The sequence below is a fragment of the Accumulibacter sp. genome (assembly GCF_036625195.1).
In the GTDB taxonomy this organism is placed as follows: domain Bacteria; phylum Pseudomonadota; class Gammaproteobacteria; order Burkholderiales; family Rhodocyclaceae; genus Accumulibacter.
Genome location: NZ_JAZKUG010000001.1, coordinates 342,514 through 569,924, shown reverse-complemented (window position 1 = coordinate 569,924; position 227,411 = coordinate 342,514). Strand labels below are relative to the sequence as shown.

Annotated in this window: 200 protein-coding genes, 2 tRNA genes and 9 pseudogenes (2 of these 211 only partly in view); 105 read left to right on the top strand and 106 right to left on the bottom strand. The window is 66.5% G+C overall.

The features are described 5' to 3' along the window. The 6 genes in view from flhA to motD are tightly spaced (at most 18 nt apart) and all read left to right on the top strand, a layout consistent with a single transcriptional unit that may run on beyond the window. Positions 1 to 1,020: the 3' portion of a flagellar biosynthesis protein FlhA gene (flhA, locus tag V5B60_RS02620; RefSeq protein ID WP_434735358.1), read on the top strand. 972 nt of this gene lie to the left of the window's left edge; 1,020 of the gene's 1,992 nt are visible here — the last part of the coding sequence; its start codon lies beyond the left edge, outside the window; its stop codon occupies positions 1,018 to 1,020. Next, positions 1,017 to 2,351 carry a flagellar biosynthesis protein FlhF gene (gene flhF, locus V5B60_RS02615; protein ID WP_332345476.1) on the top strand — a complete coding sequence of 445 codons (1,335 nt, stop codon included), beginning with the start codon at positions 1,017 to 1,019 and terminating at the stop codon, positions 2,349 to 2,351. The genes flhA and flhF overlap by 4 nt, the downstream gene beginning before the upstream one ends. Further along, entirely contained in the window at positions 2,344 to 3,228 is an 885-nt protein-coding gene (locus V5B60_RS02610) for a MinD/ParA family ATP-binding protein (protein ID WP_332345475.1), read from the top strand. Before flhF ends, V5B60_RS02610 begins: the two co-directional genes overlap by 8 nt. Positions 3,229 to 3,246: 18 nt before the next feature. Next, positions 3,247 to 3,996: an RNA polymerase sigma factor FliA gene (locus V5B60_RS02605; protein ID WP_332345474.1), complete on the top strand. Its 750-nt coding sequence runs from the start codon at positions 3,247 to 3,249 to the stop codon at positions 3,994 to 3,996. Further along, on the top strand, positions 3,989 to 4,729 hold the full coding sequence (locus V5B60_RS02600) for a flagellar motor protein (protein WP_332345473.1): 741 nt from the start codon (positions 3,989 to 3,991) through the stop codon (positions 4,727 to 4,729). Before V5B60_RS02605 ends, V5B60_RS02600 begins: the two co-directional genes overlap by 8 nt. Positions 4,730 to 4,733: 4 nt before the next feature. After that, positions 4,734 to 5,552: a flagellar motor protein MotD gene (gene motD / locus V5B60_RS02595; RefSeq protein ID WP_332345472.1), complete on the top strand. Its 819-nt coding sequence runs from the start codon at positions 4,734 to 4,736 to the stop codon at positions 5,550 to 5,552. Here motD and V5B60_RS02590 read toward each other — a convergent pair. From V5B60_RS02590 to flgA, 3 genes are all read right to left on the bottom strand, one after another. Beyond that, positions 5,549 to 6,013 (bottom strand): flagella synthesis protein FlgN, encoded by a 465-nt coding sequence (locus tag V5B60_RS02590; RefSeq protein WP_332345471.1) that lies wholly within the window; start codon positions 6,011 to 6,013, stop codon positions 5,549 to 5,551. The genes motD and V5B60_RS02590 overlap by 4 nt on opposite strands. Before the next feature lie 29 nt (positions 6,014 to 6,042). After that, positions 6,043 to 6,324 carry a flagellar biosynthesis anti-sigma factor FlgM gene (flgM, locus tag V5B60_RS02585; protein ID WP_332345470.1) on the bottom strand — a complete coding sequence of 94 codons (282 nt, stop codon included), beginning with the start codon at positions 6,322 to 6,324 and terminating at the stop codon, positions 6,043 to 6,045. Positions 6,325 to 6,493: 169 nt separating this feature from the next. Next, positions 6,494 to 7,117: a flagellar basal body P-ring formation chaperone FlgA gene (gene flgA / locus V5B60_RS02580; protein ID WP_332345469.1), complete on the bottom strand. Its 624-nt coding sequence runs from the start codon at positions 7,115 to 7,117 to the stop codon at positions 6,494 to 6,496. Positions 7,118 to 7,408: 291 nt separating this feature from the next. Between flgA and flgB the strand changes: the two genes are divergently transcribed. From flgB to V5B60_RS02520, 12 genes are all read left to right on the top strand, one after another. Next, complete coding sequence (gene flgB, locus V5B60_RS02575; RefSeq protein WP_332345468.1) at positions 7,409 to 7,942, top strand: flagellar basal body rod protein FlgB; 534 nt, start codon at positions 7,409 to 7,411, stop codon at positions 7,940 to 7,942. Between the two features lie 2 nt (positions 7,943 to 7,944). Beyond that, the gene (gene flgC, locus V5B60_RS02570; protein ID WP_332345467.1) at positions 7,945 to 8,349 is read left to right on the top strand and encodes a flagellar basal body rod protein FlgC; all 405 of its coding nucleotides are present in this window, start codon (positions 7,945 to 7,947) and stop codon (positions 8,347 to 8,349) included. Positions 8,350 to 8,381: 32 nt separating this feature from the next. Further along, positions 8,382 to 9,068 carry a flagellar hook assembly protein FlgD gene (locus tag V5B60_RS02565; RefSeq protein ID WP_332345466.1) on the top strand — a complete coding sequence of 229 codons (687 nt, stop codon included), beginning with the start codon at positions 8,382 to 8,384 and terminating at the stop codon, positions 9,066 to 9,068. Positions 9,069 to 9,085: 17 nt separating this feature from the next. Next, entirely contained in the window at positions 9,086 to 10,333 is a 1,248-nt protein-coding gene (gene flgE / locus V5B60_RS02560) for a flagellar hook protein FlgE (protein WP_332345465.1), read from the top strand. Positions 10,334 to 10,363: 30 nt separating this feature from the next. Next, on the top strand, positions 10,364 to 11,113 hold the full coding sequence (gene flgF, locus V5B60_RS02555) for a flagellar basal-body rod protein FlgF (protein ID WP_332345464.1): 750 nt from the start codon (positions 10,364 to 10,366) through the stop codon (positions 11,111 to 11,113). Between the two features lie 10 nt (positions 11,114 to 11,123). Further along, positions 11,124 to 11,906 (top strand): flagellar basal-body rod protein FlgG, encoded by a 783-nt coding sequence (gene flgG, locus V5B60_RS02550; protein WP_332345463.1) that lies wholly within the window; start codon positions 11,124 to 11,126, stop codon positions 11,904 to 11,906. 10 nt (positions 11,907 to 11,916) lie between these two features. Further along, entirely contained in the window at positions 11,917 to 12,591 is a 675-nt protein-coding gene (locus V5B60_RS02545; protein WP_332345462.1) for a flagellar basal body L-ring protein FlgH, read from the top strand. Between the two features lie 184 nt (positions 12,592 to 12,775). After that, positions 12,776 to 13,879, top strand: coding sequence for a flagellar basal body P-ring protein FlgI (locus V5B60_RS02540; RefSeq protein WP_332350395.1), 1,104 nt, complete (start codon positions 12,776 to 12,778; stop codon positions 13,877 to 13,879). A 37-nt stretch (positions 13,880 to 13,916) separates the two neighbouring features. After that, entirely contained in the window at positions 13,917 to 14,852 is a 936-nt protein-coding gene (gene flgJ, locus V5B60_RS02535; RefSeq protein ID WP_332345461.1) for a flagellar assembly peptidoglycan hydrolase FlgJ, read from the top strand. Positions 14,853 to 14,925: 73 nt separating this feature from the next. Then, on the top strand, positions 14,926 to 16,971 hold the full coding sequence (gene flgK, locus V5B60_RS02530) for a flagellar hook-associated protein FlgK (protein WP_332345460.1): 2,046 nt from the start codon (positions 14,926 to 14,928) through the stop codon (positions 16,969 to 16,971). 117 nt (positions 16,972 to 17,088) lie between these two features. Then, positions 17,089 to 18,438 (top strand): flagellar hook-associated protein FlgL, encoded by a 1,350-nt coding sequence (gene flgL / locus V5B60_RS02525; RefSeq protein ID WP_332345459.1) that lies wholly within the window; start codon positions 17,089 to 17,091, stop codon positions 18,436 to 18,438. Then, on the top strand, positions 18,435 to 18,986 hold the full coding sequence (locus V5B60_RS02520; RefSeq protein WP_332345458.1) for a hypothetical protein: 552 nt from the start codon (positions 18,435 to 18,437) through the stop codon (positions 18,984 to 18,986). Before flgL ends, V5B60_RS02520 begins: the two co-directional genes overlap by 4 nt. A gap of 70 nt (positions 18,987 to 19,056) precedes the next feature. Here the strand turns inward: V5B60_RS02520 and V5B60_RS02515 are convergent, their stop codons facing one another. The 4 genes from V5B60_RS02515 to V5B60_RS02500 form a co-directional block, all read right to left on the bottom strand. Further along, positions 19,057 to 19,314 (bottom strand): hypothetical protein, encoded by a 258-nt coding sequence (locus V5B60_RS02515; protein ID WP_332345457.1) that lies wholly within the window; start codon positions 19,312 to 19,314, stop codon positions 19,057 to 19,059. A gap of 161 nt (positions 19,315 to 19,475) precedes the next feature. Then, positions 19,476 to 21,584, bottom strand: a complete 2,109-nt coding sequence (gene metG / locus V5B60_RS02510) for a methionine--tRNA ligase (protein WP_332345456.1) — start codon at positions 21,582 to 21,584, stop codon at positions 19,476 to 19,478. 60 nt (positions 21,585 to 21,644) lie between these two features. After that, positions 21,645 to 22,625, bottom strand: coding sequence for a Nudix family hydrolase (locus V5B60_RS02505; protein WP_332345455.1), 981 nt, complete (start codon positions 22,623 to 22,625; stop codon positions 21,645 to 21,647). A gap of 34 nt (positions 22,626 to 22,659) precedes the next feature. After that, entirely contained in the window at positions 22,660 to 23,595 is a 936-nt protein-coding gene (locus V5B60_RS02500) for an ATP-binding protein (RefSeq protein ID WP_332345454.1), read from the bottom strand. A 46-nt stretch (positions 23,596 to 23,641) separates the two neighbouring features. Between V5B60_RS02500 and mltA the strand changes: the two genes are divergently transcribed. The 3 genes from mltA (at position 23,642) to V5B60_RS02485 (ending at position 26,692) form a co-directional block, all read left to right on the top strand. Beyond that, entirely contained in the window at positions 23,642 to 24,877 is a 1,236-nt protein-coding gene (gene mltA / locus V5B60_RS02495) for a murein transglycosylase A (protein ID WP_332345453.1), read from the top strand. A gap of 176 nt (positions 24,878 to 25,053) precedes the next feature. After that, positions 25,054 to 26,256, top strand: coding sequence for an ammonium transporter (locus V5B60_RS02490; protein WP_332345452.1), 1,203 nt, complete (start codon positions 25,054 to 25,056; stop codon positions 26,254 to 26,256). 31 nt (positions 26,257 to 26,287) lie between these two features. Next, the gene (locus V5B60_RS02485) at positions 26,288 to 26,692 is read left to right on the top strand and encodes a TolC family protein (protein ID WP_332345451.1); all 405 of its coding nucleotides are present in this window, start codon (positions 26,288 to 26,290) and stop codon (positions 26,690 to 26,692) included. Between the two features lie 296 nt (positions 26,693 to 26,988). On the opposite strand, the gene zapD is transcribed toward V5B60_RS02485, so the two are convergent. From zapD to bamE, 6 genes are all read right to left on the bottom strand, one after another. Further along, entirely contained in the window at positions 26,989 to 27,756 is a 768-nt protein-coding gene (gene zapD, locus V5B60_RS02480) for a cell division protein ZapD (RefSeq protein ID WP_034935170.1), read from the bottom strand. A 60-nt stretch (positions 27,757 to 27,816) separates the two neighbouring features. After that, the gene (coaE, locus tag V5B60_RS02475) at positions 27,817 to 28,440 is read right to left on the bottom strand and encodes a dephospho-CoA kinase (protein WP_332345450.1); all 624 of its coding nucleotides are present in this window, start codon (positions 28,438 to 28,440) and stop codon (positions 27,817 to 27,819) included. Beyond that, positions 28,437 to 29,135, bottom strand: a complete 699-nt coding sequence (locus V5B60_RS02470) for an SPOR domain-containing protein (RefSeq protein ID WP_332345449.1) — start codon at positions 29,133 to 29,135, stop codon at positions 28,437 to 28,439. The genes coaE and V5B60_RS02470 overlap by 4 nt, the downstream gene beginning before the upstream one ends. Then, positions 29,135 to 30,496 (bottom strand): TrpB-like pyridoxal phosphate-dependent enzyme, encoded by a 1,362-nt coding sequence (locus tag V5B60_RS02465; protein ID WP_332345448.1) that lies wholly within the window; start codon positions 30,494 to 30,496, stop codon positions 29,135 to 29,137. The genes V5B60_RS02470 and V5B60_RS02465 overlap by 1 nt, the downstream gene beginning before the upstream one ends. A gap of 57 nt (positions 30,497 to 30,553) precedes the next feature. After that, positions 30,554 to 30,973, bottom strand: coding sequence for an adenosylmethionine decarboxylase (speD, locus tag V5B60_RS02460; RefSeq protein WP_332345447.1), 420 nt, complete (start codon positions 30,971 to 30,973; stop codon positions 30,554 to 30,556). A gap of 65 nt (positions 30,974 to 31,038) precedes the next feature. Then, a complete protein-coding gene (gene bamE, locus V5B60_RS02455; RefSeq protein WP_332345446.1) occupies positions 31,039 to 31,527 on the bottom strand; it encodes an outer membrane protein assembly factor BamE domain-containing protein in 489 nt (162 codons plus the stop codon). 297 nt (positions 31,528 to 31,824) lie between these two features. Between bamE and V5B60_RS02450 the strand changes: the two genes are divergently transcribed. Further along, the gene (locus V5B60_RS02450) at positions 31,825 to 32,352 is read left to right on the top strand and encodes a hypothetical protein (RefSeq protein WP_332345445.1); all 528 of its coding nucleotides are present in this window, start codon (positions 31,825 to 31,827) and stop codon (positions 32,350 to 32,352) included. Positions 32,353 to 32,391: 39 nt separating this feature from the next. Here V5B60_RS02450 and V5B60_RS02445 read toward each other — a convergent pair whose 3' ends face one another. Together V5B60_RS02445 and V5B60_RS02440 are read right to left on the bottom strand one after the other, a co-directional pair. After that, complete coding sequence (locus V5B60_RS02445; RefSeq protein WP_332345444.1) at positions 32,392 to 33,891, bottom strand: YifB family Mg chelatase-like AAA ATPase; 1,500 nt, start codon at positions 33,889 to 33,891, stop codon at positions 32,392 to 32,394. Between the two features lie 76 nt (positions 33,892 to 33,967). Then, the gene (locus V5B60_RS02440) at positions 33,968 to 34,213 is read right to left on the bottom strand and encodes an accessory factor UbiK family protein (protein ID WP_332345443.1); all 246 of its coding nucleotides are present in this window, start codon (positions 34,211 to 34,213) and stop codon (positions 33,968 to 33,970) included. A gap of 234 nt (positions 34,214 to 34,447) precedes the next feature. Between V5B60_RS02440 and V5B60_RS02435 the strand changes: the two genes are divergently transcribed. From V5B60_RS02435 to ltrA, 4 genes are all read left to right on the top strand, one after another. Continuing rightward, the gene (locus V5B60_RS02435) at positions 34,448 to 35,326 is read left to right on the top strand and encodes a TorF family putative porin (RefSeq protein WP_332345442.1); all 879 of its coding nucleotides are present in this window, start codon (positions 34,448 to 34,450) and stop codon (positions 35,324 to 35,326) included. A gap of 61 nt (positions 35,327 to 35,387) precedes the next feature. Beyond that, the gene (glnK, locus tag V5B60_RS02430; RefSeq protein ID WP_287694948.1) at positions 35,388 to 35,726 is read left to right on the top strand and encodes a P-II family nitrogen regulator; all 339 of its coding nucleotides are present in this window, start codon (positions 35,388 to 35,390) and stop codon (positions 35,724 to 35,726) included. A gap of 10 nt (positions 35,727 to 35,736) precedes the next feature. Next, positions 35,737 to 37,215 (top strand): ammonium transporter, encoded by a 1,479-nt coding sequence (locus V5B60_RS02425; protein WP_332345441.1) that lies wholly within the window; start codon positions 35,737 to 35,739, stop codon positions 37,213 to 37,215. A 439-nt stretch (positions 37,216 to 37,654) separates the two neighbouring features. Further along, entirely contained in the window at positions 37,655 to 39,025 is a 1,371-nt protein-coding gene (ltrA, locus tag V5B60_RS02420) for a group II intron reverse transcriptase/maturase (RefSeq protein ID WP_332345439.1), read from the top strand. Positions 39,026 to 39,458: 433 nt separating this feature from the next. Here ltrA and V5B60_RS02415 read toward each other — a convergent pair whose 3' ends face one another. The 6 genes from V5B60_RS02415 to V5B60_RS02390 form a co-directional block, all read right to left on the bottom strand. Then, positions 39,459 to 39,734 carry a hypothetical protein gene (locus V5B60_RS02415; RefSeq protein WP_332345438.1) on the bottom strand — a complete coding sequence of 92 codons (276 nt, stop codon included), beginning with the start codon at positions 39,732 to 39,734 and terminating at the stop codon, positions 39,459 to 39,461. Between the two features lie 33 nt (positions 39,735 to 39,767). Next, positions 39,768 to 43,241 carry a DNA polymerase III subunit alpha gene (gene dnaE, locus V5B60_RS02410; RefSeq protein WP_332345437.1) on the bottom strand — a complete coding sequence of 1,158 codons (3,474 nt, stop codon included), beginning with the start codon at positions 43,239 to 43,241 and terminating at the stop codon, positions 39,768 to 39,770. 126 nt (positions 43,242 to 43,367) lie between these two features. Then, a complete protein-coding gene (locus V5B60_RS02405; RefSeq protein ID WP_332345436.1) occupies positions 43,368 to 43,994 on the bottom strand; it encodes a ParA family protein in 627 nt (208 codons plus the stop codon). Further along, positions 43,991 to 45,346, bottom strand: a complete 1,356-nt coding sequence (locus tag V5B60_RS02400) for a TAXI family TRAP transporter solute-binding subunit (protein ID WP_332345435.1) — start codon at positions 45,344 to 45,346, stop codon at positions 43,991 to 43,993. The genes V5B60_RS02405 and V5B60_RS02400 overlap by 4 nt, the downstream gene beginning before the upstream one ends. Continuing rightward, positions 45,346 to 46,320: a quinone oxidoreductase family protein gene (locus V5B60_RS02395; RefSeq protein ID WP_332345434.1), complete on the bottom strand. Its 975-nt coding sequence runs from the start codon at positions 46,318 to 46,320 to the stop codon at positions 45,346 to 45,348. Before V5B60_RS02395 ends, V5B60_RS02400 begins: the two co-directional genes overlap by 1 nt. Positions 46,321 to 46,550: 230 nt before the next feature. Beyond that, on the bottom strand, positions 46,551 to 48,722 hold the full coding sequence (locus V5B60_RS02390; protein WP_332345433.1) for a UvrD-helicase domain-containing protein: 2,172 nt from the start codon (positions 48,720 to 48,722) through the stop codon (positions 46,551 to 46,553). Between the two features lie 281 nt (positions 48,723 to 49,003). Between V5B60_RS02390 and V5B60_RS02385 the strand changes: the two genes are divergently transcribed. Further along, entirely contained in the window at positions 49,004 to 49,846 is an 843-nt protein-coding gene (locus tag V5B60_RS02385; RefSeq protein ID WP_332345432.1) for an HDOD domain-containing protein, read from the top strand. 29 nt (positions 49,847 to 49,875) lie between these two features. Here the strand turns inward: V5B60_RS02385 and V5B60_RS02380 are convergent, their stop codons facing one another. Beyond that, positions 49,876 to 50,529, bottom strand: a complete 654-nt coding sequence (locus V5B60_RS02380; protein ID WP_332345431.1) for a 5-formyltetrahydrofolate cyclo-ligase — start codon at positions 50,527 to 50,529, stop codon at positions 49,876 to 49,878. Positions 50,530 to 50,573: 44 nt separating this feature from the next. On the opposite strand from V5B60_RS02380, the gene V5B60_RS02375 reads away from it, so the two are divergent. The 3 genes from V5B60_RS02375 (at position 50,574) to V5B60_RS02365 (ending at position 54,874) form a co-directional block, all read left to right on the top strand. Further along, on the top strand, positions 50,574 to 52,529 hold the full coding sequence (locus V5B60_RS02375) for a lytic transglycosylase domain-containing protein (RefSeq protein ID WP_332345430.1): 1,956 nt from the start codon (positions 50,574 to 50,576) through the stop codon (positions 52,527 to 52,529). A 40-nt stretch (positions 52,530 to 52,569) separates the two neighbouring features. Further along, positions 52,570 to 53,535: a complex I NDUFA9 subunit family protein gene (locus V5B60_RS02370; RefSeq protein WP_332345429.1), complete on the top strand. Its 966-nt coding sequence runs from the start codon at positions 52,570 to 52,572 to the stop codon at positions 53,533 to 53,535. Positions 53,536 to 53,644: 109 nt separating this feature from the next. Then, positions 53,645 to 54,874, top strand: a complete 1,230-nt coding sequence (locus V5B60_RS02365) for a multifunctional CCA addition/repair protein (RefSeq protein ID WP_332345428.1) — start codon at positions 53,645 to 53,647, stop codon at positions 54,872 to 54,874. Positions 54,875 to 54,918: 44 nt separating this feature from the next. Here V5B60_RS02365 and V5B60_RS02360 read toward each other — a convergent pair whose 3' ends face one another. Together V5B60_RS02360 and V5B60_RS02355 are read right to left on the bottom strand one after the other, a co-directional pair. Further along, entirely contained in the window at positions 54,919 to 56,103 is a 1,185-nt protein-coding gene (locus tag V5B60_RS02360) for a class I SAM-dependent methyltransferase (RefSeq protein WP_332345427.1), read from the bottom strand. Further along, entirely contained in the window at positions 56,097 to 56,948 is an 852-nt protein-coding gene (locus V5B60_RS02355) for a hypothetical protein (protein WP_332345426.1), read from the bottom strand. The genes V5B60_RS02360 and V5B60_RS02355 overlap by 7 nt, the downstream gene beginning before the upstream one ends. 129 nt (positions 56,949 to 57,077) lie before the next feature. Here V5B60_RS02355 and V5B60_RS02350 point away from each other — a divergent pair, with 129 nt between their 5' ends. The 3 genes from V5B60_RS02350 (at position 57,078) to V5B60_RS02340 (ending at position 59,713) form a co-directional block, all read left to right on the top strand. Then, on the top strand, positions 57,078 to 57,815 hold the full coding sequence (locus V5B60_RS02350) for a pteridine reductase (protein ID WP_332345425.1): 738 nt from the start codon (positions 57,078 to 57,080) through the stop codon (positions 57,813 to 57,815). A gap of 28 nt (positions 57,816 to 57,843) precedes the next feature. Further along, positions 57,844 to 58,728 (top strand): tRNA 2-thiocytidine(32) synthetase TtcA, encoded by an 885-nt coding sequence (gene ttcA, locus V5B60_RS02345; RefSeq protein ID WP_332345424.1) that lies wholly within the window; start codon positions 57,844 to 57,846, stop codon positions 58,726 to 58,728. Positions 58,729 to 58,816: 88 nt separating this feature from the next. Continuing rightward, entirely contained in the window at positions 58,817 to 59,713 is an 897-nt protein-coding gene (locus tag V5B60_RS02340; protein WP_332345423.1) for an adenylate/guanylate cyclase domain-containing protein, read from the top strand. 169 nt (positions 59,714 to 59,882) lie between these two features. Here V5B60_RS02340 and fur read toward each other — a convergent pair whose 3' ends face one another. Then, positions 59,883 to 60,350, bottom strand: coding sequence for a ferric iron uptake transcriptional regulator (gene fur / locus V5B60_RS02335; protein WP_332345422.1), 468 nt, complete (start codon positions 60,348 to 60,350; stop codon positions 59,883 to 59,885). 178 nt (positions 60,351 to 60,528) lie between these two features. Here fur and V5B60_RS02330 point away from each other — a divergent pair, with 178 nt between their 5' ends. From V5B60_RS02330 to V5B60_RS02305, 6 genes are all read left to right on the top strand, one after another. Beyond that, on the top strand, positions 60,529 to 61,011 hold the full coding sequence (locus tag V5B60_RS02330) for an outer membrane protein assembly factor BamE (RefSeq protein ID WP_332345421.1): 483 nt from the start codon (positions 60,529 to 60,531) through the stop codon (positions 61,009 to 61,011). Between the two features lies 1 nt (position 61,012). Beyond that, positions 61,013 to 61,819, top strand: a complete 807-nt coding sequence (gene dapB / locus V5B60_RS02325; protein WP_332345420.1) for a 4-hydroxy-tetrahydrodipicolinate reductase — start codon at positions 61,013 to 61,015, stop codon at positions 61,817 to 61,819. A 220-nt stretch (positions 61,820 to 62,039) separates the two neighbouring features. Next, entirely contained in the window at positions 62,040 to 63,197 is a 1,158-nt protein-coding gene (gene carA / locus V5B60_RS02320) for a glutamine-hydrolyzing carbamoyl-phosphate synthase small subunit (RefSeq protein ID WP_332350393.1), read from the top strand. Next, positions 63,175 to 66,381: a carbamoyl-phosphate synthase large subunit gene (carB, locus tag V5B60_RS02315; RefSeq protein ID WP_332345419.1), complete on the top strand. Its 3,207-nt coding sequence runs from the start codon at positions 63,175 to 63,177 to the stop codon at positions 66,379 to 66,381. The genes carA and carB overlap by 23 nt, the downstream gene beginning before the upstream one ends. 75 nt (positions 66,382 to 66,456) lie before the next feature. Beyond that, positions 66,457 to 66,933 carry a transcription elongation factor GreA gene (gene greA, locus V5B60_RS02310; RefSeq protein ID WP_034936131.1) on the top strand — a complete coding sequence of 159 codons (477 nt, stop codon included), beginning with the start codon at positions 66,457 to 66,459 and terminating at the stop codon, positions 66,931 to 66,933. Between the two features lie 8 nt (positions 66,934 to 66,941). Further along, the gene (locus tag V5B60_RS02305; RefSeq protein ID WP_332345418.1) at positions 66,942 to 67,406 is read left to right on the top strand and encodes a DUF4149 domain-containing protein; all 465 of its coding nucleotides are present in this window, start codon (positions 66,942 to 66,944) and stop codon (positions 67,404 to 67,406) included. 58 nt (positions 67,407 to 67,464) lie between these two features. Here the strand turns inward: V5B60_RS02305 and V5B60_RS02300 are convergent, their stop codons facing one another. Next, positions 67,465 to 67,806, bottom strand: a complete 342-nt coding sequence (locus tag V5B60_RS02300; protein WP_332345417.1) for a YhbY family RNA-binding protein — start codon at positions 67,804 to 67,806, stop codon at positions 67,465 to 67,467. 44 nt (positions 67,807 to 67,850) lie between these two features. Here V5B60_RS02300 and V5B60_RS02295 point away from each other — a divergent pair, with 44 nt between their 5' ends. The 4 genes from V5B60_RS02295 to glmM all read left to right on the top strand — a co-directional run bounded on the left by V5B60_RS02295 (position 67,851) and on the right by glmM (position 72,961). Continuing rightward, a complete protein-coding gene (locus V5B60_RS02295; protein ID WP_332345416.1) occupies positions 67,851 to 68,471 on the top strand; it encodes an RlmE family RNA methyltransferase in 621 nt (206 codons plus the stop codon). A gap of 119 nt (positions 68,472 to 68,590) precedes the next feature. Beyond that, a complete protein-coding gene (gene ftsH, locus V5B60_RS02290) occupies positions 68,591 to 70,477 on the top strand; it encodes an ATP-dependent zinc metalloprotease FtsH (RefSeq protein ID WP_332345415.1) in 1,887 nt (628 codons plus the stop codon). A gap of 95 nt (positions 70,478 to 70,572) precedes the next feature. After that, positions 70,573 to 71,373 (top strand): dihydropteroate synthase, encoded by an 801-nt coding sequence (gene folP / locus V5B60_RS02285; protein ID WP_332345414.1) that lies wholly within the window; start codon positions 70,573 to 70,575, stop codon positions 71,371 to 71,373. 220 nt (positions 71,374 to 71,593) lie between these two features. Continuing rightward, entirely contained in the window at positions 71,594 to 72,961 is a 1,368-nt protein-coding gene (glmM, locus tag V5B60_RS02280) for a phosphoglucosamine mutase (RefSeq protein ID WP_332345413.1), read from the top strand. 88 nt (positions 72,962 to 73,049) lie between these two features. Here glmM and V5B60_RS02275 read toward each other — a convergent pair whose 3' ends face one another. The 4 genes from V5B60_RS02275 to V5B60_RS02260 all read right to left on the bottom strand — a co-directional run bounded on the left by V5B60_RS02275 (position 73,050) and on the right by V5B60_RS02260 (position 76,521). Next, entirely contained in the window at positions 73,050 to 74,261 is a 1,212-nt protein-coding gene (locus tag V5B60_RS02275) for an exo-beta-N-acetylmuramidase NamZ family protein (protein ID WP_332345412.1), read from the bottom strand. After that, positions 74,261 to 74,854, bottom strand: coding sequence for a DOMON-like domain-containing protein (locus V5B60_RS02270; protein ID WP_332345411.1), 594 nt, complete (start codon positions 74,852 to 74,854; stop codon positions 74,261 to 74,263). The genes V5B60_RS02275 and V5B60_RS02270 overlap by 1 nt, the downstream gene beginning before the upstream one ends. Positions 74,855 to 74,998: 144 nt before the next feature. Further along, positions 74,999 to 76,063, bottom strand: a complete 1,065-nt coding sequence (locus tag V5B60_RS02265) for a CobW family GTP-binding protein (RefSeq protein WP_332345410.1) — start codon at positions 76,061 to 76,063, stop codon at positions 74,999 to 75,001. Continuing rightward, the gene (locus V5B60_RS02260; RefSeq protein WP_332345409.1) at positions 76,060 to 76,521 is read right to left on the bottom strand and encodes a Fur family transcriptional regulator; all 462 of its coding nucleotides are present in this window, start codon (positions 76,519 to 76,521) and stop codon (positions 76,060 to 76,062) included. Before V5B60_RS02260 ends, V5B60_RS02265 begins: the two co-directional genes overlap by 4 nt. Positions 76,522 to 76,883: 362 nt before the next feature. Here V5B60_RS02260 and msrB point away from each other — a divergent pair, with 362 nt between their 5' ends. Both msrB and msrA read left to right on the top strand, forming a co-directional pair. Then, on the top strand, positions 76,884 to 77,390 hold the full coding sequence (gene msrB, locus V5B60_RS02255; protein ID WP_332345407.1) for a peptide-methionine (R)-S-oxide reductase MsrB: 507 nt from the start codon (positions 76,884 to 76,886) through the stop codon (positions 77,388 to 77,390). Next, positions 77,387 to 77,992, top strand: a complete 606-nt coding sequence (msrA, locus tag V5B60_RS02250; RefSeq protein WP_332345406.1) for a peptide-methionine (S)-S-oxide reductase MsrA — start codon at positions 77,387 to 77,389, stop codon at positions 77,990 to 77,992. Before msrB ends, msrA begins: the two co-directional genes overlap by 4 nt. Before the next feature lie 26 nt (positions 77,993 to 78,018). Here the strand turns inward: msrA and V5B60_RS02245 are convergent, their stop codons facing one another. Further along, a complete protein-coding gene (locus V5B60_RS02245; protein WP_332345405.1) occupies positions 78,019 to 79,209 on the bottom strand; it encodes a class I SAM-dependent rRNA methyltransferase in 1,191 nt (396 codons plus the stop codon). Between the two features lie 197 nt (positions 79,210 to 79,406). Between V5B60_RS02245 and V5B60_RS02240 the strand changes: the two genes are divergently transcribed. From V5B60_RS02240 to V5B60_RS02230, 3 genes are read left to right on the top strand one after another with little or no spacing between them, the layout of a single operon-like run. Then, a complete protein-coding gene (locus V5B60_RS02240; RefSeq protein ID WP_332345404.1) occupies positions 79,407 to 79,781 on the top strand; it encodes a hypothetical protein in 375 nt (124 codons plus the stop codon). Next, complete coding sequence (locus V5B60_RS02235; protein WP_332345403.1) at positions 79,778 to 80,404, top strand: SCO family protein; 627 nt, start codon at positions 79,778 to 79,780, stop codon at positions 80,402 to 80,404. Before V5B60_RS02240 ends, V5B60_RS02235 begins: the two co-directional genes overlap by 4 nt. A 44-nt stretch (positions 80,405 to 80,448) precedes the next feature. Next, positions 80,449 to 80,922, top strand: a complete 474-nt coding sequence (locus V5B60_RS02230; protein WP_332345402.1) for a hypothetical protein — start codon at positions 80,449 to 80,451, stop codon at positions 80,920 to 80,922. 178 nt (positions 80,923 to 81,100) lie between these two features. On the opposite strand, the gene V5B60_RS02225 is transcribed toward V5B60_RS02230, so the two are convergent. From V5B60_RS02225 to V5B60_RS02205, 5 genes and pseudogenes are all read right to left on the bottom strand, one after another. Then, complete coding sequence (locus V5B60_RS02225; RefSeq protein WP_332345401.1) at positions 81,101 to 81,232, bottom strand: hypothetical protein; 132 nt, start codon at positions 81,230 to 81,232, stop codon at positions 81,101 to 81,103. An 86-nt stretch (positions 81,233 to 81,318) separates the two neighbouring features. Beyond that, positions 81,319 to 81,972: a DUF47 domain-containing protein gene (locus V5B60_RS02220; protein WP_332345400.1), complete on the bottom strand. Its 654-nt coding sequence runs from the start codon at positions 81,970 to 81,972 to the stop codon at positions 81,319 to 81,321. Between the two features lie 22 nt (positions 81,973 to 81,994). Continuing rightward, a pseudogene (locus V5B60_RS02215) lies at positions 81,995 to 82,399 on the bottom strand (inorganic phosphate transporter); the annotation flags it as partial. Between the two features lie 30 nt (positions 82,400 to 82,429). Next, entirely contained in the window at positions 82,430 to 83,626 is a 1,197-nt protein-coding gene (locus V5B60_RS02210) for an IS4 family transposase (protein ID WP_332350391.1), read from the bottom strand. 136 nt (positions 83,627 to 83,762) lie between these two features. Continuing rightward, the gene (locus V5B60_RS02205; RefSeq protein WP_332345399.1) at positions 83,763 to 84,422 is read right to left on the bottom strand and encodes an inorganic phosphate transporter; all 660 of its coding nucleotides are present in this window, start codon (positions 84,420 to 84,422) and stop codon (positions 83,763 to 83,765) included. 307 nt (positions 84,423 to 84,729) lie between these two features. Here V5B60_RS02205 and ypfJ point away from each other — a divergent pair, with 307 nt between their 5' ends. The 3 genes from ypfJ to V5B60_RS02190 are packed head-to-tail and all read left to right on the top strand — an operon-like array spanning position 84,730 to position 86,850. Beyond that, the gene (gene ypfJ, locus V5B60_RS02200) at positions 84,730 to 85,590 is read left to right on the top strand and encodes a KPN_02809 family neutral zinc metallopeptidase (RefSeq protein ID WP_332345398.1); all 861 of its coding nucleotides are present in this window, start codon (positions 84,730 to 84,732) and stop codon (positions 85,588 to 85,590) included. Continuing rightward, positions 85,587 to 86,504: a peptidoglycan DD-metalloendopeptidase family protein gene (locus V5B60_RS02195; protein WP_332345397.1), complete on the top strand. Its 918-nt coding sequence runs from the start codon at positions 85,587 to 85,589 to the stop codon at positions 86,502 to 86,504. Before ypfJ ends, V5B60_RS02195 begins: the two co-directional genes overlap by 4 nt. Positions 86,505 to 86,544: 40 nt before the next feature. Next, a complete protein-coding gene (locus V5B60_RS02190; protein ID WP_332345396.1) occupies positions 86,545 to 86,850 on the top strand; it encodes a hypothetical protein in 306 nt (101 codons plus the stop codon). Here V5B60_RS02190 and V5B60_RS02185 read toward each other — a convergent pair whose 3' ends face one another. From V5B60_RS02185 to aroC, 19 genes are all read right to left on the bottom strand, one after another. Beyond that, positions 86,851 to 88,032, bottom strand: coding sequence for an O-succinylhomoserine sulfhydrylase (locus V5B60_RS02185; protein WP_332345395.1), 1,182 nt, complete (start codon positions 88,030 to 88,032; stop codon positions 86,851 to 86,853). A 5-nt stretch (positions 88,033 to 88,037) separates the two neighbouring features. Next, positions 88,038 to 89,564, bottom strand: coding sequence for an amidophosphoribosyltransferase (gene purF, locus V5B60_RS02180; protein WP_332345394.1), 1,527 nt, complete (start codon positions 89,562 to 89,564; stop codon positions 88,038 to 88,040). Between the two features lie 9 nt (positions 89,565 to 89,573). Continuing rightward, positions 89,574 to 90,062 (bottom strand): CvpA family protein, encoded by a 489-nt coding sequence (locus V5B60_RS02175; RefSeq protein ID WP_332345393.1) that lies wholly within the window; start codon positions 90,060 to 90,062, stop codon positions 89,574 to 89,576. Continuing rightward, positions 90,059 to 90,982: an SPOR domain-containing protein gene (locus tag V5B60_RS02170; protein WP_332345392.1), complete on the bottom strand. Its 924-nt coding sequence runs from the start codon at positions 90,980 to 90,982 to the stop codon at positions 90,059 to 90,061. The genes V5B60_RS02175 and V5B60_RS02170 overlap by 4 nt, the downstream gene beginning before the upstream one ends. A 27-nt stretch (positions 90,983 to 91,009) precedes the next feature. Continuing rightward, entirely contained in the window at positions 91,010 to 92,344 is a 1,335-nt protein-coding gene (folC, locus tag V5B60_RS02165; protein ID WP_332345391.1) for a bifunctional tetrahydrofolate synthase/dihydrofolate synthase, read from the bottom strand. 1 nt (position 92,345) lies between these two features. Next, positions 92,346 to 93,227 carry an acetyl-CoA carboxylase, carboxyltransferase subunit beta gene (gene accD, locus V5B60_RS02160; protein ID WP_332350388.1) on the bottom strand — a complete coding sequence of 294 codons (882 nt, stop codon included), beginning with the start codon at positions 93,225 to 93,227 and terminating at the stop codon, positions 92,346 to 92,348. Then, positions 93,227 to 94,048: a tryptophan synthase subunit alpha gene (gene trpA, locus V5B60_RS02155; RefSeq protein ID WP_332345390.1), complete on the bottom strand. Its 822-nt coding sequence runs from the start codon at positions 94,046 to 94,048 to the stop codon at positions 93,227 to 93,229. Before trpA ends, accD begins: the two co-directional genes overlap by 1 nt. A gap of 2 nt (positions 94,049 to 94,050) precedes the next feature. After that, positions 94,051 to 95,256 (bottom strand): tryptophan synthase subunit beta, encoded by a 1,206-nt coding sequence (gene trpB, locus V5B60_RS02150; protein WP_332345389.1) that lies wholly within the window; start codon positions 95,254 to 95,256, stop codon positions 94,051 to 94,053. A gap of 150 nt (positions 95,257 to 95,406) precedes the next feature. After that, a complete protein-coding gene (locus V5B60_RS02145; protein ID WP_332345387.1) occupies positions 95,407 to 96,054 on the bottom strand; it encodes a phosphoribosylanthranilate isomerase in 648 nt (215 codons plus the stop codon). Next, positions 96,051 to 96,869 carry a tRNA pseudouridine(38-40) synthase TruA gene (gene truA, locus V5B60_RS02140; protein ID WP_332345385.1) on the bottom strand — a complete coding sequence of 273 codons (819 nt, stop codon included), beginning with the start codon at positions 96,867 to 96,869 and terminating at the stop codon, positions 96,051 to 96,053. Before truA ends, V5B60_RS02145 begins: the two co-directional genes overlap by 4 nt. Before the next feature lie 3 nt (positions 96,870 to 96,872). Beyond that, positions 96,873 to 97,469 (bottom strand): hypothetical protein, encoded by a 597-nt coding sequence (locus V5B60_RS02135; protein WP_332345383.1) that lies wholly within the window; start codon positions 97,467 to 97,469, stop codon positions 96,873 to 96,875. An 80-nt stretch (positions 97,470 to 97,549) separates the two neighbouring features. Then, on the bottom strand, positions 97,550 to 100,546 hold the full coding sequence (locus V5B60_RS02130; protein ID WP_332345381.1) for a FimV/HubP family polar landmark protein: 2,997 nt from the start codon (positions 100,544 to 100,546) through the stop codon (positions 97,550 to 97,552). A gap of 210 nt (positions 100,547 to 100,756) precedes the next feature. Then, positions 100,757 to 101,887: an aspartate-semialdehyde dehydrogenase gene (asd, locus tag V5B60_RS02125; protein ID WP_332345379.1), complete on the bottom strand. Its 1,131-nt coding sequence runs from the start codon at positions 101,885 to 101,887 to the stop codon at positions 100,757 to 100,759. After that, the gene (gene leuD, locus V5B60_RS02120; RefSeq protein ID WP_332345377.1) at positions 101,888 to 102,550 is read right to left on the bottom strand and encodes a 3-isopropylmalate dehydratase small subunit; all 663 of its coding nucleotides are present in this window, start codon (positions 102,548 to 102,550) and stop codon (positions 101,888 to 101,890) included. A 27-nt stretch (positions 102,551 to 102,577) separates the two neighbouring features. Next, entirely contained in the window at positions 102,578 to 102,706 is a 129-nt protein-coding gene (locus tag V5B60_RS02115) for an entericidin A/B family lipoprotein (RefSeq protein ID WP_332345375.1), read from the bottom strand. Positions 102,707 to 102,726: 20 nt separating this feature from the next. Continuing rightward, positions 102,727 to 104,133, bottom strand: a complete 1,407-nt coding sequence (leuC, locus tag V5B60_RS02110) for a 3-isopropylmalate dehydratase large subunit (protein ID WP_332345374.1) — start codon at positions 104,131 to 104,133, stop codon at positions 102,727 to 102,729. Positions 104,134 to 104,416: 283 nt separating this feature from the next. After that, entirely contained in the window at positions 104,417 to 105,622 is a 1,206-nt protein-coding gene (locus V5B60_RS02105) for an MFS transporter (protein WP_332345373.1), read from the bottom strand. Between the two features lie 47 nt (positions 105,623 to 105,669). Next, positions 105,670 to 105,921 carry a YdcH family protein gene (locus V5B60_RS02100; RefSeq protein ID WP_332345371.1) on the bottom strand — a complete coding sequence of 84 codons (252 nt, stop codon included), beginning with the start codon at positions 105,919 to 105,921 and terminating at the stop codon, positions 105,670 to 105,672. A gap of 79 nt (positions 105,922 to 106,000) precedes the next feature. Next, positions 106,001 to 107,104: a chorismate synthase gene (gene aroC / locus V5B60_RS02095; protein WP_332345369.1), complete on the bottom strand. Its 1,104-nt coding sequence runs from the start codon at positions 107,102 to 107,104 to the stop codon at positions 106,001 to 106,003. Between the two features lie 86 nt (positions 107,105 to 107,190). Here aroC and V5B60_RS02090 point away from each other — a divergent pair, with 86 nt between their 5' ends. Next, positions 107,191 to 107,355 carry a hypothetical protein gene (locus tag V5B60_RS02090; RefSeq protein WP_332345368.1) on the top strand — a complete coding sequence of 55 codons (165 nt, stop codon included), beginning with the start codon at positions 107,191 to 107,193 and terminating at the stop codon, positions 107,353 to 107,355. 111 nt (positions 107,356 to 107,466) lie between these two features. On the opposite strand, the gene V5B60_RS02085 is transcribed toward V5B60_RS02090, so the two are convergent. The 5 genes from V5B60_RS02085 to hpnC form a co-directional block, all read right to left on the bottom strand. Further along, positions 107,467 to 108,525 carry a VCBS repeat-containing protein gene (locus V5B60_RS02085; RefSeq protein ID WP_332345367.1) on the bottom strand — a complete coding sequence of 353 codons (1,059 nt, stop codon included), beginning with the start codon at positions 108,523 to 108,525 and terminating at the stop codon, positions 107,467 to 107,469. Positions 108,526 to 108,901: 376 nt separating this feature from the next. Continuing rightward, entirely contained in the window at positions 108,902 to 109,183 is a 282-nt protein-coding gene (locus V5B60_RS02080; RefSeq protein ID WP_332345366.1) for a hypothetical protein, read from the bottom strand. Continuing rightward, positions 109,183 to 110,073: an MFS transporter gene (locus V5B60_RS02075; RefSeq protein WP_332345365.1), complete on the bottom strand. Its 891-nt coding sequence runs from the start codon at positions 110,071 to 110,073 to the stop codon at positions 109,183 to 109,185. Before V5B60_RS02075 ends, V5B60_RS02080 begins: the two co-directional genes overlap by 1 nt. A 162-nt stretch (positions 110,074 to 110,235) precedes the next feature. After that, on the bottom strand, positions 110,236 to 110,826 hold the full coding sequence (locus V5B60_RS02070) for a YiiX/YebB-like N1pC/P60 family cysteine hydrolase (protein WP_332345364.1): 591 nt from the start codon (positions 110,824 to 110,826) through the stop codon (positions 110,236 to 110,238). Between the two features lie 245 nt (positions 110,827 to 111,071). Further along, positions 111,072 to 111,881, bottom strand: coding sequence for a squalene synthase HpnC (gene hpnC / locus V5B60_RS02065; protein WP_332345363.1), 810 nt, complete (start codon positions 111,879 to 111,881; stop codon positions 111,072 to 111,074). Between the two features lie 387 nt (positions 111,882 to 112,268). Between hpnC and V5B60_RS02060 the strand changes: the two genes are divergently transcribed. After that, positions 112,269 to 112,353, top strand: a tRNA-Leu gene (locus V5B60_RS02060). Between the two features lie 357 nt (positions 112,354 to 112,710). On the opposite strand, the gene V5B60_RS02055 is transcribed toward V5B60_RS02060, so the two are convergent. After that, positions 112,711 to 112,917 carry a CopG family transcriptional regulator gene (locus V5B60_RS02055; protein WP_332345362.1) on the bottom strand — a complete coding sequence of 69 codons (207 nt, stop codon included), beginning with the start codon at positions 112,915 to 112,917 and terminating at the stop codon, positions 112,711 to 112,713. A 321-nt stretch (positions 112,918 to 113,238) separates the two neighbouring features. On the opposite strand from V5B60_RS02055, the pseudogene hyfB reads away from it, so the two are divergent. From hyfB to V5B60_RS02010, 9 genes and pseudogenes are all read left to right on the top strand, one after another. Further along, positions 113,239 to 115,276 (top strand): annotated as a pseudogene (gene hyfB / locus V5B60_RS02050) (hydrogenase 4 subunit B). After that, positions 115,273 to 116,220: a respiratory chain complex I subunit 1 family protein gene (locus V5B60_RS02045; RefSeq protein ID WP_299066219.1), complete on the top strand. Its 948-nt coding sequence runs from the start codon at positions 115,273 to 115,275 to the stop codon at positions 116,218 to 116,220. Before hyfB ends, V5B60_RS02045 begins: the two are co-directional and overlap by 4 nt. 10 nt (positions 116,221 to 116,230) lie before the next feature. After that, positions 116,231 to 116,889, top strand: a pseudogene (locus V5B60_RS02040) (formate hydrogenlyase). Position 116,890: 1 nt separating this feature from the next. After that, a complete protein-coding gene (locus tag V5B60_RS02035) occupies positions 116,891 to 118,345 on the top strand; it encodes a hydrogenase 4 subunit F (RefSeq protein ID WP_332345361.1) in 1,455 nt (484 codons plus the stop codon). Positions 118,346 to 118,349: 4 nt separating this feature from the next. Then, positions 118,350 to 119,924: an NADH-quinone oxidoreductase subunit C gene (locus V5B60_RS02030; protein ID WP_332345360.1), complete on the top strand. Its 1,575-nt coding sequence runs from the start codon at positions 118,350 to 118,352 to the stop codon at positions 119,922 to 119,924. Further along, on the top strand, positions 119,924 to 120,448 hold the full coding sequence (locus V5B60_RS02025; protein WP_332345359.1) for an NADH-quinone oxidoreductase subunit B family protein: 525 nt from the start codon (positions 119,924 to 119,926) through the stop codon (positions 120,446 to 120,448). Before V5B60_RS02030 ends, V5B60_RS02025 begins: the two co-directional genes overlap by 1 nt. Positions 120,449 to 120,545: 97 nt before the next feature. Next, entirely contained in the window at positions 120,546 to 120,764 is a 219-nt protein-coding gene (locus V5B60_RS02020) for a hypothetical protein (RefSeq protein WP_332345358.1), read from the top strand. A 100-nt stretch (positions 120,765 to 120,864) separates the two neighbouring features. Further along, positions 120,865 to 121,266: pseudogene (locus V5B60_RS02015) on the top strand (RNA helicase); the annotation flags it as partial. Next, positions 121,261 to 122,877, top strand: coding sequence for an alkaline phosphatase (locus tag V5B60_RS02010; protein ID WP_332350386.1), 1,617 nt, complete (start codon positions 121,261 to 121,263; stop codon positions 122,875 to 122,877). The pseudogene V5B60_RS02015 and the gene V5B60_RS02010, both read left to right, overlap by 6 nt. A 35-nt stretch (positions 122,878 to 122,912) precedes the next feature. On the opposite strand, the gene V5B60_RS02005 is transcribed toward V5B60_RS02010, so the two are convergent. Then, entirely contained in the window at positions 122,913 to 124,379 is a 1,467-nt protein-coding gene (locus V5B60_RS02005; protein WP_332345357.1) for an AarF/UbiB family protein, read from the bottom strand. 291 nt (positions 124,380 to 124,670) lie between these two features. On the opposite strand from V5B60_RS02005, the gene V5B60_RS02000 reads away from it, so the two are divergent. From V5B60_RS02000 to V5B60_RS01985, 4 genes are all read left to right on the top strand, one after another. After that, positions 124,671 to 124,955: a CopG family ribbon-helix-helix protein gene (locus V5B60_RS02000; protein WP_332345356.1), complete on the top strand. Its 285-nt coding sequence runs from the start codon at positions 124,671 to 124,673 to the stop codon at positions 124,953 to 124,955. Between the two features lies 1 nt (position 124,956). After that, complete coding sequence (locus V5B60_RS01995; protein WP_332345355.1) at positions 124,957 to 125,262, top strand: type II toxin-antitoxin system RelE/ParE family toxin; 306 nt, start codon at positions 124,957 to 124,959, stop codon at positions 125,260 to 125,262. Between the two features lie 16 nt (positions 125,263 to 125,278). After that, positions 125,279 to 125,461 (top strand): hypothetical protein, encoded by a 183-nt coding sequence (locus V5B60_RS01990; RefSeq protein ID WP_332345354.1) that lies wholly within the window; start codon positions 125,279 to 125,281, stop codon positions 125,459 to 125,461. 165 nt (positions 125,462 to 125,626) lie between these two features. Next, a complete protein-coding gene (locus tag V5B60_RS01985) occupies positions 125,627 to 126,397 on the top strand; it encodes a pentapeptide repeat-containing protein (RefSeq protein ID WP_332345353.1) in 771 nt (256 codons plus the stop codon). Between the two features lie 365 nt (positions 126,398 to 126,762). Here the strand turns inward: V5B60_RS01985 and V5B60_RS01980 are convergent. The 4 genes and pseudogenes from V5B60_RS01980 to V5B60_RS01965 form a co-directional block, all read right to left on the bottom strand. Then, positions 126,763 to 129,543 (bottom strand): annotated as a pseudogene (locus V5B60_RS01980) (site-specific DNA-methyltransferase). A 22-nt stretch (positions 129,544 to 129,565) separates the two neighbouring features. Beyond that, a complete protein-coding gene (locus tag V5B60_RS01975; protein WP_332345352.1) occupies positions 129,566 to 130,777 on the bottom strand; it encodes a Fic family protein in 1,212 nt (403 codons plus the stop codon). A gap of 99 nt (positions 130,778 to 130,876) precedes the next feature. Beyond that, positions 130,877 to 133,924, bottom strand: a complete 3,048-nt coding sequence (locus tag V5B60_RS01970) for a BPTD_3080 family restriction endonuclease (protein WP_332345351.1) — start codon at positions 133,922 to 133,924, stop codon at positions 130,877 to 130,879. A 9-nt stretch (positions 133,925 to 133,933) separates the two neighbouring features. Beyond that, the gene (locus V5B60_RS01965; protein WP_332345350.1) at positions 133,934 to 134,290 is read right to left on the bottom strand and encodes a helix-turn-helix domain-containing protein; all 357 of its coding nucleotides are present in this window, start codon (positions 134,288 to 134,290) and stop codon (positions 133,934 to 133,936) included. A gap of 150 nt (positions 134,291 to 134,440) precedes the next feature. Between V5B60_RS01965 and V5B60_RS01960 the strand changes: the two genes are divergently transcribed. Then, entirely contained in the window at positions 134,441 to 136,219 is a 1,779-nt protein-coding gene (locus tag V5B60_RS01960) for an ABC transporter ATP-binding protein (RefSeq protein ID WP_332345349.1), read from the top strand. 133 nt (positions 136,220 to 136,352) lie between these two features. After that, positions 136,353 to 137,405, top strand: coding sequence for an alpha/beta hydrolase family protein (locus V5B60_RS01955; protein WP_332345348.1), 1,053 nt, complete (start codon positions 136,353 to 136,355; stop codon positions 137,403 to 137,405). Positions 137,406 to 137,466: 61 nt separating this feature from the next. On the opposite strand, the gene V5B60_RS01950 is transcribed toward V5B60_RS01955, so the two are convergent. The 14 genes and pseudogenes from V5B60_RS01950 to V5B60_RS01885 all read right to left on the bottom strand — a co-directional run bounded on the left by V5B60_RS01950 (position 137,467) and on the right by V5B60_RS01885 (position 151,794). Further along, a complete protein-coding gene (locus V5B60_RS01950) occupies positions 137,467 to 138,732 on the bottom strand; it encodes an MFS transporter (protein WP_332345347.1) in 1,266 nt (421 codons plus the stop codon). Positions 138,733 to 138,913: 181 nt separating this feature from the next. Next, a complete protein-coding gene (locus tag V5B60_RS01945; protein WP_332345346.1) occupies positions 138,914 to 139,852 on the bottom strand; it encodes a nucleoside recognition family protein in 939 nt (312 codons plus the stop codon). 125 nt (positions 139,853 to 139,977) lie between these two features. After that, positions 139,978 to 143,481 carry an ATP-binding protein gene (locus V5B60_RS01940; protein WP_332345345.1) on the bottom strand — a complete coding sequence of 1,168 codons (3,504 nt, stop codon included), beginning with the start codon at positions 143,479 to 143,481 and terminating at the stop codon, positions 139,978 to 139,980. Then, positions 143,478 to 144,743, bottom strand: a complete 1,266-nt coding sequence (locus V5B60_RS01935) for a metallophosphoesterase family protein (protein ID WP_332345344.1) — start codon at positions 144,741 to 144,743, stop codon at positions 143,478 to 143,480. The genes V5B60_RS01940 and V5B60_RS01935 overlap by 4 nt, the downstream gene beginning before the upstream one ends. Positions 144,744 to 144,785: 42 nt before the next feature. Then, positions 144,786 to 146,051, bottom strand: a complete 1,266-nt coding sequence (gene murA, locus V5B60_RS01930; protein WP_332345343.1) for a UDP-N-acetylglucosamine 1-carboxyvinyltransferase — start codon at positions 146,049 to 146,051, stop codon at positions 144,786 to 144,788. Continuing rightward, positions 146,044 to 146,292: a BolA family protein gene (locus V5B60_RS01925; RefSeq protein WP_434735299.1), complete on the bottom strand. Its 249-nt coding sequence runs from the start codon at positions 146,290 to 146,292 to the stop codon at positions 146,044 to 146,046. The genes murA and V5B60_RS01925 overlap by 8 nt, the downstream gene beginning before the upstream one ends. Positions 146,293 to 146,295: 3 nt before the next feature. Beyond that, positions 146,296 to 147,048, bottom strand: a complete 753-nt coding sequence (locus V5B60_RS01920; protein ID WP_332345342.1) for an ABC transporter permease — start codon at positions 147,046 to 147,048, stop codon at positions 146,296 to 146,298. Continuing rightward, positions 147,045 to 147,967: pseudogene (locus tag V5B60_RS01915) on the bottom strand (ABC transporter ATP-binding protein). Before V5B60_RS01915 ends, V5B60_RS01920 begins: the two are co-directional and overlap by 4 nt. 25 nt (positions 147,968 to 147,992) lie before the next feature. Continuing rightward, positions 147,993 to 148,286 carry an STAS domain-containing protein gene (locus V5B60_RS01910; RefSeq protein ID WP_295355996.1) on the bottom strand — a complete coding sequence of 98 codons (294 nt, stop codon included), beginning with the start codon at positions 148,284 to 148,286 and terminating at the stop codon, positions 147,993 to 147,995. Continuing rightward, positions 148,283 to 148,900: an MlaC/ttg2D family ABC transporter substrate-binding protein gene (locus V5B60_RS01905; RefSeq protein WP_332345341.1), complete on the bottom strand. Its 618-nt coding sequence runs from the start codon at positions 148,898 to 148,900 to the stop codon at positions 148,283 to 148,285. Before V5B60_RS01905 ends, V5B60_RS01910 begins: the two co-directional genes overlap by 4 nt. Before the next feature lie 64 nt (positions 148,901 to 148,964). Further along, positions 148,965 to 149,690, bottom strand: coding sequence for an MlaA family lipoprotein (locus tag V5B60_RS01900; protein ID WP_332345340.1), 726 nt, complete (start codon positions 149,688 to 149,690; stop codon positions 148,965 to 148,967). Between the two features lie 16 nt (positions 149,691 to 149,706). After that, on the bottom strand, positions 149,707 to 150,177 hold the full coding sequence (gene mlaD / locus V5B60_RS01895; RefSeq protein WP_295355999.1) for an outer membrane lipid asymmetry maintenance protein MlaD: 471 nt from the start codon (positions 150,175 to 150,177) through the stop codon (positions 149,707 to 149,709). Further along, on the bottom strand, positions 150,177 to 150,989 hold the full coding sequence (mlaE, locus tag V5B60_RS01890) for a lipid asymmetry maintenance ABC transporter permease subunit MlaE (protein WP_332345339.1): 813 nt from the start codon (positions 150,987 to 150,989) through the stop codon (positions 150,177 to 150,179). The genes mlaD and mlaE overlap by 1 nt, the downstream gene beginning before the upstream one ends. Continuing rightward, on the bottom strand, positions 150,979 to 151,794 hold the full coding sequence (locus tag V5B60_RS01885) for an ABC transporter ATP-binding protein (RefSeq protein WP_332345338.1): 816 nt from the start codon (positions 151,792 to 151,794) through the stop codon (positions 150,979 to 150,981). The genes mlaE and V5B60_RS01885 overlap by 11 nt, the downstream gene beginning before the upstream one ends. Positions 151,795 to 151,927: 133 nt before the next feature. Between V5B60_RS01885 and V5B60_RS01880 the strand changes: the two genes are divergently transcribed. From V5B60_RS01880 to V5B60_RS01820, 13 genes are all read left to right on the top strand, one after another. Continuing rightward, positions 151,928 to 153,385 carry a sigma-54 dependent transcriptional regulator gene (locus V5B60_RS01880; protein WP_332345337.1) on the top strand — a complete coding sequence of 486 codons (1,458 nt, stop codon included), beginning with the start codon at positions 151,928 to 151,930 and terminating at the stop codon, positions 153,383 to 153,385. Then, positions 153,382 to 155,193 (top strand): AAA family ATPase, encoded by a 1,812-nt coding sequence (locus V5B60_RS01875; RefSeq protein WP_332345336.1) that lies wholly within the window; start codon positions 153,382 to 153,384, stop codon positions 155,191 to 155,193. The genes V5B60_RS01880 and V5B60_RS01875 overlap by 4 nt, the downstream gene beginning before the upstream one ends. A gap of 43 nt (positions 155,194 to 155,236) precedes the next feature. After that, positions 155,237 to 157,057: a type II secretion system protein GspD gene (locus V5B60_RS01870; protein ID WP_332345335.1), complete on the top strand. Its 1,821-nt coding sequence runs from the start codon at positions 155,237 to 155,239 to the stop codon at positions 157,055 to 157,057. Continuing rightward, entirely contained in the window at positions 157,054 to 158,334 is a 1,281-nt protein-coding gene (locus tag V5B60_RS01865; RefSeq protein WP_332345334.1) for a tetratricopeptide repeat protein, read from the top strand. The genes V5B60_RS01870 and V5B60_RS01865 overlap by 4 nt, the downstream gene beginning before the upstream one ends. 51 nt (positions 158,335 to 158,385) lie before the next feature. Further along, on the top strand, positions 158,386 to 160,098 hold the full coding sequence (locus V5B60_RS01860) for a GspE/PulE family protein (protein ID WP_332345333.1): 1,713 nt from the start codon (positions 158,386 to 158,388) through the stop codon (positions 160,096 to 160,098). A 4-nt stretch (positions 160,099 to 160,102) separates the two neighbouring features. Next, positions 160,103 to 161,305, top strand: a complete 1,203-nt coding sequence (locus V5B60_RS01855) for a type II secretion system F family protein (RefSeq protein WP_295356006.1) — start codon at positions 160,103 to 160,105, stop codon at positions 161,303 to 161,305. 4 nt (positions 161,306 to 161,309) lie between these two features. After that, on the top strand, positions 161,310 to 162,854 hold the full coding sequence (locus tag V5B60_RS01850) for a hypothetical protein (RefSeq protein ID WP_332345332.1): 1,545 nt from the start codon (positions 161,310 to 161,312) through the stop codon (positions 162,852 to 162,854). Then, positions 162,851 to 163,525 carry a hypothetical protein gene (locus tag V5B60_RS01845; RefSeq protein WP_332345331.1) on the top strand — a complete coding sequence of 225 codons (675 nt, stop codon included), beginning with the start codon at positions 162,851 to 162,853 and terminating at the stop codon, positions 163,523 to 163,525. Before V5B60_RS01850 ends, V5B60_RS01845 begins: the two co-directional genes overlap by 4 nt. 95 nt (positions 163,526 to 163,620) lie before the next feature. Continuing rightward, entirely contained in the window at positions 163,621 to 164,130 is a 510-nt protein-coding gene (locus tag V5B60_RS01840) for a hypothetical protein (RefSeq protein ID WP_332345329.1), read from the top strand. 3 nt (positions 164,131 to 164,133) lie between these two features. Continuing rightward, entirely contained in the window at positions 164,134 to 165,120 is a 987-nt protein-coding gene (locus V5B60_RS01835) for a hypothetical protein (RefSeq protein WP_332345328.1), read from the top strand. A gap of 147 nt (positions 165,121 to 165,267) precedes the next feature. Beyond that, a complete protein-coding gene (locus V5B60_RS01830; RefSeq protein ID WP_332345327.1) occupies positions 165,268 to 166,656 on the top strand; it encodes an SWIM zinc finger family protein in 1,389 nt (462 codons plus the stop codon). A gap of 4 nt (positions 166,657 to 166,660) precedes the next feature. Then, on the top strand, positions 166,661 to 169,870 hold the full coding sequence (locus V5B60_RS01825) for a DUF6493 family protein (protein WP_332345326.1): 3,210 nt from the start codon (positions 166,661 to 166,663) through the stop codon (positions 169,868 to 169,870). A 274-nt stretch (positions 169,871 to 170,144) separates the two neighbouring features. Next, entirely contained in the window at positions 170,145 to 171,977 is a 1,833-nt protein-coding gene (locus tag V5B60_RS01820) for a hypothetical protein (protein WP_332345325.1), read from the top strand. A gap of 191 nt (positions 171,978 to 172,168) precedes the next feature. Here the strand turns inward: V5B60_RS01820 and V5B60_RS01815 are convergent, their stop codons facing one another. The 4 genes from V5B60_RS01815 to V5B60_RS01800 all read right to left on the bottom strand — a co-directional run bounded on the left by V5B60_RS01815 (position 172,169) and on the right by V5B60_RS01800 (position 177,264). Further along, positions 172,169 to 173,662 (bottom strand): metallophosphoesterase, encoded by a 1,494-nt coding sequence (locus V5B60_RS01815; RefSeq protein ID WP_332345324.1) that lies wholly within the window; start codon positions 173,660 to 173,662, stop codon positions 172,169 to 172,171. Between the two features lie 54 nt (positions 173,663 to 173,716). Further along, the gene (locus V5B60_RS01810) at positions 173,717 to 174,529 is read right to left on the bottom strand and encodes an SIR2 family NAD-dependent protein deacylase (protein ID WP_332345323.1); all 813 of its coding nucleotides are present in this window, start codon (positions 174,527 to 174,529) and stop codon (positions 173,717 to 173,719) included. Continuing rightward, positions 174,530 to 175,429: a radical SAM protein gene (locus tag V5B60_RS01805; RefSeq protein ID WP_332345322.1), complete on the bottom strand. Its 900-nt coding sequence runs from the start codon at positions 175,427 to 175,429 to the stop codon at positions 174,530 to 174,532. 89 nt (positions 175,430 to 175,518) lie between these two features. Then, positions 175,519 to 177,264, bottom strand: coding sequence for a cation:proton antiporter domain-containing protein (locus tag V5B60_RS01800; protein ID WP_332345321.1), 1,746 nt, complete (start codon positions 177,262 to 177,264; stop codon positions 175,519 to 175,521). A 196-nt stretch (positions 177,265 to 177,460) separates the two neighbouring features. Between V5B60_RS01800 and V5B60_RS01795 the strand changes: the two genes are divergently transcribed. Together V5B60_RS01795 and V5B60_RS01790 are read left to right on the top strand one after the other, a co-directional pair. Beyond that, positions 177,461 to 178,201 carry a prepilin-type N-terminal cleavage/methylation domain-containing protein gene (locus tag V5B60_RS01795; protein ID WP_332345320.1) on the top strand — a complete coding sequence of 247 codons (741 nt, stop codon included), beginning with the start codon at positions 177,461 to 177,463 and terminating at the stop codon, positions 178,199 to 178,201. A gap of 209 nt (positions 178,202 to 178,410) precedes the next feature. After that, on the top strand, positions 178,411 to 179,697 hold the full coding sequence (locus V5B60_RS01790; RefSeq protein ID WP_332345319.1) for an adenylate/guanylate cyclase domain-containing protein: 1,287 nt from the start codon (positions 178,411 to 178,413) through the stop codon (positions 179,695 to 179,697). Here V5B60_RS01790 and V5B60_RS01785 read toward each other — a convergent pair. Further along, entirely contained in the window at positions 179,694 to 181,421 is a 1,728-nt protein-coding gene (locus V5B60_RS01785) for a sensor histidine kinase (RefSeq protein WP_332345318.1), read from the bottom strand. The genes V5B60_RS01790 and V5B60_RS01785 overlap by 4 nt on opposite strands. A 215-nt stretch (positions 181,422 to 181,636) precedes the next feature. Between V5B60_RS01785 and V5B60_RS01780 the strand changes: the two genes are divergently transcribed. After that, positions 181,637 to 182,341, top strand: a complete 705-nt coding sequence (locus V5B60_RS01780) for a prepilin-type N-terminal cleavage/methylation domain-containing protein (protein WP_332345317.1) — start codon at positions 181,637 to 181,639, stop codon at positions 182,339 to 182,341. Positions 182,342 to 182,421: 80 nt separating this feature from the next. On the opposite strand, the gene V5B60_RS01775 is transcribed toward V5B60_RS01780, so the two are convergent. Next, positions 182,422 to 184,389, bottom strand: coding sequence for a monovalent cation:proton antiporter-2 (CPA2) family protein (locus V5B60_RS01775; protein WP_332345316.1), 1,968 nt, complete (start codon positions 184,387 to 184,389; stop codon positions 182,422 to 182,424). 111 nt (positions 184,390 to 184,500) lie between these two features. Between V5B60_RS01775 and V5B60_RS01770 the strand changes: the two genes are divergently transcribed. From V5B60_RS01770 to V5B60_RS01745, 6 genes are all read left to right on the top strand, one after another. Further along, positions 184,501 to 185,484 carry a KpsF/GutQ family sugar-phosphate isomerase gene (locus V5B60_RS01770; RefSeq protein WP_332345315.1) on the top strand — a complete coding sequence of 328 codons (984 nt, stop codon included), beginning with the start codon at positions 184,501 to 184,503 and terminating at the stop codon, positions 185,482 to 185,484. Next, positions 185,484 to 186,029: a KdsC family phosphatase gene (locus V5B60_RS01765; RefSeq protein WP_332345314.1), complete on the top strand. Its 546-nt coding sequence runs from the start codon at positions 185,484 to 185,486 to the stop codon at positions 186,027 to 186,029. The genes V5B60_RS01770 and V5B60_RS01765 overlap by 1 nt, the downstream gene beginning before the upstream one ends. Further along, positions 186,026 to 186,625 carry an LPS export ABC transporter periplasmic protein LptC gene (gene lptC, locus V5B60_RS01760; protein ID WP_332345313.1) on the top strand — a complete coding sequence of 200 codons (600 nt, stop codon included), beginning with the start codon at positions 186,026 to 186,028 and terminating at the stop codon, positions 186,623 to 186,625. The genes V5B60_RS01765 and lptC overlap by 4 nt, the downstream gene beginning before the upstream one ends. Next, positions 186,622 to 187,230, top strand: coding sequence for a lipopolysaccharide transport periplasmic protein LptA (lptA, locus tag V5B60_RS01755; protein ID WP_332345312.1), 609 nt, complete (start codon positions 186,622 to 186,624; stop codon positions 187,228 to 187,230). Before lptC ends, lptA begins: the two co-directional genes overlap by 4 nt. A 345-nt stretch (positions 187,231 to 187,575) precedes the next feature. Beyond that, positions 187,576 to 188,127 (top strand): phasin family protein, encoded by a 552-nt coding sequence (locus V5B60_RS01750; protein ID WP_332345311.1) that lies wholly within the window; start codon positions 187,576 to 187,578, stop codon positions 188,125 to 188,127. Between the two features lie 195 nt (positions 188,128 to 188,322). Beyond that, complete coding sequence (locus V5B60_RS01745) at positions 188,323 to 188,871, top strand: phasin family protein (protein ID WP_332345310.1); 549 nt, start codon at positions 188,323 to 188,325, stop codon at positions 188,869 to 188,871. A 76-nt stretch (positions 188,872 to 188,947) separates the two neighbouring features. On the opposite strand, the gene V5B60_RS01740 is transcribed toward V5B60_RS01745, so the two are convergent. From V5B60_RS01740 to V5B60_RS01730, 3 genes and pseudogenes are all read right to left on the bottom strand, one after another. Next, on the bottom strand, positions 188,948 to 189,706 hold the full coding sequence (locus V5B60_RS01740; RefSeq protein WP_332345309.1) for a competence/damage-inducible protein A: 759 nt from the start codon (positions 189,704 to 189,706) through the stop codon (positions 188,948 to 188,950). A gap of 26 nt (positions 189,707 to 189,732) precedes the next feature. Continuing rightward, positions 189,733 to 193,692: an ATP-dependent RNA helicase HrpA gene (gene hrpA / locus V5B60_RS01735; RefSeq protein ID WP_332345308.1), complete on the bottom strand. Its 3,960-nt coding sequence runs from the start codon at positions 193,690 to 193,692 to the stop codon at positions 189,733 to 189,735. Positions 193,693 to 193,793: 101 nt separating this feature from the next. Further along, positions 193,794 to 194,819 (bottom strand): annotated as a pseudogene (locus V5B60_RS01730) (integron integrase). A gap of 166 nt (positions 194,820 to 194,985) precedes the next feature. Between V5B60_RS01730 and V5B60_RS01725 the strand changes: the two are divergent. Together V5B60_RS01725 and V5B60_RS01720 are read left to right on the top strand one after the other, a co-directional pair. Further along, a complete protein-coding gene (locus tag V5B60_RS01725) occupies positions 194,986 to 195,843 on the top strand; it encodes a restriction endonuclease (RefSeq protein WP_332345307.1) in 858 nt (285 codons plus the stop codon). Positions 195,844 to 195,940: 97 nt separating this feature from the next. Further along, positions 195,941 to 196,243, top strand: coding sequence for an excalibur calcium-binding domain-containing protein (locus tag V5B60_RS01720; protein WP_332345306.1), 303 nt, complete (start codon positions 195,941 to 195,943; stop codon positions 196,241 to 196,243). Between the two features lie 64 nt (positions 196,244 to 196,307). On the opposite strand, the gene V5B60_RS01715 is transcribed toward V5B60_RS01720, so the two are convergent. Then, on the bottom strand, positions 196,308 to 197,297 hold the full coding sequence (locus V5B60_RS01715; protein WP_332350382.1) for an IS630 family transposase: 990 nt from the start codon (positions 197,295 to 197,297) through the stop codon (positions 196,308 to 196,310). A gap of 202 nt (positions 197,298 to 197,499) precedes the next feature. Here V5B60_RS01715 and V5B60_RS01710 point away from each other — a divergent pair, with 202 nt between their 5' ends. Continuing rightward, positions 197,500 to 197,907 (top strand): GNAT family N-acetyltransferase, encoded by a 408-nt coding sequence (locus tag V5B60_RS01710; protein WP_332345305.1) that lies wholly within the window; start codon positions 197,500 to 197,502, stop codon positions 197,905 to 197,907. Between the two features lie 514 nt (positions 197,908 to 198,421). Continuing rightward, positions 198,422 to 199,987 (top strand): annotated as a pseudogene (locus V5B60_RS01705) (IS1634 family transposase); the annotation flags it as partial. Between the two features lie 218 nt (positions 199,988 to 200,205). On the opposite strand, the pseudogene V5B60_RS01700 reads toward V5B60_RS01705, so the two are convergent. From V5B60_RS01700 to V5B60_RS01690, 3 genes and pseudogenes are all read right to left on the bottom strand, one after another. Further along, a pseudogene (locus V5B60_RS01700) lies at positions 200,206 to 200,721 on the bottom strand (IS91 family transposase); the annotation flags it as partial. A gap of 47 nt (positions 200,722 to 200,768) precedes the next feature. Further along, positions 200,769 to 201,164 (bottom strand): type II toxin-antitoxin system VapC family toxin, encoded by a 396-nt coding sequence (locus V5B60_RS01695; protein WP_332345304.1) that lies wholly within the window; start codon positions 201,162 to 201,164, stop codon positions 200,769 to 200,771. Beyond that, complete coding sequence (locus V5B60_RS01690) at positions 201,161 to 201,406, bottom strand: FitA-like ribbon-helix-helix domain-containing protein (protein WP_332345303.1); 246 nt, start codon at positions 201,404 to 201,406, stop codon at positions 201,161 to 201,163. Before V5B60_RS01690 ends, V5B60_RS01695 begins: the two co-directional genes overlap by 4 nt. Positions 201,407 to 201,768: 362 nt before the next feature. Between V5B60_RS01690 and V5B60_RS01685 the strand changes: the two genes are divergently transcribed. Both V5B60_RS01685 and V5B60_RS01680 read left to right on the top strand, forming a co-directional pair. Beyond that, a complete protein-coding gene (locus tag V5B60_RS01685) occupies positions 201,769 to 202,038 on the top strand; it encodes a toxin-antitoxin system TumE family protein (RefSeq protein ID WP_332345302.1) in 270 nt (89 codons plus the stop codon). After that, a complete protein-coding gene (locus V5B60_RS01680; protein WP_332345301.1) occupies positions 202,035 to 202,388 on the top strand; it encodes a MarR family transcriptional regulator in 354 nt (117 codons plus the stop codon). The genes V5B60_RS01685 and V5B60_RS01680 overlap by 4 nt, the downstream gene beginning before the upstream one ends. A 323-nt stretch (positions 202,389 to 202,711) precedes the next feature. Here the strand turns inward: V5B60_RS01680 and V5B60_RS01675 are convergent, their stop codons facing one another. Together V5B60_RS01675 and V5B60_RS01670 are read right to left on the bottom strand one after the other, a co-directional pair. Next, on the bottom strand, positions 202,712 to 203,680 hold the full coding sequence (locus tag V5B60_RS01675; protein WP_332345300.1) for an ISKra4 family transposase: 969 nt from the start codon (positions 203,678 to 203,680) through the stop codon (positions 202,712 to 202,714). After that, a complete protein-coding gene (locus V5B60_RS01670) occupies positions 203,634 to 204,068 on the bottom strand; it encodes a hypothetical protein (protein WP_332345299.1) in 435 nt (144 codons plus the stop codon). Before V5B60_RS01670 ends, V5B60_RS01675 begins: the two co-directional genes overlap by 47 nt. A 179-nt stretch (positions 204,069 to 204,247) precedes the next feature. Here V5B60_RS01670 and V5B60_RS01665 point away from each other — a divergent pair. Further along, positions 204,248 to 204,323 (top strand) — tRNA-Lys (locus V5B60_RS01665). 126 nt (positions 204,324 to 204,449) lie between these two features. Here the strand turns inward: V5B60_RS01665 and pnp are convergent. The 9 genes from pnp to dapC form a co-directional block, all read right to left on the bottom strand. Further along, a complete protein-coding gene (pnp, locus tag V5B60_RS01660) occupies positions 204,450 to 206,576 on the bottom strand; it encodes a polyribonucleotide nucleotidyltransferase (RefSeq protein ID WP_332345298.1) in 2,127 nt (708 codons plus the stop codon). Between the two features lie 183 nt (positions 206,577 to 206,759). Further along, positions 206,760 to 207,029 carry a 30S ribosomal protein S15 gene (rpsO, locus tag V5B60_RS01655; RefSeq protein ID WP_034942536.1) on the bottom strand — a complete coding sequence of 90 codons (270 nt, stop codon included), beginning with the start codon at positions 207,027 to 207,029 and terminating at the stop codon, positions 206,760 to 206,762. A 195-nt stretch (positions 207,030 to 207,224) separates the two neighbouring features. After that, positions 207,225 to 209,867, bottom strand: a complete 2,643-nt coding sequence (gene pepN, locus V5B60_RS01650; RefSeq protein WP_332345297.1) for an aminopeptidase N — start codon at positions 209,865 to 209,867, stop codon at positions 207,225 to 207,227. Between the two features lie 87 nt (positions 209,868 to 209,954). Beyond that, a complete protein-coding gene (locus V5B60_RS01645; protein WP_332345296.1) occupies positions 209,955 to 210,617 on the bottom strand; it encodes a GDSL-type esterase/lipase family protein in 663 nt (220 codons plus the stop codon). Continuing rightward, a complete protein-coding gene (gene prmB, locus V5B60_RS01640) occupies positions 210,614 to 211,507 on the bottom strand; it encodes a 50S ribosomal protein L3 N(5)-glutamine methyltransferase (protein WP_332345295.1) in 894 nt (297 codons plus the stop codon). The genes V5B60_RS01645 and prmB overlap by 4 nt, the downstream gene beginning before the upstream one ends. Continuing rightward, positions 211,500 to 212,693, bottom strand: a complete 1,194-nt coding sequence (dapE, locus tag V5B60_RS01635; protein WP_332345294.1) for a succinyl-diaminopimelate desuccinylase — start codon at positions 212,691 to 212,693, stop codon at positions 211,500 to 211,502. The genes prmB and dapE overlap by 8 nt, the downstream gene beginning before the upstream one ends. Before the next feature lie 3 nt (positions 212,694 to 212,696). Then, entirely contained in the window at positions 212,697 to 213,878 is a 1,182-nt protein-coding gene (locus V5B60_RS01630; RefSeq protein WP_332345293.1) for a PilT/PilU family type 4a pilus ATPase, read from the bottom strand. 35 nt (positions 213,879 to 213,913) lie between these two features. Next, positions 213,914 to 214,735 (bottom strand): 2,3,4,5-tetrahydropyridine-2,6-dicarboxylate N-succinyltransferase, encoded by an 822-nt coding sequence (gene dapD / locus V5B60_RS01625; protein WP_332345292.1) that lies wholly within the window; start codon positions 214,733 to 214,735, stop codon positions 213,914 to 213,916. Between the two features lie 19 nt (positions 214,736 to 214,754). Beyond that, the gene (gene dapC / locus V5B60_RS01620) at positions 214,755 to 215,951 is read right to left on the bottom strand and encodes a succinyldiaminopimelate transaminase (RefSeq protein WP_332345291.1); all 1,197 of its coding nucleotides are present in this window, start codon (positions 215,949 to 215,951) and stop codon (positions 214,755 to 214,757) included. Between the two features lie 53 nt (positions 215,952 to 216,004). Between dapC and V5B60_RS01615 the strand changes: the two genes are divergently transcribed. Next, the gene (locus tag V5B60_RS01615; RefSeq protein ID WP_332345290.1) at positions 216,005 to 216,916 is read left to right on the top strand and encodes a DMT family transporter; all 912 of its coding nucleotides are present in this window, start codon (positions 216,005 to 216,007) and stop codon (positions 216,914 to 216,916) included. 51 nt (positions 216,917 to 216,967) lie between these two features. Here V5B60_RS01615 and V5B60_RS01610 read toward each other — a convergent pair whose 3' ends face one another. After that, entirely contained in the window at positions 216,968 to 217,687 is a 720-nt protein-coding gene (locus tag V5B60_RS01610; protein ID WP_332345289.1) for a UPF0149 family protein, read from the bottom strand. A gap of 4 nt (positions 217,688 to 217,691) precedes the next feature. After that, positions 217,692 to 218,111, bottom strand: coding sequence for a preQ(1) synthase (gene queF / locus V5B60_RS01605; RefSeq protein ID WP_332345288.1), 420 nt, complete (start codon positions 218,109 to 218,111; stop codon positions 217,692 to 217,694). Positions 218,112 to 218,296: 185 nt separating this feature from the next. Here queF and smc point away from each other — a divergent pair, with 185 nt between their 5' ends. From smc to V5B60_RS01570, 7 genes are all read left to right on the top strand, one after another. Then, a complete protein-coding gene (gene smc, locus V5B60_RS01600) occupies positions 218,297 to 221,803 on the top strand; it encodes a chromosome segregation protein SMC (RefSeq protein ID WP_332345287.1) in 3,507 nt (1,168 codons plus the stop codon). Positions 221,804 to 221,811: 8 nt separating this feature from the next. Continuing rightward, complete coding sequence (locus V5B60_RS01595; RefSeq protein ID WP_332345286.1) at positions 221,812 to 223,023, top strand: cell division protein ZipA C-terminal FtsZ-binding domain-containing protein; 1,212 nt, start codon at positions 221,812 to 221,814, stop codon at positions 223,021 to 223,023. A gap of 26 nt (positions 223,024 to 223,049) precedes the next feature. Next, positions 223,050 to 225,077, top strand: a complete 2,028-nt coding sequence (gene ligA, locus V5B60_RS01590; protein WP_434735357.1) for an NAD-dependent DNA ligase LigA — start codon at positions 223,050 to 223,052, stop codon at positions 225,075 to 225,077. A 73-nt stretch (positions 225,078 to 225,150) separates the two neighbouring features. After that, positions 225,151 to 225,699 (top strand): hypoxanthine-guanine phosphoribosyltransferase, encoded by a 549-nt coding sequence (locus V5B60_RS01585; protein WP_434735356.1) that lies wholly within the window; start codon positions 225,151 to 225,153, stop codon positions 225,697 to 225,699. A 1-nt stretch (position 225,700) separates the two neighbouring features. Further along, positions 225,701 to 226,450: an S-methyl-5'-thioinosine phosphorylase gene (locus tag V5B60_RS01580; RefSeq protein WP_332345283.1), complete on the top strand. Its 750-nt coding sequence runs from the start codon at positions 225,701 to 225,703 to the stop codon at positions 226,448 to 226,450. Beyond that, entirely contained in the window at positions 226,443 to 226,964 is a 522-nt protein-coding gene (gene def, locus V5B60_RS01575) for a peptide deformylase (RefSeq protein WP_332345282.1), read from the top strand. Before V5B60_RS01580 ends, def begins: the two co-directional genes overlap by 8 nt. Before the next feature lie 139 nt (positions 226,965 to 227,103). Next, on the top strand, positions 227,104 to 227,411 hold the 5' portion of the coding sequence (locus tag V5B60_RS01570) for a hypothetical protein (RefSeq protein ID WP_332345281.1). The gene runs 631 nt beyond the window's last position; only the first 308 of its 939 coding nucleotides appear in the window; its start codon is at positions 227,104 to 227,106; its stop codon lies off the right edge, out of view.

Here is a 227,411-nt window from a genome sequence, read left to right as displayed (position 1 = left end):
ACACCCCTCGACGTTCTCGGCCTGGAGGTTGGCTATCGGCTGATCCCGTTGGTCGACAAGGCGCAGGATGGCGAGTTGCTGCGCCGTATTCGCGGCATCCGGAAGAAGTTCGCCCAGGACATCGGCTTTCTGGTGTCGCCGGTACACATACGCGACAACCTCGAGCTGAAGCCGAATGCCTACAAGATCCTGCTCAAGGGGGTCGAGATCGGCGAGGGCGAAGCCTTCCCCGGCAATCTGCTGGCGATCAATCCCGGTCGCGTGGCCGGGCAGGTGCCGGGGACGGTAACCAAGGATCCGGCCTTCGGTCTGCCCGCCGTGTGGATCGATCCCGGGGTTCGCGAGCAGGCTCAGGCTTACGGCTACACGGTCGTCGACCCGAGCACCGTGGTCGCAACGCACCTCAACCACCTGATCCTGTCGCATGCCGCCGAGCTCCTTGGGCGGATGGAGACCCAGGCTCTCCTCGACCACCTGGCGAAGGACATGCCGAAGCTGGTCGAAGACCTCGTACCCAAGACCCTGTCATTGGGAGTGGTGCAGAAGGTCCTGCGCAACCTACTCGATGAGGGCGTCTCCCTGCGTGACATGCGGACGGTGATCGAAACCTTGGCCGACGGCGCCCTTCGCTCGCAGGATGTGGACGCGCTGACGGTACAGGTGCGCATCGCGCTGGGACGTTCGATCGTTCAGGATCTCTATCCCGGTGCATCCGAGCTGCAGGTGATGGCACTCGACCCGCAGCTCGAACGACTGCTGCAGCAGGCAGTCACCGGATCTGGCGACGCCGTCGGAATCGAACCGGGCTTGGCCGACACGCTGTTGCGCGAGGTGTTGGCGGCGGCGCAGAGGCAGGAGGAGGCCGGCCTGCCCGTGGTCCTCTTGGTCTCCGCGGCTCTGCGCAGTCTGCTGTCACGCTTCCTCCGCCGCACCATTCCGCAGCTCAAGGTTCTGGCGCACGCCGAGGTGCCTGAACATCGAACGATCAGAGTGACATCCATCATCGGACAACGAGCATGAACGTCAGGAAATTCATCGCAGCGACAGCGCGCGACGCCTTGCGAAAGGTCAGGGAGACCCTTGGACCGGACGCGATCATCCTTTCCAATCGTGGGATTCCGGGTGGCGTCGAGATCATGGCGGTCGCCGCCAGCGACATGGAGATGATCGTGCCACCATCCCGCGAGTCGCGGCGTCCGGTTGGCGGTATCGCCGAAGCCACGGCGTTGACGACGGCACGCGATCGGGGCAGCGCCGACGGTCGGGCAGCCGCGCGTGTCACGGCAGCAGCCACGCGCGGCCAGGCGGGCAACCGGTTGGACGCCGCACCGCCGCTGGCCTCGTCGCCGCCGCCGCCCGGCGAGGGCGAGGGTTCCTCTGCTGCCGGCGCCGCGGTCGTGCCAGCGGCGGTGATGGACGAGATTCGCTCCCTGCGCCGCATCGTCGAACAACAGCTGGCTGGTTTCGCCTGGGGAGAAGGCGCGCGTTCGGAGCCGGTGAAGACCGAGATCCTGCGGCAGATGCTCGACGCCGGTTTCTCGCCGCGGTTCGCTCGCGAGCTGCTGGCCGAAATGCCGCGCGATCTCGACGCGGCGCAGGCATTGGCCTGGGTGCGCGGGCGCGCGGAGCGCGGCATGCTGACCATCGACGGCGAGCGGGACATCGTAGACCAGGGCGGAATCTATGCCCTGGTCGGACCAACCGGGGTCGGCAAGACGACGACCGCCGCCAAGCTGGCGGCGCGCTGCGTCCTGCGGCATGGAGCGCGGAAGCTTGCGCTGGTGACGACGGACGGCTATCGCATCGGAGCTCACGAGCAATTGCGCATTTACGGGCGCATTCTCGGCGTACCGGTCCATCTGGCGCGGGACGCCAAGGATCTGCGCGCGACACTGCATGATCTGCGGCATACCCACATGGTGCTGATCGACACCATGGGCATGAGCCAGAGAGACCGGATGGTCGGTGAGCAGGTGGCGATGTTTCGCGACAGCGACGTCAGATCGTTGCTCCTGCTGGCGGCAACCGGTCGCGGCGATACCCTCGACGATGTCGTGCGTGCTTACAGTGGGCTTGGGCTTGCGGGTTGCGTGCTGACCAAGGTCGATGAGGCAGCCAGCCTGGCTTCGTCGCTGGATGTGGTCATTCGCCACGAACTGCGGATGTATTACGTGTCCAATGGGCAGCGTGTCCCGGAAGACCTGCACCTGCCGAATCGACCGTATCTCTTGCATCGCGCCTTCAAGGACCTGCCCGAAACCTCACCGCACCGGCTTGCCGGAGTCGAGCCAGGACTGATGATGGCCGCCGGCAGTGAAAGCATGTTGTCTGTCGGAGGACAGCGTGGCTGATTTTCGCGGGGATCAGGCCACCGGGTTGCGTCGACTCCTCGGCCATCCGCAGTTGCGCAGCATCAGCTTCACGGCTGGTGGTACGGGTGTTGGCCAAAGCACTGCGGTGGCCAACCTGGCGGCGTCCCTGGCGCGCGTTGGCAGGGAAGTTCTGGTGATTGACGAACACCCCGACGCCGGGGTCGCATCGTTCTTCGGCGCTTTCGTCGCCAACGACCTGCAACAGGTGATCAGTCACGAGAAGCGACTCGAGGATGTGTTGGTCCAGGTTGCGCCGGGAATCCGTGTCTTGCCGGTGGCACGGGTCGTCGGCCAGCTCGGCTCGCTTGGCGAACGCGAGCAGCGGACCCTGGTGGCCTGCCTGGCCGACCTTCTGCCGCCGGCCGACGTCGTGCTCGTCGACACCTCCCTCGACCACCCGTTGGGCTTCTCGCCGCTTGGGCTGGCGGCGCAGGAGACGGTGGTTGTCGTCGCGGCAGAGGTTGGTGCCATCACCGAGGCTTACGCATTGATCAAGAAGGTCAGCCTGGGGTATGCACACAGGCGTTTCCGCATCCTGCTCAACCGGGTGCGAAGCGAGGGCGAGGCGCTGGCGATCCATGACAACATGGCGCGCGTCACCGACAGCCGCCGGCTGGCGCGTCTCGAGTACGCCGGCTGGGTGCCGCTCGATGGACAGCTGCGGCAGGCTGCAAGGCTCTGCCAGCCGGTGGCCGCACTGTTTCCGGAGGCACCAGCTGCACAGGCCTATGGGATGCTCGCGGAGCAGGTACTGGAGTGGCCGCTCGGCAACGATGAGCGAGGGGGGCTCGAACATTTCGTGCAACTGCTGCTACACTTGAGCCAACGCATTCACGCAACGGCTATCTACGCCTGATAGCTCCCCCCAGGACGCATGTACAACGCTGCTGGCCAGCTCAACAAGGATCAGCTTGTCCAGCGCTTCGCGCCGCTGGTCAGGCGTATCGCCTGCCATCTGATGGCACGGCTGCCGGCGAGCGTGCAGCTCGACGACTTGGTGCAGAACGGCATGCTCGGCCTGCTTGATGCCTTGGGACGTTTCGAGGCCGGAGTCGGTGCCCAGTTCGAGGCTTACGCCGCGCAGCGGGTCCGTGGCGCAATGCTCGACGGCTTGCGGGAGAACGACTGGTTGCCGCGCAGCCTGCGCCGCAACTGTCGTCGCATCGAGGCGGCGATAGCCCAGCTCGAGCAGGCGAGCGGACGTGTGCCAACGGAGAGTGAACTGGCCGATTCGCTCGGCATGACGATTGCCGATTACCAGGGAATGTTGCAGGAGGTGCGTGGGCATCAACTGGTGTACATCGAGGACGTCGTTGCCGAGCGCGGCGAGGACTTCCTCGAGGGTCACCTGGCCGATGAAAGCGCCGACCCCGCCCAGTTGGTCGCCGACGAGGATCTGCGTCGGCGGCTGGTGCAGGCGATCCGATCGTTGCCCGAACGTGAACAACTGCTGATGGCCCTGTACTACGAGCAGGACCTCAACCTGCGAGAGATCGGCGAGGTCATGGGGGTGAGTGAGTCCCGCGTTTGCCAGTTGCACAGTCAGGCGGTTCTGCGGTTGCGCAGCCGACTGTTCGGCGGCGGTACGCGCAACCCTGGGGCGCGGGTAAAACGCCATGGATAGGGGCAGCATCGCCGGCCTGCTGATCGGTGTGCTGGCCATCGTCGTCGGCCAGATCCTCGAGGGCGGACATGTCGCTTCCCTGGCGCAGCCGACGGCAATGCTGATCGTCGTCGGTGGCACACTGGGGGCGGTCATGCTGCAGAGCCCCCATAGCACCTTCGTGCGCGGCATGCGCATGATCAAGTGGATTCTGTACCCACCGGTGGTCAACCACCTGCAGGTGATTCAGCAGGTCACCGGTTGGAGCCAGGTTTCGCGGCGTGAGGGCTTGCTCGCGCTCGACGCGGTGGTGAGCGAACTGAAGGACGACTTCGTTCGCAAGGGTCTGCAGCTTCTCGTCGATGGCGCCGAGCCGGAGCGCTTGCGCGAGGTGATGGAGGTTGAGATCACGACCTATGAGCAGGAGATGAAGCTGGCTGCACGCATCTGGGAGGCGGCTGGCGGTTACTCGCCGACGATCGGCATTCTAGGCGCCGTACTCGGCCTGATCCACGTCATGGAAAACCTCTCGGATCCTTCCAAGCTCGGTGCCGGCATCGCGGTCGCGTTCGTCGCGACGATCTATGGTGTCGGCTTGGCCAACCTGGTGTACCTGCCGATTGCCAATCGGCTGAAGGCACACATCGGTCGGCTGGTGGTGCAGCGCGAGATGATCGTTGCCGGTCTCGTCGGGATCGCCAACGGCGACAACCCGCGGATCATCGAGAGCCGCTTGCGCGCCTACATCTTTTGACGCGATGGCACGCAGACGGCACGAGGAGGAGCACGACAATCACGAGCGCTGGCTCGTTTCCTACGCCGATTTCATCACCCTGCTCTTCGCCTTCTTCGTCGTCATGTATGCTCTTTCCTCAGTCAATGAGGGCAAGTACCGGATTCTCAGCAACTCGATGGTCGTCGCCTTCCGCAATGCGCCGGTCAATAGCGTCGGGCAGACGCCGACAGTGATGCCCACACCCGCGCCGGCAGTCGCCACGCCGCTCGCGAGCAAGGCATCAGAGGGCATGCGACAGAAGGAGCGGGAGAAGATGCGTCAGGTGGCGAAGAACATCCTCGATGTCATGGCGCCCCTCGTCGAACAGGGCAAGGTGCGGGTGCTCGAAACGAGCCGCGGCGTGAGCATCGAGATCAATGACAGCATCCTCTTCTCGCCGGGCCAGGCCATCCTCAAGCCCCCGCTGGCCAAGGCGATGCTGTCCGTGGCGGAGGTTCTCGTGGCGGCAGATTTCCCGATCACGATCGAGGGGCACACCGACAACATGCCGATCAGCAACGCGCAGTTCCCTTCCAACTGGGAGCTGTCGGCCGTACGCGCGACCACGGTTCTGCGGCTGTTTGCGGATGCCGGCATCGCCGCCGACAGGCTGACTGCAATCGGCTATGCCGACACGCGTCCGGTCGAGCCCAATCTCTTGGCCGATGGGCGGGCGCGGAATCGTCGCGTGACGATCCTGATCGATTCCACGATTCCGGAAAAAAGTACCGAGCTCGATCTGCAGGGGGCGGCAACGGCGTCGCCGGGTGCGCGCGCGGCCTTGCCGCCTGCCGCTCGCTAGGCGCTGTCGAGGATGCGGCCACCGCCGCCCGGCTTGTTCTGGCCGTCCGGGCCGTATAGACCACCGGCACCGCTGCTGCCGACGAGTGCCTCGATCGCTTGCTTGTTGTGCTGCAGGCGAAGCTGAATCAGGTCACCGTTCAGTTGATTCAGTTCTCGCGCCTGGGTGGCCAGCGGCAACAGTTCCGCCCAGGCGACGCGGGCGCCCTCATCGTCCGGGTGCGCGGCAAACCAGCTCGCCACGCCGCTGCGGTCGGCATTCAGCCCAATTCGTGCGAGCGTCAGCCGGCGCTGTTCAGCGATTGCGGCGAGGCGGGCTGCAAGCTCATTCTTGTCGTTCACGAGTGCCGGCAAGCCGTCGACGTCGCCCTCAATCAACAGCCTCTGCTCACGCTCCAGTATGCCGACAAAGGTCCGCACGACAGCCAGCTCTTCTTCGAACAACTGTCGCAAGTCCGTCACCACCCGCTGTCGTCCGTTGCAGGCGCTGCTCAGGAACGCTGCTGCACAGCCACGAGCTCACTGGCCGAGGTGATCAGGCGTTCGGCGATCGCTTCGGCATTGATCGTGAAACGGCCTTCGGCAATTGCCTGCCGGATCTCCGCGACACGACCCGAATCAAAGGCGCCTGCGTCGCCCGGTGTCTGGAGCTGTGCCGCCAGCTCGCTCAAATGAACTTCGGTCGCGGCACTCGCCGTCGATCTCGCGATGGCAGCGCGGTTGCGCGTTTCGCCAAGAACACTGGCGGTGGTGGTGGTGCTGTCGATCTTCACGGTGGTGCCCCTTGAACGGTTGTCCTCAATTCACTGATCGGCGGACGGCGTCGGAACTTTAGCACTTTTTTCGCATCGCGGCCCGTCGGCGGCCAAGGAAGAGAGACCGTCACCAGCTGCCTGTCGTGAACCTCTGGGCCGTGCGCCGGGCCGGGCGCCGGCAAGCTGATCAGTAGCTCACCTCGACGATGCCGCCTTGGCGGGCAATGCCGCTGACGACCTGTCCGGATGCCGTTCGCACCTGGACAAGCTGGCCCTCGGCCGCGTTGTTCACGGCCTTGCCTTCGTTGCTGACGCTGAATCCGGCGCCGCTGGAAAGCAGCTTGACACTCTGTCCCTGCTGGATCACCCAGGCGGCGCTGAGCTGGTCGCTGCGCAGAGCTTGGCCGGCAGCGATACCCTGTCGTGGCGTCTTGCCGATCGCCTGTGCCGGGTCGGTCACGACGCTGGCCGGCAGCGCGCCCAGATCGCCGCTCTGCGGCAGCAGGTCGGCGGCGCCGATCTGCTGCCCGGGCGCGAGCTGCCGTGCGGCGACCAGGTAGTTGCCGGCTATCCGGATTCGCACCGGCACGTAGACCGTCCACCGGCCGGGGCCGAGGCAACGTACGCCGACCGTCGTGTTTCCCCAAAGGCGGCCCCCCGAGGGCACGAAGGGCTCGAAGGCGTCGCAGGCTGCGAGCCGGGCGTGCCGATCCAACTGGCCGATCTGGAAGCTCACCGTTCCCGGCAAGCCGGCTGTCTGAGCGCGCAGATAGTCGTTGAGGGCGGCAGACAAGGTAGTCTGCGCGCTCACGATGCCACTGAAAAAGGCAAGGATCGCAAGGACGAGGGAAGTGGTCGGATGCGGCCATCCGGTGTGGTGCTGGGCGCGTGACGTGACAGGCATGCTGCCATTTTGCCTCAATCTGCCGGCTGTCGGCAGAAACTGCGTCGCCACGCGTCGGCTTCCACCGGCAATATTTGCCGTGCCGCCGGCAAGGACGGTCGTTGATTGACGGCAGTCCGATCGTGTCGGTCGCGGAAGCTGCCAGACCGACGACCGGGGGCTGTCCGTGATCGATGCCGCTTCGCCAGCGGCAGCACGATGGGCAGCAGCGCGAATGGCCGGCGGGGAGCTCGTTCGCGTCGGCATCACCGTTTACCGTACCGCCCTCCCGCGCATGGCATGGCTATTGCTTCCATGATTCTCGTCCGCCAGATCGAGGAGCGCCCGATGCTCAGCAAGCTTGACCGCAATCTCCAGTTCCAGCAGCAGGCACTTGGCCTGCGCGCCAGCCGGCAGCAGGTGTTGGCTGGAAACATCGCCAACGCCGATACGCCGAACTTCAAGGCGCGCGACTTCAATTTCTCCGCCGCACTCGACAGTGCGCTTGGCGGCAGGTTGGCCGGCAACTTGCCGCTGACGATGACCGCGTCGCGCCATCTGGCGGGCGATCCGAATCAGCGGTCATCGTTACTGCTCTATCGCCAGCCGATGCAGCCGGGTGCCGACGGCAACACGGTCGAAATGGATGTCGAGGGGGCGCAGCTCGCGGAGAACAGCATCTTCTACGAGGCCGGGTTGACCTTCATCAGCGGCAAGATCAGAACGATGATGACGGCGTTGCAGGGGCAATAGCCATGGGCATGTTCAGCACTTTCCACGTCGCTGGCAGCGCGCTGACGGCGCAGTCCGTCCGCCTCAATGCGGTCGCCAGCAACATGGCCAACGCCGAGAGCGTGATCGGTTCCGATGGCAAACCCTATCGCGCGAAGCAGGTGGTGTTCGCAGCGACGCCGATGGGCAATGCCGCGGCACAGGGTGTCCGCGTGACCCGGGTCGTCGAGGACAGTAGCCCAGGCCGCCTGGTCTATGACCCGCGCAACCCGGCGGCGAACGAGCGGGGCTACGTGGAAATGCCGAACGTGAGCGTGGTCGAAGAAATGACGAACATGATCTCGGCGGCACGCGCCTATCAGACCAATGCCGAGGTGATGAACTCGGCCAAGCAGCTGCTGCTCAAGACGCTGAGCATTGGCCAGTAGTCATTACCGATTCGCAAGTCGAGGAGAGTTCCATGGCAAGTGTCCTTCAGGCGGCCAGCGCTGCCAGCAGCATCTTCTCCGCGCTCGGTGCGGGCTCCGGCGAGGGTGGCGCGGCGTCGACGACGAGCAGCGAGGAAGTCCAGAATCGCTTTCTCAAACTGCTGGTGACCCAGTTGCAGAACCAGGATCCGCTCAACCCGCTGGACAACGCTGCGGTTACCACCCAGGTTTCCCAGATCAGCACCGTCACCGGGATCGAGAAGTTGAACACCACCCTCGAGGCACTCCTCGGCAGTTACCAGGATGCGCAGGCCATGCAGGGCGCGGCATTGATGGGCCGCAACGTGCTCACTGCCGGTTCGCGGTTGTCTCTGGCTGCCGGTCAGGCGGTTGCCGGTGTCCAACTGGCCGAAGCCGCCGACCAAGTCAGGCTGACGATCGTCGATGGCGCGGGAACCGTCGTGCAGAGCCAGAACCTTGGGGCGAGGGAGGCGGGCAGCTTCACTTTCTCATGGGATGGCAGGAACGATGCAGGGCTGCCGGTCGCTCCCGGCAACTACAGCTTCCAGGTCAACGCGCTGCGTGGTGCCGACAAGGTCGCCGCCGAACCGTTGCAGCTTGGCACGGTATCTGCTCTCGTCAGGACTGCAAAGGGTTTTGAACTCGAGGTCAGCGGCGCGGGCCGAGTCCGTTTCGACCAGGTCCAACAGATTCTCTAGCGCAATCGGGGGACAGGATGAGCTTCCAACAGGGTTTGAGTGGTCTCGATGCTGCAGCCTCGGCACTTGACGTCATCGGCAACAACGTCGCCAACGCCAGCACGGTCGGTTTCAAGCGCGGCAACACCAACTTCGCCGATGTCTATGCCGCTTCCCTGGGCATCGTCGGTGCCTCGCAGATCGGTATCGGCGTGTCGGTGGGCGCGATCCAGCAACAGTTCACCCAAGGCAACCTGACGACCACCGACAATGCGCTCGATCTCGCGGTCAACGGTGGCGGCTTCTTTCGCATGAGCGACGATGGCGCCATCAGCTATACGCGCAACGGTCAGTTCCACATCGACAACCAGGGCTACATCATCAATGATCAGATGCTCCGGCTGACCGGCTATCCGGTCAGCGTGAGCGGCACGGTCACCCCCGCCAATCCGATCGAACTGCAATTGTCGGCGAGCCAGATTCCACCCCGGGCGACGAGTGACCCCCTCGCGGGCGACGTGACGGCTGTGCTCAATCTGGATGCGCGCGCGACGGTGCCGGCCCTCGGTCCTTTCGACTACACCAATCCGGCGACCTACAATTTCTCGACCGCGCTGACCGTCTTCGACACGCTGGGAGTACCTCACAATCTGACCACCTATTATGTGCTGAACCCGCCGACACCGCCGACCGGCGGCGAGTGGACGGTGCATGCGACGCTCGACGGTGCCAATCCGCAGACACTGGCCGGCAACCTCGTCTTCGACCCCTCGGGCGCACTGAGTTCGACCGCGACCTACACACTGCCGTCGTGGCCTCTGAGCAGCGGCGCCCAGACGCCGTGGTCACCGGGCGTGATCGACTTCACCGGCACGACCCAATATGGCAGTGCTTCGAGCGTGGACCGCCTGACGCAGGGTGGCTATGCAACCGGCAGTCTCGTTGGCATCGGTGTCCTCAGCGACGGAATCGTTCAGGGTCGTTACAGCAACGGCCAGACGCGCAGCATGGGGCAGCTGGTTCTGGCGACCTTTGCCGATCCCAATGGTTTGCTCAACCTGGGCAACAACCAGTGGAGTGCGACTTCCATCTCGGGAGCGGAACTGGTCGGCGCGCCGGCTTCGGGAAGTCGCGGCGTCATTCAGTCGGCAGCGGTCGAGGATTCCAATGTCGATCTGACCAATGAACTGGTGGCGATGATCACCGCGCAACGCAACTACCAAGCGAATGCACAGACCATCCAGACGCAGGATCAGATCATGCAGACGCTGATCAACCTGCGCTGAGCACCGCTCGATTGACCGCACGGAGGCTACATGGATCGTCTGATCTACACTGCCATGAGCGGCGCCAAACAGGCCTTTCTGCAACAGGCAGGGGTCGCGCACAATCTGGCCAATGCCTCGACCGCCGGCTACCGGGCAATGGAGAATCGCTTCCGAGCCGTGCCCGTACTCGGCCCGGGCCAGCCGACGCGGGCCTTCACGATCGATGCCTCGGTCGCCAACAGTTTCGAGCAGGGTCCGTTGCTGACCACTGGGCGGCCGCTTGACGTGGCGCTGCGTGGGCGAGGCTGGATTGCCGTCCAGGCAGCCGATGGAAGCGAGGCCTACACGCGTGCCGGAAACCTGGTGACCGATGCCAACGGTGTGCTGCAGACCAGTTCGGGCAACCTCGTCCTCGGCGAGGGCGGGCCCATCGCGCTGCCGCCCGACAACAACATCGCCATTGCTGCCGATGGCACGGTATCCGGCGTGCCGCGCCCCGGGGCCGGGGCCGCGAGCAGTGTCAATGTGGTCGGCCGGATCAAGCTCGTCAACCCACCGGAAGCCGATCTGGTGCGTGGCGACGACGGCCTGTTTCGCACGCGCAACGCCGAGCCTGCTGCCGCGGATGAGACCGTACAGCTCGAGCCTGGCGCGCTCGAGGGCAGCAACGTGAATTCCGTCGACGCGATGGTGCGAATGATCAGTCTCGCGCGCCAGTTCGAACTTCAGGTCAGGATGCTGCAGACCGCCGAGGCCAACGCCCGTGCCGCAACTGCCTTGCTCACCATGAACCGCTGATCGGAAAGCAATGATCACCTCTCTCTGGACCGCGAGTACCGGCCTCAACGCACAGCAGGTGCAGATCGACATCATCGCCAACAACCTGGCGAACGTCAGCACCAACGGCTTCAAGCAGGCACGGGGGATTTTCGCCGACCTGCTCTACAAGACCGTGCGCCAGCCGGGTGCGCAATCGTCGCAGACGACCCAGATTCCGGATGGTCTGCAGATCGGACTTGGCACGACGCCGGTGTCGACCGGTCGCATCTTCACGCAGGGCTCGCTGCAGCAGACTGGCAACAGTCTCGACATGGCGATCGATGGCGCGGGCTTCTTCCAGGTCCTGCTGCCGGACGGAACCAACGCCTACACGCGTGACGGGTCCTTCCAGAAAGACAACCAGGGGCAGATCGTCACCGCCAGCGGTTATCCGGTACAACCGGCAATCACCATCCCGCAGAACGCGTTGACCGTGACCGTTGCCACCGATGGCGTCGTCAGCGTCACCCTGCCCAACGCGGCGGCGCCCGTGCAGATCGGCACCATCCAGGTGGCGACCTTCATCAACAACGGGGGCCTGCAGAGTCTTGGCGACAATCTCTACCAGGAGACGGCGTCGAGTGGTACGCCAACGCTCAATACGCCGGGCAGCAACGGCGCCGGCATGGTGGTCCAGTCCTACGTCGAAGCGTCGAACGTGAACGTGGCGCAGGAACTGGTGCTGATGATCCAGACGCAGAGGGCGTACGAGCTGAACGCCAAGGTCGTATCGACGTCCGATCAAATGTTGGCGCGGTTGACGCAACTTTAGGGAATCCGCCATGTCTGCCCGATCGTTCCTGCTGCTGCCTGCCGCCTTGCTGTTGCTGGCAGCCTGTACGACCGTTCCGCCCACCAATGTCCATCAGCCGATGACCGCCAGGCCGCAGCCACGGCCGGAGCAACTGGCGGCAGCGCTGGCCTCGACGGGCAGCATCTACCAGGCAGGCGCGTCGCGCACCCTGTTCGAGGATCGGCGTGCCCGCCATGTGGGCGATACGATCACGGTGACGATCACCGAGAACACGTCGGCGGCGACCAAGTCGAACAACAGCGTTGCCAAGACCGGCAGCATCAACGCCTCGATGGGGCCCAACCTCAATCTGCCCGGGAGGACGCTGACCGAACTGAAGGCGAGCAGCAGCAACGTGGCCAGTGGCAAGGGCGATGCAGCGGCCAACAACGTGTTCACGGGAACGATCACGGTGACGGTCGTCGAAGTACTGCCGAACGGCAATCTGCTCGTGTCGGGCGAGAAGCAGGTAGCGATCGGGCATGGGCAGGAGTACATCCGTCTGTCGGGCATCGTCAACCCCTACTTCGTCAACGCCACCAACACCATCGCTTCGTCACAGATTGCCGATGCGCGCATCGAGTACAAGGAGAGCGGCGCGATCAGCGAGGCGCAGGTGATGGGTTGGTTGGCGCGCTTTTTCCTCACCGTTCTGCCTTTCTGACCGGCGTCGGGGGAGTCTTCGGGGGCCGGCCGGGATCAAGGACGTGAGAGGGCGGACGACGGGAGGCAGCAGGTGTGCCGGCGAGGGCGAACGCGGCGTCTTGCGCCCGGCGCACAATGGATTGATTCACAACCGCTGAGGAAGACGGGTCATGTTCTCGATCATCGCCGGAATGCCCGGCCGTATGCACCTCGGGGCGGCAACGCTTGCCGCCATCGCTCTATCCGTGCCGCTCACGCTCGTGGCGGCGGAGAGGATCAAGGACCTGGCGTCGCTGCAGGGTGTGCGCAACAACCAGTTGGTCGGCTACGGCCTTGTCGTGGGACTCGACGGCAGCGGTGACCAGACGACGCAGGCACCGTTCACGTCGCAGAGCGTCATCAACATGCTGGCACAGCTGGGTACGACCGTGAATTCGGTGCAGGGCCTGCAATTGAAGAACGTTGCCGCCGTGATGGTCACCGCCAACCTGCCGCCCTTTGCACGCATTGGTCAGCAGATCGATGTCACCGTGTCGTCCATGGGAAATGCCAAGAGCCTGCGTGGCGGGACGCTGGTGATGACCCCGCTGAAGGGGGCCGACGGCCAGATTTATGCGCAGGCGCAGGGGAACCTGCTGGTTGGCGGTGCCGGCGCAGCGTCCGGCGGCAGCAAGCTGGTGGTCAACCACCTGCTGGCCGGCCGTATCGCCGGTGGCGCGACTGTCGAGCGCGAGGTGCCGACGGCGCTCGGCCAAGGGCCATTCGTTCATTATGAGCTGGCGGCGACCGATTTCGGGACCGCACAGAGGATGGTCGAGGCGATCAACCGGGAAACGGCAGCCGGTGTCGCGCAGGCTCTCGACGGACGGGTGATTCGCGTCATCGCCCCCGAGGAGGTGAACAGTCGTGTCGCTTTCCTCGGGCGGATAGAGAACCTCGAAGTGCGACCGACGAAGTCGGTGGCGAAGGTCATCATCAATCCGCGCACCGGCTCGGTGGTCATGAACCAGACGGTCACCATCGACTCCTGCGCGGTCGCTCATGGTAACCTTTCGGTCATCGTCAACACCGAGCAGAAGGTCAGTCAACCCAATCCGCTGTCCCCCGGACAGACGGTGACGACGACCCAGAGCGAGATCGACATCAAGCAGGGTGGCGGGTCGCTGATCCACCTCAAGGCCGGTGTCAGCCTTGCCGAGGTGGTGAAGGCGATCAACGCGCTCGGTGCCGGACCGCAGGATCTGCTGTCGATCCTGCAGTCGATGAAGGCCGCTGGCGCGCTGCGTGCCGACCTTGAGATCATCTGAGCTGCGTCGTGTGTAGGAACGAAGCCGTGTGCCAATCATGAAAGCTCCTGAGCTTGCGACCCAACGCCTGGTGCTCGACCCCGCCGCCGCCGGCGACCTGCGCAACCGGCTGCGCAGCGATCCACAGGCCGGAGTCCGGCAGGCGGCGCGGCAATTCGAGGGCATGCTTCTGCACCTGATGCTGAAGAGCATGCGCGACGCGACGCCCACCGGCGGCATGCTGGACGGCGAACAGGGCCGTTTCTTCACCGCCATCGGCGATCAGCAACTGGCGCAGGAACTGGCCTCGCGGGCACCTCTAGGTTTCGCCGGCTTGATCGAGCGGCAGCTGGCACGGCAACATGCTGGCGTCGCGCCGACGTTACCGCCGGCGCGAACATCTGGGTTGCCGGCAGAGGCAGTACTGCCGGCAAGACGCCCAGCGGCCCCCGCGACCACGGCCTTGCCGGCTGCGCCACACGCCGCCGCGGTGTCGCCGGCAGCCACAACCGACGGCGCGCAGCGTCCGCGCGACTTCGTCGACCGCGTCTGGCCACACGCGCTTGAAGCCGCGACCAGGACTGGTGTTCCGGCGCATTTTCTGGTTGCCCAGTCGGCACTGGAGAGTGGTTGGGGAAAGCGTGAGCTGCGCATGGCCGACGGCTCCCCCAGTTTCAACGTCTTTGGTATCAAGGCCGGTCGTGGCTGGGCGGGAGCGACCGTCGAAGTGCAGACCACCGAGTTCGTCGATGGCATGCCGCAGACGGTACGGGCGAAGTTCCGCGCCTACGGCTCCTATGCCGAGGCCTTCAGCGACTACGCACGGCTTCTCAGCAGCCACCCGCGCTACGCCAACGTCGTCGGGCAACAGGATGGCGTTCAGTTTGCCCGTTCCTTGCAGCGGGCGGGCTACGCGACCGATCCGCTGTACGCCGACAAGCTGGCACGCATCATTGGTGGCACCACGTTGCGACAGGCACTTTCGGCGGCCTGATTTTTCTTCCCCGAGGGGCTAAACTTCCGTGGCAGGTTGCCGTTGACAGAACCATCAGTCAGGAATTGATCGCATGGGCTCAGGAATCCTTGGTGCCGGTGTCAGCGGCCTTTTGGCCGCACAGCATGGTCTGCAGACCACCGAGCACAACATCGCCAACGCCAATACTCCGGGTTACACGCGGCAGCGGGTGATACAGGGCAGCAATCCGGGCGTGAACACCGGTTCCGGTTTTCTTGGCCAAGGCACCCGTGTCACGACCATCGAGCGCGTCTACAGCAGCTTTCTCACCGAGCAGGTGGATCGTTCGCAGAGTGGTGTCAGCCAGCTCGACGCCTACGTCACACAAATCAAGCAGATCGACAATCTGCTGGCCGACAGCAGTGCCGGCCTGTCGCCGGCATTGCAGGACTTCTTTGATGGCGTCGCACAGGTGGCGGCCAATCCGTCGCAAATGCCCAGCCGGCAGACACTGATCTCCAATGCACAGGGGTTGAGCGCCCGTTACCAGTCTCTGGGAACACAACTGGCGCAGATGTACGACAGTATCAACGGTGAGATCAGGGACAGTGTCACGGCCATCAACTCCTATGCCGAACAAATCGCCAGCCTGAACGAGCAGATCGGCCTCGCCGAGGCGTCTACCGGCCATACAGCCAACGACCTCCTGGACGCACGTGACAACCTGGTGGCCGAACTGAACAAGCTGGTCCGGGCGAGAACCAGTACCGATGGCGGCGGCGGCATCAACGTGTTCATCGGCAACGGTCAGCAACTGGTCGTCGGATCGCAGTCGATCGGTCTCGCGACCACCGTCTCGGCAAGCGATCCCACGCGTCTGGTGGTCGGTCTCAAGAGTGGTGTCGGTGTGCGGGAGATGCCCGAGTCACTGATCACAGGTGGCAGCCTGGGCGGCTTGCTGGCCTTTCGCAGTGAGTCCCTGGACCGTGTCAGCAGCGACCTCGGACGCAACGCGGTCTCGCTGGCGTTGACCGTCAATGCCCAGAGCGCACTCGGCCAGGATCTCCTGGGCCAATCCCTGCTGTCGCCGCCACCGTCAGGTTTCACGCCGGCGTTGTTCACGGTCGGCGAGCCGGGCGTACGGGCTGACAACCGGAATCCGCCCGGCAGCCCAACCGTCAGCGCGGCTTTCACGACGCCGCTGCCGTTCAGCGGCAACTTCTACACCGACCTCGTGGCAAGCGACTATCAGCTCACGTCGGACGGCGCCAGCGTCACCCTGACCCGCCTGGCGGACGAGCGGCAATGGACGGCGGCTGACCTGGTGGGGCTCGACGCGCAATTGCAAAGTGACCCGCAGGGCTTTTCTCTCGCGTCCTCGGCGCCGTTGCCGGCGGGTGCCAGCTATCTCGTACAGCCGACGCGCGATGCGGCGCGCAAGATCGCGGTCAATCCGGCAGTCGTCGCCGATCCGCGCCTGATCCCCGCGGCCGCCCCGATCAGGACCGGAACCGGCGCGGCCAACACGGGTTCGGCGGCGATCTCGCCCGGCAGCAACGGACCGGGATACGAAGCCCTCGGCGCTGCACTGCCGCTTACTGTCGTGTACGAGAACAATCACTTGCGCAATTTTCCCGCCGGTACGCTGGTGTCGATCGACGGTGGAACACCGCAGCTGATCGCCAGTACGGCCAGCGTCGTTCCCTATACCAGCGGCGCCAGCATCACGCTGGTGGGTACGAGCAACACCAGTCCGCCGGCCGGGATCAGTTTCAGCATCAGCGGCTTACCGAACAACGGTGACAGCTTCGTGCTGACGAGGAACACTGGGGCCAGCGCCGATGGCCGCAACGCTCTGGTGCTCGCGGAACTGCAAATGCGCGATACCATGTCGGGCAAGACGGCGTCGTTCCAGGAGAGTTATGCGCAGTTGGTCAGTGAAAATGGCAACCGGACCAGGCAGGCGCAGATTGGCGGTGAGGCACAGAATTCCCTGCTGAAACAGGCACGGGAGAGCCGCGATTCCCTTTCGGGCGTCAATCTCGACGAGGAAGCCGCCAACCTGATCCGCTATCAGCAGGCCTATCAGGCCTCGGCCAGGGCGCTGCAGATCGCCACCAGCCTGTTCGACACGATTCTCGACCTCGCTGGCGGTTAGCGTGCCGGATTGATCACGGTGTCGGGCTTGGCCGGACCCGGTACGCCACGGGTGGAGCGTGTGGGCTGAGCAGTTTTCTTCATTTGTGACAGCGAAGCGACAGAGGCAGGAGAAGCGATGCGCATCAGTACCAGCCAGCTCTACGCAGCCGGTGCAAACGGAATCGAGCGTCGGCAGAACCAGCTCCTCAAGCTGCAGGAGCAACTTTCGAGTGGCCGCCGCCTGTTGACACCGGCTGACGATCCGGTGGCAGCGGCACGGGCGCTGGAAGTGACGCAGGCGATGGAGATCGGCGCTCAGTATGCGCGCAATCAGGGCATCGCGACCGACCGCCTGCGCCTTGTCGACAGCCAGCTGACGGGATTGACCGAGGTCATGCAGAGCATTCGCAGCCGGGTCATCCAGGCCGGCAATACCGTCCTCTCCGACACCGATCGGCAGGCGATTGCGAGCGAACTCGAGGCGCGCTTCGAAGAGATGCTCGGCATCGCCAACAGTCGCAGCGCCGAGGGGGACTACCTTTTTTCCGGCCACCGCGGATCGACGATGCCTTTCGCCCGTGGTGCAGTGGTATCGCCTGCGACGAGCGGCTTCGTCAGTTATTTCGGCGACGATGGCGAGCGCCTGTTGCAGGTCGGTGCTGCGCAGCAGATGGCGACCAGTGTTGCCGGCAGCGAGTTGTTCATGCAGCTTCGGGAAGGCAACGGCAGCTTCGTCGCCGCCGCCAGTGGCAACGGGACTGCCCAGCCAAATCAGGGGAGTGGCATCATCGGTCAGGGTTCCGTTCTCGACCAGGGGAAGTGGGCAGCCGCAGTCAACGGCGGTTTCGCCTGGCAGGGAACCGACCATCGCGCCCTGCAGATTCGCTTTTCGTCGGTCGCAGGGGTGAGCAGCTATCAGCTTTTCGACGTCTCGCAGCCAGCGCCGCCGGCGGCACCCTTGCCGGCGACCGCGGTTGGTCCGGTCCTGCCCTTCACGCCTGGGCAGGCGATCCCGCTGTTGACGACCCAACCGCCGGCTCCGTCGGTAGGAGTCGACTTCGGCGCGCAAGTGGTGATCACCGGCTCGCCCGCTGCCGGTGACACCTTCAGCATTCGGCCGAGCACCAACAAGAGCGTCTTCCAGACCCTGCAGGAGGCGATCGACCTGCTCCGCCTACCGCTCGACTCGAGTACCGCGCGGACCGAGTTTACCGGCAAGATGCAGGGGCACCTCGCAGGCATCGATCAGGCGCTGGCGAAAGCCGGCGAGGTGCAGTCGAGCGTCGGCACCCGCCTGCAGACCCTCGATGCGCTCAGCGACAACGCGACCGCGCTCGACATCCAGTATCAGCAGACCCTTTCCGATCTCGTCGACCTCGACTTCGTGCGGGCGATCTCGGATTTCACCCGCGAGCAGGTCAGCCTCGAAGCGGCGCAGAAGTCCTTCGTCGCGATCAGCGGGTTGAGCCTGTTCAAGTACCTGTGAGCAGGGTGCATTTCCTGCGTGTCCTTGGTGCGAGCCTGTCGCTGGCACTGCTGGCTGCCTGCGGCACGATTGATTGGAACGGGCAGCCGGCGCCGGTCAGTCAGCCGTACGACCTCGCCTTCACGCAGGCGCCCAACCCGACGGCAAGCCTGCCGCCGGCAAAGGCTCTCGCGCTCGCCGGCTCCGTCGGCTACATGGCGAGCCAGTACGGCGGGCCGGCACAATACCTGAACTATGGCGCTGCCCTGGTCATCGCTGCCTACGTCATCTACGATCCGCTGGCGCCCAACTGGACGATCGAGGAGACCGTGTTCGAAGGAGATACCTATCGGCTGGCGATGCGTGCCAAGAGTTTCCGCATCGGCGGCGACGGCGAATCAGGGCTGATCTTCAAGCGGCGCGCGCTGCAGCTTCAGCGCCAGCGCGGCTTCGCCGCCTACCGGGTGCTCGACTACTCGGAAGGAATCGAATCGAGTACCCCGTTCACCCACCGCTACGCTGAGGGGGTCTTTCAGCTGGTTTCCGCCGACCCCGTGCGCAAGCCCTGATCGGGAGCGGCGACAGCCGGGCGACAGCGACGCCAGCGCCGCGGCAGGCTGACGCTGCATCGTCTCCTTTTCAGCCGTCGATCTCATCGGTCGGGCGCTGTCTTGAGAGTTCGTGGAGGATTCCGGCGACGGACCAGAGCATCAGCACGACGCCAGCCGCCACCGTCAGGATGGCGGTCGCGGTGCTGGTCGGGAAATCGGGAAGGAACAGCGTCTGCTGCCGGGCCAGCCACATCAGGCCGCTGGCCAGGATCAGGGTGCCGGCAACGTCGAGCAGCGCGTAAAGCATCACCCTTGCGGTGACGCGCGGCCGTTGGCCTCGATCCATGCCGTACCCTAGGAGTCCCTGCCGCTCGACCCGCTCGACGGAATCGCACCCTGGCGTGCCAGGCGGCGTCGCCATACGTCGCCATGGCCAGTGTTGCGGGCGCCTTGCCTGCCGCGACGACGCAGTGAATCCATGGGTGGGTGGATCGCCTCGAAGAGGGACTAGCGGACGCGCATGCCGGGCTGGGCACCGTCATCCGGCGCCAGCAGGAAGATGCCGGGGGTCTCGCCGGCGGGGTCGGAGGCGGCGAGGATCATTCCTTCGGACATCCCGAACTTCATCTTGCGCGGTGCCAGGTTGGCGACCATCACCGTCAGTCGGCCAACCAGCGTTGCCGGATCGTAGGCGGCCTTGATGCCGGCAAAGACCTGTCGTCTTCCCAGCGGGCCGACGTCGAGCAGCAGCCGCAGGAGCTTGTCGGCGCCTTCGACTTGCCCGGCTTCGCTGATGCGCGCGATGCGCAGATCGACGCCCAGGAAGTCGTCGATGCTGATGTGCGGCCCGGTCGGTGTCGCCACGGCTGCCTGCGCGACGGCAATGGCGGCCGCCTTCTCCTGGTGCTCGGCGTGCCGCTGCGGCGCTGCGGGCACCGTGGTTGCTGCCAGCGACTCGCGATTGGCGGCGAGCAGGGCATCAATCTGCTGCTTGTCCACCCGGGTCAGCATGTGCCGGTAGCCGTTGATCACATGCCCGGCCGCGAGGACCGTCGCCGCGTCTTCCCAGACCAGTGGCGCAACGTTCAGGAAGGCCTCGGTCTTCGCGGCGAGCGCTGGAAGGACCGGTTTGAGCAGAATGGCGAACAGCCGGAAGAGGTTGATCGCGTTGCTGCAGGCAGCCTGCAGTTCACTCTCGCGACCCGGATCGCGCGCCAGTTCCCAGGGTTTGACGCGGTCCACATACTGGTTGGCGAGGTCGGTCAGGGCCATGATCTCGCGGATCGCCTTGCTGAAGTCGCGCGCCTCGTAGTGCTCGGCGATCAGCCGGCGGCGTTCGCGGATCGCCTCGATCGCCGGCAGCGATTCGTCGCAGGTGCATAACCGGCCGGCGAACTTGCGGACGATGAAGCCGGCCGAACGGCTGGCGATGTTGACGAACTTGCCGACCAGATCCGAGTTCACGCGGGCAATGAAGTCATCGAGGTTGAGATCGATGTCCTCCATCGAGCTGCCCAGCTTCGCCGCGTAGTAGTAGCGCAGCCATTCCGGGTCGAGGCCCTGTTCAAGGTAGCTGGCGGCGGTGATGAAGGTGCCGCGCGACTTCGACATCTTGGCACCGTCGACGGTCAGGAAACCATGCGCGAAGACTTTGCTCGGCGTCCGGTAGCCCGCATGCTCCAGTTCGGCCGGCCAGAACAGAGCGTGGAAGTAGAGGATGTCCTTGCCGATGAAATGGTAGAGCTCGGTCGTCGAGTCCGGCCGCCAGTACTCGTCGAAATCCAGCCCCAGGCGATCACACAGGTGGCGGAAGGCGCCCATGTAACCGATCGGCGCGTCGAGCCAGACGTAGAAATACTTGCCCGGCGCGTCGGGAATCTCGAAACCGAAGTAGGGTGCGTCGCGCGAGATGTCCCAGTCGGTCAGGCGGTTGTCGTCGGCGTTGCCGAGCCATTCCTGCAGCTTGTTCGCCGCCTCGTTCTGCAGGCGGCCCTGGGTTTGCGTCCAGCGCCGCAGAAAGGCTTGGCAACGCGGATCCGAGAGGCGGAAGAAGAAGTGTTCGGACTGCCGCAGCTCTGGCCGCGCGCCGGAGATCGCCGAGTAGGGGTTCTTCAGCTCATCGGCGGTGTAGGCGGCACCGCAGCTCTCGCAGTTGTCACCGTACTGGTCGGCCGCGCCGCATTTCGGGCATTCGCCCTTGATGAAGCGGTCGGGCAGGAACATCTGTTTCAGCGGGTCGTAGTACTGCTCGATCGTGCGCGTTTCGATCAGCCCGGCAGCGTGCAGGCGCGAGTAGATTTCGTTGGCGCAGGCACGGGTCTCCGGCGAATGGGTCGTGTAGTAGTCGTCGAAGCCGATGTGGAAGCCGGCGAAGTCGCGCGTGTGTTCGCCATGCACCCGCTCAATCAAGTCTTCTGCGGTGATTCCTTCCTGCTCGGCACGCAACATGATCGGTGTCCCGTGCGTGTCGTCGGCGCAGACGTACCAGCACTGGTGGCCGCGCATCTTCTGGAAGCGCACCCAGATGTCGGTCTGGATGTACTCGACGAGATGGCCGAGATGGATGGCGCCGTTGGCATAGGGCAGTGCGGATGTGACCAGAATCTTGCGTGTCATCGGCGTCGGTGCAAACGGGCAAAGGCGGCATTCTACCAAACGGACCTTGTCGCGCAGGTTTCATCTGCCGGCATCGTCCGCCCTGCCGCGCGCTCGATGCCAGCCACGCAGCATCGCGATGCCGTGTGCGCCGTGGCCGCAGGCTTCCGCCAGCAGCGCCGGCTGCATGCCGCCGAGCGCATAGAGTGGCAGCGGCGAATTCTCGCCGAGCTCGGCAAAGCGCTGCCAGCCGATACCGGCTGCCTGCGGGTGGCTGGGGGTCGGCAGCACCGGGCCGAGGACCGCCAGGTCGAACTGCAGGCGAGCCGCTCGCGCGAGGTCGTCGGCGTCGTGGCAGGAAGCGCCAACCAGCGGCAACGGCGGCTTCTCCGCGAGTTGCCAGAGGCTGGCCGAAGAGAGGTGGACGCCATGCGCGGCGACCGCCGTCGCCAGTTGCAGGTCGTCGTTCACGAGAATCCTGGCTGCGGGATGCCCGCTGGCGAGGCGCATGACGCGATGCGCGAAGTCGAGCCGAGCGCTCGCCGACAGTGTCTTGTCACGCACCTGGACCAAGCGCAGGCCGTTGCGCAGTGCCGTCTCAAGCCGCTCGAGTTCGGCCTCGACACCGTTCTCGCTGGCGTTGGTCAGCGCATAGACCGGCGGCAGCGCCAGCGCGCGCAGGATCGGCCCGTTCGCCGGCAGGATCGGGGCGACGTCTGCCGCCTTTCCGGCGCGCAGCCAGACGAGGCCACTGTGTTCGAGCGTCGCGGGCTCGCCCTGCCAGGCGTGGACGCGGAAGAAGCGCAGGCGGACCGTCGCGTGCGGATAGCTGAACTCGCGGCAAAGCCAAGGCCAGGCGCGCCCGACGGCGATCCCGAGTTCCTCGCGCAGTTCGCGCCGCAGGGCCGCGAGCGCCGTTTCGCCGGCTTCCACCTTGCCGCCCGGGAACTCCCAATAGCCCGCGTAGGGTTTTCCTGGTGGGCGCTGGGCGAGGAGAAATTCTGGGGCGGCCGGATCGCCGCGCAGCAGGACCGCTGCCGCGACTTCCGTGATCACGCTCATCGCCCCCGCCCCGCGTCGTGCCTGGCGTCGGCGCTCATGCGTGCTGCCGCGAGTGTCGGCGCGAGCGGCCGCTGGGGGCCGGGCGCGCATCGGCGGCGGCGCGCTGGCGGCCTGCCCAGTCCCTGGCAAACTGCCAGGCGACGCGGCCGCTGCGCGAACCCCGTTCGACTGCCCAGTTGAGCGCCGCCCGTTCGCTGCCGGCGATCTCCTCCGGTGGGCAGCCGAAGGAACACAGCCAGTGCGCGACGATGTCGAGGTAAGCATCCTGGTCGAAGGGGTAGAACGAGATCCAGAGGCCGAAACGCTCGGAAAGCGAGATCTTTTCCTCGATCGCCTCGCCGGGGTGGATCTCCTCGCCAACGCGCCGGCTTTCGAGGTTCTCGGCGAAATACTCGGGCATCAGGTGGCGGCGGTTCGAGGTCGCGTAGATCAGCACGTTCTCCGGCGCCGCCGCAAAAGAGCCGTCGAGCACCACCTTGAGCGCCTTGTAGCGTGCGTCTCCGGATTCGAAGGAGAGGTCGTCGCAGAAGATGATGAAACGCTCCGGGCGTTCCTCGACCAGCTCGACGATCTGCGGCAGGTCGGTCAGCTCGGCCTTTTCCACCTCGATCACGCGCAGGCCCTGCGCTGCGTACTCGTTGAGCAGCGCCTTGATCAGCGATGACTTGCCCGAGCCACGTGCACCGGTGAGCAGGACATTGTTGGCCGGCAGCCCGGCAATGAACTGGCGGGTATTGCTGTCGAGGCGAGCCTTCTGCTCGTCGATGTCGCGCAGGTCGGCAAGGCGGATTCGGGGCAGGCGGCGGATCGCCTGCAGGTGGCCGGATCCGTTCGCGCCGCGCCAGCGGAAGGCATGCGCCGCGCTCCAGTCGGGAGCCGTTGCCGCGGGCGGCAGCAACGGCTCGAGGCGATCGAGGAGGCGCTCGGCGCGAGCGAGAAAGGAGGCCAGCTGCGCCAGGGAGTCACTCATTGAACAGTATACTGGGCGGGTTGCACGAACCCGATACTCTAGCCAAATGATCCGCAAAAGCCAATCACGTTGCCTCGTCATCACCGTCCTCGCGCTGCTGCTCACCGCCTGTGGCAGCACGGGCAAGCCGCCGCTCGGTGGCGGCGCCGGCGCCACCGCCTGCCCGCCGTGTCCGGATTGCCCGGGGGCAGCACCGCCAGCCGTCCCCAGGATGGACGCGAAGCCGCTGCAGGCGGCGCGCTGGAGGGACCTCCCAGGCTGGAGCGACGACGATCTGGCAGCCGCTTGGGCGCCTTTCCTGCGGTCGTGTCGCGGTCTTTCCAGTCGCGCGCAGTGGCCGCAATGGAAAGCCGTCTGTGACGAGGCGCGGTCCATGGCCGCGCCGACGGCCGCCGCCGCCAGGGCCTTCTTCGAGTCACGGCTGCAACCGTGGCTGCTGACCAATCCCGACGGTTCGACCCGCGGTCTGGTGACCGGCTACTACGAGCCGCTGCTTCGCGGCTCGCGCACGCGTGGCCAGCCCTACCTGCAGCCGGTGCTCGGCGTTCCCCCCGACCTGCTGACGATCGACCTCGGCAGCGTCCTGCCCGAGCTGAAGAACATGCGCCTGCGCGGTCGCCTGCAGGGCAACCGGGTCGTCCCCTACCTCTCGCGTGCCGAGATCGGCAAGCGTGCGAACGAAGGCGGCGAACGGGTGCTGCTCTATGTCGACGATCCGGTCGAGCTCTTTTTCCTGCAGGTGCAGGGTTCCGGGCGCGTGCAGTTGTCGGATGGCAGCACGCTGCGGCTGGCCTATGCCGACCAGAACGGCCACCCCTATCAATCGATCGGTCGCGTGCTCGTCGATCGTGGCGAGATGAGCCTCGAACAGGCATCGATGCAGTCGATCAAGCAGTGGGCGCGCGCCAACCCGAGCCGGGTCACCGAACTGCTGAACGCCAATCCGAGTTACGTCTTCTTCCGCGAGGAAGCGATCCGCGGCAAGGAGGGCGACGGCCCGAACGGCGCACTGGGCGTGCCGCTGACCCCAGAGCGCAGCATTGCGGTCGATCCCCGACATGTCACCCTCGGCGCCCCGGTGTTTCTGGCGACGTCCCGTCCCGATTCGGTGCAGCCCTGGCGACGGCTGGTGATGGCGCAAGACACCGGCGGCGCCATCCGCGGCGTCGTCCGGGCCGACCTCTTCTGGGGCTTCGGCGCCGCTGCCGGCAACGAGGCCGGGCGCATGAAGCAGCAGGGGCAGATGTGGGTCCTGCTGCCAGCCGGGGCCGCACCACCGTAGGTCGCGGCTGAGCTCTCGGAGTGCCCCGTCGCCCCGTTCTGGTGCGTAGACTCCCGCTGATGCATCCTGATTGTGCGCGGAATGGGCGCATGCCGTAGATGATGGTCGATTCCGGGGCATGACAACCCTGGAACGGGATTTGCTTGTTGGCTCCATCACGAAATCCTGGAGGAGCCATGGAAGCACTCAAGTCTGGTAGCGACGTCCTCTTCATCCTGCTCGGCGGCATCATGGTGCTGGCGATGCATTCCGGTTTTGCCTTTCTCGAGCTGGGGACCGTCCGCAAGAAGAGCCAGGTCAACGCGCTGGTGAAGATCCTGACCGATTTCTCGGTGTCGACCATCGCCTATTTCTTCGTCGGCTACAGCATCGCCTACGGCGTCAATTTCTTCGCCGGCGCCGACACCCTACTGGACAAGAACGGCTTCGAGCTGACCAAGTTCTTCTTCCTGCTTACCTTCGCTGCGGCGATTCCGGCGATCATCTCGGGCGGCATTGCCGAACGCGCGCGTTTCTACCCGCAGCTGGCGGCGACCTTCCTGATCGTCGCCCTGGTCTATCCGACCTTCGAGGGCATCGCCTGGAACCAGGCCTTCGGCATCCAGGCGTGGCTCAAGGCGACCTACGGCGAGGAGTTCCATGATTTTGCCGGTTCCGTCGTCGTGCACGCGATGGGTGGCTGGCTCGCCCTGCCGGCGGTTATCCTGCTCGGCGCGCGTCACGGTCGCTACACGAAGGAGGGCAGGGTGTCGGCGCACCCGCCGTCATCGATCCCCTTCCTGGCTCTCGGCGCGTGGATCCTCACCGTCGGCTGGTTCGGCTTCAACGTCATGAGCGCGCAGACGATCGACAAGATCTCCGGGCTGGTGGCGATGAACTCGCTGATGGCGATGGTCGGCGGCACCCTGGTGGCGATGGTCGCCGGCAGGAATGACCCGGGCTTCGTGCACAACGGTCCGCTCGCCGGTCTGGTGGCCGTCTGCGCCGGCTCCGACCTGATGCACCCGATGGGCGCCCTGGTCGTCGGTGGTGTCGCCGGCGGCCTCTTCGTCCTGATGTTCACGCTGACGCAAAACCGCTGGAAGATCGACGACGTTCTCGGCGTCTGGCCGTTGCACGGGCTGTGCGGCGCCTGGGGTGGCCTCGCCGCCGGCATCTTCGGCAGCAAGGCGCTCGGCGGTGTCGGCGGCGTCGCGTTCATGCCGCAGCTCCTGATGACCCTGCTCGCGATCGGCATCGCGCTGGTGGGTGGCACCGTGGTTTACGGGTTGCTGAAGAGCACCGTCGGGCTTCGTCTCGATCGCGAGCAGGAGTTCAACGGCGCCGATCTCTCGATTCATCGCATCACGGCAACGCCGGAACGCGAGACGAACTGGTAGGGGCTCGGAGGGCCTCTACCCGCTGCACTCGATGCTCGCGCAGGGGATTGGCGGCAAGCATGGCTCCGCGGCGACGCTGATCGTCGTCCTCGGCGTCGCCCGCGAAAACTCCGCGCTGCCGAAGCGCAACCTGGAGGCCACCGAGCGCCGGTTCAAGCATGGCAACGACTCGGAAGTCGACGTGCAGCAGGCGAAATCGCAGTACCTGAGCACGCTCGCCACGATCCCGCAGATCGCGGGCAACCTGCGCCAGACGCGGAACGCGCTTTCCGTGCTGCTCGTCGGCCCACCGGGTCCGCAAGCGGAAATGGCGGCGGGACGGGAACGCACCCCGCGGACCGAACCGGCGATCGTCGTCGACATGTCGGCCGAGATGCGGCGGCGTCGCCCCGACGCGCGTGCGCCGAGATGCGCCTGGCGGCTCAATCGGCGCTGATGAAGCAGATTGCGCTGGAACTGCCTTGGCGAGCCTGCCTCCCAGAGGACATCCCGCCAGTCCTCGTTCGCCATGTGGACGACTTCGCGCAGTTTCTCGATCTTTCCGTCGCAAAGCTTGAGAACGGCGAATCTCAGGTTTTCCAGTGCGTATTCGTCGCAGTCACTGCAGTTGGGAAGGTTGTTCGCGCACTGTTCCGTGATGATGCGAACAACCTCCTCGACGTCGTCCGGCGGAAAGAGTCTCTCGACCGCTTTCGCGATGTTCGGTGTCAGCGGCAGCGCGATGTCGGCTGCCTACAGATTGCAGAACAGCATGTCGAACTCGACATCGGTGTCGCAGTGGCGCGGCCGATGGTCGCTGTCGGGGCGGGTGAAGCGGATGTTCAGCGCGTACTTGTTGGCGCTGATCTCCGGAATGTAGGGGTCGTGCAGCTTGAGCGAGATACGGACCATCTGTGACGTACTCTGGACGTTGCTGCCACCGAGCATGAGCTGGAACGCCCCACCGCTGGCGACATGGTGCTCGGAGCGGCCACTCGCGCGCAACAGGCGCAGGACGATCGTCAGCGCGTCACGCAGCGGCAACAGCGGTTGCAACCAGCCGAGCAGCGCCTCGCGGCGGACGTCGGGTGGCTGATGCCGCCAGTAGTGGTACGAGGGGAGGTCGAACTCGCAGACCCCGCCGGGGATGCTGGCACGACTCTTGATGCTCATCAGCCAGTCATTGTCGCGCAGGTGCTGGCCGATCTTGCCCGCCATTCCGAGCAGTGCCGCCGAAGCGTTTTCGATCTCGTACAGTGCGCCAGCGAGCGCGTCCTCGGATATGTCCGGATTGTTGCGAAACGCCAACAGGCTCTGACGTTGACGCTCGAGTTCCTGTATCAGGTCCATCTTCAGGTCGGCACGGCCGGACACGTCGAGGATCTCGAACAGGGTGAGGAGGACGACATGATGCTCCTGCGAGCCGTCCCGCTGCATGAAGCTGCTCAGTTTGTGGAACAAATCCTCCAGCCGCAACAGTGTGCGAATGCGCTCATTGAAGGGATATTCGTAGGTGATCACGCTGCCGCCGGCATCGGAATGGACGATTTCCGATGATTCTGAAGCATTTGCAGCAAAACCTCAACGGTCGACATGAGCTTTCGCCGCCGCCAGCTCAAGATAGCGGTGGTGCAGCGCCTCGACGCGTGGTCCGAGCAACTCGATCGTCCCGTCGTTGAGCACCACATCGTCTGCCACCGCGCGGCGCTCGTCGGCAGACGCCTGGCTGGCGATGATCGCGCGAACCTCGTCGGCGCTCAGTCCGCTGCGCGCCATCACGCGCGCCACCTGGACCTCTTCGCTGCAGTCCACGACCAGGATGCGGTCGCTCCGCTCCCGATAGGTCCCGGATTCCACGAGCAGTGGCACGACCAGGACGACGTAGGGAGCGGTCGCCACGGCCGCGCAGCGCTCTTCGCTCCGCTGCCGGATCAGCGGATGCAGGATGCCTTCGAGCCGTGCCTTGGCGGCAGCGTTCGCGAAGACCAGGCGGCGCATGGCGGCGCGGTCGAGGCTACCGTCCGCACGCACGACGCTACTTCCAAATGCACCGGCAATCGCCGTCATCGCGCCACCATCGGGCCCGGTCAACTGGTGGGCGATCAGATCGGTATCGACCAGCGCCGCGCCCCGTTCGGCCAGGAGATCGGCGACCGTGCTCTTGCCGCTGCCGATGCCGCCGGTGAGGCCGACGATGAAGCTCACGGCGCACCCGTCGCGGGCGCCGCACAGGCCTTGGCCGTGACCTTGGGCAGCCGGGCGGCGATCGAGCGCTGCAAGGCTTCGGCCTGCGCTGCCGGGCCACGGATCTCGAGGATCACGTACGCCGGTCTTCCCGTACGCTGGCCCATTCTTGCCGATTTGACGCCCTTCGCGCGCAGGGTTTCGAGACCGGCATTGGCTGCCTCCTCTGTTCGGTAGGTGCCGAGCGAGATCGCCAGCTGGTTCGGCCCACTGGCCTGGACGACGAAGAAATCGTCGACGCCAAGCTGCTGCAGCTCCGCCGTCTTCTTGCCGACTTCCTCCTTGCTGGCGAGAGGTGGGATGTAGACCCAGTAGCCACTGTTCTCATTCACCGTGCGACGGTTCGTCCGGAACTCGGCGAAGCTCTCGCGCAGCAGTTGCTCGACCTCGTCGGCCTCGCTGGCTGCCAGATCGCTCCAGATGCGGCAACTCTCGCTCGCCTTCTGCTCTCCGGGCGTGCCGCCATTTGCCCTGGCTTTGGCCGACGGTGGCGGTTCGCCGCGCGAGACGACGACGATGCGCTCGGGCAACAGTTGTTGCTCCACACGATGCGCATCGCCTTCGGCCGGGGCGCCCAGGTAGCCTCGTGCCCAGACGAAAAGCAGCAGGTTGGCGAGGACGAGGGCGAAGACGAGCGGGCGCAACGTGTTCACCATCAGAGCCTGGGCAGATGCTCCAGTGAAGCCCGGATCGCCTCCTGCGGGTACTCGAAGTCCTCGAGCTGGCCGGCGAAGTAACGGTCGTAGGCCGCCATGTCGAAATGGCCATGGCCGGTGAGGTTGAAGAAGATCGTCCGGCTCTCGCCACTCTCCCGGCAGCGCACGGCCTCGTCGATTGCCGCCCGGATGGCATGGTTCGACTCGGGCGCTGGAATGACGCCCTCGGCGCGCGCGAACATCACGCCCGCCTCGAAGGTTGCCAGTTGCGGTACTGCGACCGCCTCGATCAGTCCGTCGTGATAGAGCTGGGAGACGAGCGGTGAGTCACCGTGGTAACGCAGGCCGCCGGCATGGATGCCCGGCGGCATGAAGTCGTGGCCGAGGGTGTACATCTTCATCAGTGGCGTGAAACCCGAAGCGTCGCCGAAATCGTAGGCATAGGCGCCCTTGGTCAGCGTCGGGCACGATGTCGGTTCGACCGCCACCAGTCGCGTCGGGCGGCCGTTGCGCCCGCCGCTGGCATTGTCGGCGATGAACGGGAAAGCCACGCCGGCGAAGGACGAGCCGCCGCCACAGGGGGCAAAGATCACATCCGGCCAGTCGCCAGCCTTTTCGAACTGTTTCTTCGCTTCCTGGCCGATGATTGTCTGGTGCAGCGCGACGTGATTGAGCACCGAGCCGAGCGCGTAGCTGGTGTCGGAGCGCGCGGCCGCCTCCTCGACGGCCTCGGAGATCGCGATGCCGAGCGAGCCCTGGTTCTCCGGGTCGCGGGCGAGCAGATCGCGGCCGGTCTGCGTCATCGGCGACGGGCTGGCGAAGACCTCGGCGCCCCAAGTCTGCATCATCGAGCGGCGGAAGGGTTTCTGCTCATAGCTGATGCGGACCATGTACACGCGCACCTCGAGACCGAACATCTGGCCGGCAAAGGCCATCGAACAGCCCCACTGTCCGGCACCGGTCTCCGTGGTGATGCGCCGGATTCCCGCCTGCTGGTTGTAGTAAGCCTGCGGTACGGCGGTGTTGGGCTTGTGCGACCCGGCAGGGGAGACGCCTTCATACTTGTAGAAGATCCGCGCCGGCGTCTGCAGCACTTCCTCGAGCCGGCGGGCACGGATCAATGGCGACGGTCGCCAGAGGCGATAGATCTGCCGCACCGGCTCGGGGATCGGAATCCAGCGTTCGGCCGACATCTCCTGCTCGAGGATCGCCATCGGAAAGATCATCCCCATCTGCTCCGGCGACACCGGGCTGCCATCCGCAGCCAGTGGCGGTGCTGGCTGCGTTGGCATGTCGGCGACGACGTTGTACCAGTGGGTGGGGATTTCGGATTGATCGAGCGTGATGCGAAGCGATTCCACAAGGCCTCCCTGTTCTGTTTCGTGTCCGGTCCCCGAGTATACCCCGGGAACCAGCCGCTAATCACCGCTGACGGCGTGGTCGGCAGGGCTGCCGGTGGCCTGGTCAGCCGGGATGCCTCGCTGCAGTTCGCGCTGCACGAGCTGGCTCGGTGCGAAAGCGGCAATCAGCTGCCCGCAGGCTTGGCGGGCTGCGCTGCTGTTGTCCTGGCTGAAGTTGCAGACGTACAGGTCGAGCGTCACTGCCGCCGACTCCGGCCAGGTGTGCACCGCCAGGTGCGACTCGGCCAGGACGACCGCGCCCGTGGCGCCGGCCGGGTCGCTGTCGCTGCCGAACTGGTGGAAGACCTCGGCGAGTGGCGTCAGACCCGGCAACGAACAGACTGCGAGGCAAAGTTCGCGCAGGGCGCCGGCGTCATCGAGCAGTTGCCGGTCGCAGCGGCATCCGTAGAGTTCGGCAGTCAGGTGCAGGCCATGCATCGTCAGTCCCGGGACCGCCGGCAGGTGCGGCGCCGACTGGCGCGCTTGCCGCCAGCCGCCGTTGGTCAGCCTTTCGGCACGTAGTTGGTGCTGGTTCCGCTGACCCGGCCGTCGCTGTCGAAATGGACGTTGAAATACCATTCCATGCCGGAATCCACCTTCGTCTTCCAGTCCCAGATCGTCTCCCGCTTGAGCGGAAAATAGGTTTCGTGAGCCGGACGAGCGAGAAGACGTCGTACTTGGTCCTGCGTCATGCCGACGCGGACCCTGGCGAAGTTCTCCTCGGTCAGCACCTGCTGCACCTCGCGCAGCACGTCGTCCGGGCCGATGAGCACGAGGTAGTTGACCAGCCCTTGCGGTGTGCGCGGATACTCCCAGACGCGCGAGCCATCGGCCTCCCGCCATTCCAGCGTCGGCTGGCCCATCACGTCCTTCACCTCGCCGGCAGTCGTGCGGCCGGGGCGCAGCCGATCCAGCCGGTCGGCGTCACAGGCGGCAAGGGCGGCGACCAGCATGGTGCCACCAAAGATGCTGGCCGAGGCGATCCTGAACATGCCGGATGCTCCAAGTCTGGTTGCTGCAAGTAGAGGGATCAGTTGCGCAGTATAGACGATGACTCACCGGCAATGCTGCCCTTGGTTGCCTGTCGGCGCTGCGGCAAAGGCTCCCACGACGTGGGGGCAGGATGTGGTCGCCGTTTCGGAGCAGAGCTCTCGGGTGGTGCGGAGTTACTTCTGCCGCTTGGAAGTGCGTACCGGACAGGGCCGCAGATCGCATTGGCAAGGGTTCGATCTTGACTATACTGGGACTGACGGTCCGTCCCGTCCCGCAAACTCTCTGGAAAGGAGCAGATGATGTCGAGAGCAGCATCCCCTTCATCGTGGCGGCGCTTCGCGGCACCGCTGCTGGCGACGATCGCCACTTCGGCCTGTTACGTGGTGCCGGTCGTGGGACCCGATGGTGGCGTCTATTACCATCATTACCCGCTACCGCCGCCGGGAACTCCCTTGCCGGCAGGTGCCCCGCCGCTCCCCGGGCAGCCGATGACGCGACCACAGGCGACGGGCGTTGCGGCGCAGGCGACGCTTCCGGTCCGGCTTTACCCGGCCAATGAAAGGGCGACGCGGAGTGGCGTCATCAGCGGGTCGGTCACCAACATGATGACCGGGAAGGGCCGTTTCCTGGTCGAGTACGAGGGACAGGTTCTGAGCGGTGAAGCGACGCGCATCGTGGAGGATGAAAAGCGCGGCGTCGCCAGTGCCTACAGCCCGGGCGGCATGTTCATGTCGTGCGAATACCAGTTGACGACGCCGTATCAGGGAGCGGGGACCTGCACGTTTTCCAACGGTGCGAAGTATCAGATGCACATCGGCGGTTGAGCGCAGACAGCGTGATTGACGGGCAGCGATCCCCGCCCGTCAGTCCTTGGCAAAGCGACGGTACTGCACGGCTTCGGCGACGTGCCGGGGCTCGATCGTGTGCTGCCCTGCCAGATCGGCGATCGTCCGCGCCACCTTGAGCAGGCGGTGAAAGGCCCGTGCGGAGAGCTCGAAGCGAGTGATCGCCTGCTTCAGCAGCGCTGCCGCGGCCGCCTGCGGCTGGCAATGCTGGTCGATCTCGCGCTCGCTGAGGCGGGCATTCGGTTTCCCTTGGCGCTCGATCTGTCGCGTGCGGGCTGCCGTTACCCGTGCACGCACGGCAGCCGAAGCTTCACCGTCGCGCGCTTGCTGCAGGACTTCGGCCGCTACGGCCGGCACCTCGACCTGCAGGTCGATGCGGTCGAGCAGCGGACCGGAGAGCTTGCTGCGGTAACGCAGGATCTGATCCGGCGTGCAGCGGCAGCGGCCGCGCGCATCACCGTGGTAACCGCAGGGGCATGGATTCATTGCCGCGACCAGCTGGAACTGCGCCGGGAACTCGGCCTGGCGCGCGGCGCGCGAGATGTGGATGCGTCCGGAATCGAGCGGCTCGCGCAGCGCTTCGAGAACCCGCCGGTCGAACTCCGGCAGCTCGTCGAGGAAGAGGACGCCCTGGTGCGCCAGCGAGATCTCGCCCGGACGCGGCACGCTGCCACCGCCGACCAGCGCTGCCGACGACGCAGTGTGGTGCGGCGCGCGATAAGGGTGGTGGCGAAAGAGCTGTGGCCGGAAGAGGCCCGCGAGCGACAGCACGGCGGCCGATTCGAGCGCCGCCGGCAGGGTCATCGGCGGCAGCAGGCCGGGCAGACGGCTGGCGAGCATCGATTTCCCGCTTCCCGGCGGGCCGGCGAAGAGGATCGAATGTCCGCCGGCGGCGGCGATCTCCAGTCCGCGTTTGGCTTGCGTCTGGCCGCGCACGTCGGCGAGGTCAGGGTACCCGTCGTCGCCGTCGCCGCCGTCGACGGTCGCCGCACAGGCCGACAGGGCCGCCTGCCCGGTCAGGTGGGCGCAGACCTCGAGCAGGCTGGCTGCCGCCAGGATCGGTATCCGGCCCGCCAGCGCCGCCTCACGGGCGCTGCTCGCCGGCAGCACGAAGCTGCGGTTGTTGTCGCCCATCGCCAGGACCATCGCCAGCGCGCCGCGCACCGGCCGCAGTTCGCCCGAAAGCGAGAGCTCGCCGGCGAACTCGTGCTGCGCCAGCAGCCGCGACGGGAGCTGGCCGGATGCGGCGAGGATGCCGAGCGCGATCGGCAGGTCGAAGCGGCCGGATTCCTTCGGCAGGTCGGCCGGCGCGAGGTTGACGGTGATGCGTTTGCGCGGGAACTCGAAACCCGAGTTCTGCAGCGCCGCACGCACCCGGTCGCGTGCCTCCTTGACTTCGGTGTCCGGCAGCCCGACGAGCGTCAGGTTGGGCAGGCCGCTGGCCAGATGCACCTCGACCGCAACCTGCGGTGCGGCCAGGCCGTCGAGACCGCGGCTGTGGACGATGGCGAGAGACACTGGCTGGCGTGGCGCTGGCCCGACGACGGACGCGCTGCAGCGTCGCACGACGCGCCGGCACGTCGCCGCGCGGTTCTCAGTCGGGCTGGGCGGGCGGATTCTCCAGGCGCTCGATGCGTGCCTCGAGCGCCTTCAGTTTCTCGCGCGTGCGTTGCAGCACCTGCGCCTGGATGTCGAACTCCTCGCGACTGACCAGGTCGAGCTTGGCGAAGACGCTGGCGAGGAGCGCGCGCGCGTTCCGTTCGATGTCGGCCGCCGGGCTGGCGGCGATGATGCTGCCAAGGCGTTGGCCGACTTCTTCGAGGATCCTGGGGTCGAGCATGGTATTCACCATTGGAGCAAGGAGTGACAGGGTGAGCCGAGTGTAACACGGGGACGCTGGATTCCAGGACATGCACCACGATGGTGCCCCATGGCGACAAACTGTCCTAGGGCAGTGCGCCAGATCCGCGCCCGGTCCCGCGGCATGACTGCAAGCAACGGAAACTTCAACGGAATTTATTCTGGCACGGTTTCTGCTTTGAGACTTCCGGGATGATTTTTCGAGGTTCTGACCATGAAGACAAGTCTTTCATTCTCGCTACTCGCAGCCACTGTGTCGGCGTCCGTGATGGCACAGACGCCGGACCCGGGACAGGCGGACGCAGCCCCCGTGGCTGCCAGCAGTCCGCATAGTTTCAGCGGCAACCTGGGGTTGTTCAGTAGTTACCGGTTCCGTGGTATCGACCAGACGTTCGGCAAACCTGCCGTGCAGGGTGGTTTCGACTACGCGCATGCCAGTGGTTTCTATCTCGGCAACTGGAACTCGAACGTGAACTCTGGCGCCGGTTTCCCTGATGGCAACCTGGAAATGGACTTCTACGGCGGCTACAAGACATCCGTCGGCGACTTCGGCATCGATCTGGGCGCGATCTACTACTACTATCCGGGTTCGGAAGCGAGGGTTCTCGGTACGGGCGCCAGTTCCGGAGCGGTGAACAACAAGGAACTGTACCTTGGCGTTTCGTGGAAGTTCGTTTCGCTGAAGTACTTCTACTCAATCGACGATTACTTCTCGCTGCGCGGAGTCGACCAGGCCGGTGCGGCGACCGGCAAGAACACGCACGGCAGCCAGTACTTCGACCTCTCTGCAAACTATGACCTTGGGGACGGCTGGGGAGTCAACGGCCATGTCGGCAGGCTGAACCTGAAGAACGTCCATAACGGCAACTACACGGATTGGAAGCTCGGTGTGACCAAGGATCTCAATGGCTGGCTGTTGGCCCTGTCCTACATCGGCACCAATGCAGCGGGTGATTGTTCGGGAGCCTCGAGTTACCAGCCGTATTGCTTCACCAACTCGATGTCCGACGACGGCGGCGTGCTTGATGTGGGCTCCCGCACCAAGGATGCTGGTCGTGGCATCGCTGTCGTCTCCGTCAGCCGCAGCTTCTAGCCGATCTTACCGTCAACGATTCATTGGGGGCCACAGGACCTCCCCGAACCTGGAGAGCAACATGAAACTGGTAACTGCCATCATCAAGCCGTTCAAGCTTGACGAAGTACGAGAAGCGCTGTCGGCGATCGGCGTACAGGGAATCACCGTCACCGAGGTCAAGGGCTTCGGGCGCCAGAAGGGGCACACCGAACTGTATCGCGGTGCCGAGTACGTCGTGGACTTCCTGCCCAAGGTGAAGGTCGAAGCGGCGATCAGCGACGCACTCCTCGAGCAGGTGATCGAGGCGATCGAGAAGTCGGCCAGTACCGGCAAGATCGGCGACGGCAAGATTTTCATCTCGGCAATCGAGGACGTCATTCGCATCCGCACCGGCGAAACCGGTGAGGATGCCCTGTAAGGAGTAGATCATGAAGCGCTTATTTGCAGTTCTGGCCCTGCTCGGAGTGGTCGCTGTCGCTACCCCCGCGTGGGCTGAAGACAAGCCGGCCGCAGCGCCCGCGGCAACTTCGACGACCGCTGCGACGCCCGAGGCCGCGGCCGCCAACGAAGCCGGTGCCGCAGCCGCGACTCCGGCACCCGTTGCCAACAAGGGCGACAACGCCTGGGTGATGACCAGTGCGGCGCTCGTCATCCTGATGTCCATCCCCGGTCTGGCGCTGTTCTACGGCGGCCTCGTGCGCAGCAAGAACATGCTGTCGGTGCTGATGCAGGTCTTCGTCACCTTCTCGCTGATCAGCGTGCTGTGGGTCGTCTACGGCTATTCGCTGGCGTTCACCGAGGGTGGCGGGTTCTTCGGCGTGTTCGACAAGCTGTTCCTGAAGGGCGTCACCGTCGACTCGGTCGCCGCGACCTTCTCCAAGGGCGTGGTGATCTCCGAACTCGCTTACGTCGTCTTTCAGGGCGCCTTCGCGGCGATCACCTGCGGCCTGATCGTCGGTGCCTTCGCTGAGCGGGCGAAGTTCGCCGCCATCCTGGTATTCATGGTGCTTTGGTTCTCGCTTTCCTACGTGCCGATGGCGCACATGGTCTGGTACTGGGCCGGTCCGGACGTCTATGTCGACGCCGCAGCCGGCGAGGCCGCCACGAAGACTGCCGGGTTCCTCTTCCAGAAGGGTGCGCTCGACTTCGCCGGTGGTACGGTCGTCCACATCAACGCGGCGATCGCCGGTCTCATCGGCGCCATCGTCATCGGCAAGCGGATCGGCTACGGTCGTGAGTCGATGGCGCCGCACAGCCTGACCTTCACGATGATCGGCGCCTCGCTGCTCTGGTTCGGCTGGTTCGGCTTCAACGCCGGCTCTGCGCTCGAGGCGAGCGGTGGTGCTGCTCTGGCGATGGTCAATACCTGGGTCGCAACCGCCTGTGCGGCAATGTCCTGGATGCTGGCGGAATGGATGCTGAAGGGCAAGCCGTCAATGCTCGGTGCCGCTTCGGGTGCGGTTGCCGGTCTGGTCGCGATCACCCCGGCGGCAGGATTCGTCGGCGTAATGGGTGCCATCTGCATCGGCCTTCTCGCCGGCGTCATCTGCCTCTGGGGCGTCAATGGACTGAAGCGCCTGCTGGGTGCCGATGATTCGCTCGACGTCTTCGGTGTCCATGGCGTCGGCGGTATCCTTGGCGCGATCCTGACCGGCGTCTTTGCCGACCCGTCGCTCGGTGGTACCGGCGTCTATGACTACGTCGCGAACAAGGTTGGCGACTACGACATGACGGCCCAGTTGATCAGCCAGTTGTGGGGTGTCGGCACCGTCATCGTCTGGTCCGGCGTCGTTTCGCTGGTGGCGTTCAAATTGGTGGACATGGTGATCGGTCTGCGCGTACCGGAAGAAGAAGAGCGCGAAGGTCTCGACATCACGTCGCATGGCGAATCCGCCTACCACTACTGATCCGAATACCTGCAGGTCTCTCCCCCTTCGGGGCGCTCTCGTGGCGCCCCGTTTTTTTTTGTGCGCCCAGCATGGGCGCACTCTTGCGGGTGCAAGTCCCGCCGTAAGTTGATCACAGCGAACGAAGCGAAGCGCAACTGCCTGAGGGCGACCGATGGTGGGAAGGAAGCGTGGAGCGAAACTGCGAGCCGATGAACAAGAACCGGATAGAAGGCGCTGCCGAGCAGGGCGAGCGGGCCAGAGACCGCGAAGCTCTCGTGATCAAGGCGAAGTGGCGTAGATTCGGCGGCTGTGCAGGGAAGGAGTGCGTTCTTACCTGGGGAGCTCTCGCCTCATGGCTGAAAGGCCGACGGAGACAAGCCGGAGCGAGAAGTCAGCAGAGGCCATAGTAGCCGCCGGTAGTGGGCGAAGGGTCGAACGAGTAGGAGGGCCGACGGCCATGTTGCTTGGAAGTGCAATGCATCAGAAGCTCGGGCAACCGGGGCGCAAGGCGGGAGGGCGAGGTGAAGCCAAGCCCGAAGCGTTGCGTGATGAAGCACGGCCGGCGCGACAGGGACTCGAAGGTTCAGGGCGAGATGACCTGCTCACGCAGGCGCTCGCGAGCGCGAACATGGTAATGGCGTGGAAACGCGTCAAAGCCAATCGCGGCAGTGCTGGGGTGGATGGACGGACGATTGCCGAGACGGCGGCGTACCTGAGAACGCACTGGCCGGGGATTCGGGAGGCATTACTGAACGGCAGTTACCGGCCTGAGCCGGTGCGGCGCGTACAGATTCCGAAGACCGGTGGCGGGATGCGGGAATTGGGGATTCCGACGGTGACGGATCGGCTGATCCAGCAAGCCCTGCTGCAGGTCTTGCAGCCGATGATTGATCCGACGTTCTCCGAATACAGCTTCGGCTTCCGACCGGGACGCCGTGCGCACGACGCCGTGCTCACGGCGCGGCGCTACGTGCAGGACGGTTACCGGATGGTGGTCGATGTCGATTTGGAGAAGTTCTTCGACCGGGTCAATCACGACATTCTGATGGAACGGTTATCGAGGCGAATCGACGACAAGGCCGTGCTGCGGCTGATTCGTCGTTACCTTGTGGCCGGCATCATGGATGGCGGCGTGGTCATGCAGCGGTACGAGGGGACGCCGCAAGGCGGCCCGCTGTCGCCGCTGCTGGCCAATGTGCTGCTCGACGAGGTGGATCGTGCGCTGGAAACGCGTGGTCATCGTTTCGTTCGCTATGCCGACGACTGCAATGTATATGTGCGCAGTCGGCAGGCCGGTGAGCGGGTACTCAATGGGCTGCGCCGACTCTATGAGCAACTTCACCTGAAGGTGAATGAAGCCAAGACGGCGGTTGCACCGGCATCTGGTCGCAAGTTTCTGAGCTTTAGCTTCTGGTATGGTCCAGGTGGCCAAGTGAAATGCCGGGTTGCCGACAAGGCAAAAGAAACCTACAAGCAACGCATCCGACAACTGACGCGTCGCTCGGGCGGGCGTAGCCTGCCGGAGGTAGTGGAACGGCTCCGGACTTACATGCCGGGCTGGAAGGGATACTTTCAGCTTGCGCAGACGCCGAAAGTGTTCCGCGAACTCGACGAGTGGTTGCGTCACCGGTTGCGTGCTCTGCAACTCAAGCACTGGCGTCGGGGTACGACGATGTATCGGGAATTGCTGGCGTTGGGTGCTTCTAAGCCGGATGCCCATCGGATCGCCGCAAACAGCCGTCGATGGTGGCGTAACAGCTGCTTCGCGCTGAATCGTGTGATGCCGATCGCTTACTTCGACCGACTCGGCGTGCCGCGTCTCTCATAACCTCAACTACTTGAACCGCCCGGTGCGGACCCGCATGCCGGGTGGTGTGGCAGGGGAACGGTCAGGTAATCTGACCGCCCCTATGCCGATCTGGCCTTCGATCGTCGCCGTCTGCGGTGGCCGTCGCATCGCCAGTCAGCACCGTCGGCGCGTGCGCCAGTGTCGTCTGGCGCGACCCGGGTGGCGACAGCATATGGACCGCGGCGCAGCACGTCCAGCGGCTTGGACGAAGCCGTCACGCAGAGGAAACGGCGGCGCTGGAGAAGACGTCGCGCGGGCAGCAGTGCGCCGGAAGGTTCCGCTCCCATACTGCCGAGGTTGCCGCTGCTCGGGTGAGGCCAGAGCGCTGCCGGCAAGGGGGCGCGCTGGGCTCCGGATGTTCAATCGGTGAGCCAACCGGCAGCGACCGGCGGCCGCGGCCCGCGGCAAGCGTTCACTGCAGGTTGTGTGCCGAGAGCAGGACTGCCTTGCCGCCCAGGAAGCCGACGCGGATGCCGCGCTCCGGGTTGCCCCAGACGCAGTGGCGCAGACCGAGCATTTCGTCACAGCTGGCCGGATCACCGACGATCTCCCGGACCTCCTCGTAGGACTGGCCGATGCGCAGGCGATTGAACTGGTCCAGGCTGACTTTCGGCCCGCACGCGAGGAGTAGTACGGTCAGTGTGGCGAGGGTGACGTTCCCGTGCGGCGGCCTGCGGCTGCTGCTCACCGGCGTTCTCCCGGCCGGCCGCGGCCGGTCGTCTCAGGCGTAGTCCACGCGCACGTTGTCGCTGCTCAGCCAGTCGCGCAATGCTTGCAACAGGCCGTCTTCGAGCCGCACCCGGCTGCTGTCGCCGAGGACCAACTCGCAGCGTGCCTCGGCATTGTGGTAGCTCAGGCGGATCGGGCACTCGCCGGGGGTATAGGGCGCCAGCAGGCTGCGCAGACGCTGCACGGCCTGGCGCGCGTTGCTGCCGCCGGCGTGGCCATTGAGCGACAGGTGCAGTTGGCGAGCGAAGCGGCCACGCGCTTCGGCAAGCGTCAGCAGGCGCTCGGCGACGACCTTCACGCGCCCCTCGCCGGCGAAGTCGTCGCGCTGGATCCGCCCCTCGACGACGAGCACCTCGTCCTCCCGGATCTTGGCGCGTCCGCTGTCCAGCAACTCGCTGAACACCGACACCTCGAGCGAGGCGCTGCCGTCGTCGAGCTGGATGAACGCCATCTTGCCGCGCGCCGTGATCTTGCTGCGCACGGCGACGACCAGTCCGGCGAGGAGCTGGCTTTCCTTGCGCGCCTCGAGCGCCGTCAGCGGCCGGCGGACGAAGTGCGCGATCTCGCCCTGCACGGCGCGGAAGGGGTGGCCGGAAAAGTAGAAGCCGAGCGCCAGCTTCTCCTCGTTGAGCTGCTGGCGTTCGTCCCAGCGTGGCGCCTCGACGTACGGCGGCCCTTGCTCGCCGGCCGCGTCGCCGGCGTTGTCGAGGAGGTCGAAGAGGCTGACCTGCATGGCGTTGCGTTCGGCCTGCTCGGCGGCGTCGATGGCGATGCCGACCGAGGCGAGCAGGCGCGCGCGATGGCTGTCGAGGGCGTCGAAGGCGCCGGCGCGGACCAGCGCTTCGATCGTCCGGCGGTTGACCAGTCGCTTGTCGACGCGTTGGCAGAAGTCGAAGAGATCCTTGAATGGGCCGTTGGCGGTGCGGGCGCGGATGATCGCCGTCACCGCCTGTTCGCCGGTGCCCTTGACGGCGCCGAGGCCGTAGCGGACGGTCTGGCGATCGACCGGGGTGAAGCGGTGTTCGGATGCGTTGACGTCCGGGCCGAGGATCGTCAGTCCGTTGGCGATCGCGTCATCGTGGAAGGTCTTGACGGTATCGGTGAGGTCCATTTCGGACGACAGCGTCGCCGCCATGAAGGCGGCGCAGTGGTGCGCCTTGAGCCAGGCGGTGTGGTAGGTGACGACGGCATAGGCGGCGGTGTGCGACTTGTTGAAGCCGTACTCGGCGAACTTCTCCATCAGGTCGAAGAGCTGCATCGCGAGCTTCTCGTCGTAGCCCTTCCTGCGCGCGCCTTCGCGCATCAGGTCACGGTGCAGCGCCATCTCCTCGGCCTTCTTCTTGCCCATCGCCCGGCGCAGCAGGTCGGCGGCGCCGAGCGTGTAGCCGCCGATGATCTGCGCGATCTGCATCACCTGTTCCTGATAGACGATGACGCCGTAGGTCGGTTCGAGACAGGCCTTGAGGTCGTCGATGTAGTAATCGATCCTCTGCTGCCCCTTCTTGCGCAGGATGAAGTCGTCGACCATGCCGGAGCCGAGCGGGCCGGGGCGATAGAGCGCGAGGACGGCGATGATGTCCTCGAAGCGATCCGGCGCCAGCTTGCGGACGAGCTTCTTCATGCCATCGGATTCGACCTGGAAGATCGCCGTCGTGTTGCCGTCCTTGAGAACCTGGTAGGCCTTCGGGTCGTCGAAGGCCAGCGTCGCGAGGTCGGGGCGTTCGCCACTCAGTCTTTCGACGTACTGCAACGCCAGCTCGATGATCGTCAGGTTGCGCAGCCCGAGGAAGTCGAACTTGACCAGCCCGATCTTCTCGACATCGTCCTTGTCGAACTGCGACACCACCGAACCGCCGCCATCGGCCGAGTACACCGGACAGAAGTCGCTCAGCTTGCCGGGGGCGATGAGGACGCCACCGGCGTGCATGCCGACATTGCGCGTCAGGTCCTCGAGGCGGCCGGCGAGGTCGAAGAGCTGCCGGACTTCTTCCTCGCTGTCGAGCCGGGCCTGCAATTGCGGCTCGGCGGCGATCGCCTTGGCCAGCGAGAGCGGCCTGTTGGTTTCGACCGGGATCAGCTTCGACAACTGATCACAGAAGTTGTACGGCAGGTCGAGTACGCGGCCGACGTCGCGAATCACCGCCTTCGACGACATGGTGCCGAAGGTCACTATCTGCGCCACCGCCGCGCTGCCGTACTTCTGGCGGACGTACTCGATGACGCGCCAGCGGTTGTCCTGGCAGAAATCGATGTCGAAGTCGGGCATCGACACCCGCTCGGGGTTGAGGAAGCGCTCGAAGAGCAGCGCGTAGCGCAGCGGATCGAGGTCGGTGATGCCGAGTGCGTAGGCAACCACCGAGCCGGCGCCCGAGCCGCGTCCCGGACCGACCGGACAACCGTTGCGCTTTGCCCAGTTGATGAAGTCGGCAACGATCAGGAAGTAGCCCGGGAATCCCATCTGGACGATGGTGTCGGTCTCGAGCTGCAGGCGGGCGTCGTACTGCGGGCGTTCCGCCTGGCGCGCCGCGCTGTTGGGGAACAGTTGCTGCAAGCGCCGCTCGAGCCCGGCCTCGGCCTCCCGGCGCAGGTAGTCGGCGAGTGTCGTGCCCGGAGGCGTCGGGAAATCCGGCAGGTAGCTCTTGCCGAGGGTGAGCTGCAGGTTGCAGCGCTTGGCGATCTCGACCGAGTTGGCGAGCGCCGCGGGGTGGTCGGCAAACAGTTCGACCATCTCCTCGCTGCTCTTGAAATACTGTTCCTCGCTGTACGGGCGCGGGCGGCGTGCGTCACCGAGCATGTAGCCTTCGGCGATGCAGACGCGCGCCTCGTGCGCGTTGAAGTCCTCGCGTTCGAGAAACTGGATCGGGTGGGTGGCGACCAGCGGCAGCCCGAGTTCCGCCGCGAGGTCGGCGGTTGCCGCAACCAGCGACTCCGCCTGCGGCATCCCGGGGCGCTGCACTTCGAGGTAGAAGGCGTCGCCGAACAGCTCGTGCCACTGCCGGGCGCGCTGCGCCGCCTGGTCGAGGTTGCCTTGCAGGAGGGCTTCGCCGACATCGCCGCTGGCGGCGCCGGAGAGCGCGATCAGTCCGTCGACGCCGACCTCGCGCAGCATCCGGCGGCTGACCTCGGCCCGGCCGCGGACGCGCGGTGTCAGGTAGGCGCGCGACAGCAACTCGCAGAGTTGCTGGTAGCCACGCGGCGAGCGGCAGAGCACGAGCAGGCGATGCGGCCGATCGGCATCGGTTTCGTTGGCAATGAACAGGTCGCAGCCGAACAGCGGCTTGATCCCCTTGCTGCGTGCGGCCGAGTGGAACTTGACGAGGGCAAAGACGTTGGCCAGGTCGGTCAGTGCCAGGGCCGGCATGCCGCAGGCGGCGGCGCGGGCGACGGCTGCGTCCAGGCGGACGATGCCGTCGGTGATCGAGTATTCGCTGTGCAGGCGAAGGTGGATGTACGGCGTCTCGGACATGGGCGCATTCTACCCCGGGCGCTCGGCAGAAGACGCCCTGCGCTGGGGGCTGCGACCAACTGCGGGGTGGCCATCGTCTCCCGGCGCGCGGCCGGCCGCGGCCCCGGAGCGATCCGGGGCCGGGCCTCAGCTATTATCGACCCAGTCGATGATCGGCTGCCACTGCTCGAGGTCCTTTGCCGCGCGTGATGCCGACAGGTCGAACATGGTCATGCCGTGCATCGTCGTCTGGACGTAGAGCTGCGTCGTGCGCAGATGGGTCAGCACCGGCAGATCGTAGCGGGCGAGAAAGCGTTCGAGCTCGGCGGCGGCACGGGTGCGTGGATCGACGCGCATGCCGACCACGGCAACGAAGGCCTGTTCGTTGCGCACCGCCTTTTCCGCCAGCAGCACGTCGAGAAAGTGGCGGGTGGCGAGGATGTCGAAGAGCGAAGGCTGTACCGGCACCAGAACCCTGTTGACCTGCTTGATGACCGTGTCGAGTGCCTTGCCGTGGAGACCGGCGGGCGTGTCGAGAATGACGTGCGTCGTTCCTTTCGGCGGCTTGGCCGTCTTGCCGGGCTCGATCTCCCAACTGCGAATGCTGGGCAGCAGCGATGGTCGCAGTTGCAGCCACTCGCGCGACGACTGCTGGCGATCGACGTCGCCGAGCATCACGCGATGACCCCTGCGTGCGAGATGGCCGGCAAGATTGATCGCCAGCGTCGATTTGCCCGAACCCCCCTTTGGATTGGCAATCAGAAAGGATTTCATCGCTTGTCGTCTCCGTTCTCGTTCTTGTGGTTCCTGGCGGCGAGCTTGCCAAGCTCGTTGCGCACCAGGTTGATGTGCTCGCGCAAAGTGTAAAGCAGATCGCTGAAGGCGAGCGGAATCTTGAGTCTGCTCGCCGTCTCCTCGATCGTTTGCAACTGGTGCGCGTACTCGACGTGTCGCGCCGGGTCGTCATTCCGGCGCAGCTCGTTCTCGAGCAACTTGAGGTCGCCGTAACAGCGGACGATCTTCGAACGGACGCGCCAGCTGTAGATCGACGGCGCGAACTTGAGCAGTGGCAGCAGCAGCATGGCCAACGGCAGGATCATGACGAACAGGCGCTCGACCAGCACCGCCACCCAGAAGGGCAGGTAGCGCTGCAGGAACGGTGGTCCAGACTTGTAGAAGCGTTCGGCTTCGGGCGACAGTGCGAAGCTGCGATCGCGGTAGGCGGGAAATTCGCCGGCCCGCTGGAAGAAGCCGCTCTTGCCGTTGACCTCGGTCATCGCCTGCAGCAGCAGGCTGGCCAGCGCCGGGTGCAGGTCCTCGCGGACGATGACGTTGGCGGTGGTCGCCAGCAGGAGCGTGTCGCGCGGCGGCAGGTCGCGGACGAGGCTGACGACACCGTGCGGCAGGATGACCTTCGACAGGAAGGGAAACAGCCGCAGGTAGGCATCGGCCTGGCTGAAGCTGACGACGCGCAGACCCGGCGAACGCAGCATCACTTGTACGACGGGCGCCTCCTGGGCGGCGACGATGAAGGCGGCATCGATCTCCCCGCGCTGCAGGGCCTCGGCTGCGCCCAGCCCGGCCAGCGGCAGCAGGTTGGGGCTGTCGCTCTTGATTTCGTTGGCGGTGAGCAGTTGCAGTGCGAGCCCGCGGATGCCGCTGCCATCCTCGCCGACGGCGATGCGGCGGCCGTCGAGTTGATGGAGCTTGCTCACGCGTGGCTCGCCACGGTAGAACACCCACACTGGTTCGTACGCGACGCTGCCCAGCGAGCGCAGCGGCCCCGGTTCGTCCTCGTCTTCGCCGGTCGGCCTGGCGACCACGCCGCCCTGGACGAAGGCGACCTCGGCTTCGCCGTTCTCCAGGCGCCGGATGTTCTCGTGGGAACCGGCCGAGGTCCTGATGTCGAGGGTGATCCCCTTGCTGGCCAGAATGGCGGCGTAGCGCTGGGCATAGGCATGGTAGGCGCCGGCTTCACTGCCGGTGCTGATCGTGATCCGCCGCGGCGGTTCCGGGGCGACGAACTGGTAGGCGACGACCAGGCCGATGGCGGTGATCAGGATGATCGGCCAGGCCGTCGCCAGCACGAAGCGCAGCGCGACCAGGCGTGCGCGCAGTCGCTCCATCAGGGCAGGAGGACGGTCGAGCCCGTGTGCCTGCGCGCTTCGAGGTCGCGGTGGGCGCTGACGACGTCGGCGAGCGGGTAGGTCTGGTTGATTTCCACCTTGAGCTTGCCGGCGGCGACGACCGCGAAGAGCTCGGCGCCCAGGGCCAGCAGGTCTTCGCGCCGCGCCGTGTAATGCATCAGGGTCGGTCGGGTGAGGAACAGTGAGCCCTTCTGTGACAGCAGCAGCGGGTCGAACGCCGGCACCGGGCCGGATGCATTGCCGAAGCTGACCATCATGCCGCAGGTTCGCAGGCAGTCGAGCGAGCCGGCGAAGGTGTCCTTGCCGACGCCGTCGTACACCACTGCGACTCCCTCGCCGGCGGTGATCTCGCGCACCCGGCGCGGGAAGTCCTCGCGCGTGTAGTCGATCACGTGATCGCAGCCATGGGCGGCAGCGATCGCGGCCTTGGCTTCGGTCGAGACGGTGCCGATGACGGTGGCGCCGAGGAACTTGGCCCATTGGCAGGCAAGCAGGCCGACGCCGCCGGCTGCGGCATGGATGAGTACGGCATCACCGGCCTGCACGCGATAGGTGCGGCGCAGCAGGTAGGCGCTGGTCAGCCCCTGCAGCATCATCGCCGCTGCCGGCATGAAGTCGATCGTCTCCGGCAGCCTGAGCAGGCGGTCGGCGGGCAGGCAGCGGACCTGGCTGTAGGCGCCGACCGGGCCACCGGCGTAAGCGACGCGATCGCCGGGCGAGAAGTCGCTGACCTCGCTGCCGACCGCTTCGACGACGCCGGCTGCCTCGAGGCCGAGACCGTTCGGCAGTTGCAGGGGGTAGAGGCCGCTGCGGTGATAGATGTCGATGTAGTTGAGGCCGACCGCCCGCTGGCGGACACGTACTTCAGCGGCTTGCGGATCGCCGACCGTGACCTCCTCCCAGGACATGACTTCGGGGCCCCCGGTGCGATGGATGCGAATGGCGAATGGCATGAAAGTCTCCTCGGCGTGGCGAACGCGACAGTCTAGTGCGCTGCCCGCTTCTTAGGCAAGCACTGAAACTCCTTTCTGCATTGCCACTTGCAGCGTTTCCCAGGCGGTGGTGCACAGGCTTGTCCACAGGATCGGGGGTAAAGCGGTCGCGGCGCGGCGCGCCGTCTGCTGCTTCGCGTGCGGCATCCCGGACTGCCGGCGAAGCCTGTCGCACGCGCCTGCCGGAGGAGTCAGGCGGGAGTCAGGCGGGCGAGGCTGAGGGCGAGCCACTTCATGCCGCCGCTGCCGAAGTTGATCTGCACCCGTGCCTGCTCGCCGGCGCCTTCGCTGGCGACGATCACGCCGACACCGAAACGGGCGTGGCGCACGCTCTGGCCGATGCGCAGGCCGCTGTCGCCTGCCGCCTGCTGCTTCCCGCCCGGCGTGCTGGTCGCGCGCGGGGTGCCGCTCGCACGACTGCTGCGCTGCAGGAGTTCAGCCGGGAGTTCATCGAGGAATAGCGACGGCAGGCAATAGCGCATCTGGCCATGCAGCAGGCGGGTCTCGGCATGCGTCAGGTAGAGCCTGCGGCGCGCACGGGTGACGGCGACGTACATCAGCCGACGCTCCTCCTCGATGCCGTCGCGCTCCTGCGTGGCGTTCTCGTGCGGGAAGAGGCCCTGCTCGAGGCCGGTGATGAAGACGACGTCGAACTCGAGCCCCTTCGCCGAGTGCACGGTCATCAGTTGCACGGCTTCCTGGTCGTCGCCGGCCTGGTGTTCGCCGGCTTCGAGCGACGCGTGCGCGAGAAAGGACGAGAGCCCGCCGTCATCGCTGCGCTCGTTCTCGTCGGTCGCCGTGGCAGTATCGCTGACGAAGACGGTCGCCGCGTTGACCAGTTCGTCGAGGTTTTCCAACCGGTCCTGGCCATCCCGCTCGCCGAGATAGTGCTGGCGCAGGCCGCTGTGATCGATGACGTGTTCGATCAGCTCGGGCAGCGGCAGCGTGGCGGTTTCGCCGCGCAGTTCCTCGATCAGCCGGACGAAGCGGGCGATCGTGCTGCCGCTCTTGCCGGACAGACTCGCGGCAGCCTGGTACAGGCTGGACTGGGTGGCGTGGGCCGCTTCCTGCAGCGCCTCGGTGCTGCGCGTGCCGATTCCCCGGGTCGGGAAATTGACGACGCGGGCGAAGGCCGTGTCGTCATCGGGATTCACGATCAGGCGCAGGTAGGCGAGCGCATGCCGGATCTCCTGGCGGTCGAAGAAGCGCAGCCCGCCGTGCACCCGATAGGGGACGCCGGCGGTGAACAGCTGGTGCTCGAGAACGCGCGACTGCGCGTTCGCGCGGTAGAGGAGGGCAATCTGCTGCCGGGAGACGCCATCGCGCACCAGTTCGACGATCTCGTCGACGATCCGGCGCGCTTCGTCGGTGTCGGAAAAGGCCGCGTAGACCCGTATCGGTTCGCCGGCGCCGGCGTCCGTCCACAGATTCTTGCCGAGGCGGCCGCGATTCTGCCTGATCAGCGCATTGGCGGCGTCCAGGATGTTGCCTTGCGAACGATAGTTCTGTTCGAGGCGAATCACGCTGGCCAGCCCAAATTCGCGCTGCAGGTCCCGCATGTTGCCGATCTCGGCGCCGCGGAAGGCATAGATCGACTGGTCGTCGTCGCCGACTGCGAAGAGGCAGGCGGCGGCTGCCTGCGGATCGGTGCTGCCGTGTCCGGCGAGCAGTTTCAGCCAGGCGTACTGCAAGCGGTTGGTATCCTGGAATTCGTCGACCAGGATGTGCCGGAAGCGTGCCCGGTAGTGCTGCCGGAGTGGCTCGTTGCGCTGCAGCAGCTCGTACGAGCGCAGCAGGAGTTCGGCGAAGTCGACGACGCCTTCCCGCTGGCACTGCCTTTCATACTCGACGTACCATTCGATGCGGCGGCTGGTGTACCGGTCGTAGGCTTCCGCCTGCGCCGCGCGGACTCCCTGTTCCTTGTGCGCGTTGATGAAGTGCATCAGTTCGCGCGGCGGGTACTTCTGGTCATCGACCGCGAGCGCCTTGAGCAGGCGCTTGATCGCTGCCAGCTGGTCGGCGGCATCGAGGATCTGGAATTGCGCCGGCAGTCCGGCTTCGCGATGATGTGCCCGCAGCAGGCGATTGCACAGCCCGTGGAAGGTGCCGATCCACATGCCGCGCGTGTTGATCGGCAGCATCGCCGCGAGGCGGGTCAGCATCTCCTTCGCTGCCTTGTTGGTGAAGGTGACGGCGAGGATTCCGGCTGGGCCGACCTGGCCGGTCGAGATCAGCCAGGCGATGCGCGTCGTCAGCACGCGCGTCTTGCCGCTGCCGGCGCCGGCAAGGATCAGCGCATGCTGCGGCGGCAGTGTGACGGCGGCCAGTTGTGGCGCATTGAGGTGGGCAAGCAGGTCGGACATCGATCGTTCCGGACGCGACGGGTGGGCGTGATTATAGCGGCCGCACCCTCGCCCGCGTGGCCTTGCACGCGCGCGCGGCCGGTCGTGGCAGGCCCGCCGAGAGTCCATCCCCGCCCGCTTTCGCAACCATTCCAACGAGCGGGCCGCGAGGACCATTACAATGACGACGCGGCGACCGGGTGATCGGCCGGCAAGGCAGATGCGGCAAGCTTCAGCGAGCGCGCCTGTCCTGCCGCAGGATTCCAGTTTTGGGCAGCGTTCGTGGGAGACGGGAGGGAGTGATGGCAAAGGAGTTGGCACCGGAACTGATCCAGAAAACGCTGCAGGGGATCAATATCCCCGCGCGACCACAGATACTGGTGCGGCTCGACAGTGAAATGGCCAAGGATGATCCGGATCCCCGGATCGTCGTTCGCCTGATCAGCAGCGATGTGGTTCTGTCTGCCGCCATGCTGAAGACGGTGAATTCGCCGTTCTTTGGTCTGTCGCGCAGGATCAGCTCGGTGGCGCAGGCGGTCAGCATGCTCGGCCTGAGGATGACCGCGCGCATCGTCAGTGGACTCGTGCTGCGCATGACCATGGGTGGCAGGCAGTCGTCGTTCGAGCGCTTCTGGGACACCGCCGAAAAGGTGGCCTGCATCTCCGGTTATGTCGCGTCAACCCTGCCGAGGGGACCGCGCGATGAAGCCTACTGCTTCGGCCTGTTCCGTGATATCGGCATCCCGATGCTGCTGCAGAAGTTCCCCGACTATCGGCAGACCCTCGCCTTGGCCGACAACACGGTTGATCGTCCGATGACGGTGATCGAGGAGGAACGGCATGCCACCGACCATGCGACGCTGGGTTACCTGGTGGCGCGCAGCTGGCTTCTCCCGGAGGTGATCTGCGAGGGAATCCGCCATCACCATGACCCGTCCATCTTCGACACCAGGGATCTCCCCAACCCCATGGCCCTGACGCTGATCGCGATCAACGCGCTCGCCGAGCACCTGGACGACGAGTATGTCCGCATGCGCGCCAATGCCGGCTGGCAGCTGATGGCAGATCGTGTGCTCGTCCATCTCGGTCTGTCCGAGGACGACTACTGTGACCTGCGGGAGGAGGTGACGACGCTGGTGCGGTGAGGCTCGGCCGCGCGCCAGCCAACTCCGGGTCACGGCTTCATGGCGGCGGGGTTGCCGGCTGGCGTGGCCGTGCAGCGATGGAGGCCGCGTTCGGTGACGATCAGGTCGAGCGGCTGGTCGTGCAGCTGGCGATGCAGCCAGTCGAGTCGCGACAGCTCGAATCCGACACCGATCGCCAGTGGCCGCGGGCGCAGGCTGGCCAGCGTGCGATCGAAGTAGCCACCGCCGTAGCCGAGGCGGAAACCGGCGGCATCGAAGCCGACGAGCGGGATCAGCAGCGCCTCCGGCAGCACCGGCTCGCCGCTCGCCGGCACCGGGATACCGTAGCGGTCGGTGGTCATTGCTACGGTCGGTGACCAGGCGCGAAAGGCGAGGCTGCTGTCGGCGGCGAGGACGACCGGCAGGAGTGCCATGAAACCTGGTTCGCCCTGGCGATGCCAGTCTGCGATCAGCGGACGCAGATCCGCTTCGTTGTCGCGCGGCCAGCAGAAGCCGACGCGCATGGTGGCGAGTCGGGGCAGCGCTTCCCGCAGCAGGGCACGGATCCGCTGCGAGTATGCCGCCCACTCGCCTGCCGGCAGCGCGCGGCGGCGCGCCAACAGGGTGCGGCGCAGGGCGCGCCGGTCGTCGGCGGTCGCCGCCGCTGGCGCGGCAGCGCTGCCGGGCATGAAGCCGCTGGGCATGTGTTATCCTCGCCGACGCCATCATCCGAAAGTACCAGCTTAGCATGAACCTCCTGTCGACGACCCTCCTGCTGCTGTTCCTGCTGTTCTCGCCGACCGCCGTCGTGGTCAAGCATGCCGCGGCACAGTCGGCCGACGACCAGTTCCTGGCCGCCCGGGAAGCGGCGCGGGCTGGCGACCGCGCCCGCCTCGAGCGGTTGGCGCCAGCGCTGCACGGGTACGAACTCGAGCCCTACGTCGACTACTGGCTGCTCGTGCCCGACCTCAAGGACGCCGATCCGGCGCTGGTCAGGGCTTTCCTGGGTCGCTACGAGAACACCTACATCGCCGAGAAACTGCGGACCGACTGGTTGCGGCAGCTCGCCCGCAAGCAGCAGTGGGATCTGTTTGATGGCGAGTATCCGCGCCTGTTGCAGCCTGATCAGGAGCTGGCCTGCTACGCGCTGCAGGGCCGCTTGGCACGCGGCGACGCGAAAGCGCTCGATGAAGCCCTGCCGCTCTGGCTGAGCGCGCTCGAGCCGCCCGATTCGTGTTACCCCGTGTTCGAGGCATTGATCATCGGCAAGCGCATCCTCGCCGATGCGGTCTGGGCGCGCATTCGCCGCCAGTTCGAGGCGAACAAGATCGCTGCCGCCTTGTATACGATGAACTACCTGCCCCCGGCACAGACGCCGGAGAGGAAGCTGGCGCAAACGGTGGCGGATTCGCCGCTGCCCTGGTTGAGCAAGCTGCCCGCTGATTTTTCCGGCAACCGCCTGCAGCGCGAGCTGGCTGCCCTGGCCGTGCAGCGCGTTGCGCGCAACGAGCCGCAGGTGGCCGCCGATCAGCTCGAGCGGATCGGTTCGTCGCTGCAAAGTGGCGAGAAATCCTGGGCGTGGAGCCAGATTGCCCGGCAGGCGGCGCAGCGGCACATGCCGGAGGCGTTGCAGTGGTATCGCCAGGCGGGCGCCGTACCGTTGTCGGATGAGGTTGCCGAATGGAAGGTGCGGGCAGCATTGCGCGTGCAGGACTGGGGCAGCGTGCGCTCGACGATCGAGAGCATGCCGCCGGCGCTGGCGGCTCAGCCGGCGTGGGTCTACTGGCTCGGTCGCGCCTACCGCGCCGGTGGCCGGACCGACGAGGCGAACGCCCTGTTCGGCCGGATCGCCGGGCAGCCGGACTTCTACGGCAGCCTGGCCAGCGACGAACTCGGTCGGCCGACGGCACCACCGCCGAAAGCGCCGCCAGCCAGCCGCGAGGAACTGGCGCAGGTGGCTGCGCTCCCTGGCGTGCAGCGGGCGCAGGCCTTCTTCCGCCTGAATCTGCGTAGCGAGGGGGTGCGCGAATGGAACTGGGCGTTGCGCGGCATGAGCGACCGCGAACTCCTGGCGGCGTCCGAGATCGCCCTGCGCTCGGGCAACTACGACCGGGCCATCGCGGCAGCCGACCGGACGCGCAACGAGCACGACTATTCGCTGCGCTATCTGGCGCCATATGGCGACCAGGTGCGGCCGGCGGCACGCAATCAGGCTCTCGACGATGCCTGGGTGTACGGCCTGATGCGTCAGGAGAGCCGCTTCATCAGCAGTGCACGTTCGCCCGTCGGGGCTTCGGGCCTGATGCAGCTGATGCCGGCCACTGCCAAGTGGGTGGCGAACAAGATCGGTCTGAAGGATTTCCATCAGGGGCGGGTCAACGATCCGGAAACCAACCTGCTGCTCGGCACCACCTACATGCGGCTGGTGCTCGAGAGTCTCGACAATCACCCGGTGCTCGCCTCGGCAGCGTACAACGCCGGGCCGGGACGGGCGCGGCGCTGGCGTGCCGAGCGCCCGCTCGAGGGAGCGATCTACGCCGAAACCATCCCCTTCAGCGAAACCAGGGATTACGTGAAGAAGGTGATGAACAACTCGATCTATTATGCGGCACTGTTTGACGGCAAGCCACAGACGCTGAAGAACCGGCTTGGCGTCATCGCTCCGCGCACGGGGGGCGAGGTCAGGGGCGAAGATTTGCCTTAGAATGTCGGCTTCCCGACTTCTCTTCCCACGGCAGGATGCTATGGACCTCGCGAACGTATTGTTGATCGGTGGCAGTGGTTTCGTCGGTGGCTGGATCGCCAGTCGCCTGTCGGAAAGCGGTGTGCGGGTGACGATCCCGACCCGCCATCGCGAGAACACCAAGAAGCTGATCACCTTGCCGACCGTCGAGATGGTCGAGGCCGACGTGCATGAGCCGGCGACGCTCGTGCAGCTGATGCGCGGCCAGGATGCGGTCATCAACCTGGTCGGCATCCTGCACGACGGCGATTCCCGGCTGCCATACGGCAAGGGCTTTGCCGCCGCGCATGTCGAACTGCCGCGCAAGATCGTTGCCGCCATGCCACAGGCGGGCGTGCGGCGATTGCTGCACATGAGTGCCCTGCAGGCGGCGCTGGGAGCACCATCGGAGTACCTGCGCTCGAAGGGCGACGGCGAGATGCTGGTGCGCGCGGCGAAGGAGCAGATCGATGTGACGATCTTTCGTCCGTCGGTGATCTTCGGCCCCGGCGACGCCTTCCTCAACATGTTCGCCAGCCTCGTCAGGCTGTTGCCCGTCCTGCCGCTTGGCGGCGGCAGCGCCCGCTTCCAGCCGGTCTATGTCGGCGACGTCGCGGCGGCCTTCGTCGACAGCCTGGGCGACCGGACGACGATCGGGCGGAGCTACGATCTCTGCGGGCCGAAGGTCTATAGCCTGCGCGAACTGGTCGACTACACGGCACATCTGGTCGGCAGGTCGCCCTGGATCATCGATCTCGGGACCGGTGGCTGGGCTTATCTGCAGGCCGGCGTGATGTGGCTGCTGCCGAAGCCGCCGCTGTCGCCGGACAACTTGCGGTCGATGGAAGTCGACAGCGTCACCGATGGCACGCATGACTTCCCCGGCTGGCAGCCGAAGGCGCTCGAGGCAGTCGCTCCGGGCTATCTGTCGCCGGCGGAGATTCCGCAGCTTCGCTTTGATCGCTACCGTTTCCGCGCCGGCCGCTGAGCCTTCCGGCGGCTGACGCCACCAGCATGCTGCGCCGGCGCGGCGACCTCACCCGTTCGATGAGGCCTCGGCCCGTCGCCCTACCGGCGCTGACCTGATCCCGGTTCGCATGCAGATCTTCACTGTCGGCGGCGCGGTTCGCGATGAACTCCTCGGTCTGCCGGTGCAGGACCGCGATCATGTCGTCGTCGGAGCGTCGCCGCGCGAGATGCTGGCGCGCGGTTTCCGCCAGGTCGGCAAGGATTTTCCGGTCTTCCTGCATCCGCAGTCGCACGAGGAGTACGCGCTGGCGCGAACCGAACGAAAGGCCGGTCACGGCTACCACGGGTTTGCCGTCGATGCGGCGCCGACGGTGACGCTGGCCGATGATCTCGCGCGCCGCGACCTGACGATCAACGCCATCGCCCGCGCCGCCGACGGCGAGCTGATCGACCCGCACCATGGTATCGACGATCTGCAGGCGCGTGTGCTGCGCCATGTCGGCCCGGCTTTCAGCGAGGATCCGGTGCGCATCCTGCGCGTGGCGCGCTTTGCCGCACGCTTCACCGACTTCCGCGTCGCTGCCGAGACCCTCATGCTGATGCAGGGGATGGTCGCTGCCGGTGAGGTCGATCATCTGGTGAGCGAGCGCGTCTGGCAGGAGCTGGCCAGGGGTTTGATGGAGGCGCGGCCGTCGCGGATGTTCGACGTCCTGCGGCAATGCGGCGCGCTGGCCCGGCTGCTGCCCGAGCTCGATACGCTGTTCGGCGTCCCCCAACGGGCGGAATGCCACCCGGAGGTGGACACCGGCGTCCATGTCATGCTCGTCGTCGACCTGTCGGCAGAGCGCCGCTGCGCGCTGCCCGTTCGCTGGGCGGTGTTGCTGCACGACCTCGGCAAGGGCCTGACGCCTGGCGCCGACCTGCCGCGCCATCCGGGCCACGAGGCACGCAGCGTCACGCTGGCTGGCGAGGTTTGCGGGCGCCTGCGCGTGCCCGTTGCCTGCCGTGATCTGGCGCTGCTGGTTGCTCGTCATCATGGCGAAGTTCACCGGGCACTGGAACTGGCGCCGGCAGCGGTCGTCCGCCTCCTTGAAGGCTGCGACGCGCTCCGTCGCCCCGAGCGCTTCGAGCAGTTGCTCGAGGCCTGCAGCTGCGACTTCCACGGCCGTCTTGGCTGGCTCGATGTGCCCTATCCGGTGCCCGCGCTGTTGCGGCGCGCGTTGGCCGCCGTGCGACAGGTCGATGCCGCGGCACTCGCCGCCGGCTGCAGCGAACCGGCCATGATCGCCGCGCGCGTCTCCGCCGCGCGCGTCGCAGCGGTCGAAGCGCTGCTGTCGGGCTGTCCCGGGGCGGCGTAGCGCACCTCTTGCCGAGCAGCCCGGCGGCCTGCCGGCCGCACCGCTTACAGGCTGGCGCTGCGGTCGCCGCTGCGGAACCCGCAGAGCGGCTCGGAGATTCGCCGGCCAAGCGCCATGACCTTGAACAACTCGCCCATCTCGGCTGGCGAGACCAGCTTCTGCACTGCGTTGGCCAGCGGCAGATAGCGCAGCGGGTCGTCGGCGGGTGTCCTGGCGAGGATGTCGGTCAGGCCACAGTTGAAGAGGAAGGTGGACTGGGAGGTGTAGCCGAGCAGGTCGAGTCCCTCGCTGCAGCCGCTGTCGACGATCGCCGTGAAGTCGACGTGCAGGGTGATGTCCTGCAGCCCGGGCAGGTAGAAGGGGTCATCGTGGGCGTGGTGGCGATGGTGGCACATCAGCGTGCCGGCGGCGCGCTCGGGATGGTAGTACTCATGGCGCGGGAAGCCGTAGTCGATCAGCAGCAGCACGCCGTGCTCCAGGATCCTCGCCCATTGCCGGACCCAGGCCGGCGCAGCGAGCGAGATCTCGCTCAGGTAGGGGGGACGGATGCCGCATTCGCCGGCCAGCGCCAGAGCCCGTTCGAGCAGGTGGCCGCTCGCCGGCCGGTCGGCCCAGGCGAAGCGGCCGCGGGCGACCGTCACCCCGCGTTCGCCGATGCCACCTGCTTGCCAGTGCACGAGGTGTGCCGGCATCGCGTCGAGGACCTCGTTCGCCAGGACGACACCGCTGAAGCGCCCAGGCAACTCGTCGAGCCAGCGCACCCTCGGCAGCAGGTGTGGTGCCCGCTGGGCAATGGTGTCGTGCTGTCGGCGACGCAATTCGCCCGACAGCTCGAGGATCGCGTAGCTCTCGGGCAGCCGCCGCTGCCGTTCCATTTCGAGCAGGAGGTCGCTGGCCAGCTTGCCGCTGCCGCCGCCAACTTCGATCAGGCGCGCCGCGCAGCAGGTCTGCAGCTGCTGTAACTGGATCGCCAGCGTCTGGGCGAAGGCCGGCGAGAGTTCGGGCGCGGTGACGAAATCGCCCGCTGTGCCGAACTTGCGGCTACCGCCGGCATAGTAGCCCATCCCCGGCTTGTAGAGCGCGAGTTCCATGAATCGGTCGAAGCCGATCCAGCCGCCAGCGGCCGCGATGTCAGCGGCAATGGCGCTGGCGAGTGCTTCGCTGGCTGCCAGTGCGTCGGCTGAGGGCGTTGGCAGCGTCGCCGCCGTCGCCGGCGGACGCGTCAGCACGCGTCCTGGCGAACGAAACGGACCTGGCCGTAAACTTCGGGATGATGCGTGGCCAGCCAGTGCTCGGCCTCGGCGACGGCACGCTCCCAGGTGGCGGCGCGCAGCGGAACCTCAAGCGTGCTGCCATCGTCCCTCTGCCAGTGCAGCCAATGACTGTGAAAACCGCCGCGTTCCTGTTGCCGCAGCGGGCAGGCGAGTGCGGGTGGTTCGCGGCGCAGCTCGGCGCCGCCGCTGTCCGGCAGAAACAGACGGTAGCGCGGCCCCTTGCCCTCGTGCTGGACGATGAACTGCCTGTTCCCCAGCGTCTCCTCGACGACGTTCCACTCGGCGCAGCCCTCGATGATCGCAGCCAGGGCCAGTCCGTCCTCGTCACGAACGATCTCGGCAGCCACCTGGTGTGTCGTTTCGGTATGGTCGAGCACGTCGTGCCAGGGGAGGCCATTACGGGTCGGTGGCGGGAAGGGCAGCACATGCTTGCCCTGTCGAATCCGGGCAAAGAGCGATGACTTCCTGACGTCGTCGAGGTCGATCGACGGAAACGCCGAGCGTGGTGCCGAGCGGAAGCTACCGGCACCCATGTAGCCGACGTCCCACAGCGTTCGCAGCCATTCGGCGGTGTCGAGAGCGACCTGGGCGAGCTGGTCGTTGAGGTTCTCGCCGTGCTCGTTCGCTGCGTGCCTGCTCGCCGCCTGCATGGCCAGCAGGTCGGTTTCATGGCGGCGGGCGCGGAGCACTTCGGCGAGCAGTGCATCAACCCACTCCGCATCGGCCGGCGGAAGCCGCGCGATCCGTTCGGCAAAGTGCGTCAGCTCATCGATGCCGAGAGGAATATCGGACTTGCTCATGGGGCGGGCTCCGTTGGGACGATGTGGCGAGTGTACCGCGGCGGCGACCGCGGCGTTAGCTTTTTCCCCGAATCGAATCCAGGAATCCGCTAAAATCAGGTCCTTGTCGTCGCCAGCCGGAAACTGGAAATGGAAGGAAGAACGATACTGGTCACCGGCGCTGCGCGGCGTCTGGGCAGGGCGATCGCGGTCGAGATGCACGGGACGGGAGCCAACATCATGGTGCATTACCATCAGGCCGCTGCTGAAGCCGCGACACTCGTCGCCGAGTTGAACGCTCGACGACCTTCTTCCGCCGCCTGTTGGCAGGTCGACCTGCGACAGATCGACAGGTTGCCGGAGTTGGTGGCGGCGACCGTCGACCGGTTCGGTCGGCTCGACGGCCTGGTCAACAACGCCTCGAGTTTCTTCCCCACCCCACTCGCCGGGATCGACCTGCGGGACTGGGATGAACTCGTCGGCAGCAACCTGCAGGCGCCCCTGTTTCTCACCCAGGCGGCGGCGCCACACCTGATCGCCAGCGACGGCAGCGTCGTCAACATCACCGATATCCACGCTGAACGCCCACTCGCCGGCTATCCGCTGTATTGTGCCGCCAAGGCCGGCCTGCTGGGGCTGACGCGGGCGCTGGCGATCGAACTGGCACCGCGGGTCAGGGTGAACGCGGTGGCGCCGGGACCGATCCTCTGGCCCGAGAGCGAAGCTTTCGACAGCGTGGCGCGGGCGGAGATCGTCGCCGACACCTTGCTCCACCGCGTCGGCTGCCCGCAGGACGTGGCGCGGGCGGTACACTACCTGCTCGTTGCAGCGGACTACGTCACCGGTCAGGTGATCAACGTCGATGGCGGGCGTACCGCGTATCTGTGAACCGCTGATCTGCCGGAGAGAGCCACTCGTGGAACCGTCGAAAACTTTGCTGCGCCTGGGAAAGCGCCTCGAGAGCAAGGTTGGCAAGGCGATTGCCGATTACAACATGATCGAGGACGGGGATACGGTGCTCGTCGGCATCTCGGGCGGCAAGGATTCCTACACCCTGCTGTCGCTCCTGATGACTCTGCGCGAGCGGGCGCCGATCGACTTCCGTCTGATCGCCATGAACCTCGACCAGAAGCAGCCCGGCTTTCCGGCCGAGGTCCTGCCGGCGTATCTGACGCAGATCGGCATCGACTACCGGATCGTCGAGCAGGACACCTACTCGGTGGTGCGAGCAAAGCTGCCGCCGGGCAAGACCAGTTGCTCGCTGTGTTCGCGCCTGCGCCGCGGCGTCATCTATCGGGTTGCCAAGGAACTGGGGGCAAACAAGATCGCGCTCGGCCACCATCGCGACGACATCGTGCACACGCTCTTTCTCAACCTCCTGTTTGGCGGTCAGCTCAAGGCCATGCCGCCGAAGCTGGTCACCGATGATGGCGCGCATGTCGTCATTCGACCACTCGCTTATTGTGCGGAAGCCGACATCGCGCGCTACGCCCGCGGCATGGCTTTCCCGATCATTCCCTGCAACCTCTGCGGTGCGCAGGACAACCTGCAAAGGGAGAGGGTCCGGGCGATGATGGCTGACTGGGATCGGCGCTTCCCGGGGCGCACCGAGGCGGTGTTTTCGGCCTTGCAGCAGGTGGTTCCTTCCCATCTGGCCGACCAATCTCTGTTCGATTTCAAAGGCTTGCGTCCCGGTGTCGAGTTGGTGGCGGTGGCTGGCGGCGACCCGGTGTTCGATCCACCAGGACCGGTGCACGGGTGGTCGGCGCCGGATGTCCTGCCGCTGCGGGTGTTGTCGTGACTGGCGGCGGCCGACGGGCGGCGCATGCGCCAGTGACGGTATTTCGTAATCGCGGCGGATCCGCTGCGGCGGAAGCGGAATTCGTTCGATGAGCACCAGTGAGACCAATGCTTCGCTGATCCATGCCGCGGTCGCCGGCAGTTCGCGTCTGTTCGAGCGGCTGGGTACGACCGAGGCCACGCATGCCGTCGAGCGCTGCATGAAGCGGATGGTCCGCGGTATCGACGGTTTCCATGGCCGGCTGGTGGGAAACAAGCGCGATGAACTGAGCGCGCTTTTCGCCAACGCCAACGATGCCTGTCAGGCCGCGATGGCCATGCAGCGCCGGGTCGCCGATCTGCCTCCGGTCTCGGGGGTCCAACTGGCGATTCGCGTCGGTGTGCACCACGGCGCCGTGGTTGAGCACGAAGGCGAGGTCTTTGGTGAAGCGGTGCGTGTCGCAGAGTCTCTGGCAGGCCTCGCCGACGCCGGGCAACTCGTGACCAGCGGCGAAACGCGGGCTTTGCTGACGCCGCAACTGCAGTTGCTGACGCGCCCACTGAACAGTCGATCGACCACGGAGTTGCCCGGCGACGGCCCGGTTTTCGAGGTCATGTGGCTACAACCCAGGGCAGAGCCTCGGCATCCGGCCGTCGACAAGCCGCAGTCGCCAAGGGAACGGGAACTGCGCTTGTGCATACGCTATGGCCACTACGTCAAACTGCTCGACCGGCACCGGCCGAGCGTCGCCATGGGCCGCGACGCCGGCTGCGAGATCACGGTGCACAATCGCCGTGCCTCGCGCCACCATGCCCGCATCGAGCGCCGCGGTGGCAATTTCGTCCTCATCGACCTGAGCACCAATGGCACTTTCGTCACCGTCAACGGCGAGCAGGAACTGTTCATCCGGCACGAGCAGTTCGTCCTGCGCGGCAGCGGCGTCATCTCGTTCGCAGCCTCGGCGGGCAGTGCCGCCGCTGACGTCGTCGAGTACGAGCATCTGTGAGCAGCCAGGCGCCGTGCGAGGCAGCCGAGCGTGCGTTTCCGCACCTGTTCAGCCGGCGCCGCTTTGGGTCACAGGCCAGGGTCTGGGCTGGGCCGGAGACGGTCGTGCAGGAGGGATGCCCGCAGCCTCAGGCGGGCCTGAGTCGATCGCGGCTCGCGCGGACACGCGGTCAGGAGGGCAGCTTGTCGCCCTCGCCGGCTGCGCGACGGGCACCGCTGCGGTGCGGGCAGTCGGGCTTGGTACACTGGGCGTAGAGATGCAGTGCATGTTCGCGAATGCTGAAGCCACGCTCCTTGGCGACGCGCGCCTGCCGCCGCTCGATCTCGGCATCGCAGAATTCCTCGACCCGACCGCAGTCGATGCAGACGAGATGGTCATGGTGCTGACCGTGACTGAGTTCGAACACCGCCTTGCCCGACTCGAAGAAATGGCGTTCGAGCAGTCCTGCCTGCTCGAACTGGGTCAGCACGCGGTAGACGGTGGCCAGACCGATATCCAGGTTGTCGGCGAGCAGCAGGCGGTACACATCCTCGGCGGTCAGATGGCGGACCTCGGTCTTCTCGAACAGGGCGAGGATCCTGAGTCGGGGGGTGGTGGCTTTCAGCCCCATGCTCTTGAGGTCTTCGGGGTTGCTCATCAGCTTACCTTGGTCGGTTCCGGCGAAGGGAGAGGGTCTTTTCGAGTATGATATACCGACGAGGGCGGCAGTGCCGCGCCGCTGCAAGTCTGCAGCCGGTCGACAGGCGCCTCGGCGACTGCCCGTGGTCCAGCTCCGGGCGTCCGGTCTCCTCCATTCATCACTTTTCGACCACGACATGATCCTGCCGCGAGTTGCCGTTATGGCCGTTGCCCTCTGCATGCTTGCAGGCTGTTCGTCGGTGCCGCGCATCGTCAAGGAGTACCGGATCGACGTCCAACAGGGCAACGTCCTGACACAGGAGATGGTGGCGCAGCTGCGTCCCGGGCTTTCGCGCGACCAGGTGCGCTTCGTGCTCGGCACGCCGTTGTTGATGGACATGTTTCACGCCAACCGCTGGGACTACTTCTATTCGCTGCAGAAAGGCCGTTCGGGCGAGATCGAAACGCGGCGGCTGTCGGTCTACTTCGACGCGGATGGGAAGTTGGTCCGTGTCAGCGGCGATGTTGCGGCGGCCGAGCCCGGGGTGGCGGAGCCGGTGTCGGAGACCCGCAACCGGGAGATTGATCTCGGTTCACTGCCGGAGGACGGCAGTGCGGTCATGCCGCCGCCCGAGGAGAAGGGCTTTTTTGGTCGCATGATGGAAACGGTGGGGTTCTGAAATGACTGAACTGAGGATTGCGGTGGCCGGGGCCGGTGGCCGCATGGGCCGCACCTTGCTCGAAGCGACGCTGCGCGACGGCGCCATGAGCTTGGTGGCGGCGTTCGACCAGCCTGGCGCCAGTGTGCACGGGAAGGATGCGGGAGAACTGGTCGGCAAGCCTTGCGGCGTGCCCGTCAGCAGTGATCACGATGCGGCCATCGCACTGGCCGGCTGCCTGATCGATTTCACGCGCCCAGAAGCCAGTCTCGCGCACCTGGAAAGCTGCCGCCGGCATGGGGTGGCGATGGTCATTGGCACGACCGGTTTCGACGCCGCCGGCAAACGGGCGATCCGGGCTGCCGCCGACGAGATTCCAATCGTCTTTGCGCCGAACATGAGCGTTGGCGTCAACCTCGTGTTCCGCTTGCTCGACGTTGCGGCACGGATTCTCGCCGATGGCTACGATGTCGAGATCGTCGAGGCGCACCATCGGCACAAGGTCGACGCGCCGTCGGGGACGGCGTTGCGCATGGGGGAAGTGGTGGCCGAGGCGCTTGGACGTGATCTCGCCGCCTGCGCCGTCTATGATCGCCAGGGCGTCACCGGCGAGCGAGAGGCGGCGAGCATCGGCTTTGCCACGGTGCGCGGTGGCGACATCGTTGGCGATCATCAGGTGATGTTCTGTGGTCTTGGCGAACGCGTCGAGATCGGCCACAAGGCGAGCAGCCGCATGCCCTACGCGCTAGGGAGTCTGCGTGCGGCACGTTTTCTGGCGCAGCGGACGAGTGGGTTGTTCGACATGCAGGATGTGCTCGGTTTGCGCTGACCGGCCGCCGACACCACCAGGGCGTCGGCAGCGGTCGGCTGCAGCGGCGGCAGATGCCTTGGCACGGGTCGTCTGATCGCCCCAAGAGCGACTGCCTCCGGTATAATCCCCGGGCTGGCGAGGATCCGAGCGGGAAGGCTGAATGCCTGTCCCGCTTTTGCGTATCTACGGCCCGGACCGGCCGCGAGTTCAACAGCTTCCACAGGAGTCTTTCGTGTCCTTGCTACCCACTCTGCCGCCGGCGATTCTCGCCCTGGCTGACGGCACGGTCTTCAGGGGTCTGGCGATCGGTGCTGCGGGCAGCGCCAGCGGCGAAGTCGTCTTCAATACGGCGATGTCGGGGTATCAGGAAATCCTTACCGATCCCTCGTATTGCCGCCAGATCGTCACGCTGACCTATCCGCATATCGGCAATGTCGGCTGCAATGCGGAAGACTTCGAGTCGCGGGCAAACTACGCTGCCGGTCTGGTCATCCGTGACCTGCCACCGCGGGCCGCCAGCTGGCGTCTGCAGCAGACACTGCCGGACTACCTGCAGCAGCATGGAATCGTTGCCATCAGCGGTATCGATACGCGCAAGCTGACCCGCATCCTGCGCGAGCAGGGAGCGCAGGCCGGTTGCATCATGGCGGTGACGGTCGACGAACGGTGTGCGCTGGAGGAAGCGCGGGCTTTCCCGGGCTTGGCGGGAATGGATCTGGCCCGCGTCGTCAGTGTGCCTGCAGCCTATGAGTGGACCGGTGGCGCCTGGACTCTCGGCGGTTACCGCGATGCACCAGCGCCCGTGCTGCACGTCGTCGCCTACGACTACGGCGTCAAGCACAACATCCTGCGCATGCTGGCTGCCCGCGGCTGCCGGGTGACCGTCGTGCCGGCTCAGACGAGCGCTGCCGATGTCCTCGCGCTGCAGCCCGACGGGGTGTTCCTGTCGAACGGTCCGGGCGATCCGGAGCCCTGCGACTACGCGATCGACGCGATTCGCGAGCTGCTTTCCCGACGCGTGCCGACCTTTGGCATCTGTCTCGGTCACCAGCTGCTGGCGCTCGCCTCGGGCGCGAGGACGATGAAGATGAAGTTCGGCCACCATGGTGCCAACCACCCGGTGAAGGATCTGCAGACCGGACAGGTACTGATCACCAGCCAGAACCACGGTTTTGCCGTCGACGGGAACAGCTTGCCGGCGAACCTGCTGCGCACCCATGTGTCGCTCTTCGATGGCTCGCTGCAGGGCGTCGCGCGCGCCGACGTACCCGCGTTCTCCTTCCAGGGCCATCCTGAAGCGAGTCCGGGGCCGCACGACATCGCCTGCCTGTTCGACCGCTTTGTCCAGATGATGCAACACGAGAAGAAGCAAGATGCCCAAGCGCACAGACATTGAGAGCATCCTGATCATCGGCGCCGGGCCGATCGTCATCGGCCAGGCCTGCGAGTTCGATTACTCGGGGGCGCAGGCGTGCAAGGCGCTGCGCGAGGAGGGGTATCGGGTGATCCTGGTGAACTCCAATCCAGCGACGATCATGACCGATCCGGAAATGGCCGATGTGACCTACATCGAGCCGATCAACTGGCGGGTGCTGGAGAAGATCATCAGCCGCGAGCGGCCGGACGCGCTGTTGCCGACCATGGGTGGCCAGACCGCTCTCAACTGTGCCCTCGACCTGGCCCGGCATGGCATCCTCGAACGCCATTCGGTCGAGATGATCGGCGCCACGCGCGAGGCGATCGACAAGGCCGAGGACCGGGAGAAGTTCAAGGCGGCAATGACGCGCATCGGCCTCGGTTCGGCGCGCTCGGCGGTGGCGCACTCGATGGAGGAAGCGCTGCAGGTGCAGGCGATGATCGGCTATCCGGCGATCATCCGGCCGTCTTTCACCATGGGTGGTTCGGGTGGCGGCATCGCCTACAACCAGGAGGAATTCATCGAGATCTGCAAGCGCGGCCTGGAAGCCAGCCCGACGCGCGAGCTGCTGATCGAGGAGTCGCTGATCGGCTGGAAGGAGTTCGAGATGGAGGTTGTCCGCGACCGGCGGGACAACTGCATCATCGTCTGCTCGATCGAGAACTTCGACCCGATGGGCGTGCACACCGGCGATTCGATCACCGTCGCGCCGGCGCAGACGCTGACCGACAAGGAATACCAGATCATGCGCGATGCCTCGATCGCGGTCCTGCGCGAGATCGGTGTCGACACGGGTGGTTCGAATGTGCAGTTCGCCATCTGCCCGGAAGATGGGCGGATGATCGTCATCGAGATGAACCCGCGTGTTTCCCGCTCGTCGGCGCTGGCGTCGAAGGCGACCGGCTTCCCGATTGCCAAGGTGGCAGCGAAACTGGCGGTGGGCTACACGCTCGACGAACTGGCGAACGAGATCACTGGCGGTCGCACCCCCGCATCCTTCGAGCCGTCGATCGACTACGTGGTGACCAAGGTGCCGCGGTTTGCCTTCGAGAAGTTTCCCGAGGCGGATTCACGTCTGACGACGCAGATGAAGTCGGTAGGCGAGGTGATGGCCATCGGCCGCACCTTCCAGGAGTCGCTGCAGAAGGCGCTGCGCGGGCTCGAGGTTGGCGTCGACGGCTTCGACGAGAAGAGCGCCGACCGCGAGGAGATCGAGGTTGCCCTGAGCGAGGCGCGCCCCGAGCGCATCTGGTATCTGGCCGACGCCTTCCGGATCGGCATGTCGCTCGACGAAATCCATCGGCTGACGGCGATCGACCCGTGGTTCCTGGCCCAGATCGAGGACCTGTACCGCATGGCTGAGCGGATTCGCGGCCGCGACCTTGTCTCGCTGTCGCGTGACGAGCTTCTGCATCTCAAACGGGCCGGTTTCTCCGACAAGCGGCTCGCCACCCTGATGCGGACGACGCAGTCGGCCGTCCGCCAGCGCCGCCATGAGTGGCAGGTCCGCCCGGTGTTCAAGCGGGTCGATACCTGTGCCGCCGAGTTTGCCACGCATACCGCGTACATGTACTCGACCTATGAGGAAGAATGCGAGTCGCAGCCCTCGCCGCGACAGAAGATCATGGTCCTCGGTGGCGGGCCCAACCGTATCGGCCAGGGGATCGAGTTCGATTACTGCTGCGTGCATGCGGCCCTGGCGATGCGTGCCGACGGCTACGAGACGATCATGGTGAACTGCAACCCGGAGACCGTATCGACCGACTACGATACCTCCGATCGTCTGTACTTCGAGCCGCTGACGCTCGAGGACGTACTCGAGATCGTTGCCGTCGAGAAGCCGATCGGCGTGATCGTCCAGTTCGGTGGCCAGACCCCGCTCAAGCTGGCGCGTGATCTCGAAGCCAACGGCGTGCCGATCATCGGCACCAGCCCGGACATGATCGACGCTGCCGAGGATCGCGAGCGTTTCCAGAAGCTGCTGCATGCGCTCGATCTGCGACAGCCGGCCAACCGGACCGCCCGCACCGAGGCGGAAGCGCTGTGCCTCGCCGCCGAGATCGGTTATCCGCTGGTCGTCCGGCCGTCCTACGTCCTCGGCGGGCGGGCGATGGAGATCGTCCATGAGGAACGTGACCTCGAGCGTTACATGCGCGAAGCCGTCAAGGTGTCGAATGATTCACCGGTGCTCCTCGATCGTTTCCTGAACGACGCTTCGGAGGTCGACGTCGACGCGCTCTGTGATGGTGAGGAGGTGCTGATCGGCGGTGTGATGGAGCACATCGAGCAAGCCGGCGTGCATTCCGGCGACTCCGCCTGCTCGTTGCCGCCCTATACCCTGTCGGTCGAAATGCAGGATGAGTTGCGCCGGCAGACACGCCTGCTGGCCAGGGCGCTCAAGGTCTGCGGGCTGATGAACATCCAGTTTGCCATCCAGAAGGGTGTCGTCTTCGTTCTCGAGGTGAACCCGCGCGCTTCGCGCACCGTTCCCTTCGTCTCCAAGGCAACCGGGTTGCAGCTGGCGAAGATCGCCGCCCGCTGCATGGTCGGCAGGTCGCTGGCCAGCCAGGGCCTGACCAGGGAAGTGGTGCCGGACCATTTCTCGGTCAAGGAAGCGGTTTTCCCGTTCATCAAGTTTCGCGGCGTCGATACCATTCTTGGCCCGGAGATGAAGTCGACCGGCGAGGTGATGGGGGTCGGGCGCAGCTTTTCCGAGGCGTTCGTGAAGAGCCAGATGGCCGCCAGCGTGCGCTTGCCGAGTTCCGGGCAGGTGTTCGTCAGCGTCAAGGATTCGGACAAGTCGAAGGCAGTCAGGATCGCCGGCGAACTGCAGGCAGCGGGGTTCACCCTGCTCGCCACACGCGGCACAGCGGCGGCGATAGCCGCCGCGGGAATTGCCGTGACGCCGGTGAACAAGGTGACCGAGGGGCGTCCGCACGTCGTCGACATGATCAAGAACAACGAGGTCGTCCTGATCATCAACACCGTCGACGAAAAGCGCAAGGCGATCAGCGACTCGCGCTCGATTCGCACTTCGGGGTTGGCGGCGCGGGTGACGATCTACACCACCATCTGGGGCGCCGAAGCAGCGGTCGCGGGAATCAGGAACCGTGGCGAACTCGTGGTCTACCCGATACAGGAACTGCACGCGCAGCTTCATTAGTCAATCCATGCAACCGCCTGCGCCGTGCTGCTGCTCGCGGCCGCCGGCGGCTGGCCATTGTTGGCAGCGAACGATATGAGCAAGATACCCGTAACCGTCAAGGGCGCCGAACTGTTGCGTGCCGAGCTGCATCATCTGAAGACCGTAGAGCGGCCGCGGGCGATCGCCGCGATCGCCGAGGCGCGCTCGCACGGTGATCTCTCGGAGAATGCCGAGTACGATGCCGCCAAGGAAAGGCAGGCCTTCATCGAGGGCCGCATCAAGGAGTTCGAGGGCAAGCTTGCCAACGCCCAGATCATCGACCCCAAGCTGCTCGATGCCGACGGGCGCTGCGTCTTTGGCGCAACGCTCGATCTCGAGGACCAGGACACGGGCGTCCGCGTCTGCTACCAGATCGTCGGCGAGGACGAGGCCGACATCAAGGGTGGCAAGATCTCGATCAACTCGCCGATCGCGCGGGCACTGATCGGCAAGTTCGCTGGCGACATCGCCGAGGTGCAGGCGCCGGGTGGTGTTCGCGAATACGAAGTCATCGACGTTCGCTACGAGTGAGTGGAGGCATGCGCCGCATCACCGAAATTCTTCATGGCGTAGCCCTGACCCTTTGGGTCGGCGGCCTGTGGTCGATCGGCTACCTCGTTGCGCCGACGCTGTTTCATGCCCTGGGCAACGATCGTCAGCTGGCCGGGCAACTCGCCGGCCGACTGTTCGAGCTGATCGGCTGGGTGGGCCTGGCTTGCGCGGCGTACCTGCTCGCCTTCTTGCTCGTCCGCCTGCGCGGCGCCGCCTGGCGGCGCTGGGATTTCTGGCTGCTGCTGCTGATGTTGCTGCTGACCGTCGTCGGCCTGTTCGGCGTCCAGCCCCTGCTGGCACAACTCAAGGCCGACGCCCTGCCCCGAGAGGTGATGGCAAGTGTCCTGCGTGACCGCTTCGCGGCTTGGCATGGCGTTTCCAGCATCCTCTACCTGCTGCAGAGTCTTCTTGGCCTGCTGCTGGTTGCCACCGCGGCGCGCGGTGTCCGTTAGGCGATCAGGTGGCCAGACAGGCATCCGGCGGCGCGCGGGTCGCGATCGCGTGTCGCGGTCAGGTGCCGGTACTGCCCTGGAAAGTGCGCTTGCTGCGCCGCGGCGCTCTTGCCGGCGTGGCCGGCTGTTCCGGGCGTGGCCGCCAGATCACCAGGAGCTTGCCGATATGCTGCACCGGCGCCGCAGCCAGTCGCTCGCAAAGGCTGGCCAGAAAATTCTCGCGCTCATCCCGGTCATCGTTGTACACCCGCACCTTGATCAGTTCGTGCGCCGCCAGGCTGGCGTCGATTTCCCGGACAACCGGCTCGGAGAGCCCCTTCTGGCTGATTGCGACCACCGGTTGCAGGGAGTGGGCGCGGGCGCGCAGCGCGCGGCGCTCTTCGGAGTTCAGGTTGAGCATGCTGGATCCCTTTCTGGAAAAGCCATTCTAGCGGGTTTACAGGCATGAAGCGCAGCAGATCGAGCAACGCCTGGTTGCGTGAACACGTCAGCGACAGTTATGTCCAGCGGGCGAAGGCGGAAGGCTACCGCTCGCGCGCCGCCTACAAGCTCCTGCAGATAGACGACCGCGAGCATCTGATCCGCCCGGGCGACTTGGTGGTCGACCTGGGTGCGAGTCCGGGAGGCTGGTCGCAGGTGGTCGCGAAGCGCCAGCAGGGGCGGGGTCAGGTCATCGCGGTCGATATCCTGCCGATGGAGCCGCTGCCCGGAGTCGTCTTCCTGCCGGGCGATTTTCGCGAAACGGAGGTTCTCGACCGCCTGCGGGGACTGTTGAAACAGGAGCGAGCGGGACTTGTACTCTGCGACATGTCGCCCAATATCTCGGGTATCAGCCTGTGTGATCAGGCACAGGGCATGCACCTGTCGGAACTGGCTCTCGATTTCGCGAGCCAATGGCTGCAACCGGAGGGCTGTCTGCTGGTCAAAGTGTTCCAGGGTCTGGGCTTCGACGATTTTTTCGTCCGCATGCGGCAGACCTTCAGGCGGGTGTGCCTGCGCAAGCCGGATGCCTCGCGGGATCGCAGTCGGGAGGTGTATCTTCTCGGCCGGGGCCTGCAAGCCTGACGGGAGCTTGGCGGCGTAATGCTTGATCGTCCGGCTGGGAATCGGTTTAGAATGCAATTCCGCATCCACGGCGGGGCGTCTCGGGAACGGCTGTGCGGGCAGGATGAAGAGGTGACGTATTGAATAACATGTTCAAGAATCTGGCAGTCTGGCTGGTGATCGGTCTCGTCCTGATGACCGTCTTCAACCAGTTCAACAATCGCCAGGTGGCCCAGCAGTCGATGGAGTACTCCCAGTTCATCGAGGAGGTGGGCAAGGGAAACATCGCCAAGGTGGTCATCGAGGGGCGCGTGCTCAAGGCAACGACGACCGATGGGCGCAAGTTGACGAGCTATGCGCCGCCGGATCTCTGGATGGTCTCCGATCTGCTGAAGCATGGCGTCAAGATCGAGGCCAAGCCGGAGGAAGAGCAGTCCTTCCTGATGAGCATTTTCGTCAGCTGGTTCCCGATGCTGCTGCTGATCGGCGTCTGGATCTTCTTCATGCGCCAGATGCAGGGCGGTGGTCGTGGCGGGGCCTTCTCGTTCGGCAAGAGCAAGGCGCGCCTGCTCGATGAGTCGTCCAACACCATCACCTTTGCCGACGTCGCCGGTTGCGACGAGGCGAAGGAGGAGGTGTCGGAACTCGTCGATTTCCTGCGCGACCCGTCCAAGTTCCAGAAGCTTGGTGGGCGCATCCCGAAGGGCGTCCTGCTCGTCGGCAACCCGGGCACCGGCAAGACGTTGCTGGCGAAGGCGATTGCCGGCGAAGCCAAGGTTCCCTTCTTCTCGATTTCCGGCTCGGATTTCGTCGAGATGTTCGTCGGCGTGGGCGCGGCGCGCGTTCGCGACATGTTCGAGAATGCGAAGAAGCATGCGCCCTGCATCATCTTCATCGATGAGCTCGATGCCGTCGGTCGCCAGCGTGGTGCAGGCCTCGGTGGTGGCAACGACGAGCGCGAGCAGACGCTGAACCAGATGCTCGTCGAGATGGACGGTTTCGAAGGCAGTGTCGGGGTGATCGTCATTGCTGCGACCAACCGACCGGACGTTCTGGACCCCGCTCTGATGCGACCGGGTCGCTTCGATCGCCAAGTGGTCGTTCCGCTGCCTGACATCCGGGGTCGCGAACAGATCCTGGTGGTGCACATGCGCAAGGTGCCGCTGTCGCCGGATGTCAAGGCGGACATCATCGCCCGTGGAACCCCAGGTTTTTCTGGTGCCGACCTTGCCAATCTGGTCAATGAGGCGGCGCTTTTCGCCGCGCGCGGCAACAAGCGTCTGGTGGACATGGAGGACTTCGAGAAGGCCAAGGACAAGATCATGATGGGCGCGGAGCGGCGCAGCATGGTGATGAACGAGGACGAGCGGCGCAACACGGCCTACCATGAGGCGGGGCACGCCGTGGTCGCCAAACTCATGCCGAAGTCGGACCCGGTACACAAGGTGACGATCATTCCGCGTGGGCGTGCCCTCGGGTTGACGATGCAGTTGCCGGAGGAGGATCGCTACGCCTACGACCGCATCTATCTGATGAGTCGGATCGCCGTTCTCTTTGGCGGTCGGATTGCCGAAGAGCTGTTCATGAACCAGATGACGACCGGCGCCTCGAACGATTTCGAGCGCGCGACGCAGATGGCACGCGACATGGTCACCCGCTACGGCATGTCGGATGCACTGGGGCCGATGGTGTATGGCGAGAATGAAGGCGAGGTTTTCCTCGGACGATCGGTGACAACGCACAAGAACATGTCGGAAGCGACGATGGAAAAGGTCGATCGCGAGATCCGCCGCATCATCGACGAGCAGTACGCCCTCGCTCGCCGCCTGCTCGAGGAGCACCGCGACAAGGTCGAGGCGATGGCGTCGGCGTTGCTCGAACTTGAGACGATCGACGCCGATCAGATCAATGACGTCATGCAGGGCAAGCCGCCGCGTCCGCCAAAGCAGACACAGTTGCCGCCGGCCAACAAGAGCGACCACAATGCGCCGGATGCAGCGCCGAGCGCGCCACCGGCACCCGCCTGAACCGAGAGCGCTCTCGTTCTCGTTCGGCTGATCAGCCAGGCTGCTGCATGCTGCGTTGCGGATCCTTTCGACTCGCCGTCGATCGCCCATTGCTCATGGGCATCGTGAACCTGACGGCCGATTCCTTCTCGGGAGATGGGCTTGCCGGCGACACTGCAGCGGCGGTGGCGCAGGCCCAGCGGCAGATCGACGCCGGCGCCGATCTGCTCGATCTCGGTGCCGAATCCTCCCGTCCCGGAGCGCTACCGGTGACGGCAGAGGACGAACTGCATCGGCTCCTGCCGGTACTTGCGGGACTCGCCGGCTGTGGCGTACCCATCTCGGTCGATACCTACAAGCCGGAGGTGATGCGGGCGGCACTGCGGCACGGCGCGTCGATGATCAATGACATCCATGGCTTGTGCATGCCGGGAGCCATGGAGGCGGTAGCAGAGAGCGACTGCGCGGTCTGCCTGATGCACATGCAGGGGCAACCGCTGACCATGCAGCGGCAGCCCTCGTACCGCGATGTCGTCGCCGAGGTGCGGGAGTTCCTGCGGTGCCGGGTACGGGCGGCGAGGGAGGCCGGGATCAGCGACGATCGTCTCCTGCTCGACCCGGGCTTCTGCTTCGGCAAGACCCTGCAGCACAACCTCGACCTGCTGCGCGCTCTCGAGCAACTGGCCAGCGACGGTCTGCCTGTGCTGGCCGGCCTCTCGCGCAAGTCGATGCTTGGCGCCATCACCGGGCGCCCGCTCGGCGAGCGCCTTGCGGCCAGCATCGCCGCCGCGGTGGTGGCTGTCGAGCGTGGGGCGCGTGTCCTGAGGGTGCACGATGTGGCCGAAACGCGCGATGCGCTGGCGGTCTGGCAGGCGGCGCGCGGCACCGATGCGCCGAGGTCGGCGGCGGCAGCTTGACGCGCATCACTCCGGCAGTCCCTGTGGGTTGCCCGGGCGACCTCGGGTCGCAAGCGGCTGTAGTCCGGGACGGCAGCCGCGGGACGTGCATCGCCATGGGCGGCAGCGCCACCTGCAGTCTATGTGCGCTATTTGGCGATCCGCCTGGCCGGCCTGTGGGTAGAATGTCATTTGCGTGACGGGTGCCACTCGGCGCCTGTGCTCAAGGGGAGAGAAAGTCGTGACGAGAAAGTATTTTGGCACCGATGGCGTCCGCGGGCGCGTCGGCGAGGCACCGATCACGCCCGAGTTCGTCATGCGCCTGGGACATGCGGCCGGACGGGTCCTGGCCGCACGCGACAGTACGCGCAGCCATGCCAAGCCGGGCGACCGGCCAGCGGTACTGATTGGCAAAGACACCCGGATCTCGGGCTACATGCTGGAGGCGGCTCTCGAAGCCGGGTTTTCCGCCGCCGGGGTCGATGTCTGTCTGGTCGGGCCGATGCCGACGCCGGCGATTGCCTACCTCACTCGCGCCCTGCGCCTGCAGGCGGGCATCGTCATTTCCGCGTCGCACAACCCGTACTACGACAACGGGATCAAGTTCTTCGCGGCGAACGGAAGCAAGCTGCCCGATGATCTGGAACTCGAGATCGAGGCGGCCCTCGACGAACCGCTGACCTGTGTTCCCTCCGCCGGTCTCGGGCGGGCGCGTCGGATCGGCGACGCCGACGGGCGCTACATCGAGTTCTGCAAGGGCACCTTCCCATTCGAGATGGACCTGCGCGGACTGAAGATCGTCGTCGATTGCGCCAACGGTGCTGCCTATCATCTCGCGCCGCATGTCTTCCATGAGCTGGGGGCAGAAGTCAGCAGCATCGGTACCGAACCGAATGGCCTGAACATCAATCAGGATGTAGGCGCGACCGCTCCTGGAGCTCTGTCGAGGGCGGTCTTGGCGCAGGCGGCCGACATCGGCATTGCCCTCGATGGTGACGCGGACCGCTTGATCATGGTCGATTCGCTGGGCCAGGTCTACGATGGCGACCAGCTGCTGTTTGCCGTCGTGCGCAGCCGATTGCGGCAAGGAGCGGTTGCCGGAGTCGTCGGCACGCTGATGACCAATCTGGCTCTGGAACATGCATTCGGCGAACTCAAGGTTCCGTTTGCCCGCGCGGCCGTCGGCGACCGCTACGTCATGGACCTGCTGCGGCAGAAGGGCTGGCTTTATGGTGGCGAGAACTCGGGACACATCCTGTGTCTTGATCGGCACACGACCGGCGATGGCATCGTCTCTGCACTGCAGGTGTTGTGCGCGCTACGCGAGGAGGGCGGCGATCTGCAGCAGTTGCTGGGCTGTCTGCGGCTGTATCCGCAGAAGCTGATCAACGTCGCGTTGAGCAAGGGATTCCCCTGGCAGGAGCACCCGCTGATCGCGGCCACCCGCACCACGGTGGAGCGCGAGTTGCAGGGGCACGGACGGGTCCTGCTGCGCGCCTCCGGAACCGAGCCTCTGTTGCGAGTGATGGTCGAAGGGCAGGATCCGTTGCTGGTCAACAGCGCTGCCGAGACGCTCGCTGCGGCCGTGCGCGAAGCGGTCTCGTCGTAGCCTGCTGTCGGGGGCGAGAGCCCCGACGAGCACGGTTGGCGATGCCGCGGCGGCGCAGCCATCGTGCGCGCAGCCTCGCCAGTGACTCTCAGTAAAGCAGGAAGTCCTGCCGCATCTGCAGCCACGCGTCCTCGTCAGCGCGGCTGAGGGAATCAAGGTCGTCGGGCGTGGCCGTCGGGTCATCGACCCACTGTCGCAGCGCGGGCGAGCCGTTGATCAGGTCGATCGCCAGCCGATCCGTTTCGTACTCGTAGGGAAAGTCCCGCCATAGCGGGTAGTCCGGCTGCAATCGCCGCAGCACCTTGAAGGCGAGGCTCTGCAAGCGCCAGGGACGGAAACCGTGGTGCCGGTAGGCGCTGTCGTCGACGTGGATCTGGACACCGTGGCACAGCTGCCCGGCGTGTTTGTGGAAGGTCGGCTCGAACCAGCACTCGCGCAGCCGGCAGCCTTGCAGCCAGGCGGGTGCCAGCGAATGCATGCCGGCGATCAGCCGGCGAGCGTCGAGATCCGGTGCGCCAAACAGCTCCAGCGGGCGGGTCGTGCCGCGACCCTCGGAAAGCGAGCTGCCCTCGAGCATCACCGTGCCGGCATAACAGCGCGCCATCGCCAGACTGGCGGCATTGGGGCTCGGGTTGATCCAGCTGCGCTGGCCAGTCGGCCATCCGTAGCCAGGTGCCGCGTCGGGCGCCCAGCCCTGCATCCGGATGACCGTGCAGTCCAGTTCGAGTTCGAACCGGCGGATGAACCAGCAGGCGAGTTCGCCCATCGTCAGGCCATGGCGCATCGGCAGCGGTCCGGCGCCGACGAAGCTCTCCCACCCAGGGCGCAGCAGCAATCCTTCAACCGGCCGCCCGACGGGGTTCGGGCGGTCCAGGATCCACACTTCCTTGCCATGCGAGGCGGCCGCCTCGAGAACGTACAGCAGGGTGGTGATGAAGGTGTAGATGCGGCAGCCCACATCCTGCAGGTCGACCAGCAGGAGGTCGAAGCTCGACATCATTTGCGATGTTGGACGTCGGACCGTGCCGTACAGGCTGAAGACCGGGATTCCGTGCTGCGGATCGAAGAACTCGGCCGACTCGACCATGTTGTCCTGCTTGTCGCCGCGCAATCCGTGCTGCGGTCCGAAGGCGGCCGTCAGCCGCACATCGTCCAGCGCTGCGAGCGCGTCGAGCGCATGCGTCATGTCGGCGCTGACCGATGCCGGGTGGGCGAGCAGCGCCAGCCGGCGGCCGCGCAGGGGTTGCCGCAGGTCGCTGTCGCCGAGCAAACGGTCGAGGCCGGAGAGGAACGCGGGCATCAGGAATCCCTTCGGGCGGATCGGCTTGCCGGGGCGAGTTCGAGGCGGAAGCCGTCGCGATGATGAAAATCGGGCAGATCAGCCGGATGGTGCAGTGCCCAGTAACTGTGGCTGCCGTCGACGACATCGGCCGCCTCGATGACCGCGGCGAGGCCGATCTGCAGGGTCGCCGCGGCGGCATTCGCCGGCAAGGCAGCAGCGGCGATCAACACCTCGACTTCGAGGCGGCCGGCAGACAGCCTGGCGGTCAGCCGCGGTGCCGGTAGCGGTATGGCCACGGCTATCGGTTGGCGGTAGCCGGCGAACGCGTAGCTCGCCCACTCGCCGGACGGCGAGAAGTTGAACTCCTGATACGCAGTCTCGCCCGCGATGCCGGTGAAGGCCTCGAAGCAGCTGTGTTCCCAGAGGCCATCGGCACGCCGGGGAGCCGTTGGTGGCGGGATTCGCAGGCGCACCATGTCACCGCGCAGCCGATAGGCCAGCACCAGGTCGCCGCTGGCGGTGCGTTCTGCCCGGGCTTCGACCGATCGCACCACGGGCGCCGGCGTCGCCGGGTGGCAGAGCAGGGTCAGCGGGAATTCGTTGATCGGCATCGGAGATCCTGTGACGGATCGGCAGGAGCCAGGATTCTACTCTCTGTGCGGGCTGTCGCGACGGGGTGCGCGCACGCTCGCTGACCATCGTGACCGAAGCCGCCACCTTCCGCCGTGGGCTGCCGACGGATCATCTGCTGCCGGTCACACTTCTCCTTTTGCCGGGGTGCCACAGAACATGATGAAGGCCTGATCTATGATCTGTCGCTCGAGCGCCCGGACGATGAACACCAGCCTGCTCTGCCGGTCGTCGTCCGGCCATTCGGGCAGTGATGCTGCCGGATAGCGCATGTGCTGCACACACTGCACGACGCGTGGCCCGACCTCGTCGGCGACAGCGACGAGGCCCTTGACGCGCAGGATGCGGTCACCACAGGTGGCGAGCAGGACATCGATCGCTTCACTGAAGTCCGGCCAAGCGAAGGGCTCGGCGAAGCGCAGGACGAAGGAATGAACCAGTGCGTCATGGCGATTGACGTCATGGACGTGCAGATCCTGCCGCCAGGCGTCGTGTTCCGCCTTGACCTTCTCCTCGGCCAGCCAGCGCCGGACGTCGGCTGTCTTGCCAGCGGGGTCGTAGAGCCCGCAGCCGAGTACCTGCCCGGCATCAATGTGGCCGTGCGCGACCTCGATCTGCGGTGCGCCGGGGTTCGCCCGGCGCAGTCGTCGCGCCAGGGTGGCGAGCTCAGCCGGCTCGGCCAGGTCACACTTGGTCAACAACAGGCGATCGGCCATCGCCACTTGCCGCACGGCCTCGAAATGGCGTCCCAGCTGGCGGTTCGCATGGGTCGCGTCGACTGCCGTCACGACGCCATCGATGCGAAAGCGCTCGGCGATGAAGAAATCCTCGAGCAGCGTGTACAGTACCGGCGCCGGATCGGCCAACCCGGTGGTTTCGATCAGGACGCGGGAGAAGGTAGGGATCTCGCGCCGCAGGCGGCGCATGAACAGGTCGCGCAGGCTGCGTGCAAGCTCGCCGCGGACGCTGCAGCAGAGGCAGCCGGAAGCGAGAACGAGGACGTTGTCGTCCACCTTGTCGACCAGGTGATGGTCGATCGCGACCTCGCCGAATTCATTGATCAGCACCGCCGCATCGGCCATCGCCGGTTGCCGCAGGAGATGGTTGAGCAACGTGGTCTTGCCGGCACCGAGGAAGCCAGCCAGGATGGTCACCGGAATCGCCCGTTCGGGCGACGGCACTGCGCTCACTGCGGGCTGCCCGCGCACTGCGCGCAGCGTCCGCGCAGATCGAGTTCGATGCGTGACAGCAAGAACCCCTCCGGCAGCATCGGGGGTGGCGGCGGTGCGGCGTCGAGGCAGAACACACGCCCGCACCCGTCGCAGCGGAAATGGGTATGGGCCGAATGCTCGCTGCCGCTGGCGGCGGAAAAGCGGAAGGTCCGTCGCGTGTCCGCGTTCCGGTGCGCCAGCCCGGTCGCGACCAGCCAGTCGAGCACGCGGTAGAGCGTGACGCGATCGAGCGCCAGATCGCCGAGGGACTCTTCGATCTCATGGTGGCTGAGTGCGGTCGGTGCCGATCGCAGCAGGCGGAGGACGCGAACGCGGGCCGGCGTGGCGCGGGCGCCGGCGCGGCGAATCAGACGGGCTGCACGCTCGGCCTCGCTTTCGCTCGGCTGTTCGCCACTGCGGATGATGGCAGGCTTCATGATCGGGAATTAGAACATGGCTGCCGGGCAGCTGCAACTCTGTTGCAGCTGCCCGGCAGCCATGCGTGATCTGGCGTAAGGTGTGGTCCCGTCTGGCGACCAATGGGGGCAGCCCGGCAGCGGGCTTGGCCGCAGAGAGGTCAGGACAGTGGCCCGTGCTGTGGCGCCTGCCGTCCCTTTCTCCAGCGGCAACGGGCGGGGAACTGCCGCCGCGGCGTCGTTGCCGAAGAAGCATCGTCGGTGCGCGCGCGATGAGCTTTGTCTGCGATCACGCACGGCCCGGGGTACATCTGGCGCGACACTCTCCGATGCCGGTTCCAGTCGTCGGCGCCGTCTGCTTTATCGTCCTGTTGGAGCGCATCATGAATCGTTGTCAGACACTGAAATGGTTGAACCACATCTCGACCTGCATCGTCCCGGAGGCGACGGCTGGTCCCGCGGCGACTCGTGACCACGGTCGGCTCGAAAAATCGCAAGCCGAGTGGGCGACCCTGCTGCCGCTGCCCGCCTATCGTGTCCTCTTCGAAGAGGACACCGAACGCGCCGGAAGCAGTCCATTGAACCACGAGAAGGGCGACGGCACCTTCGTTTGTGCTGCCTGCTGCCTGCCGCTCTTCGACAGCGCAGCGAAATACGACAGCGGCACCGGCTGGCCCAGCTTCTGGCAGCCGTTGCCCGGCGCGATTGCCACGCGGACCGACTTCAAACTGATCTACCCGCGCACCGAGTATCACTGCAGCCGCTGCGGTGGGCATCAGGGGCACGTCTTCAAGGATGGTCCGCAGCCAACCGGCAAGCGCTACTGCAACAATGGCGTGGCGCTTCGCTTCGTGCCGCGCGGCGAGCAACTGCCGGAACTGCGCACATGAGCCGGGCCGTCGTCGGTGTGCTGCTGCTCCTCATTGCGGGTCCGCTTGCCGCGGCCGATGGGGCCGCCGCCAAGCCGGGCGAGGTGCGCACAGCGATCTTTGCCGGTGGATGCTTCTGGTGCAGCGAGGCGGACTTCGAAAAGCTGCCGGGAGTCATCGCGGTGGAGTCGGGCTATACCGCCGGGCGTACGGCCAGCCCCACCTATGAGCAGGTCAGCGCGGGCGGCACGGGCCATACCGAGGCGGTGCGCGTCACTTATGACGCGCGGCGGATCAGCTACGTCCAGCTCCTGGACCACTTCTGGCGCCACATCGATCCGACCGTCAGGAACCGCCAGTTCTGCGACGTCGGTTCGCAGTATCGCAGCGGCATCTACTGGCAGAACGAAGTCGAGCGCAAGGCTGCCGAGAGCAGCCGGGATGCCCTGTTGGCCAGCGGCAAGGTGCCGCGGATCGAAACCGAACTGGCCGCCGCCGCAACCTTCTATCCGGCCGAAGAGTACCATCAGGACTACTACCGGAAGAACCCAGTGCGTTATTCGTACTATCGGCTGTCCTGTGGTCGGGATGCCCGCCTGAAGCAGATTTGGGGAGATGGCTGAGTGCAGCTGGCCCGCTGCATCGGCGCTCAGTCCGCCTGACAGAGCAGTCCCTTGAGGTACTCCCCTTCGCTGAAGCCGAGTCCCACCGGGTGGTCGGCGGGTGCTGCCAGATGGCGCAGGATGCGTGCCTCGCGACCGGCGGCAACTGCGGCATCGGCGACGATCTCCCGAAAGTGCTGGCGGCTGATTCCGCCCGAGCAGGAGTAGGTCAGCAGCAAGCCGCCCGCAGCCAGGAGTCGGAAGCCGAAGACGTTGATGTCCCGGTAGGCGCGCGCGGCTCGTTCCGCATGCGCGGCCGAGGGAGCGAACTTCGGCGGATCGAGGATGATCAGGTCGAAGAGTTCGCCGCGACGCTTCAACAGCCGCAGCTCGCTGAACACGTCCGACTCGCGCCATTCGGCGAGGCTGGCGTCGAGTCGCGGGTTGAGGGCGAGGTTCTCCACGGCAGTCGCCAGTGCCGGTGCCGAGGAGTCGATCGACAGCACCTGGCTGGCCCCGCCGGCGAGTGCCTGCAACGAGAAGCCGCCGCTGTAGCAGAAGCAGTTCAGCGTCCGGCGTCCGCTGGCGAGCCGGCACGTCAGCAGCCGGTTGTCGCGCTGGTCGAGATAGAAGCCGGTCTTGTGGCCGCTGACGATGTCCACCCGCATGCGGACACCGTTCTCGACGATGCTCAGCGGGCTCGGCGGCGCCTCGCCAAGCAACCAGCCGGCGACGGGAAGCAGTCCCTCGAGACGGCGGACGTCCGAGTCCGAGCGCTCGTAGATGCGCGCGCAGCCCGTTGCCCGCTGCAGCGCACGCACCAGCGCCTGTCGCCACTTGTCGGCGCCGGCGGACGTCAGCTGGAGGACGATCGTGTCGCTGTAGCGATCGGCGATGACGCCGGGCAGGCCGTCGGACTCGCCGTGCAGCAGCCGCAGTCCCTCCTGTTCGCGCAACTCGGGCAGCAGCAGGCGACGCTCGACTGCCGCCTGCACGCGCCGCTTGAAGAACGCGTCGTCGACGATTTCCTGCGGATCGAAGGTCCACACCCGGGCCCGGATCTTCGATTCCGGGCTCCAGGCGGCCTTGGCCAGCGGCCGGCCGTTGGCGGCGACGACCTCGACCGTGTCGCCAGGACGAGCGCGGCCTTCCAGCCGGTCGACCGCGCCGGCGAAAATCCACGGATGCTGGCGGGCAAGCTGGCGATCCTTGCCGGGCAGGAGAACGAGTTGAGGCATGCGGAAGGTGCCCGGTGCGGGTCAGAGGCGAGGCGCGCAGTGTACATCACAGCGGCAGCCAGCGAAGTCTTGTTTCGCCGGCTGCCCTCCCCCCGTGCGATCCGAGGGCAGCCTTTTTGAGCCCGATCAACGCGGGGTCCGGTCTGCACCACCTATAATCGATCCGTTCCGATCACCTGCCGAGCCATTTCCAAGCCATGCCGCGTGTACTGCTGTCGAGTCTGCTGATCGTTCTTGCCGTCCCGGCTGTCGCCGACGCCGATGCCATCCCGACGGCCGCTCTGGCTGCGATCGGCGACCTCGGTCGGCTCAATGGCCAGGCGCTTGCCTGCGGCGAGATGGGCAGCGCCGGCCAGGCGAAGCTGCTGATGATCCGGCACGCACCGAAGACCCGGCGCTACGGCGAAGTGTACGAGGAGCGAACCAACCAGGCATTCCTCGCCCAGGGTGGCGACCTGGCGTCCTGTCCGTCGGCCGCCGACTTCGCTTCCCGGTTGGACGATCTGTCGCGGCGCCTGCAGTCGCTGCTGCCGGTTGCTCAGACGGCGACGCAGAAGCCGCCAACGCCATGATGAGCCGGGGCTTCGGCGTCGCGCTGTGCGTCGCGCTCCTCCTCTTCCTCCGCGGGCAGTGTGCGGCTGCGGACGATGGCGCGGCCGACTTGCCGGCGCGCTACCTGCTGATGGACGCCAACGGGCGCGCAGTCAGCAACGAGGATTTTCCGGGCCGCCTGCAACTGATCAGTTTTGGCTACACGTTCTGCCCGGATGTCTGTCCGACGACGCTGGCCGAGATGGTGGCGGTGCTCGGCGTCCTCGGTCCGGATGCCGAGCGCCTGCAGGCGATCTTCATCAGTGTCGATCCGGAACGTGACACAGCGAGCATGCTGCGCAGTTACGTCAGCTTCTTCGATCCGCGGATCATCGGGCTCAGCGGATCGCCAGCCCTCGTCCGGCGTGCCGCAGACCATTTCGGCGTGCGCTACGAACAGGTTCGCGAGCCCGGTGCACCCGCCGATCAGTACGCAGTCGACCATTCGGTGGGGATGTTCCTGCTCGCGGCGGATGGCCGCTATCTGCGCCGTTTCGCCTATGCCACGCCGGCGACCGAGATCGCCGCCCGTATCCGCGAGATCATGGGCGCGAGCCCTCAGCGGCCGGGGCAGCAACGCCAGCCGGCAGCGACCGGCAGGTGAGTGCCCCCGGCGGGATTCCTGGCCATTGACTGGAGACTCTTCCGATGAAACGCCGCTTCCCCGCCTTCCTTCTGCTCCTCCCGGCATTCGTCGCGTCGGCGGGCGAGCGGCTGTCCTGTCCCGACCCGGCGGCAGCGGTACAGGTCGGCAATTGTCCCGTTGAAGCCGAACTGCGCTACAGTTTCAACGGCTTCTGCAGTGACAATCGCCGCATCTATCAGGACGATGCCGCGCTGTGCACCGACTACGCAGACTACCGGAAGGCGAAGAACGTCGCCCAGTGGGAGTCGGCGGATGGCACATTCACTGCCTACCTGCCTTGCGGCTCGGCGGCGGTCTGGCTGTCCACGGTTCGCGGCGCGCGCATGACCGTGTCACGGCAGGGACAGATCAGCCGGCTGGCCTGCGACTATGGCGAGGGGATCGTCTTCACGCACCGCACGCGCTTGCAGTGCCGCGTCGAAGGCGAGGGCAACTGCCCGGACGACCAGCAGCGGTGCATTGCCCGCTGTGAGTGAGGAATTGCCAGTGGCGTGGGTGAAAGGGACGAGCGATCAACGCGTCGGCACAGGTGGATGTGCGACCGGCCGACGTGTGGCCCGCCCGATCAAACCGGCCATGCAGGGGTGAGGGGACAGAAAAACGCGGCGCGGACCCCGCAGGGTGCGCGCCGCGCTGTTTGCATTCACCGACCTGTCAGCTCTTCGGCTTCGCCGGAGTGCTCATTTCGGCCTGCCCATCCTTGGCTTTCTCGCCTGGGCAGGCGACCGCGGTTGCACTCGACAGCGCCAGCGCCAGGGCCATCAGGCCGGCGGCCAGTTTCCTCATAAGCGTCTCCTCATGACTGCCGACATTGGCCCTGCCAATGTAGGCCTGTCGGCCGGAAAATTCAACCCCGAGCCTACAAGTGGTTCTCAGCACAGCTTGACGACGATACTGTCGAGCGCCGCTGCCGCATCGGAGACACGGTCGGCCGCATTCGACAGGTGGCGGTAGGTTTCGCGCCGCTTGAACATGTGCAGGTAGTCGTCTCCCTGGAAGAGTTCGGCGATCGCGCGGCGGTAGGCCTTCTCGACCGTCCGCTCGGCCTTGCGGGCCGCTGCCGCGTCGCCGCCGGCGGCCGCCGGATCGCTGCCGAGCCGGCCAAAGCCGCGCGCCAGCGCTTCCGCGCCCTCGCGCAGGTGCATCGCCATCTCGAGGCTGTGCTTGTCGGGCTGCAGTCCGAGGACATCCATCTCGACCACCGTCGACTTGCAGTAATTGACGATGTCGTCGAGCGTCATGATCGCGGCGTGGATGTCCTCGCGGTCGATCGGCGTCGAAAACGCCTCGCTGAGGACGCCGAGGTTGCTCGCCTTGACGCGGTCGGCCTCGTGCTCGTCGGCCCGCACCCGCTGGCTGACCGCCACGTCGCCGGTTTCCATGAACTCGACGAGCAGGCGGGTGGTCTCGGCGGCATTGGCGCTCTGTTCGCCGAGCATTCCGAAGAAATCGGCGACGGTCGGGAAGACGCGTTCGTAGAGCCGGCGGAAGATCGGCTTGTTGGCTTCGCTTGGGTTGGTATCCATGGTTCTCATCTCCTAAGGTTGTTTAGCCGACGATGATCTTGGCTATTGCGTAAATGACGATGGCGGTGATCGCCGATGCGGGAATGGTGTACAACCAGGTCTTGCCGATGTCCTTGGCCTTCTTCCAGCGCACCGCGCGCGGGCGTTCGGAGTAGCCGATGCCCATGATCGAGGTGGCGACGACGTGCGTCGTCGACACCGGGGCACCGGCGTATGAGGCCGAGAGGATCAGCAGCGCCGAAGTGAGCTGCGAATCGAAGGCGTGCAGCGGGCGGACGCGGTAGATGGCGAAACCGAGCGTACGGACGATCCGCCAGCCACCGGAGAGGATGCCGAGGGTGATGGCGATGGCGCAGGCGAGCATCACCCAGAACGGCACCTCGAACTTCGGGATGAAGCCGCCGAGCACGAGAACCAGGGTCAGCATCAATCCTCACAAGTTAGCATATAGGCATAATCACTTATAGGCGTGCGACAGGTGCGGTTTCGGCTGCGGTTTTCGCGGTTGGGAGCGATTGGGGACGAACTTCTGGAGGTTCAGGGCGATTTCCTCGAGGATGGGCTTGAGGCGGCGAGTGGTGGCGGTTGCAGCCAGGAGCCAACGACCGATCTGTCGCTTGATCTTGTCGATTTCCAAGGTGCGGTTGATCTTGTAGGACGAACCGGGGTCGAGAAGGGTGTGGGTCGCGACATAGGCGGCCAGTGCGTTGAGGTTGTCGAAGACCGCCTTGGCGCCGAAATCCTGGCGCGCCGCATGCCAGGACAAGCCGGAGGTATGTTCCAGTTGCAGCCGGTGCTTGATCCGTTTGAACGCCTCTTCGATTCGCCAGCGGCCGTGGTACAGCTCGGCAAACGCGGCGGCGGGAAAGGTCACTGGATCGAGGAGCGAGGTCATCACCACATGCACCCGTCCGTTCGGTGTCGTCACCCGCACCAAGCGAACCGTGGTCGGCGTGGCCGGGCATTCATAGTCCTCGGCATCACGGGCATTGGGCGCGCGCAAGACGACGACCTGCTCGCTTCGACCGGACTGCAGGAACTCGCGTACCACTTTGAATCCTTGAGACAAATCGCAGCGGATGCAGAAGGGGATGCGACGTGCCGTCAGCGCCGACACCAGCCAACGACATGGAAAGCCGCGGTCCATCACGAGCACATCGTCGGAGCGCAGACAATCGATCGCCTCGAAGAACATCTGACGCTCATCGGACAAAGGCTCATGCAGGCGGAAGTTCAGGAACAGCTCGATCCCCGGCAGGTAGAGGCCGAAAGCCATGCCTGTGACGATCGACCGGACGTTGTCCTTCATCATCGTCAGGCGAACCGCGCTGCCATCCACAGCGACCACCCGAAAGCCTCTCCAGCGCGGGATCGGCAAGTGTTCCTCCACCAGTCCCATCAGGTGCTGATTGACCTCGCCGAACACCAGCGCGTTGATCTTGTAACGTGCCTGGTAGAAGGCTTGAGCGGTGACCTCACGGACCGAGTCGGCGCGATTGCGCAGGTTGGCGAAGAACTGATCGAGTTCCGACTGGACGGCGGCGTGGACGCTGGAGAGCAGAAAACTGAGGACGGTTGGCAGGGTGAGGGTACGGCAGCGGGTGAAGTGTTTGGGGTCGAGGCGAGCCACTTGGAGCAACTCTTGAGAAAACAGATACTTGGAGAGCTTACCAAGTATGTTGGCATATTCAGGCCGTCATGCGATTCTCCTTTATAAACAATTGGTTACAGCTCTATTTTGCCGCAGGAGCGCAGCCGACACAAGGCCTGCCGCGCAATATGCTGATATGCTAACTTGTGAGGATTGGGGTCAGCATGCCCATGCTCTTCTGCGCGTCGTTGGCGCCGTGCGAGAAGGCGAGGCCGGCGGCGGTGAAGAACTGCATCTTCCGAAGTTTGTCGTTGACCGTCGGCTTGGCGCCCGCGAGCAGGCGTCTCCCCGCGCGATGGATCAGGAAGCCGACCCAGAAGCCGAGCACGGGCGAGACGAAGAGCGACACCAGCACCTTCATCACGCCGAGCAGCTTGCCTTCCTGCATCAGCGGCGTCCACCCCCAGATGACGAACTGTGATCCGGCTGCGGCGACCACGGCACCGGCGACGCCGCCAACGAGCGCGTGCGACGAAGAGGAGGGGATGCCCAGCCACCAGGTCGCAAGGTTCCAGACGATGGCTCCGAGCAGGCCGCAGAACAGGATCAGGATCGCCGTCTGTTTGTCGAGCGACGACAGGTCGACGAACTTGCCGATCGTGTTGGCGACGGCGGTGCCGCCGAGCAGCGGGCCCATGAACTCGAAGAAGCCAACGATGCAGACGGCCTGGATCGGTGTCATCGCGCGCGATGCGATCACCGTGGCAACGATGTTTGCCGCGTCGTGGAAGCCGTTGGTGTAATCGAAGAACAGCACGATCACCACCGTCGCCACCGCCAGCCAGTAGATTGTATCCATACGCCCCCTTCCTGTGGAAGCCGGCCCTGCAGGGTCCGCTTCATGTAAAAAGTTCGCGGATTATGCACGAAAACGGGAGATTGTCCACGTTTCTTCACCATTGGTCACGATTCCGAGCCGTCCTGAGGGACAAATCATGCGTTCTTCCGGAGCCGCCGCAGCCACCCTCGATCTGATAGCATTCGGCTTTCGAGGTGTTCCCGGCACGATGCCACTGCCTGCGCCGTTCCCGCACGTTCGCCGGGGAGAGGTAGCAAGGGCATTGATTTCATGGAACATTGATACTGCTTTGCGAAAGGGTTCCGGCATGCGGCTTGACGACCAGAGTGCCAGTCAGAACGTCGAGGACCGACGCGGCGGCGGGCCGGGGATCGGGCGGGGCACCGTCGGCATCGGCACGCTGGTGATCGCGCTCGTCGCCGGCTACTTCCTCGGTGTCGATCCGGCAGTGATCCTTGGACTGGCGTCGAGCGGCACGCCGTCGTCGGCGGCGGCGCGTCCGCCACAGAAGCCACCGGCTGGCGACGACATGGCGACCTTCGTCGCCAAGGTTCTCGGCAGCACGGAGACGACCTGGCATGCCGTGTTCAGCGAGGCCGGCCGCCGTTACCAGGAGCCGAAGCTCGTCCTGTTCACCGCTGCGACGCCGACCGCCTGCGGTACCGGACGCTCGGCGATGGGCCCCTTCTACTGCCCGGCCGATCAGAAGGTCTACATCGATCTCGCCTTCTACCGCGATCTGCGCGAGCGCTTCAAGGCGCCGGGCGAGTTCGCCCAAGCCTACGTCATCGCGCATGAGGTCGGCCATCATGTGCAGAACCTGCTCGGCATTTCGGACAGGGTGCATGCGACGCAGCAGCGCAGCGGCAACCGTGCCACCGCCAACGCCCTGTCGGTGCGGCTCGAACTGCAGGCCGATTGCTTCGCCGGTGTCTGGGGGTATCGCGCCGACAGCCGGAGCCGGATTCTTGAGCCGGGCGACGTGGAGCAGGCACTGAACGCCGCTTCGGCCATCGGCGATGACCGCCTGCAGCGGCAGACGCAGGGTCAGATCGTTCCCGAGTCCTTTACCCACGGCACTTCGGAACAGCGGGTCCGCTGGTTCAAGCGCGGCATGGAGAGCGGCGACATCCGGCAGTGCGACACATTCAGTGCGGCGACCCTGTGAGGCAGCGAGCCGAGCCGCCGCGCCGGCACTGCCGTGCCGCCGTCGCCGCCCTTCTCGCGCTGGCGTTGCTGCTGCCGTTGCCGGCACGCGCAGCCCTGCCACGGGAAGCGAGCGTTCCCGGAGGGGTGGTATTGGTTCTGCTCGGTGCGGCAGCGGACGCGGCGGTGCCGCCACGGGCGTGGCTTGGCGAGCAGCCGGTACTGGTCACGCGGCGTGGTCGCGAGTGGGTCGCCGTCGTCGGTCTCGCGCTCGACACGCAGCCGGGGACGCACGAGCTGCGGGTACAGCCGCCTGCGGCGCCAACCGCTGCCTTGCCGGCGATTGCCGATCCGGAGACTGCTACCGGCAGGGCATCCTTCACGGTTCGCGCCAAGGATTATCCGGCGCAGCGCGTCACCCTCAAGGACAGCAGCAAGGTCGAGCTGTCGGCGGAGGATCTGGCGCGGGCGACGAGCGAGATCGCCGAAATCCGGCAGCTGCAGCGCCACTGGCGAGCCGCCGACGACACCGACCTCGACTTCATCCTGCCGGCGGAAGGCCGGCTGACCGGACGTTTCGGACTGCGCCGTTTCTTCAACGGCGAAGCCCGGGCGCCGCACGCGGGTTTCGACATTGCCGCTGCGCGAGGCTCGCCCGTTCGCGCCAATGCTCAGGGGATCGTCCTCGCCAGCGGCGACTACTTCTTCAATGGCCGGACCGTCTTCGTCGATCACGGCAATGGGTTGTTGAGCGTGTATTGCCACCTTGACCGCATCGACGTAAGGGCCGGCGAAGCGGTCGCCAAGGGTCAGCGGCTGGGTCTGGTCGGAATGAGCGGCCGCGCGACCGGCCCGCATCTGCACTGGGGTGTCGTACTCAACGGTGCTCTGGTCGACCCGCAACTCTTCGTTGCCGCGCGCGGCCACGAGCGCTGAGCGGGCGCTCGCGGCTTGCCGAAACTCTCAGGAGGAACACATGCGACTGGTGATCTGGGTTCTCTGGCCGGCCTTCGTGGCGGCCGCAATCGCCGAGGCGATCTTCTTCACGCTGATCGACCCGGCACAGCTCTACCTGCTCGGCCAGCGCGTCGAGTGGTCGGCGATGGCGACCTATTCGACCGGCTTTTTCCTCTTCTGGCTGGTGTGCATCGGCTCCAGCCTGATGACCTACTGGATGATGCCTGATGTCGCCAAGGAGGCGCTGCGCCAGGCGGCCGGCGCGCGTGTCGACCTGGCGCGGCGACAGCGGCAGCCGGAAGATGCGACGCGCGGCGGCGGCTAGCTAGATCAGCGCCAGGCCTCGGTCGAGGTCGCGCTGCAGGTCGCTGACCGCCTCGAGCCCGACCGCGATGCGCAGCAGGTCCTCGCCGATTCCCGCTGCCGCACGCTGTTCCGAGGTGATCCGGCCGTGCGTCGTCGATGCCGGATGGGTCAGCGTCGTCTTGGTATCGCCCAGATTGGCAGTGATCGACAGCAGTCGGCAGGCATCGACGACTGACCACGCTTCGCTGCGGGCGCCCCTGACGGTGAAGGAGACGACCGCGCCGCCGCTTCGCTGCTGCTGCCGGGCGAGGGCATACTGCGGGTGTGAAGGCAGTCCGGGGTAGTGGACGCGTGTCACTTTCGGGTGATTCTCGAGCCAGCGTGCCATCTCGAGTGCCCTGGCCGATTGTTCCGTCAGGCGCAACTGCAGCGTCTCGAGCCCCTTGAGCAGAACCCAGGCGTTGAATGCCGAGAGCGTCGGACCGGCCGTGCGCAGGAAGCGGAAGACCTCTTCGGTGAGCGAGCGCGGCCCGGCGACGGCGCCGCCGAGGACCCGACCCTGGCCATCGAGAAACTTGGTCGCCGAATGGACGACGAGATCGGCGCCGAGATCAAGCGGCCGCTGCAGGATCGGCGTACAGAAGCAGTTGTCGACGACCAGGAGAACGCCACGCGCATGGGCGATCGTCGCCAATGCGGCGATGTCGGCGATCTCGGTGAGCGGATTCGATGGGGTCTCGAGAAAGAGCAGCTTCGTCTCCGGTCGCATCGCCGCCTGCCATGCCGTCGTGTCGGTCTGCGCGACGAAGCTGGCCTGGATGCCGAAGCGCGGCATGATCGTGCCGAGCAATTGCTGCGTCGCGCCGAAGAGACCGTTCGAGGCGACGATGTGATCGCCGCTGCTGCACAACGCCATCACCAGCGACAGGATCGCCGACATGCCGGATGCCGTGGCAACGCAGGCCTCGGCTCCTTCGAGCGCGGCGAGGCGGTCCTGGAAGGCGCTTACCGTCGGATTGGTGAAGCGCGAGTAGACATTGCCGTCTTCCTCACCGGAGAAGCGGGCGGCCGCCTGCGCCGCGCTGCTGAAGATGAAGCTCGACGTCAGATAGAGCGCCTCGCTGTGTTCGTTGAACTGGCTGCGTTCCTGGCCGGCGCGAACCGCCAGTGTTTCGAGTGCGTAATCGGGATTGGTCTTCATCGTCCTCAGCCTGCCGACATGAGATTGAGCTCGAGCTGGCGGGTCGCCCAGCGCTCTTCCTTGCTCGAGACACGGTTCCCTTCCCTGGCCTGTTCCAGCGCCGTCAGGTACTCGGGGGTGACATCGCCGGTGACATAGCGGCCGTCGAAGCACGAGGTGTCGAAGTCTCGCAGTGCCGGCCTGAGGTCCCGGATCGAGGCCCGGAGTGCGTCGAGATCCTGATAGACCAGCGCATCGGCACCGATCTCGTGACCGATCTCCTCGCCGCTGCGACCGGTGGCGATCAGTTCGCCACGCGTCGGCATGTCGATGCCGTAGACGTTGGGGTAGCGCACCGGTGGCGACGCGGACGCGAAATAGACGCGCAGCGCGCCGGCGGCACGCGCCATTTCGACGATTTCGCGGCTGGTGGTGCCGCGGACGATCGAATCGTCGACCAGCAGGACGCGTTTGCCCTTGAACTCCTGCGCCACCGTGTTGAGCTTCTGGCGCACCGAGCGGGCACGGGTTGCCTGCCCGGGCATGATGAAGGTGCGACCGATGTAGCGGTTCTTGACGAATCCCTCACGGTAGGGGACGCCAATCCGTTGCGCGAGCTGCATCGCCGATGGCCGGCTCGAGTCCGGGATCGGAATGACGACGTCGATCTGCCCGACCGGGATGTGTCTTACCAGTTTGTCGGCGAGATGTTCGCCCATGCGCAGGCGTGCTTCGTAGACCGAGACGCCGTCGATCACCGAGTCCGGGCGCGCGAGATAGACGAACTCGAAGATGCACGGCGAGAGAACCGGGTTGCTCGCGCACTGCCGCTGGTGCAGGCGATGCCCGATGTCGATGAAGATCGCCTCGCCCGGAGCGACGTCGCGCAGCACCTGGAAACCGAGGGTGTCGAGCGCCACCGACTCGGAGGCGAAAAGGAACTCGATCCCGCCTGGCGTCTCGTTGGTGCCAAAGACCAGCGGCCGGATGCCGTGCGGATCGCGAAAGGCAAGCATGCCGTGGCCGGCGATCATCGCCACCACGGCGTAGGCGCCGCGGCAACGGCGATGGACAGCGGCCACCGCAGCAAAGATGGTCTCCGGATCGAGACGGCAGTTGCCGGCGGTCGCCTGCAGTTCATGCGCCAGGATGTTGAGCAGGACCTCCGAGTCGGAACTGGTGTTGATGTGTCGCAGATCCTGCCGGAACATCTCTTCCTTGAGCTGTGCGGTATTCGTCAGGTTGCCGTTGTGGCCCAGGACGATGCCGAAGGGCGAGTTCACGTAGAACGGTTGCGACAGAGCCGAGTCGAAGGCCGATCCAGCCGTCGGGTAGCGGCAATGCGCGATTCCCATCATGCCGGGCAGGGCGCGCATGTTGCGGGTGCGAAACACGTCGCGTACCAGCCCGGCTCCCTTGTGCATGTGGAAGGCGTCGTCCTCGGCGGTGACGATGCCGGCGGCGTCCTGGCCGCGGTGTTGCAGGACCATCAGGCCATCATAGAGCAGCTGGTTGACCGGCGTCGTTGCGACCACCCCGAGTATTCCGCACATAGTCTGTTCCTAGCCAAACCGGATTCGTTTCGCGACCTCGGACGGTAACCAGGGCTTGCTGGCAATGACGGCCGTCTCGAGCGGCGCGGACAGGTACGCTTCGCTCCACCACTTCTCTTTTGGCAGTGCCGTCATGCCGCCGATGGCAACGAGGATCATGACGATCATCAGACCCCGGGCAACGCCGAAGACGAGGCCCAGGAGGCGGTCGCTCACGGTCATTCCCAACGCCTTGATCAGGCCGCGTATGGCCAGCCGAAGCAGAGCCATGCCAACGAGAACCGAAAGTGCCACGCTGACCCAGCCGGCGACGAGGCGCAGCGTCGGGTCGTCGATGGCGACGAACAGCCGTGCGGCCTCGTCACCCCACCATCTGGCGGCAAAGAAAGCCAGGATCCAGGCGGCAAGGGCGATGATTTCGCCGACGATGCCACGCCACATTCCCATCAGGAGCGAGGCGGCGATGATGATCAGGACCAGGTAGTCGAAAACGGTCATTGCCTGCCGGCGACGACTCCACTGACGCCAATCGCCTTCAGCTTGTCGAGCGCCTTTTCGGCAGCCTCACGGTTCGGGAAGGGGCCGGCCCGGACGCGCGTCTTCTTGCCGTCGGGCGTTTCCAGGACTTCGGTGTAGGTGTTTACGCCGGCAGCGCTGATCTTGCTCTGCAGTTGCTTGACGTTCTCGGGGTTGGCAAAGGCGCCGATGACGATCACTTGCTGGCCGCCCGGCTTGGCCGCCGGAGCGGCAGGCGACTTGCCAGCGGGGTGACTGCCGGCGGCAGACGTTTCGTCGGTTGCCGGCTTGCTGCCGCCGTCTTCGGAACTCGCCTCGGGCGGCTTCTCGGTCTTCTTCGCTGGCGCCTTGTCGCTGCCCTTCTCGGCCACTGCCCTGTCGACCGCCTTCTTCTCAGCCACCTTGTCGCCGGTCTTCTCCTTCGGCTTGTCGGCTGTCTTGGCCGGCGCCTTCTCGGGAGGTTTATCGGCCGCTTTCGCCACTTTCTGCTCGGCGCTCCTTTCCGGCGGTTTTTCGACCAGCCTGGGAGTCTTCCTCTCCTCGGTCTTTGCCGGCGCCTTTTCGGCTGGCTTGGCAAGCCTGCTTTCGCCGGTACGGGCGGGCGGCTCCGCTGCCTCTTTGGGCGTCGGCTCAGCGGCAGTCGGTGGCGCCTTCTCGGCAGCGACGGCGGGCTTGTCGGTGGCGGTCGCTGGCGGCGCGTCGCGCGCCGCCAGCCTGGGCTGGAAGGGCGGCTGTTCCTGGCCGGGGATGCGTATCTGCACCTCCTGCGGTTGCTGCCTTGGTTCCTGATCCATGACGATCGGCAGGACGATCGCCGCCAGGCCGGCGAAGGCGATGGCTCCGACGAGGCGGCGACGAGCCCGTTTCTTCAGTTGCAGCTGCGGGTCAGATGTTTCAGTCATCGCGATCCGGGAGTCCACGCGCGTCGATCAGCGGTCATTCTGCCTGCTCCGCATGACGGCCGCGACCGTGTAGAACGATCCAAAGACGATAATTCTATCATTTTCGCCCGCCAGCTCGGCAGAACGCCGGAAGGCACTCGCTACCGAAGAAAGGCATTCGATCTCACCACCGAGTGCGCGCTGCCGCACGGCCGCCGACAGAGTCGCGGCCGGGGCTCCACGCGGGACATCGAGGTCGGCGAGCAGCCAGTGGTCTACCCGGCCGGCGAGCGACGCCAGCGAGCCGGCGATGTCCTTGTCGGCCAGCATGCCGACGACGGCGATCGTCTTCGCGGCGAATGGCAGCTCGGCGAGCTTCTCTGCCAGTCCGCTGACCGCCTGCGGGTTGTGCGCGACGTCGAGAACGACGGTCGGCCGCCCGGCGAGCACCTGGAAGCGTCCCGGCAGGGCGAGGTCGACCAGGCCGCGCCGCACCGCCTGCATGTCGACCGGCAGCCGCGGGCGCAGCGACTCGACGACAGCCAGCGCGACCGCCGCGTTGCGCAGCTGGCCAGCGCCGCGCAGAGCCGGCAGCGGGAGGCCCGCACGCCGCAGTCCGCCGCGACCCCAGAAGGTCCATTGCAGCGAATCGCCGAAATGGCCGAAATCGCGACCGAGGACCTGCAACTCGGCGCCGATCGCCTGCGCGTGTGCCAGCAGCGAGCGTGGCGGATCGGGATCGGCACAGAAAGCCGCCCGGCCGGCGCGAAAGATGCCGGCCTTCTCGAAGCCGATGGCCTCGCGGTCGCTGCCCAGCCAGTCGGTATGGTCGAGTGCGATGCTGCAGACGACGGCGCAATCGGGCGTGTAGGCGTTGACCGCATCCAGCCGGCCGCCCAGTCCGACCTCGAGGATCAGCACCTCGACCCGTTGTGTGATGAAGACTTCCATCGCCGCCAGCGTGCCGAACTCGAAGTATGTCAGCGCGATGTTCCCGGCAGCCTGTCGCGCCGCTTCCACGTGGGCGAAGGCCGCACAGATGAGGGCATCGCCTGCCGGTTGTCGGTCGACGCGAATGCGTTCGTTGTAGTTCAGCAGGTGTGGCGAGGTGTAGCAGCCGACGCGATGACCGGCGTGAGCGTAGATCGCTTCGAGATAGGCGCAGGTCGATCCCTTGCCGTTGGTTCCGCCGACGACGATCAGCGGGCACCGCGGGTCCTGCGCCAGCTCCTGGCGTACGCGCTGGACGCGCTCGAGGCCGAGTTCAATCCCCGCCTGGCCACGCGGATGGAGTTGCTCGAGGTGCGCCAGCCAGGGTGCCAGCGCGCGGCAGGCGAGCAGCCGCTCGTCGGCCGGCGCCGGGCTGTACGCGCCGTCGCTCACGTCATCCAGGCAAGTTTGCTGCCGGCCGCTTCTGCAGAAGTGCCAGCAGGGTCGCGACGCGCTCCTTCATTTCCCGCCGATCGACGATCATGTCGATGGCGCCCTTGTCGAGCAGGAACTCCGAGCGTTGAAAGCCATCCGGCAGGGTCTCGCGCACCGTCTGTTCGATCACCCGCGGACCGGCGAAGCCGACCAGCGCGCCGGGTTCGGCAATCACGACATCGCCGAGGAAGGCGAAGGAGGCGGAGACGCCACCCATCGTCGGATCGGCGAGAATCGAGATGAACGGCAGCCTCGCCTGCGCGAGACGCGTCAGGACGGCCGTCGTCTTGGCCATCTGCAGCAGCGAGAACAGTCCCTCCTGCATGCGCGCGCCGCCGGATGCGGTGACACAAATGAATGGTTCGCGGTTCTCGATCGCCACCCGGACGCCGCGGACGAAGCGTTCCCCAAGGACCGAGCCCATCGAGCCGCCCATGAACTCGAACTCGAAAGCGGCGACGACGGCCGGCAGCTTGCGGATCGTGCCGCGCATGACCACCAGCGCGTCGGTTTCACCGGTCGCCGTCGTTGCATCCCGCAGACGGTCGGGATACGGGCGGCTGTCGTGGAAGGAGAGCGCATCGACCGGCAGCACTTCGGCGGCGATCTCCGAGCGTCCTTCGGTGTCGAGCAGCAGGTCGATTCGCGCACGCGCCTCGAGCCGCTTGTGATGACCGCATTTGGGGCAGACATTGCGGTTGTTCGCCAGGTCACTGGCGTAGAGGACGGCGTCGCAGGCCGGGCACTTGCTCCACAGGCCCTCGGGCAGCGGTGACCGGCGGGCAATGCCGGTGTCGTTGCGTTTGATCTTCGGCGGCAGCAGCTTGTTCAGCCAGCCCATCATGTTTCTCCGGTGGCAGGTGCGGCGGCGTCGATCGCTTGACGGATGCCGCTGAGCACGGTCAGTACGTTGTCACAGGCGGTCGCGGCTGGGGATCGCTCGATCTCCTCGATCAGGCGGCTGCCGACGACCACCGCATCGGCGATGCGGGCGACGGCGGCGGCTGTCGCCGCATCACGGATGCCGAAGCCGACACCGACCGGCACGCCGGTGCGCGCCCGGATTTCCGGGATGCGGGCAGCAACCGCAGCGACGTCGAGCGTCGCCGACCCGGTGACGCCCTTCAACGAGACGTAGTAGATGTAACCGCTGGCGAGCGCGCCCACTTGGGCGATGCGCGCATCACTCGAGGTCGGCGCCAGCAGGAAGATCGGATCGATCGCGTGCCGCTGCAGGGCAGCGGCGAAGTCCGCGCTTTCCTCGGGCGGGTAATCGACCACGAGCACGCCGTCCACGCCAGCGGCGGCAGCGGCGGCGGCGAAGGACTCGACGCCCATCGCTTCGATCGGGTTCGCGTAGCCCATGAGAACGATCGGCGTTGCCCGGTCTTCGCCGCGGAAGGTGGCGACCAGTGACAGGACCTGGCGCAGGCTGACGCCCTTGGCCAGTGCCCGTTCCGATGCCCGCTGGATGGTCGGTCCGTCGGCCATCGGGTCGGAGAAGGGGACACCGAGCTCGATGACGTCGGCGCCTGCACGGACCAGCGTCTGCAGCAAGGGGACGGTCAAGCCGGGGTCCGGGTCACCGGCGGTGATGAACGGGATCAGCGCCTTGCGGCCTTCCCCCTGCAGGCGCGCGAAAACTTGCTCGATTCTGCCCATGGTCAGAACCTGATTCCCGACTTGTCGGCAACGGTGTGCATGTCCTTGTCTCCGCGACCAGAAAGATTCACCAGCAGGATGGCATCCCGCGCCAGCGAAGGCGCCAGCCGGCTGGCATAGGCCAGTGCATGGCTCGACTCGAGCGCCGGCATGATGCCCTCGATCCGGCACAGGTCATGAAAGGCCTGCAGCGCTTCCCCGTCGGTGACGCCGACATACTCCGCGCGACCGCTGTCCTTCAGCCAGGCGTGCTCGGGGCCGACGCCCGGGTAGTCGAGACCGGCGGAAATCGAGTGCGTTTCGATGATCTGGCCGTTCTCGTCCTGCAGCAGGTAGGTGCGGTTGCCGTGCAGCACGCCGGGCTGCCCGGCGGTGAGCGAAGCGGCGTGGCGTCCGCTGGCGATGCCCTCGCCCGCTGCTTCGACACCGATCAGGCGAACGCCGGCTGTGGCGAGATAGGGGTGGAAGATCCCCATCGCGTTCGAACCACCGCCGACGCAGGCGATCACGGCATCGGGCTGGCGTCCGCACTGCTCCTGCATCTGGCGGATGCATTCACGACCGATCACCGACTGGAAGTCACGCACCATCATCGGGTACGGGTGTGGGCCGGCGACGGTGCCGATGATGTAGAAGGTGTCGGCGACGCGCGTGACCCAGTCGCGCATCGCTTCATTCAGGGCGTCCTTGAGCGTGCGCGACCCGCTCTCGACCGGTACCACCGTCGCTCCGAGGAGCTTCATGCGATAGACGTTCGCCGCCTGCCGGCGGATGTCCTCTGCCCCCATGTAGACGACACACTCCATGCCGAAGCGCGCGGCAACGGTGGCCGTCGCGACGCCGTGCTGACCGGCGCCGGTTTCGGCGATGACGCGCGGCTTGTGCATGCGCCGGGCGAGCAACGCCTGGCCGATGCAGTTGTTGATCTTGTGTGCGCCGGTGTGGTTGAGGTCCTCGCGCTTGAGGTAGATCTGCGCCCCGCCAAGGCGCTCCGACCAGCGCCTGGCGTGGTACAGCGGGCTTGGCCGACCGACGTAGTGCTGCAGATCGTGTTCGAATTCGGCAAGGAACTGCGGATCGCGCTGCGCGGCAGCATAGGCTTCACGCAGCTCGTCGAGCGCGGCGATCAGCGTCTCGGCGACGAAGACGCCGCCGTACGGGCCGAAGTGGCCAGTGGCGTCGGGCAAATCATGGTCATGGACGGCCATCAACATACTCCTTGCGAGGGATTGCAGCAGGATGCCGGCACGGCATCAGTCGGGAACGGCAGGCTGACCTCGCCTCAAGTATGTCTGGCCAGGTGGTGACGCCAGCGCGTCCGCGTCCTGCCAGCAGAATTCGTGTGCATGCACAACCCCTTACGATGTCCTGCTGCCCGCTCCGCCGGAAGACCCCGCCGCACGCACCGCCGCGACGAAGGCGCGCATCTTGCCGGCATCCTTGATTCCCCTGCTCGCCTCGACCCCCGAGGATACGTCGACCGCGGCAGGTCGCAAGCGGTGCACCGCTTCGCCGACGTTGTCCACATCGAGACCACCGGAGAGGATCAGGGGCTTGCCCAGTGCTGCGGGCACCAGTGACCAGTCGAAGACCTTGCCGCCGCCGCCGTAGCCGTCGACGAAGGCGTCGAGCAGGATGGCCTGAGCCGACGGGAAAGCAGCTGCGTATTGTAACAAATCGAGCCCCGGTCTGACGCGCGCCGCCTTGACGTAGGGGCGGTCGAACTGGCGGCAGTAGGCCTCGTCTTCGTCACCGTGAAACTGCAGCAGGTGAATCGGAACCTGTGCCAGCGTTGCGTGAACCGTCTGCGGATCGGCATTGACGAACAGCCCGACGATGCAGACGAAAGGCGGCGCGTGTCCTGCCAGGCGGGCAGCCGTCGACGGGTCGACGTAGCGCGGACTCGGTGGATAGAAGACCAGCCCCAGCGCATCGGCGCCCGCCTGCACCGCCTGCTGCAGGTCCTGCGTCCGGGTGAGACCGCAGATCTTGATGCGCGGGCTCATGGCGTCGCTGCCGTTGCTGGACAAGTGACCGGCAGAAGCGAGAGGAAGTCGCTGGCGTCGTCGGTGGGCAGGCCCCATCGTGCCGGATAGTTCACGGCGATCAGGTAGAGGCCGGCGGCCGGGAAGGTCGGCGCTGCCAGGCGGCGGTCGCGACTCGCGAGCAACTCGCCGATCCACTGCGGGCGATGCCGGCCCTGGCCGATGGCGACCAAGCTGCCGACCAGGTTGCGCACCATGTGATGCAGGAAGGCGGTGGCGACAAAATCCAGTACGACGAGGTCGCCATGGCGGCGGATGTCCGCACGTTGCATGATCTTGACCGGCGAGATCGCCTGGCACTCGGCTGCGCGAAAGGCAGAAAAGTCCCGTTCGCCGAGCAGCATGGTGGCTGCCTCCTGCATGCGCTGCAGGTCGAGCGGGTGGTGGTGCCAAGCCACCCGCCCGTGCCAGGTTCCGGTTCGGTGCATGCGGTTGAGCAGGACGTAGCGATAGTGCCGGGATGAGGCCGACGACCGGGCGTGAAATTCGGCGGGAACCCGTTGCGCCCAGCGGACGGCGACTGCCGGTGGCAGGAAGGTGTTGGCGCCGCGCACCCAGGAATACATCGAGCGTTCCAGAGTGGTATCGAAATGGACGACCTGCCCCAAGGCGTGGACGCCGGCATCGGTACGTCCGGCACAGACGACGTGCAGCGGGACCCGGGCGAACTCCTGCAGGGCCTCCTGCAAGGCATCCTGGACCGTTCCTCCTCCCGGCTGCTGCTGCCAGCCGCGGAATCCGCTGCCATCGTACTCGACCGCCAGTGCGACCCGCATCTCTCAGGCCACCGCCAGCGCAAGCAGCGACAGCAGGCTGATCAGCAGCAGCGCCAGGAGCAGGTGGTCGAATGGTGAGAGGCCGCGATCGCTGAGTTCGAACACCTGCGGCTCGCCGCTGGCGGGTACGGCGAGCAGGGCGCGCCAGTCGCGCGGCCGCGGCAGGCGGTCCTGCATGTCGAGGGTCAGGAGCAGACGGACGAGAGCGCGATCGACATCGAGTCCGCAGCGGCGCAGCGGCGTCAGCAGGCGGTAGAAGCCGCTCAACATCTCGCGTGGCGGCAGGCGTTGCCTGAGCACGACGACCGCCATCAGCAGCAACAGCAGTCGCCCGGCATGGGTGCCGGCGTCGCGCAGCCCCTCCCGGCTGGGCGCGAGCGGGACGTTCCAGGCCGCATCGCCGGCTGTGCCCCAAGCCACGACGACGAGCAGCGACACGAGCAGCCAGCGGGCACGCGAGACGAGTTGCAGCCAGCCGCGCAAAGCCACCGTCCCGAAAACGGGAAGCACGATCAGGGCAGCCAGCAGCAGCTTCCCTGCAAGCAGCTGGATGGCAGCGACCCCGACGAACCAAGCGGCGAGAAGTATGCTCGGATGCATGTTCCTGCTCGACCTCCTGTCTCTGGTCGCCGCGCGTGGGCTACCGGTGTACGGTCAAGCGGGGTGGACTGTCTTCTCCTCTAGTCGCGCAGCGCCGCGAGGAGCGCCAGGGCTGTTTGCCTCTGTCCCGAATCACCTTCGTTGACGACTTCCTGCAGCAGTTCGCGTGCTCCTTCGGCGTCGCCCATTTCCTGATAAGCCCGGGCGAGGTCGAGTTTCGTTGCCACTTCCTCACTGGAGCTGATCTCGCCCTGCTCGGCCAGCGCCGTGGCCTCGCCGAAGCTCGGATTGACCTCGGTATCGGTCTGGTCGGCAGCGAAGTCCGGATTGACCACCGTCTCGGCCTGATCTGCGCCGAAAGAGAAGTCGAGCGCGCCCATCATGGACGGCGTGGCGCCTGCGGTGAGGGTCTCCGCCTGTCCGAGATCGAGCGAAATCGAGGACATGTCGAAGGCTGGATTCTGCATCGCCTCGCCGAGCACCGTCGACTCGGTGAGGCGGACGTCGAATTCCAACGCTTCCGCGCTTTCTGCAACGCCTTCGGGCCCTTCGTCCAGCGGCCCCTGGGGTTGCGTCGCGACCTTCCACGCGGGTTCGTCCGCAGCCGGCTCGCTGAGGTCGAACTCGAACTCGTGGCTCGCCCCGGACGCGCGTTCGCCTGCCGGTAGTTCCGGCGCGACCAGCATCGTGACCTCGAGCGCACTCGCATCGTCGATCAGCCGCGCAGCATCGCCGTGCTCGCCGGACGGGATGGCGTCCTTCGGCAGCGACGTCTCGAGGTCGAAATCGAGCGTCTGTTCGTGCTGTGGGGCAGCGAAGGCGAGCGTCGTCTCGAGCGCGACTTCCCCGGCATCGCTCGGTGTCATCAGACCGCCGCCGTCCCCGCCGAGGTCGAAGTCGAGTTCCTCGAGACTGGCAGACGATGCCTGCGCCACCACCTGATCGTCACGGGTGGGTGTTGCCGCCGCAGCGATCGCTGCCCCGCCGACCGCCGCCACGATTCCCGCCAGCTCCCCTGGTCTGGTGAGTGTGTCCTCGAGTTCTTCCGGTGGCATCGCTGCGCTTGCGACGACGGTGGTGGCGGGCATGGCGGCGGGCGGCATGCCGGCTGCCTCGGCCGCCGCAACCGGTTGGCCGAACAGTGGATTCTCCGGAGCCAGCTGCCGCCCCATGCTGGCAGCCTTCTCCCACTCCGGTCCAACGCCGCCGGTTGCCGCAGAGAGTTCCTGCGCCAAGGAGAGGAAGGGTTTGGCGTCGGCCCGTGCCAGGTAGATCTCCAGCAGCTTGAGATGGATGGCGTGGCGTCCGGGCTCCTTCTGCTTGGCTTCGAGCAGGATCTCCTCGGCCTGGGCGTCGCGCCCGTAAGCCATATAGACGTCGGCCTCGGCGACAGGGTCGACCTCGTCCGTGTCGATGCTCCCGGGTCCAGCCTGGCTGAAATCGGTCTGCCCGATCGAGTGCGAGGTGTCGACAGTCTGCCCGCCGGTGTTGCGGAATATCGACTTGTCGGCCACGCTCTCGCCGAATGGCGTCAAGCTGCCGGACGCAGCCAGTTCCGTTTCGGCGGCACCTTCGCGACGGCGTTTGTAGAACCAGTATCCGGCGAGCAGTGCCGCGATGCCGCCACCGCCGGCGAGGGTCACCGGATTGCCCAGAAGATCGGCGAGGAAGCCCGGTTCTTCCGCCGCTGGCGGCGGTGGGGCAGGTTTCGCGGCCGGCGGTTGCGGTGTCTTGGCTGCCTCCACAACCGGCGTTGGCGGCGGCGGTGGCGCGTCGACCCGCGGTGGCTGTGCCGGCACGGCGGGATCGGCCGGCTTCGCCTCGGCCGGTGGGCCTGCGGGCGCTGCTGCCGGTGCTGGTGCCGCTACGCCAGGGGCGGGCGTCGGGGGGGGCGTCGGGATTGCTGCGGGGGCGGCTGCCGTCACCGGGCTTGCTGGAGGCTGTGCGCCGGTTGGTGCCGGCGCCGGTTTGCCGGCAGACTGACGCTCGAGATCCGCCAGCGTCTGGCTCTTCATCTCGAGCAGTCGCTGCAGTTCGGCTACATTCCGCTCGAGCGTTGCCAAGCGTTCATTGGCGTCCCGGAGTGCCTTCTCCTTGGCGATCAGATCTTCGTCGCCGCGCTTCTGTGCTGACAGTGGTTTGGCATCCGCGGATTCGGTCTTCGAGACCTTGAGCTGATCCCGCGGCTCGACGGGTCCCGCCGCCTTGTCCTCGACCCGGGTACTGACCCGGCCGGCAGCCTGCTGCCTTGGACCTTCTTCCCGCGCCGGCGCTTCGGCAGCCGCGGCGCCGAGCCTCTTGCGATAGGTTCCCCAGTCGGCCGACTGGGCGACGATGACATTCTGCGCCTCGCCCTTCGGGATCGCCTCGAGCGCTGCCCGATCAGGCACCGAGAGCACCTTGCCGGCCTTCAGGCGGTTGATGTTGCCTTGGTCGAAGGCATCCGGGTTGGCCCGGAACAGCCCGAGCAGCATCTGGTCGAGCGACACGCCTTCCGGCTTCAGTTCGCGCGCGATCTGGCTCAGGGTCTCGCCACGCTTGACCTCGTGGGTCGCCCCGCCGTCGTTTGCCGGTAGCCGCTGTTCGCTGGCACGCGGCCGTACCGCTCGCGGCGCGCGCTCTTCGCTGGGCCGACTCTCGGCGGGCGGGCTGACCGCTGCGAGCGGTCGTGCAACGCTCGGCGCCGGTGCCGTGCGGGCGGCGAACTCCGGCGGATCGAGGAGGAACGTGTACTCGCGCAGAAGGCGGCCCGTCGGCCAGTTGAGTTCGACGAGGACATCGACGAAGGGTTCGTTGATCGGCCGGGCCGACGTCAGCCGGATGACGGCCTGGCCGTTCGGGCGCTTGTCGACATTCACGGAGAGACCGGAGAGAGTCGAGCTGTACTCCACTCCGGCCTGCTTGAACGCCTCCGGTGAGGCGATCTGCGCCTTCAGGCCAGCCAGTTCCTCGCGGCTGGCAAAGACCTCCAGCTCGGCGCGCAGGGGTTGCCCGAGTCCCGAGAAGACGGTCAGCTTGCCCAGTCCGGCCGCATGGCCGGGGAGCGGGAAAACGGCGAGCGCCAGCGAAGAGGCCACGGCGCAGACGGAAGTCCGCAGTCTGAGCTTTCGTGCTGTGTGAGGTAGTTTTTTGGCCACGGCGCCACCCTGAGCGTCCAGATCGGAATTAGAAAAGTAACATCATGAGGTTAGCCATGCAAGCCAAACATGTTTCTCGCCCTGCGCTGGCTTCGGGCCGGAGACCCGTCTGACCGGCGCGAGGGCGGCGAATGCGGCGCCCCCTGGCGCTCAGTCATCGAGCAGGATGCGCAGCATCCGCCGCAGCGGTTCGGCCGCACCCCAGAGCAACTGGTCGCCAACGGTGAAGGCGGCGAGGTATTCCGGACCCATCGCCAGCTTGTGCAGGCGACCGACGGGTATGGTCAGGGTGCCACTGACAGCGGCCGGCGTCAGCTCGCGCTCCGTCGCCTCGCGCTCGTTGGCCACCACCTTCACCCACGGGTTGCCCTGCGCGACGATGTCGGCAAGTTCGTCGAGCGGCACGTCGCGCCGGAGCTTGACCGTCAGCCCCTGGGCGTGGCAGCGCATGGCGCCGATGCGCACGCACAGACCGTCGACCGGGATGCTGCCCGGGGAGCGGAAGGCGGGACGGCCAAGGATCTTGTTGCACTCGGCGCCGCCCTTCCACTCCTCCTTCGACTGCCCGCCGGCGACGGGAACGTCGATCCACGGGATCAGGCTGCCGGCCAGCGCGGTCTGGCGGAAGTTCCCGGTGGGAAAGCCCGGCGAGCGCATCGTCTCGGTGACCCGGCGGTCGATGTCGAGGATGGCTGCCGCCGGGTCGGCGAGTTGCGCACTGACGGCAGCGTGCAGCGCGCCCATCTGCTGCAGCAGTTCGCGCATGTTCTGGGCGCCGGCGCCGGAAGCCGCCTGGTAGGTCATGGCACTGATCCACTCGACGAGGTCGTGGCGGAAGAGACCGCCGAGCCCCATCAGCATCAGCGACACGGTGCAGTTGCCACCGATCCAGTTGCGACCGCCCTTGACGAGCGCATCGCGGATCACGTCGCGGTTGACCGGATCGAGGATGATCACCGCCTCGTCGCTCATGCGCAGCGTCGACGCGGCGTCGATCCAGTGGCCCTGCCAGCCGGCAGCCCGCAAGCGGGGAAAGACTTCCCTGGTGTAGTCACCACCCTGGCAGGTGATGATGATGTCCATCTGGCTGAGGGTCTCGATCGACGTGGCGTCGTGCAGCGTGCCGGCTTCCCTGCCGGCGACTTCCGGTGCCTTGCCACCGACTGCCGAGGTCGAGAAGAAGTGTGGTTCGACGTGTGCGAAATCCCCCTCGTCCACCATCCGCTGCACGAGGACCGAGCCCACCATGCCGCGCCAGCCAACCAGACCAAGCGTTCTCATTCATCCACCTCTTGCTGGAAATGCATCGACGAACAGCCACGGCTGCTCGCGGCGGCGCCGTTCTTCGAAAGCCCTGATCAGCTCGGCATGGCGCAGGCTCAAGCCGATGTCGTCCCAGCCGTTGAGCAGGCAGTCGCGCCGGAACGGATCGACGGTGAACGGCAGGGTCTCGCCGTCGGGACGGCAGATGCACTGCCGTTCGAGGTCGACGAGCAGCCGGCAGCCGACGGTCGCAGTGACGAGCGCGAACAGCGAGTCGATCGTGTTGGCTGGCAGAACGACCGGCAGGATGCCGTTCTTGAAGCAGTTGTTGTAGAAGATGTCGGCAAAACTCTCGGCAATCACGACGCGCAGACCGTAGTCGAGGAGGGCCCAGGGCGCGTGCTCACGCGAGCTGCCACAGCCGAAGTTCTGCCGCGTCAGCAGGATCTGCGCTCCCTCGTAGCGCGGCTGATTGAGCACGAAGTCGGGGTTGCGCGGTCGCCGCGCGTTGTCCTTTCCGGGTTCGCCGGCATCCAGGTAGCGCCATTCGTCGAACAGGTTGGGACCAAAGCCCGAACGCCTGATCGACTTCAGGAACTGCTTCGGGATGATCGCGTCGGTGTCGACGTTGGCGCGGTCGAGGGGCACGACGAGCCCATCGAGGCGGGTGAATTTTTCCATGACAATCCTCTGTGCTGCAGGCGCAATCTAGCGGGCGGCGCGGCCGATCGCCTGGCCGCCCTTCTCGATATCCCTGCCGATGCCCTGTACCGTATTGCAGCCAGCGACGGCAACCGTCGCCAGCAGAACGAGCAGAAGCCGGTTCAGTTCCTTCATCTCTGGTCCCTGGCGCTGCTTCAGGTCCATTCGCTGACGTCGCAGAAATGGCCGGCAACGGCCGCCGCTGCTGCCATCTCCGGGCTGACCAGGTGCGTCCGGCCGCCGGCACCCTGGCGCCCCTCGAAGTTGCGGTTCGAAGTCGAGGCGCAGCGCTCGCCCGGCTCGAGCCGGTCGGCATTCATCGCCAGGCACATCGAGCAGCCGGGCTCGCGCCACTCGAAACCGGCGGCGCGAAAAATCTCGTGCAGCCCTTCGCTTTCCGCCTGCTGCTTGACCAGGCCGGAGCCGGGAACGACGAGCGCCAGCCGGATGTTGCTCGCCAGCCTGCGGCCGCGGACGATGGCTGCCGCAGCACGCAGGTCTTCGATGCGCGAGTTGGTGCACGAGCCGATGAAAATCTTGTCCAGCCGGATGTCGCGGATCGGCAGGTTCGGCTGCAGCCCCATGTAGTGCAGCGCCCGTTCCATCCCCTGCCGGCGCTGCGGGTCGCTCTCGGCAGCCGGGTCGGGAACGCGCGAATCCACCGCCACGACCATCTCCGGCGACGTTCCCCAAGTGACCTGCGGCCGGATGTCCGCTGCCGGCATTTCGAGCACGCAGTCGAAATCCGCTCCCGCATCGCTGTGCAGCCGGCGCCAGCAGGCGACGGCCCGCTCCCACATCTCGCCGGTCGGCGCGAAGGGGCGGCCGCGCAGGTAGTCGATGGTCACCTCATCGACGGCGATCAGGCCGAGACGGGCGCCCGCTTCGATCGCCATGTTGCAGAGCGTCATCCGCCCCTCCATCGACAGGCCGCGAATCGCGCTGCCGGCGAACTCGATGGCATGACCGTTGCCGCCGGCGGTACCGAGGCGGCCAATGATCGCCAGCGCGACGTCCTTCGCCGTGACCCCGCGACCGAGAACGCCCTCGACCCGCACCAGCATCGTCTTCGACTTCTTCTGCAGCAGGCATTGCGTCGCCAGCACGTGCTCGACCTCGGAGGTGCCGATGCCCTGCGCCATGCAGGCAAAGGCGCCGTGCGTGCTGGTATGCGAATCGCCGCAGACGACCGACATGCCGGGCAGCGTCGCGCCGCTCTCCGGGCTCACGACATGGACGATACCCTGACGCGGATCCTTGAACGGAAAGTAGGCCAGCGCCCCGACCTCGCGGATGTTGGCGTCGAGCGTCTCGATCTGCAGCCGCGACACTGGATCCTCTATGCCGCGGTCCCAGTGATCGGTCGGTGTGTTGTGGTCGGCGGTGGCGACGATCGACGACGCGCGCCAAGGCTTGCGCCCGGCCAGCTTGAGGCCTTCGAAAGCCTGTGGGCTGGTGACTTCGTGCACCAGGTGGCGGTCGATGTAGATCAGCGCCGTGCCATCGGCTTCCTGATGGACGACGTGGTCCTGCCATAGTTTTTCATACAAGGTTTGCGGCATCGTGTTCTCCGTCCGGAATTCTCCACCCGCTGGGCGACGTGGAGGGCGGGATTATGTCACAGCGCCGGGGCTGCTGTCAGTGCCGGCGCGACGCTCGCCACGCGCCTGGCCCAAGGCATTCAGGGAGTCTTGCCGGCGGCCTCGTGCAGGAGCCGCACGCGCTCGGCGTAGCGGAGCAGGGTGGACAATCCGGTTTGCGGTCGCGGCATGGGTGGACTGCCATTCGGGCGGCCGCTGCCGGGCAGCCCCATCTTCTGCCCGCAGGCTGATCGTCGCCCGCCGGTCATGGCCGGCGCGTGCCGCCAGCTCGATGCCGACGCGGTCTGCCGACTGGTTCGCTGACTTCGTCGTCAGCCGCGCGCACCCAGATGGCGACGATGAGCAAGCCGATCAGGGCGAGCAGCGAACTCAGGGCAAAGGTCGCTGCGGCGCCCCAGGCGTCCCAGGTCCAACCGCTGAGCAGGCTGCCGAGCAGGCCACCGGCACCAAAGGAGACGGTCGAGTACAGCGCCTGACCGCGTGTCTGGCAATCGCCGGGAAACCAGCGATTGACGGCCGCGATCGCCGCCGCATGGTAGGCGCCGAAGGTCAGACCGTGCAGGAACTGGGCGACGACCATGAGCCACAGCCAGTCGACCAGATGGCCGATCATCAGGAAGCGCAGCACAGCGGCGGCAAAACTGAGGAGGAGCACCCGGCGCAACCCGAATCGTCGCAGCAGTGCGGCCATGCAGAGGAAGACGAGGATCTCGGCGACGACGCCGAGGGACCACAGGCTGCCGACGAGGAGATTGCTGTAATGATGGTCGGAGAGATGGATCGAGTAGAAGACGTAGAGCGCTCCGTGCGCTGCCGACATCGCGAAGCACGCGGCAAAGAGCGCCCGCACGCGCGTCTGCCGCAGGATGCGGCGCAGCAGCGGTTGCTCGCCCACTGCCGGATGCGCCGGGGCGTCGGGAACGGTCATGGCGCAGGCCAGGATGCCGGCGAGCGTGCCGACGACCACCCACAACAGCGCCGACAGGGGCGCGTGGTCGAGCAGCAGGCCGGTGCCCATGACGGCAATGATGAAGCCGATCGATCCCCACAGCCGGATACGGCTGTAGCGCGCCGGGTCGTCGTGCAGGTGGTCGAAAGTCAGCGCTTCGACGAGCGGCAGCGCTGCACTCCAGAAGAAGGCCAGCAGCGCCATGGCCACCAGCATGGCCTCGAAGCCGCGGATCATGAAGAACGGCAGGAAAGCGAGCAGGCCCAGGATGCCCGCCAGGCGGACAACGGCGAGCCGGCGGCCGAGGCGGTCGGCGAGGGCACCCCACAGGTAGGGCGCGAACAGCCGCATCAGCTGCATCTGCGACATCAGCAGGCCGATGTCCCAGGCGGAAAAGGCGAGTGATTGGAGGTAGAGCCCGAAGTAGGGCGAGAACGCGCCGATGAAGGCGAAGTAGAAGAAGTAGTAGCCGGAAAGGCGCCAATAGGGAAGCGCATGCATCCGGCGATTCTACCGGATGCACCTGACGCCGCGCGGGTGGGCAGGGCTCAGCCCGGTGGGCTGAAAGAGCGCAGCATGCGGTACATCTGGTCCTTCAGCCAGACGCGCTGCTTCTTCATGTTCTCGATCGTGAAATCGTCGACCGGCAGGTCCTCTTCTTCCAGGCGCTCGACCTCCCGCGTGAGTTCCTGGTACTCGTCGTAGAGTCTTCCGAACTCCTCGTTCCCCACTTTCAGCGCCCGAATCGAATCGAGATACTCGGGGAACTCCAGGTGAAGGTCGTGGTGCTCAACTTGCATCGCTCTAACCTCTGGCTGATCCCGGCCCGCCCACTGCGCGGCCAGACGGCACGATTATACTCATTGCCACGGCTGCCCGTCATCCTGCCGGACGTCCCGGGACACGCGGTGTCGAGCACACCACATCGGCGCACTGGGCGCGGTGGCGCAAGGCCTGGTCGATCAGTACCAGTGCCAGCATCGCTTCGGCAATCGGCGTCGCGCGGATGCCGACACAGGGGTCGTGGCGGCCGTGCGTGACGACCTCGATCGGTTCTCCGGCGACGGTCAGCGACCGCCGCGGCAGGCGGATGCTCGACGTCGGCTTGATCGCCAGGTTGATGAGCAGATCCTGGCCGGTGGAAATGCCGCCAAGGACGCCACCGGCATGGTTGCTGAGGAAGCCGCCGGCAGTCATCTCGTCGCCGTGTTCGCTGCCCTTCTGGCTGATGCTGGCGAAGCCGGCGCCGATCTCGACCCCCTTGACCGCATTGATGCCCATCATCGCGTAGGCGATCTCCGCGTCGAGCCGCCCATAGACCGGTTCCCCCCAGCCGGGTGGCAGTCCGCTGGCGGTGAGCGAGATCCGCGCTCCGACCGAATCGCCCGACTTGCGCAACTGATCCATGTAGTCTTCGAGTTCGGCGACGATTGCCGCATTCGGCGCAAAAAACGGATTCCTGTCGATCTCGTCGGCACTCACGAAAGGAATCCCGATCGGCCCGAGCTGGCTCATCCAGCCCATGATGCGCACACCGTAACGCTCGGCCAGCCACTTGCGGGCGATCGCGCCGGCAGCGACGCGGACCGCGGTCTCGCGCGCCGACGAGCGGCCGCCGCCGCGATGGTCGCGAAAGCCGTATTTCTGCGTATACACGTAGTCGGCATGGCCCGGGCGAAAGGTCGCGGCGAGATTGCCGTAATCCTTGCTCCGCTGGTCCTGGTTGCGGATCAGCAGGGCGATCGGCGTGCCGGTCGTGCGCCCGGCAAAGACGCCGGAGAGAATCTCGACTTCGTCCGGCTCGCGCCGCTGCGTCACGTGTCGTGAGGTGCCGGGCTTGCGGCGGTCGAGTTCGGCCTGGATGTCGGCGGCGCAGATCGCCAATCCCGGCGGGCAGCCATCGACGACGCAGCCGATGGCCGGTCCGTGCGATTCGCCAAACGAGGTGACGGCGAAAATGGTGCCGAAGGTGTTGCCGGACATGCGTTGTCCCCTGCACGTTGGCTTGAGCGTTAGAATTGGTGGCAGAGTCTATCACAGTGCCCCCCCACCTCCCCGAGGATACCCCGATGGCTGCCCCGAAGAACCCTGCCGCGAACAAGAGGGACGGACCGGCTCCCAGCCCGCCGGCCCGCCCCGAGCGTGCCATCAACGCCCTGCGCCAGGCTGAGGCGCGCTGGCAACACACCGCCCGCTACGTCTGGGACAAGGGCGGCAGCCGCGGTGGACGCTAGCGGATCGAGCCGGCCGCGGCAGCAGTGCTGCGGCGCGCGCCGCACCACCTGACTGCCCTGACGCCGTCGATCGTCGTCCTCTCCGCCTGCATCGGCGGGCGTCGCGCCGACTCAGACGCTGAGGTCGACCTGCTGCAGCGAGCCGACACCGCCGGTTTCACGCAGGTAGATGCCGCTGCTGCGGATCTGTGCGAGGGTCTGGTTGCCTTGGTCGCGCAGGTCGAAGGGTGTCGCCAGATGGGCGAGGCCCAAGGCGCCGACGTTGGCTTGCTGCAGTGGCAGCAACTGTCCGTCACCGCTGGCCTCCGGTGTCCACAAGCGCAGTTGCGTCCACGCGGCATCGTTCTCGTCGATCCAGCCGTTACCGTCGTCATCGAGTTGGACGAGATCGGCGAAGCCGTCGCCGCTGCGCCCGCCGAAGAGCTCGCTGCCGTCGTTGATCCGCCTATCGCCGTTGCGGTCGAATGCCAGGAAACCAGTACCAGTGGCAGGCAGATTGATGTTCTCGGCCGTGCCGTCGGCGTCTAGGTCGAAACGGAAGCGCTGTTCGAGGAGTTGCGCCGAGGTGCCGGCGAAGTTCACCAGCAGCGGATCCTTGCGCGGCCGGTCTGCATCGCCGAGGCGCAGGCTGAGGTTGCTCTCCGCGTAGTAGGCGCGCGAGAGCGAGATCTCCAGTGCGAAGCTGATCTCCTGGCCGTCGGCCGTGCGCACGACGCCTTGGGCGGCAAGGCTCACTTGTTGGAATTCGGCGCGGGTGCTTTGCAACTCGTACGCGACGCCATGGCGGCGCCGGTCGCCAACGGTACCGGCGACCGGCGCTGGTGCCGGTGGCGCGGCCGCTGCCGGCGCACTCAGCTCGCGCGCGTCGAAGACGCGTGCCTCCTCGCCGGTGAGCAACTCGATGATCGTGCGCAGCAGCACCAACCGGGGCTCGTTGTCCGCAGGATCGACTTCGACCTCGCTCGCCTTGGCGCTGGCCTCGGCCCCTTGGGCCGCACGCGCGGCATCGGACAGGGTGACGCGGGCGCTTGCCGGCAGGTGGCCGCTGTCGGCCGCGAAATCGGGTGGCTGCGTTCCCGTCCACACGCGCAGCGACTGCCTCGTCTCCTCGTGTTGCAGCGACACGTGCGATGCCACCATGTGCACTTCACTTCCGGCAATCCTCATCATGGCCTCCACGAGAAATCTCCAAGCTCTACGCTGGTAACGGCTGCCGGAGCGGGAACTTGAGGCAGGATCACCGTCCGCGCCTGCAGTCGTCGATGGCGCCGACCATGGCCGTTGCCGACGAGCGGCCCTGCGCCGGTGCCAGGCGACGATCGCAAGATCAGTCACCATCGCCCGTCGTCGGCAGCGGTCGCCGGTGCTGCAGTGATCGCTGCGGGTGGACTACCCGGCAGTCCGTTGGGCATGACTCTTCGCCGGGTCCGTCGGCAAGAAAAGCGCCAGGCGCTGAGCCAGCATGCTGTCGGGCCGGTCGTCCGCTGCGTACGACCCGACTTCGTCCATCAGGTTGGCGGAGCGGCTACTGCTCTCGCGTCTCGCGTCACCGGACCGAGCGCCGCAGCCAGAGTGTCGCGCTGGCGAGGGCGGTGATGGCGACGAAGGGGATGGCGATCTGGTTGAGCACGCTCCAGCCGGCGCTGGTGACCAGCAGGCCGGAGCTGAAGGACGAGCCGGCCATGGCGAAGAACATCAGGAAGTCGTTGAGGCCCTGTGTCTTGGCCTTCTCCGCCGGCGTGTAGGCCTCGGTGAGCAGCGTGGTGCCGCCGATGTAGAGGAAGTTCCAGCCGACGCCGAGCAGCAGCAGTGCCCACCAGAAGTGCATCAGCGTGACGCCGGCACGGCGATGACGATGCAGGCGGCCATCAGCGCCGCGCCGGCGAAGAGGACGTTGATCACGCCGAAGCGGGCGATGAGGTGGCCGGTGAAGAAGCTCGGCGCGAACATGCCGATGACGTGCCACTGCAGCACGAAGGCGGTGTCGCCGAAGCCCAGCCCGCAGAAATCCATCGCCAGCGGCGTGGCGTTCATCAGCAGGTTCATCACGCCGTAGCCGACCGCGGCGGCCAGCACGGCGACGATGAAGACCGGTTGGCGCGCGATCTCGGCGAGCGGACCGGCCGCCGCCGTGCTGCTCGGCCTGCAGCTTTGCGGCGGGAAGCGCAGGCTGGCGGCGATCGCCATGGCGACGAGGGCGAAGCCGATCAGCGAGGCATACGAGGCGAGGTACTGCGGCTGCGCCAGGTCGCGCGTCAGCTTGCCGACGGCCGGGCCGATGAAGCCGCCGACGATGCCGCCGGCGAGGGTCAGCGAGATGGCGCGGCTCTTCCAGTCGGCCGGCGCCACTTCCGCCGCGGCGAAGCGCAGGTACTGGCCGAAGGCCTGGTAGATGCCGGAGCAGAAGGTGGCGGCGCAGAGCAGCCAGAAATCTCTGCAGGAGGATCGCCAGCGCGCCGATGGCGCCGCCCAGCATGCCGCAGCAGGCGCCGAGCATGAAGCCGGCGCGGCGGCCATGCCGGCGCATGAAGTGCGAGGCCGGCAGGGTCGACACGCCGATCCCAGCACGTAGCCAACGACCGGCAGCGTGGCCAGCCGCTTGTCCGGCGCCAGTGCGAAGCCGGCCAGGGCGTTGATGGCGACCAGGGTCACGCCGTTGGTGAGCAGCAACGCCTGTGCCGTGGCGAGGAGGCCCAGCGAGCGGTGGGGAGAAGTCACTTCATCATTCTATTCTGCCGCCGGCCGTCCGGTGCAAGCGGGCTCCACAATGCCTGCTCTTGCTGCCGGCAGAATGCTCGTCGGACCGCGCGTCCTGCTGCCGGTGGCATCCGGGCAGCCGTCGGAGGGTCCGGGCGCAGCGGCGCGGCCGACGCGCGGCCCTCAGAGGACGCGGAACTGCATCTCCAGTTGCTCGTCGTTCCAGATGTCGTCCGGGCTGATCGAGCGGCGGCGGAACCTGAAGTCGATTCCGGCCTTGCGAAAGGCCTCGTAGACCAGCTCGGAGCAGATGTACTTGCGGTCGCGCACCTTCCGTCCGCGGCGGAACAGGATGCGGATGGCGATGCGGCAGATCTCCCAGTTGTCGTAGGGTCGGGTGAGTTCGTCCATGCCGAAGCTGATCGCCTGCTTCAGCGACTCGGGATCCACTTGCGGCCGAATGCGGCCGATGACGATGCGTCCGCGGTACGGCTTGTTGCGGCCGTGGTAATCGCGCAGGTACTTCGACAGCGGTACCAGGCGCACGCCGATCGCCGTCTCGCTCTCGAGGACGAAGATTCGCTGCAGGCCGTCGTCGCGATAGACGATGCCGACGTGACTCCAGACCGATCGCGTGAACCACTGGATGATCCGCGAGAAGAGGTAGGTGCCCGAGCAGAAGATGATGTCACCGGTGCGCAACTGCTCGCGCACCTGCGGGTAGTCGAGGACCGGCAGTCTGGCGACGGCCTTGACGGCGAGGCGATCGGCCATCCTGGCGCTGGGTTCAGCCGACGCGACCGGCGGCGGTCGGCGAGGGAAGAGGAGCAGCGGGCATCTTGACCTCCGGTCGCGGTGGGTGGATGAAGCACGCCATATTGCCGCAATCGAAGGCTGTTGGTAAGGGAGACAGCGGGCGAAGAGTGCGAGGGGGCGGAGCCTGCGCGTGCCGGCGGCGCCGCGTGCGGCCGGCATCGGGACGAGGCCGGGCGAGCGCGTCACGTCGATGGTCCTGCCGGCTACATCCACAGCGCGCGGCCGCCCATGCGCAGCCAATCGCCGGCGGCGAGCACTGGTCGCCGCTTGAAGACGTCACCGCGAACGCTGCCGATCCGTTCGAGAATGCGCAGCCCGCCCTGGACGGTGAGCCGGATTTCCCACGCCATGCGTCCCGGCAGCTCGTGCACTAGGGGTGCACCGGTCAGCAGCAGTTGCCGCGTGCGCTCGATCTGGAAGTCGAGCAGCGCCGCCCACCGTTCACTCCAGCGGGCCGCGGCGATCTGCTCTTCGCTGATGGCGAAGCGCGCGAGGTCGCTCTGCGGCAGGTAGACGCGCCCCTTTTGCCAGTCGAGTGCGACGTCCTGCCAGAAATTGACGAGTTGCAGCCCGCTGCAGATGCAGTCGGATCGTCGCAGATTTTCCCCGCTGGCTCGGCCGACCAGGTGCAGAAGCAGTCGTCCGACGGGATTGGCGGAACGCCGGGAGTAGTCGAGCAACTCCGGGTAGTCGGCATAGCGCTTCTTGACCACGTCCTGGGCAAAGGCGTCGAGCAGGTCGCGCAGCAAGTGCAGCGGCAGCCGCCATTCGCGTACGACCGTCGCCAGCGATGCGAACTCGGTCGTCAGCGGTGGTGTGCCGTGCTCGATGCGGTCCAGCTCGTTGCCGTATGCCGCCAGCGCCTGCAGGCGCGCCGCCGCCGGCGCGTCGCCTTCATCGGCGAGGTCGTCGGCGGCGCGGGCGAAGCGATAGATCGCCTCGACCGGTTGCCGCAGCCGCCGCGGCAGGAGCAGCGAGGCGACAGGGAAGTTTTCGTAGTGGTCGACGGGCATCCGGAATGGCCACCGGGCGTGTGGCATGTGGGCACACCGGGGCGAGGCAGGAGGGAGCCGACAGTATAGAGGTTAGAGGTGTCACGCCGGCGACGACGAGCCCGGCGAGCAGCGGAGGGCCGTTTGCGGCGGGCAGCGCGCTCCTTGCCGCCGTAGGTGATGTCGCTTCGCTGGCCCACCCGGGGGCGGATTTCCGCTCGCCGTCGTTGCAGCAGCCATCGGGCACCGGCAGGCCTGTTGTCTGGCGCGTTCGCGGCCATGACTGCACGCGGCAGCTGACAGCGGTGAAGCGTCACGGTTAGAATGGCGCGCGGTGCAGCCGGCGCGCCAGCCGGCTCCTCCCTGGGTGCCCGCTGATGCGCGCGGCGCGCGGGTCGATATGGCAGTGCCCAGGTGGCGAAATTGGTAGACGCAGCAGGTTTAGGTCCTGCCGCCGCAAGGTGTGGGGGTTCGATTCCCTTCCTGGGCACCAGGAACAAGTCCAAGGCAGTCCGTAACCTGGATCGGATCAAGGCTGGTGCCGCCCGGATTCCGATCGACGGGCGGGTCGCCTGAATCCGCGGATCACGGCCACATCGACATCCTGTCCACGATCTCCCCGCGTGGAACAATGCAACAGTAACTTGGGTCACGCGAGTTTGCCGATCCCTGAAGCGCATGGAGACGGGTGAGCCGCACCTTGTCCATCTTTCGAGGCAGGCCGTTCCGCAACCTGCGCGAGCTACTCGATCTCACCGGCAACCAGCGCTGGTTGTTCCTCAGCTACCGCAGCCTGGAAACCTGCGTTATGGGCACCACGCTCAACCGGGTGCTGGAGTCTACGATCGTGCTACGGCGCAACGCCCCGGTCGGGGGACGACCGCCCTTTCAGCCAGTCCGGCAGCTCCCGGTCGCCGGCGTTGTCGATGATGTATTGACGGATCAGCTTCCTGACAACCTGGGATGGCGTCAAGTCGTGAGCTGCGCAGATTTCTTCGAAGATCTGCTTCTTGCGCGGGTCGATGAGAATGGTGAGGCGAGCCGTACGGTTTTCCATGTAATCACATTAAATGTTAATTAAATTAGAGTTGCAATTGTAACAGGAGCTAATATAATTATTACAATGTTTGCACAGTGGGCGAAAGGCAGTCGAAGTGGGCAATGTGCTCCGGCTTTCCGCGCGCTGCAAGCTTCCCGTTCAGCGACTTTCGTGCGAGTTCTCCGGAGATACCGAGCAGTATGTGCTTCCCCATCACTGACGGTCGAGACGTGTTGGCTGACCGAGTAAGGCACCGCCCCCCTTGTTCCTGATCCCGTTCCTGCTTGATGCGCTGCCGGCCGGCGCGTCGCTGCGGCGTAGTACCAGGTGCTCCAGCGAGTGAGCGGCGCGCCAGGAGTCTTCGTCGATCCGGCCAGTTGGCTGCACCTTGACTGGGTGCTGCTGGTCGTTGTTGCGTGGCTGCTGATTGGCGTTGCCGGCATTTTCGCCTTGCGCCGACTTGCCCTTGGTGGCCAGGGTGCTGTTTCCTATCGGCGGCGCATTCGGCTTGCTGCTGTTCGGCGTTGCCCTGAGTTCGCTCATGAGTCGCCCGAAGTCGCCGTGCTGCCGATCGGGCTACCGAGTCTGCCGTTCCATTTTCGCCTCGACAGCCTGTCGGCCTTCTTTCTGCTGATCATCGGCGGCGTCTCGGCGGGGGTGTCAGCCTTCGCCGCCGGCTATTTCGCAAGGGCGAAGGCACGCCGCCCGGTCTGCTGGCGCTCGAATACCACGTTTTTCTCGCCAGCATGGCGCTGGTGGTTCTCGCCGACGACGCCTACGCGTTCATGGTGATGTGGGAGACGATGGCCTTGTCGTCGTTCTTTCTCGTTACCGCCAATCATCGCATCGTCGAGATCCAGCGTGCCGGCTACCTCTATCTGCTGGTCGCGCATGTCGGCGCCATCGGCATCCTGTTGTGCTTCGGCGTTCTGCAGGCGAATACCGGCGACTACACCTTTGCAAACATGCGCGCCCAGGAACTGACACCGTTCTGGGCATCCATTGCTTTCCTGCTCGCCTTGTTCGGTTTCGGCGCCAAGGCCGGCATCGTGCCGCTGCACGTGTGGCTTCCTGAAGCCCACCCGGCCGCGCCGTCGCCGGTTTCCGCGCTGATGAGCGGGGTGATGCTGAAGACCGCCATCTACGGCGTGTTGCGCGTTCTCCTTCGACTTGCTGCACACCCCGCTCTGGTGGTGGGGTCTCTTGCTGCTGGCGGTCGGCCTGACGACTGCGCTGTTCGGCGTCGTCTTCGCCGCCGTGCAGGTCGACATGAAGCGGCTCCTCGCCTACTCGTCGATCGAAAACATCGGGCTGCTGTTCGCCGGCATCGGTTTGACGGTGTTGTTCGCCGCCTACGGCATGCAGCCGATGGCGGCGCTGGCGCTCACCGCGGTGCTCTACCATGTGGCGAGCCATGCCTTCTTCAAGAGCCTGCTCTTCGTCGGCACGGGTGCCGTCTTGCATGCTACCGGCGAGCGCAACCTCGGCAAGCTCGGCTGGCTTGATCCGCCGCATGCCCTGGGTGGCTTGGGTGACGCTCGTTGCCGTGCTGGCCAGCGCCGGTCTGCCGCCGCTCGGTGGCTTCGTTTCCGAGTGGTTGCTGCTGCAAAGCTTTCTCTTTGCCCCGGGTTTGCCGAGTTCCGTGCTCGACATGCTGATCCCGGTGGCGGCGGCACTGATCGCTTTGATCGGGGCGCTTGCCGGTTATACGATGGTCAAGTTCTTCGGCGTCATCTTCCTCGGCCAGCCGCGCGAGCAGAAGTTGGCGCAGGCGCACGATGCCGGCGCCTGGGAGCGCGTCGGCATGGCCTGGCTGGTCGGCGGCTGCGTCGTGCTCGGGCTTTGTCCCGTCCAGTGCATCTCGCTGATCGACCCGGTGACGCGAGCCCTGGTTGGCGCGGGTCTCGGCGGGACTGTCGACGACGGCGGCTGGCTGCTGGTGCCTGTGGCGATCGAGCGCGCGAGCTACGGGCCGGCGATCTTCCTGCTTGGCGTGGCTGCCAGTTTCGCGCTCGCCTTCCTGCTGGTGCGCGTGCTCTACCACGGCCGCCTGCGCCGTGCCGCGCCGTGGGACTGCGGCTACCCGTGGCAGAACGCGCGCATGCAGGATACCGCCGAGGGCTTCGGGCAACCGATCCGGCAGATTTTCGAGCCCTTTTTCCGCATGCAACGTGAGTTGCCGACGCCGTTCGACGCCGAGCCCCGCTATCGGGTCAGCGTCGCCGACCACTTCTGGCATTGGCTCTACCTGCCGCTGGCGCGCACCGTCGAGCGTCTGGCCAGCCTGATCGGCCTGCTGCAGCAGGGGCGGATTGCCGTCTATCTCCTCTACAGTTTCGTGACGCTGATTGCGGTGCTCGTGGTGGTGAAGCAATGACCTGGCTCGGCGTTTTCTCGCAACTGCTGGAGATCGTCATGGCGCTTCTGCTGGCGCCCTTGCTCGGCGGCTGGATCAATCAGTGGCGCGCCTGGCTGCAGAACAAGTCGGCACCCGGCCTGCTGCAGCCCTACCGGATGTTGCACAAGCTGTTCAACAAGGAATCGGTGCTTGCCGAGCACGCGTCGCCGCTGTTTCGCGGCGCGCCCTACATCGTCTTCGGCTGCATGGCGCTGGCCTGCGCGATCGTTCCGACGCTCTCCACCGACCTGCCACTGTCGCCGGCGGCCGACGCCATTGCCCTGGTCGGCCTGTTCGCCTTTGCCCGGGTGTTCGTTTCGCTGGCGGCGATGGATGTCGGTACTTCCTTCGGCACGCTCGGCGCGCGGCGCGAGATGCTGATCGGCTTTCTCGCCGAACCGGCGCTCCTGATGGTGCTCTTCTCGGCCTCGCTGATCTCGAAGTCGACCTCACTGACGACGATTGTCGAGACACTGGCGCATCGCGAGCTGACCATCTACCCGAGCCTCGCCTTTGCCGGGGTCGCCTTCACGATGGTCTCGCTGGCCGAAAACGCGCGTGTGCCGGTGGACAACCCGGCGACCCACCTCGAACTGACGATGATCCACGAGGCACTGATCCTCGAGTATTCGGGTCGCCATCTGGCCCTGCTCGAGTGGGCCGCCAGCCTCAAGCTCTTCGCGTATTCGTGCATTGGCCTGGCGCTGTTCTTCCCGTGGGGAATCGCCGAGGCGCAGGCGCCGCTGGCGCTGCTGCTGGCGATTCCGGTGCTGGTGCTGAAGCTGGCGATCGGCGGCACGCTGCTCGCCGTGCTCGAGACGCTCAGCGCCAAGATGCGCATCTTTCGCGTGCCGGAGTTTCTCGCGACAGCTTTCCTGCTGGCGGTGATCGGCATGCTGGTCCATATCCTGGTGCGCGCCTGACATGAGCGCAATGACCGAACTCGTCGGCCAACTGATCAATCTCCTGGCCTCGATCCTGCTGATGCTGGCCTTCGCGATGATCTCGCAGCGGCGCATTCTCTCGCTGATTCACCTGTTCACCGCGCAGGGCGCCGTGCTGGTGGCGGCAACGGTGGTCGTCGGCTATGCCACGCAGCAGCCGCATCTGTACCTGTCGGCGGGCATGACCCTGGTGCTCAAGGTCATCCTGATTCCCTTGCTGCTGCATCGGCTCATTGCTCGTCTCGACGTCCGCTGGGACGTCGAGACGCTGATCAACATTCCCACGACGATGATCATCGGTATCGCGCTGGTCATTTTCGCTTTCGATCTGGCCCTGCCAATCTCCAATTGTCGGTCAGCGTCGCCCGTGCCACGCTCGGTATTGCGCTCGCCTGTGTGCTGCTCTCGTTCCTGATGATGATCACCCGTTCGAAGGCGGTACCACAGGTGATCGGCTTCCTGTCGATGGAAAACGGTCTGTTCTTCGCCGCCACCTCGGCCACCTATGGCATGCCGATGGTCGTTGAACTCGGCATCGCCCTCGACGTCCTGGTCGGCATCCTGATTCTCGGCGTGTTCATGTTCCAGATTCGCGAACAGTTCGACAGCCTCGACATCAGTCACCTTGAAAAGCTCAAGGAGGACTGAGGTGAATACGCTGTACTTCGTCCTCGGCATCCCGCTCTTCGGCAGCCTGGTGCTGGTGTTCACCGGGCACCGCGAGGCGGCGCGCGAGATCAACGTCGCGTTCAGCTTCGGGACCTTTGTCGCCACCTGCCTGCTGACGGTCGAGGTGATCTCGAACGGGCCGCTGTTCGCCTGGAGCCGCGAATTCTACATCGACCCGCTGAACGTCTTTCTCGTGACCCTGACCAGCTTCGTCGGCCTTACCACTGCCATCTTCTCGCGGCCCTACATGCGCATCGAGCGCGACCACGGCAAGATGACGCCGCGGCGGCTGCGCGTGTACCACAGCATGTATCAGTTGTTCAGTTTCACGATGCTGCTGGCGCTCACCACCAACAACATGGGCATCCTGTGGGTCGCCATGGAAGCGGCGACGCTGACCACCGTCCTGTTGGTCAGCGTGTACCGGTCGGCGGCCAGCCTCGAAGCCGCGTGGAAATACTTCATCCTCTGCGGCGTCGGCATCGCCCAGGCGCTCTTCGGTACCGTGCTGCTGTACATGGCAGCCGAGAAGGTGATCGGCACCGAGGGCGGTGCTTTGTTGTGGACCAATCTCGACGCGGTCAAGGCGCAGCTCGATCCGGGCATCATTACCCTGGCCTTCGCTTTCCTGTTCATCGGCTATGGCACCAAGATCGGCCTGGTACCGATGCACAACTGGCTGCCGGATGCGCACGCGGAAGGGCCGACGCCCGTATCGGCGGTACTCTCGGGGCTGCTGCTGAATGTCGCCGTCTATGCCCTGCTGCGCTGCAAGGTGCTGACCGACGGGGCTCTGGCGAGCCCGCTGGCCGGTCACCTGATGATGGCCTTCGGCCTGCTGTCGGTGGTCGTGGCGGTGTTCTTCCTGTCGCGCCAGAAGGACGTCAAGCGCATGTTCGCGTACTCGTCGATCGAGCACATGGGCCTCATCACCTTCGCCTTCGGCATGGGCGGATCGATCGCCAACTACGCCGGTCTGCTGCACATGACCGTGCATTCGCTGATCAAGTCGGCGATCTTCTTTGCCGTCGGTCATGCGACGCAGAAGGCCGCGACACAGAACATGGCCGACATCCGCGGTCTGATCAAGGTCAGCCCAACCGTCGGCTGGGGGATGATGCTTGGCTCGCTGGCGATCCTTGGCATGCCGCCCTTCGGCGTCTTCGCCAGTGAATTCCTGATTCTCACCACCGCCATGCGCGATCAGCCGTGGGCGACGCCCTTCCTGTTGCTCGCTCTCGGCGTCGCCTTCGCCGCCGTCTTCAGCCGGGTGCAGCCAATGGTTTTCGGCGAAACCTCGGTCAGGCCGCTGGCTCATCCGCCGGCGCTGGTTCCGGTTTTCGCCCACCTCGGTCTCGGCCTGATGCTGGGTCTGTACATCCCGCCCTACCTGGACGCCTGGTATCGCCAGGCTGCCCGGATGATTGGCGGCTGAAGCGATGCCGATCGCCGGCTTCAGTCTCGATTGCGAGCGCCTGCCGGGCGAGTTGCCGGCCTGGCGCGCGACGGTGCGCTCGGAGACCTGGGCAGTGGTCGCGCGCGGGGTGGCGGCGAAGGGCGGTCGCCTGGTTGCGCTGTGGGGCTCCGATCGGACGCGCGGCGCCGCGGGCGGTTTCGTCGTTTCGGCTGCCTATGCCGTGCGCGAAGGCCTTCTGTGGCTTGACCTGCCGCTCGCCGAGCGGGGTGCAGGCTATCCTGACCTGGCGTCGTTGTTCCCCTCTGCGGGCCGCATGCAGCGGGCTGCCGCCGATCTCTTGGGGATTGCTGCGGACGGTGCCGCCGACCGGCGGCCGTGGCTAGCCCATGGCACTTGGCCAGAGGCTTGCCTTCCCTTGCGCCGCGATGCTGCGGCAGGGCGGGCTGGTGCGGCCAGAGAAGTCGCCGACTACGCCTTCGTGCGCGTCGAAGGCGATGGCGTGCATGAAATACCCGTCGGACCCGTGCATGCTGGAATCATCGAGCCGGGGCACTTCCGCTTCTCGGTCGTCGGCGAGAAAGTGCTGCGTCTCGAACAGCGCCTGGGCTACAAGCACAAGGGGATCGAGCAGCGCTTCACCGAGCTGTCGCCACTCGACGGCCATCGCCTGGCCGGGAGGGTTTCCGGCGATTCGACAGTCGCTTACGCCTGGGCCTACTGCACGGCGCTGGAGTCGATTGCCGGCTATGCGGTGCCGGCGCGTGCCGCCTGGCTGCGCGCGCTGCTGCTCGAACGTGAGCGAATCGCAAATCACCTCGGTGACCTGGGTGCGCTCGGCAACGACGCGGCTTTCGCCTTCGGACTGGCGCAGTTCTCGCGACTCAGGGAAGACTGGCTACGCCTCTCGAACGAAGCTTTCGGCCATCGACTGATGATGGACTGCGTCGTCCCCGGCGGAGTGGCATCAGACGTGGAGCGCGCGGTTGCCGACCGCCTGACGCGACAATGCGACACCATCGAGCGCGAAGTGCGGGACCTGCGACAGGTGTACGATGAACATTCCGGCCTGCAGGACCGCTTCATGACCACCGGCCAAGTGCCGCCCCCACTCGCCGCCCGCCTCGGGCTGACCGGTCTCGCTGGCCGTGCCAGCGCGCAGGCTGCCGACCTGCGTTGCGACCAGTCATGGGCCCCCTATGATCAGCTTGCCGTGAACATGGCGACGCGGACCGGCGGCGATGTCGCGGCGCGGGTCGCCGTACGCTTCGACGAGGTCTTCGAATCGCTGCGCCTGATTCGCATCATCCTTCTGCGCTTGGGCGAGAGCGACCGTGGAAGCGATATCCGTGGCGAGTTGCGGCTGCCGGCAAAGCTTGCCCTTGGCGCAGGGTGGATCGAAGGCTGGCGCGGCGAAGTCTTCGTCGCCCTCGAGTGGGACGGCGAGCGTGGCGCCAACAGAATCCGCCGCTGCCACTGCCACGACCCCTCCTGGCAGAACTGGCCGGTGCTCGAGCACGCGGTCATCGGCAATATCGTTCCGGACTTCCCGCTGATCAACAAGTCCTTCAACCTTAGCTACACGGGGCACGATCTCTGATGTGGCGAATCCTCAAGAAGATCGCAGGGCAGGGCATCCGCAGCGAAGCGGCGCCCGAATTCAGCGCCGCGCACGGTGTCGAAGGCGACGGCATTCAGCACGAACTACTTGCCATTCTTGGCCAGGCATTGACCATCCGCCAGGTCGATGCCGGCTCGTGCAATGGCTGCGAACTCGAAATCAACGCGCTGAACAATCCGTACTACAACATCGAAGGGCTGGGTATCAAGTTCGTCGCCAGCCCGCGCCACGCCGATATGCTGCTGGTCACCGGACCGGTTTCGCGGAACATGGAAGTGGCCCTGCGCCGAACCTACGAGGCCACGCCGGCGCCCAAGTTGGTCGTCGCCGTCGGCGATTGCGGTTGCGACGGCGGGCTCTTTGGCGAGAGCTACGCGAGTTGCGGACGCGTCGCCAACGTCATTCCGGTCGACGTCGCCGTGCCCGGTTGCCCGCCGCCGCCGATCGAGATTTTGCGCGGGATTCTGACGGCGGTGCGGCGGTGTCGGCTGGCGCCGGGCTGATCAGGAGTTGTTTTCCCCGCAATTCGACCTGCGGATAATCCGGATCAACGTCCATCGGGTGCGGAACTGCTTTTTCCGGCCGGGCGAATGCAAGCGCATGGTTCTCGGCATCTTCCGCGAGGCGCAAGGCGCGGCGCCGAGCAGCCGCCAGATCGGCGAAACGCTGACGACCAACCGGGGAGTGGAAGCGACGACCGTCATGATCGAGCCGATGCGGAAGAACGCCATTGGCGTGGGGCGTTGCCTGCCGCGTACCGGGACCTTGGTCGTTGCCGGTCGGGGGGACGGACACGGCGCCACCTGGGCGGTCGCCTGACCGCTTCACACCGCCAGGCTTTCCCCCCTGGCCGGAGGTTGCCCTGCCAGCACCCGCACCAGTCCCGGCTCACCAGGGCCCGGATGCACTTGCCGACGATATCGCGGAAGATGTCGCCGTTGCGCCAGCGCCGGGTGTCTTCCCGGTAAGCCTGGTCACCGTGGTCAACGTGCAGTGGTTCGGTTCCGAAGCGCAGGGGCTGACCGACAAGACCGCCGACCGCAAGGTGGCCAATCAGCTGCTCTATTGGGATAGCGAGCCCATGCTGGACATCGTCGAGCAAGGCCTCCCGTGGAGTCTTGACGGCGACGGTGCGCTCTTCCGTCTGCTTTCCGACGCGCAGCGCATCCGCCTCGCGCACCTGTTCGATCCCGCTCTGGCCGTCCATGCCTCGGTCGTCGAGCCGCTGCAGCACCAGATCACTGCCGTCTATCAATCCATGCTGCAGCGACAGTCCTTGCGCTTCCTGCTCGCCGACGACCCCGGCGCGGGCAAGATGATCGACCAGCGGCAGACGGCCCCGCGGTGGGGACCGGGACGGTCACTGCGCCGGGCAGGGAATCCGTGGCCGGCGTCTGGCTTCGGGCCATCTTTCGGGTATAAAGTCGGCTCCCGCTCCCTGTTCATTGCCGGAGAGATCCTGATGCGCGCGCGAATCGCCAGCCACCTGCTCGCTACCTTGGGCCTGCTCACCCTGTGCCTTGCCGCCACCCTCACCCAGGCCGCCCCGGCGCGGAACGTGCTGCTGTTCATCAGCGACGGTGCCAGTTGGGGCACCTGGGACATGGCCAGCTACTATCAATACGGTCGGAAGGGCATGCAAGCCTATGACCGGTTCCCGGTGAAGCTGGGCATGACCACCTATCCGTTGAACACCTCGACCACACCGACCCACAACGCTGTGCCGACGGTGTCGTACGATCCGGCCAGCGCGTGGGACAAGACGCCAAACGCCGGGAACTACGGTGGCTTTCCGAGTCACTTCAACGGCTACGACTACATCAAGCGCGACCACACCGATTCCGCCGCCGCCGGCACCGCCCTGGCGACGGGCGTGAAAACCTACAACAACGCCATCGGCGTCGACAACTTCGCCCAGGACCTCGCCTGGATTACCCAGTGTGCCAAGGCGCAGGGCAAGGCGACGGGAATCGTCTCGAGCGTGCCCTTTTCCCATGCCACGCCCGCCGCTTTCGCTGCGACGAACCGCAATCGCAACAACTACGGCGAGATCAGCCAGGCGATGGTCGACAACCCGGCGGTCGACCTGATCATGGGTGCTGGCCATCCCGACTACGACAGCAACGGCAGGCTGCGCGCCGCACCGGTCTTCGCCAAAGACACCGGCACTGGCGGCGGCTACATGTCGCGGACCGCCTGGAACACGGTCAACGACCGCGCAAAGTGGCAACTCGTGCAGACCAGGTCCGACTTCGAGGCACTGGCGAAAGGCGCCCTGGCGCTGACCGGCCGCAAGATCATCGGCCTGCCGCAGGTCCATGACACCCTGCAGTACCGTCGCGACGGCGCCGTGGTCGGACGCGGGGCCCCGACTCCCAGTGGCAAGGCCTACATCGACACCGTGCCAAGCCTGGAGACGATGACCCGGGGTGCCCTGAACGTCCTCAGCAAGGGCAGCGATGGCTTCTTCCTGATGGTCGAGGGCGGCGCCGTGGACTGGGCCGCGCACGCCAGGGATACCGCCGGCATCATCGAGGAGCAGATCGACTTCAACCGGGCGGTGCAGGTGGCCGTGGACTGGGTGCAGGCCCACAGCAGCTGGGACGAGACCCTGCTCATCGTTCTGACGGACCACGGCAACGGCATGCCCATGGGCCCGCACTCCGACAGCGTCGCCTTCGAGCCCATCCGCAACAACGGCGCGGGCAACCTGCCCGGGGTCAAGTGGCATTACCACACCCACACCAACGAGAACACCCTGCTGTGGGCCAAGGGGGCCGGTGCCGACCGCTTCTACGACGAAGTCGACGGTGTGGACCCCGGGCTGGCCCAGGTGCTCGGCTTCAATGATGGCCGCTACATCACCAACACGGATGTCGCTGCCGTTCTGCAGGCGGTCATCGTCGCCGCGCCTGCGACCTGCGCGCGCTGATGCCGGCGCGTCTGCGCCCGGGCCAGCGGTTGCGATCAGATGCGGCTCCCGGCCCAGAGACGGAGCACGCTGGCCGGTATCTCGGCGCCGAGACCGAACAGGTCGGCATTCGAGAGGTGGGCGCCGCCGCGCGGGCGCCGGTCCGGCCAGACCCAGGGCCGCCACCAGAGGCTGGCGATGAACTGGCTCGCCCCTTCGCGGACGAGGACGCCATCGATCGCCATGTCCGGCGACACGTCGGCGGCGACACCCGCCAGGGTCAGCAGCGCCTTGCGCAACAGGCTGACGTCTTCGGGGAAGCGGACTGCCGAAGTCGCCGCCAGTGCGTCCAGCAGGGACGTCATCCAGTCGAACCCCGGGAAGCGGCCGCTGCGTACCCGGCCGATCGCCTGTCCGACTGCGGCCTCGACCTGTTCGTCGTCGATCACGTGGCCGAGCCCGGCGATCGCCATGCAGGCACGCCGGTGGTTCAGTGTCAGGGCGCCGAGAACGAGTTGCACGACCGCTTCGCATTGCCGTTTGGACAGGGTCGTCGTCAGCGCCCAGTCGAGAATGGCCAGTCGCCCGTCCGGCATCGCCAGCAGGTTGCCCGCGTGCGGGTCGGCATGGAAAGTGGCCCCGGCCTCGCCGCTTCGCCAGAAGGGCTGCGCGAGCAGGGCGCGGACCACTCGTTCGGCGCGCCGTCGCATCTCCCTCGGCGGCAGATCCTGCACCGTCACCTTGCAGCCATCGACCCGCTGCATGGCGGTGACGGTCGGTGTCGAAAAAGGGAAGAGATGCGGGATGACGATGTCCGCTGCGTTGGCATGGAACTCGGCGGCCTGGCGCAGATGAGCCTGCTCGCGCTCCAGGCGGACTTCATTGGCGAGCAGGCGGGCAACGCTGTCGAGGGTGTTGGCGTAGTCGAACACCGGCAGCCCGTGCGCGACGCAGCGCTCCTCGAGGTGGCTGCCGAGCGCCGGCCAGATGGCGAGTTCCTCTTCCAGCCGCTGCTCGACGCCCGGCCGCAGCACCTTGCAGACGCCGTGCTGCGGCGGTCCGTTCGCCGCCGGCTGCCAGACGAAGGGAACGACGACGGCGACGCTGGCCTCGGCAAGTGCCTTGCGCGCGATGCGCAGGCCCGTGACCTGGCCCAGCTCGCGTTCGAGCTGCGGCCGGACGGCCCGCAAGGAATCGGTCGGCACGAGCGTTTCGAGTTCCTGCAGATGCCGGCGCAGGTCACCGGACAGGCGCCGATCGTGGGCGACCACCTGCCCGAGCTTGTGCAGGGTGGGGCAGAGGCGGAACAGCGCGAGCAGCCGCCGCGATCGGCTGGCATTGACCGGCAGTGCCAGCTGGGCGGCGAAGATTTCCTGCTGGCGGCGTGGCGGGAGGCGGTCGAGGAAGAACAGCAGCGCGTCCGCCAGCAGCGGACGAAAGCGCGCGTAAGTCGGCGGCAACAGCTCGCTCAGGCGCAACAGCGTGGTCAGCAGGCTGTGCTCGGTGGCCGATGGCAGGGTCATGGCGGGTGGTCTGCCGCAGGGGAAGCTGGGACGAGAAGGTGCGGCAGCCGGACGGATCGTAGCAGACTTTCGTTTGCAGGACGACGATGAAAAGCTGGTCTGCGTTGCTTGTGCTCGTTGCCGCCGCTGCGGGCCTTGCCCGATCGCGCGCACATCGGGCGGCAGCCAAGTACCGACTGATACGCGGTCAGCATGAATTGGTCTTTCGTGGGTTGATTGGTGGCCCCGGCTTATTCGTGTGTCACCGGTGTGCTACATTGAATCCGTATCGAGTCCCGCCCGGAGCTTTCCATGAGCACCACGACCATCCGTATCCCCGACGACCTGAAAGCCCGCGTGGCCAAAGCGGCCGGGCGTGCCGGCACGACCCCACACAACTTCATCCTTGAAGCGATTGCCGAAAAGGCCGAGCAGGCCGAGCGCCGGGCCGAGTTCGATGCCTTGGCGGAAGAGCGCTATGCCCGCATCGTCGAAGCCGGCAAGACGCTTCCGTGGAGCGAGATGCGCAGCTACCTTGAGGGGCGTGTAGCCGGCAAGGCGGTGAAGCGCCCGGCAGCGCGCAAGCTGGCGAAGTAGCGTGTCACGCATCGAACTGGCGCCCGAGGTTCGAGAGAACTTCGACCGGATCCTCGATCACCTCGATCATCTCGATCAGCATCAGGTCGAGAACCCCGTGGCGCGGATACATGAGGTTGTCGCGGCCATCGGTGTGCTCGAAACGAACCCGTTGATCGGTCACCCGGACGAGGGCGGCAAGCGGGAACTGGTGATCGGGCGCCGCTCGCATGGCTATGTGGCGCTGTATCGCTATGTTGCCGAGATCGATACGGTCTTCGTGTTGGCGATACGTGGCCAGCGGGAAGCTGGTTTCGGGCGGGAATAACCATCGTGCGAAATTCGTGAAGAAGGCGCCCGCTGGGCGGATGCATTTCGAGATTGATGCCCTTGGTGCCAATCGCCATGCGTGTACTTTCAGTGGGGTGCTTCTGGGCAACATCGCCGTTGCTGATGGTGCAGCCGATCCGCGAGCCTCGGCCCTGTCCCATGCCGGATTTCGTTACAGCCTGGCACAGCAGGTGTGAGCGTGATGCCTGTGTCTGGCGAAGACTGCCGGGATTACTGCGGGATGCGGGCGAGTTTCGCCGGCCTGTACAAGTTGCCGCCGGCAGCATGTACGCCGAAGCAGCAGGCGGCTCGCCGGGCCGGGTTTCTCTCGCTTTACCGCGCGAAGAAATTGGAGGACGACGATGAAAAGTTGGTCTGCAGTGCTTGTGCTCGCTGCCACCGCTGCCTTGCCGGCGCGGGCAACCGATCTGCCGCCGGGCGATTGCGGCCGTCCCGCGGCAGCCACCGACCTGTCGGCCTGTGACTTGAGCCGGGCCAGGCTGGACGGTCGCGACCTGCGCGGTGCGCGCTTCGCCGGAGCCAAGCTGGAAAATGCGGATCTGCGCGAGGCGCGCCTGCAAGGGGCGGACTTCAGTCGCAGCAATTCCAAATGGGCCAACTTCACCGGGGCGCAGCTCGCCAGGGCGGATTTCCGCGACGCCGATCTCTTTCATGCCACCTTCGATGATGCCGATCTATCCGACGCCCGCCTGGGCGGCGCCAATCTCTTCGGCGCCAATCTGATCAACACCCGCGCGCCGCGGGCAGATTTCGCCGGCGCCTATCTCAAGGACATCCTGATGGAGGGCATCGACATCTCCGGCGGTTCGATCAAGGGCTGCTATGCCTTTCGCGGCGTGCTGCTCGGGGCCAGGCTGGTCGGTACCGATCTGTCCGGCGCCGATCTGACTGGCGCCGCGGCCGAAAGCGCCGATTTCTCCGGCGCGCGACTGGTCGGCACGAAACTCCTCGGCGCGACCCTGCGCCACGCGGTCTTCAGCGATGCCGACATGGCGCAGGCCGACCTCGCCAATGCCGATGTCTGGAATGCCAACTTCAGCGGCGCCCGCAACCTGCCGCCCTCGGTGCCGGAAGCGCTGATCGAACCCTTCGTCCTGCGTGAGCGGCGCTGAGCTGCGAACCGCGGGTGGCGGTGAGAGCGGTCCTCCGTGGTCGACTCCGCGGAACCGGAGGCTCGCGTCGCTCTCTCGCACAGACGGGCGAAGGTTCCTGCTGACCCCGGCCGACCAGAATGCCGTGTCACCATGGCTCGGACTCGAGATCAGTCCCTTCAACTCGTCCCCCACCTCGATGTCCCGATGCCGCAGCTTGAGCGCGTTGACGAAGCCGGCCAGCCGGCGCAACGCATGCTGGGCGAATTCCCTCGTTTGCTCATTCCCGGATCCGCAGTACCGCGAGGCGTCACTAGCAAGCCCGAATGGTGGGCAGAGCGCGGCGCTCGTGTGCTTCCACCCGCCGGCTCTGAACATCGCCGGTCCTACACGCGGAACACTTTCATGACTTCGTCCCCGAGGTGGTTGATCACCTTCACCGCGATCCGCCCAGACTTCGGCTTCACGAACGGACGCGAGGTGTCGCTGTTCAGGCTGGCCCAGGCTTCGCGGTCGATCTCTGCCTTGAGCGTCGTCTTCAATGCGCTGTAGGGGTCGTTGGCGCCGAGGAAATAGGCGTGGCGGACGAAGAAGCTTTCCTGATTGTAGTCGGTGTCGATGAACCAGCAGGCGATGCCGTCGGTGCTGTCGCTGATGACTTCGCCGGTCTGCGGTTTGAAGACATCGACGCCGTTCACCTTGACGCACAGCTTGCCGTCGTCCTGCGGCAGCAGGCTGATGTCCGGCTCGCCGAAGATGACGAAGAGATTGCCCTTGCCGGTGTTCTTGAGGTCCGCGGCCATGTGCAGGTCGGCGTTCATGCGCGCCTTGAGCACGGGGATGCGCCCGAGCTTGCTGAAGTCGGTGGCGTGCGCCTCGTAGTTGAAGGCGCAGGCGATCAGCGCGTCGAAACCGGCTTCGCCGCACTCGCGCGCGGCTTCGACCAGATCGCTGCGCTGCACGGTGCCGAACTCGGGGCCGATGAAGATGCCGGCCCGCTTTTCGCGCATTTCACCTTCCTGACCTTCGAGATAGCGTCCTTCGGCGCAGATCGCTCCCTCGCCCGGCCAGGGCGTCAGCGCGGTGAAGCTGATCCGGTCTTCCCGGTGCGCCTGCTGCACGCCGGCCGTCCTGAGGTTTTCGAGAATCAACTGCGCGAAGGACTGGCGGGCGCCGTACCCGGCGCGATCTTGCTGGAAACCGTCGATCAGTTCGTCGTCCTCGTCGACGCCGATCATCCGGTGCGGCGACAGGCTCTCGACGGTGAAGGGACCGGCGACGCGCACGCACTTCCTGTTCTCGTAAGGCCTGTCGTAGAGGGTCTCGAAATCGGCCTTGGCGGCGATCGAGGCGTCGATTTCCTTCTGCCGGCCGATGCGCGCCTGCCACCAGTCGGCGTGCAGCTTCTTCGCGGGGTCGGGCCAGGACTGGTCGGCGTCGCGCGGGATTTCCCATTCCTGCCAGGCCTTGTCGAGCACCGCGTTCAGCGATTCGCGCAAGGGTTCGAGCTTCGCCTGCCACTGCTCCCAGATGACGTCGATCTCGGCGTTGTTGGCGATCGACTTGAGCGTGATGTGCGGCACGCGCTCATAGACGAAGCCGTGGCGGAGGTTGCCGTGTACCGGCTGCGTGCTCGGCGCGCTGCGGCTGACGTCGGCTTCCTTGCGCTGGCCCTCGCGGGAATCGGCGAGCAGGTAGAACGGATAGCGCGCGCCCATGATGCGGGCGCGCGCCAGGGCGAGCGCGACGCGCGAGGTGTCGATTGTGATCCAGCGGCGGCCCCATTGCTCGGCGACGGTGGCGGTGGTGCCGGAGCCGCAGGTCGGGTCGAGGACGAGGTCGCCGGGATCGGAGGACATGAGAATGCAGCGTTGCACCAGCTTGCTGCCGGTTTGTACGACATAGACTTTCTCGTCGGTAAAGCTGCCCGTGCCTGTGTCAGTCCAGACATTGCCAATCGCTTGCGCCTTGAAGTCATCAAGGAACCGCACGTATCTCAGGCTGTTTGCCGCCACTGCTACGCGGTTGGCCTTTTGAAGTCGCGACATTCCGATTTCGCCGGTCTTCCAATAACCCTTTCCGGGCCCGAAGGCGCGACCGAGCATCGCTACCGGAAAGTCGCCTGGTGGGCGTTGCGATGTAAGGTTGTCGGTGGAAAAGATGCGCGCCGTGTGACCTCTCGCTCGCTCCTCAGCCGTCAACGCACGCTCGACCCCCTCCCGATCACGAACCCATCTGTAGACACCCGACTTGTCTGCTTCCAGCCCCTTGGTGGCAAGCGCCTTGCGGAACTTCACTGTCTCGCGTGCCTTCGCGTACCAAAGAACGTAGTCCGCCGTTCCCGCGATCAGCTCGGCCGATTGGCTGGCCGTCTTTACCACTGTGAGTTGTGAGCAGAGGTTCTGCTCGCCAAACACCTCATCCATCACCGCCCGAACCCGGTGCACATTCTCATCGCCCATCTGCACGAAAATCGACCCCGACTCGCTCAGCAGATCCCGCGCGACGGTCAGCCGATCCCGCAGGTAGGTCAGGTAACTGTGAATCCCGTCGCGCCAGGTATCGCGAAACGCCTTGACCTGCTCTGGCTCGCGCGTGATGTGGCTCGCATTGCCATCCTTGACGTCACGGCTGGTGGTGCTCCACTGGAAGTTGCTGTTGAACCTGATGCCGTAAGGCGGATCGAGGTAGATGCACTGCACCTTGCCGCGCAGGCCCTCGCGCTCGGCGAGGCTGGCCATGACCTACAGCGAGTCGCCGAGGATCATGCGGTTGCTCCAGTTCTGGTCGTGCTGGTAGAAATCGGTCTTGTCGGCGCCCTTGGGGATGCCGTTGAAATCGGCGAAGAGATCGGGTGTGATCTGTCCGGCTTCATGCTGGCGCTCCCTGGTGCTGCGCAGCAGGTCGTCGATCAGCACCTTCGGGTGCACCTTCTCCTGGATGTAGAGCGGCGGCGCCGCGACGACGAGGTCGCTCCAGTCCTGCTCGTCCTTTCCGCGCCAGACGAGCTGCGGGTCGAGATCGGTGTTGCGCGGGTAGCGGACCTGCTTCGGCTGCTGCTGCTCGGTAGGCAGCACCGCCTGGTATTCGGCCGTCGGGATGTTCTTGCGCCGGGCTTCGTCGTGGGTCAGTGATTCGACGGATTTGGCGTTGCTGGGTCTGGCCATGGTCATGCCTTCGCTGGTCGCATTATCTTGAGTCCGGCTTTCCGGGCGGCTTGATGTTCGTGGGGACGACGAAGCCTGACCACAGCGCGTTGTCGGTATCGAGGAAGACCAGCTCCAGCTCCCGCAGGCGGTGCAGGTCGCGCTGGCGCGTCTTGTCGTTGAGCTTCAGATAGAGGCTGGTGTACCAGGGCGCGTGCCGGACTTCGTCGAGGGGCAGTGGCCGCCCGCGATCGAGCAACATCGAAAGAATGGTGTATTGCCGGGCGTTGATCCGCTTGTCGTCGAGGGCGCGGCGGATCCTGCTCTCGTAGAGCAGCATGTTGACCAGTCGATTGACGCGATCATGCAGCGCATTGATCGTCTGGCGCATTCCCTCGAGGTGGAAGTCAACAAACGCCTGGTTGGGCGCGTCCCGCCCTTTCTCGGCGGCCTTGCGACAACTGTTGAAGAGGGTGAAGTAGGCGTCGATGTTCTGCAGGTAGTAGCGCGCCAGGGCGAAGGGCGCGTAGCGATAACCGGCGGCCTGCAGCAAGGTGGCTTCGATGACGCGACCGACACGGCCGTTGCCGTCCCAGAAGGGGTGAATCTGTTCGTAGTAGAGATGCACGAGCGGCGCGCGGATCAGCGCCGGAACGCCGGCCGCTTCGAGCTCGCCATGCCAGGCGATCAGCGCAGCGAGCAGACGTTCGATGTCCCCGCCGTACTGCGGTGGCTTGTAGCGGCCGCCATGCGCGGCGTCGCCGACAGTGGTGACGCGGGTCTTCGGGTTGTCGCGGAGCAGGCCGGGGCGATTGTCTTCGTGCGGGATATCGGCGGTGATCAGTCGATGCAGGTCGATGACGAACTCTGTCGTCAGCGACCAGCCTGGGATTCTTGCGGCAGCCTGAGACAGGTCGTAGGCGGCCTTGATGTTGAGTGCGCGTTGTTGCTCGACTGCCTGCACCTGCCGGGGATCGAGGCTCAGGGCGCTGGCGGTCTCCTCTTCGCTGAGCGTGCCGCCTTCGATGGTGTTGGTGCCGAACACGCTGCTGACCAGGATCTCCTGCTCGAGTCGGTTCGCCACCTGGGCAAGCGGCGACGCGACGAAGCGTGCGTGCGCGTCTTCGACGCGCTGGAGCGCGAGATCAACCGCCGCCACGGTGAATCCTGGCTGGAAGACGAAGGGTCCGAAGCGGTCGGTGTCAATCCGGCGAGAGCGGTCGGAACAGTCTTCGAGGATTATCCTGTCGTGCATGATGTCCGCCGCTCCATTGCAAACTGTCGTTATTTTTCATCAAGATAAAATTCTTCGCAAAAAAATTTGTCGCCGGAAATGTCGCAGCGAATGTGCCGTCTATTGCGCAAGTGATTCGATCATCCTGGCGAACTGGCCCTCGACCCTGGCCCGGAAATCGGACTCCATCTGGTACACCTCGCAGAACTCGGCAAACGCCCAGCGGCCATGGCTGCCGAGATGGTTCACGCCGGGCACCCAGTAGGTGTCCATGGTCGATTTCTTCTCCTTCGCGTCCTCGCGCCGGTAGCCCTTGATCTCGACTACCAGATGCAAGAGGTCATCGGGGCCGTGGCCATCATCGACCAGCACGATGAAGTCGGGCCGGTACTTGCGCGTCTCGGAGCCGTAGCGATAGGGGACTTCCAGGCCGAGGTTGTGGTTCTTCACATAGGCGCGAACCCTGGGGTGCGACTCGGCAACGCGGCAGAATTCGCCTTCCCAGTCGCTGTCCAGGATCACCCAGTTGATGTGGCAGGATTGCGAACTTGTCTGCCAGCGGTCGGTCTTCGAGGTGTTGAAGCGGACGTGCGCGGTCGATCCGGTGGGATTGTAGGGGTCGAGCAACGCCTTGATCGGACGCTCGCCGAGGAACCGCCGGGTGATCGCCGCCGTGATCCGGTTGCAGGCCATGTCGGCGAGTTCCTGGTACATCAGCAGCGCCGGGTAGGTGTCACCCTTGCAGACCAGGCAGGTGTCGAGCCATTGCCGGGTGATGCGCTTGAGCTGGCCGAAGAGGTAGAGCCTGGGCTCCTCGCCGGGGTCGCGCCATTTGGTGTACAGCAACCGCTGGGCCAGCTGGTACGCGAGTGTCGCGGGTCGCATGTCGCCGAGGTGCTGCAGGCTCATGTCCGCGCCTTCGCCGATGATGCCGGAGTTGCGGGTGATCGACGGGCCGACCAGGTCGGGGCTGAGTTGCAGGACCGAATCGTCGTTGAAGTCGGCGGTCAGCCGTTCCTCGGGCAGCTCGACGCGATAGCCCTCGACCCGCGGAAAGCGGATTTCGAGCGCGTCGCGCTCGGGGCGAACGGCCTTGACCTGTACCGTCTGGCGTGGCGGCTGCGGCGGCGCAATCACCGGCTTGGCGGTGAAGTCGAAGGGGATGCCGAAGACGTCGGCGTACTCGACGTTGAACAGCCCTTCCTCGTTCAATTCGTAGGACTGGCGGCGCAGCGCCCGGCCGATGACCTGCTCGCAGAGCAACTGGGTGCCGAAGGCGCGGATGCCGAGGACGTGGGTGACGGTATTGGCGTCCCAGCCTTCGGTGAGCATCGAGACCGAGACGACGCAGCGGATGGCGCCGCCAAGCTGCTCTGGCTTGCCGACGGTGTTCATGACTTCGCGCAGCAACTCCTGGTCGCTGATGTGGTTGCCGGAACGGGCATCGCCGGAGCGCTCGACGATCTCGCGGCGAAAACGCTCGATCTCGTCGGCCGCCATGCTGCGGAAATTGTCGTCGAGGGCATCGCCGGCTTCGAGCTGCTCGCTGTCGATCAGCAGCGTGTTCGGGCGGGGAAGGGGGTTGCCGTGTTCGTCGGAGCTGCGGAACAGCGGCAGCCGTCCGACTTCCGGCGTGCTGCTGCCATCGGCGTTCCTGCGCTGGAAGCCGGAGACGTAGTCGTAAACCAGCTTGGAGATGGCGGTGTTCTGGCAAACGACGATGAAACAGGGCGGCACCTTGATGCCCTTTTCCGCCCACAGCCTGAAAGTCTGCTCGTAGTGACCATAGAGCGCCTGCAGTGCCGTCTGCAAGCGCGTCGGGAGTCTCAGGGGGTCGAGGTCTTCGCCCTGGCCGCGGCCCTTCCTCGGCATGTCCTTGCTGATGTTCTCCCAGAGCTTGCGGAACATCGGCATTTCGTTGCCGGGGATGTTCTCGGCCACCGGTACACGCGGCAGCTTGACGATGCCGCATTCGATGGCGTCCATCAGCGAGAAGTCGCTCATCGTCCACGGGAAGAGCGTGCCCTCGGCGTAGCCGGAGCCGCGCAGGAAGAAGGGTGTCGCCGACAGGTCGATGACGCGGGTCGTGCCGAGCTTGCGGTTGACGGCTTCGAGGCCGGAAATCCAGAGGCGGGCGGCTTCGTTGTTCTTCTCGGCCTCCTTCCGGTCGTCGCCTTTCAGGTTCTCGTCATCGGCGTCCCTCGGCTTTTCGCGGTAGCAGTGGTGCGCCTCGTCATTGATGACGAGGATGTTCTTCATGCCCATCAGCTCGGGCATCACCCGCTGCAGCATCTGGCCTTCGCTTTCGAGCGTGCGGAGTTCATCGCCCGTGCGGCCCTGCAGGAGCTGCCGTCCACCCTTGGAAATCTCGATGCGCTCGCGCAGCTTGAAGGCGTGGTAGTTGGTGATGACGATCCTGGCGCGGCTCATGTCGTCGAGCAGGTCGCCCGGCAGCAGTTCGCGGCCCCTGTAGTAGCTGTCGGGGTCGTTCGGCTGCAGGACGCGCAGGCGATCCTTGATCGTCAGGCCGGGCGCGCAGATCAGGAAGCCACGGGTGAAGTTCCTGCTGCCCGGCCGGCGCAGCGCGTTGATCGTCTGCCAGGCGATGAGCATGGCCATCACCGTCGTCTTGCCGGCGCCGGTGGCGAGTTTCAGGGCGAGGCGCAGCAGCTCGGGATTGGCGTCCCTGTTCGCCGCCGCGAGATGCTCGAGAACGCGCTTGCCGTGTCGGGAGTGCGGCGCGACCTCGCCGAGCCAGATCGCGGTTTCGACGGCTTCCACCTGGCAGAAGAACGGTCGGATGGCGCTGAACCGATGATGACGCCAGTGCTGCAGCAGGCGGGCAGTCTCCGGTGTCACCTGCCACTGATTGGCGTTGGGCAGGGAACGCCAGGAATCCACATGCCCGCGAACCTCGTTGATGATCGAGGTGGGGTCGTACTGCTGCTCCTGGGTTGACAGTCCCTTGCCGTCATCGAAAACGAAGCTTTGCTGGCTGGCGGCAGTCTTGCGCTTCTTCGGCTTCGGGATCGGGGTGATGAACTGCGCCCGGCGGCGGCTTTCGAGGATCTTCTCCGTCGGCTGCCCCTCCTCGTTGAGTTCCCAGTGCCGCGCCGGGCACTTGTACGGGGAGTTGAGGATCGGTTGGTCGAAGAAGGGGTTGGACATGGTCTGCAGTCAGGGGGAGCAACTCTTCTTGGTACGCCTGCGCGTCGCGGAGCCACAAGCGCGGCGTTTCGCCAATGTACCGCAACTACCGGCACGCTCCAATGCCATTGATCTCCACCCCGCCTTCCAGCAGCAGGCCTGTTTTCCAAGCGACTGCAGGGGGCGCGAAAGCGTCTCCTGCGTCATCTTGAGGCACGAGGCGATGATCCGCTTGTTGGTTGGGAGGGCTACAGTGACTGCCCCGCCGTGGCCTTCCTCCGCATGGCGCAACAGGTAGGCAACGATGCGCTGGCGGCCGCTCCGCAGCGAGTGGGCCTCCACATCATCGATCAGGTGATGCAGGCGCATCGACAGAGCGGTGATCATCTCTCGCCTCCCTCGTCCTCGTTGGCTGCACATCGGATCCGACCGGTTGTGGGCAAGCAATCCAGATATCATTCAACACAAAGGCGCAGATACACTGCAACGGTCAGGTCTTTCATCTGCGTGCTCTCGCCTCTTTTCGGCCCACACATCATGTCCAATCAATACACCTGGCAGTCAGTCCTCGCTATCGTCCGCGAGCACAGAACGGACTTGATCAGCGCGCACATCGTCGCCATCCTGGCGGCGGTGGCGGGCGTGCCGATTCCCCTGCTGATGCCACTGCTGGTGGACGAGGTGCTGCTGCATCAACCCGGTCGCCTCGTCGAATGGCTGAACGGCCACTCCCCTGCCGCCTGGCAGGGGCCGGTGCTGTACATCAGCGCGGTGCTCGCGCTGACGCTGGCACTGCGGCTGACGGCGCTGATCCTCGGCGTCTGGCAGGGCCGTAGCTTCACCCTGATTGCCAAGGATGTGGTCTTCCGCATGCGCGAGCAGATGCTGCAGCGTTTGAGCCGCATCGCCATGTCGGAGTACGAAACCCTTGGCAGCGGCGCCGTCGCGTCCCATTTCGTCAAGGACCTCGACGCGATGGACACGTTCATCGGCGCATCCGTGTCCAAGTTCCTGGTGGCGCTGCTGTCCATCATCGGTACCGCCATCGTCCTCCTGTGGATGCACTGGCAGCTGGCGCTGTTCATTCTTCTCCTCAATCCGGCGGTCATCTACTTCACCACGGTGCTGGGCAAGCGGGTGAAGGATCTGAAGAAGCGCGAAAACAGTGCTTTCGAGCTGTTCCAGCAGGCGCTGACCGAAACCCTGGATGCGATCCAGCAGATCCGCGCCAGCAACCGCGAGCGCCACTACATTGCGCTGGTGATCGAACGCGCACGCGGCATTCGCACGGACGCAGCCGCCTTCTCCTGGAAGAGCGATGCGGCCGGCCGGCTGTCCTTCGTGGTATTCCTGTTCGGTTTCGACGTGTTCCGCGCCATCAGCATGCTGATGGTGGTGTATTCCGATCTCAGCATCGGCCAGATGATGGCGGTATTCGGCTACCTCTGGTTCATGATGGCTCCGGTGCAGGAGATCCTGGGCATCCAGTACGCCTTCTACGCCGCCAAGGCGGCCTTGGGGCGCATCAACCGCCTGCTCGAACTGAAGGATGAGCCGCACTACCCGCACCGGAAGAACCCCTTCGCTGGCCAGCATACGGTCGGCGTCGAGGTGGCGGACGTCCACTTCAGCTACGGCGATACCCCCGTCCTGAACGGCGTCAGCCTGTGCATCCGGCCGGGAGAGAAAGTGGCGCTGGTGGGTGCTTCCGGCGGCGGCAAGTCGACCCTGGTCCAGGTATTGCTCGGTCTGTATCCGCCTGACTCCGGCACGGTGAGTTTCGCTGGCGTGCCGATGACCGAGATCGGCATGGAGGTCGTGCGCAGCCACGTTGCGACGGTGCTGCAGCATCCGGCGCTCTTCAACGACACGGTGCGCGCGAACCTGAGCCTGGGCCGCGAACTCACCGACGAACAGCTGTGGCAGGCCCTGCAGGTGGCGCAGCTCGCCGATACCGTGCGCGACTTGCCGAGCGGCCTCGATACCATCGTCGGCCGCCAGGGCGTGCGGTTGTCCGGGGGCCAGCGCCAGCGCCTGGCGATTGCCCGCATGGTGCTGTCCGCCCCGCAGGTCGTCATCCTGGACGAAGCGACGTCGGCGCTCGACGCCGACACCGAGGCGAGACTGCATGAGGCGCTGCGCGGCTTCCTGAACAGACGGACCACGCTGATCATCGCCCATCGCCTGAGCGCGGTGAAACAAGCCGACCGGGCCTACGTGTTCGATGGTGGCCAGATCATCGAGGAAGGCCAGCACGACGAGCTGATCCAGGGCGACGGGCTGTACAGCCGGCTCTATGGGCAACTGCAGCACTGATCGGTGATGACTTTCATCATCACGGGTGTCCAACCGTCGCGTGATGACCGTTCGCTCGGCACCTGAACTTGCTCGACGCGGGATGCTCAGAGACTGATTGGCAAGATATGCGAATCCTGGGCGGCGTACTTTGATGACCACAATCCGTTGGAGCACCGTGCTGGCGCTGGTGGCATGCGCTGGCCTCTTTGTTGCCTGCGGCGGGACGCCGGATGGGCGATCCGGCGGGCTCGTCGAGTCTTGGTCGGCACGTCACCAGGCGGAGCTGGTCGAGGCCAAGCTGGTGCCACAGCCGGCCGCCTATGAAGTGCTCCGCTTCCAGTGGCTCGACCGCGACCGGCAGCGCGAGGTACTGGCCAAACTCTACCTGCCCGCCGCGACCGCGCGACGCGGGTCGGTGCCGCTGGTGGTCTTCTCGCACGGCATGGGCGGTTCGCGCGAAGGCTACTCCTATCTTGGCGCGAACTGGGCGGCGCAGGGCTACGCCAGCCTACACGTGCAGCACGTCGGCAGCGACAGCCGCTTGTGGAGCGGCAACCCCTTCGACATGGTGTCCCGATTGCAGGGGGCGGCGGACGAGGCCGAGGCGATCAACCGAGTGCGTGACCTTGGCTTTGCCCTCGACGAGGTGCTCGACGACGCGCAGCTTGCCGGCACGATCGACGCGGCGCGGATTCTCGCTGCCGGTCATTCCTATGGTGCCAACACGGCCTTGCTCGCTGCCGGTGCGGTGTTCGCGCGCCCGCAAGGGACGCTGAGTTTCCGCGACAGCCGCATCGTCGGTGCCGTCCTCATCAGTGCGCCGCCCTTCCATGGCGAGCCCGACCCGGAGGCCGTCGTGCGCCCGATCGGCATCCCGACGCTGCACATTACGGCGAAGGGAGACGAGATTCGGATTCCCGGCTATCGCTCCGACTACGAGGACCGGGTGCGCGTCTTTGCGGCGACCGGCAGTGCGCACAAGGCGCTCGTGGTATTTCGCGACGGTGCGCACAGCATGTTCACCGACCGCCTCGGTCCCGGCGGGCGCGACCTGAATCCGCTCGTCAAGTCAGCGACCGTGGACCTGACGCTGGCTTTCTTCGCCGAGGTGCTGGACGGCACGAGCGGTTTGCTCGCCGCGCGCTCGGCGCGCTACGACGGTCTGCTCGCCCGCTTCGAGTCCGAGCCCCGGAGCGTTCCGTGAGCCCGCCAGACGGGGTGCCCTTTTCCCGCAGCGGCATCCCGGCGCCAGCGGCTCTCCCGGCTCACGCTGCCGGCCTGCTTTCCGCTGCCGCGATGCCGGCGCGCAGAAGGCCCAGCGCGGCCAGCCCGAGCGTGCCGGCGATGAGGAACAGCGGCAGGTAGCCGACGGCTTTGGCGAGCACGCCGCTGCTGCCGCCGACCAGCCCCGCGAACAGCACCTGCGCGCTTGCCTGCAGGGTGAAGTCGGCGCCCTCATGCTGCGGGCGGCAGCGCCGCATCATCACGGCGAACAGCGCGACGGTGGACATGCCGTCGGCGACCTGTTCGGCGAGCGCCACCGCATGGACCAGCCCGACGTTGCCGCCGTGGCCGACCAGCAGCGCCATGGCGGCGATGCCGGCCGCCTGCAGCAGGCCGAACAGGAAGAGCGAGCGGTGGGCGCCGAGCCGCGCGTAGAGCGCGCCGCCGAGTACGGCACCGGCGATGCCGGCGGCGCTGCTGACCAGCGTCAACTGCCCGAGCATGGCATTGGTCCAGCCCTGGTCGACCAGCATCGGCTTGATCATCGGCGAGCCCAGCGCATCGCCGAGCTTGAAGCCGAGCACGACGGCCAGCCAGGCGAACATCCCGGGCTGGGCGAGCAGCCCGCGGTAGTGCGCGAGCAGCAAGCGCGGCCCGAGCGCCGTCTCGGCGGCACCGGGGGCATGCGGAATCCGCTGCCGTTCGGCGAAGCGCCAGACCGGCAGCGTGCACAGGACGAGCAGCAGCGTGATCCCGCCGAGAGCCACGTTCCAGCCGAGCGCATCCATGACCAGCAGCAGCCCGCTGCCACTGACGATCATGCCGACCTTGTAACCGCCCACCTGCAGGCTGTTGCCAAGCCCGCGCCAGCGCTCGGGCAGCAGGCGGACGGTCAGGCCGTCGGTGGCGATGTCCTGCGTCGCGGCGGCGAGGTTGATGGCCAGGATCAGGCCGAGCAGCAGTGGCAGCCCGTTGCCGAAGAGAAGCGCCGGGCTTGCCGCCGCCAGGCTGGCGACGCCGAGGATCATCGTCGCCTGCAGCGGCAGGATCCAGCCGCGATGGTGGCCGAGGCGAGCCGAGGCGATGCGGTCCACCCACGGCGCCCACAGCAGCTTCAGCATCCACGGCAGGGCGAGCAGCTTGAGCAGACCGATCACGGCCAGATCGACACCGTGCTGGCGCAGCAGCACCGGCAGTGCATGCGCGAACAGCCCCGACGGCAGGCCCTGCGCGCAGTACAGGCTGGCAAGCAGGAGCAGCGTCGGCGTGTCGGGGAGGGACGACCGGGTGTCGGCTGCGGCTGTCACCGAGGTCGCTCGCGGATGGTCAGGGATGGCGCCATTCGGCGCTCCGGCGCGCCTGGTCGGGGAGTCCGGGCAGGCGCGCCGGAGCGCCGGGCAGGTGGCTTGGCGAGGCATCGACGAAGGCGCCTGCCGCATACCGATGGCTGCATGGGTGCCGGCGACGTCGCTCTTGCCACTTGCCGCCTCAAGCCCAGAACCCATGGCCGATGCTGCGCAGCAGGATGCCGATGCAGCCGCCCAGCGCGGCCGGCTTCCAGACCGCGCCGACGCGCCGGCCGGCAGAGATCAGGAAGGCGACACCGGGCAGGTCGAATGGGTTGATCAAAAAGCCGGCGCTCGCATTGAGCTGTTCGACGCTGATCTGGCCGGCGCGGCGCATCTCGTCCATCACCCCCATCATCGCCGTGCCGCCGGCGAGGTACTTGGTGAGCGAGGGCAGGATCAGCGTCGGATCGATGGCGACCAGGGCGAGCAGCGGCGTCAGCCACTGCGTCAGCAGGTCGATGATGCCGAGCCGTTTGAGGGCGCCGACCACCACCAGCGACAGCACCAGCATCGGAATGGCGCCGACCGAGATGCGGAAGGCCTCGGCGCCGGCGAGGTTGATCGTGTCGAGCACGCCCTTGGCGCCGGCAGCCGAAGGATGTTGCAGGCTCTCGTCGACGTTCTCCTCGACCGCGGAGAGGTGGCGGCCGAAGACATGGTAGGTGAGCGTGGCGGCGGCCAGGCCGCCGATGAGTGAAAAGGCCAGTGTGCTTCCCAGGTGCAGGCCCATGGTCATCATCGGCAAGGCGGCATTGGCCTGCGCCATGGCGAAGATCATCGCCAGCGTCGCGGCGAGGTGGCGGTCGGAGGTGCCGCGCTGCTCCATCATGCTGAGGGTGGCGATCGGCGCGGCGAAGCTGACGAAACTGATCTGCAGGGCGGCGAAGACACCCATGCCGTTGAGGCCGAAGGGCTTCAGCAGCGGCGTCAGCCGGGCAACGAGTGCGTCGAGGAGGCCGCGCGCTTCGAGCAGGCGCATCAGGCAGAGCATCACCACCATTACCGGCAGGAGGACGAAGAAGGCCAACTCGACGGCGGAACGGCCGGCCTTGAGGATGACGTCGATGATCATTTCCATGCTGCGGCTCCAGTCATTTCTTCAGCGATGCCGGCGGACAGGCTCAACCCGGCTTCCGCATCTCCTGCCCGATCGCGCCACGGCGAAGCCGGCGCCGGGGTGAGTCACCGGTGTCATCGCCCGGGTCACCCCGACAGCTGGTGCGCGCGGTAGGCATCGTTGCCGACCGCCTTGCTGGCGACGTCGAGGAGGTGCTCGTGATGCGTCAGGAAGAGAACCTGCGTTCGCTGCGACAGCTCGGCCAGGACCCTGAAGGTGGCGGCCGCCGCCGCGTCGTCGAAGTGGACGGTGATGTCGTCGACGATGACCGGCAACGGCTCGCCGTTGTCGAGGTGGCCTTCGATCGCTGCCAGCCGCAGGGCGAGGAAGAGCTGGTCGCGGCGGCCGGTGCTCAACTGCTCCATGTGCAGGCGTTCGCCGTCGGCGCGCACGGCCTTGAGGATCTGCCGCTCGTCGTCGTAGTCGACGACGACGCCGCGGTAGCGGTTGCCGGTGAGCGCGGCAAAGTGGCGCGACGCCTTGTCGACCAGTGGCGCCTGGTTGCGCTTCTGGTAGGCGTCGATGACCTGTGCCAGAACCGCCGCGGCGATCCGTGCGGCGGCGTAGTCGGCAGCGAGTTCGGCGAGGCGCGCGGCGTGCTGCGCCATCCGCTGTTGCGCGTCGGCGGCGACCGCCGAGCCGTCCATCGTCGCGAAATGCTGCCGGGCAGCGAGGTAGCGCTCGTGACTGCGCTGCACGTCGGCGACGTTCCGCTCGCTCTCCTGCGCATTCCGCGCCAGGCCTTCGGCGATGGCGTCGGGTTCCTGGCCGGCCGCCTGCCTGAGGACCTCCGGCAGGGGAAGTCCGGCCGCCCGGACGAGCCGCGCTTCGATGCCGAGAACCTCGGCGGTCAGTGCGCCGCGTTGCGCGCTCAGTCCCTCGACCAGTTCGAGGTCCTCGATCGTGTCGCAAGCGGCCTGCCGCTGAAGCCGTTCGATGACCGTCGCCGCTCCGCCGGCGGTCAGCCGCGCTTCGTCGATGGCCTGCTGGTCGTCGGCGATCTGCTGGCTCAGGGTGTTCCGTTTCTCCTGCAGCGAACGCGTCAGGTTGAGTTCGCGATAGAGCTCGGCGGCGAGGAGGTCGGGGCTGCGGTCATCGACCGGCAGTGCTTCGCCGCGGACCCGCTGCCAGGTCGTCGCGAGACGGGTCTGGAAGTCGTCGATCTGGATGCGGGCGTCGTCGTGCTCCTTGCGCGATCGGTCGAGGCTGTCGCGCGCGTCGACCAGCTCCGCAAACTGCTGCAGGCGGGCGGTTGCCTCCGCTTCGCTGGCGTCGGCGGCGAGCCGGATCGAGGCCATCGCCGCCGCCCAGCGGCTTGTCCAGCCGGCGACCGCGGCACCGCTGTCGGTGGCGGCGTCCGTGGCATGCTGCAGCACTGCGACCGCGTTCGCCAGGCTGCTGCTCTTCAGCTGCCGTTGCGTGCGCTGCTCGGCGTGCCGGCGGTTGATCGCCCGCGCTCGCGCCAGGCTTTCCGACAGGCGTTCGCCTGCCGTCTGCGCGGCTGTTTCCGGTCGACCACAGAGTTCGCCGAGCCGGCTGCGGACGTCCTGCGCCAGCAGGCGCAGCCGCTCTGCTTCTTGCCGCTGCACCTGGCTGGCGTCGAACTTCTGCTGCCACGCTTCGCGCTTCGCCAGCCAGGCTGCCGCTTCGCCGATCTTCAGCGGCGGCAGGCCGTTCGCCGCGAGCAGCGCCGCCCAGTGCCGCGCGAGTTCGTGCGTGTCGCCGGCGAGCGTGGCGGCGCGCTGGCGGTCGAGATCGAGGGCACTCTCCATCTGTGACTCGCGGACGCGGTACCCGGCATAGCGGGTGGCGCGTTCGGCGTCGGCGAAGAGGTCGTCAGCGGCCTCGTCGGCACGGCTGACGGCAAGCTCGTAAGCTTCGGCCGGTGGCGGCGGATCGCGCGCAACGCTGGCGTCGGCGGGAAGGAAATGCCGGCGGAGCGCGAGCCAGAGGCCGTCGCGCGCGCTCCGCAGGGCGGCGATGGCCTCCCGGGTCGGGACGTTGCCACGGATCTCGAGACCCTTGATGTCACCGCGCAGGGCGGCGAGATCGTCCTCGAGCTTCTCGATCGCCTCGCGGATCGAGCGCTCGCGGCGGCGCAACTCCTCGTCCTGCAGCCGGAATGCCTGCAGCTCCGCGTCGAGCGGCGCCGTCGTCCGCGCCACGGCCGCCGCCGGCAGCCGCAGGCCGCGGGCTTCGGCTGCGAGCCGGGTGGCTGCTGCCGCCACCTCGTCCTCGAGCTGTTGCGCCCGCGCTTCCGGATCACCCTGGTCGGCAATCGAATCGAGGTAGTTTCCGAGATCGTCGCTCGCCAGCGTCTGCTGCAGCTCGCACAGCGCTGCCTCGAGCTGGGCGACCTCGAGCGTCTTCGCTTGCCGGTGTGCGAGAGCGGCCTGGTGGCTGGCCTTGAGCGTCGCGCCCTCGGTGATCAGTGCGCGGATCCGGGCGGTCCGCGTCGCATCGGGGATCCACTGCAGCGCATCGGCGGGTTGCGCGTCGCCGGTGATCTGCCGCCCGATGCGATCGAGGTGGCCGCGCGCCGCGGCGATGGCCGCTGCCGCGCGGGCCGACTGCAGGCTTGCTTCACGGCAGGCGGCCGTGGCGTGGTGAATCGCCTCGATGGCTTCCGCGTCGGCGAGGACGGCGTCGGTGATGCGGATCGCCGCCAGCGCGTTCTGGTGCTGCTGCAGGCGCGACGCCGCCGCCCGTTCGGCGGCGAGTGCTTCCGCCCGCTGCGTCACGGCCGCCACCCGCTCGCTCGCCGCTGACGGCGGCAGCAGCGGCACGGCGGCGAGTTCGCCGAGTTGCTGCCGCGCCAGCCCGAGCGCGGCGACGTCCGGCAGGATCGCCGCCAGACGCTCCAGCCGCCGTGCTTCCGTGTGCAGTCGCAGCTGCTCGGCGCGGGCGGCTTCGTACTCCTTGCTTGCCGCTTCCATCGCCGACCGCGCTGCGGTCCAGTCGAGCGGCCGCACAGCTGCTTCCCGTGCCTGCCGCCGGCTTTCCTCGTGCTCGGCCAGCGCCCGGTAGATGGCCGACTTCGAAGCACGTGGCTTGAACAGGCTTTCCGCCTCGCTCTCGAGCCGGGTGCGCAGGGCGCGAATCGAGCCAAGACCAGCGCCGGCTTCGAAAAGGCTTTCGCCGGCATCGCCGCGGCCCTGCGCGAGCGCCTCGCCACCACGCACCAGCGCCGCGTGGTCGAGGCTGAACATGGCCAGGAAGAGTCCCTGGCCGAGGCCGCCGAGCCAGTCGCCGAGTCGCTCGTCGGGCACCGTCGCCGGCAGTTCGCTGGCCGTCCCGGGATCGTAGGCGAGCAGGGTATTGACGCGACCCTTGCGGCGCATCACGGCCAGCCGCTCGCCGGCGCGCGACGACAGGACGAGCCCGACGCGCAGTTTCGGGTTGCCGTGCAGGTAGCCGTCGCGGGTGGTTTCGGGGATGCCGAAGAGGGCGCCGTTGATCGCGCGCCAGAGGGTGGTCTTGCCGGCCTCGTTCGGGCCGCAGATGAGGTGCAGGTTGGCGCTGCCGGCGAGGCTCAGGCGCTGATTGCTGAAGTGTCCGTAGGCCTTGAGATCGATCTGCTCGATCTTCATCGCGTGTCCTCGGCGCCGATCACCGCCAGCAGGCGCTCCCTGGCGCTCGCCAGCGCGTCGGCGAGGGCTGCGTCCGCATCCAGCGCCCACGAACCGTCGGCGCCGCGCAGATCGGGCGGCAGCTTCTGGCCGAGATCGGCGAGCACGGCTTCGGCGAGCGAGTGCAGCGCCGTCGGGTCGGCGGCCAGCGAATCGAGCGAGCGCAGGAGCAGGCCGATCGGGTCGTCGCGGCCGGCCAGGCGTTCGAGGTCGAGCGGCGCCGTCACCCGGATGCGGACCTTTTCGAGCCAGGCGCGGCCGGCCGAGGCTTCGCCAACCGAGGCCGCGAGCTGCGCCCGCAGCGCTTCGCGATCGGCGACGAGCAGCCGATGCAGTGGCCCGCGCCCCGTCAGCGTCAGGCGAATCGCCAGCAGCCGCTCCTCCGCCGCCGCCTGCAGCGAACGCACCTCGTTCTGCACGGCGGCGTGCAGCTCCTCCGCCGACGCCAGTCCGGCGATGTCGATGACGAGCTGCTGCCAGCGTGCGACGTCGGTGGCAACGAACTCGACCGAACGGATGCCGAGGGCGGCCTCGGCTTCGACGAGCATGCAGCCCCGGGCGCCGGTCTCACGCGCGTGCCGCCCCTGTGTATTGCCGGGGAAGACGATCCATGGCGATTCGCGGACGATCTCCCGGGTGTGGACATGACCCAGCGCCCAGTAATCGTAGCCCTTGTCGGCGAGGCGCTGTGCCGTCGTCGGCGCGTAGGGCTGATGTCCCTCGCGCCCCGACAGCGCGGTGTGCAGGACGCCGATGTTGAGCAGCCCGTCGCGTGGCGCGGGATAGGCGGCGGCGAGGTCGATCGTCACCGCCTCGCTGGCAAAGCTCTGGCCGTGGATCGCCAGGTCGAGGTCTGCGAGCACCTGCGTCGCCGGACGATTCGCGGGAAAGCAGAAGACGTTCTGCGGCAGCGGTAGCGAACGCGTCAGCTTGCTGACCGCATCATGGTTGCCGTAGCTCAGGAAGACGCGGATGTCGGCAGCGGCCAGGCGGCGCAACTGCGCGGCGAAGTAGAGGCCGGTATTGAAGTCCGGCCAGTCGCCGTCGAAGATGTCGCCGGCGATCAGGACGCAGTCGGCGGCGCGCTCGATGGCGAGGTCGACGACATTGGCGAAGGCGCGACGGGTGGCGTCGCGCATCTCGTCGACGGGTGCGCCTTCGTAGCGTTCCAGCCCGCGCAGCGGACTGTCGAGATGGATGTCAGCGCAGTGGATGAAGCGCATGCGGGCAGCAGTCGCCGTGCCGGGTCGCCGCGGCCGCGTCGCTCAGCGGATTCGCCGGACGACGGCGCCCAATTGTTCGAGCTTCTCCTCGATTCGCTCGTAGCCGCGGTCGAGATGGTAGATGCGGTCGATCAGCGTTTCTCCCTGCGCCACCAGTCCGGCAATCACCAGGCTGGCCGACGCGCGCAGGTCGGTCGCCATGACCGTCGCTCCCTGCAGATGCTCGACGCCGGTGACCAGCGCGTTGCTGGCGTCGATCCGGATGTCGGCACCGAGCCGGATCAGCTCGACGGCATGCATGAAGCGATTCTCGAAGATCGTCTCGCGGATCACCGCCGTGCCCTCGGCGACGCAGTTCAGCGCCATGAACTGCGCCTGCATGTCGGTCGGGAATGCCGGGTACGGCGAGGTGCGCACGCTGACTGCCTTGAGACGCTGCGGTGCCGCGAGGCGGATCGCCTCGCGCTCGGCGACGATCTCGCAGCCGGCGTCGAGCAGTTTATCGACGACGACATCGAGGTAGGCGGCCGAAGTGTGGGTCAGCCGGATGCTGCCGCCGGTTGCCGCTGCCGCACAGAGGTAGGTGCCGGTCTCGATGCGGTCGGCCATTACCGTGTGCGCTGCACCGTGCAGGCAGTCGACGCCGCGGATGCGGATGCGGTCGCTGCCGGCGCCCGAGATGCGCGCCCCCATTGAGCTGAGGCAGTCGGCAAGATCGACGATTTCCGGTTCGCGGGCGGCATTCTCGATCGTCGTCTCGCCGTCGGCGAGAACCGCCGCCATCATCAGGTTCTCGGTGCCGGTGACGGTGACCATGTCGGTGACGATGCGGGTGCCTTGCAGGCGCCGCCTGCCGCCGGCAATGCGGGCATGGATATAGCCGTGCTCGACCTGGATCTCTGCGCCCATTGCCTGCAGACCGCGGATATGCTGCTCGACCGGTCTGGCGCCGATGGCACAGCCGCCCGGCAGCGACACCCGGGCCTCGCCGTGGCGCGCCAGCAGTGGACCGAGGACGAGGATCGACGCGCGCATGGTCTTGACCATGTCGTACGGGGCGAGCGGATTGTCGAGGTTGCGACTGTCGAGGACGACTTCGGAAGTCCCCTCGCGGCTGACCTGGACGCCCATCTGCTCGATCAGCCGCAGCATCGTCGCCACGTCCCGCAGTTGCGGCACGTTGCGCAGATGCAGCGGTTCGGCGCTGAGCAGGCTGGCGCAGAGGATCGGCAGCGCCGCGTTCTTGGCGCCGGAAATCGCGACTTCGCCGGCGAGCCGCCGGCCTCCCTCGATCAGCAGCTTATCCACGGCTGGCGTCTCTCCACTCTGCGGGGGTCTGCGTCTTCATCGACAGCGCATGCAACTCGCCGGAGTCGAAATGCTGCTGCAGGATCCGGTTGACCAGTTGCTGGCGCTGCACGCGGTTCCTGCCGGCGAAGCTGGCGCTGACGATCAACGCCTCGAAGTGGTGGCCATCGCCGCTGACCTGCAGGTGTTCGCAGGGCAGGCCAGCGGCGATCAACTGCTGGACTCGTTCAGGGTGCATCATGATTCAGGATCTCAGTTTGTAGCCGCTGCGCAGCAGCAGCAGCGTTGCTGCCGATACCAGGGCGAAGCTGCTGCCGACGACCGCCAGGCTGGTCTCCGGCGGCACGTCCGAGATGCCGAAGAAGCCGTAACGAAAGCCGTCGATCATATAGAACACAGGGTTGAAATGCGATACCTGCTGCCAGAAGCCGGGGAGCGAATGGATCGAGTAGAAGACGCCGGAGAGCATGGTCAGCGGCATGATCAGGAAGTTCTGGAAGCCGGCGAGCTGGTCGAACTTGTCGGCCCAGATGCCGGCAATCATCCCCAGTGCGCCCATGATCCCGCCGCCAAGGAGGATGAAGACGAGAATCCACAGCGGTGCCTCGACCGCCGGCACGGCAAACCAGATCGTCACCAGCAGGACGCCGGTGCCGACCATCAGGCCGCGCAGCATGGCGGCGACGACGTAGGCGAGGAAGAACTCGCCGTAGGAGATCGGCGGCAGCAGGACGAAGACGACGCTGCCCGTCACCTTCGACTGGATCAGGCTCGACGAACTGTTGGCGAAGGCATTCTGCAGCGCTGACATCATCACCAGACCGGGGATCAGGAAAGCGGTATAGGGGACGCCATGCACCTGCACATGCGCTTCGAGAACGTGCGCGAAGATCAGCAGGTAGAGCAGCGCCGTCAACACCGGTGCGGCAATGGTCTGGAAGCTGACTTTCCAGAAACGAAGGACTTCCTTGTAGAGCAGCGTGCGAAAGCCGGTCATCGGTCGTTGCTCCGGCTGTCGGCCGCGTTGCGCATGACGCCGAGGAAAACATCCTCGAGATCGCTCTGGGTCAGCCGCAGGTCGTCGATGACACAACCTGCCTGCCGCAGTTCGGCCAGCAGCTGCTCGACCTCGCGGGCTCCGGCAAGCGGGAAGGCCCAGTTCCCGTCGACCCTCGTTGCCTGCGCCGCCAGGTGTCGCGGCAGCGCTGCCGGCGGCGCCAGGCGCAGGCTCAGCGTCTGCCCGGCGAAGCGAGCCAGCAGGTTGGCGGTCGAGTCGAGCGCCACCACGCGCCCCTGCTTGAGCATGGCGATGCGGCCACAGAGCGATTCGGCCTCCTCGAGGTAGTGCGTCGTCAGGATCACCGTGTGGCCGTCGCGATTGAGACGACGGACGAACTGCCAGAGGCCCTGCCGCAGTTCGACATCGACGCCAGCGGTCGGCTCGTCGAGGACGATCACCGGCGGCTTGTGCACCAGCGCCTGGGCAACCAGCACCCGCCGCTTCATGCCGCCGGACAGCCGCCGCATGTTGGTGTCGGCCTTGGCGACGAGATCGAGGTTGGCGAGGATCTCGTCGATCCAGTCATCGTTGTTGCGGATGCCGAAGTAGCCCGACTGGATGCGCAGCGTCTCGCGGACCGAGAAGAAGGGGTCGAAGACCAGTTCCTGTGGCACCACGCCGAGCAGGCGGCGGGCGGCGCGGTAGTCGCGGACGACGTCGTGCCCGAGGACGGCCAGCTGCCCGCGTCCGGCCGGCTGAGACCGGCCAGGCAGGAAATCAGCGTCGTCTTGCCGGCGCCGTTCGGCCCCAGCAGGCCGAAGAACTCACCCTCGTCGATCCGCAGCGATACCCCGGCGAGTGCCTGCACGGCGGCGAAGCGCTTCTCGACGCGATCGATGGCAACCGCAACGCCCATTGGTCGTGGCAAGCAGCGGGCCGCCTCAGGCCAGCGGCAGGAGTTCGGCTACGCCGTAGAGCGAGGCCAGGCTGAGCAGGCTTGCCGGCGGATTGATGATGCGCAGCTGCAGACCACGTTCGCCGGCGGTGCGCAACCAGGCGAGGATCAGGCTGACGGCCGACGAGTCGACTTCGCCGACCTCGGCGAGGTCGAGGACGGTGAGCGACGCCGCCGCACGGGCGTGCAGGCAGCTGCGTCCGGCAGCGAGCAGTGAGCGTGCGTTGGCGATCACCATCGGCGCGCTGACTCGCAGCCCGCCGTCCGTGCCGACGATCATGACTTGCCTGCCTGGAGTTCCTTGTTGCGCTTGCCGAGCAGCGCGATCAGGCCGTCGATGCCATTGCTGCGAACCTCCTGGCTGAAGGTGTCGCGGTAGTTCGTCACCAGGCTGACACCGGCCACCCGCACGTCGTACACCTGCCAGCCGTCGCCCTGCTTCGCCAGTTCGTAATCGAGCTGGACCGCCTGGCTGCCGGGCTGCACCACCTCGGTACGGACGACGACACTGCTGTCGTCGGGCTGCAACCGGGTCGGCTTGTAGACGATCCTCTGGTCCTTGTAGGAGGTCAGAGCGTTGGCATAGGTGCGGACGAGCAGCGTCTTGAACTCCTCGGCGAGGCGTGTCTTCTGTTCGGGCGTCGCCTTGTTCCAGTCCCGCCCGACGGCAAGGGCCGTCATGCGCTGGAAGTTGAAGTAGGGCAGGACCTTCGTCTCGACCAGGTCGATGGCCTTGCGCGTGTTGCCGCTGCGGATATCCTTGTCCTGGCGGACGACGGTGAGGACGTCGTCGGTAACCTTGCGGACGAGGGCGTCCGGGGCGTTTTCCTGCGCCAGTGCGGGCGTCAGGTTGCAGAACAGGGCGAACAGCAGGGCCAGTGCGAACTTCATCATCGTTTTCCAGGCAGGTGTGGCTCGCCGGTGGACGCCGGCGGGTTGTGGCAGTCTTGATCCGGGTCTAGCGCGCAGGTTCGTCGACGATCACCTCATGCGGTTGCGCGCCATCGAAGATCTGGCTGCGGCGGTGCTGCAGGTAGGCGTCCCGGATGTATTCATAGCGGTCGATTGCGGCTTCCTCGACCACCTTGTCCGACGGCAGCAGGCTGGCGCGCAGGTTGATGTAACGGGTTGCCGCGAGACTGTTGCGCAGCGCCACGTCGTCGAGGTGCCAGACCGGATCGACATAAACGTCGACCATCCAGCCGAAGGTGTCGCGCGTCGTCCGCGGTCCGATCAGCGGCCAGTAGAAGAAGGGGCCGTCGGCGACGCCCCACTTGCCGAGCGTCTGGCCGAAATCCTCCGAGTGCTTCTCCAGACCCATCTCGCCGGCGATGTCGAAAGCGCCGCCGATTCCCAGCGTGCTGTTGATCAGCACCCGGCCGAGATCGGAAGCGGCGTCCTGGCCCTTGCCCTGCAGCACGTTGTTGACCGCGGTCCAGGCATCCCAGATGTTGCCGAAGAAGTTGCCGATGACCACCTTCAGCGGCAGCGGCGCCGCTGCGTCGTAGCCCTGGGCGACCGGCTTGATGACGACGTCGAGCCCCTCGTTGACGGCAAACATCGCGCGGTTGAAGCCCTCGAACGGATCCTTCGGATTGTTCGCCGTCGTCGCACAGCCGCCAAGAGCGACGAGCGCGGCGGCGCAGGCCAGGCAGGACCAGCGGCTCCTCAGTTGCGTTCTCATCGTTCGGTTCCCCCTTCTATTTTTCGCTCGGTCCTTCGGACGCCTTGTTGAACATGAACTGACTGATCAGCTTCTCCAGCACCACTGCCGATTGCGTCTTGCCGATCACTTCGCCCGCCTTGAGCATCGCCTCGTCACCTCCCGGATCGAGGCCGATGTACTGTTCGCCGAGCAGCCCGGCGGTCAGGATCAGGGCGAAGGTGTCCTTCGGAAAGCGGTAGCGGCCGTCGATGCTGATGGTCACCACAGCTTCGTAGGATTCGGCATCGAAATGGATGTCCACGACCCGGCCGACGACGACACCGGCGCTCTTCACCGGCGCACGCACCTTCAGGCCACCGATGTTAACAAACTTGGCGCGCAGCGGGTACGTTTCGGCAAAGTTCGCCGCCGACAGGTTGCCGACCTTGAGGGCGAGAAAGAGCACCGCCGCCATTCCCAGGACGACGAAAACACCGACCCAGAGGTCGAGCAACTTGCGACTCATCAAGCCTCCCGGAACATGAACGAGGTCAATACGAAGTCGAGCGCCAGGATCGCCAGCGCCGACTTGACGACGGTGCCCTTGATCGAAGCGGAGACACCTTCGGCTGTCGGCAGGGCGTCGTAGCCCTCGAAGACGGCGATCAGCGATACCGCGATGCCGAAGACGAAGCTCTTGACGATGCCGCTCCAGATGTCGTAACGAAAATCGACCGATGCCTGCATCTGCGACCAGAAGGCGCCCTCGTCGACACCGATGAAGACGACGCCGATCAGATAGCCGCCGAGGATGCCGGCGGCGGAGAAGAGCGCCGCCAGCAACGGCATCGAGATGACCCCGCCCCAGAAGCGCGGAGCGACGACGCGGGCGATCGGATTGACCGCCATCATGTCCATCGCCGTGAGCTGCTCGGTCGCCTTCATCAGGCCGATCTCGGCGGTGATCGACGATCCGGCGCGCGAAGCGAAGAGCAGGGCAGCGACCACCGGTCCGAGCTCGCGCACCAGCGACAGGGCGACGAGGACGCCAAGCGCCTCGGCCGAACCGTAGCGCTGCAGCGTCTCGTAGCCCTGCATGCCGAGCACCATGCCGATGAACAGACCGGAGACGAGGATGATCAGCAGCGACTGGAAGCCCGAGAAGTAGATCTCGCGGATGGTCAGGTGCAGACGCCGGAACGACTGCCCCGACTGCAGCAGCACCATCAGGAAGAAGCGGGTCGCGAAACCGAGGCGGAGCAGGCCGTCGACCACCCGGTGGCCGATGTGCCCGAGCGTTGCGACGATGCGGTTTTCTGGCCGGGCATCATCCGCCATGTGCGTGCCTCGCGAGCAGTTCCTGCGCCAATGGCGCGGCCGGATAGTGGAACGGTACCGGTCCGTCGGCCTCTGCGTGGACGAACTGATGGACGAAGGGATGCCGCGAAGCGCGGATCTCGTCCGGGGTGCCGAGCGCGATCACCTTGCCGTCGGACATGAAATAGATGTAGTCGACGATCAGCAGCGACTCCTGGATGTCGTGCGTGACCATGATCGTCGTCGCGCCGAGGGCATCGTTGAGCCGACGGATCAACTGGCCGATGATGCCGAGCGAAATCGGGTCGAGACCGGCGAAGGGCTCGTCGTACATGATCAGCATCGGGTCGAGCGCGATCGCCCGGGCGAGGGCGACCCGCCGCGCCATGCCGCCGGAGAGCTCGGCCGGCATCAGCCCGTGCGCGCCGCGCAGGCCGACGGCGTTGAGTTTCATCAGCACCATGTCGCGGATCAGCTCTTCCGGCAGGTCGGTGTGTTCGCGCATCTGGTAGGCGACGTTGTCGTAGACCGAGATGTCGGTGAACAGCGCGCCGAACTGGAAGAGCATGCCCATCCGCCGCCGCAAGGCATACAGCTCTTCGTCGTCAAGCTGCGGTACCGACTGCCCGTCGACGCGAATCTCGCCGCGGCTTGGCTTCAGCTGGCCGCCGATCAGCCGCAACAGCGTCGTCTTGCCGCAACCGGAACCACCCATGATGGCGACGACCTTGCCGCGCGGGATCTGCAGGCTGATGCCGTCGAGGATCGGGCGATCTTCGTAGGCAAAATCAAGACTGCTGATCTCGACAAGGTCTTCGGCTGACACGCGTGCATCCGGGGAGAAAAACGAGGGCGAATTATACCTGACGCTTCATCGCCTTACCGTGATTTACTTGACGTTAATATAATTGTGGAATAATGACGCAACCGCCACCAGCCCCCGTGACGACACGCTTTCGATGCTCAGCCACCCCGCAACCGCATTGCCCGAGAAGCCCCTGTTGCTGATCGTCGATGACGATCCGCTGATCTGCGACACCCTGAGTTTCTCGCTGAGCAAGCCGTTCGAGGTCGTCACCAGCCATTCCCGGCCGCACGCACTGCAGATTCTGCGGCAATTGCGCCGGGCGCCGGAGCTGGCACTCGTCGACCTCGGCCTGCCGCCGGTGCCGCATCGTCCGGACGAGGGATTCTCGCTGATTGCCGATCTCATCAAGCTGGCGCCGGCCATCCGCATCGTCGTCCTTTCCGGACAGAGCGATGGCGGCAACGCCCGTCACGCGCGCACGCTCGGTGCCGCCGATTTCGTCGCCAAACCGTGCAACCCGGGCGACCTGCAGCAGGTGCTCGAGGGCGCTCTGGCCTTTCGCGCCCTCGACGAACAGCAGCGGGAAGGCGTTTCGCCGCTGATCGGCAACAGCCCGGCGATGCAGAAGCTGCGGCTGCAGCTGCGGCAGTACGCCGACCTGCCGTTCCCCGTCCTGATCGAGGGGGAGTCCGGCAGCGGCAAGGAGATCATCGCCGCACGCTGCCTGCACCATGATACGCGGCGGCGCTACCGGCCATTCCTGGCGCTGAATTGTGCCGCGATCTCGCCCAGCCTGGTCGAGGCGACGCTCTTCGGCCATGCCCGCGGCGCCTTCACCGGCGCCGCAGCGAGTCGCGCCGGCTACTTCGACGACGCGGCCGATGGCACGCTCTTTCTCGACGAGATCGGCGAACTGGCGCTGGATCTGCAGGCGAAGCTGCTGCGCGTCCTCGAGAACGGCGAGTATCAGCGCATCGGCGAGACGCAGCGGCGCGTCAGCCGCGCGCGCATCGTCGCCGCCACCAACCGCGACCTGCGCAAGGAGGTCAAGGCCGGCCGCTTCCGCGCCGATCTCTACCATCGCCTCTCGGTGTGCTCGATCGCCGCGCCGCCACTGCGCGAGATGGGCGAGGACAAGCTGCTCCTGCTCGAGCACTTCCGCCAGCACTACGCCGCGCAGACGCAGCAGCTACCCTTTTCGCTGTCGCCACAGGCGGCAAGCCTGTGGGGTGACTATGCCTTTCCCGGCAACGTGCGCGAGCTGCGCAACGTCGTCATCCGGCTGACCACCCGCTATCCGGGACAGATCGTCGATGCGGCGGCGCTCGAGGCCGAACTGGATCTGCCGGACGATTCGCCGGCGAACGGTGACGCCCTGCCGGCAGCGCTCGACGCCGGAACGAGCGAGGCGATCGTCGCCGCTGCGACGCAACGCCTGCGGCAGCGCGAACCGTTCAGCCTCGATCGCCTGCTCGACGCGACCGAGCGCGGCTACATCGAAGCGGCGCTGAAGCTGGCGCATGGCAACGTCAGCCAGGCGGCACGTCTGCTCGGCGTCCACCGGACGACGCTGTACAACCGGATGGAAGCGGCGGCGCGCGAGACATGATGTATCTCGAGCATTTCGGGCTGCAGCAGGCACCCTTCCGCATCACGCCGCACATCGAGTTCTTCTTTGCCGGCGCCAACCGCGGGGCGACGCTCGAAGCGCTGATCTACGCGATCACCAACGACGAAGGCATCGTCAAGGTCAGCGGCGAGGTCGGCAGCGGCAAGACGATGCTCTGCCGCATGCTGCTCGAAAAGCTGCCGGAGAACGTCGAGACCGTCTATCTCGCCAATCCGATGCTGTCGCGTGACGAGATTCTCTTCGCCATCGCCGCCGAGCTGCGTATCGATCTCCCGGCGGGGCAGGGACAATTGCTGCTGCGCGCGCTGCAGGATCACCTGCTCGAAATCTATGCCGCCGGCCGGCAGATCGTCGTCCTCATCGACGAGGCGCATGCGATGCCAGCCGATGCGCTGGAAGAGATTCGCCTGCTCTCCAACCTCGAATCGAGCCGCCACAAGCTGCTGCAGATCGTCCTCTTCGGCCAGCCGGAACTCGATCAGCGGCTGCGCGAGAGCGCCATGCGGCAGCTCAACGACCGCATCACGCACAGCTTCAGCCTCGCGCCACTGCACCGCAGCGATGTCGCCGCTTACCTGATGTTTCGCCTGCGCGCCGCCGGCTATCGCGGCCCCGACCTGTTCAGCCGGCGTGCCGTCCAGTTGATCAGCCGCAGCTCCGAAGGCTTGACGCGGCGCATCAACATCCTCGCCGACAAGGCGCTGTTGGCCGCATTTGCCGCCGGCCGGCATCAGGTCGACGCCGCGCAGGTGCGCGCGGCGATCCGTGATGCGCAGTTCCAGCCGATCGCCGGCCGGGCGCGCGGCCGCTGGGCGTGGGCCGCCGTCGCCGGTATGGCGATGCTCGGCGTCGCCACGGTCGCCTATCTTGCCGGCAGCCACAGCGCCGGTAGCCAGGTCCGGTCGCCGCCGCAGGCGAAGGCAGACACGGCGGTGACTGGCGAGTCGGCGCCGGCGAGCACGCCGGCGCCGCTGCCGCCGGCGGCCGTGGCCACCGTTGCGGTGGCCACGGCCGCGCCCGCTGTCGCGACGACGGCGACGGTCGCGGCGGTGCCCGCCACTCCGGCGGCTTCCGCCACTCCGGCGGCTTCCGCCACTCCGGCGGCTTCCGCCACTCCGGCGGCTTCCGCCACGCCGGCGGCTTCCGCCACGCCGGCGGCTTCCGCCGCGCCGGCCGCTTCCGCCGCGCCGGCCACGCCAGCCGCTCCAGCCACACCGGCCACACCGGCCACACCGGCCACACCGGCCACACCGGCCACACCGGCCACACCGGCCACACCGGCCACACCGGCCACACCGGCCACACCGGCCACTCCGGCAGTCCCGCCGCCGCCGGCGCTTCCGGTGCGCGCGACGGTCTGGTCCGCGGCGCCGGCTGCGAGCGCTGCCGCTGCCCGGGCGCCGAGTCTCGCACAGCGCCTCGCGGCGAGCGAGGAGTGGCTGCGCCGGACTCCGGACAGTCACCATTTCATCCAGTTGCTCATGGCCGATGCCGGCAGCCAGCGCGAAATCGATGATTTCATTGCGAAAAACTCAAAGGTTCTGGATCCGGGTCAGGTCCGCGTGTATCGCTCGCTGCTGGCCGGCAGGGAGCGGCTGGGGGTGATCTATGGCGACTATGCCTCGCGCGAGGAAGCCAACGCCGCCCTGGCGACGCTCGGCGAACTCTCGCCGGCGAGCCGGCCCTACGTGCGCTCGGTTGCGCGGCTGCGTTCCGGTGGCCCCGTCGCCACTCCGGCCGCTCCTGCGGAAGGTAATAAAAATCATGCACTTGTGCCGAAGTCCTGACGTGGTATGATCAGCTTTCCCTGTCACCGGAGCGAGCCTGAGCGTGTCCCCGAGAAGCCTTGACGCCGTCGTGTTGCTGCTGGTGCTCGCCGCCTGCACGCCGACCACCCTGAGCACCGGGCCGTCGCCGGGGCATCTGCAAGCTGAGGCCGTGGCACGGCCGCCGGGTGCCATTCCGCAACCGGTGCAGCAGAGCGCCGCGCTGCCGCGGCCGCGCTCGACCGCCCGCACCGAGACCTACAGCGTCGTCGTCAACAACGTCAAGGTGCACGACCTGCTGTTCGCGCTGGCGCGCGACGCGAAGATCAACGTCGATATCCATCCCGGGATCACCGGCACCGTCACCCTCAACGCCATCGACCAGACCCTGCCGCAGTTGCTCACCCGCATCGCCAAACAGGTCGACATGCGTTTCGAGATGGATGGTCCGAACCTCGTCGTCATGCCCGATTCGCCTTACCTGAAAAATTACAGGGTCGATTACGTCAACATCTCGCGCGACGTGACCAGCATCGTGTCGACCAACACGCAGATCTCGACGAGCGCGCTGGCGACCGGCAGCGGCGGCGTCGCCGGCACCGGCAACACCTCGCGCATCCAGATCGACAACAAGTCGAAGAACAGCTTCTGGCAGTCTCTGGAGAAGAACCTCAAGGATCTGCTGCACGAGACGGACAAGGTCTTTCCCGAAGGATCGACCGAGACCGTCACCGAGCAGAGTGCGTCACAGAGCACCACCGGCACCGGCGCCGCGCCGCCTGCGCCGGGTGCCGCGGCACGGCTCGGCCAGGCCGTACAGTCGCTGGCCGGCAGCCCGAATCCGGCGGTCCTGCAGAATACCGGTGCCACCATCGTCAAACGGATGACCTTCCGTGAGGCGGCGTCAGTGATCGCCAATCCCGAGGCCGGGGTGATCACGATCCGCGCGACCGCCCGCCAGCATGAAAAGGTCCAGGAGTTTCTCGATCGGGTGATGCTCGGTGCGCAGCGGCAGGTACTGATCGAGGCGACGATCGTCGAGGTGACGCTTTCCGATGGCTACCAGCAGGGGATCGAATGGAGCCGGCTGACCAGTGGCACCGAGTACAGCGTCAGCCGGCCGCAGTTGACGACCAACGTGCCCAGCGCGGTGACGCCCTTCGTCATCAAGTACAGGGACATCAATCCCTTGAACCTCGTCGCGACCGTGGAACTGCTGCGCGCCTTCGGGGCCGTGAAGGTACTGTCGAGTCCGAAGCTCGCGGTCCTCAACAACCAGACGGCGACCCTCAAGGTTTCGGAGGACTTCGTGTACTTCAGCGTCAAGCAGGACACCGTCCCGGGGGGGCCGAACACCAACGCGACCGTCACGACGACGACGACGCCGCAATCGGTGTCGATCGGGTTTTTCATGAGCCTGACGGCGCAGATCAGCGACACCGGCACGGTGACGCTGAACGTCCGGCCATCGATCTCCAGCATCGCGGAACTGAAACAGGACCCGAATCCGGCTCTGGCTGCGGCGAACATCAAGAACCTGGTGCCGCAGATCCGCATGCGCGAGATCGAGTCGATGATGCGTGTCGAGAGCGGCGACATCGCCGTCCTTGGCGGCCTGATGGAGGATCGCCTGGACAACCGGCTGGGTCGGCTGCCGTTGCTGGGCGATATCCCGATCGTCGGCGAGGTGTTCAACAACCGCAACAACTCGTCCGGAAAATCGGAACTGGTCGTCCTGCTGCGCCCGACCGTGATCAAGGACGCCTCGATCGACGGCGACTTCAGCAGTTTCCGGAGTTCGCTGCCGGACCGAGACTTCTTCCGCAGCGACCAGGTCTTCCAGCCCTTCACAGTCCCCACGCGGCGTCCGGAGCCACTGCAGTGAGCCTGCTGATGGATGCCCTGAAACGGGCCGAGGAAGCCAAGAGGCAGGCCGCCGCAGGCGCGCAGCCGGCCGCGCCCGCGGCGCCGCCGGCAGCGCCGCCCGAGCTGAGCCTCGATCCGCTGGACGCGCCGGCGGCCGTACCGGGTCGCTCGTTGCCGCCGCTGTCGCGGCACCTCGATGCGGTGGACGCCGATCTTGCCGCCGGCGTCGGTGGGCCGCTGCCGCGGCGCGGCCGCACGGCAGCGGCGGCAGAGGGGGGCGACCGCGGCGCTGACGACGCCGCCCGGACGGCGGTGAAGAACGTCTTTGCCGTCAAGCAGGAGCCGCGCCCGCGGACGTCGCTGTGGCTCTTCGTCGGTCTGGGTGGCGCAGCGGCGCTGGCGATCGCCGGTTATTTCTGGTGGCAGTTGCAAGGCCTTGCCGGCGGCTCGCGGGTCACCCCGCCGCCAGCGGTGGCGGTGGTCCAGCCGCCGGTCGTTCCGGCAACCGCCAGCCCACCACCGGTTGTCCCGCCATCGCCAGCTGCGATCACAGCGCCGCCCGCGCCGCCGCCGGTACCGGCCGCGGGCTCGTCGCTGTCGCCGCAGGCCGTGCCCGGGCCGGCTGCGCCGCCGGCGGCGGCGCCTCGTGAGCGCCGCCAGCGGGACGAGCGCGCCGGCAACCTGCCGGCTGACGATGCAGGCGTCGTCCGTTCCGCCAGTCGCCGTCCGCAGGCCGAGCGGACGCTCGACAGGGCCTACGAGGACTGGCAGGCCGGCCGCCTCGACGAGGCCCGGAGCGCCTACGAGCAGGCGCTGCGCAGTGATCCGCGCAATGCCGACGCACTGCTCGGACTGGCGGCGATCGCGCTGCGGCAGGGCCAGCTCGAGCGGGCACAGAACCTCTACCTGCGGGTGCTCGAATCGGATCCGGCAGACGCCACGGCGCAGGCGGCGCTGATCAACCTGCACGGCGGCGGTGATGGCGGACAGTCCGAGAGCCGTCTGAAGACGCTGCTGGCGGCGCAGCCCGATTCACCGCCGCTGCACTTCGCCCTCGGCAACCTGTATTCCCGGCAGCGTCGCTGGAGCGACGCGCAGCAGGCGTATTTCCAGGCCTATGCACTCGATCCCGACAATCCCGACTATCTCTTCAACGTCGCCGTCAGCCTCGACCACCTGCGCCAGGGCAAGCTGGCGCTGCAGTACTATCGCATGGCGCTGAATGCCGCCGACCTCAGCCGCGCCGCTTTCGACCGCAATGCAGCCCGGCAACGAATCCTTGAACTGCAGCCCTGAGGCGCTGCCCGTGCCGCTTCCGCCGCATCAACCTGGTCCGCCGGCGCAGCCATGAACGCTCCTGCCATCCACCCGCATGCGCGGCCGCTGGGCCAGATCCTGATCAGCAAGGGCATCCTCAGCGAAGACCAGCTGCGCATCGCGCTGCTCGAGCAGATAAAGTCCAACCGGCCGATCGGCAAGTTGCTGGTGGCACTCGGCTTCGTCTCCGAGGCGACGCTGCGCGACGCGCTGTCGGAAAGCCTGGGCAAGCAGAGCGTCGATCTGTCGAAGGCGATCATCGATCCCTCGGCGCTCAGGCTGGTGCCGCGCGACCTCGCCAAGCGCCACCACCTGCTGCCGCTCGATTACGACGCCGCCAATCAGTGCCTGACGGTGGCGATCGCCGACATCAACGACATCGTCGCCCTCGACCGGATCCGCGGTCTCGCCGGCGACGACCTCGAGATCAGCACGCTGCTCGCCGGCGAGACCGAGATCGACCGCGCGATCGACCTGTGCTACGGCTACGAACTGTCGATCGACGGCATCCTGCACGAGATCGAGACCGGCGAGATCGACTTCCGTGGCCTGCAGTCCTCGTCCGACGAGTACAGCCAACCGGTCGTGCGGCTGATCGACTCGATCATGACCGACGCCGTCAAGCGCGATTCTTCCGACATCCATTTCGAGCCGGAGGCGAGTTTCCTGCGCATCCGCTACCGTATCGACGGCATGCTGCGGCAGATCCGTTCGCTGCACAAGACCTACTGGCCGGCGATGGCGGTGCGCATCAAGGTCATGTCCGGGATGAACATCGCCGAGACCCGCGCGCCGCAGGATGGACGCATCTCGCTCAACATGCGCGGCCGGCAGGTCGATTTCCGCGTTTCGGCGCAGCCGACGATCCACGGCGAGAACATCGTCCTGCGCATCCTCGACCGGCAGAAGGGGATCGTTCCGCTCGAGGGTCTCGGCCTTGCCGAGCGCCAGCTCGACCTGCTCAAGCTGATGATCGCGCGGCCGGAGGGGATCATCCTGGTCACCGGGCCGACCGGCAGCGGCAAGACGACGACGCTCTACTCGGTGCTCAACCACATCAACTCCGAGGGGGTGAACATCATGACCCTCGAGGATCCGGTCGAGTATCCGATGACGCTGGTGCGGCAGACCTCGGCGGCCGAGTCGGTCAAGCTCGATTTCGCCAACGGCATCCGCTCGATGATGCGCCAGGATCCGGACATCATCCTGGTCGGCGAAATCCGCGACGCGGAGACCGCCGAGATGGCGCTGCGGGCGGCGATGACCGGCCACCAGGTCTATTCGACGCTGCACACCAACTCGGCGATCGGCGCCATTCCGCGCCTGCTCGACATCGGCATCCTGCCCGACATCATGGCGGGCAACATCATCGGCATCATCGCGCAACGGCTGGTCCGACGTCTCTGCGTGCACTGCAAGGTTCCCTATCAGGCCGAGGCGCACGAGGCGCACCTGCTCGGCAAGCTGGTCGACGGGCCGCGGCCGGTCATCTATCGCCCGAGCGGCTGCGAGCGCTGCGAGTTCCAGGGCTATCGCGGGCGGCTGGCGATCATGGAACTCATGCGCATCAATGCCGACATGGACGAACTGATCGCCCGCCGCAGCACGCTGCGCGAAATGCAGCAACTGGCCCGGCACCAGGGGGTCGTCACGCTGGCGGACGATGGTCTGCGGCGTGTTCTCGACGGTTCGACATCGCTCGAGGAAATCGGGCGCGTCGTCGACCTGACCGACCGGATGTAGGTCCATGCCGCTGTATACCTACAAGGCGGTGAGTCCGGACGGTCGCATGGTTTTCGGCCGCATCGACGCGATCAACCTGGTCGACCTCGATCTGCGCCTGCGGCGCATGGAACTCGACCTGGTCAGCGGCGAGCCGCTGAGCAATCGCAGCCTGCTGCGCAGTGGCGGCATCCCGCGGCGCGAACTGATCCACTTCTGCTTCCATCTGCAGCAGCTCGTCCGTGCCGGCGTGCCGATTCTCGAGGGGCTCACCGACCTGCGCGACAGCCTCGAGCATCCGCGCTTCCGCGAAGTGGTCGCCAGCCTGATCGAGTCGATCGAGGGTGGCCAGACGCTGTCGCAGGCGATGGAGAGCCATCGCCGCGTCTTCGACGCGGTCTTCGTCAGTCTCGTGCGCGCCGGCGAGGCGACCGGCCGCCTGCCGGACGTGCTCAACAGCCTGAACGAATCGCTGAAGTGGGAGGACGAACTGCTGTCGCAGACGCGGAAGATGGCCGCCTACCCGGCCTTCGTCGGTTCGATCGTCATCGCCGCGACGCTTTTCCTGATGGTCTACATGGTGCCGCAGCTGCGGCTGTTCGTGAAGAGCATGGGACAGGTGCTGCCGCTGCAGACGCAGATCCTCTTCCTGGTGTCCGACCTGCTCGTCGCCTACTGGTACCTGCTGCCGACGCTGCCGCTGCTCGCCTTTTTCGCCGTGCGGTTGCTGCTCAACCACAACCCGCTGGCCAGGTTGCGCTTCGATGGCCTCAAGCTGCGCGTTCCCGTGCTCGGCAACATCCTGCGCAAGATCATCCTGGCGCGCTTCGCCAACACCTTCGCGCTGCTCTACGCTTCGGGCATCCCGATCCTCGAGTCGATCCGGACGACGCAGGGCGTCGTCGGCAACCTGGTGATCCGCCAGGGGCTGGAACGGGTCGAGCAACTGATCGTCGAAGGGCAGAACGTGACCGCCGCCTTCCACGGTACCGGTTTCTTCCCGCCGCTGGTGATCCGCATGCTGCGCGTCGGCGAGAACACCGGTGCGCTCGACGAAGCGCTGCTCAACGTCAGCTACTTCTACAATCGTGACGTGCGCGAATCGGTGCAGAAGATGCAGCAGCTGATCGAGCCGCTGCTCACCCTGCTGATGGGCGGCATGCTCGGCTGGATCATGCTCTCCGTGCTCGGTCCGGTCTATGACGTGATCAGCAAGATCAAGACCTGAAGCCATGCCTGCCCGTCGCCTGCTCTATCTCAGCGCGCACCAGCTGACCGCCTGCCTCTGGCACGCCGGTACGCTCAGCGACGAGGGATCCTTCGACTTCACGGAGGACGGGCGCCTGCGCTTTCTCCGTTACCTCGAAGGCAAGCGCAAGAGCCTGTTCTGGCTCCTTGCCAATGTCGCCGACGAGGGCTTCCATGTCGAGAAGATCCCGTTCCTGCGCGGCGACGACCGCAAGGCGGTGATCGCGCGCAAGCTCGGGCAGCACTTCTTCAGTGCGACGCTGACCGCCTCGCTCTCGCTCGGTTACGAGAAGTCGCGGCGCAAGGATGAACGCGTCCTGCTCGCGGCGCTGACCAACAACGAGTTCTTCGCTCCCTGGCTGGCGGCGCTTGCCAGCTCCGGGGTGGCTCTTGCCGGCGTGCATTCCGTGTCGATGCTGGGGGCCACGCTGCTGCGAAGACTTGCCGTCGCCGACGAGCGCTGCCTGTTGCTGACGATTCAGGACCAGTCGATCCGGCAGAGCTACCTCGAGAAGGGGCAGCTTCAGTTCAGCCGCCTCAGCCCGCTGCCGAACAGCAGCATCGGCGGCATCGCCCAGACCTTCGCAGCCGAGGCCCGCAAGTTGCAGCAGTATCTGGTCAGCCAGCGTCTGATCTCCCGGCAGCAGCCGATCAGGGCCTGCCTCGTCGCCCATCCGCAGGCCATCAGTGCGATCCAGAGCACTTGTGTCGACAGCGACACGCTGTCCTTCGCCATCTTTGACCTCGAGCACTGCGCGCAGCACAGCGGCCTTGCGACCTTGCCGATCGACAGCCGCTGTGACCGACTGCTGCTGCACCTGCTGGCCAGCGACCCGCCGCGCAGCCAGTTCGCGAATGATCAACAACGCCATGGTTATCATCTCTGGCTCGTCCGTTCGGCGCTGCAGGGGGCCGGTGTCGTTGCGCTGGCTGCCTGCCTGCTGTGGGCCGGCAAACAGGCTTACGATGCCCATCAGGTCAATCAGGAGGTCGATCTCCTGGTCAGCGAAACGGCGCTGGCGCGTCGACGTTACGACGAGATCGTTCGCACCTTCCCGCCGATAGCGACGAGCAACGACAACCTGCGGCGGGTGATCGATCGCTACCTCGAGGTGGAGAGAAGCGCGGGATCACCGGACTACCTCTGGCGGGAGCTCGGTCGCGCCCTGGGCCCTGCGCCGGCGATCGAGCTCGATGCGCTCGACTGGAAGCTCATGCCGGCGGCTGCAGCGTCGCGGTCGCTCGTCGGCGATGACGGCAAGGGCCGGGCGCCGGCAGCGCCAAGCGACGAGACGCTCGTCGTTCGCGGCAGTATCCGGCTTGGTGACGACAGCAATCCACGTCAGGTGCTCGCCGTGTTCAACCGTTTCCTCGACGCGCTGCGACGCAACCCGCAGCTCGAGGTCGAGGTGCAGCAGCAGCCCTTCGATGTCGAATCAGGCAAGGCGCTGAAGGGTGGTGACGCAGCCGCCGGGGAACGGCAGCCGCGCGCCTTCCGGCTGCAACTGCGGCGGGTGTCCGGGGCATGAAGTTCAGCGCCGAAGACTGGCCGAAGGTCCAGGCCAGCGCGCTGCTGGCATTGCTCATGGTCGCCGTCGGCAGCGTCGCCCTGTACGCCGCGAACCGCTTCCACGACGCTGCCGAGCGGGCGCGAACGGTCGCCCTCGCGCAGCGCAGCGAGGCCGATGGCAAGCTGCGGCGGGTGCGCGAAGAGGAGAGCGAGATCAAGCACAAGTCGCTCCTCTTCAACAGGCTGCAGGAGCGTGGCATGATTGGCGCAGAGCCGCGGCTGGAGTGGATCGAGCTGCTCAACGACATTCGTGACCGGCACCGCCTGCTCGACCTGCGTTACGAGCTGTCGCCGCAGCGGCCGCTGGACAGCGCCGAGGTCGGCGATTTCGCCTTCTATCTCAGCTCGATGAAGATCGACCTGAAGTTGCTGCACGAGGAGGATCTCAGTCGTTTTCTCGCCGATCTGCGGCAGCAGGCGAGGGCGCTGATCCGCATCAACCGCTGTCACGTCGAGCGGCTGCCAGCCGGCTCGGAGGAGCGTTCCGGCGGCCGCGCCAATCTGGCGGCCGAGTGCGAGATCGACTGGCTGACGGCGCGTGAGGCTGCCAGGAAGCAGCCGCCCGACGACGGCCGCGGCGCGGGTCGCCAGGGCGCGGTGGCGGGTGGCGAGAGAGGTACGGGCAGATGAGGGGTGGGCAGCTGATGCAGCGGGCACGGCGCGCGGCCGATGAGGGCCGCTGCGGGCGCGCGTGCGGCGAGATCGCGGCGCCGGACGGGTGGGGAATGAGTGAGCGACGTTGCGCCCTGGCCGTACGGCAGCTTCCCCCGCCACCTCGGGCAGGCGCTGTCGGGCTCTGGCTCGCCGGCGGCATGCCGCTGCTCTGCCTGTGGCTGGCGATGCCGTTGCCGGCGGTCGCCGAGGAGGCGCTCGATCGCCTCTTCTTCACCCCCGAGCGACGGCAGCAGCTCGACCGCCAGCGGCAGAGCAACTCCCTCGACCAGCAGGCGGTCCAGAGCGAGCCGACGCTGACCATCGACGGTGTCGTGACGCGCAGCAGCGGCCGGCGAACGGCTTGGATCAATGGCATCCCGCAGAGCGAAGGCGACGTCGGCAGCGGCGTCAGAGTCCGCACGCAGCGGGCCGATCCCGGCCGGGTCGTCATCGGCACCGATGCGCTGCCGCCAACCAGGGCACGCGTCGGGGAGACGGTCAACAGCAGCAGCGGCGAGACGCAGGATCTGCTCGATGGTGGAACGATCGTCGTTCATCGTCGCCCGACAGCGACGAGATAGCCGATGCGCTCGCGGCCCGAAGGCGGAGTCAGGCGGTTGCCGGCGGCTGCACCGCGGCGACAGAGCGGCGTTGCGCTGCTGGCGCTGCTGACGCTGCTGACCCTCTGGGGACTGTATCTCCTGGTCGGCGAACTCAATGTGACGCAATTCCAGGTCGCACGCAAGGAGGCGGCAGGAGCCGCACTCGCCCAAGCGAAGCAGGCCTTGATCGGCCGCGCGGCGGGTGACGACAACCGCCCCGGCAGCCTGCCGTGTCCGGCCGTCGACGAGAGCGGCGTCGCACCGCTGTTCGCCGGCAACCAGTGCCCCACCTACGTCGGCCGTCTGCCGTGGCGCACGCTCGATGTGGGCGAGCTGCGCGACGCCGCCGGTCAATTGCTCTGGTACGCCCTGGCGCCGGCACTGCGGGACGACGACTCGGCGCAGCCGATCAACTTCGAGACCGTCGCCGAGTTGCGGCTCGACGGCGCGGCGAACGTCGCGGCGATCGTTTTCGCCCCGGGCGTGCCGCTGGCCAACCAGAACGGCCGACCGGGCAACGCGGTCGCCGACTATCTCGACGGCAGCAACGCCGACGGCGACCAGGATTTCGTCTCCGGACCGCAGTCGGCGGCCTTCAACGACGTCGTCCTGGCAGTCACGCGTGACGACCTCTTTCGCGTCGTCAATCAGCGCATCCTCGGCGAGGTCCGCGCGCGTGCCGAGAACGCGAGCCTTCCCGACCATGGGCTGCTCGGCTACCAGGCGCTCAACGGCGGCTTCCCGGCTGCCGACGGCGACACCGACGGCTGGGCGGATGCGGGTGTGCTGGCGGGCCGGCTGCCGTACCGTGATCTCTCGTTCAGCCCGGCGGCTCTCGCCTGGCTGACGGCCAACGACTGGTGGCGGCTGGTCAGCTACACGCAGCTCAGCCCCTGCCTGGCGCGAATCGGCATCGTCGGCAGCGCGGCGACGATGGATGTGTCTGGAGCCAGCCCCGCTTGTCCCTGAGCAGCTGGCGAACGCGTGCCGGAATCCGCGCGCGTGCGCCGCGCGTGGCCGGTTTCGACGCCGTTGCGAGACACCGGCCAGGCAGCCCGTGTCACCCGGCGGCACGGCCCGAGCACTGCCCGAGCAACTCACCGGAGCGACGACCGCATGTCGGCAAGCGCACTCAACTTCACCTATCGCTATCCATGGCCGTCGGGCGTCGTCGCCTCGCCACAGGCGCAGACGCTGCAACTCGCCACCTCATCGCGCGGCGACGGACACCCGCATTTCTTCCACGGCCGCATCGAACAGCCACGCAGCGTCGCCGACATGCTGCTGGCCCTGCTCGACGTCGTCCGCACGCACTACTTCCTGCCGCGGCCACCACAGATGGACCCGGTGGTGACGAGCAACGATGCGATGCTGCGTTTCGAGGGATTCAGCGGCTGTTGCGGGGTCTACGTGCGTGTCGATCTCGACACGGTCGGGCTGGCCGCCGAACGGCTCGGTCGGGGAACGACCAACGTCGACTTCAACATGCCGATGCGCGCCGCGCTGATGCGCCTGCAGGACCACGAGCGGGTCGAGTTCTCGGTCGGTCGCGAAGCCTTCACGCTGAGTCGCGGCGAGGCGCGCGTCGTCGAAAAGAAGGTGCGCCTGCCGCTGCGCTGGATCAAGGGATTCAGCGAGGTGCAGGCCTACCTGCCGCGCTTGGTACTGCTGGCCGACGTCACCGGCGCCGAGGCGCGCCGCTTTGCGCGCAGCCTGCCGCTCGGCAACGTTCCCCGGCAACCGTCGTTCGTCGTCCAGTCGGGTGCTTCGCTGCGCCTCAGCCAGCGGCCGGCCGCGGGTGCGGTCGCGGTCAGCGGCGTGCAGCGGCTGCGTACGCTTCCCGGACTGGTGCAGCGCGCCGAACGTCTGCGCATCTGGAGCGACGCGGTGTCCGGCGCTTCGGCGTGGGAAGTCGTCTTCGCGGTCGGCCGGGTGACGCTGCTGGTCAGCCCGGAAATCCAGCGCGGCTTCTCTGGCGAGGGCCAGGTGTTGTCGACGCTGGCTGCCGCGACTTGGCAGAAGGCGCTGCCGAAGGTGCGTGCGCAACTCCGCTGGCAGAACGAGATCGACGTCGGCGAGGTGGCGCAGGCGACTGCCCTGACTGCCGACGAGGTGGCGGCCGCACTCGCGGCGCTCGGCGCGCGCGGCCTCGCCGGTTACGATTGCAGCAGCGGCCGCTACTTCCACCGCGAACTCCCCTTCGACCTCGAAGCTGTCGAGGCGATGCAGCCACGCCTGCTCGACGCTCGGCAACTGCTGGCCGACGACAAGATCGAGCTGCTGGCGGGCAGCGGCGGCGACAGCCACGACTTCGCCGTCACCGGCACTGACGTCGTCCACCACGTCCGCTTGCGCGCCGACCGTGACCGCTGCTCGTGCCCGTGGTTCAGCAAGTCGCAGGGCGAGCGCGGACCATGCAAGCACATCCTCGCCGCGCGCCTGTTCCGCGACGGCCATGCGGACCCGCCAGCGCCGGCCGGGACGAGCGGCCGCCTGGATCGGTGAGCGCATGAACGAAAGGGACTTCGCCGCTCTCGTGGTCCGCCAGTCGCCCGCGGAGATCGTCGACGCCCTGCTCGCCTTGCCGTCGGAAGAGCGCCGGGTGCTGGCGCCGATCGCCGCCGACCTGTGGCAGGAGGTCGATGGCGGACGGGTGATGAACGAATGGCTGGTACTGCTTCCCGGGGCGTCCACGACGCGCAGCGGCAACCTCGGACGCGGTTGGCGCGAGCAGCACGCCAAACTCTCACTGGCCGTCCTCGTGCTGTGCAACATCGACCGGGCCAAGCGCGTGCACTGGCTCGGTTCGCGCGCTGCGGACGCTCTGCTGCGGCGCGTGTTTGCGGCGCGCGACGCCGGCTGGCGCGAAGCCTGGCTGCGCCATCGCTTGCGCGGAGAGTTCCCGGGAGTTCATTGGAGTTTCGTGCGGGGCCTCGTGCGTGACGGACTGTGTCGCCGCCCGGATGAGGGCGACTCGCTGCGCGGCTACCTGCAGCTGATGGTCAGCGACCTCAATCCGGGCTGGTCACGGCCGGGCGTCGCGTACATTCCGCTCAGCGCCCGATTGCTGGCCGACCCCGGCCTGCTCGACGACGAAATCTGGCGACTCTTCGAAATCGATACCCAGGTTTACGACGACTCCTGGACGCGCCGGAATCCGCGTTGCCCCGCCGGCTACGAGAGCTGGAGCGACGCGCTGGCCAGGCTCGCTGGCGAAGGAAGCGTCGACCGCCAGCGCCTGCTCGACGCGACTCTCGCCGGCCTGTGGGCGAGCAGCAGCAACAGCGTTCTTGCCGGTCACCACCGGCTGCACTGCCGGCTGGCGCCGAGCGCCGACGAACTCGACGCGCGCGAGGGGGCTTACCGCGAGTTGCTCGGCCACCGCGCCGGCCCGGTCGTCGGCTTTGCACTCAGGCAACTCGCGCTCATCGCGCGGCGGCGGCCACTGGCCGCCGCACCGACGCTGGCCGCGATGCCGCCGCTGTTCGCGCTGCCGGCCAGGACGCAGCCGCTGGTGGCGCTGAAAATCGTCGGTCGGCTACTGCAACGGGAAAAGCCGCAGGGCGAGCTTGCCGAGGCCGCTTGCGCCGTCCTGCTCGAGGCGTTGCGACATCCGGCGAGCGACGTACAACAGGCGGCTGCGCAGTTCCTTTGCGCCCATGCCGGCACCTGGAGCGACGACCAGATCGCACGCGTGCGCGCCGTCGAGCGGGAACTCGCTCCGTCGGCGCGCGCCCTGCTCGCTGCGCTCGATCGCGAAACGGCAGGCGTCCGGCCGGCGCCGTTGCCGTTGACCGATGCCGCGGCGGCTGCCGCAACGATGACGGCAGAACGGCGATGGCGCGCGCGCGTGCAGGCTCTGCCCTCTCGCCTGCGCGCCGTCGGCGGATTGGCCGGCGAAGTCGATTTCTCGCTGCCACCACCGCCCCTGGCGATCGCGCTGACCGACCTGCCGATCCTGAAGACCCTGCCACCGGTGTCGCCCATCGCCGGCATCGACGAACTGATCGACAGCGTCGCGCACGCCATCGAGGCGGTCGATTCCGCCACGGAGGTCGAGCGCATCGTCGACGGCATCGCGCGCCTGTTCGACGACCGGCCTGGCGATTTCGCCGCGCGCACGCAGGCGCTGGTCAAGCGGATGCACACGGGTGCGCTCGCCGACGCGCGCGGCATCGTCCTGCCCGGGACACCCAACGGCCTGCGCGACCTCGTCCTGACCTGGCTCGAAGGTGGCCCGCGGCATACCAACTACCCGTACTGGCAGCAGGTGCGCGGGCCGATGCGCTTCATGGACCGGCGCCTGCGCGAGCTTGCCCGCCATCTCGACCGCCACGGTGCGCTGCAGCCGCTGGCGACGCCGACCCATGCGCCGGGCTGGATCGCGCCGCAGGTCTTCGTCGAGCGCCTCGCCCACTACGCGCGGGCCGCTCGGCGGCCGCTCGCCAGCGACCTCCTGCAGGCCCTGCTGCGGCTGGCGCCCGACGGTCGTGGCGAGGCGCTGGCGTTGGCCGGTGCGCTGCGCGGCGAATGGGCGCCAGCAGTTCGCTGGGCGCTTGGCGGCGGTGCCGGTCCGGAGGCGCAGAGCAGAAGGCAGGCGGCCCTCTGGGTCGCCGCCGGTCGCGCGCGTGCACCGCACGCCGATCTCAGCGGCCCGCTGGCCGCGCTCGGCCTGCGCATCGACTGGCCGGATGTCCTGCAGCCGGCCAGCTATCAGTGGCGGGCCACGACGCGCACGCTCCACCGGCACGGTCGTGAAACGATCCATCCCTGCCTCGACCTGCAGGTCTCGCCGGCGCCTTGGCGAGCGCCACCCTTGCCGACACCGGCCTGGGGTGCGGCGGCGAGGGTTCGCGCCGGCGCCGCCTGGCTGATGCATCTCGCCGGCAGCCTGCGGCTGGCGGCCCCATCGCTGGCGCTGCGCACGTTCACCCCGAGCCTCGCCGTGCCGACCTGCCTGGCGCACGAATCGGCGCCGCATCGGTCGCTGGCCGTCGGCTACTCGGCGCCCTGGCTGATCGACTGGGCGCAGACGCTCTGGCCGCTCAATGGCGACGCGTTGCTGGCATTCGGCGTGCGCCTGATGGTCGAGCGTATCGACCTCACGGCAAGCGCCGGTGAACCCCTGCATCCTTTCCTGACGCCGCTGTTTGCCGGCAACCGGCTGTGGTCCGAGCTGGGCGTTCTGGCGTTGTCGATCGCCCTGGCCAGTCGCGACGGCGACCTGCGGCGGCTGGCGACGGATCTGCTGATCGAAGGCATCGCCGACGGCCGCGCGCACCCCGACGAGCTGGCCCGCGTACTGTGCCGTCTGGCCGCTGGCGGCTGGTTGAAGGCCAGCCGGTTGAGCGCAGCGCTGGGCGAAGCTGCGCGCGTTTCGCCCCTGCACCAATGGACAGTCGCCGGCATCATCGAGGGTGCGCTCGAGGTCTTCCTGGCACAGAGCGGCAAGGCCAGCGTCGCCCTCGAACTGCTGCAGGAACTGCTGGTCGAGCTCGATGGCGGGCCTTCGGCCGTGACACTGCAACGCCTGTCGGCAGTCACCAGCGGCAAGGCGGGAATCGTTGCCGGCGCGATCCGCGCCCGCGCCGATCGCCCGGCGCGGCAGTGCTTGGCGGAAGCGCTGCGTTCCGCCTGGGAAGTGCGCTTGTGCCGGGTCGAAGCCTGGGCGGCGGACGGCGAGCTGCCGGACGCGGAGCACCTGATCGCGGCTCCGTGACCGTCGCGCCGGGGACGACCACAGCCGGTTGATCGCCAGCGGAACGGGCGCAAGGCCGAGCGCGCTGCGCGGGTCGACGGAGCGGATCACCGCCTGCCGCTCGCCGTAGTCTGTGTGCAGGAGACTCGGCTCCAGCATCGTCCCTGCCCCGGCGAGCGGACTGTCGTTCTGCGAATGCCCGACGATCCCCGGGCTTGGCCGGAACGCAGCTTCATGCAGCGGTCCGGGGATTTCTGCTACCTTCTCGTTCCGGCAACCATCAACGGACTTCGGCATGGCGCGAACCGCGACCCGTCACCTGCTCCTCCTGCTCGCCACGGCCGCACTGGCGCTTGCGGGATGCGCCGGCTTCGAGCCGCAGCCCGGCCCCGGCCTGGAGCCATTGCCGGCCACCCGCTACCGGGCGCTGACGACGCCGATCATTGCCGTCGGCGACACGCAGGAGCACGAATCCACCGGTTACCCGCTGCACGACAACGACAGTGCGTTGGACGCCTACATCGAGGTCACCCAGCGCCCGCCCGAACAGGCGCTGTTCGGGCGCCGCCTGCTCGAGTGGGCACTCGCCAGTCACCCCGACGAGCCCTTCATCCACCTCGGCGACGTGATGGACCTGTCGTGCCGCAGCGAGGCGGTACGCATCGGCCGCATCTTCCAGGCCAGCCAGAGCCCCGGCGCCATCCTCCCCGGAAACCATGACGGGCTGATGTTCGGCATCTTCGCGCACAACCTCTTCGCGGCGGGAACGAGCACGCCGCACCGCTGGAACCAGGTCTGCCGGCGCGGTGCCGACGCCGACCGGAAGGAGTTCCGGACCGAGAACGAAGCCCTGACCAAGCGCGGATTCATCGCGACCTACCTGACCGACCAGATCAAGGCGCCGCAACCGAAGCCTGGCCTGGTCGCACCGCCCGTACAGGGACCGCACATCGTCGAGTGGCGCAACCCCGACCCCGATGCCTTCCTCTCCGCAGCCCGCGGCGAACTGATCGACGGCCCGCTGCATGCCGATTCCTTCCTCGCCCAGCGACTCGTATTGCCGCGCGCCCCGGCTGCGACCCGGCGGACGATCGTCATCGCCCTCGATACCAACCAGAGCGGGCTCCTCGTCGGCATCTGGGACACGCTGATGGGGCGCAGCCCGGGCAGCATGGGGCACATCCATCCTGACCAGATACGGGCAGTCGAGCCCTGGGTCGACGAGTCCGTCGCGGCCGGCGACATCCTCATCTTCGCCGGTCATCACAACTGGCGTTCGCTCGGCCTGGGTTCCCGGACCATGATGCGCCAGCTCATGTCGCGCCTCGCGCAGCCTCTGGTCTACCTGTCGGCACATACCCACCGGGGATTCTGGGCCGTGCACCGTACGCTCGCTCCGCAGCCCCTGCTCGAACTCAACGTCAGCTCGCTCTCCGACTGGCCGATCGCCTACCGCCGGATCAGCTTCGCCTACGACGAGGAGGCGCGCCGGCTGCTCGTCCGCGGCGACCTGCTGCCCCGCGGCGAGAAGCCTAATGCCAGCGACGCCGACCTCCTCGTCGCCTGGCGGCAACAGGCTTGCGAGCCGGCGCAAGTGCCTCTCAAGCGGCTCGACGACGAGGATGAGAAACTGGTCCGTGCCCAGAAGTCGACGCGCGGCAGCCTGATGGAATGGCTTCTGGCGGCGATCAGCCCGCTCTGCGAAAGCTGCGAGAAGCCACTGTACCGGCACGCGCAGGCCTACCTCGACGAGATCCTCGAAATCGTCCTCGAGCTGGATGCCGACCTCGGGCGCGACGCCCACCGGCTGCACACCGTGAAGCTGCCGGCGTGGTGCGGCGAACGCGATTTCACTGCTTGCACCCGTGGCGTGATGGCCGAACACGCCGACAGTTTCGCAGCCCACGTCAAGCTGTTCCGCCGCAAGGCGGCGCTCGCCGCGCTCTTCAACGAGCACCTGGACGACCTCACCAGCCACCGCGCGCGCGCCTACATGACCTGTCGCGCGGCGCTCGCAGCGAAGGACGACTTCGATGCCACGCCCGACGAGCGCAATGCCAACCGTGGCGAGCAGAAACGGAAGGCCGAGCAGTTCTTCCGCATCGAGACCAGCGTCGGGATGGATTGAGGGCGGAGCGGGCACCGCGCATCGCGATGACCGCCGCCCTCGGGCTGTACCTGCTCGCTGCCCGGCTCGTCGAACGTCCTGGTGACCGTTGGGTCCATTCGCCGTCGACCCGCGCTGGGGCTGACCCGGCCGGCGAGCAGGCGGGAGCATCGGCGCCCGCATGCAGAAGCGTTCGCCGACCCAGACGCCGCTCAACGCCGCGCGGGAAAGCCGCAATCGATCCGCCGTTCTGCGCCGTCGAGGCGGCAGCGGCTGAGCGTCCTGCCGTCGGCGTCGAGCAGCGTGCCGCGCCAGGCCTGATCCTCACGTTCGAGCAACAGGAAGCTATAGCGGTTGAGGACGATGCCGCTGCTCGCGGCGACGCCATCGTAAAGCCGCGCATCCGGCTGTGCCCGTTCCTTGCTGCCGGGAACGCCAGCTTCGTAGAGCGGCGACTGCGGATCGAACGCTTCGAGCTGCGTGCCGCTGCCGCCGACGATCACTTGCGCCGGTCGCCAGGTGGCGCCGGCAGCAGCAGTGAAGTTGATCGTCGCGAAGGCATGCTCGTGGCCGGCGAAGACGAACTGCAGATTCGCTGGCAGCCCGTCGCGGACGAAGGTCTGCAGCGCGTTCGGTTGCGCGTCGGCAGGCAGGAGCCCGTACCACAACGGCTTGTGGATCAGCAGCCAGAGCGGTCGATCAGCGGGCAGCGTCGCCAGCGTGCGCAGCGAGCGGCGAAAGATGGCGAGATCGTCGGCAGTCTGGGCCAGCGGCAGGTAGTCGGCGAAGGCGGCGTTGTCGGCGACGACGAGCGTCAGCAGGTCGCCCAGGTCGACCCGGTACGCGTCGGCAGTCAGGTTGTTGCCGAGTGTCGACTGGCCGCCGGTCCTGTACGCCTGGTTGCCGCATTGCTGGTAGGGCAGCGGTGACAGGAAGCGCATCCATCCCTCGCCGCCGCGGTCGCAGTTCTCGTGGTTGCCGCGGACGAAGATCCACGGCGCTGCCGTCAGCAGAGGAGTTGCCGGCGCGAAGAAGTCGGTGCGCCAGCCGGGCCAGCCGTAGCCGATGACGACGCCTCGCTCGCGCAGCGGCTGGCACTTCGCCGGATCGTCGCAGTACTCGCGATAGTGATAGTCGCCGACATGAATGACCAGGTCGGGCTGCGTTGCCGCTGCTGCGGCTGCAATCCGCGGCCACGGCCAGTCGCTGGCGTTGGCACAGTCCTGGATCGGATCCGCCGGTCCGCTGGCTGGGACCTTGACGCGGCAGCCGGTGTCGCCGACGACGACGATGCGCCGCGGGTTGGACACAGGAATCGGCACGACCTCATTGCCGATGCGCACCTCGCGAGCCGTCGCCGGCAGCGTCGCTTCGCAGGCGGTGACGGCAAAGTCCGGCCGGAAAGCCGGGTTGTCCGGTGTCGGTCGCCGCGTCTCGCTGGCTGTCGTCGCGCTGGCGCGCGGCTGCAGCGGCAGGTGGGCGCCGTCGACGGTCGCGCTCGGGCAGTCGCTGCCCTCGGCGACGATGCTGCGCAGGCTGCTGCTGCCGCCCGGCCCGAGTTGCGTCCAGTGGTGGAGGGGGGCGTCTTCGCCGGCGGGCCGGGTGGCGCAGCCGGCAATCAGGCAAAGTGCAGCCAGCAGCGTCGCGCTGCGGCAGCCGGCTGGACCGGGGGCAAGCGGCCGTGGCAGGTTGTGGAATCGGGGCATGCTGGCTTCTCGCGGGCGATCGGTGGGGTGGGTCGGTGGTGTCGGCGGTTGCCGTCATTCCAGGCAGGCGGCGATGGCGCGCAGGCCGGCGAGGCCGCCGCTAGCCAGCGCGACACCTTTGCCGGGTGGCAGCTGCGGCTCGCTCGGGTTGATGCGGATCAGCTGGCCGCGGCTTCGCTCGCCGAGCATGCGCACCGTCGGGATGTTCGTGCCGGCGCCGATCTCGACCACCACCAGCCGGCGCACTTCGCGCAGCCAGCCGTGCAGGCGGGCTTCCTGCGCGTCGGTGCGTTCGGCCAGCCATCCCCAATCGCCGAACATGAGGATGTTCGGTCGCGCGATCGCCTGGCAGCGCGGACAGCGCGGGAACTCCGAGCTGAGCTGGCACTGCTCCTCGTCCACCAGTGGCTGGTAATCGTCGGCCGGCCAGATGCCGTCGTGACACGCGTCGAGGCACTGCAGGTGATGGATCGAACCGTGACACTCGACGATCCGTTCGGCGGCGAAGCCGGCCTTCTGGAACTGCCCGTCGACGTTGCTGGTGAACACGAACGCGCCCTGCGGCAGGCGTTCGCCGATCTGACGCAGAATGCTGAAGCCGGCGTGTGGCACGGTGCGCCGGTAGAGGTTCAGGCGATGGCCGTAGAACCCCCAGGCGAGAGCCGGCCGGGCGGCGAAGGCGGCCGGATTGGCAATCTGCTCGAAGCCGATGCGGGCACGGCCGAGCGCCGGGTAGACGCCCCAGAATCCCTGCGGCCCGCGGAAGTCGGGCAGACCCGAATCGACGCCGATGCCGGCGCCAGCGGTGACCAGCAGTCCGTCGGCCTGACGGATCAGTTCGGCGCAGGCGGCGGCCGCGGTTTCCATCTACAGTCCGCGCGCCCATGCTGGCCGCAGCGGCGCCGCTGCCGGATCGGCGATGGCCTGTCGCAACTGCAGCAGCAGGCGCGACTTGTCGGCGTCGAGCGTGCCCTTGAGTGCCAGCCAGTTCGATGCGTGGTCGCTGCGGAACACCGTTCGCCGGAGCTCGAGTCGTTCGAGAAAATGCTCCATCTCGACGAACAGCTCGCGCTGGCCGAGCGGCCGCCACTCCGGGAAGGCGCTGCGGAAGCGTTCCTCGCCGAGTGGAAAGCTGACCACCAGCGTCGCCAGGTACTCCGGTTGCGTTGCGTTCGCCAGCCGCGCCGAGTTCTCGGCGTGGCGCAGCGAGAGCTGCGGCCCGGCGAGGCCGTTGAGGATCATCACCGAGCGCGTGATCCCCGCCTGCCCGAGCCGGTCGAGTGCGTCCACGGTCGAGGCGAAGGTTTCGCCCTTGTGCACGCGCTCGAGCACCTCGTCGTCGCCCGATTCGGCGCCGACGTAGGCGATCGACAGCCCGGCGGCGGCGAGTTCGCGCAGCTCGTCGGTCGACTTGCGCCGCAGGTTGCGTGGCAGGCAGTAGCTGGAGACGCGGCGGACCGCCGGCAGATGGCGGCGGATGGCCCCGAGGACGCGCAGCAGGCGGTGGGTCGGCAGCACCAGCGCATCGCCGTCGGCGAGGAAGACCCGCCGCACGCTATCGCCGAAGCGCTCGCCGGTCAGCCGGATGCTCTCCAGGACCTCCTCCTCGCTGCGGGCGCGAAACTTCTTCTGCGGCGCCGTGTACATCTCGCAGAAGGTGCAATGGTTCCATGAACAGCCGTCGGTCACCGGCACGATCAGCGAGTCGGCCTCGCTCGGCGGTCGGAAGACGGGCTCGATGTAGCGGATCGGGATGGCTGGCAGCATGCTCGGCTGGTCCGGGGAACGCGGCAACAGGCGAATACTAGCGCGCTTTCGCCGCTTGGCGGCGAGTGGTGCGTCGAGGTTCCGGGTGCTCAGTCCTCGGCCTGCGGCCGTGGCTGCGGGACGGCTTCCGGCCCTGCGCGCACCAGTGCGTAGTCGCTGCTGCGCACGCCGCGCAGCAGCATGCCGGTCTCATCGGAGGAGATGCCGATCGCTTCCAGGCTCTCGGCTGCCAGGCGCAGGCTGGCCTCGAGCGTCTCCGGAAACGCCTGGGTCACGCCGGCCTGCAGCAGCGCGTCGCAGGTGCTCAGGTCGCGCGCACGGGCGACGATTTTCGTCGTCGGCGCGTGCGCGCGCATCAGCGTCGCGGCGCGCAGCGCGGTGCGCTGATCGTCGATCGTCAGGACGAAGAGTTCGACCTGTTGCAACGAGGCATTGGCCAGCAGTTCCGGGTTGCCGACGTCTCCGTAGAACACCGGATGACCCTCGCCGCGCCACTTGGCGACGAGCTGGGCGTCTGCGTCGAAGGCGACGAACGGTATGCCCAGTGACGACATGATCGTCCCCACCGTATGGCCGACGCGGCCGTAGCCGGCGATCACCACTCGCGGCGGCGGCTCGTCCGCGCTGGCCGTGTGCTCGAACTGAGGGTCGACCATGACCGAACGGTCGTCCATCCGCTGCGCCAGCCGGTTGCCAATCCTGACCAGCACCGGCGTCAGCAGCATCGTCAGCGAGATGACCGCCACCGCCATGACGAAGACCAGGTCGTCGATCACGCCCAGAGCCTTGGCGGCGCCGAAGACGACGAAGCCGAACTCGCCGCCCTGGGCGAGCATGAAGGCGACGCGCACGGCCGTACCGCGGCCGCTGCCGAAGACCCGGCACAGGCCGTAGAGCACCGCCACCTTCAGGCTGATGATCGCCAGCACGTGCAGGGCGAAGGTGAGCGGGTGCCGTGCGAGCGCCGCGAGGTCGACCGACATGCCGACGGCGACGAAGAAGAGGCTCATCAGCAGCCCCTTGTGTGGTTCCAGCGTCGCCTCAATCTGCAGGCTGTAGCGCGATGTGGACAGCATCATGCCCATCAGGAAGGCGCCGAGCGCCATCGACATGCCCGCGGTGTCCATCGCCATCGCCGCCGCGAAGACTGCCGCCATGGCGGCGAGGAAGAACGCCTCGCGATTGTTCTGCCGCGCCAGCCGATCGAGCAAGCGCGGCACCAGGTAGCGCCCGGCAAGGATCACCAGGACGACCATCGTCACGGCCACCGTGATCTGCTTCCACAGCGCCATCTCTCCGGGCAGCGGACCGCTGTCGGCGAGCACCGGTACCAGCGCCAGCAGCGGGACCACCGCCAGGTCCTGCATCAGCAGGATGGCGAAAGCGGTCTGTCCGTGGCGGCTGGCGAGTTCGCCCTGATCGCGCAGCATCTGGATGACGAACGCGGTCGACGAGAGGGCGAAGCTGGCGCCGAGCAGCAGCGCCACCGACCAGCTCGGCATGAACTGCTTGAAGTACGCGGCGATCACCAGTGCCGAGACGACGATCTGCAGCGAGCCGAGGCCGAACAGCGTCCGCCGCAGGTCCCACAGCCGCCGCGGTTTCATCTCCAAGCCGATCAGGAAGAGCAGCAGGACCACCCCGAGCTCGGTGAAGTGGCGGACATCCTCCACCTCGCTGGTGACGAACGGACCCGGCGTGTGTGGTCCGACGATGACCCCGGTGACCAGCAGCCCGAGAATCGACCCCAGACCGAAATGGCGGAAGACGGCGACGGCGATCGAAGCCACCACCAGCAGCAGTACCGCGGAATAGACGAACGATTTCGGGTCCATGCTCCGCCTCCGATGTCAGTGACCGCATACCCATGCTGCAGCCAATCGAGCCTTTGAAATCTGGCAAGGCACAGACTAGAATGATACGCTTGCATGCAGCGTCGCCACGACGCAGTGCTTTGCCGATCTTCCTGCTTCGGCAGCGGCGTCGGATGACCGCTTGCCGAAACGCTTTCAGATCCAGTGAGGTGCCCGCATGAACAGATTGCCATCGTGTGCCAGGCGGAGCCCAGGCTTCACCTTGACCGAACTGGCGGTCGTCCTGGTCGTCGTTGCGCTCGTACTCGGTGGTCTACTCTCACCGCTGGCGACGCAGATGGATGTCCGCATGACCGCCGAGACACGGAAGGATCTGGCAGACATCAAGGAAGCGCTGCTCGGATTTGCAGTGATCAACGGGCGTTTCCCCTGTCCGGCCGATGCCACGATCGCCAGCGGGGTTGCCGGCGCCGGCCTGGAAGCGGCGCACGATGCGGGCGGTAACTGTCCGAACGGCTCTGGCGTCGTGCCCTGGGTGACCCTCGGCGTCCGCGAGACAGACGCCTGGGGGCAACGTTACTCCTACCGCGTGACGCCTGCCTTTGCCCAGCGCGTGTCGCCGCCACGAAATGCGGCTTTCGATCTGAGTACCCCGGGGACACTCGACGTTCGCTCCGCGGCGGCGGGCGGAACGATGGTGGCTGGCGGGCTGCCGGTCGTATTCGTTTCGCACGGCGGCAATGGCCGCGGCGGGTACAACCGCGAGGGCGCGCAACTGCCGATCGGTGAGGTCGCGGACGAGATCGACAACCAGTTGACGAATGCCGGTACGGCGATGGCGAACACGGTTTTCGTCAGCCAGGCGCGGAACCCGAACAGCGGTTTCGACGACGAGGTCGGCTGGGTCCCGCGCGCCATTCTCGTCAGCCGCATGATCGCCGTTGGCAAGCTGCCGTGAGCCGTCGTCGCGCCGCTCGGCGGCTGGCTTTGGCCGCAGGCGGTGGCGCCTTGGGCATGCTTGCCTTGGTGCGTAGTGGGTAGTTTCGGGGCGGTGGCGGAACGTGCCGCCGTTTCCTCTGCCGCTCGGTTCAGTCGTCATTCGACAGGCGGTTGCGTCGCTTGCATTGGTGAGTATGCGCCGGCGTTGCGGGTCGGGTCGAGACGGCGATGACTGCCTACCGGACCTTCATGGGTCGTTTGCGCAGCGCGGGCGTGCGTCCGGGAGACCCGGAAGGGCTTCGCCTGCAGAAATCGCTGCTCTTTTTTGCCACCGGCCTGATCTGCTTTGCCTCGGTAGCCTGGCTGTTGATCTACTGGCAACTGGGGCCGCGCTTCTCGTCCAATCTGCCCTTCGCGCTGCAGCTCCTGCTGGTCGGCAACCTGCTGCTCTACCTGTGGACGCTGAACTTCAACTTTTTTCGCCAGGTTCAGCTCGCGCTCTTCCTCTTCATGCCCTTCGTCGCGCAATGGAGCATCGGCAGCTTCATCGACGCCAGCGGCATCAGCCTCTGGGCCTTGCTGGCGCCCATCGGCGCCGTGCTGTTCATCGGCCCACGTGAGTCGGGAGCATGGTTCTTCGCCTATGTCTTTCTCACCGTCCTCTCGGGCGGCTTCGACTTCTACCTCGCCGACTCGTTGCTGGCGCAGCCGCCGAAGGTGCCGTTGCGGACGATGGCATTCTTCTTCGCGCTCAACTTCATTGCCGTGTCGACGATCGTTTACCTCTTGCTGCGCTACGCCGACCGGGAAAAGCACAAGGCGCAGCAGCGCCTGGAGGAGGCGCACCGGTTGCTGCAGATCGAACAGGATCGCTCGGAGCGACTGTTGCTCAACATCCTGCCGGGCCCGATCGCCAAGCGCCTGAAAGAGAGCGACCAGACGATCGCCGACGGTTTTGCCGAAGTCTCGGTCATGTTTGCCGACATCGTGAACTTCACCCGCATCGCCGAAGGGCTGACCCCGCAACAGGTGTTCAGCATGCTCAACAAGATCTTCTCCTCCTTTGACGAGCTGGCGGAGAAGCACGCGCTCGAGAAGATCAAGACGATCGGCGATGCCTACATGGTTGCCGCCGGTCTGAACGATGCCTGCCGCAACCCGGCTGCGTCACTTGCCGACATGGCGCTGGAGATGTGTGCCCTGTTGCACCAGGACTTCAGTGTCAACGAAATGCGCCTCGAACTGCGCATCGGCATCGGCACCGGGCCGGTGGTCGCAGGCGTCGTCGGCAAGAAGAAGTTCATCTACGATCTCTGGGGCGATACGGTGAATATCGCCAGCCGCGTCACCACCGAAGGGGTCCCCGGCATCGTCCAGGTCGATCAGCGGACCTACCGGCGGCTGTGCGACCGTTTCGACTTTCACGAGCCGCAGATGATCCAGGTGAAGGGGAAGGGCAGCATGATCGTCTACCGCCTGATCGGTCGCCGCGTGCCGCTGCCGGCCAGCGCCTAGCCGGCAGCGGCAGCCGCTTCGTTGCCGGGCTCGCAACGGCGCAACTCGAAGCAGACCTGGCCCGGCAGGTTGCTCGTCAGAAGCAGGCGGTAGCCGTTGCTGACGGCTTGGCGCGAGGCGTGGTAGAGGCCGATGCCGAGCCCGCTCTCGGAGGCGACCGGTGCCTGCAGGAGATCGCCGACAATCGTGTCGCTGACCGCGCTGCCGTCGTCGCAGACGCGCAGCACGGAAGCATCTGCGGCGAGGGTGACGCAGATTTGCAACGCGCTCTCCACCTGTTTCTTGAGCAGGGCGTTCTGCAGCAGGTTGTCAGCCACGCTGTCGAAGAGGGTTGTCGGCAGCATCGCCTGTGGGTCGATCTCATCGGCGACGAAGCGGATCGGCGAGCCGGCATGGCGTTGCTGCTGGATGCGCCACCACATTTCGGCGGGCAGCATGCCGCCGATCTCGCTCTGCGGTTTTTGCAGCTTGGCCAGGGTCTGCCGCAGCCGCTGGCTGATCTGTGGCAACTGGCGCTGCAGCAGCTGCTCGAGTCGCGCGCCGTCTTGCCCCTGCGCGGTCTGCGCCAGATAGCAGAGACCGTCGATCGACTGCAGCAGGTTCTTGACGTCGTGTGTCAGGCGGGCGCCGGTTTCGTGGATCGCCCGCAGATAGCCCACCTGCTGCAGTTCGCGTGCCCGCAGCTTGGCGACGTAGTGTTCGTTGGCCAATTGCGCCAGCAGGTGGAAGTGCCAGACGAGCGCCGGGCTGAGCTTGTGACGGGTGTACAGCGTGAGCCGCAGCGGTTGCCCGGGAAAATCCTGGCGATGACGCGATTCGTTGCCGAAGGAGCCCTGTCGTCCTCCGGCCGACCAGCGACCGCCGTCCACCCAGGGCAGATCGAGCATCTCGGCGAGTGCCTGCGAGAGGAATTCCTCCGGCTCGTTCTCGTCACTGGCCAGTGTCGTCAGGCGATGCAGCCAGCGCTCGAAGGGCAGGCCGATGCTGAGCAGGTAGCGCGAGAAGAAGACGTCGATGCCGGTGTAGCCGGGCCGGGTGTTCCACGTCCAGCCGATCAGCAGCAGCAGGGCGGAGATCGACACCAGCGTGTTGATCACCGCCTCGAAGTAGCCGGCCTGGCGCAGGAGCATGAAGGCCAGGCTGCCGAGGACGAGGACGGCGATCAGCAGGAAGATGAACAGGCTGTAGAAGAGATCGACCATCGCGCCCCCGGGACGGTCGCTTTCCGGTGAGAGCGGCAGCAGCGTCATTGCCAGCAGGAACAGCGGCATGCCCCAGGCGAATTCGCGGTCGAGTGCCGGGCCGTTGAGCAGCGCCCGCGGGACGACCTGCGGCACGAGCCAGAACAGCAGCGCCGCCAACAGGTAGGCAAAGGCGACGAGATAGAAGATCCGCGTCGGCCGGTGATCGATGAACATCACGCGTCCGCCGACCAGGGCGGCGAGGATCACGACCCAGACGATCAATAGCCACCAGCCGTACCAGATGGCACCACAGGCGAGCAGCAGCGTGATCACCGCCAGGCCGCTGAGATCGACCTTGCGTTCGGCGTAGATGAACGGCTGCCAGAGGATGAACAGGCCGACATTGACCAGCCAGCAGAGCAGACCGGTCATCGACCCGGCGCCTGCGACCAGAGCCAGGTGCAGGAAGACGAGCAGTGAGATCAGCAGCCAGCGCTGGCGTTGGCGCAGCGCCGTGCCGATGCGCTGCAGCGGCCTCACACGTCGCTCCACAGCGGCGCGTTGACCCGCCACGGCTGGTCGTGGCGGCTGGCGACCCGGTCTTGCCGGCTGAGCGCAGCACCTGTCCGCCCGACTCTCGACAGGAGTGTCGAAAATCCGACAGATTGCAGCTTCCCGGGCGCCAGATCGGCTTCAAATGGCTGGCACGGAAAATGCTTGTAACCTCTGGCACCGGACATGGACAGGAGGAAAAAATGAACCAAATGAAGCAGCAGCAGTCGGGTTTCACCCTGGTCGAGATTGCCATTGTACTCGTCATCATCGGGCTCCTGCTGGGCGGGGTGCTGAAGGGTCAGGAACTGATCAACAGCGCCAAGGTGAAGAACATGATCGGCGATTTCCGCAGCGTCTCGAGCCTGGTCTATGCCTACCAGGACCGCTTCAAGGCCTTCCCTGGCGACCAGAACCAGAACCAGCTGAACGACGCCTTCGGCAACCTGATCGCTGCTGCCTGCACGCCGGCCGCCGCCAACCAGTGTGCGCAGAACAACGGCCGCATCGACGGCTCGTGGCAGGCGGGCAACGCCGATGGCTCGGGTGTGCTGACCGATGAAAGCTCGCTTTTCTGGCAGCATGTGCGGCAGGCCAACCTGACGACCGGCCCGACGCTGCTTGCCAACACCGCCTATCGGCCGCGCAACGCCGATGGCGGCTTGATCGGCATCGAGATGGCGGGCGGTCTGGCACCTTTCATCGTCGGCATGCGCGGCTCGTTCTTCGTCTGCTCGGACGGTATCCTCGGGCGCTACGTCAGGCAGATCGACACGACGATGGATGACGGCAATACCGCCGGCGGTTCGGTGCAGGCGGTGCCGACGGGTTCAGCCCGCGGTGCTGCCGCGATCGCCACCAACGCCATCAACGACGGCAACCAGTACATCGTCTGCGCCGCCTACTGAGCGAGCGGTGTTGGTGATCGCGCCGTCCTGAGCGTGCGGCGGCCGCGCTGCCGCCCGGAGGGGCAGGCGGCGACGCGGCTTCAGCCCAGCAGCAGCCGCTGCTCGGCCGCGGCCAGCGAGCCGGGTGAACCCAGCAGGACGACGACATCGCCGCTGCGAAAGCGCGTCTCGGCTGCCGGTTCGAGGGCGCGGATGTTGCGCCGACGTACCGCCGTCACCTCGACACCAAGCGCCTGCAGAGCCAGTTCGCCGAGCGTGCGCCCGATGGCATGCGCGCCGTCGGCGAGCAGGATCGAGTGCAGGCGTGGCTCGTCGCTGCCGCCGCCTTCGGCCGCGAGTTCGTCCTCGCCGCGGAAGAAGCCGCGCAGCGTCCGGTAGCCGGCCGCACGCGTCTGCCGGAAGCGCTCGAAAACCTCGCTCATCGGCACTCCAACGTGGCGCAGCGCGTGCGCCGCCAGCACCATGCTGGCTTCCAGGGTTTCCGGCACGACCTCGGCCGCGCCGGCCTGCCGCAGGGCGACGATGTCCCGTTCGTCGAGCGTTCGCGCGACCGCCGGCAGTTGCGGCGCCAGGCTGCGCACCTGCTCGAGGACGCGTGTCGCGGCACGCGTGTCGGCAAAGGCGATGATCAATACGCTGGCGCGGGTGACGCCAGCGGCGAGCAGGGTTTCACGCCGCGTCGCGTCGCCGTAGATGACGTTCTCGCCGGCAGCCGCCGCTTCGCGGATCAGTTCGGGGTCGAGCTCGAGCGCGACGTAGCTGACCGACTCCTGCTCCATGAAGCGCGCCAGATGCTGGCCGCTGCGGCCGTAGCCGCAGATCACCGCATGCCGCTCGGTGTTCATCGTCTGCGCCGCCAGGCTGGTGAGCTGCATCGAGCGCAGCAGCCACTCGCTGGCGGCGAAGCGCAGAACGATGCGATTGCTGTACTCGACCAGCACCGGTGCCAGCAGCAGCGAGAGGACCAGCGCCGCCAGCACCGACTGCAGCGCCAGCGGCGGCACCAGATGCAGCGGCCCGATCTGCGCCAGCAGGACGAAGCCGAACTCGCCACCGGCGCAGAGCCAGAGGCCGGTGCGCATGGCGTTGCCGGGAGTCGCTCCGAACAGCCGCGACAGCCCGCAGATCAGGGTGAACTTGAGCACCAGGAGCAGCGCCAGCACGCCCAGTACCAGTGGTGCGTTGGCCAGCACCAGCGGTGCGTCGAGCAGCATGCCGATGGTGATGAAGAACAGTCCCATCAGGACATCGCGGAACGGCTTGATGTCTTCCTCGACATGGTGCCGGTATTGCGTCTCCGAGATCAGCATGCCGGCGACGAAGGCGCCGAGGGCGAGCGACAGTCCTGCCAGTTCGGTCAGCCAGGCAAGGCCGAGCGTCACCAGCAGGACGTTGAGCATGAACAGCTCGGCCGATTTGCTGCGGGCGACGATGAAGAACCAGCGGTTCATCAGGCGCTGCCCGAGGAACAGCACGAGCGACAGGACGACGGCTGCCTTGAGGGCGGCGAGGCCGATCAACGTCGCCAGCCGCTCGGCCGATTCGGAGAACGACGGGATCAGGATCAGCAGCGGCACCACCGCCAGGTCCTGGAACAGCAGCACGCCCATGACCTCGCGGCCGTGTGGTGAGTCGAGTTCGAGGCGCTCGCCGAGCAACTTCGTCAGCACGGCGGTGGACGACATGGCGAGTGCACCGCCGAGGGCGACGCCGGCCTGCCAGCTCAGTCCGAGGGCGACGACGATGGCGATGACCGCCGCCAGCGTCAGCAGGATCTGCAGCAGGCCGAGGCCGAAGACGATGCGCTTCATCGCGTGCAGCTTCGGCAGCGAGAACTCGAGGCCGATCGAGAACATCAGGAAGACGACGCCGAACTCGGCCAGGTGCTGCGCGCCGGCGAAGCTGCCGACGAGGTCGAGAGCGTGCGGGCCGATGAGCGCGCCGACCAGCAGGTAACCCAGGACTGGCGGCAGCTCGATCGCCCGAAAGGCGATCACCGAGACCACCGAGGCGGCGAGCAGCATGAGAATCGTGGGCAGCGTTTCCATTTTCCGGGACGGTTCTGGGCGCGAGCTGGGGGACGGTGGTCGGCGGCCGCAGCGCAGTGAGCGGCCGATGCCCTTCTGTTATACTCGCGGCATGATAACCGCAGCCACCCCATGAGCCAAACACGGCCATCCGCGAACGCGCTCGACTTGGCCCGGCAGGTGATGCGAATCGAAGCCGACGCAGTACTGGGGCTGGCCGCGCGCATCGGCGACGAGTTCCTGCAGGCGCTGTGGCTGATCCTCAACTGTCCGGGCCGGGTCATCGTCAGTGGCATGGGCAAGTCCGGGCATGTCGGGCGCAAGATCGCCTCGACCTTCGCCAGCACCGGCACCCCGGCCTATTTCGTCCATCCCGCCGAGGCCAGTCATGGCGATCTCGGGATGATCACCCGCGACGACGTGCTGATCGCCATCTCCAATTCGGGGGAAAGCGCCGAACTGCTGACCATCGTGCCGATCATCAAGCGGCAGGGCGCGAGGCTGATCAGCATGACCGGCAGTCCACAGTCGTCGCTGGCCGTCGAGGCGGACGTACACCTCGATGCCGCGGTGGCGCAGGAGGCTTGCCCGCTCAACCTGGCGCCGACCGCCAGCACGACGGCCGCGCTGGCGCTCGGTGATGCGCTGGCGGTGGCGCTGCTCGACTCGCGTGGCTTTGGCGCCGAAGACTTTGCCCGCTCGCATCCCGGCGGATCGCTCGGCCGGCGCTTGCTGACGCACGTGCGCGATGTCATGCACAGCGGCCCGGATCTGCCCGAGGTGTCGCCGGAAACCAGCCTGCACGACGCGATTCTCGAGATCACCCGTGGTGGCATCGGCATGACCGCCGTCGTCGATCCATTGCGGCGAGTGATCGGTATCGTCACCGATGGCGATCTGCGGCGGGCCTTCGCGCGCAGCCTCGACCTGCGGACGCTGTCGGCGGCCGACATCATGGGGCGCAATCCGCGCTCGATCGCCGCCGATCGCCTCGCCGTCGAAGCCGTGGCGATGATGGAAGAGCACAAGATCAACCAGTTGCCGGTCGTCGACGCGAGCGGCATGCTGATCGGGGCGCTCAACATGCACGATCTCTTTCGGGCCAAGGTGATCTGATGGATGAAACGCACAACGAGGCGACGGCGCGTGCACGCCGCCTGCGACTGATGGCTTTCGACGTCGATGGCGTGCTCAGCGATGGCTCGCTGTATTTTGCCGATGACGGAGTCGAGATCAAGGCTTTCAACACCCTTGACGGTTTCGGTCTGAAGCTGCTCGCCGAGGCCGGCATCACCGTGGCGATCATCACCGGCAGGCGTGCCCGCTGTGTCGAGTTGCGGGCGCAGAACCTGGGTATCGTGCATCTCCACCAGGGGGTCGACGACAAGCTCGCGCAGATGCAGCGACTGCTCGCCGAGTTGGGGCTCGAGCGCGACGAGGCGGGCTACATGGGCGACGATCTGCCCGACCTGCCGCTCATGCGCGCCTGCGGCTTTTCGGCGACACCGCAGGATGCGCATCCGCTGGTGCGCGAGCATGCCTGGCTGATCACCGGGCGGCGTGGCGGCCGCGGCGCGGTGCGCGAGGCCTGCGAGTTCATCCTCGCGGCGCAGGGCCGTTTGCAGGAACTCCTTGCCCCGTACCTGGCGGCGGACCGGTGATCAAGAAGTGGAGCAGCGCGGTCCTGCCGCTGAGCATCATGCTGGTGCTGGTGGCGCTGAGCGCCTGGTTGCGCTACGCGACCGAGTTGCCTGACGCGACACGCGACGGCCGCAACCGTCACGACCCGGATGCCATTCTCAACGACGTCCGCGGGCAGCGGCTCGACGCTGCCGGCGTGCTGCTCTACACGATCGAGGCGGTGGAAGTACGGCACTACCCGGACGACGAGACGAGCGAATTCACACAGCCAAGACTGGCCTTCGTTTCGCCCGCGAAGCCGACCGTCACCATCCGCGCCGACGAAGGGCGGGCCACGGCACAGGCGAAGAAGGTCGATCTCGGCGGACGGGTCGAGATCCGCCGCGCCGCCAGCGGCCGGCAGGCTGCACTGCTCGCCGAGATGCCCGAACTCACCGTGCTGACCGATGAGAAGCGCGCCTTCACCAGCAGCAAGGTGCTGATCACCCAGGGGCCGTCCTGGGTGCAGGGGGTCGGCATGCGGGTGGACCACGCCCTGCAGACCTACGTTCTCGAATCCGACGTGCGCGGCGAGATCGAGAGTCCATTCGCCAGGAAGAAGAAACCGAAGACATGAACAGGATGATTTGCAGCAGCTGCCTGAGCGGCGTACTGCTTGCCCTTTGCCTGCCGGTGCAAGCCGAACGGGCCGACCGCGAGAAGCCGATCCATCTTGAAGCGGACCGCCTCAGCCTCGACGATCTGAACAAGGTGCAGACCCTGGAGGGCAATGCGGTACTGATCCAGGGAACGACCGAGTTGCGGACCGCACGCCTGGTCGTCACGCAGGATGCCGATGGTTTCCAGAAGGCCGTTGCCACCGGCGGTGCGAATGGCCTCGCGCGCTTCAGGCAGAAGCGGGACGGCGTGGACGAGTATGTCGAAGGCGAGGCCGAGCGGATCGAATACGACGCGCGCAGCGACACGACGCAGTTCTTCAATCGCGCCTGGGTGCGCAGCGGCCAGGACGAGGTGCGGGGGCGTTACATTTCCTATGACGCGATCAACGAGAAATTCCTCGTGACCACCGCTGGTGGCACGACGAAGAACGCCACTGGCGAGGGACAGGCGCGCGTGCGGGCGATCATCCAGCCGAAGGCCAAGGGCGACGGCGCTGCCGAGACGAAGAAGGAGCCCCTGAATCTCAAACCGTCGGCCAGGGTCGCGCCGCGCACCGACTGAACTGCTGCAAAGACCTTCGCCGCGCCGCGCCGCGCCTGCGGTCGCGAGTCGCGCCGGCAGGCTGCCCGTTCCCTCTCCACAGCTTCCGGCTTGTCCCGTCGTGCCGCGGGGCAGCATTTTTCCTGTCCCGGACCGATTGCGCTTCTGGATGAATAATCACAATGAAATCCGGGTAATAGAAATTGGTGCGTTGCAACAAAAAACTGTTGACAAGCGGCGAACGAGCTCTATAATGCGACCCATGGTGCAGTGCAGCAAAACACCGGGAGGCTGTGAAGCCAAGCGGTAGGTGCCTGGATCATTGCACATGTTGTGTTGTACCCACACTTTCTTGAGGAGATCGCCATGTTCAATACCCCCGAACAATTCGCCGCCGCCAACAAGGCTTCCGTTGATGCGATGCTGACCCTTGCCAACACCGCGCTGGCCAGTGCCGAGCGGATCGCCGCGCTCAACCTGAACACCGCCCGCTCGATGCTCGAGGATGGCGTTGCCAATGCCAAGGCCATGCTCGGTGCCAAGGACGCCCAGGAGTTCTTCGCCCTGCAGGCATCGCTGGCCCAGCCCGGCCTGGAAAAGGCCGTCGCCTACACGCGCAGCGTCTATGAAATCTCGGCGCAGTCGAAGGAAGAGATCAGCAAGCTGCTCGAAGCACAGTTCAACGACTTCCAGAAGCAGATGCTCGCGCTGCTCGAGAAGGCCACCAAGAACTCGCCTCCCGGCTCCGAAGTCGCGGTCAATGCCGTCAAGTCGGCCGTCGCCGCCGCCACCTCGGCCTTCGACAGCATGAACAAGGCTGCCAAGCAGGTCGCCGACATCGCCGAAGCCAATGTCGCTGCCGCGACCAACGCGACCGTCAAGGCGGTTGGCGCCACCGCCGCGGCGACGAAGAAGTAGGACTCGGCGAACACGGCTCACGGGCCCGCACGTTGTGACTGAACGGTGAGCGAAGGACCCTCGGGATCGTCCGGGGGTCTCTTCGCTGGCCTCCCGCAACTGGCGCTCATGCCCGGCCTGATCCGCCACCACGAACTTTCCGGCGTGCCTCTCCTGCCGCACGCCCACTGCAGCCTTACCACCACGGAGGTATCAATGAGCACTATCGATCTGGAAAAACTCGCCGAGAGCCAGAAAGCCAACGCACAGGTCATGATGACGCTGGTCCGCACCGCTTTTCAGGGCCTCGAGCAGCTTTCCGCCCTCAACCTCGCCGCCAGCCGCGAGCTCTTCAACAGCAGCGCCAACGGCGCGCAGCAGCTCCTCGGCGTCAAGGATCCGCAGCAGCTCGGCGAGATCGCCGGTTCGATCGCCCGCCCGAACGTCGACAAGCTGATGGAGTATGCGCGCAACCTCTATGACCTGTCGGCCAACATGCAGCGCGAGATCACCTCGGTCATGGAAGAGCAGTACAACAACGTCCGCCACAACGCGACCGGCCTGATCGAAAAGACCGGGCTGAGCTCACCGGTTGCCGGCGATGTCTTCGGCTCAGCGATGAAGCAGATGGTCAACGTCACCACCACCGCCTTCGAGAACATCTCGCAGATGGCGAAGCAGATGACCGACATCGTCGACACCAACGTCAAGGCGGCGAACAGCGCCACCGCCCAGGCCGCGGCTGCCCTCGTGCCGAAGAAGTAGGCTGTCGCCGGGGAGCCCGCACTCCCCGCCAGCAGACCCCGGCCACGGCCGGGGTTTTTCTTTCAGTGCGGCCCGGTCAGGGTCGCCACTGCCAGTTGATGCCGCGCCGCTCGATTTCCTGCCGAATCGCCGTCATCGCCTGTTCGACCAGTTCCGGCTCGCCCTCGACGCCGAGTTCGAGATAGCGGCGTTGTCCATCCTCGGCCATCGACGGCAGGCTGAACAGCCGCAGGCGCGGGAAGTCGGCGACGATCCGCTCCATCAGGTCGAGCAGCGCGCTCTCGTAGGCGTTGCTGCCGGTGAGCAGGAAAGCCTTGTCCACCGTCTCCTGGTGCCGGAAGAGATCGGCGTAGAAGGTATCGAGCGCCCATTCCGCCATCGGGTGCGCCATCTGCGGAAAACCCGGCAGGAAGTAATGGTCGCGCACGCGAAAGCCGGGGATGCGGTTGAACGGGTTGGGAACGATGTCGACGCCGCGCGGGAAGGTGCCGAGCAGCAGGCGGACATCGGTGATGTCGGCGCCGAAGCGGGCGCGGATCTCGCGCTCGGCATCGGGATGCAGCACCAGTTCGACGTCGAGGGCCGCCGCTGCCGCCTGCCGCGTGTGGTCGTCGGGCGTGTTGCCGATGCCACCGAAGCTGAAGACGATGTCGCCGGCAGCCAGGCTGCGGCGCAGGCTGGCGGCGATGCGCGCGCGCTCGTCACCGAGGTACTCGACCCACGACAGACGCAGCCCGCGGGCCGCCAGCAGCTCGGCCATCCGCGCAAAGTGCCGGTCGACGCGCTTTCCCGACAGGATCTCGTCGCCGATGATGATCGCCCCGAAGCTCTTCATTGCCTTTCTCCCTGGCCGTCGGCCATTCACATGCCTTCCCACATCTTCTGCAGCCGCTTCGTCGACACCGGCACCGGCGTGCGCAGCTCCTGCGCGAACAACTGCACGCGCAACTCCTCGATCAGCCAGCGGAACTGCTCGAGCTGCGCGTCGGCGAGGCCCTGGCGCGCGAGCACCGCGGCGCGCCGCTGCCAGTTGTCCGACAACGGCGTCAGCTCGGCGAGCAGGCGCGAATCGCGGGTGGCGCCCGCCGCACCGGCTGCCTTCAGCTTGTCCAGCCGGAGCGCGATCGCCTTCAGATAGCGCGGATAGTGCTGCAGGCGCTCGAACGGCGTATCGACGACGAAGCGCTTGTGGATCAGCCGTGCCAGTTGCTCCTCGACATCCTGCATTGTCGCCGCGAACGCCCTGAACGCCGGCAACTTCTTCTGCAGCGCCTGCCAGTCGGCGAGAATCTGCCCGACGAGGCGGCAGATCTCCTGCGCCAGCAGCGTCAGTCGCGGCTTCGCCTCGAGGCAGCGGGCGCGGAAGCTGGCGGCGTCGCGCGGCCACGGCTCGCCGAGGCAGGCGCGGGCGCAGCTCAGGTCGAGCAATTGCCGGCGCAGCTCGTCGAGCGTGCCGAGATTCATGAACTGCATCGCCATCTGGTTGAGTCCGGGGAGGTTCTTCTCGAGATACTTCAACTGCTCGCGGAACTGCAGCATGAACAGGCGCAGCAGCCCGGCGCGGTGCGCCTGCGCCGCTTCGGCCGGCGAATCGAAGACGCGCAGCGAGACCCGTTCGCCGTCGGCGACCAGCGCCGGATGACCGAGCACCAGTTGCCCACCGCCGGCATCGACCTCCATCAGCTCCGGCAGCTCGCCAAAGCTCCAGTCGCGCAAGTCCGCATACTCGCCCGGCGTCTCGTGCAGCTCGGCAAATTCCTGCCGCGCCGCGCGTCCCCATTCGGCGCGCAGCTCGTTCAGGTTGCGGCTCAGGCCGAGCTGGCGGCCGTTCTCGTCGAGCAGGCGGAAGTTGAACGACAGGTGCGCCGGCAGAGCGTCGGCACGGAAAGCGTCGGGCGTGATCTCCCAGCCGCGCGCGTTCAGCCCGCGCGACTGGACGATGAACTGCACCAGCGCCAGCAGCAGCGGCTTGTCGGACGGCGCCACCTGCGCGACGAATTCGGCAGCGAAATCGGGCACCGGCACCAGCTTCGCCCGCAGCCGCTGCGGCAGCGTCTTCACCAGCTGCACGACCTTCTCGCGCAGGAGGCCGGGCACCAGCCACTCGCAGCGCGCTGCCGGGATCTGGTTCAGTTGCGCCAGCGGCACGCAGAGCGTGACGCCGTCGCGTGCGCTGCCGGGCTCGAAGTGGTAGCTCAGTTCGTAGTCGACGCCGGCCAGGCGAAGCTGCTGTGGAAAAGCCTCGCTGGTGATGCCGGCGGCTTCGTGGCGCATCAGGTCGTCGCGCTGCAGATGCAGCAGTTGCGGCGTCTCGCGCTCGGCGTCGCGCCGCCACTTGTCGAAAGCCGCGCCGCTGTACATGCCGGCCGGGATCAGGCGGTCGTAGAAGGCGAAGATCAGCTCGTCGTCGACCAGCACGTCGGGCCGCCGCGACTTGTGCTCGAGCGTCTCGATGTCGAGCATCAGTTGCTGGTTGTGGGTGAAGAAATCCCAGCGGCGGGCGAACTCCTCGCTCACCTCGCCGCCGACCAGCGCCTGCCGGATGAAAATCTCGCGCGCCTCGTCCGGGTTGATCGGCCCGAAGTTCACCCGCCGGCGCGGATCGACGACGATGCCATGCAGCGTGATGCGCTCGAAGGCGACCGCCTGCATCGCCTTCTTTTCCCAGTGCGGGTCGAACCAGCTCCGTTTCAGCAGGTGCGCGCCGACCTGCTCCAGCCACAGCGGTTCGATGCGTGCGACGCAGCGCGCGAAGAGGCGCGTCGTCTCACTGATCTCGCCGGCGACGATCCACTTGCCGGCCTTCTTCTGCAGCGGCGACGCTGGGTGAACGAGGAAGCGGATGCCGCGCGCGCCGAGGTAGTGCGCCGATTCCTCCGACTTGCAGCCGATGTTGCCGAGCAGCCCGGCGAGCAGCGCGCGGTGGATCGCCTCGTAGCTCGCCGGCTGCCCGTTCTCCTGCCAGCCATGCTCGGCGGCGAGCGCGTGCAGTTGGCCATGAACGTCGCGCCATTCACGCATGCGCAGCGGCGAAAGGAAGTTCTCGCGGCAGGCCTCGAGCAGCTTGCGTTGCGACTTGCGGTGCGCCAGCTCCTCCGCGTACCAGTGCCAGAGCTTGAGCCAGGAGACGAACTCGGAGCGCTCGTCGGCGAGGCGGCGATGCGCCGCGTCGGCCGTCCCCTGCCGCTCCTGCGGCCGCTCGCGCGGATCCTGCACCGACAGCGCAGCAGCGATCACCAGCACCTCGGCGAGGCAGCCCTCGGCGCGCGCGGCGACGATCATGCGGCCGAGCCGCGGGTCGAGCGGCATCTGCGCCAGTTCCTGGCCGACCGGCGTCAGTGCGTGCTCGGTGGTGACGGCGCCGAGTTCGACCAGCAACTGGTAGCCGTCGCTGATCGCCTTCCGCGGCGGCGCCTCGAGAAATGGGAAATCCTCGATGGCGCCGAGGCGCAGCGCCTTCATGCGCAGGATGACGCCGGCGAGCGACGAGCGCAGGATCTCCGGCTCGGCGAAGGCTGGCCGCAGCGCGAAATCCTGCTCTTCGTAGAGCCGGATGCAGACGCCGGCGGCGACGCGACCGCAGCGCCCGGCGCGCTGGTTGGCGGCGGCCTGGGCGATCTTCTCGATCTGCAGTTGCTCGACCTTGTTGCGGTACGAGTAGCGCTTGACGCGCGCCAGACCGGTGTCGACGACGTAACGGATCCCGGGTACCGTCAGCGAGGTCTCGGCGACGTTCGTCGCCAGGACGATGCGCCGCCCGACGTGCGGCCGGAAGACGCGGCTCTGCTCTTCCGCCGACAGGCGGGCGTAGAGCGGCAGGATCTCGGTATGCGGCGGGTGGTGCTTGCGCAGCGCCTCGGCCGCCTCGCGAATCTCGCGCTCGCCGGGCAGGAAGACGAGGACGTCACCTGGCCCGATGCGGTGCAGCTCGTCGCAGGCGTCGGTGACCGCATCGTAAAGGTCGCGCTCGTCGTCGGCAGCGCGGTCGTTCGCCGCGCCGGCGCCGTCGCCTGAAGGCTTCTGCAGCGGGCGGTAGCGCAGCTCGACCGGATGCAGCCGGCCCGACACCTCGATCACCGGCGCGTCGTCGAAATGGCGCGAAAAGCGCTCGGCGTCGATCGTCGCCGAGGTGATGATCAGCTTCAGCTCGCGCCGTTTCGGCAGCAGCTGTTTCAGGAAGCCGAGCAGGAAATCGATGTTCAGGCTGCGCTCGTGCGCCTCGTCGATGATCAGCGTGTCGTACTGCTCGAGCCAGGGATCGCCCTGCGTCTCGGCGAGCAGGATGCCGTCGGTCATCAGCTTGATGAAGGCATCGGGCGACGTGCGGTCGTGGAAGCGGATCTTGTAGCCGACCAGGCGGCCGGGCTCGCTCTGCAGCTCGTGTGCGATGCGCGCCGCCGTCGCCCGCGCGGCAATCCGCCGCGGCTGCGTGTGGCCGATCAGTCCGCTCGTTCCGCGGCCGAGTTCGAGACAGATTTTCGGGATCTGCGTCGTCTTGCCGGAGCCGGTCTCGCCGCAGACGATCACCACGGGGTGCTGCGCGATCAGCGTCGCGATTTCGTCGCGGCGGGCGTTGACCGGCAGGTCGTCGGCAAACTCCGGCTTCGGCAGGCGCGCGCGGCGCGCAGCGACCGCGGCGCGCGAGCGCTCGAGCAGGCGCTCGCTCTCGGCCTGCAGCGCATCGCGCTTGCTGCCGAAGACGTGCCGCAGATCGCGCGCCAGCGCGCGCAGACGGCGCTGGTCGGCAGCCAGGCAGTCGGCAAACGGGCTGGCGGCCGCGGCAGGTGTCCGGGCGGCGGCGGGAACAGGCTTGGCGGTCATCGCGGCAGGGAAGAGCGAAAAGAATGGCGTCGCTTGCGCGCGGCGCGGACGCGCCCCGAAGGCGGCGACTCGAAAGCGGATGACATCAGGCCGGTGCGGGCTCAGAGCAGCGCGTCGAGCGGGCTGCGAACGCCGCGTCCGCCACGCTTGAGCACGTGCCTATAGGTCATCGTCGTGGCCACGTCGGCATGGCCCAGCAATTCCTGCACGGTGCGAATGTCGTAGCCGCTGTCGAGCAGATGCGTCGCGAAGGAATGGCGCAGCGTGTGCGGCGTCGCCGGCTTGTCGATGCCGGCGGCGGCAACGGCCTTTTTCATCGCCCGCTGCAACTGCTTTTCATCGAGGTGATGGCGGCGTTCGACGCCGCTGCGCGGATCGACCGAGTAACTTGCGGCGGCGAAGACGTACTGCCAGGGCCAAGTCGTGTTGGCATTCGGGTAGTTGCGTTCGAGCGCGTCGGGCAAGTAGACCGTGGCCTTGCCCAGCCGCAGGTCGTCGTCGAAAATCAGCTTCCGCCGCCGCAGGTGCTCGCGAAGATCGCCAGCCACGGCTTCCGGCAGCATCGTCACCCGGTCCTTGGCACCCTTGCCGTCACGGATCAGAATCTCGCCCTGCGCAAAATCGACCTCCTTCACCCGCAGGCGAATCGCTTCCATCAGGCGCATCCCGGTGCCGTAGAGCAGGCGCGCCAGTAGGCCATGGACGCCGTCCATCCGCTCCAGCACCCGCTGCACTTCGCTGCGGGTCAGCACCACCGGCAAACGCTCCGGCCGCTTGGCGCGAACCACGTCGTCCAGCCCGGGAAGCTCGACCCCGAGCACGTTCCGGTAGAGAAACAACAGCGCCGACAGCGCCTGATTCTGCGTCGCCTAGGCGACGTGCCCTTCGGCCGCGAGATGGCTGAGAAATGCCTCGACCTCGCTGGCTCCCGTCTCGCGCGGGTGGTGCTAGTGATGGAAGAGCACGAAGCGCCTGACCCACTGGACATACTGTGCCTCGGTCCTTATGCTGTAGTGGCGCAAGCGAATCTGCGCGCGAACCTGGTCCAGCAGCGTGGGCTGCGCGGTGTCGACCTCAGGTTGGGCTGGTGCATATTCCGCTGGGAGTGATGTTTTTCCCGGATCCATGGGGGTGTTCATGTCGGGCGAGTCGTTGAAGATCAGTATGATGCGCGAACACGGGCGGATTATACACCGGGCGCAAGGGGGATCTGCACCGGCGAATGCACCGCAGGGCGGCGGGGCCTACGCCAGATCTGGTGTTGACTGAACGTTAGCAACCGTAGGAAAGGTTATGGCCAAGGGACCAAACTTTACACAGCATCTTATTCCTCTCATTGAGTCGCTTCGAGAAATGGGCGGTTCTGCGGCCGCATATGAGGCGACGGATGCTGTCATCGAGCGGGAAAAAATCCCGGAAAAAGAACTCGAGAAGACCAACAAGAATGGTGGTTCCAACGTACGAAACGCTATTGCCTGGGCAAGGCTTTACCTTGTCTACTCAGGACACATTGACTCGTCGGCGCGCGGAGTATGGCGCTTAACCGAAAAGGGGTTGCAAGAAGACCTTACTAAGCTAGACCCCGTTGAGCTATATAAGTCTGTGCAGCGGTCACGCAAAGAAGACAGCGGCAGCACTCCTTCAAGCAAATCGACAACGCAATCGGAAGTTGATCTCGAAGAGAAGATTCTTGAGTCAGAAGAGACTCGCCTGTTACCGGTTTTGAACTCATTGAGTCCGGAAGGCTTTGAGCGCCTGTGTCAGCGGTTGCTGCGAGAGCAGGGGTTTCAAAATGTGAAAGTCACCGGGCGCTCCGGTGACGGCGGCATTGATGGAGAGGGCATTCTCGAAATCAACCCGCTATTGAGCTTCAAGGTCATCTTCCAGTGCAAGCGCTACCAAGGTTCAGTTGGCTCTGGCATGATCCGTGACTTTCGTGGCGCTATGATTGGCCGCGCAGACAAAGGCATCTTCCTTACCACCGGCAACTTCACAATGGACGCAAAGAAAGAAGCGGTAAGAGACGGCACAAATCCAATCGAGCTCGTAGATGGCGAGAAGCTCGTGAAGATGTTCGAGCGCCTAGAGTTGGGGTTGAAGCCGAGAACCGTGTACGAAATAGATCCAGAATTTTTCAACGAATACAAGTGAGCGATGGTTGCCAACAATTCGCTTCAGACACGACGGCCCTGACGGGCCGCGGCCTGAGCTCAAACGTTAGAACCCTTGTCCACGAGCGCACCGAAAAATGAAACAACTCATCATACTGCTAATCATTGCCTCACTTGGTTGGTATGGTTACACGAAGTTTCAAGACTCTCGCAAGGCGCAGCGCGTCGTTGAGGCCGAGGCTCAATACTCGAAGTCAGCGGCAGCAACCTCCCCAAAGCCGCACAGCTCAAGCATCGCCACGTTCAAATGCGATGGGCGTACGCACTGCTCCCAAATGACTTCTTGCGCCGAAGCCACATTCTTTCTGAGAAACTGTCCTGGCACACAAATGGACGGGAACAACGACGGCATCCCCTGTGAACGGCAATGGTGCAAATAGGGCCACGACGGAGGGCTTGCGCGTTTGTCAGACGGCGTTCTACTAAGCAATAAACGTCTGCTGTTCATATTGTACGAGCGCAATCCGGATGCCGAAAAAACCCTCGCACGATCTCTGGAAGATTTTGAAGGTGCTCCAACGCCCCCTCAATGAGACGCCGCAGGCTGATTTTGTCGAGCGGCTTCTGTTTCGCCACGCGTTCCTTGACGCTCTTCCACACTTGCTCGTCCGGATTGAGTTGCGGCGAGTAAGGCGGCAGGAAGTGCAGTTCCAGCATGCCGTTGGTGGACGCGACGTATTCGCTCACCAGCTTCGCTTTGTGAATCGAATGACCATCGACAACCAGGAAAATGGGCTGCGTCGCGCCGAGCATGAGTTGTTCGAGGAAGGTACGGAACACCGCGGCGTTGACCAGACCCTCGTGAAGCATGAACTGAAGTTGCCCGCCCGTGCCAACTGCCGACAGCATCTGGACGGAGACGCGCTGGCCTGTGGTGCGTACCACCGGCGTCCGGCCGCGAGGCGCCCAAGTCGTGCCCGCGTGGTAGTCCGAGCGCATCCCAGCCTCGTCAGCGAACATGATCAACGCCCCACGAGCCCTCGCACGTGCCTGGAGAGCGGGGTACTCCTCCGTGTGCCAGCGCTGCACCAGCGCCGCATCCTGCTGATAGGCACGGTACAGCGGGCGCTGGGCAGTGAATCCGAGTTGCCGCATGACCTTGCCCAAGGTCGGCAGGCTCAGCGTCATCTGAAACTGCCGTTCGATCAGGCTGCCGATCAGGCGCAAGGTCCACAACCCGAAGTCAAACTTCAACTGGTCGGGCGTGCGGTCGCGAACCGTATCGGCAATCCAGCGCAACTGATCCGGGCTGACCTTCGGCGGCCGACCCGCGCCTTCTCGGGCAAGCAACGCGTTCTGACCACCGTCGTAAAATGCCGCCACCCATTTGAAAACCGCGCGCACCGAGACATCAAAATGGCGCGCCACGTCACTCGCCGGCATACCAGACCGAACCATTTTGACGCTTTGCATGCGTATCCATTGCTGTTCCATGCGGCGAGAAGTGAAAACCGGCCTTGGGGGAATCGAATGAAAGTTCATGGCGAGCATTATACATGAAACTCGTCCGCGCGCCAGAACTCAATGCACGCAATTTATTTATTGCTTAGTAACCCGGCGCTGCAGGCAACCGGCCGCATGAAGCCGCGGCCGTCGCCTGAGCTTTCACGTTATGCGTCTTGAAACTCTCGGCCACATGAACGTCATCCTTGAACTGAGCGAAAAACACATTGAACAGCTGCATGCACTCTATCAGGCTGAATGGTGGACTCGTGGCCGCTCCCTTGAAGATACAAAACAGTGCGTCAGTGGTTCTCAAATTTGCATTGGCATCACTTCAGGGCACGATGACTTAATTGGATTTGTGCGTGTACTGACTGATTTCACATTCAAAGCACTTATTTTCGATGTAATCGTTACGCAAGTCGAAAGAGGCAAAGGTCTTGGCAATAAATTGCTCTCTCTCGTCAAGAATAACGAACGCTTAAAGTCGGTAAGACACTTTGAGCTTTATTGCTTACCTGAAATGTTGTCGTTCTACGAAAAGCACGGTTTCTCCACCAATGTTGGCGAAGTCAAGCTTATGAGGCTTACAAATGCATAATATGGCGGTCGAGAGGGACGCCAAAAATGCTGCGCTTTCTTGCCGCCCCTCACCTCTACGTTAGGCCGCGCGAGATGCTGCCTGAGAACCGACACGCCGTACGAAGCCGCGCTGCGAAGTTGCGCGAGGTATTGTTTTGCGTTGCGGCGCTCGCTGCCGCTGGAGCGTTGCCTGGGTGCTTCACGATTCCTGAATATCCATCGGCACTGCCCCCCCTCTCGAACGTCGATACGAAGCTTGAGATATGTCCGTCCATTGCCGGAACCTACCGCGACGATGGGGCGGCCTTTGCACCCGACGGGCGAGCGCTTGGAGCGGTATCGTTAACTGCGCTCTTGCATTCGAATGCCGCGAAGGTCGAGACGGCTGAATGGGTTCTGATCGCCTAACCAATCATGAGTTGGCCCACTCGCCCCCGAGCATGAAAGCCCGGAGCGGGTGCACCATGTGAGGTGGCACGCAGGCGCGAAGAGGTCGCAATACGAATGAAGGCCCGACCCCGGCGCCTAACCGCGAAGCGGTGCGATCCGGCGAGACCGACTCGTTGCTCAACGGTCTGCTGCGGGCGGCGGGCAAGCCCTCCCTCGAGGAAGGGACCGGCGAGGTCGCCTTTGCACCGGCGCTGTCGGTCGGCGACACCTGGCTGCTGACCGCCCTGTGGAAAGAGTTGGGCTTCGCCGACGCCTTTCGCCGGCTGCTGCGCAATCGCCACCAGTTCGACGCCGAAGGTCTGCTGCGGGTGATGGTGTTCAACCGGCTGTGTGATCCGGAGTCCAAGCTGGGGATCCTGCGCTGGCTGGAGGGCACCCGTGTTCCCGAGGTCAGCGCCGATTCGGTCACCCACCAGCACCTGCTGCGCACGATGGATACTCTGGCGGAGGGTGCCGACCGGGTTGACGACGCTCTGGCAGCTCTCCTGCGGCCGTTGATCGATCAGGAGTTGGCGATCGTCTTCTACGACCTGACGACGATCCGTGCCGAAGGATGCACCGATGAGTCCGAGGACCTGCGGCACTTTGGCCATGCCAAGGAGGGTGGGACGGTACGCCAGGTGATGCTCGGGGTGGTCCAGACGGCGGACGGCTTGCCGATCCATCATGAGGTCTTTGCCGGCAATACCGGCGAGACGACGACGCTGGTGCCGACGATCGAGAAAGTGTTGGCACGCTATCCGATCAAACGCGTGGTACTGGTCGCCGATCGGGGTCTGCTGAGTCTCGACAATCTCGAAGCCATCCGGGCGCTGCGCGTCGGCGATCAGCCGTTGGAGTTCATTCTGGCCGTCCCGGCGCGGCGCTACGGGGATTTTGACCGCCTGCTCACCCCGTTCCACGAGAAGAGTTGCCGGCCGGCGACGGCAGAGGTCTTTGGTGAGCTGAAGTGGGAGGGGTTTCGTCTGATCGTTGCCCATCGCCCCGATAGGGCCAGCGAGCAGGGTCGCGTACGCGATGAGCGCATTGCGGCGCTGGAGAGGGATGCCGCGCAGTGGGCGGAGAAACTCGATGGCCAGGAGGCCGGCCAGAAACACCCGGGCAAGAAGCTGTCAGACGCCGGCACGATCGCCCGTTTCTACAAGGCGGTCGCTGACGCGCATCTGGCGCACATCATCAAGGTCAATCTCGCCTCCGAGGTGTTCACCTACGAGATCGACGAACGGGCGCTGAGGCGCGCGCGGCTCATGGATGGCAAGCTGATCCTCGTTTCCAACGTTCCGGATTCTCCCCCGGCCGAGATCGTGGCGCGCTACAAGGCGCTGGCGGACATCGAACGAGGATTCCGTGTTCTGAAGTCCGAGATCGAAATCGCGCCGGTCTTCCACCGCCTGCCGGATCGCATCCGGGCGCACGCCTTGATCTGCTTCCTGGCATTGCTGCTCTATCGGGTGCTGCGCCTGCGCCTCAAGGCGAAGGCCAGCCCCCTCTCCCCGGAGCGCGCCCTGGAGATCGCCCGCCACATCCAGTACCACCAGGTCACGCTGCATCAACGCCAGTCAGCCTCCGGCCTGTCCGCCATCACCCCCCAACAGAAGGAGCTGTTCGACACCGTCGCCCTGCCCGAGCCCTCCGCTAGACGTCTGTAGTGCCAATTCCGAACCGGTGAATTGCGCACAAACAATCACTTAGCCGTATTTTTGTCGAACTCGGGCGATCTGATCCCCCGAGTTCGACGTGCGCCGTGCTAAGGCTGCGCTTTTCCAGTGGGTGCGAACCCCACCCGGCGACTTTCGCTCCAGCCGGTAGCAATCGGAGCAGTCATGGAGGTAACGAAGTGGCTGAAGCCTTCGGTGTAGAGGGGGGTCAGCCCGGCGGCTTCGATCGCCGCCAGGACTTTCGCCCGAAAGACCTTGGCCAAGGCTTTCTGGTTGAACAGATAGCCGCCCTTCGCCTTGCCTCGTGCTTTGGTTCGCCATTGCTTGCCTTCGGCGTCGACCGCGGCTGCCGGCATGACGAGATGGACATGCGGGTGGTAGTCGAGTCGGCGCGTGTTCGTGTGCAGCACCGGAATCGCGCCGGGCGTGCCTTGCAACTGGCGGTCGTTGTGGGCGAAGCGGTGTACCGTCTGCCAGCAGGACTGCAGGAGCAAGTCGTAGACCACACGCTGCCTTGCCCAGGCCAGCGCCCGGAATTCGGCCGGGAGAGTGAAGGTCAGCAGAAAGTACTCGGCAGGAACCTGCTTCTTCAACTGACGTTCCAGCCATTGCTGGCTCTCGTGGTGCTGGCAGTGCGGACAGTGGCGATGGCCGCAGGAATGCGGCACCAGCTTCCGATGTGCGCACTCCGTGCACTGGACCAGCATCTTCCGGCTGCCTTGCGTGCAGTCCGGTGGTGTGAGGGAGGCCGCGAGGCTTTCTCCTATCGCGATTAGCCCGCAATCAAGCCGATCGCATGTTTCGGGAACGCTCGGAGCAACTTCTTGTCAAGCGTCACCAGCTTCGTTTCGAGCCTGTTCGCGAGCGCGATGAATTCGCAGTCGTACGCCGAGCAGTCGCTGTCACGCACCAACTCCAGCACGACCTGTGACTCCACATCGAACTCCGAACCGGCAAGCAATGCCTCGGCTTCCGTCTGCAGACTACAGGCTTGTTCGAAGGTCAGCATCTTCCGTCTGAGGTAGCCAGCCAGAATGTTCCGGAACTCGCTTCGCCAAAGCACCGGGGCCGCCCATTCTGGTTCCCGCTCGAGCAATTGTTCGGCTGCCGCGGTATGTTCTCCGGGCAGGTACAGGTAGGCCAGCACGTTGGAATCCACCACAATCATGGGCTGCCTTCCCGTTTCATCGCATCAATGTCACGCGCCTTGAACTTGCCCGTGGGTAACGCGCTACGCAACTCCCGCGCCCGCGCCAAGCGTTCAGCCACGCTCACCTTTGCTGGCAGCAGCACTCTCTCCAAGCACACAATGGCTTCACTGTTCATGCTCCGGCGGTGCGCCTCAGCGGAGAGCTTGAGTTGCTCGTACACGGCATCGGGAATGTTCTTCAAGGTCAGGGTCGTGGGCATGTCGGTCTCCAACCGCAATGGAACCATGATGGTTCCCTCAAGCGGCCTAGTCAAGCCGCCATGCGCCATGCGGGCTAACGAACAAGTCACATTGTGATGCCAGCATATCGCCAGCAGATCCTCCGCGCAGCGGCTTCGTCGAACAAACGGTTCAGATCGTGGCTTCGCTTCGCTCGCACGATTTAACCTTGGTCGTTGGACCGCCAAAATATTGCGCGACATCTCCCCGGCGCCTCCCAACCCGCGTTTTCTTTCATCATCCTGGGCGGCCGCAACTGCAATGACCGTTGGCCGGCGCCACCACCATCCTCTCGACGGACGCGCGATGTATTGCTATCATGCAATACATGAAGGCTGTTCTCATGGCGAGAACCAAGGAGGTCCACGACGACGGCGCGATCGTGGAGGTCGTGGTCTGGCGGCTGCCGCAGCCCCTCGCGCCAAGTTCTCACGACTTCAAGTACCGGCTCTACTACGGCCGCAGCGGCATCGATCGAGTAAGGTACGACAACGAGCGCGGCAAGGGTGATCACCGGCACATCAACGGCCAGGAACTACAGTACTCGTTCGAGTCTATCGACAAGCTGCTTGACGACTTCGAACGGGACATCGACGAGTGGAGAGAACCATGAAGGCAATCATCGAGGTCGCTCGAAGAGGGTCTGCTGTGAGGTCCGCGCGTGCCCAACTAGCGGCCTCACGGCTCGGGTCGCACCCAGACTTCCGGTTGAGCTTCGAGTCCGCTAGAACACTGTTCTCGGAGCTCACGCCCGCTCGAGTAGACCTCTTGGCCACGCTCCGCCGCGTTGGCCCATGCAGCGTCTACGCGCTCGCCAAGGCTGCCGAGCGTAACTACTCGAACGTCCACTCTGACATCAATCGCCTTGAAGAGTTGGGGCTCGTCGAGCGTACTGAAGACAACCAGGTCTCCGTGCCGTACGAGTCGGTCGAGATCCTGGTTCCTCTGGCTCAGGTCGCGTGAAAAGGCTGTCCAACGAATAGGCACGCGTCGTCGCTGGCAAAGGTCTTGATGCTGCCGCTTACGCCAAAGGCAGCGTCAAAGTCTGCTTGGCAATGTCAATGCCGATGAAGATTGATTCAGGCGCGTTCCTCTTCTCCGATCCCCTTGTCAATGCGATCTTGGGTCCAACAACTGTTCCGGCGCCAAGGGAACGGTCGCGACGATGTGCCATGACGCCCATTCACGGGCTTGCTGTCCTCAGGTTGGAACTGGCTGCATTGCCGGGCCCGAAGCCGCCGATTGCACCCTCGACAAGGGGGGGCAATCGGAAGTGCGACTGTGGATCAGGCGGCCTGTTGACGTCTGGACTGCCAATAGCGGTCCCACTCCTGGTTGGCACGGTAGACACGCAGCGCCAGCATGTGCTTGGCGTTTTTCAGTTTCCACCAAGCGCCGGCCCGCTTGAGACGGTCCTGGATGACGTAACGGTGTGCGCTTTCGATTTCGCCGGACCCTATTGGCAGCCCGGCCACGAGCGCGTCTTGATAGTTGAACTGCCCCGGGCGATTGGTGAGATAGCGATGCGCCGCGCGGACCGGGGCGTTGGCATCGGGAACGGTGTCGTCCTCGACGAATCGCTGCAGTTCCTCGACGACGTCCTGGAGGCGGTTCTGTTTCAGCCGATCCTTCTGCGTTTCCAGCCAAGCCCTCGCCGCCGTGCCGGCGATCGTGTCCCCTGCGGCCGTCAGGTAGTCACAGACATGGTAGAAATCGACGAGAAAGTGGCCTTGCAGTCCGAATTGCTCACTCACCTGATCCGCAATCCATGCGGCGCCGTCGCTGACCGCATGGACCTTGGTCTTACGCCCCAGTCCGGCCTGAACCGCCGTGCGCAACAGCGTCTCTCCGACCTGGTCGGGCGGGCCCACGGTGGCGCCGAACACCGGGGTGACGGAGCCCGGCGCATGGACCAGACTCAAACGCGCTTCCCTCCAGCCCACCCGGCGGGTCTTGCGGCGGTCCACTTTCGCGCTCTGGTCGTCCGATTCGGCCGTCTCCACGACGGGAATCATGCTCCCATCGATCTCGCCGATCAACTGCTCTACGCCGTCTCGTGCCGGGATTTTTGCCGCCGCTTTCGGGCGCTCGTCGATCGTCGCGGCATGCCGCAAGACGATCGGCCAGCACGTACTGGCGGACACCTCGATACCGTAGTGCTCTTTCAGCTTCTGCGGAATGCGCGCCGCGGGCGCGTCCGCCCCGAAATCAACGATCGCTCGCTGCAGCGGCTCCGAGCAGCCCCGGCAGACCACCTCCGCCGAACGCGTGAATGGCCGGATCTCCGGCCCGCGCGTCCCTTGCCGGAAGACCTGCTCCGCTACTTCGATCTGTCCGTACCGGGTCTGCCAATAGACGTTTTTTTTCCTTCCGCTGCACGCCCGGTTGTTGCGCCACCTCTTCTTCCTTCCGCTGCGCTTGCCGTCGCGCCCAGCCGTGCAACGCTTCGTTGCCCAACTGCCGCAATTCCTCCGTCACCCGCCGCTCCGCCTCCGCCGCCTTCTCAACATCGCCGGCCGCATTCTCGACCACCGCCAGCAACGACTCGATCTTGGCTTGGAGCTCGGGATGATCTCTAAACCGCTCTTCCAAACCCCGACTCGGCTTGAGTCGCCCCTCCATTTCCGACCACCTTTCTGTCATGGGTCTCGCTCCAAGGTGAAGTAACCCATCACTATTTACCCCACCTCCGCCCAATTGTCTAGTGCCGAATGCCACCGCCAACCACCTCGCCCCGGCGTCAGTCGCACTTCCGATTGCACCCTCGGCAAGGCTTTTCGTTGACAGTGCTGCGACCCTTCCCTATACTGCGCGGCTCTTGAGGGTTGGTAGCTCAGTCGGTAGAGCAGTGGACTTTTAATCCATTGGTCGAGGGTTCGAATCCCTCCCGACCCACCAAGGACGAAAAGCAAAAAAGCCCGGCTCGCCAGCTCGGGCTTTTTTGCTTTTCGTGCCCGCGTCAGGCGCTCGGGTTGGCAGGACGGCGGCGCGGACGCCGCCTCCTGCACGTTGTGCTGCGGCGGTTCAGGCCGGGGCAGAGCCCGGAGCGGAACCGGCGCCGCCTTCTTCCGCGGTCACCGCCTTCATCGACAGGCGGACGCGGCCCTTCTCGTCGGCTTCGAGCACCTTGACGCGCACCTTCTGACCATCCTTGAGGTAGTCGGAAACCGCATTCACCCGCTCGTTGGCGATCTGCGAGATGTGCAGGAGACCGTCGCGGCCCGGCAGGATGCTGACGATGGCGCCGAAGTCGAGCAGCTTGAGCACCGTGCCGTCGTAGATCTTGCCGACCTCGACGTCGGCGGTGATCGACTCGATACGGGCGCGGGCGGCGTTGGCGGCGTCGCCGCTGACCGATGCGATGGTGATCGTGCCGTCATCCTTGATGTCGATCGTCGTGCCGGTCTCTTCGGTGATGGCGCGAATCACCGCGCCGCCCTTGCCGATGACGTCGCGAATCTTCTCCGGGTTGATCTTCATCGTGTACAGGCGCGGTGCGTAGGTCGAAACCTCCTCGCGGTGCCCGGCCATCGAGCCCTGCATCTGCTTCAGGATGTGCTGGCGTGCTTCACCGGCCTGCGCCAGGGCGACCTGCATGATCTCCTTGGTGATGCCCTGGATCTTGATGTCCATCTGCAGCGCGGTCACGCCCGCCTCGGTACCGGCAACCTTGAAGTCCATGTCGCCGAGGTGGTCCTCGTCGCCGAGGATGTCGGTGAGGACGGCAACGCGGTTGCCTTCCTTGATCAGGCCCATGGCGATTCCGGCGACATGCGCCTTCAGCGGCACGCCGGCATCCATCAGCGCCAGCGAGGCGCCGCAGACACTGGCCATCGAGCTCGAGCCATTCGATTCGGTGATCTCGGAGACCACCCGGATGGTGTAGGAGAACTCCTCCGGCGACGGCAGGACGGCGAGCAGCGCGCGCTTGGCCAGCCGACCGTGACCGATCTCACGCCGCTTCGGCGAGCCGACGCGGCCGCATTCACCGGTTGCATAGGGCGGGAAGTTGTAGTGCAGCATGAAGCGCTCGCGGTACTCGCCGGACAGCGCGTCGATGATCTGCTCGTCGCGGCCGGTACCCAGCGTCGCGATGACGATCGCCTGCGTTTCGCCGCGCGTGAACAGGGCGGAGCCGTGCGCCCGCGGCAGGACGCCGGAGCGGATCGAGATCGGTCGGACGGTGCGCGTGTCGCGGCCGTCGATACGCGGCTCGCCGGCCAGGATGCGACCACGGACGATGCGCGCCTCGGCCGCGTCGACCATCTGCCGGATGGCGTTGGCGTCGGGTGCGTCGTCGTCGGCGGTCAGGGTCTCGACGGCGTAGGCGGTGATCTCCTTGATCCGCTGCGTGCGCACCTGCTTGCTGGTGATGCGGTAGGCCTCTTCGAGTTCGGCCTGGACGAGGCGGTCGAGCTTGCCATGCACCGCCTCGTTGCGGGCGGCGGGGCTCCACTCCCATTCCGGCTTGCCGGCCACGTCGGCGAGGTCGTTGATCGCCTCGATGGCGGCCTGCATCTGCTGGTGTCCAAAGACGACGGCACCGAGCATGACATCCTCGGACAGTTCCCGGGCCTCCGATTCGACCATCAGTACGGCGGCCTGGGTGCCGGCGACGACGAGATCGAGCTGGCTCGACTGCAACTGCGTCCGGGCCGGGTTGAGAACATACTGGCCGTCGATGTAGCCGACGCGGGCGGCACCGATCGGGCCATCGAAGGGGATTCCCGAGATGGCCAGAGCAGCCGAGGCGCCGATCATCGCCGGTACGTCGGGGTCGATCTCGGGGTCGAGCGACAGCACCATCGCGACGACCTGCACCTCATGGTAGAAGCCTTCGGGGAAGAGCGGGCGCAGCGGACGATCGATCAGACGCGAGGTCAGCGTCTCCTTCTCCGAGGGACGGCCTTCGCGCTTGAAGAAGCCGCCGGGAATCCGTCCGGCGGCGTAGGTCTTCTCGATGTAGTCGACCGTCAGCGGGAAGAAATCCTGCCCCGGTTTGGCGGTACGGTTGCCGACGACGGTGACCAGCACCACCGTCTCGCCCATCGAAACCACCACGGCGCCGCTCGCCTGGCGCGCGATCTCCCCGGTTTCCAGCGTGACCTGTTGCGCACCGTAGGCGAAGCTCTTCTTGACGATATTAAACATTTTTCCCTTTCTCGATAGTCTGGCGCGAGCCCGCCCACGATGCCGGCGGGCAATTCAATCGAAGCGCCCATTGGCCAACCAGGCTGCTGCAGCACGAACAGCGGCCAGCCCACCTGGGGCTGGCCGCTGAAGGCTTTGGGGTTGCCTGCACATGCCGACCGCGGTGCGGTTCGGTGGGCAGGCCTACTTGCGCAGGCCGAGACGCTGAATCAGGTTGCGGTACGAGTCAACGTTGGTGCGTTTGAGATAGTCCAGCAACTTGCGGCGGCGGCTGACCATGCGCAGCAGGCCGCGGCGCGAGTGATTGTCCTTCTTGTGTTCCTTGAAGTGGCCGGTGAGGTCATTGATGCGGGCGGTCAGCAGGGCGACCTGGACTTCCGAGGAGCCCGTGTCGCCAGCCGCACGCTGGTAATCGCCCATGATCTGCGCCTTTTGCGCAACACTTATCGCCATGTCAAACTCTCTTTCCTTGGAATCGGCGCCGCCCCGGTTTGATAGAGCCAACGCCCGGTTGATGAATGTGCTGCATCGCTTGGCGAAGCGAACCGCGGATTCTATCCGCTGCCGCTGTGAACGGCAAGGCTGCGGCACCCTTTCCAGCCCATTGCAGCAGGTCGCGGCCGCTGCCGGGCGGTTCGTCGCCGGCAGTCAGGCCAGCGCTCGGCCAACGACTTCGCGCACGTCGGGCGACAGGTCGCTGCCTGCCTGCAGTTCGCTCAGCGCCGACCGGGCGTACGCCTGTCGCTGTGCATCGAAGCGGCGCCAGCGGTCGAAGCGCCGCGTCAGGCGCGCCGCCACTTGCGGGTTGAAGCGGTCGATGTCGGCGATCTGCCGCGCCAGGAAGCGGTAGCCGGCGCCGTCGGCGGCATGGAAGCGGACGTGGTTGTTGCCGAAGCTGTTGAGCAGCGAATAGACCTTGTTCGGATTGTGCAGATCGAACGAGGGATGCGCGAGCAGTTCTTCGACGACCGCCAGGGTCTCCGGCAGCCGGCTCGACGCCTGCACCGCAAGCCACTTGTCGATCACCAGCGCCTCGCCCCGCCAGCATTCGTGGAACGTCGCCAGCGCCTGTCGGCGCTGCTCGCAGTCGTGCTGCGCGAGGACGGTGAGGGCGGCGAACTGGTCGCTCATGTTGTCCGCCGACACAAACTGGTGCATCGCCAGCGTCTGCATGGCGTCCGTCGCCAGTTCGCCGAGGTAGCCGAGGCAGAGGTTGCGCAGTGCCCGCCGGCCGGCCGCTGCCGGCGTCGCCTGGTACGGGCCGGCCGCCGCCAGCGACTCGTAGCCATGCAGGAAGCTGTCCTGCAGCCGCTCGGCGAGGAACAGACGGAGTGCGTTGCGCGCCGTGTGCAGCGCGTCCGGGTCGACGACGGCCATTTCCTCGGCGAGCGTGGCTTCGCCGGGCAGCGTCAGTACCTCGGCCGCGAAAGCGGGGTCGCTGCCGGCGTGCAGCAGGACCTGCCGCAGGGCATCGGCGAAGTCGGCCGGCCAGTCCGGGGCGCGGCCGGCAGCGATGTCGGCCGCGGCGCCGAGGATCAGGCGGCTCGCCAGGCGCTGCCCGGCTTCCCAGCGATTGAAGGGATCGCTGTCGTGGGCCAGCAGGAAGCTCAGCTCGCCATCGAGCCATTCGTGGTCGAGGATCACCGGCGCCGAAAAGTCGCGCAGCAGCGATGGTACCGGTGGCGCCGGCACCCCTTCGAAGACGAACTGCTGCTCGCCGGCGGTCAGCGACAGGATGCGCGTCGTCTGCCCCCGCTCCGGCACGTCGCCCTCACCGGCGAGGTACAGCGGCAGATCGCGGCCGTCGGCACCGACGAGGCCGATCGCCACCGGGATGTGGAAGGGCGGTGCAGGCGTGCTGGCGGTGGGCCGCGACTGTGACAATCGCAGCAGGTAGCGCTGGTTCACCGCGTCATGCTGGCCGCTGGCACGCAGGTGTGGCGTGCCGGCATGGTCATACCAGAGCATGAACTGCCGCAGGTCGACGCCCGCCGCGTCGGCCATGGCGGCGACGAAATCGTCGCAGGTGACCGCCTGCCCGTCGTGGCGGCGGAAATAGAGATCCATGCCGCGGCGGAAGGCATCGCGACCGATCAGGGTCCTGATCATGCGCACCACCTCGGCGCCCTTCTCGTACACGGTGCTGGTGTAGAAGTTGTTGATCTCGATGTAGGAATCGGGGCGTACCGGATGCGCCATCGGACCGGCATCCTCGGGGAACTGGGTCGCGCGCAGGGCGCGTACGTCGCGAATCCGCGTCACCGCCCGACTGTGCATGTCGGCGCCGAATTCCTGGTCGCGGAAGACGGTCAGTCCTTCCTTGAGCGAGAGTTGGAACCAGTCGCGGCAGGTGACCCGGTTGCCGGTCCAGTTGTGAAAGTACTCGTGCGCGACGACGCGGTCGATGTTCTGGTAATCGCCGTCAGTGGCGGTGTCGGTGCGCGCCAGGACGTACTTGGTGTTGAAGATGTTCAGTCCCTTGTTCTCCATCGCGCCCATGTTGAAGTCGCCGACGGCGACGATCATGTAGTGGTCGAGGTCGCACTCGAGGCCGAAGACTTCCTCGTCCCAGCGCATCGAGCGCTTCAGGGCGTCCATGGCGTGCGCGCACTGGTCGAGCTTGCCCGGTTCGACAAAGACGGCGAGTTCGACCAGGCGGCCGCTGGCCGTGCTGAAGCGGTCGCGCAGGACGTCGAGGCGGGCGGCGACGAGCGCGAAGAGGTAGCAGGGTTTCGGGAAGGGATCGTGCCAGCGTGCCCAATGGCGATCCGGCCCCTCGTCGCCGCTGCCGACCGGGTTGCCGTTGGCCAGCAGCACCGGCAGGCTGGAACGTTCGGCACGCAGGGTGACGACGTAGGTCGACATGATGTCCGGCCGGTCGGGGAACCAGGTGATGCGGCGGAAGCCCTGTGCTTCGCACTGCGTGCAGTAGCCGTTGGCCGACCGGTAAAGTCCGGACAGGCTGCCGTTGTGGTCGGCGTCGATGCGCACCCGCGTAGCGAGGACCAGTGCATCCGGCGGCTCGGCGATGGTCAGCGTCGTGTCGCTGCACTGGTAGTCGGCCGCGCCGAGCGCTCGGCCGTCGAGGGTCAGCGAGATCGTCTGCAGACCGTGGCCGTCGAGTTGCAACGGCCCGGTGGCGGCAACCGCCGGGTTGCGCCGCAGGTGCAGCCGGCTGTCGACGAGCACCTCGCCGTCGCGGAAGTCGATCTCGAGCTCGACGAGGTCGACGAGAAAGGGGGGGGGGGTGTAATCCTGACGACGGATTCTCGGCGCTTCAGTTGCGTTCATCGCTGTGGCGTTTCCTGGTGGTGGCGCGGCCGCATCGGCTGCCGCGACTGGTTTCGGGCTGCGCCAGCGATCCGCCTGGGCGCCGGTTCAGGGCTGGCCCAGGAGGCCGATGTGGCGCAGCTGGGCGGTGACTTCGCTCGCCAGACGGCGGTAGCCGGCGGCATTCGGGTGGATCGGGTCGGCCTTGAGCTGCGGCTCGGAGAGGATGCCGGCAATGATTCCCGGCAACAGCGGCACTTTCTCCTCGCTCGCCAGTTCGGCATAGATCTTCGCGTCGGGCAACTGGCCGGTGACGGCGCCGAGCAGCGACAGCCGCGGCACGGCCAGCAGCACGACCTCGGCACCCGCCTGCCGGCTGGCGCGGATGATCGCCCGCAGATCCTCCTTGACCTCGGCTTCCGGCCGGCGGCGGAGAAAGTCGTTGCCGCCGAGTTCGACGATCACCAGCCGCGCTTGTGTCGCCTGCAGGGTGTCGCCGATCCGCTCGCGAGCCGTCGCCGCGGTATCGCCGGCAACGCCCGCATTGTGCACGCGCCAGCCGCTGCTCGCCGCCAGGTGGCTCGGCCAGTCCTCGCCCGGCGCGGCGCCGGTGCCCTGGGTGATGCTGTCACCGAAGGCGAGGACCGGCGTGCCGGCCGGCAGGGTGGCCAGCCGCGCCGGTTTTCCGCAGCCGGCAAGGCAGGCGAGCGCCAGCAGCAGGAGCAGGTGGCGAAGGGTGACGGCGCGCTGGCCACCGGTGCCGGCGTTCACGGCAGCTCGTCGCGGTGCAGCAGGAAGACGTACTGGTCGCCGGCGCTGGTGTCGAGCCAGGTGAAGGGCGTCTCCGGGAAAGCGGCTTCGAGCGCGTCGCGGTTGTGTCCGATCTCGACCACCAGCAGGCCAGCGGGCTGCAGGTGCCGTTGCGCGCCGCCGAGGATGGCGCGCGTCAGGTCGAGCCCGTCCTCGCCGCTGGCGAGTGCCAGCTCCGGTTCGTACCGGTACTCGGCCGGCAGGCTGGCCATCGCTGCCGCCCCGACGTAGGGCGGATTGGCGATGATCAGGTCGTAGCGGTGGCCGCCGAGGCCGCTGAAGAGGTCGCCCTGCAGCAGGCGGATGCGCTCGCCCAGGTCGTAGTCGGCGACGTTGCGGCGGGCGATGGCGAGCGCGTCGGCAGACAGGTCGACGGCATCGACGCGGGCGGTGGGAAAGGCGTGCGCGGCAAGGATCGCCAGGCAGCCCGAGCCGGTGCATAGGTCGAGGACGCTGCCGATCGCGTCCGGCTCATCGATCCACGGCGCCAGCCGTTCGTGCAGCAGTTCGGCAATGAACGAACGCGGCACGATCACCCGCTCGTCCACGTAGAAACGATGCGCGCCAAGCCACGCTTCGTTGCTCAGGTAGGCGGCCGGCAGTCGTTCGTTGACGCGACGGTCGATCAGGCGCAGCGCGCTGCCCCGCTCCTCGCGGGTCAGCCGTGCGTCGAGGAACGGTTCCAGCCGGTCGAGTGGCAGGTGCAGGTGATGCAGCAGCAGGTAGGCGGCTTCGTCCCAGGCGTTGTCCGACCCGTGGCCGAAGTACAGCTTCGCCTCGCTGAAGCGGCTGACGGCGAAGCGCAGCAGGTCGCGCAGCGTGAACAGTTCGTCGCTCGGGTGCTCAGTCATCGGCGGGCAGCAGCCGCTCGAGGATGCGGCGGTAGATGGCGGCCAGCCGGGGCAGCGAAGCGACCTCGACGCATTCATTGACCTGGTGGATGGTGGCATTGACCGGGCCGATCTCGACCACCTGTGGACAGATGGCGGCGATGAAGCGGCCGTCGGAGGTGCCGCCGCTGGTCGACAGCTCGGCGGTGAGCCCCGTCTCGTCGTGGACGGCCTGCAGCGCCGCGTCGATCAGTTCGCCGCGACCGGTCAGGAAGGGTCGGGCGCCGAGCGTCCAGCTGATCTCGTAGCTCAGTCCCGCGTCGTCGAGGACGGTGCAGAGGGCGCGCTGCAACTGCTCCGGCTCGCTGGCGGTGGCAAAGCGGAAATTGAAATCGACGACGACGCTGCCCGGGATGACGTTGCCGGCGCCGGTGCCGCCGTGGATGTTGGACACCTGCCACGTCGTCGGCGGGAAGAACTCATTGCCTTCATCCCAGACCATTCCGGCGAGTGTGGCCAGCGCCGGCGCCAGCAGGTGGATCGGGTTCTTCGCCAGATGCGGGTAGGCGATGTGCCCCTGCACCCCGCGCACCGTCAGTCGGCCCGAGAGCGAGCCCCGGCGGCCGTTCTTGATCGTGTCGCCGAGGCGGGCGCTGGCCGTCGGTTCGCCGACGACGCAGTAGTCGATCAGTTCGCCGCGGCCGGCGAGGGCCTCGGTGACGGCGACCGTGCCGTCGACCGCGTCGCCTTCCTCGTCCGAAGTGAGCAGGAAGGCGAGCGAGCCGCGGTACGCCGGCCGGGTGGCGATGAAGTCTTCCGTCGCCGTGACGAAGGCGGCGAGCGAGCCCTTCATGTCGGCGGCGCCACGGCCATGGAGCAGACCGTCGCGCTGCGTCGGCTGGAAGGGGTCGCTGTGCCACTCCGCCAGCGGACCACTGGGGACGACGTCGGTGTGGCCGGCGAAGCAGAGCAGCGGCTTGCCCTCGCCACGGCGTGCCCAGAGGTTGCTCACCGCACCACGGCGGATGAACTCGCAGCGAAAGCCCGCCGGGCCCAGGCGGTCGGCGATCAGATCGAGGCAACCGGCGTCATCGGGGGTGACCGATCGGCGGCGGATCAACTGTGTGGCGAGGGCCACGGTCGCATCGTCGCCCGTGGCGACGGGCGCCGTCGTCGCCCCGGCCGCAGCGTCGGTCGAGGAATCCATCTCTCAGCCGCCGTCGGCGTCGTCAAGGCTGAGGGAGAACTCCTTGTACGACGGGCTGCCGGGGTTGGTCAGCGAAGGATCGAAGCTGGGTTCGCGGGGCTTCTCGTCCATCGCGAGGTTGCCGGCGGACTCGTGGTTGTTGATCAGCCAGGAGAGGTTGGTCGGCGAGTCCGCGTTCTGCAGCGCCTCCTGCAGCGTGATCAGCTCCGAGCGATAGAGCCGGAACAGGTCCTGCTCGAAGGTTCGCGAACCGGGTGCGAGGCTCTGCTCCATCGCATCCTTGAGCGCCGTGATGTCGCCGGCCTCGATCAGCTCCTGGACATGGTAGCTGTTGAGCAGGACCTCGACGGCAGGGATCAGCATGCCATCCTTCTTCTTCACCAGTCGTTGCGAGACGATCGCCTTCAGGGTGACCGAGAGGTCCATGTAGAGCGTCGAGCGGGTGTCGATCGGGAAGAAATTGATCACCCGGTTGAGCGCATGGTAGCTGTTGTTGGCGTGCAGCGTGCCGAGGCAGAGGTGGCCCGTCTGGGCGTAGGCGATCGCTGCCTGCATGGTTTCCCGGTCCCGGATCTCGCCGATCAGGATGCAGTCGGGCGCCTGTCGCATCGCGTTCTTCAGCGCGTTTTCCCAGCCCAGGGTATCCATGCCGATCTCGCGCTGGTTGACGATCGACTTCTTGTGCCGGAAGAGGTATTCGATCGGATCCTCGATGGTCAGGATATGCCCGGTGCAGTTGCTGTTCCGGTAATCGAGCATCGACGCCAGGGTGGTGGACTTCCCCGAGCCGGTCGAGCCGACGATCAGGATCAGGCCGCGCCGCTCCATCACCAGATCGGCGAGCACCGGCGGCAGCAGCAGCGATTCCAGCGTCGGGATGTTGCCCATCACGTAGCGGATGACGATCGAGATGGAATTGCGCTGCCGGAACAGATTGATGCGGAAGTTGCCGAGCTTGGCGACGCCGAAGGAGAGGTTCATCTCCTTGGTCTTCTCGAAGCGCTCGACCTGCTCCGGATTGAGGAGTTCGGCGGCGATCTTGTCGATCATCGCCGGTTCCATGATCTGCTGGTTGATCGGGACGGTCGTGCCCTGGATCTTGATGTGGATCGGCGCGCCGGCACAGATGAAGATGTCCGAAGCCTGACGGTCGGCCATCGCGCTGAAGAGTTTGTCGAGGATCATCTGCCAGCCCTTGCCTGGGGGCTTCCGGGATTGGTTCAGTCGCCGCGCAGCAGGTCGTTGATGCTGGTCTTGGCGCGCGTGCGGGCATCCACCTTCTTGACGATCACCGCGCAGTAGAGGCTGTAGCTGCCGTCCGCCGCCGGCAGGTTGCCAGAGACGACGACCGACCCCGGGGGCACCGAGCCATAGCTGATGCTGCCGGTCTCGCGATCGAAAATCCGCGTCGACTGGCCGATGTAGACCCCCATCGAAATGACCGAACCCTCGCCGATGATGACTCCCTCGACGACTTCCGAGCGTGCGCCGATGAAACAGTCGTCCTCGATGATCGTCGGGTTGGCCTGCAGCGGCTCGAGCACGCCGCCGATGCCGACGCCGCCCGAGAGATGGACGTTGCGGCCGATCTGCGCGCACGAGCCGACCGTCGCCCAGGTGTCGACCATCGTGCCTTCGTCGACGTAGGCGCCGATATTGACGTACGACGGCATCAGCACGACGTTGCGGCCGATGAAGGAGCCGCGCCTGGCAGCGGCAGGCGGCACGACCCGGAAACCGCCGCGCGCGAAGCGCTCGCCGTCGTAATCGGCGAACTTGTTCGCCACTTTGTCGTAATAACGCATCGCGCCGCCGTCGAGCAGGCGGTTTTCCTGCAGGCGAAAGGACAGGAGCACTGCCTTCTTCAGCCACTGGTGGGTGACCCACTGGCCCTCGCGCTTCTCGGCGACGCGCAGGCTGCCGGCATCGAGCTGATCGATGGCCGCGGCAACGGCCTGCGTGACGGCGGCCGGAGCCGCATCGGGCTGCAGCGCGTTGCGGTTTTCCCACGCCTCTTCGATGATCTGCTGGATGTCCTGCATGTCTGCCTTCCTGACTTTCCTATGATCCTGAAATGAACGAGCGGATGCGTTCGGCTGCCTCGATGCAATCGGCGAGCGGCGCAACCAGTGCGATGCGGACGAAGCCTGCACCAGGGTTGCTGCCCTGGACCGTGCGTGCCAGGTAGCTGCCCGGCAGCAGCAGCACATTATAGTCGGCGTAGAGCTGGCGGGCGAAGTCGGTGTCGCTGCCGTGGGTTCGCACCCAGAGATAGAAAGCGGCGTCGGGCGGCGTCGTGCCCGGCAGGACCTCGGCCAGCAGCGGCGTCACCGCGGCGAACTTGGCGCCGTACTGGCGGCGGTTCCCGCGCACGTGCTCCTCGTCGTTCCAGGCAGCGACGCTCGCCGCCTGGATCGCCGGATTCATCGCGCTGCCGTGATAGGTGCGGTAGAGGAGGAAGGACCGCAGGATCGCCGGGTCGCCGGCGACGAAACCCGAGCGCATGCCGGGGACGTTCGACCGCTTCGACAGGCTCGAGAACATCACCAGCCGCTCGCAGCTGCGGCCGAGCAGCTGCGCCGCCTGCAGGCAGCCGAGCGGTGGCGCCGCTTCGTCCGGGTAGATCTCCGAGTAGCACTCGTCGGCGGCGATGACGAAGCCGTGCCGGTCGGCGAGGGCGAACAGGCGACGCCAGTCGTCGAGCGTCAGCACCTTGCCGGTGGGGTTGCCCGGCGAGCAGACGAAGAAGAGTTGCACGCGCTGCCATTCGGCGTCACTCAGGGCGGTGAAGTCGAAAGCGAAGTCGTCCTCGGGCAGGGTGTCGAGGAAGCGCGGTTCGGCGCCGGCGAGGATCGCGGCGCCCTCATAGATCTGGTAGAAGGGGTTCGGGCTGACCACCAGCGGCGTGTAGCCGCGGGATGGGTCGACAACCGTCTGGGCAAACGCGAACAGGGCTTCGCGCGAGCCGTTCACCGGGATGACGCCGCTTTCCGGATCGATGCCGGCGAGCCCGTAGCGACGCTCGAGCCAGGCGGCGATGCTGCAGCGCAGGTCGCTGCTGCCGAGCGTGGTAGGATAATTCGCCAGCCCGCCAAGCGCGGCGGTCAAGGCGTCACGGATGAAAGCCGGCGTCGGGTGTTGCGGTTCGCCGATCGACAGCCTGATCTCGCGCAGATGCGCCGGTGGTGTGATGCCGGCGAGAAGCTGGCGCAGTTTCTCGAAAGGGTAGGGCTGCAGTCTGCTGAGGTGGGGATTCACTGGCCTGCACGGTTCGTGGCGGAGCGCCTGATTATAAGGGGCATCGAGCAAGCGTGAAAGGAAGCGGTTGGCAGACGGCGACAGCGGGCGCTGCGGCGGCGGAGCGCCGGACGGCCGTTGCCGCGCTGCTCGCTGGTGCGCTGATCTGGGGCCTGATCTGGTACCCGTACCGGGTCCTGCGCGACGGCGGGGTCGATGGGATCGTCGCGTCGACCGCGAGCTATGCACTCGCCTTCGCCCTCGGCTGGCTGTGCTGGCGTCCCCGGTGGCCGCCCGGCGGTGTCTCCTGGACGCTGCTCTGGCTCGCTCTGGCTGCCGCCACCTGCAATCTGGGCTACGTCCTGGCGACGCTGGACGGCGAGGTGATGCGCGTCCTGCTGCTCTTCTATCTGGCGCCGCTGTGGACCGTGCTGTTCGCACGCCTGCTGCTCGACGAGCGCCTCGATGCGGGCGGCGCGCTGGTCATCGGCCTGTCGCTTGCCGGGGCCGTGATCATGCTCTGGCAACCCCGGCTCGGCTTGCCGCTGCCGCGCGATCTCGCCGACTGGCTCGGGCTCTTGGCCGGTCTCGCCTTTGCCCTGTTCAACGTGCTCTCGCGCCGCGCGCACGACCTCAGCAGCGAGAGCAAGGTGCTGGCCGCCTTCGCCGGGGTCGTCGCAACGGGTCTGTTGCTCCTGCTCGCCGGTGCCGGCAGCTGGCGGCTGCCGCGCGAGCCGGCGCTCTGGTCGTTGCTCGCCCTGCTCGGCGGTGTCCTGCTGCTGGCGAACCTCATCGTCCAGTTCGGGCTGGCGAGGGTCGCTGCCAATCGCGCCATCGTCATCATGCTGAGCGAACTCGCGGTCGCCGCGGTCGCCGCGTGGCTGCTGGCGGACGAGGCACTGGCGCCGCGCGAGTGGCTTGGCGGCGCCATCATCGTCGCCGCCAGCCTGTTCACGGCGCGTCGCGCGGGTACTTCGCCGGCCTGAAGCGCTGGCGGTCGGTGCGGTCGGTGGCCCGGCCGACAGCGCCGCTGCCCCTCAGCTCGCGTTGGCGCCGCAGCAGCGCTTGTGCTTGCGGCCGCTGCCGCACGGGCAGGGGTCGTTGCGTCCGACCTTCGGGTCTTGCCGGCGGATGGTGCCGACGCCCCGTTGCGCCCGCCAGAAACGGTAGATGTTGCTCACCGCCTGCGGCAGGTTTTCTTCACACTCCTCGCGAATGCGCTCGAGTTCCTCGCCCGCTGGCCACTCTTCGCCGGCGGCGCGGGCGGCCGCTTCGGCGTCGCCGGTGAGCAGGTACAGCGGGAACAGGTGCTCGTCGAGGTAGTCGATCTCGTCGCTGGTGTTCTGCTCGTCATCATCCACACCAAGGAACTCGAACCAGTCCTCCGTCGCCGCATCGACTCCCTGCAGGTAGCCCTCGCACCAGGGGACGTAATCACTCGCCGCGTCCTCGTCGTCGTCGGTGGGGTAGAGCAGCAAGAGGAGTGGCTCGCCGCTCGCCAGTTCGGTTTCGAGGCGCTGTGCCAGCAGGCGCAGCAGCGCGGCGGCCTCGCGCCGGGCCTCGCCACCGCTTTCTTCCGGGCAGCCGAGGAGATCCTCGAGCCACTGCGCCGCGGGGATCGGCTGCGGGCCGGCGAGGGCGGCGCAGAGGTAGCCCTGGCACTCGTCGAGGCGCATCGCCTCGGGCAGTGCCGGATCGGCGAGCAGTTCCTCGAGTCGCAGCAACTGGTGGTCGGGAAGTTGCGCCTGGATGCTCATGGTTTCAGTTCCGTGTGTTCGACTGGCTGGGGAAGTCGGCCAGATGCACCGCGGGCGCCGGTGTCCAGCCGGGCAGGCGCCGTTCGGCGACGACCGTCGTGAAGATGCCGCCGCGGACGTAGAAGCGCGCGGTCAGCCGCATGTAGCGCGGCTCGGTGGCGTCGGCCAGTTGGTCGAGGATGCGGTTGGTGACATCCTCATGAAAGCAGCCGGTATCGCGAAACGACCAGATGAAGAGCTTCAGGCTCTTCAGCTCGAGACAGCTGCGGTCCGGGATGTAGTCGAGGAGCAGCGTGGCGAAGTCGGGCTGTCCGGTTTTCGGGCACAGACAGGTGAATTCGGGGATCTCCATGTGGATGTGGTAATCCCGCTCCGGCGCCGGATTGGGGAAGGTGGCAAGCGCAGGTGCTGGCTGTTCGTTCATGGTTCGTGTGGCTGCTCGCGGTGATCGGGTGAATCGGGCGGTCCGGATGCTATCATAGACACCCATCATGGCGTTTCGCCGATCGGTTGTGCCTGGTCCACAGGCGGCGTGCCGGCGGATTCCAGCGCAACAGCCAACCCCTGGCCACCTCTTTTCGCGTGTCCGTCGTCGCCACGTGCCAGTTCATGCGCCTCACCAGACTGAAACTTGCCGGCTTCAAGTCCTTCGTCGATCCGACGACGCTGGCGCTGCCCGGGCAGCTGGTCGGCGTCGTCGGACCGAACGGCTGCGGCAAGTCGAACGTGATCGATTCGGTGCGCTGGGTGCTCGGCGAGTCGAAGGCCTCCGAGCTGCGGGGCGAATCGATGCAGGACGTGATCTTCAACGGCTCGAGCACGCGCAAGCCGGTGTCGCGCGCAGCGGTTGAGCTGGTCTTCGACAATTCGCTCGGGCGCCTCGCCGGCCAGTGGTCGCAGTATGCCGAACTCTCGGTCAAGCGCCTGCTGACGCGCAGCGGCCAGTCCGAGTACTACATCAACAACCTGCACGTGCGGCGCAAGGACGTCACCGACCTGTTCCTCGGTACCGGTCTCGGCCCGCGCGCCTACGCGATCATCGGCCAGGGAACGATCTCGCGCATCATCGAGGCGAAGCCCGACGAGCTGCGGGTGTTCCTGGAAGAAGCGGCGGGCGTCACGCGCTACAAGGAACGGCGCAAGGAGACCGAGCACCGGCTCGCCGACACGCGCGAAAACCTGGCGCGCGTCGAGGACATCCGTGTCGAACTGGGCAACCAGATGGAGCGGCTCGAAGCGCAGGCCGGTGTCGCCCGCCAGTATCGTGCGTACAACGACGAACTGACGCGCAAGCAGCAACTGCTGTGGCTGTTGCGGCGCAACGAGGCGCAGCTCGAATGTGAGCGGCTGGCGAGCGAGGTGGCGCGGGCGGTGCTCGATCTTGAGGCGCAGAACGGCTCGCTGCGCGAACTGGAGGCGCGTCTCGAGGAGGCGCGCGAGGCGCACTTCAGCGCCAGCGATGGCGTTCATTCGACGCAGGCCGGGCTGTTTGCCGCCAACGCCGAGGTGGCGCGTCTGGAGACCGAGATCCGTCACCGACGTGAGTCGCGGCGCGAGTACGAGACGCGTCTCGCCCAGCTCGCCGATGACCGGACGCACTGGCAGGGGCAGGCGGCTAAGCTGGCGGGCGAAGGCGAACGCTGGCAGCAGCTTCTGGTCGTCGCCGACGAACGTGTCGAGCAGGGGCGGCAGCGCCTCGCGGCGTGCCACGAAAGCCTGCCGCTGGCCGAGGACCGGCAGGCCGCTGCGCTCGACGAGCTCAACCAGCAACGCGCGGCGCTGGCGCAGGTGGAGCAGCACCTGCACGTCGAGGAGGCCAACCGCGGGCACGCGCAGCGCTCGCTGCAGATCATCGCCGGCCGGCGTGAGCGCCTGGCGCTGGAGCGGCAGGCGATGCCGCTGCCGGACGCCGCAGCGGTTGCCGACAAGCAGGACGAGCTGGCCGCCTTGCGTCTGCGCATCGGCGAGGCACAGGGCGTCGTGCAGCAACGGCAGCAGGAGCAGCCGCGCCTCGAGCAGCAGCGGCGGCAGGTGCTTGGCGAAGTGCAGCAGGCGCAGAAGGAGCGCGCCGAGGCGAATGCCCGCCGCAGCGCGCTGCAACAGCTGCAACAGCGCCTGCAGACGAATGGCAAGCTGGATGAATGGCTGCGCCGGCACGGTCTGCAGCACGGCCAGCCGCTGTGGCGGTCGCTGCAGGTCGAGCCCGGCTGGGAGGACGCCGTCGAGGCGGTGTTGCGCGAGCGGCTCTCGGCGCTGCCTGCCGAGCGCGCCGACCCGGCGTGGAGCAGGGATCGGCCGGGCGGCAGGCAGACCTTCATGCTGCCTCTGCCGGCGGCGACGCCACCGGCAGAGCTGGCCCCCGACCGGCTGCTGGCCCGCATCCGCTGCGCCGACGCGGCGCTGGCGTCGATCCTCGGCGACTGGCTTGGCGAGGTGCTGACGGCAGCCGATCTGGCGAGCGCCCTGGCCGCCCGTGCCCGGCTGTCGGCGAGTGCGTGTTGCGTGACGCCCGGCGGCGACATCGTCCGCAGGCAGAGCGTGACCCTGTTCGCCGCTGACAGCGTGGCCCACGGGCTGCTCGAGCGGCAGCGCGAAATCGACCAGCTGGCGGGCATCATCGCCGAGCACGAGGGGCACGTCGGGCGCGCGCAGGCCGCGCTGGCGGCCGTCGAGCAGGCGCTCGCCGAAGCGCAGCAGGCGTTGCACGATGCACGCAACGAACTCGGCGTGCTGCAGGACCGGGCGCACGCGATCCAGGTCGAGGCGCTGAAGCTGGCGCAGGCGCAGGAGCGCTTGCGCGAGCGGCAGGCGCAGATCGACGACAGCCTGAGCGAGATGGCCGTCGAGGAAGAGGACGAGCGCGAGCGCCTGTTGCTCGCCGAGGACGCGATCGAGGCGCAGCGCGAGCGGGTCGAGGAACGGCGCGAGGCGATGGTGCTTGCCCGGCATCAGCTCGAACAGGCCGAGCGTGCGCTGCGCGAGGAGCGTGAGCGGGTCAACGGCGCCGAGCGCGAGTGGCGCGAGGCCGAGTTCGCGCAGCGCGAGGCTCAGGGCAGGTTGCAGGAGATCGCCGCCAGCCGCGAACTGGCGTGGCAGCAGCTCGAGCGCATCGGCGACGAGCTGACGCGCTGCGAAGAGACCGCCAGCGCCCTGCAGGCCGAGGATCTCGAGCCGCGGCTGCAGGCGGCGCTCGAGCATCGTGTGGCGCGCGAGCATGCCCTGGCGGCGGCGCGCGATGCGCTCGAAGCGGCCGCCGGCGGTCTGCGCGCGCTCGACGAGCAGCGCCTCAGGGTCGAGCAGAGCCTCGACCCGCTGCGCGACCGGATCGGTGACCTGAAGCTCAAGGAACAGGCGGCCGGTCTCGCCTGCGAACAGTTCGCGACGCAGCTCAGCGAGGCCCAGGCGGACGAGGCGGCGCTGCGTGGCGAGCTGGCGGGTGCGCGCGCCGGCAGTCTGCAGAACGCGATCGGCGCCCTGCAGCGCTCGATCGAGGCGCTCGGCGCGGTCAACCTGGCGGCGCTCGACGAGTTGCAGGCGGCGCGTGAGCGCAAGGGCTATCTCGATGCCCAGTCGGAGGACCTGACGCAGGCGATGGAGACGCTCGAGAGCGCGATCCGCCGCATCGACCGCGAGACGCGGGATCTGCTGCAGACCACCTACGACGCTGTCAACAGCAGTTTCGGCGAACTCTTTCCGACCCTCTTCGGCGGCGGCGAGGCGCGACTGATCATGACAGGCGACGAGATCCTCGATGCCGGCCTGCAGGTGATGGCGCAGCCGCCAGGCAAGAAGAACTCGACGATCCAGCTGCTTTCCGGCGGCGAAAAGGCGCTGACGGCGATTGCGCTGGTATTCTCGATGTTTCGACTCAATCCGGCGCCGTTCTGCCTGCTCGACGAGGTCGATGCGCCGCTTGACGATACCAACACCGAACGGTTTTGCGACATGGTGCGACGGATGTCGGCCCACACGCAGTTTCTGTTCATCAGTCACAACAAGATCACGATGGAGATGGCGCAGCAGCTCGTCGGCGTCACCATGCAGGAGTCCGGCGTTTCGCGTATCGTTGAAGTCGACATGGAAGAAGCGCTGCGAATGCGCGAGCAACTCGTTTAGGAATCGACATGACGGACTTGCAGATGGGTTTGATCGGCCTGGGTGGCGTCGCCGTGGTGGGTGTCCTGGCCTACAACAAGTGGCAGGAACACAAGCATCGCAAAGTGGCGGAGCAGTTGCTGGGCGCGCGTCAGGCAGACGTCCTGCTCGATGAAACGGGCAGCGCCGGCAGCACGGCCCACACGCACGTGGGCTCGTCCGGCGGCGACGCCGGCGATTCACCGGCGACGGCTCCCGGCCGCAGCAGCCGCGCGCCGCAGGAGCGCGTCGAACCGCTGCTGCGCCAGTCGGATGACGCGGCGGAGGCGGTCGCGGGCAGCGACGACGGCTGGCCGGAAGGCGGCGGCGACGATGTCGCGCCGGCCGGCGAGCGGCGCGCGCGCATCGCCGCGGCGCCGCTGTGCCTGTTGTCGCCGGCGATCGACTACATCGCCGCAATCGAACTCGCGGAGACGGTTGCCGCCTACCGGATCCGCGATGCGCAACGGGTCGTTCTCGCGCGGCTGGGCAAGCCGCTGCACTGGATCGGTTTCAACGAGGAGTCGCATGCCTGGGAGCCGATCAGCGAAGAAGGCGACGTGGCCTACCAGCGCATCCGCGTCGGGCTGCAGCTCGTCGACCGCAAGGGGCCGCTGCGCGACGCCGACCTGTCGGTCTTCCATGTCGCGATCCAGGATCTGGCGAGCGAGCTGACGGGCGCCGTCGAGCTGCCGCTGCGCGAACCGGCGTTGCAGGCGGCGGCGCAGCTCGACGAGTTCTGTGCCGGCGTCGACATCCAGATCGGCCTCAACGTCGTCAGCCAGGGGCAGGTGTTCGCCGGCACCAAGCTGCGCGGCCTGGCCGAGTCGGCGGGCATGGTGCTCGACGGCGACGGGCGCTTCGTCCGCCTGGACGAGGACGGCAGGCTGCTCTACGCCTTGCTCAACCAGGAAACGCAGGGTTTCACCGGCGAATCCATCCGCAGCCTGACGACGCACGCCATCACCTTCCTGCTCGATGTGCCGCGGGTCGCCAACGGCGACCGTGTCCTCGGCCAGATGGTCGAACAGGCGCGCCGCTTCGCCGACTCGCTGCATGGCCAGCTGGTCGACGACAACCGGCGACCGGTTTCGGAGTCGTCGATCGAGCCGATCCGCCGCCAGGTGGTGCAATACCAGCTCGCGATGGCGCATCGCCAGTTGCCTGCTGGCGGGCCGCTGGCGGAGCGGCTCTTCTCCTGAGCGCGCAGGCCGCTGCGACGGTGTCCATCAGCGCAAGCGAGCGGGCGAGTCGCCTGCGTGCCGAGATTGGCGAACACGATCATCGCTATTACGTCCTCGACGCGCCGCTGATCAGCGACGCCGAGTATGACCGACTGTTCCGCGAGCTGCAGGCGCTCGAGGCCGAGCACCCCGAGCTGCTGTGCAGCGACTCGCCGACGCAGCGGGTCGGCGCGGCACCGCTCACCGGATTCGCCACGGTCGCGCACCGGACGCCGATGCTGTCGCTGAACAACGCTTTCAGCGACGACGAGGTGGCGGCCTTCGATCGCCGCGTGCGCGAAGGGCTCGCCGCCGAAGGCGAGGTCAGCTACGTCGCCGAACCGAAGTTCGACGGCCTGGCGGTCAGCCTGAGCTACGAGCACGGTGTCCTGCTGCGCGGCGCGACGCGCGGCGACGGCAACACCGGTGAAGACGTGACGGCCAACCTGCGCACCCTGCGCAGCATCCCGCTGCACCTGCAGGGCAGCGGCTGGCCGGCGCTGCTCGAGGTGCGCGGCGAGGTGCTGATGTGGCGCAGCGATTTCGAACGGATGAACGAGCAGCAGCGGCAGAAGGGGGAGAAGGAATTCGTCAATCCGCGCAATGCCGCTGCCGGCAGCCTGCGCCAGCTCGATCCACGCATCACCGCGACGCGACCGCTGCGTTTCGTCGCCTACGGCGTCGGCGCGGTCGCTGCCGGCGTCCTGCCGGCGACGCACTGCGAGTTGCTCGAGCGGCTTGCCGCGTGGGGCTTCGCGGTTGCCGCCGAGCGACGCCGGGTCAGCGGTCTCGCGGCACTCCTCGCCTGCCAGCGTGAGATCGGCAGTCGCCGCGCGACGCTGCCCTATGACATCGACGGCGTCGTGTACAAGGTCGACGAGCTGGCGGCACAGGAGCGTCTCGGCTTCGTCTCGCGGGCGCCGCGCTTCGCCCTGGCGCACAAGTTCGCGGCTGCGGAAGCGCTGACCGAGGTGCTCGACATCGTGCTGCAGGTCGGCCGTACGGGTGCGCTGACGCCGGTGGCACGGCTGGCACCGGTCTTCGTCGGCGGCGTGACGGTGACCAACGCCACCCTGCACAACGAGGACGAGGTCCGGCGCAAGGACGTGCGCGTCGGCGACACCGTCGTCGTTCGCCGCGCCGGCGACGTGATTCCGGAAATCGTCCGCGTCCTGCCGGAGAAGCGGCCGCCGGCGGCGACCGCCTTCGTCATGGCGGCGAGCTGCCCGGTCTGCGGCTCGCAGGTCGTGCGCCAGCAGGACGAGGCGGTCGCCCGCTGCAGCGGCGGTCTCTATTGTCCGGCGCAACGCCGGCAGGCGCTGCTGCACTTCGCCTCGCGCCGGGCGATGGACATCGAAGGCCTCGGCGAGCGGCTGGTCGAGCAACTGGTCGAGCACGACGTCGTGCGTACGCCGGCCGACCTCTATCGCCTCGGCCTGCTGGCGCTGCTCAACCTCGAACGGATGGCCGACAAGTCCGCGGGCAACCTGCTGGCAGCAATCGAGCGGAGCAAGCAGACGACGCTGGCGCGCTTCATTTACGCGCTCGGCATCCGCAATGTCGGCGAAGCCACGGCGCGCGACCTGGCACGGCACTTCGGCAGCCTCGATCGCCTCCTCGCCGCCGACGAAACGCAACTGCTGCTGGTGCCCGACGTCGGCCCGATCGTCGCGCAGTCGATCCGCCAGTTTCTCGGCGAGCCACACAACCGCGAGGTCATCGAGCAGTTGCGCGCCGCCGGCGTCGCCTGGAGCGAGGGCGAAGCCGTGGCGCGGGCGGCATCGACCGCTGCCGTCGCCGGCCGCAGCTTCGTTCTCACCGGCACCCTGCCGTCGCTGACTCGCGACGCCGCGCGGCAGATGCTCGAAGCGGCCGGCGGCAAGGTCAGCGCCGCCGTGTCGAAGAAGACCGACTTCGTCGTTGCCGGTGCCGATGCCGGCAGCAAGCTGCAGCGGGCGCAGGAACTCGGCGTGCCGATCATCGACGAAGCGCGGATGCTGGCCCTGCTCGGCGGGGCGGAGGCCGATCGGTGAGGCCCTTGCGCTTCGCGCGCCAGTGCCACCGCGCCGCGCCGCAGGGCCCATGGACTGTGGTACCGGCAAGGCGATGATCGATCCGCGGCAGGCATTGGCCATCCTCGCTGCGGCCGAGCTGATCCATTCCGCCGAGAGCGTCGCCGCGGCGGTCAGCCGGGTCGCCAGCGCCATCGGCGAGCAGCTGTGCGACCGCAATCCGCTGCTGCTCTGCGTGATGAACGGCGGCGTACCCTTTGCCGGACACCTGATGACGCAACTCCGCTTTCCGCTCGACTTCGATTACGTCCACGTCAGCCGCTACGGGCAGGAGACCAGCGGCGGTGCCATCGCCTGGCTGCGCTTGCCGAGCATTCCGGTGCGCGGGCGGACCGTGCTGCTGGTCGACGACATCCTCGACGAGGGTCTGACACTGGCAGCGATTCGCAAGCGCCTGCTGCAGGAGGGTGCCGAGGCCTGCTGCACGGCGGTCGTCGCTGATAAACTGCGCGGGCGGGAGAAACCGATCACGGCCGATTTCGTCGCCCTGACCGTTCCCGATCGTTTCCTCTTCGGCTACGGCATGGACGTCCGCGGTGCCTGGCGCAACCTGCCGGCCATCTACGCCATGCGGGAGGACTGAGATGCTGGCAATCATCGGCGGCAGCGGGCTGGCAGAGTTCGCCGGCCTCGAGGTCTCGCATCGCCGGCCGGCGCCAACGCCGTACGGCGAGGCGTCCGCGCCGCTCACCTTCGGTCACCTCGCCGGCCGGCCGGTGGTCTTCCTGGCGCGCCACGGTGACGAACACAGCCTGGCGCCACACGAGGTCAATTACCGGGCGAACATCTGGGCCCTGCGTGACTGCGAGCCGCTCGGCATCGTCGCGGTGGCGGCGGTGGGCAGTATCCGCGCCGACCTGCGGCCCGGCGACCTGCTCATTCCGCACCAGATCCTCGACTACACCTGGGGCCGTGCGGCGACCTACCATGAAGGTCCGGGCAGCGCCGTCCATCACGTCGACTTCACCGAGCCCTACGATCGTCGCCTGCGGCGCCGCCTGTGCGCCGCAGCGGCGAAGGCGGCGGTGGCGGTCAGCGATGCCGGGGTTTACGCCACGACGCAGGGACCTCGCCTGGAGACGGCTGCCGAGATCAACCGCCTCGAGCGCGACGGCGCCGACGTCGTCGGCATGACCGGCATGCCGGAGGCCGCGCTGGCGCGCGAGCTGGGTGTTCCCTACGCGGCGATCAACGTCGTCGCCAACTACGCCGCCGGTCGCGGCGAGCCGGGCCAGGGGATCAGTCTCGAGACGATCCGCCAGGTGCTCGAAGAGGCGATGGAGCCGGTGCGGCGGCTCATCGAAACCATGCTGGCGAGCGACGATCATGATTAGGCCGCTGCTGCGCATGGGGGATCCGCGGCTGCTGCGGCGGTCACGGCCGGTCGATCGCTTCGACGAAGCCTGGCTGCACGCACTGGTTGCCGACATGGAGGAGACGATGCAGCACCACGACGGCGCTGGTCTGGCAGCGCCGCAGATCGGTGTCGACCTGCGGCTGGTGATCTTCGGTTGCGAGCGCAGCGCACGCTACCCCGATGCCGAGCCGGTGCCGTGGACGGTGCTGATCAACCCGGTACTGACACCGCTCTCGCCGGATGTCGAGGAGGGCTGGGAGGGCTGCCTGTCGGTTCCCGGCCTGCGCGGCTGGGTGCCGCGCTGGAGTCGGCTGCGCTACAGCGGCTTCGATCCCTGCGGGCGGCCGATCGAGCGCAGTGTCAGCGGCTTCCACGCGCGCGTCGTGCAGCACGAGTGCGACCACCTCGACGGCATCCTCTACCCGATGCGCATGGCCGACCTCAGCCGCTTCGGTTTCACTGATGTGCTCGATGCAGCGGCTGCGGACTGAGAGCGGGAGCAGTTGGCGATGATCGGGCGACGGATTACCGGCGGCGGATGGGCGGCGCCGTGATGCGGCAGCAGGGCCACCGGACCGGCGGTGAGGGGGCACGCGGTAGGCCGCCGCGGTACGGCGCCGGGAGCGGCGAATGGACCTGATCAAGGGCATCACGCTCTTTCTCGGCTGGCTGTCGGGCTCGCTCGCCGGCATCGCGGCCGTCCTCTATTCCTTCGGTTATCTGGTCGCGCGGGCGCAGCTCAACCTGCTCGGGCTGCAGGGGCTGGTGGCGCAGGATGCGGACCATTTCCTGCAGGAAGGAGCGAAGTTCCTCGTCGTCCTCGCGGCGGACTACCTCAGCCCGGCCTTTCCCTGGCTCTACTTCGCCGGCTGGCTGCTGCTCGCGGCGCTGCCCTTGCTGGTGCTCGTCGGCTGGCTCGCAGCGCGCCGGCGGCAGGC

What these genes read in the sequence shown, in the direction of transcription:
- dapD (WP_332345292.1), bottom strand. Translation starts at nt 214,735, where the DNA reads ATGCAGGACATCCAGCAGATCATCGAAGAGGCGTGGGAAAACCGCAAC.
- V5B60_RS02055 (WP_332345362.1), bottom strand. Translation starts at nt 112,917, where the DNA reads ATGGAAAACCGTACGGCTCGCCTCACCATTCTCATCGACCCGCGCAAG.
- V5B60_RS02145 (WP_332345387.1), bottom strand. Translation starts at nt 96,054, where the DNA reads ATGAGCCCGCGCATCAAGATCTGCGGTCTCACCCGGACGCAGGACCTG.
- glnK (WP_287694948.1), top strand. Translation starts at nt 35,388, where the DNA reads ATGAAACTGGTAACTGCCATCATCAAGCCGTTCAAGCTTGACGAAGTA.
- V5B60_RS02260 (WP_332345409.1), bottom strand. Translation starts at nt 76,521, where the DNA reads ATGAAGCCTGCCATCATCCGCAGTGGCGAACAGCCGAGCGAAAGCGAG.
- V5B60_RS02380 (WP_332345431.1), bottom strand. Translation starts at nt 50,529, where the DNA reads ATGCCCAGCGGCTTCATGCCCGGCAGCGCTGCCGCGCCAGCGGCGGCG.
- V5B60_RS02330 (WP_332345421.1), top strand. Translation starts at nt 60,529, where the DNA reads ATGATCCTGCCGCGAGTTGCCGTTATGGCCGTTGCCCTCTGCATGCTT.
- V5B60_RS01725 (WP_332345307.1), top strand. Translation starts at nt 194,986, where the DNA reads ATGGCCAAGGGACCAAACTTTACACAGCATCTTATTCCTCTCATTGAG.
- V5B60_RS02135 (WP_332345383.1), bottom strand. Translation starts at nt 97,469, where the DNA reads ATGCATCCGAGCATACTTCTCGCCGCTTGGTTCGTCGGGGTCGCTGCC.
- V5B60_RS01965 (WP_332345350.1), bottom strand. Translation starts at nt 134,290, where the DNA reads ATGATCACCGCTCTGTCGATGCGCCTGCATCACCTGATCGATGATGTG.
- V5B60_RS02440 (WP_332345443.1), bottom strand. Translation starts at nt 34,213, where the DNA reads ATGCTCGACCCCAGGATCCTCGAAGAAGTCGGCCAACGCCTTGGCAGC.
- leuC (WP_332345374.1), bottom strand. Translation starts at nt 104,133, where the DNA reads ATGCCGCAAACCTTGTATGAAAAACTATGGCAGGACCACGTCGTCCAT.
- mltA (WP_332345453.1), top strand. Translation starts at nt 23,642, where the DNA reads ATGATCCGCAAAAGCCAATCACGTTGCCTCGTCATCACCGTCCTCGCG.
- flhF (WP_332345476.1), top strand. Translation starts at nt 1,017, where the DNA reads ATGAACGTCAGGAAATTCATCGCAGCGACAGCGCGCGACGCCTTGCGA.
- V5B60_RS01770 (WP_332345315.1), top strand. Translation starts at nt 184,501, where the DNA reads ATGAGCCAAACACGGCCATCCGCGAACGCGCTCGACTTGGCCCGGCAG.
- V5B60_RS01815 (WP_332345324.1), bottom strand. Translation starts at nt 173,662, where the DNA reads ATGCCCCGATTCCACAACCTGCCACGGCCGCTTGCCCCCGGTCCAGCC.
- V5B60_RS01810 (WP_332345323.1), bottom strand. Translation starts at nt 174,529, where the DNA reads ATGGAAACCGCGGCCGCCGCCTGCGCCGAACTGATCCGTCAGGCCGAC.
- V5B60_RS01955 (WP_332345348.1), top strand. Translation starts at nt 136,353, where the DNA reads ATGACCACAATCCGTTGGAGCACCGTGCTGGCGCTGGTGGCATGCGCT.
- V5B60_RS01970 (WP_332345351.1), bottom strand. Translation starts at nt 133,924, where the DNA reads ATGTCCAACCCCTTCTTCGACCAACCGATCCTCAACTCCCCGTACAAG.
- ltrA (WP_332345439.1), top strand. Translation starts at nt 37,655, where the DNA reads ATGTTGCTTGGAAGTGCAATGCATCAGAAGCTCGGGCAACCGGGGCGC.
- V5B60_RS01630 (WP_332345293.1), bottom strand. Translation starts at nt 213,878, where the DNA reads ATGATCCTCGACAAACTCTTCAGCGCGATGGCCGACCGTCAGGCTTCG.
- V5B60_RS02245 (WP_332345405.1), bottom strand. Translation starts at nt 79,209, where the DNA reads ATGCCTCAACTCGTTCTCCTGCCCGGCAAGGATCGCCAGCTTGCCCGC.
- V5B60_RS02230 (WP_332345402.1), top strand. Translation starts at nt 80,449, where the DNA reads ATGAAACGCCGCTTCCCCGCCTTCCTTCTGCTCCTCCCGGCATTCGTC.
- V5B60_RS02435 (WP_332345442.1), top strand. Translation starts at nt 34,448, where the DNA reads ATGAAGACAAGTCTTTCATTCTCGCTACTCGCAGCCACTGTGTCGGCG.
- V5B60_RS02100 (WP_332345371.1), bottom strand. Translation starts at nt 105,921, where the DNA reads ATGCAAGTTGAGCACCACGACCTTCACCTGGAGTTCCCCGAGTATCTC.
- folP (WP_332345414.1), top strand. Translation starts at nt 70,573, where the DNA reads ATGGGCATCGTGAACCTGACGGCCGATTCCTTCTCGGGAGATGGGCTT.
- V5B60_RS01910 (WP_295355996.1), bottom strand. Translation starts at nt 148,286, where the DNA reads ATGATCGTCGGCACGGACGGCGGGCTGCGAGTCAGCGCGCCGATGGTG.
- pepN (WP_332345297.1), bottom strand. Translation starts at nt 209,867, where the DNA reads ATGAACGCAACTGAAGCGCCGAGAATCCGTCGTCAGGATTACACCCCC.
- V5B60_RS02515 (WP_332345457.1), bottom strand. Translation starts at nt 19,314, where the DNA reads ATGGATCGAGGCCAACGGCCGCGCGTCACCGCAAGGGTGATGCTTTAC.
- V5B60_RS02450 (WP_332345445.1), top strand. Translation starts at nt 31,825, where the DNA reads ATGATGTCGAGAGCAGCATCCCCTTCATCGTGGCGGCGCTTCGCGGCA.
- V5B60_RS01920 (WP_332345342.1), bottom strand. Translation starts at nt 147,048, where the DNA reads ATGACCGGCTTTCGCACGCTGCTCTACAAGGAAGTCCTTCGTTTCTGG.
- prmB (WP_332345295.1), bottom strand. Translation starts at nt 211,507, where the DNA reads ATGACTGAGCACCCGAGCGACGAACTGTTCACGCTGCGCGACCTGCTG.
- V5B60_RS02205 (WP_332345399.1), bottom strand. Translation starts at nt 84,422, where the DNA reads ATGGATACAATCTACTGGCTGGCGGTGGCGACGGTGGTGATCGTGCTG.
- flgJ (WP_332345461.1), top strand. Translation starts at nt 13,917, where the DNA reads ATGAAAGCTCCTGAGCTTGCGACCCAACGCCTGGTGCTCGACCCCGCC.
- V5B60_RS01845 (WP_332345331.1), top strand. Translation starts at nt 162,851, where the DNA reads ATGAAGTTCAGCGCCGAAGACTGGCCGAAGGTCCAGGCCAGCGCGCTG.
- V5B60_RS02090 (WP_332345368.1), top strand. Translation starts at nt 107,191, where the DNA reads ATGGCTGCCCCGAAGAACCCTGCCGCGAACAAGAGGGACGGACCGGCT.
- trpA (WP_332345390.1), bottom strand. Translation starts at nt 94,048, where the DNA reads ATGGGCAGAATCGAGCAAGTTTTCGCGCGCCTGCAGGGGGAAGGCCGC.
- ypfJ (WP_332345398.1), top strand. Translation starts at nt 84,730, where the DNA reads ATGCGGCTTGACGACCAGAGTGCCAGTCAGAACGTCGAGGACCGACGC.
- V5B60_RS02185 (WP_332345395.1), bottom strand. Translation starts at nt 88,032, where the DNA reads ATGAAGACCAATCCCGATTACGCACTCGAAACACTGGCGGTTCGCGCC.
- bamE (WP_332345446.1), bottom strand. Translation starts at nt 31,527, where the DNA reads ATGTTCAGGATCGCCTCGGCCAGCATCTTTGGTGGCACCATGCTGGTC.
- V5B60_RS02240 (WP_332345404.1), top strand. Translation starts at nt 79,407, where the DNA reads ATGCCGCGTGTACTGCTGTCGAGTCTGCTGATCGTTCTTGCCGTCCCG.
- msrB (WP_332345407.1), top strand. Translation starts at nt 76,884, where the DNA reads ATGAATCGTTGTCAGACACTGAAATGGTTGAACCACATCTCGACCTGC.
- V5B60_RS02025 (WP_332345359.1), top strand. Translation starts at nt 119,924, where the DNA reads ATGTGGCGAATCCTCAAGAAGATCGCAGGGCAGGGCATCCGCAGCGAA.
- V5B60_RS01780 (WP_332345317.1), top strand. Translation starts at nt 181,637, where the DNA reads ATGAACCAAATGAAGCAGCAGCAGTCGGGTTTCACCCTGGTCGAGATT.
- truA (WP_332345385.1), bottom strand. Translation starts at nt 96,869, where the DNA reads ATGCGGGTCGCACTGGCGGTCGAGTACGATGGCAGCGGATTCCGCGGC.
- V5B60_RS02405 (WP_332345436.1), bottom strand. Translation starts at nt 43,994, where the DNA reads ATGAAATCCTTTCTGATTGCCAATCCAAAGGGGGGTTCGGGCAAATCG.
- V5B60_RS01685 (WP_332345302.1), top strand. Translation starts at nt 201,769, where the DNA reads ATGGCGAGAACCAAGGAGGTCCACGACGACGGCGCGATCGTGGAGGTC.
- V5B60_RS02600 (WP_332345473.1), top strand. Translation starts at nt 3,989, where the DNA reads ATGGATAGGGGCAGCATCGCCGGCCTGCTGATCGGTGTGCTGGCCATC.
- V5B60_RS02020 (WP_332345358.1), top strand. Translation starts at nt 120,546, where the DNA reads ATGGTTCTCGGCATCTTCCGCGAGGCGCAAGGCGCGGCGCCGAGCAGC.
- lptA (WP_332345312.1), top strand. Translation starts at nt 186,622, where the DNA reads ATGAACAGGATGATTTGCAGCAGCTGCCTGAGCGGCGTACTGCTTGCC.
- V5B60_RS01875 (WP_332345336.1), top strand. Translation starts at nt 153,382, where the DNA reads ATGATGTATCTCGAGCATTTCGGGCTGCAGCAGGCACCCTTCCGCATC.
- accD (WP_332350388.1), bottom strand. Translation starts at nt 93,227, where the DNA reads ATGGGCTGGCTGAACAAGCTGCTGCCGCCGAAGATCAAACGCAACGAC.
- V5B60_RS02275 (WP_332345412.1), bottom strand. Translation starts at nt 74,261, where the DNA reads ATGCCCGCGTTCCTCTCCGGCCTCGACCGTTTGCTCGGCGACAGCGAC.
- V5B60_RS01985 (WP_332345353.1), top strand. Translation starts at nt 125,627, where the DNA reads ATGAAAAGTTGGTCTGCAGTGCTTGTGCTCGCTGCCACCGCTGCCTTG.
- V5B60_RS01835 (WP_332345328.1), top strand. Translation starts at nt 164,134, where the DNA reads ATGCGCTCGCGGCCCGAAGGCGGAGTCAGGCGGTTGCCGGCGGCTGCA.
- V5B60_RS02270 (WP_332345411.1), bottom strand. Translation starts at nt 74,854, where the DNA reads ATGCCGATCAACGAATTCCCGCTGACCCTGCTCTGCCACCCGGCGACG.
- V5B60_RS01695 (WP_332345304.1), bottom strand. Translation starts at nt 201,164, where the DNA reads ATGATTGTGGTGGATTCCAACGTGCTGGCCTACCTGTACCTGCCCGGA.
- metG (WP_332345456.1), bottom strand. Translation starts at nt 21,584, where the DNA reads ATGACACGCAAGATTCTGGTCACATCCGCACTGCCCTATGCCAACGGC.
- trpB (WP_332345389.1), bottom strand. Translation starts at nt 95,256, where the DNA reads ATGGCCGTCCATGACCATGATTTGCCCGACGCCACTGGCCACTTCGGC.
- V5B60_RS01690 (WP_332345303.1), bottom strand. Translation starts at nt 201,406, where the DNA reads ATGCCCACGACCCTGACCTTGAAGAACATTCCCGATGCCGTGTACGAG.
- V5B60_RS01720 (WP_332345306.1), top strand. Translation starts at nt 195,941, where the DNA reads ATGAAACAACTCATCATACTGCTAATCATTGCCTCACTTGGTTGGTAT.
- V5B60_RS02355 (WP_332345426.1), bottom strand. Translation starts at nt 56,948, where the DNA reads ATGAGCAAGTCCGATATTCCTCTCGGCATCGATGAGCTGACGCACTTT.
- V5B60_RS02115 (WP_332345375.1), bottom strand. Translation starts at nt 102,706, where the DNA reads ATGAAGGAACTGAACCGGCTTCTGCTCGTTCTGCTGGCGACGGTTGCC.
- V5B60_RS02605 (WP_332345474.1), top strand. Translation starts at nt 3,247, where the DNA reads ATGTACAACGCTGCTGGCCAGCTCAACAAGGATCAGCTTGTCCAGCGC.
- fur (WP_332345422.1), bottom strand. Translation starts at nt 60,350, where the DNA reads ATGAGCAACCCCGAAGACCTCAAGAGCATGGGGCTGAAAGCCACCACC.
- V5B60_RS02295 (WP_332345416.1), top strand. Translation starts at nt 67,851, where the DNA reads ATGAAGCGCAGCAGATCGAGCAACGCCTGGTTGCGTGAACACGTCAGC.
- V5B60_RS02540 (WP_332350395.1), top strand. Translation starts at nt 12,776, where the DNA reads ATGCACCTCGGGGCGGCAACGCTTGCCGCCATCGCTCTATCCGTGCCG.
- V5B60_RS02400 (WP_332345435.1), bottom strand. Translation starts at nt 45,346, where the DNA reads ATGGAGCGACTGCGCGCACGCCTGGTCGCGCTGCGCTTCGTGCTGGCG.
- V5B60_RS01795 (WP_332345320.1), top strand. Translation starts at nt 177,461, where the DNA reads ATGAACAGATTGCCATCGTGTGCCAGGCGGAGCCCAGGCTTCACCTTG.
- V5B60_RS01740 (WP_332345309.1), bottom strand. Translation starts at nt 189,706, where the DNA reads ATGAAGAGCTTCGGGGCGATCATCATCGGCGACGAGATCCTGTCGGGA.
- V5B60_RS02485 (WP_332345451.1), top strand. Translation starts at nt 26,288, where the DNA reads ATGCTCGCGCAGGGGATTGGCGGCAAGCATGGCTCCGCGGCGACGCTG.
- V5B60_RS02375 (WP_332345430.1), top strand. Translation starts at nt 50,574, where the DNA reads ATGAACCTCCTGTCGACGACCCTCCTGCTGCTGTTCCTGCTGTTCTCG.
- flgL (WP_332345459.1), top strand. Translation starts at nt 17,089, where the DNA reads ATGCGCATCAGTACCAGCCAGCTCTACGCAGCCGGTGCAAACGGAATC.
- carB (WP_332345419.1), top strand. Translation starts at nt 63,175, where the DNA reads ATGCCCAAGCGCACAGACATTGAGAGCATCCTGATCATCGGCGCCGGG.
- queF (WP_332345288.1), bottom strand. Translation starts at nt 218,111, where the DNA reads ATGAACGAACAGCCAGCACCTGCGCTTGCCACCTTCCCCAATCCGGCG.
- mlaE (WP_332345339.1), bottom strand. Translation starts at nt 150,989, where the DNA reads ATGGCGGATGATGCCCGGCCAGAAAACCGCATCGTCGCAACGCTCGGG.
- V5B60_RS01595 (WP_332345286.1), top strand. Translation starts at nt 221,812, where the DNA reads ATGACGGACTTGCAGATGGGTTTGATCGGCCTGGGTGGCGTCGCCGTG.
- V5B60_RS02175 (WP_332345393.1), bottom strand. Translation starts at nt 90,062, where the DNA reads ATGACCGTTTTCGACTACCTGGTCCTGATCATCATCGCCGCCTCGCTC.
- V5B60_RS02005 (WP_332345357.1), bottom strand. Translation starts at nt 124,379, where the DNA reads ATGACCCTGCCATCGGCCACCGAGCACAGCCTGCTGACCACGCTGTTG.
- V5B60_RS01790 (WP_332345319.1), top strand. Translation starts at nt 178,411, where the DNA reads ATGACTGCCTACCGGACCTTCATGGGTCGTTTGCGCAGCGCGGGCGTG.
- V5B60_RS02300 (WP_332345417.1), bottom strand. Translation starts at nt 67,806, where the DNA reads ATGCTCAACCTGAACTCCGAAGAGCGCCGCGCGCTGCGCGCCCGCGCC.
- V5B60_RS01860 (WP_332345333.1), top strand. Translation starts at nt 158,386, where the DNA reads ATGAACGCTCCTGCCATCCACCCGCATGCGCGGCCGCTGGGCCAGATC.
- V5B60_RS02105 (WP_332345373.1), bottom strand. Translation starts at nt 105,622, where the DNA reads ATGCATGCGCTTCCCTATTGGCGCCTTTCCGGCTACTACTTCTTCTAC.
- V5B60_RS02225 (WP_332345401.1), bottom strand. Translation starts at nt 81,232, where the DNA reads ATGAGGAAACTGGCCGCCGGCCTGATGGCCCTGGCGCTGGCGCTGTCG.
- V5B60_RS02490 (WP_332345452.1), top strand. Translation starts at nt 25,054, where the DNA reads ATGGAAGCACTCAAGTCTGGTAGCGACGTCCTCTTCATCCTGCTCGGC.
- V5B60_RS01960 (WP_332345349.1), top strand. Translation starts at nt 134,441, where the DNA reads ATGTCCAATCAATACACCTGGCAGTCAGTCCTCGCTATCGTCCGCGAG.
- V5B60_RS02470 (WP_332345449.1), bottom strand. Translation starts at nt 29,135, where the DNA reads ATGGTGAACACGTTGCGCCCGCTCGTCTTCGCCCTCGTCCTCGCCAAC.
- flgE (WP_332345465.1), top strand. Translation starts at nt 9,086, where the DNA reads ATGAGCTTCCAACAGGGTTTGAGTGGTCTCGATGCTGCAGCCTCGGCA.
- V5B60_RS01610 (WP_332345289.1), bottom strand. Translation starts at nt 217,687, where the DNA reads ATGAGCATCCAGGCGCAACTTCCCGACCACCAGTTGCTGCGACTCGAG.
- V5B60_RS02170 (WP_332345392.1), bottom strand. Translation starts at nt 90,982, where the DNA reads ATGACTGAAACATCTGACCCGCAGCTGCAACTGAAGAAACGGGCTCGT.
- V5B60_RS02000 (WP_332345356.1), top strand. Translation starts at nt 124,671, where the DNA reads ATGAGCACCACGACCATCCGTATCCCCGACGACCTGAAAGCCCGCGTG.
- V5B60_RS02395 (WP_332345434.1), bottom strand. Translation starts at nt 46,320, where the DNA reads ATGCCATTCGCCATTCGCATCCATCGCACCGGGGGCCCCGAAGTCATG.
- V5B60_RS01945 (WP_332345346.1), bottom strand. Translation starts at nt 139,852, where the DNA reads ATGGAAATGATCATCGACGTCATCCTCAAGGCCGGCCGTTCCGCCGTC.
- leuD (WP_332345377.1), bottom strand. Translation starts at nt 102,550, where the DNA reads ATGGAAAAATTCACCCGCCTCGATGGGCTCGTCGTGCCCCTCGACCGC.
- V5B60_RS01975 (WP_332345352.1), bottom strand. Translation starts at nt 130,777, where the DNA reads ATGCACGACAGGATAATCCTCGAAGACTGTTCCGACCGCTCTCGCCGG.
- purF (WP_332345394.1), bottom strand. Translation starts at nt 89,564, where the DNA reads ATGTGCGGAATACTCGGGGTGGTCGCAACGACGCCGGTCAACCAGCTG.
- V5B60_RS02370 (WP_332345429.1), top strand. Translation starts at nt 52,570, where the DNA reads ATGGACCTCGCGAACGTATTGTTGATCGGTGGCAGTGGTTTCGTCGGT.
- V5B60_RS01840 (WP_332345329.1), top strand. Translation starts at nt 163,621, where the DNA reads ATGAGTGAGCGACGTTGCGCCCTGGCCGTACGGCAGCTTCCCCCGCCA.
- hrpA (WP_332345308.1), bottom strand. Translation starts at nt 193,692, where the DNA reads ATGACCGCCAAGCCTGTTCCCGCCGCCGCCCGGACACCTGCCGCGGCC.
- V5B60_RS01925 (WP_434735299.1), bottom strand. Translation starts at nt 146,292, where the DNA reads ATGATGCACCCTGAACGAGTCCAGCAGTTGATCGCCGCTGGCCTGCCC.
- flgC (WP_332345467.1), top strand. Translation starts at nt 7,945, where the DNA reads ATGGGCATGTTCAGCACTTTCCACGTCGCTGGCAGCGCGCTGACGGCG.
- V5B60_RS01905 (WP_332345341.1), bottom strand. Translation starts at nt 148,900, where the DNA reads ATGATGAAGTTCGCACTGGCCCTGCTGTTCGCCCTGTTCTGCAACCTG.
- V5B60_RS02190 (WP_332345396.1), top strand. Translation starts at nt 86,545, where the DNA reads ATGCGACTGGTGATCTGGGTTCTCTGGCCGGCCTTCGTGGCGGCCGCA.
- speD (WP_332345447.1), bottom strand. Translation starts at nt 30,973, where the DNA reads ATGCATGGCCTGCACCTGACTGCCGAACTCTACGGATGCCGCTGCGAC.
- V5B60_RS02505 (WP_332345455.1), bottom strand. Translation starts at nt 22,625, where the DNA reads ATGAGCGTGATCACGGAAGTCGCGGCAGCGGTCCTGCTGCGCGGCGAT.
- aroC (WP_332345369.1), bottom strand. Translation starts at nt 107,104, where the DNA reads ATGTCCGGCAACACCTTCGGCACCATTTTCGCCGTCACCTCGTTTGGC.
- V5B60_RS01940 (WP_332345345.1), bottom strand. Translation starts at nt 143,481, where the DNA reads ATGAAGATCGAGCAGATCGATCTCAAGGCCTACGGACACTTCAGCAAT.
- V5B60_RS01715 (WP_332350382.1), bottom strand. Translation starts at nt 197,297, where the DNA reads ATGGAACAGCAATGGATACGCATGCAAAGCGTCAAAATGGTTCGGTCT.
- def (WP_332345282.1), top strand. Translation starts at nt 226,443, where the DNA reads ATGATTAGGCCGCTGCTGCGCATGGGGGATCCGCGGCTGCTGCGGCGG.
- flgG (WP_332345463.1), top strand. Translation starts at nt 11,124, where the DNA reads ATGATCACCTCTCTCTGGACCGCGAGTACCGGCCTCAACGCACAGCAG.
- V5B60_RS02340 (WP_332345423.1), top strand. Translation starts at nt 58,817, where the DNA reads ATGAGCACCAGTGAGACCAATGCTTCGCTGATCCATGCCGCGGTCGCC.
- V5B60_RS02305 (WP_332345418.1), top strand. Translation starts at nt 66,942, where the DNA reads ATGCGCCGCATCACCGAAATTCTTCATGGCGTAGCCCTGACCCTTTGG.
- V5B60_RS01580 (WP_332345283.1), top strand. Translation starts at nt 225,701, where the DNA reads ATGCTGGCAATCATCGGCGGCAGCGGGCTGGCAGAGTTCGCCGGCCTC.
- V5B60_RS02030 (WP_332345360.1), top strand. Translation starts at nt 118,350, where the DNA reads ATGCCGATCGCCGGCTTCAGTCTCGATTGCGAGCGCCTGCCGGGCGAG.
- V5B60_RS01680 (WP_332345301.1), top strand. Translation starts at nt 202,035, where the DNA reads ATGAAGGCAATCATCGAGGTCGCTCGAAGAGGGTCTGCTGTGAGGTCC.
- V5B60_RS02220 (WP_332345400.1), bottom strand. Translation starts at nt 81,972, where the DNA reads ATGGATACCAACCCAAGCGAAGCCAACAAGCCGATCTTCCGCCGGCTC.
- greA (WP_034936131.1), top strand. Translation starts at nt 66,457, where the DNA reads ATGAGCAAGATACCCGTAACCGTCAAGGGCGCCGAACTGTTGCGTGCC.
- V5B60_RS02365 (WP_332345428.1), top strand. Translation starts at nt 53,645, where the DNA reads ATGCAGATCTTCACTGTCGGCGGCGCGGTTCGCGATGAACTCCTCGGT.
- V5B60_RS01830 (WP_332345327.1), top strand. Translation starts at nt 165,268, where the DNA reads ATGTCGGCAAGCGCACTCAACTTCACCTATCGCTATCCATGGCCGTCG.
- V5B60_RS01935 (WP_332345344.1), bottom strand. Translation starts at nt 144,743, where the DNA reads ATGCGCTTCATCCACTGCGCTGACATCCATCTCGACAGTCCGCTGCGC.
- V5B60_RS01900 (WP_332345340.1), bottom strand. Translation starts at nt 149,690, where the DNA reads ATGAGAACGCAACTGAGGAGCCGCTGGTCCTGCCTGGCCTGCGCCGCC.
- V5B60_RS02385 (WP_332345432.1), top strand. Translation starts at nt 49,004, where the DNA reads ATGGCAAAGGAGTTGGCACCGGAACTGATCCAGAAAACGCTGCAGGGG.
- V5B60_RS02350 (WP_332345425.1), top strand. Translation starts at nt 57,078, where the DNA reads ATGGAAGGAAGAACGATACTGGTCACCGGCGCTGCGCGGCGTCTGGGC.
- hpnC (WP_332345363.1), bottom strand. Translation starts at nt 111,881, where the DNA reads ATGCCCGTCGACCACTACGAAAACTTCCCTGTCGCCTCGCTGCTCCTG.
- flgB (WP_332345468.1), top strand. Translation starts at nt 7,409, where the DNA reads ATGGGCAGCAGCGCGAATGGCCGGCGGGGAGCTCGTTCGCGTCGGCAT.
- V5B60_RS01750 (WP_332345311.1), top strand. Translation starts at nt 187,576, where the DNA reads ATGTTCAATACCCCCGAACAATTCGCCGCCGCCAACAAGGCTTCCGTT.
- V5B60_RS02085 (WP_332345367.1), bottom strand. Translation starts at nt 108,525, where the DNA reads ATGATGAGGATTGCCGGAAGTGAAGTGCACATGGTGGCATCGCACGTG.
- V5B60_RS01805 (WP_332345322.1), bottom strand. Translation starts at nt 175,429, where the DNA reads ATGCTGCCAGCCATCCCGATCCGCTACATCGAGCCCGTCTTCCGACCG.
- dapB (WP_332345420.1), top strand. Translation starts at nt 61,013, where the DNA reads ATGACTGAACTGAGGATTGCGGTGGCCGGGGCCGGTGGCCGCATGGGC.
- asd (WP_332345379.1), bottom strand. Translation starts at nt 101,887, where the DNA reads ATGAGAACGCTTGGTCTGGTTGGCTGGCGCGGCATGGTGGGCTCGGTC.
- V5B60_RS01745 (WP_332345310.1), top strand. Translation starts at nt 188,323, where the DNA reads ATGAGCACTATCGATCTGGAAAAACTCGCCGAGAGCCAGAAAGCCAAC.
- V5B60_RS02425 (WP_332345441.1), top strand. Translation starts at nt 35,737, where the DNA reads ATGAAGCGCTTATTTGCAGTTCTGGCCCTGCTCGGAGTGGTCGCTGTC.
- V5B60_RS02070 (WP_332345364.1), bottom strand. Translation starts at nt 110,826, where the DNA reads ATGGCCGATCGCCTCGCCGTCAAGGCCGTCGCCAGACTGCCGGTCCTC.
- V5B60_RS01855 (WP_295356006.1), top strand. Translation starts at nt 160,103, where the DNA reads ATGCCGCTGTATACCTACAAGGCGGTGAGTCCGGACGGTCGCATGGTT.
- V5B60_RS01880 (WP_332345337.1), top strand. Translation starts at nt 151,928, where the DNA reads ATGCTCAGCCACCCCGCAACCGCATTGCCCGAGAAGCCCCTGTTGCTG.
- V5B60_RS01670 (WP_332345299.1), bottom strand. Translation starts at nt 204,068, where the DNA reads ATGACAGAAAGGTGGTCGGAAATGGAGGGGCGACTCAAGCCGAGTCGG.
- V5B60_RS01825 (WP_332345326.1), top strand. Translation starts at nt 166,661, where the DNA reads ATGAACGAAAGGGACTTCGCCGCTCTCGTGGTCCGCCAGTCGCCCGCG.
- flgK (WP_332345460.1), top strand. Translation starts at nt 14,926, where the DNA reads ATGGGCTCAGGAATCCTTGGTGCCGGTGTCAGCGGCCTTTTGGCCGCA.
- msrA (WP_332345406.1), top strand. Translation starts at nt 77,387, where the DNA reads ATGAGCCGGGCCGTCGTCGGTGTGCTGCTGCTCCTCATTGCGGGTCCG.
- flgF (WP_332345464.1), top strand. Translation starts at nt 10,364, where the DNA reads ATGGATCGTCTGATCTACACTGCCATGAGCGGCGCCAAACAGGCCTTT.
- V5B60_RS02235 (WP_332345403.1), top strand. Translation starts at nt 79,778, where the DNA reads ATGATGAGCCGGGGCTTCGGCGTCGCGCTGTGCGTCGCGCTCCTCCTC.
- dapE (WP_332345294.1), bottom strand. Translation starts at nt 212,693, where the DNA reads ATGGATTCCTCGACCGACGCTGCGGCCGGGGCGACGACGGCGCCCGTC.
- V5B60_RS02500 (WP_332345454.1), bottom strand. Translation starts at nt 23,595, where the DNA reads ATGAGTGACTCCCTGGCGCAGCTGGCCTCCTTTCTCGCTCGCGCCGAG.
- smc (WP_332345287.1), top strand. Translation starts at nt 218,297, where the DNA reads ATGCGCCTCACCAGACTGAAACTTGCCGGCTTCAAGTCCTTCGTCGAT.
- V5B60_RS01585 (WP_434735356.1), top strand. Translation starts at nt 225,151, where the DNA reads ATGATCGATCCGCGGCAGGCATTGGCCATCCTCGCTGCGGCCGAGCTG.
- V5B60_RS01765 (WP_332345314.1), top strand. Translation starts at nt 185,484, where the DNA reads ATGGATGAAACGCACAACGAGGCGACGGCGCGTGCACGCCGCCTGCGA.
- motD (WP_332345472.1), top strand. Translation starts at nt 4,734, where the DNA reads ATGGCACGCAGACGGCACGAGGAGGAGCACGACAATCACGAGCGCTGG.
- V5B60_RS02045 (WP_299066219.1), top strand. Translation starts at nt 115,273, where the DNA reads ATGACCTGGCTCGGCGTTTTCTCGCAACTGCTGGAGATCGTCATGGCG.
- dnaE (WP_332345437.1), bottom strand. Translation starts at nt 43,241, where the DNA reads ATGTCCGAGACGCCGTACATCCACCTTCGCCTGCACAGCGAATACTCG.
- pnp (WP_332345298.1), bottom strand. Translation starts at nt 206,576, where the DNA reads ATGTTTAATATCGTCAAGAAGAGCTTCGCCTACGGTGCGCAACAGGTC.
- V5B60_RS02010 (WP_332350386.1), top strand. Translation starts at nt 121,261, where the DNA reads ATGATCGACCAGCGGCAGACGGCCCCGCGGTGGGGACCGGGACGGTCA.
- V5B60_RS01800 (WP_332345321.1), bottom strand. Translation starts at nt 177,264, where the DNA reads ATGGACCCGAAATCGTTCGTCTATTCCGCGGTACTGCTGCTGGTGGTG.
- V5B60_RS01710 (WP_332345305.1), top strand. Translation starts at nt 197,500, where the DNA reads ATGAACGTCATCCTTGAACTGAGCGAAAAACACATTGAACAGCTGCAT.
- rpsO (WP_034942536.1), bottom strand. Translation starts at nt 207,029, where the DNA reads ATGGCGATAAGTGTTGCGCAAAAGGCGCAGATCATGGGCGATTACCAG.
- V5B60_RS02390 (WP_332345433.1), bottom strand. Translation starts at nt 48,722, where the DNA reads ATGTCCGACCTGCTTGCCCACCTCAATGCGCCACAACTGGCCGCCGTC.
- V5B60_RS02080 (WP_332345366.1), bottom strand. Translation starts at nt 109,183, where the DNA reads ATGCACTTCTGGTGGGCACTGCTGCTGCTCGGCGTCGGCTGGAACTTC.
- V5B60_RS02545 (WP_332345462.1), top strand. Translation starts at nt 11,917, where the DNA reads ATGTCTGCCCGATCGTTCCTGCTGCTGCCTGCCGCCTTGCTGTTGCTG.
- V5B60_RS01775 (WP_332345316.1), bottom strand. Translation starts at nt 184,389, where the DNA reads ATGGAAACGCTGCCCACGATTCTCATGCTGCTCGCCGCCTCGGTGGTC.
- V5B60_RS01850 (WP_332345332.1), top strand. Translation starts at nt 161,310, where the DNA reads ATGCCTGCCCGTCGCCTGCTCTATCTCAGCGCGCACCAGCTGACCGCC.
- V5B60_RS01820 (WP_332345325.1), top strand. Translation starts at nt 170,145, where the DNA reads ATGGCGCGAACCGCGACCCGTCACCTGCTCCTCCTGCTCGCCACGGCC.
- mlaD (WP_295355999.1), bottom strand. Translation starts at nt 150,177, where the DNA reads ATGAGTCGCAAGTTGCTCGACCTCTGGGTCGGTGTTTTCGTCGTCCTG.
- V5B60_RS02565 (WP_332345466.1), top strand. Translation starts at nt 8,382, where the DNA reads ATGGCAAGTGTCCTTCAGGCGGCCAGCGCTGCCAGCAGCATCTTCTCC.